Source organism: Streptomyces sp. NPDC015345 (assembly GCF_043078805.1).
In the GTDB taxonomy this organism is placed as follows: domain Bacteria; phylum Actinomycetota; class Actinomycetes; order Streptomycetales; family Streptomycetaceae; genus Streptomyces.
Window position 1 is genome coordinate 1 of record NZ_JBIBTX010000012.1, and the last position, 215416, is coordinate 215416.

At 71.3% G+C, this 215416-nt stretch carries 137 protein-coding genes, 1 tRNA gene and 2 pseudogenes; 54 read left to right on the forward strand and 86 right to left on the reverse strand.

Going from position 1 to position 215416, the window contains the following annotated elements; genetic code table 11:
- The 3 genes from ACF062_RS35660 to ACF062_RS35670 form a co-directional block, all read right to left on the reverse strand.
- Positions 1–11124, reverse strand: an 11124-nt coding sequence (locus tag ACF062_RS35660) for an amino acid adenylation domain-containing protein (RefSeq protein WP_392143833.1), incomplete at its 3' end; no start/stop codon positions are given.
- A gap of 283 nt (positions 11125–11407) precedes the next feature.
- Positions 11408–14575: an amino acid adenylation domain-containing protein gene (locus ACF062_RS35665; protein ID WP_392143835.1), complete on the reverse strand. Its 3168-nt coding sequence runs from the start codon at positions 14573–14575 to the stop codon at positions 11408–11410.
- Between the two features lie 166 nt (positions 14576–14741).
- Positions 14742–14954, reverse strand: coding sequence for an MbtH family protein (locus ACF062_RS35670; RefSeq protein WP_223778304.1), 213 nt, complete (start codon positions 14952–14954; stop codon positions 14742–14744).
- Positions 14955–15219: 265 nt separating this feature from the next.
- On the opposite strand from ACF062_RS35670, the gene ACF062_RS35675 reads away from it, so the two are divergent.
- Positions 15220–15729, forward strand: a complete 510-nt coding sequence (locus tag ACF062_RS35675; RefSeq protein ID WP_392143837.1) for a flavin reductase family protein — start codon at positions 15220–15222, stop codon at positions 15727–15729.
- Between the two features lie 29 nt (positions 15730–15758).
- Here the strand turns inward: ACF062_RS35675 and ACF062_RS35680 are convergent, their stop codons facing one another.
- The 3 genes from ACF062_RS35680 to ACF062_RS35690 form a co-directional block, all read right to left on the reverse strand.
- Positions 15759–16760, reverse strand: coding sequence for a winged helix-turn-helix domain-containing protein (locus ACF062_RS35680; protein WP_392143839.1), 1002 nt, complete (start codon positions 16758–16760; stop codon positions 15759–15761).
- A 495-nt stretch (positions 16761–17255) separates the two neighbouring features.
- The gene (locus ACF062_RS35685; RefSeq protein WP_392143841.1) at positions 17256–18059 is read right to left on the reverse strand and encodes an ABC transporter permease; all 804 of its coding nucleotides are present in this window, start codon (positions 18057–18059) and stop codon (positions 17256–17258) included.
- A 4-nt stretch (positions 18060–18063) separates the two neighbouring features.
- Complete coding sequence (locus ACF062_RS35690; protein WP_392143843.1) at positions 18064–19023, reverse strand: ABC transporter ATP-binding protein; 960 nt, start codon at positions 19021–19023, stop codon at positions 18064–18066.
- A gap of 214 nt (positions 19024–19237) precedes the next feature.
- Here ACF062_RS35690 and ACF062_RS35695 point away from each other — a divergent pair, with 214 nt between their 5' ends.
- Positions 19238–19888, forward strand: a complete 651-nt coding sequence (locus ACF062_RS35695) for a response regulator (RefSeq protein WP_392144080.1) — start codon at positions 19238–19240, stop codon at positions 19886–19888.
- Positions 19889–19907: 19 nt separating this feature from the next.
- Here ACF062_RS35695 and ACF062_RS35700 read toward each other — a convergent pair whose 3' ends face one another.
- The 12 genes from ACF062_RS35700 to ACF062_RS35755 all read right to left on the reverse strand — a co-directional run bounded on the left by ACF062_RS35700 (position 19908) and on the right by ACF062_RS35755 (position 60146).
- Complete coding sequence (locus ACF062_RS35700) at positions 19908–21362, reverse strand: condensation domain-containing protein (protein ID WP_392143845.1); 1455 nt, start codon at positions 21360–21362, stop codon at positions 19908–19910.
- Positions 21359–23281 carry an ABC transporter ATP-binding protein gene (locus ACF062_RS35705; protein ID WP_392143847.1) on the reverse strand — a complete coding sequence of 641 codons (1923 nt, stop codon included), beginning with the start codon at positions 23279–23281 and terminating at the stop codon, positions 21359–21361. Before ACF062_RS35705 ends, ACF062_RS35700 begins: the two co-directional genes overlap by 4 nt.
- Positions 23282–23289: 8 nt before the next feature.
- Positions 23290–24471, reverse strand: a complete 1182-nt coding sequence (locus ACF062_RS35710) for a pyridoxal phosphate-dependent aminotransferase (protein ID WP_392143849.1) — start codon at positions 24469–24471, stop codon at positions 23290–23292.
- A gap of 31 nt (positions 24472–24502) precedes the next feature.
- Entirely contained in the window at positions 24503–25459 is a 957-nt protein-coding gene (locus tag ACF062_RS35715; RefSeq protein ID WP_392143851.1) for a TauD/TfdA family dioxygenase, read from the reverse strand.
- 24 nt (positions 25460–25483) lie between these two features.
- Positions 25484–26770 (reverse strand): cytochrome P450, encoded by a 1287-nt coding sequence (locus ACF062_RS35720; RefSeq protein ID WP_392143853.1) that lies wholly within the window; start codon positions 26768–26770, stop codon positions 25484–25486.
- A gap of 101 nt (positions 26771–26871) precedes the next feature.
- The gene (locus ACF062_RS35725) at positions 26872–52254 is read right to left on the reverse strand and encodes a non-ribosomal peptide synthase/polyketide synthase (protein WP_392143855.1); all 25383 of its coding nucleotides are present in this window, start codon (positions 52252–52254) and stop codon (positions 26872–26874) included.
- Between the two features lie 71 nt (positions 52255–52325).
- A complete protein-coding gene (locus ACF062_RS35730) occupies positions 52326–52589 on the reverse strand; it encodes an acyl carrier protein (RefSeq protein ID WP_392143857.1) in 264 nt (87 codons plus the stop codon).
- Positions 52590–52653: 64 nt separating this feature from the next.
- Positions 52654–54399: an acyl-CoA dehydrogenase gene (locus tag ACF062_RS35735; RefSeq protein ID WP_392143859.1), complete on the reverse strand. Its 1746-nt coding sequence runs from the start codon at positions 54397–54399 to the stop codon at positions 52654–52656.
- A complete protein-coding gene (locus ACF062_RS35740; RefSeq protein ID WP_392143861.1) occupies positions 54396–56102 on the reverse strand; it encodes an acyl-CoA dehydrogenase family protein in 1707 nt (568 codons plus the stop codon). Before ACF062_RS35740 ends, ACF062_RS35735 begins: the two co-directional genes overlap by 4 nt.
- Positions 56099–57895: a fatty acyl-AMP ligase gene (locus tag ACF062_RS35745; protein WP_392143863.1), complete on the reverse strand. Its 1797-nt coding sequence runs from the start codon at positions 57893–57895 to the stop codon at positions 56099–56101. Before ACF062_RS35745 ends, ACF062_RS35740 begins: the two co-directional genes overlap by 4 nt.
- Before the next feature lie 84 nt (positions 57896–57979).
- Positions 57980–58813, reverse strand: a complete 834-nt coding sequence (locus tag ACF062_RS35750) for an ArsR/SmtB family transcription factor (RefSeq protein ID WP_392143865.1) — start codon at positions 58811–58813, stop codon at positions 57980–57982.
- Positions 58814–59090: 277 nt separating this feature from the next.
- Complete coding sequence (locus ACF062_RS35755) at positions 59091–60146, reverse strand: glycosyltransferase family 2 protein (protein WP_392143867.1); 1056 nt, start codon at positions 60144–60146, stop codon at positions 59091–59093.
- A 240-nt stretch (positions 60147–60386) separates the two neighbouring features.
- Between ACF062_RS35755 and ACF062_RS35760 the strand changes: the two genes are divergently transcribed.
- The 5 genes from ACF062_RS35760 to ACF062_RS35780 are packed head-to-tail and all read left to right on the forward strand — an operon-like array spanning position 60387 to position 65669.
- Entirely contained in the window at positions 60387–61571 is a 1185-nt protein-coding gene (locus ACF062_RS35760; RefSeq protein ID WP_392143868.1) for a LeuA family protein, read from the forward strand.
- On the forward strand, positions 61568–62962 hold the full coding sequence (leuC, locus tag ACF062_RS35765) for a 3-isopropylmalate dehydratase large subunit (RefSeq protein WP_392143870.1): 1395 nt from the start codon (positions 61568–61570) through the stop codon (positions 62960–62962). Before ACF062_RS35760 ends, leuC begins: the two co-directional genes overlap by 4 nt.
- A gap of 52 nt (positions 62963–63014) precedes the next feature.
- Positions 63015–63620 (forward strand): 3-isopropylmalate dehydratase small subunit, encoded by a 606-nt coding sequence (gene leuD, locus ACF062_RS35770; protein WP_392143872.1) that lies wholly within the window; start codon positions 63015–63017, stop codon positions 63618–63620.
- Between the two features lie 15 nt (positions 63621–63635).
- Entirely contained in the window at positions 63636–64670 is a 1035-nt protein-coding gene (locus tag ACF062_RS35775) for an isocitrate/isopropylmalate dehydrogenase family protein (protein WP_392143874.1), read from the forward strand.
- Between the two features lie 36 nt (positions 64671–64706).
- A complete protein-coding gene (locus ACF062_RS35780) occupies positions 64707–65669 on the forward strand; it encodes a hypothetical protein (RefSeq protein ID WP_392143876.1) in 963 nt (320 codons plus the stop codon).
- Here ACF062_RS35780 and ACF062_RS35785 read toward each other — a convergent pair.
- Positions 65635–66798 carry an acyl-CoA dehydrogenase family protein gene (locus ACF062_RS35785; protein WP_392143878.1) on the reverse strand — a complete coding sequence of 388 codons (1164 nt, stop codon included), beginning with the start codon at positions 66796–66798 and terminating at the stop codon, positions 65635–65637. The genes ACF062_RS35780 and ACF062_RS35785 overlap by 35 nt on opposite strands.
- A gap of 287 nt (positions 66799–67085) precedes the next feature.
- Between ACF062_RS35785 and ACF062_RS35790 the strand changes: the two genes are divergently transcribed.
- From ACF062_RS35790 to ACF062_RS35815, 6 genes are all read left to right on the forward strand, one after another.
- Positions 67086–68099 (forward strand): UDP-glucuronic acid decarboxylase family protein, encoded by a 1014-nt coding sequence (locus ACF062_RS35790; RefSeq protein ID WP_392143880.1) that lies wholly within the window; start codon positions 67086–67088, stop codon positions 68097–68099.
- A gap of 163 nt (positions 68100–68262) precedes the next feature.
- Positions 68263–69246, forward strand: coding sequence for a hypothetical protein (locus ACF062_RS35795; protein WP_392143882.1), 984 nt, complete (start codon positions 68263–68265; stop codon positions 69244–69246).
- Positions 69247–69399: 153 nt separating this feature from the next.
- Positions 69400–69573, forward strand: a complete 174-nt coding sequence (locus tag ACF062_RS35800; protein WP_356581175.1) for a CsbD family protein — start codon at positions 69400–69402, stop codon at positions 69571–69573.
- A 501-nt stretch (positions 69574–70074) separates the two neighbouring features.
- Complete coding sequence (locus ACF062_RS35805; protein ID WP_392143884.1) at positions 70075–71259, forward strand: alcohol dehydrogenase catalytic domain-containing protein; 1185 nt, start codon at positions 70075–70077, stop codon at positions 71257–71259.
- A gap of 60 nt (positions 71260–71319) precedes the next feature.
- Positions 71320–72333, forward strand: a complete 1014-nt coding sequence (locus tag ACF062_RS35810) for an SDR family NAD(P)-dependent oxidoreductase (RefSeq protein WP_392143886.1) — start codon at positions 71320–71322, stop codon at positions 72331–72333.
- A gap of 66 nt (positions 72334–72399) precedes the next feature.
- A complete protein-coding gene (locus tag ACF062_RS35815; RefSeq protein ID WP_392143888.1) occupies positions 72400–72726 on the forward strand; it encodes a plasmid stabilization protein in 327 nt (108 codons plus the stop codon).
- Between the two features lie 84 nt (positions 72727–72810).
- Here the strand turns inward: ACF062_RS35815 and ACF062_RS35820 are convergent, their stop codons facing one another.
- Both ACF062_RS35820 and ACF062_RS35825 read right to left on the reverse strand, forming a co-directional pair.
- Positions 72811–73794: a Ku protein gene (locus ACF062_RS35820; protein ID WP_392143890.1), complete on the reverse strand. Its 984-nt coding sequence runs from the start codon at positions 73792–73794 to the stop codon at positions 72811–72813.
- Complete coding sequence (locus ACF062_RS35825) at positions 73794–74714, reverse strand: hypothetical protein (protein ID WP_392143892.1); 921 nt, start codon at positions 74712–74714, stop codon at positions 73794–73796. Before ACF062_RS35825 ends, ACF062_RS35820 begins: the two co-directional genes overlap by 1 nt.
- Before the next feature lie 164 nt (positions 74715–74878).
- Between ACF062_RS35825 and ACF062_RS35830 the strand changes: the two genes are divergently transcribed.
- Positions 74879–75928 carry a glucose 1-dehydrogenase gene (locus tag ACF062_RS35830; RefSeq protein WP_392143894.1) on the forward strand — a complete coding sequence of 350 codons (1050 nt, stop codon included), beginning with the start codon at positions 74879–74881 and terminating at the stop codon, positions 75926–75928.
- Here ACF062_RS35830 and ACF062_RS35835 read toward each other — a convergent pair.
- A complete protein-coding gene (locus ACF062_RS35835; protein ID WP_392143896.1) occupies positions 75921–77135 on the reverse strand; it encodes a metallophosphoesterase in 1215 nt (404 codons plus the stop codon). The genes ACF062_RS35830 and ACF062_RS35835 overlap by 8 nt on opposite strands.
- A gap of 81 nt (positions 77136–77216) precedes the next feature.
- Complete coding sequence (locus ACF062_RS35840; RefSeq protein ID WP_392143898.1) at positions 77217–79124, reverse strand: ABC transporter ATP-binding protein; 1908 nt, start codon at positions 79122–79124, stop codon at positions 77217–77219.
- Between the two features lie 179 nt (positions 79125–79303).
- On the opposite strand from ACF062_RS35840, the gene bglX reads away from it, so the two are divergent.
- The gene (gene bglX, locus ACF062_RS35845; protein WP_392143900.1) at positions 79304–81664 is read left to right on the forward strand and encodes a beta-glucosidase BglX; all 2361 of its coding nucleotides are present in this window, start codon (positions 79304–79306) and stop codon (positions 81662–81664) included.
- 91 nt (positions 81665–81755) lie between these two features.
- On the forward strand, positions 81756–81947 hold the full coding sequence (locus tag ACF062_RS35850) for an antitoxin (protein WP_392143902.1): 192 nt from the start codon (positions 81756–81758) through the stop codon (positions 81945–81947).
- Positions 81948–82127: 180 nt separating this feature from the next.
- On the opposite strand, the gene ACF062_RS35855 is transcribed toward ACF062_RS35850, so the two are convergent.
- Positions 82128–82985 carry a GNAT family N-acetyltransferase gene (locus tag ACF062_RS35855; RefSeq protein WP_392143904.1) on the reverse strand — a complete coding sequence of 286 codons (858 nt, stop codon included), beginning with the start codon at positions 82983–82985 and terminating at the stop codon, positions 82128–82130.
- Positions 82986–83239: 254 nt separating this feature from the next.
- Here ACF062_RS35855 and ACF062_RS35860 point away from each other — a divergent pair, with 254 nt between their 5' ends.
- Entirely contained in the window at positions 83240–84130 is an 891-nt protein-coding gene (locus ACF062_RS35860) for a glycoside hydrolase family 19 protein (RefSeq protein WP_392143906.1), read from the forward strand.
- A 40-nt stretch (positions 84131–84170) separates the two neighbouring features.
- Here the strand turns inward: ACF062_RS35860 and ACF062_RS35865 are convergent, their stop codons facing one another.
- Both ACF062_RS35865 and ACF062_RS35870 read right to left on the reverse strand, forming a co-directional pair.
- Positions 84171–84608 carry a nitroreductase family deazaflavin-dependent oxidoreductase gene (locus ACF062_RS35865; RefSeq protein ID WP_392143908.1) on the reverse strand — a complete coding sequence of 146 codons (438 nt, stop codon included), beginning with the start codon at positions 84606–84608 and terminating at the stop codon, positions 84171–84173.
- A gap of 29 nt (positions 84609–84637) precedes the next feature.
- Positions 84638–85189 (reverse strand): TetR/AcrR family transcriptional regulator, encoded by a 552-nt coding sequence (locus tag ACF062_RS35870; RefSeq protein WP_392143910.1) that lies wholly within the window; start codon positions 85187–85189, stop codon positions 84638–84640.
- Between the two features lie 135 nt (positions 85190–85324).
- Between ACF062_RS35870 and ACF062_RS35875 the strand changes: the two genes are divergently transcribed.
- The 3 genes from ACF062_RS35875 to ACF062_RS35885 all read left to right on the forward strand — a co-directional run bounded on the left by ACF062_RS35875 (position 85325) and on the right by ACF062_RS35885 (position 87918).
- The gene (locus tag ACF062_RS35875) at positions 85325–85804 is read left to right on the forward strand and encodes a DUF1348 family protein (protein ID WP_392143912.1); all 480 of its coding nucleotides are present in this window, start codon (positions 85325–85327) and stop codon (positions 85802–85804) included.
- A gap of 132 nt (positions 85805–85936) precedes the next feature.
- A complete protein-coding gene (locus ACF062_RS35880) occupies positions 85937–86353 on the forward strand; it encodes a CBS domain-containing protein (RefSeq protein WP_205036042.1) in 417 nt (138 codons plus the stop codon).
- Between the two features lie 167 nt (positions 86354–86520).
- The gene (locus ACF062_RS35885) at positions 86521–87918 is read left to right on the forward strand and encodes an NADP-dependent succinic semialdehyde dehydrogenase (RefSeq protein ID WP_392143914.1); all 1398 of its coding nucleotides are present in this window, start codon (positions 86521–86523) and stop codon (positions 87916–87918) included.
- 37 nt (positions 87919–87955) lie between these two features.
- Here the strand turns inward: ACF062_RS35885 and ACF062_RS35890 are convergent, their stop codons facing one another.
- Positions 87956–88183 carry a DUF5133 domain-containing protein gene (locus ACF062_RS35890; protein ID WP_392143916.1) on the reverse strand — a complete coding sequence of 76 codons (228 nt, stop codon included), beginning with the start codon at positions 88181–88183 and terminating at the stop codon, positions 87956–87958.
- Between the two features lie 176 nt (positions 88184–88359).
- Between ACF062_RS35890 and ACF062_RS35895 the strand changes: the two genes are divergently transcribed.
- Positions 88360–88881 (forward strand): DUF6328 family protein, encoded by a 522-nt coding sequence (locus ACF062_RS35895; protein ID WP_392143917.1) that lies wholly within the window; start codon positions 88360–88362, stop codon positions 88879–88881.
- Between the two features lie 56 nt (positions 88882–88937).
- On the opposite strand, the gene ACF062_RS35900 is transcribed toward ACF062_RS35895, so the two are convergent.
- On the reverse strand, positions 88938–90116 hold the full coding sequence (locus ACF062_RS35900; protein WP_392143919.1) for a 4-hydroxybenzoate 3-monooxygenase: 1179 nt from the start codon (positions 90114–90116) through the stop codon (positions 88938–88940).
- A gap of 228 nt (positions 90117–90344) precedes the next feature.
- Between ACF062_RS35900 and ACF062_RS35905 the strand changes: the two genes are divergently transcribed.
- The 3 genes from ACF062_RS35905 to ACF062_RS35915 are packed head-to-tail and all read left to right on the forward strand — an operon-like array spanning position 90345 to position 92324.
- On the forward strand, positions 90345–91040 hold the full coding sequence (locus ACF062_RS35905; protein WP_392143921.1) for a HemK2/MTQ2 family protein methyltransferase: 696 nt from the start codon (positions 90345–90347) through the stop codon (positions 91038–91040).
- On the forward strand, positions 91024–91281 hold the full coding sequence (locus ACF062_RS35910) for a CDGSH iron-sulfur domain-containing protein (protein ID WP_392143923.1): 258 nt from the start codon (positions 91024–91026) through the stop codon (positions 91279–91281). Before ACF062_RS35905 ends, ACF062_RS35910 begins: the two co-directional genes overlap by 17 nt.
- Positions 91278–92324, forward strand: a complete 1047-nt coding sequence (locus tag ACF062_RS35915) for an iron-containing redox enzyme family protein (RefSeq protein WP_392143925.1) — start codon at positions 91278–91280, stop codon at positions 92322–92324. Before ACF062_RS35910 ends, ACF062_RS35915 begins: the two co-directional genes overlap by 4 nt.
- A gap of 17 nt (positions 92325–92341) precedes the next feature.
- Here ACF062_RS35915 and ACF062_RS35920 read toward each other — a convergent pair whose 3' ends face one another.
- The 4 genes from ACF062_RS35920 to ACF062_RS35935 form a co-directional block, all read right to left on the reverse strand.
- Entirely contained in the window at positions 92342–93025 is a 684-nt protein-coding gene (locus tag ACF062_RS35920; RefSeq protein ID WP_392143927.1) for a DUF6766 family protein, read from the reverse strand.
- Between the two features lie 83 nt (positions 93026–93108).
- Positions 93109–93513: a hypothetical protein gene (locus ACF062_RS35925; protein WP_392143929.1), complete on the reverse strand. Its 405-nt coding sequence runs from the start codon at positions 93511–93513 to the stop codon at positions 93109–93111.
- Between the two features lie 180 nt (positions 93514–93693).
- The gene (locus tag ACF062_RS35930) at positions 93694–94110 is read right to left on the reverse strand and encodes a hypothetical protein (RefSeq protein ID WP_392143931.1); all 417 of its coding nucleotides are present in this window, start codon (positions 94108–94110) and stop codon (positions 93694–93696) included.
- A 77-nt stretch (positions 94111–94187) separates the two neighbouring features.
- Entirely contained in the window at positions 94188–95153 is a 966-nt protein-coding gene (locus tag ACF062_RS35935; protein WP_392143933.1) for an LLM class F420-dependent oxidoreductase, read from the reverse strand.
- Positions 95154–95299: 146 nt separating this feature from the next.
- On the opposite strand from ACF062_RS35935, the gene ACF062_RS35940 reads away from it, so the two are divergent.
- From ACF062_RS35940 to ACF062_RS35950, 3 genes are read left to right on the forward strand one after another with little or no spacing between them, the layout of a single operon-like run.
- On the forward strand, positions 95300–96442 hold the full coding sequence (locus tag ACF062_RS35940) for a glutamate--cysteine ligase (RefSeq protein ID WP_392143935.1): 1143 nt from the start codon (positions 95300–95302) through the stop codon (positions 96440–96442).
- A complete protein-coding gene (locus ACF062_RS35945; RefSeq protein WP_392143937.1) occupies positions 96439–96648 on the forward strand; it encodes a hypothetical protein in 210 nt (69 codons plus the stop codon). Before ACF062_RS35940 ends, ACF062_RS35945 begins: the two co-directional genes overlap by 4 nt.
- Positions 96648–96833 (forward strand): hypothetical protein, encoded by a 186-nt coding sequence (locus ACF062_RS35950; RefSeq protein WP_392143939.1) that lies wholly within the window; start codon positions 96648–96650, stop codon positions 96831–96833. Before ACF062_RS35945 ends, ACF062_RS35950 begins: the two co-directional genes overlap by 1 nt.
- A 31-nt stretch (positions 96834–96864) precedes the next feature.
- On the opposite strand, the gene ACF062_RS35955 is transcribed toward ACF062_RS35950, so the two are convergent.
- Together ACF062_RS35955 and ACF062_RS35960 are read right to left on the reverse strand one after the other, a co-directional pair.
- Positions 96865–97272, reverse strand: a complete 408-nt coding sequence (locus tag ACF062_RS35955) for a RidA family protein (RefSeq protein ID WP_392143941.1) — start codon at positions 97270–97272, stop codon at positions 96865–96867.
- A gap of 107 nt (positions 97273–97379) precedes the next feature.
- Complete coding sequence (locus ACF062_RS35960) at positions 97380–97850, reverse strand: MarR family winged helix-turn-helix transcriptional regulator (RefSeq protein ID WP_392143943.1); 471 nt, start codon at positions 97848–97850, stop codon at positions 97380–97382.
- A 177-nt stretch (positions 97851–98027) separates the two neighbouring features.
- On the opposite strand from ACF062_RS35960, the gene ACF062_RS35965 reads away from it, so the two are divergent.
- Positions 98028–99575: an MFS transporter gene (locus ACF062_RS35965; protein WP_392143945.1), complete on the forward strand. Its 1548-nt coding sequence runs from the start codon at positions 98028–98030 to the stop codon at positions 99573–99575.
- A gap of 110 nt (positions 99576–99685) precedes the next feature.
- Here ACF062_RS35965 and ACF062_RS35970 read toward each other — a convergent pair whose 3' ends face one another.
- Together ACF062_RS35970 and ACF062_RS35975 are read right to left on the reverse strand one after the other, a co-directional pair.
- On the reverse strand, positions 99686–101260 hold the full coding sequence (locus tag ACF062_RS35970; protein WP_392143946.1) for a carbohydrate-binding protein: 1575 nt from the start codon (positions 101258–101260) through the stop codon (positions 99686–99688).
- A 210-nt stretch (positions 101261–101470) separates the two neighbouring features.
- A complete protein-coding gene (locus ACF062_RS35975) occupies positions 101471–102466 on the reverse strand; it encodes an RNA polymerase sigma-70 factor (protein WP_392143948.1) in 996 nt (331 codons plus the stop codon).
- Positions 102467–102712: 246 nt separating this feature from the next.
- On the opposite strand from ACF062_RS35975, the gene ACF062_RS35980 reads away from it, so the two are divergent.
- Positions 102713–103480, forward strand: coding sequence for an SDR family oxidoreductase (locus ACF062_RS35980; protein WP_392143950.1), 768 nt, complete (start codon positions 102713–102715; stop codon positions 103478–103480).
- Between the two features lie 6 nt (positions 103481–103486).
- Here the strand turns inward: ACF062_RS35980 and ACF062_RS35985 are convergent, their stop codons facing one another.
- The 9 genes from ACF062_RS35985 to ACF062_RS36025 form a co-directional block, all read right to left on the reverse strand.
- The gene (locus ACF062_RS35985) at positions 103487–105394 is read right to left on the reverse strand and encodes an ABC transporter ATP-binding protein (RefSeq protein ID WP_392143952.1); all 1908 of its coding nucleotides are present in this window, start codon (positions 105392–105394) and stop codon (positions 103487–103489) included.
- Positions 105391–105825, reverse strand: a complete 435-nt coding sequence (locus ACF062_RS35990) for a lasso peptide biosynthesis B2 protein (protein ID WP_392143954.1) — start codon at positions 105823–105825, stop codon at positions 105391–105393. The genes ACF062_RS35985 and ACF062_RS35990 overlap by 4 nt, the downstream gene beginning before the upstream one ends.
- The gene (locus ACF062_RS35995) at positions 105822–106076 is read right to left on the reverse strand and encodes a lasso peptide biosynthesis PqqD family chaperone (RefSeq protein ID WP_223778243.1); all 255 of its coding nucleotides are present in this window, start codon (positions 106074–106076) and stop codon (positions 105822–105824) included. The genes ACF062_RS35990 and ACF062_RS35995 overlap by 4 nt, the downstream gene beginning before the upstream one ends.
- A gap of 71 nt (positions 106077–106147) precedes the next feature.
- Complete coding sequence (locus tag ACF062_RS36000; protein ID WP_392143957.1) at positions 106148–108004, reverse strand: lasso peptide isopeptide bond-forming cyclase; 1857 nt, start codon at positions 108002–108004, stop codon at positions 106148–106150.
- Between the two features lie 26 nt (positions 108005–108030).
- Positions 108031–108141: a keywimysin-related RiPP gene (locus ACF062_RS36005; protein WP_356581228.1), complete on the reverse strand. Its 111-nt coding sequence runs from the start codon at positions 108139–108141 to the stop codon at positions 108031–108033.
- Positions 108142–108535: 394 nt separating this feature from the next.
- Positions 108536–109366, reverse strand: coding sequence for a sugar phosphate isomerase/epimerase family protein (locus tag ACF062_RS36010; protein WP_392143959.1), 831 nt, complete (start codon positions 109364–109366; stop codon positions 108536–108538).
- A gap of 37 nt (positions 109367–109403) precedes the next feature.
- A complete protein-coding gene (locus tag ACF062_RS36015; protein ID WP_392143961.1) occupies positions 109404–110240 on the reverse strand; it encodes a carbohydrate ABC transporter permease in 837 nt (278 codons plus the stop codon).
- Positions 110234–111127 carry a carbohydrate ABC transporter permease gene (locus tag ACF062_RS36020; protein ID WP_392143963.1) on the reverse strand — a complete coding sequence of 298 codons (894 nt, stop codon included), beginning with the start codon at positions 111125–111127 and terminating at the stop codon, positions 110234–110236. The genes ACF062_RS36015 and ACF062_RS36020 overlap by 7 nt, the downstream gene beginning before the upstream one ends.
- Before the next feature lie 21 nt (positions 111128–111148).
- Positions 111149–112468, reverse strand: a complete 1320-nt coding sequence (locus ACF062_RS36025; protein ID WP_392143965.1) for an extracellular solute-binding protein — start codon at positions 112466–112468, stop codon at positions 111149–111151.
- A gap of 359 nt (positions 112469–112827) precedes the next feature.
- Between ACF062_RS36025 and ACF062_RS36030 the strand changes: the two genes are divergently transcribed.
- From ACF062_RS36030 to ACF062_RS36045, 4 genes are all read left to right on the forward strand, one after another.
- Positions 112828–113829 (forward strand): SIS domain-containing protein, encoded by a 1002-nt coding sequence (locus tag ACF062_RS36030; protein WP_392143967.1) that lies wholly within the window; start codon positions 112828–112830, stop codon positions 113827–113829.
- Between the two features lie 171 nt (positions 113830–114000).
- Complete coding sequence (locus ACF062_RS36035) at positions 114001–114912, forward strand: PfkB family carbohydrate kinase (RefSeq protein ID WP_392143969.1); 912 nt, start codon at positions 114001–114003, stop codon at positions 114910–114912.
- 13 nt (positions 114913–114925) lie between these two features.
- A complete protein-coding gene (locus ACF062_RS36040; protein ID WP_392143971.1) occupies positions 114926–116023 on the forward strand; it encodes a LacI family DNA-binding transcriptional regulator in 1098 nt (365 codons plus the stop codon).
- Positions 116024–116203: 180 nt separating this feature from the next.
- A complete protein-coding gene (locus ACF062_RS36045) occupies positions 116204–117103 on the forward strand; it encodes a hypothetical protein (protein WP_392143973.1) in 900 nt (299 codons plus the stop codon).
- Here the strand turns inward: ACF062_RS36045 and ACF062_RS36050 are convergent.
- Together ACF062_RS36050 and ACF062_RS36055 are read right to left on the reverse strand one after the other, a co-directional pair.
- Complete coding sequence (locus ACF062_RS36050) at positions 117043–117840, reverse strand: hypothetical protein (protein WP_392143975.1); 798 nt, start codon at positions 117838–117840, stop codon at positions 117043–117045. The two genes, ACF062_RS36045 and ACF062_RS36050, sit on opposite strands and share 61 nt — an antisense overlap.
- Complete coding sequence (locus ACF062_RS36055) at positions 117830–119956, reverse strand: trypsin-like peptidase domain-containing protein (RefSeq protein WP_392143977.1); 2127 nt, start codon at positions 119954–119956, stop codon at positions 117830–117832. The genes ACF062_RS36050 and ACF062_RS36055 overlap by 11 nt, the downstream gene beginning before the upstream one ends.
- Before the next feature lie 283 nt (positions 119957–120239).
- On the opposite strand from ACF062_RS36055, the gene ACF062_RS36060 reads away from it, so the two are divergent.
- Positions 120240–122429 (forward strand): endonuclease, encoded by a 2190-nt coding sequence (locus ACF062_RS36060; protein ID WP_392143979.1) that lies wholly within the window; start codon positions 120240–120242, stop codon positions 122427–122429.
- A 245-nt stretch (positions 122430–122674) separates the two neighbouring features.
- On the opposite strand, the gene ACF062_RS36065 is transcribed toward ACF062_RS36060, so the two are convergent.
- The gene (locus ACF062_RS36065) at positions 122675–123298 is read right to left on the reverse strand and encodes a hypothetical protein (RefSeq protein ID WP_392143981.1); all 624 of its coding nucleotides are present in this window, start codon (positions 123296–123298) and stop codon (positions 122675–122677) included.
- Positions 123299–123586: 288 nt separating this feature from the next.
- Here ACF062_RS36065 and ACF062_RS36070 point away from each other — a divergent pair, with 288 nt between their 5' ends.
- Positions 123587–124321 carry a S1 family peptidase gene (locus ACF062_RS36070; RefSeq protein WP_392143983.1) on the forward strand — a complete coding sequence of 245 codons (735 nt, stop codon included), beginning with the start codon at positions 123587–123589 and terminating at the stop codon, positions 124319–124321.
- A gap of 153 nt (positions 124322–124474) precedes the next feature.
- On the opposite strand, the gene ACF062_RS36075 is transcribed toward ACF062_RS36070, so the two are convergent.
- Positions 124475–124548 (reverse strand) — tRNA-Pro (locus tag ACF062_RS36075).
- A gap of 107 nt (positions 124549–124655) precedes the next feature.
- Here ACF062_RS36075 and ACF062_RS36080 point away from each other — a divergent pair.
- Entirely contained in the window at positions 124656–125189 is a 534-nt protein-coding gene (locus ACF062_RS36080; protein ID WP_392143985.1) for a DUF309 domain-containing protein, read from the forward strand.
- A 246-nt stretch (positions 125190–125435) separates the two neighbouring features.
- Positions 125436–127502, forward strand: a complete 2067-nt coding sequence (locus ACF062_RS36085) for an MDR family MFS transporter (protein WP_392143987.1) — start codon at positions 125436–125438, stop codon at positions 127500–127502.
- Positions 127503–127572: 70 nt separating this feature from the next.
- Here the strand turns inward: ACF062_RS36085 and ACF062_RS36090 are convergent, their stop codons facing one another.
- The 3 genes from ACF062_RS36090 to ACF062_RS36100 form a co-directional block, all read right to left on the reverse strand.
- Complete coding sequence (locus ACF062_RS36090) at positions 127573–129087, reverse strand: long-chain fatty acid--CoA ligase (RefSeq protein WP_392143989.1); 1515 nt, start codon at positions 129085–129087, stop codon at positions 127573–127575.
- An 80-nt stretch (positions 129088–129167) separates the two neighbouring features.
- Complete coding sequence (locus ACF062_RS36095; RefSeq protein WP_392143991.1) at positions 129168–130355, reverse strand: thiolase family protein; 1188 nt, start codon at positions 130353–130355, stop codon at positions 129168–129170.
- Between the two features lie 146 nt (positions 130356–130501).
- Positions 130502–131050, reverse strand: coding sequence for a MarR family transcriptional regulator (locus tag ACF062_RS36100; protein WP_356582745.1), 549 nt, complete (start codon positions 131048–131050; stop codon positions 130502–130504).
- 180 nt (positions 131051–131230) lie between these two features.
- Between ACF062_RS36100 and ACF062_RS36105 the strand changes: the two genes are divergently transcribed.
- The gene (locus ACF062_RS36105; protein WP_392143993.1) at positions 131231–132298 is read left to right on the forward strand and encodes a hypothetical protein; all 1068 of its coding nucleotides are present in this window, start codon (positions 131231–131233) and stop codon (positions 132296–132298) included.
- A 2-nt stretch (positions 132299–132300) separates the two neighbouring features.
- Positions 132301–133419: a hypothetical protein gene (locus ACF062_RS36110; RefSeq protein WP_392143995.1), complete on the forward strand. Its 1119-nt coding sequence runs from the start codon at positions 132301–132303 to the stop codon at positions 133417–133419.
- Positions 133420–133432: 13 nt separating this feature from the next.
- Here ACF062_RS36110 and ACF062_RS36115 read toward each other — a convergent pair whose 3' ends face one another.
- The 4 genes from ACF062_RS36115 to ACF062_RS36130 form a co-directional block, all read right to left on the reverse strand.
- On the reverse strand, positions 133433–133840 hold the full coding sequence (locus ACF062_RS36115; protein ID WP_392143997.1) for a peptidase inhibitor family I36 protein: 408 nt from the start codon (positions 133838–133840) through the stop codon (positions 133433–133435).
- 157 nt (positions 133841–133997) lie between these two features.
- Positions 133998–135239 (reverse strand): NAD(P)/FAD-dependent oxidoreductase, encoded by a 1242-nt coding sequence (locus ACF062_RS36120; RefSeq protein WP_392143999.1) that lies wholly within the window; start codon positions 135237–135239, stop codon positions 133998–134000.
- Positions 135229–136689 (reverse strand): FAD-dependent oxidoreductase, encoded by a 1461-nt coding sequence (locus tag ACF062_RS36125; protein ID WP_392144001.1) that lies wholly within the window; start codon positions 136687–136689, stop codon positions 135229–135231. Before ACF062_RS36125 ends, ACF062_RS36120 begins: the two co-directional genes overlap by 11 nt.
- Positions 136686–138149 carry an FGGY family carbohydrate kinase gene (locus tag ACF062_RS36130; protein ID WP_392144003.1) on the reverse strand — a complete coding sequence of 488 codons (1464 nt, stop codon included), beginning with the start codon at positions 138147–138149 and terminating at the stop codon, positions 136686–136688. Before ACF062_RS36130 ends, ACF062_RS36125 begins: the two co-directional genes overlap by 4 nt.
- Positions 138150–138415: 266 nt before the next feature.
- On the opposite strand from ACF062_RS36130, the gene ACF062_RS36135 reads away from it, so the two are divergent.
- From ACF062_RS36135 to ACF062_RS36145, 3 genes are all read left to right on the forward strand, one after another.
- Entirely contained in the window at positions 138416–139408 is a 993-nt protein-coding gene (locus ACF062_RS36135; RefSeq protein ID WP_392144005.1) for a hypothetical protein, read from the forward strand.
- 63 nt (positions 139409–139471) lie between these two features.
- Complete coding sequence (locus tag ACF062_RS36140; RefSeq protein ID WP_392144007.1) at positions 139472–140998, forward strand: amino acid permease; 1527 nt, start codon at positions 139472–139474, stop codon at positions 140996–140998.
- Between the two features lie 125 nt (positions 140999–141123).
- Positions 141124–141675, forward strand: a complete 552-nt coding sequence (locus ACF062_RS36145) for a TetR/AcrR family transcriptional regulator (protein WP_392144009.1) — start codon at positions 141124–141126, stop codon at positions 141673–141675.
- Between the two features lie 24 nt (positions 141676–141699).
- Here the strand turns inward: ACF062_RS36145 and ACF062_RS36150 are convergent, their stop codons facing one another.
- The 10 genes from ACF062_RS36150 to ACF062_RS36195 all read right to left on the reverse strand — a co-directional run bounded on the left by ACF062_RS36150 (position 141700) and on the right by ACF062_RS36195 (position 150478).
- A complete protein-coding gene (locus ACF062_RS36150) occupies positions 141700–142257 on the reverse strand; it encodes a GNAT family N-acetyltransferase (RefSeq protein WP_392144011.1) in 558 nt (185 codons plus the stop codon).
- 35 nt (positions 142258–142292) lie between these two features.
- On the reverse strand, positions 142293–143027 hold the full coding sequence (locus ACF062_RS36155) for an SDR family NAD(P)-dependent oxidoreductase (protein WP_392144013.1): 735 nt from the start codon (positions 143025–143027) through the stop codon (positions 142293–142295).
- A 252-nt stretch (positions 143028–143279) separates the two neighbouring features.
- On the reverse strand, positions 143280–144638 hold the full coding sequence (locus ACF062_RS36160) for a radical SAM protein (protein WP_392144015.1): 1359 nt from the start codon (positions 144636–144638) through the stop codon (positions 143280–143282).
- 159 nt (positions 144639–144797) lie between these two features.
- Positions 144798–145847: an aldo/keto reductase gene (locus tag ACF062_RS36165; RefSeq protein WP_392144017.1), complete on the reverse strand. Its 1050-nt coding sequence runs from the start codon at positions 145845–145847 to the stop codon at positions 144798–144800.
- A gap of 120 nt (positions 145848–145967) precedes the next feature.
- Entirely contained in the window at positions 145968–146114 is a 147-nt protein-coding gene (locus ACF062_RS36170; protein ID WP_392144019.1) for a hypothetical protein, read from the reverse strand.
- Positions 146115–146186: 72 nt separating this feature from the next.
- Positions 146187–146441, reverse strand: a complete 255-nt coding sequence (locus tag ACF062_RS36175) for a hypothetical protein (RefSeq protein ID WP_392144021.1) — start codon at positions 146439–146441, stop codon at positions 146187–146189.
- Between the two features lie 51 nt (positions 146442–146492).
- Positions 146493–147329, reverse strand: a complete 837-nt coding sequence (locus ACF062_RS36180) for a carbohydrate ABC transporter permease (RefSeq protein ID WP_223778206.1) — start codon at positions 147327–147329, stop codon at positions 146493–146495.
- Positions 147322–148257: a carbohydrate ABC transporter permease gene (locus tag ACF062_RS36185; RefSeq protein ID WP_392144023.1), complete on the reverse strand. Its 936-nt coding sequence runs from the start codon at positions 148255–148257 to the stop codon at positions 147322–147324. The genes ACF062_RS36180 and ACF062_RS36185 overlap by 8 nt, the downstream gene beginning before the upstream one ends.
- Positions 148254–149510, reverse strand: coding sequence for an ABC transporter substrate-binding protein (locus ACF062_RS36190; protein ID WP_392144025.1), 1257 nt, complete (start codon positions 149508–149510; stop codon positions 148254–148256). Before ACF062_RS36190 ends, ACF062_RS36185 begins: the two co-directional genes overlap by 4 nt.
- 80 nt (positions 149511–149590) lie before the next feature.
- The gene (locus ACF062_RS36195) at positions 149591–150478 is read right to left on the reverse strand and encodes an ROK family transcriptional regulator (protein ID WP_392144027.1); all 888 of its coding nucleotides are present in this window, start codon (positions 150476–150478) and stop codon (positions 149591–149593) included.
- A gap of 229 nt (positions 150479–150707) precedes the next feature.
- Here ACF062_RS36195 and ACF062_RS36200 point away from each other — a divergent pair.
- A pseudogene (locus tag ACF062_RS36200) lies at positions 150708–151068 on the forward strand (serine/threonine protein kinase); the annotation flags it as partial.
- Positions 151069–151241: 173 nt separating this feature from the next.
- On the opposite strand, the gene ACF062_RS36205 reads toward ACF062_RS36200, so the two are convergent.
- Positions 151242–152375, reverse strand: coding sequence for an amidinotransferase (locus tag ACF062_RS36205; protein ID WP_392144082.1), 1134 nt, complete (start codon positions 152373–152375; stop codon positions 151242–151244).
- A gap of 337 nt (positions 152376–152712) precedes the next feature.
- Between ACF062_RS36205 and ACF062_RS36210 the strand changes: the two genes are divergently transcribed.
- The 3 genes from ACF062_RS36210 (at position 152713) to ACF062_RS36220 (ending at position 155644) form a co-directional block, all read left to right on the forward strand.
- Positions 152713–153804 carry a mechanosensitive ion channel family protein gene (locus tag ACF062_RS36210; RefSeq protein ID WP_392144029.1) on the forward strand — a complete coding sequence of 364 codons (1092 nt, stop codon included), beginning with the start codon at positions 152713–152715 and terminating at the stop codon, positions 153802–153804.
- A 49-nt stretch (positions 153805–153853) separates the two neighbouring features.
- On the forward strand, positions 153854–154780 hold the full coding sequence (locus ACF062_RS36215; protein ID WP_392144031.1) for a cation diffusion facilitator family transporter: 927 nt from the start codon (positions 153854–153856) through the stop codon (positions 154778–154780).
- A 210-nt stretch (positions 154781–154990) separates the two neighbouring features.
- Positions 154991–155644, forward strand: a complete 654-nt coding sequence (locus tag ACF062_RS36220; RefSeq protein WP_392144033.1) for a YceI family protein — start codon at positions 154991–154993, stop codon at positions 155642–155644.
- Between the two features lie 191 nt (positions 155645–155835).
- Here the strand turns inward: ACF062_RS36220 and ACF062_RS36225 are convergent, their stop codons facing one another.
- Both ACF062_RS36225 and ACF062_RS36230 read right to left on the reverse strand, forming a co-directional pair.
- Positions 155836–159192, reverse strand: a complete 3357-nt coding sequence (locus ACF062_RS36225) for a S8 family serine peptidase (protein WP_392144035.1) — start codon at positions 159190–159192, stop codon at positions 155836–155838.
- Between the two features lie 127 nt (positions 159193–159319).
- Positions 159320–159583, reverse strand: a pseudogene (locus tag ACF062_RS36230) (DUF6191 domain-containing protein); the annotation flags it as partial.
- 282 nt (positions 159584–159865) lie between these two features.
- Between ACF062_RS36230 and ACF062_RS36235 the strand changes: the two are divergent.
- A complete protein-coding gene (locus tag ACF062_RS36235) occupies positions 159866–160567 on the forward strand; it encodes a hypothetical protein (RefSeq protein WP_392144037.1) in 702 nt (233 codons plus the stop codon).
- A gap of 5 nt (positions 160568–160572) precedes the next feature.
- Here the strand turns inward: ACF062_RS36235 and ACF062_RS36240 are convergent, their stop codons facing one another.
- Both ACF062_RS36240 and ACF062_RS36245 read right to left on the reverse strand, forming a co-directional pair.
- Entirely contained in the window at positions 160573–160947 is a 375-nt protein-coding gene (locus ACF062_RS36240) for a VOC family protein (RefSeq protein ID WP_392144039.1), read from the reverse strand.
- Between the two features lie 89 nt (positions 160948–161036).
- Positions 161037–161489, reverse strand: coding sequence for an Lrp/AsnC family transcriptional regulator (locus tag ACF062_RS36245; protein WP_356581610.1), 453 nt, complete (start codon positions 161487–161489; stop codon positions 161037–161039).
- Between the two features lie 110 nt (positions 161490–161599).
- Between ACF062_RS36245 and ACF062_RS36250 the strand changes: the two genes are divergently transcribed.
- On the forward strand, positions 161600–162217 hold the full coding sequence (locus tag ACF062_RS36250) for a LysE family translocator (RefSeq protein WP_392144041.1): 618 nt from the start codon (positions 161600–161602) through the stop codon (positions 162215–162217).
- A gap of 60 nt (positions 162218–162277) precedes the next feature.
- On the opposite strand, the gene ACF062_RS36255 is transcribed toward ACF062_RS36250, so the two are convergent.
- Genes ACF062_RS36255 through ACF062_RS36270 form a run of 4 tightly spaced genes read right to left on the reverse strand, consistent with a single transcriptional unit; the run spans position 162278 to position 165550 of the window.
- A complete protein-coding gene (locus ACF062_RS36255) occupies positions 162278–163315 on the reverse strand; it encodes an SPFH domain-containing protein (RefSeq protein ID WP_392144043.1) in 1038 nt (345 codons plus the stop codon).
- 4 nt (positions 163316–163319) lie between these two features.
- A complete protein-coding gene (locus tag ACF062_RS36260) occupies positions 163320–163751 on the reverse strand; it encodes an NfeD family protein (protein ID WP_392144045.1) in 432 nt (143 codons plus the stop codon).
- A 46-nt stretch (positions 163752–163797) separates the two neighbouring features.
- Positions 163798–164862: a sensor histidine kinase gene (locus ACF062_RS36265; protein ID WP_392144047.1), complete on the reverse strand. Its 1065-nt coding sequence runs from the start codon at positions 164860–164862 to the stop codon at positions 163798–163800.
- Positions 164855–165550 (reverse strand): response regulator transcription factor, encoded by a 696-nt coding sequence (locus ACF062_RS36270; protein ID WP_392144049.1) that lies wholly within the window; start codon positions 165548–165550, stop codon positions 164855–164857. The genes ACF062_RS36265 and ACF062_RS36270 overlap by 8 nt, the downstream gene beginning before the upstream one ends.
- An 86-nt stretch (positions 165551–165636) precedes the next feature.
- Between ACF062_RS36270 and ACF062_RS36275 the strand changes: the two genes are divergently transcribed.
- The 3 genes from ACF062_RS36275 (at position 165637) to ACF062_RS36285 (ending at position 167594) form a co-directional block, all read left to right on the forward strand.
- Positions 165637–166290, forward strand: a complete 654-nt coding sequence (locus ACF062_RS36275; protein WP_392144051.1) for a M15 family metallopeptidase — start codon at positions 165637–165639, stop codon at positions 166288–166290.
- Positions 166291–166448: 158 nt separating this feature from the next.
- Positions 166449–167390, forward strand: a complete 942-nt coding sequence (locus tag ACF062_RS36280; RefSeq protein ID WP_392144053.1) for an endonuclease/exonuclease/phosphatase family protein — start codon at positions 166449–166451, stop codon at positions 167388–167390.
- A gap of 42 nt (positions 167391–167432) precedes the next feature.
- Positions 167433–167594, forward strand: a complete 162-nt coding sequence (locus ACF062_RS36285) for a hypothetical protein (protein ID WP_392144055.1) — start codon at positions 167433–167435, stop codon at positions 167592–167594.
- A 111-nt stretch (positions 167595–167705) separates the two neighbouring features.
- On the opposite strand, the gene ACF062_RS36290 is transcribed toward ACF062_RS36285, so the two are convergent.
- Complete coding sequence (locus tag ACF062_RS36290; RefSeq protein ID WP_392144057.1) at positions 167706–168041, reverse strand: MerR family transcriptional regulator; 336 nt, start codon at positions 168039–168041, stop codon at positions 167706–167708.
- A 480-nt stretch (positions 168042–168521) separates the two neighbouring features.
- Here ACF062_RS36290 and ACF062_RS36295 point away from each other — a divergent pair, with 480 nt between their 5' ends.
- Entirely contained in the window at positions 168522–168935 is a 414-nt protein-coding gene (locus ACF062_RS36295) for an ATP-binding protein (RefSeq protein ID WP_392144059.1), read from the forward strand.
- Between the two features lie 82 nt (positions 168936–169017).
- Here ACF062_RS36295 and ACF062_RS36300 read toward each other — a convergent pair whose 3' ends face one another.
- The 4 genes from ACF062_RS36300 to ACF062_RS36315 all read right to left on the reverse strand — a co-directional run bounded on the left by ACF062_RS36300 (position 169018) and on the right by ACF062_RS36315 (position 172039).
- Entirely contained in the window at positions 169018–170121 is a 1104-nt protein-coding gene (locus ACF062_RS36300) for a prephenate dehydrogenase (RefSeq protein ID WP_392144061.1), read from the reverse strand.
- 135 nt (positions 170122–170256) lie between these two features.
- On the reverse strand, positions 170257–171291 hold the full coding sequence (locus ACF062_RS36305; RefSeq protein ID WP_392144063.1) for a transcriptional regulator: 1035 nt from the start codon (positions 171289–171291) through the stop codon (positions 170257–170259).
- A 43-nt stretch (positions 171292–171334) separates the two neighbouring features.
- Positions 171335–171556: a hypothetical protein gene (locus ACF062_RS36310; protein WP_392144064.1), complete on the reverse strand. Its 222-nt coding sequence runs from the start codon at positions 171554–171556 to the stop codon at positions 171335–171337.
- A 180-nt stretch (positions 171557–171736) separates the two neighbouring features.
- The gene (locus ACF062_RS36315) at positions 171737–172039 is read right to left on the reverse strand and encodes a hypothetical protein (protein WP_392144066.1); all 303 of its coding nucleotides are present in this window, start codon (positions 172037–172039) and stop codon (positions 171737–171739) included.
- Positions 172040–172361: 322 nt separating this feature from the next.
- Here ACF062_RS36315 and ACF062_RS36320 point away from each other — a divergent pair, with 322 nt between their 5' ends.
- Both ACF062_RS36320 and ACF062_RS36325 read left to right on the forward strand, forming a co-directional pair.
- Positions 172362–173360, forward strand: a complete 999-nt coding sequence (locus tag ACF062_RS36320) for a LuxR C-terminal-related transcriptional regulator (protein ID WP_392144068.1) — start codon at positions 172362–172364, stop codon at positions 173358–173360.
- A 438-nt stretch (positions 173361–173798) separates the two neighbouring features.
- Positions 173799–174836: a threonine/serine dehydratase gene (locus ACF062_RS36325; protein WP_392144070.1), complete on the forward strand. Its 1038-nt coding sequence runs from the start codon at positions 173799–173801 to the stop codon at positions 174834–174836.
- An 82-nt stretch (positions 174837–174918) separates the two neighbouring features.
- Here ACF062_RS36325 and ACF062_RS36330 read toward each other — a convergent pair whose 3' ends face one another.
- The 6 genes from ACF062_RS36330 to ACF062_RS36355 all read right to left on the reverse strand — a co-directional run bounded on the left by ACF062_RS36330 (position 174919) and on the right by ACF062_RS36355 (position 215335).
- Positions 174919–175131, reverse strand: a complete 213-nt coding sequence (locus tag ACF062_RS36330) for an MbtH family protein (protein WP_320589138.1) — start codon at positions 175129–175131, stop codon at positions 174919–174921.
- A gap of 368 nt (positions 175132–175499) precedes the next feature.
- The gene (locus ACF062_RS36335; protein ID WP_392144072.1) at positions 175500–177380 is read right to left on the reverse strand and encodes an ABC transporter ATP-binding protein; all 1881 of its coding nucleotides are present in this window, start codon (positions 177378–177380) and stop codon (positions 175500–175502) included.
- Between the two features lie 470 nt (positions 177381–177850).
- The gene (locus ACF062_RS36340; protein WP_392144074.1) at positions 177851–178213 is read right to left on the reverse strand and encodes a hypothetical protein; all 363 of its coding nucleotides are present in this window, start codon (positions 178211–178213) and stop codon (positions 177851–177853) included.
- Positions 178214–178392: 179 nt separating this feature from the next.
- The gene (locus tag ACF062_RS36345; RefSeq protein ID WP_392144076.1) at positions 178393–195258 is read right to left on the reverse strand and encodes an amino acid adenylation domain-containing protein; all 16866 of its coding nucleotides are present in this window, start codon (positions 195256–195258) and stop codon (positions 178393–178395) included.
- Complete coding sequence (locus ACF062_RS36350) at positions 195258–204893, reverse strand: amino acid adenylation domain-containing protein (protein WP_392144078.1); 9636 nt, start codon at positions 204891–204893, stop codon at positions 195258–195260. Before ACF062_RS36350 ends, ACF062_RS36345 begins: the two co-directional genes overlap by 1 nt.
- Complete coding sequence (locus ACF062_RS36355; protein ID WP_392144084.1) at positions 204893–215335, reverse strand: amino acid adenylation domain-containing protein; 10443 nt, start codon at positions 215333–215335, stop codon at positions 204893–204895. Before ACF062_RS36355 ends, ACF062_RS36350 begins: the two co-directional genes overlap by 1 nt.
- Positions 215336–215416 lie beyond the last annotated feature (81 nt).

The window sequence follows — 215416 nt, forward strand, 5'->3', positions numbered from 1 at the left end:
CAACACCCCCAAAAACGCCACCACCGCATCCACCGACCGCGGCAACGCCACCACCACACGCGACTCCCCACCCACCCCCAACAACCTCAAAAACCCCGCCAAACGATTCGCCCGACCATCCAACTCCCCATACGACACCACACCACCCTCGAACTCCACCGCCACAGCACCCGGAGCCCGCACCACCCACTCCTCGAACAACCCCGAAAGTGAGCCCTGCGGTAGGGCTACACCCGTCGCATTCCACTCCTCCAAAACCCGACGCCGCTCCTCGGGCACCAATACATCAAGCCCACCCACCGGAACGTCCGGGGAGCCCATCACCACACCCAACAACCAAACCAACCGCTCCACCAACAACTCAGCAGCCCGCCGATCAAACAAATCCGCCGCAAACGTCAACCCACCCCGCAGACCAGAAGAAGAGTAGGGCGAGAAGGCAAAGGAAAGATCGACCTTGGCGCTCTCCGTTTCCGCCCCTATCGGACTGACGGAAAGCTCCGGGAGAACGGGCAGCATGCCGTTTTCCGGAGCGTTGTTGAGGGTGAGCATGACCTGGAAGAGGGGGTGGCGGGACAGGGACCGCTCGGGGTTGAGGATCTCCACCAGCCGCTCGAAGGGCAGATCCTGATGCGCGTACGCCTCCAGATCCGTCTCCCGCACCCGCGCCACCAACTCACGGAACGTCGGATCCCCCGACACATCCGTACGCAACACCAGACTGTTGATGAACAACCCCACCAGATCGTCCACCGCATCATCACCACGCCCGGCCACCGGCGTACCGATCGGAATGTCCTCACCCGCACCCGACCTCGACAGCAGCAGACCCACCGCCGCCTGCAACACCATGAACACACTCGCACCCGACTCCCGCGCGAACCCCGCCACCCGCTCCATCACATCCACGGGCACCACGAAATCCACCCGGCCACCCCGGTAACTCGCCACCGCCGGACGCGAACGATCAACCGGCAACTCAATCTCCGCCGGCAACCCCGCCAACCGCTCCCGCCAGTACGCGATCTGCGCCGCGACCACGCTGTCCGGGTCATCCTCCGAACCCAGCAACTCCCGCTGCCACACCGCGAAATCCGCATACTGGACCGGCAGCATGGGCCACTCAGGCAGCACGCCGTTCATTCTGGCCCCATACGCGACACTCAGGTCACGCACCAGTGGACGCACGGACCAGCCATCGCTCGCGATGTGATGCACCAGCACGAGCAGCACGTGCTCCTCGGCATCGAGCTCGAACAGCACCGCTCGTAGCGGGAGTTCTTGTTCGAGGTCGAAAGCGTGACGTGCGGCAGCCGCCAGTTCCGCCGCCAGCTCGTCCTCCGAGCAGCGGATCACCGCCAACTCTGATTCGCAGTCGGCCACTGCACGTATGACCTGGTACGCACCCTGTGTGTCCTCAGCGAAGACCGTGCGCAGACTCTCGTGCCGCGCCACCACATCACCCAGCGCCAACCTCAGCGCCTCCCGGTCCAGCCTGCCGCTCAACCGCAACGCCAACGGCACGTTGTACGCCGCCCCCGGCCCCTCCAACTGATGCAGGAACCACAACCGCTGCTGACCGAACGACAACGGCAACCGCCCCGGACGACTCCCCGCCCGCAGTACCGGCACACGACTACGACCCGCACCCTCCACCACACGATCCAACCCCACGACCGTCGGAGCCTCGAACAACTGCCGCACCGACAACTCAACACCCAGAACAGCACGCACCCGACCCACCAGACGCGTCGCCAACAACGAATGACCACCCAGAGCAAAGAAGTCATCGTCAATACCGACCGCCGGCACACCCAGCACCTCGGCGAACAGACCACACAAAATGTCCTCGCGCGGCGACCGCGGCCCACGCCCCGCCACCACATCGACCAGCGGCTCGGGCAGCGCCCGCCGGTCCACCTTCCCGTTCGGCGTCAACGGCACCTCATCCAGCACCACCAGCGCGGGAACCATGTAATCCGGCAGACGCCGCCCCACCTCCGCACGCACCGCACCCAAATCCAGAACCACACCATCCTCAGGAACCACACCGGCAACCAACCGACGGTCCCCCACCATGTCCTCTCTCACCACCGCAACCGCCCGGGCCACACCCCCACAACCCGCCAACGCCGCCTCGACCTCGCCCAGTTCGATACGGAAACCCCGCACCTTCACCTGATCATCGACCCGACCCACAAACTCCAGAACACCATCACGACGCCACCGCACCACATCACCCGTGCGATACATCCGCTCACCCACACCACCAAACGGACACGCCACAAAACGCTCCGCCGTCAAAGCCCCCCGACCCCAATACCCCCGCGCCACCTGCACGCCCGCCACATACAACTCGCCGGCGACACCCACCGGCACCGGCCGCAGGAACGCGTCGAGCACGAATACCCGCGTATTGGCGACCGGCTTTCCGATGGGGGCGGGCCGGTCAAGGCCGTCGTCCTCGCAGTGCCAGTAGGTCACGTCCACCGCGGCCTCGGTCGGCCCGTAGAGGTTGTGAAGTTCGGCCCCGAGCGTGCGGTGGAAAAGTTCCTCGGTGGCAGCGGACAGGGCCTCACCGCTGCACAGGACACGCTTCAGTCCGGTGCAGGCCGCAGCCGTGGGTTCACGTAGGAAGGCATCCAGCATCGACGGCACGAAGTGCACCGTCGTGATGCCGGCGGATTGAATGAGCCCCGACAGATACGCCGGCTCCCGGTGTCCTCCCGGCCGCGCGAGGACGAGCGTCGCTCCGCTCAGCAGGGGCCAGAAGAACTCCCACACCGAGACGTCGAAGCTCGCCGGGGTCTTCTGGAGGACCCGGTCCCGAGTGGTGAGGCCGTATTCGTCCTGCATCCACCGCAGTCGGTTGACGATTCCCTTGTGCGGTACGAGGACGCCCTTGGGCTCTCCGGTGGAACCCGAGGTGTAGATCAAGTAGGCCGCCTGCGACGAGGAGACCAGGGCGAGCGGCGGGTGCTCCCCGGTGAACGCTTCCGTCTGCCGTCGCGTCGCGGGGTCGTCCACCACGACGACCTGGAGACCGGTGGGCGCGGGGAGCCCGCTCTTCAGGTGCTGAGTGGTGAGCAATGCCGTGGGTTCCGCGTCGGCGAGCATGAACGCGATGCGCTCGGCCGGGTACTCGGAATCGACGGGCAGGTAGGCGCCGCCCACCTTGAGTACGGCGAGCAAAGCCACGACCAGGTCGAGTGACCGGGGTATCGCCACCGCCACCCGGCTCTCCGGCCCGGCTCCCATGGACCTGAGCAGGTGGGCCAGGCGGTTGGCGCGCGTGTCGAGCTCTCGGTACGACAGCGCGGAGTCCTCGAATTGCAGGGCACAGGAGTCCGGAGTCCTGGCCGCCTGCTGTTCGAACAGTTCCGACAGCGATGTCGCCGCCGTCCCCGCCCTGTCCGCCGCGGTGTCGTTCCACTTCTCCAGGATCTGTCGCCGCTCGCCCTCCAGCAGCATGTCCGCCCGGCTGACGGGGACATCCGGAGACTCCACGGTCACAGTCAACAACCGCACGAGGCGGTCCGCGAGGAGCTGGGCGGACTCGCGGTCGAACCGGTCGGTGCTGAAGTCCAGGACGCCTCGCAGTCCACCGGTGTCCCGGTGCTCACCCAGGTGGAAGTTGAGGTCGTAGCGCACTGTGCCGGTCTCGACCGGGTGCAGCACGACATCGAGGGCGCCTGCGGCGTCGGTGCCCTCACCCTGCTCCGGTGCTGGGGTTACGTCCGCGTTGTTGAGGGTGAGCATGACCTGGAAGAGGGGGTGGCGGGACAGGGACCGCTCGGGGTTGAGGATCTCCACCAGCCGCTCGAAGGGCAGATCCTGATGCGCGTACGCCTCCAGATCCGTCTCCCGCACCCGCGCCACCAACTCACGGAACGTCGGATCCCCCGACACATCCATACGCAACACCAGACTGTTGATGAACAACCCCACCAAGTCATCCACCGCGTCATCACCACGCCCGGCCACCGGCGTACCGATCGGGATGTCATCACCCGCACCCGACCGCGACAACAGCACACCCAACGCCGCCTGCAACACCATGAAGACGGTGGTGTTGTTCGACAGGGCGAACGTCTGGATCCCGGCGTGCACGTCCGCGGGCACGCTGAACGTGACACGGGCGCCGCGGTGGGAAGCAGCGGCCGGCCGCGGGCGGTCCGCAGGCAGCTCGATCTCCGCCGGCAGGTCGGCGAGCCGCTCCCGCCAGTACGCGATCTGCGCCGAAACGAGACTGCCCGGATCGTCCTCCGAACCCAGCAACTCCCGCTGCCACACCGCGAAATCTGCATACTGCACCGGAAGCACCGGCCACCGCGGCTCACGGCTCGCCACCCGTGCCTCGTAGGCCGCGACGAGATCGCGGCGCAGAGGGCCGACCGACTGGCCGTCACCGGCTATGTGGTGCACGAGCAGGAGCAGGGCGTGCTCATCGGGACCGAGCTCGAACAGAGTGGCCCGGACCGGAACGTCGACCGTCAGATCGAAGCCATACCGGGCAGCCTCCTCCAACCGCTCCGACAGCTCCTCCCGCCCGCACGGGGAAACAGACCACGGAACCGCGACCCCCGCATCCAGCACCCGCTGATACGGCCCCTCCGCATCCTCCGCGAAGACCGTGCGCAGACTCTCGTGCCGCGCCACGACATCACCCAGCGCCAACCGCAGCGCCTCCCGGTCCAGCCTGCCGCTCAACCGCAACGCCAACGGCACGTTGTACGCCGCCCCCGGCCCCTCCAACTGATGCAGGAACCACAACCGCTCCTGGCCGAACGACAACGGCAACCGCTCCGGGCGCACCTGTGCCCTGACCACCGGCACACGTCCCCGATCGGCCCCGTCCAACACCCCGTCCAGCCCCGCGACCGTCGGAGCCTCGAACAACTGCCGCACCGACAACTCAACACCCAGAACAGCACGCACCCGACCCACCAGACGCGTCGCCAACAACGAATGACCACCCAGAGCAAAGAAGTCATCGTCAATACCCACCGCCGGCACACCCAGCACCTCAGCGAACAGACCACACAAAATCTCCTCGCGCGGCGACCGCGGCCCACGCCCGGAAACCACAACCACCTCAGGCTCGGGCAGCGCCCGCCGGTCCACCTTCCCGTTCGGCGTCAACGGCACCTCATCCAGCACCACCAGCGCGGGAACCATGTAATCCGGCAGACGCCGCCCCACCTCCCCACGCACCGCACCCAAATCCAGAACCACACCATCCTCAGGAACCACACCGGCAACCAACCGACGATCCCCCACCGCGTCCTCCCTCACCACCGCAACCGCCCGGGCCACACCCCCACAACCCGCCAACGCCGCCTCGACCTCGCCCAGTTCGATACGGAAACCCCGCACCTTCACCTGATCGTCGACCCGACCCACAAACTCCAGAACACCATCACGACGCCACCGCACCACATCACCCGTGCGATACATCCGCTCACCCGCGCCCCCGAAGGGGCACGCCACAAAACGCTCCGCCGTGACGTCGCTCCGGCCCCAGTAACCGCGGGCAACCCCAGCACCCGCCACATACAACTCACCCGACACACCCACAGGCACCGGCCGCAGGAACGCGTCGAGCACGAACACCCGCGCGTTCGCCAGCGGCCGACCAATGGAAACATCCGAACCCGACTCCACCACCCCACTCGTCGACCACACCGTCGTCTCCGTGGGCCCATACACATTCACCACCGACGCCACCGAATCCACCAACAACCCCGCCACATCACCCGGCAACGCCTCACCCCCCACCAAAGCGTGAACATGCTTCAGCCGGCCCCCCGCAACCGCCAGGATCTCCCGCCACAACGACGGCGTCGCCTGCACCACCGACACACCCGACGACACCACCAAATCCACCAACAACCCCGCATCACCCACCACTTCAGAAGACGCCAGAACCACACAACCACCCGCCGTCAACGGACCGAACAACTCCAACACCGCAATATCAAAAGCAAAAGTCGTCAACGCCAGAACACGACCCGAACCCGAACCCACCACACCCCGCAAACCCGCCAACACATTCACCACACCACCCTGCGACACCACCACACCCTTCGGCCGCCCCGTCGACCCCGACGTATACAACACATACGCCGCCTGCTCCCGACAAGAAACCACCCCCAAAGAACCCGAAGAAAACTCAGCAAGCCGCGACACCACCACCGGATCATCCAACAAAACCAACGGCACACCCCCACACCCGCCAACACCCGCCCCCGACACCGAAATCACCGCCGACGGCGCACAATCCCCCACCACAAAAGCAATCCGCTCCACCGGATACGACGGATCCACCGGCACATACACACCCCCCGCCTTCAACACCCCCAAAAACGCCACCACCGCATCCACCGACCGCGGCAACGCCACCACCACACGCGACTCCCCACCCACCCCCAACAACCTCAAAAACCGCGCCAAACGATTCGCCCGACCATCCAACTCCCCATACGAAACAGCCTCCCCACCACACTCCATCGCCACCGCACCAGAGGCACACCGCACCTGCTCCTCGAACAACCCCACCAACGACGCCTTCGGGACATCAACCGCCGTATCGTTCCACCCCTCCAATACCCGCCCACGCTCACCCGGCACCAATACATCAAGCCCACCCACCGGAACATCCGGCGAACCCACCAACGCACCCAACAACCACACCAACCGCTCCACCAGCAATTCAGCGGACCACCGCTCAAACACATCCAGCGCAAACGTCAAACCGCCCCGCAAACCATTCTCTGGATCCATCTGAGCGAATTCGAAGGTCAGGTCGAAGCGGGCTGCGTCATGCGTCGCACGGATTTCGCTCACGTCAAGGTGCGAGGCATTCGATTCGACCCCGGCGGACGTCTGGTTGTTAAAAATGAGCATGACCTGGAAGAGAGGATGCCGGGACAGGGACCGCTCGGGGTTGAGGATCTCCACCAGCCGCTCGAAAGGCAGATCCTGATGCGCGTACGCCTCCAGATCCGTCTCCCGCACCCGAGCCAGCAACTCACGGAACGTCGGATCCCCCGACACATCCGTACGCAGCACCAGATTGTTGATGAACAACCCCACCAAGTCATCCACCGCATCATCACCACGCCCGGCCACCGGCGTACCGATCGGAATGTCCTCACCTGCACCCGACCGCGACAGCAGCACACCCAACGCCGCCTGCAACACCATGAACACACTCGCACCCGACTCCCGCGCGAACCCCGCCACCCGCTCCATCACATCCACGGGCAACACGAAATCCACCCGGCCACCCCGGTAACTGGCCACCGCCGGACGCGAACGATCCACCGGCAACTCAATCTCCGCCGGCAACCCCGCCAACCGCTCCCGCCAATACGCGATCTGCGCCGAAACGAGACTGCCCGGATCGTCCTCCGAACCCAGCAACTCCCGCTGCCACACCGCGAAATCCGCATACTGCACCGGCAACGCCGGCCACCGCGGCTCACGCCCGGCGACACGCGCCTCGTACGCGCTCGTGAGATCACGGACCAAGGGCCTCAGCGACCAGCCGTCGGTGGCAATGTGATGCACCAACAGGAGCAGGACATGGTCCTCGGGGCCGAGCTCGAACAGGGCTGCGCTGACCGGGATCTCGGTGGAGAGGTCGAAGGCATGCCGGGCAGCAGTCGCCAACCGCTCCGGCAGCTCGCCCTCCGTCACCTGGGCGACGGTCCACGGAACCTCGACATCCGCGTCCAGCACGACCTGGTACGCACCCCGGGCGTCCTCGGCGAACACCGTGCGCAGACTCTCGTGCCGCGCCACCACATCACCCAGCGCCAACCGCAGCGCCTCCCGGTCCAGCTCACCGCCCAGCCGGACCGCCGAAGGAACGTTGTAGGCCGCCCCCGGCCCCTCCAACTGATGCAGGAACCACAACCGCTCCTGGCCGAACGACAACGGCAACCGCTCCGGGCGCACCTGTGCCCTGACCACCGGCACACGTCCCCGATCGGCCCCGTCCAACACCCCGTCCAGCCCCGCGACCGTCGGAGCCTCGAACAACTGCCGCACCGACAACTCAACACCCAGAGCAGCACGCACCCGACCCACCAGACGCGTCGCCAACAACGAATGACCACCCAGAGCAAAGAAGTCATCGTCAATACCCACCGCCGGCACACCCAGCACCTCAGCGAACAGACCACACAAAATGTCCTCGCGCGGCGACCGCGGCCCACGCCCCGCCACCACATCGACCAGCGGCTCGGGCAGCGCCCGCCGGTCCACCTTCCCGTTCGGCGTCAACGGCACCTCATCCAGCACCACGACCGCGGACGGAACCATGTACTCCGGAAGGCTCCGGGCGCACTGCGCGCGCAGCGCCGCCCCGTCCACCACCGCGCCCGGCTCCGCCGTCACGTACCCGACCAGTCGGCGGTCGGCCTCGTCGTTCACTCGCACCGTCACGACCGCGCGGGCCACACCCCCACAGCCCGCCAACGCCGCCTCGACCTCGCCCAGTTCGATACGGAAGCCCCGCACCTTCACCTGGTCGTCGGCCCGGCCCACGTACTCCAACACCCCGGTGTCACGCCACCGCACCACATCACCCGTGCGGTACATCCGCTCACCCGCGCCCCCGAATGGGCACGCCACGAATCGCTCCGCCGTGACGTCGCTCCGGCCCCAGTAGCCGCGGGCGAGCGGCGCACCCGCCACGTACAGCTCGCCGGGCACGCCGACCGGCACCTGCCGCAGGAACGAGTCCAGTACGAAGACCCGTGTGTTCTGGAACGGCGTGCCGATCGGCACGGCGCCCCGCGGCGTCGTCCCGCCCGGGTCCAGGCGCCACTCCGTGCAGTTCACCGTGGCCTCGGTGGGGCCGTACGCGTTGTAGACGGTGACGTCGGGGTGACGGCGGCGCCAGGCGTCCAGCACCTCGCCCGTCAGCGCCTCGCCGCCGACCACCAGGGTGCCGGCCGGAGCGACCACGTTCTCGTGGTCCTCCATCAGCGCCAAGTGGCTCGGGGTGACCTTCAGCAACGTCGCTCCGGCACCGTCCTCCAGGTCGTCCAGGCGCACCCGGCCACCGCTCACCAGCGGCGTGAACAGAGCCGTCACCGTCAGGTCGAAGGAGAGCGAGGTGTGGAGCACGGAGTTCCCGGTGACCCCGGCGTACGTCTGCCGGTTCCGCAGCAGGTAGGCGCCGAGCGAACGGTGCTCCACCACGACGCCCTTCGGCCGTCCGGTCGAACCCGACGTGTACACCACGTACGCCGCCTGGTCCGGGCGCCGCTCCAGCACGTCGGGCGGGGTCGAGGGAAGTCCGGCGAGTCGAGCCGCCAGTTCGGGGGCGTCGAGCAGGACCAGCGGTGCGTCGCCGTGTCCGGCGGAACCGGTGCCTTCGGTAGACCCTGTGCACGGGACCGGGCCGCCCGGGACCACGCCGGTGTCCGAGAACGAGATCACCGCCGCCGGCTCGCAGTCCTCCAGCATGAAGGCGATCCGCTCCGCCGGGTACGACGGATCCACCGGGACGTAGGCGGCCCCTGCCTTGGAGACGGCCAGCAGCGCCGCCACCGCGTCCACCGATCTCGGCAGTGCCACCACGACGCGCGACTCCGTGGCCACCCCCAACGAGCCCAGGTGGCGCGCCAGACGATTGGCCCGCGCGTCCAGCTCGCCGTACGACACGGCTTCCCCTTCGAACTCCACCGCCACGGCTTCAGGGGCGCGTGCCGCCTGCTCCTCGAACAGGGCGGGGAGGGAGGCCCATGGCACGTCGGCCGCCGTGTCGTTCCACTCCGCCAGCAGCAGCCGTTCGCCGGGCAGCGACACGTCCATACCGCCCACGAGGCGTTCCGGAGCGTGGGCGATGGTCCGCAGGACGCGCGTCAGGACCTCGGCGATCTTCTGGACGCGGTCGGCCCCGAAGAGGTCGGGGCGGTGCACGAGACGGCCGCCGATCCGCTCGCCCGTGCCGGAGATCAGTGTGAGCGGGTAGTGCGTGGCGTTGCGGGACCGGACGTCCCGTACGCGCAGGGCGGCCCCGTCCCCGTCGTCGGTGTGCCGGGGGAAGTTCTCGAACACCATGCCCGCGTCGAACAGTTCGTCCACACCTGCGGCGCGCTGGATGTCCATGAGGCCCAGGTGGTGGTGGTCGAGCATGCGGGCCTGCTCCTGCTGCACCCGGACGAGGAGACCGGAGAGGGACTCCTCGGGCCTCAGCCGGACGCGGAACGGAACGGTGTTGATGAACAGGCCGACCATGTGCTCGGCGCCGTCGAGCTCGGCGGGGCGACCGGAGACGGTCATGCCGAACACGACGTCGTCACGGCCGGTGAGGCCGCCGAGCACCAGCGCCCAGGCGCATTGGAGCGCGGTGTTGAGGGTGATGCCGCGGGCCCGGGCCACGTTCACCAGGGCCGTGCCGGTCTCCTCGTCCAGAGCGAAGTCGAGGCGTTCGGGCAGCACGGTGGCGGGAGAGGCCCCGGGCGCCAGGAGGCAGGGGCCGGGGAGCTCCGCCAAGGCCTCGCCCCAGGCCCGCTCGGCGGCGGCCCGGTCGCGGGTGCGGAGCCATGCGAGGTGGTCGCGGTGGGGACGGACGGCGGGCAGCTCACCGGGGACGGCGCCGTTGCGGTAGAGCACGAGCAGTTCGCGCAGCAGCACCGCCATGGACCAGCCGTCCACCACGGCGTGGTGCGCGGTGAGCACGAAGCGGAAGCTCTCCTGTCCGAGGCGCAGCAGGGTGAAACGGATCAGAGGGGCGGCACCGAGGTCGAAGCGCCGCAGGCGGTCGGCTGTCACCTCGGCCTCCAGGGCTTCGCGCCGCTCCGCTGCGGGAAGCCGGCTCAGGTCGTGCCGGTGCCACGGCAGTCGCACCCGGCGGCGCAGGAGCCGCACCCATTCGCCCGTGCGACGCTGCCGGAAGGAGGAGCGCAGGTTGGCGTGGCGCCGCAGGAGTTCCGCCGCGGCGGCGCGGAGGGCCGCTTCGTCCAGGGCACCGTCCAGGTCGAAGGCGACCTGAGCGACGTAGGAGTCCGGTGCGCCTTCGTCGTAGACATGGTGGAAGATCATGCCCTCTTGCAGCGCGGTCACCGGCAGGATGTCCTCGATCGACTGTGCGCGCGCGTTCACCACGGACGTCCCTTCAGTCCACGACACGATGCGATGCGATGCGACGCGTCAAATGCGACGCGTCAAATGTGATGCGTCCGGAGAGGAGCGGGGCAGGGGCACGTGAACTGGCGGCTCCCCCGGTTCCTCGATGCTTTTCCCGTACACGGGAAATTTGAAGCTAGTTGCCCTTTGAAGAGCGCGTCAAGACTTTCAGGAAGCGCCGAAATCCGTGGCTTTATGGGAATGGATCGGGGGCCGCCGAGGGTGCGGCGGAGGAATCCCGGGGGGGATTCGATGGCTGCACTCAGCCGTTCGCCGCGGCTGCGCCGCCGATGATGTCCGCGGTCTCCTGCGGCCGCGTGCCGGTGAAATAGTGGCCGCCTTCGGTGAGTTCATGGAGCTCGACCTGGTCGGCGATGACCTTCCAGTCCCGGTAGCGCTCCGGACCCCGCTCGGTGGACGGGTCGTCCGCCGCGAGGACCACGTGGACGGGGGCGTTGAGACGGTGTGCCTGCGGGTCCTCGTGCAGGGCCAGCAGGTGGGCGTTGGTGGTGCACACGTCGTGGCGGTACGCCGTGCCGACGAGGTCGGCGCGTTCGGGCTTCAGCCCGTCCAGTTCCACGTAGGCGCTCTCCGCCAGCAGCCGCTGGGTGATCTCGGCCGCGCCGAGTGCGCTGACCTCGGCCGTCTCCGCCTCAAGGACAGCCACCGGGTCAAGGAGCATCGCCCCCAGGAACACCCGGGTCAGCTCGGCTCCGCTCGCCTCCAGCAACCGTGCGGTGGCCAGTGCGTGGGCGCTGCCGGCGCAGTGTCCCCAGAGCATGACGGGGCCGGTGACGTCGCGTCGTACCTCGTCGTGGACGCGGTGCGCGATCTGCGCGACGTCCTGGGGGAGTTCCGCGGTTCCGGTGAAGTCGCGGGCGGGTGGTTCCACGCCGAGGACCGTGATGCGACGCTCGGCGAGCCGCTTGGCCAGGAGCTGGAAGTTCACGGCGTTGCCGCCCGCGTAAGGGAAGCAGACCAAGGTGGCCACCGCGTTCGGCACCGGGTCCGCCAGCCGTTGCAGCAGATCGTGCCCGGGTGCTTCGGCCGCCGCGCCGGAGTCGATGAGCCGGGCGAGGTCGGCGAGTACCGGCGTGCTGATGAGCTGCTTGAGCGAGATGGCCCGGTCGAGCTTGACGACGAGGCGTACGGCGGTGAGCGAGGTGGCGCCCAGGTCGAAGAAGTGGTCGCGGCGGCCGATCCGTTCGACCGGGATTCCGAGTGCCTCGGCCCATTCCGTGGCGAGCCGCTGTTCGGTGGGGGTCTCGGGGAGGGCCTGCGAGCCCTGCGCGTGCCCCAGGGTCTGCGCGAGCGCCGCGAGCGCCTGCTTGTCCACCTTGCCGTTCTCGTTCAGCGGCAGTGCGTCCAGGCGGTGGATGGGCGAGGGGACCATGTACGCGGGGAGCAGCGTCGCCAGGTGGCGGTGCAGTGCCTCCTCCTCGACGTGCTCCCCGGCCGCCACGAACGCGACCAGGCTCTTCTCCGTGCCGGTGGTGTGCTCGACGAGGACGACGCAGTCCCGCACGCCCGTCGCGGCGCGCAGCTTGTTCTCGATCTCGCCGATCTCGATCCGGTAGCCGCGGATCTTGACCTGCTGGTCGCGGCGGCCGAGGAACTCGATGGTGCCCTCGGGCAGCCAGCGGCCGAAGTCTCCGGTCCGGTACATCCGTTCGCCCGGCACGTACGGGTCGGTGACGAACGCCTGCCGGGTGCGCTCCGCGTCGTTGATGTAGCCGCGTCCGACGGACACGCCGGCGAAGACGATCTCGCCGGGTGTGCCCAGGGGCGCCAGCCGTCCGTGGTCGTCGAGCACGTAGGTGCGGACGTTGCGCAGCGAGCGGCCCACCGAGACGAAGTCGCGGACCGGTGGCGCGGTGAGTACTTCGTGCATGGTGTCGTCACTGACTTCGGTGGCCCCGTAGGCGTTGACCAGTTGCACGTGCGGCTGGACCGTGAACCAGCGGCGGACCGGGTCGAGCTTGAGTGCCTCGCCGGTGATGGAGATCGAGCGCAGCACCCCGAGGTCGCGGGGCCGGCGTTCCAGCTCTCCGAGCAGGATCTCGAAGTACGAGGGCACCAGTTGTGCGACGGATACCCCGGCCAGGTCCAGTTCGGCGAGGAAGTGCTCGGGGGCGAGCTGGGTTTCGGTGTCCACGATGCGCGCCGACGCACCGACCAGGAGCGGTGCGACGAGCTGCCACAGGGAGATGTCGAAGCACTGGGAGGCGGTCTGCGCCACCACGTCGCCCTCGTGCAGGTCGACGGAGTCGATCTTGGCATAGAGGTGGTTGACCATTCCGGCGTGTTCGCACTGCGCGCCCTTGGGTGCGCCGGTGGATCCGGAGGTGAAGTACACGTAGGCCAGCTGGTCGGGGCGGATCTCGACGCCGGGGTCCCGGGCGTCGGCGCCGTCCTGGAGGAGGTCGTCCACGAGCAGGCAGGTCCTGGCACGGCCGGACACCTCGGCGGTGTCCGCGAGGAGCGTCCGCGCGGACCCCTGGCCGAGGACGAACCGGCACGCGCTGCGGTCGAGCTGGGTCGCGACGCGCCGTGCCGGGAAGTCGGGGCGTACGGGCAGATAGGCTCCGCCGGCCTTGAGGACGCCCAGGACGGCGGCCGCCCACGGCAGCGTGCGGTCCATCACCACGGCCACCACGTCCTCGGACCGCAGCCCCTGCGCCAGCAGTGCGGCGGCGATGCGGTTCGCCGCGGCGTTGAGGCTCGCGTAGTCCCATGTGGTCTCGCCGTGGGAGACGGCGGCCGCGCGCGGATGGGCGCGCACCCGCGCCTCGAAGAGCTGGGGGAACATGGCATCGGGCAGGGGCAGGACGGGGCCGGCCAGGCCGGTGATGTGGTGCTCCCGCTCCTCGTCGGACAGCAGCTCCTGCAGGTGGTGCGCGGCGTCCGGGGCAGTGGTCAGCTGCTCGAAGGCCGTGCGGACGTAGGCGCCGAGCCGAGCCGCGTACGTCGCGTCGATGGCGTCCGTGCGGTACTGGAGGCGCAGTCGCGGCCGGGTGGCGTGCGCTGCCCACGTCACGCGGAGCGCGGTGTCCGGCGCGAGCGGGGCGGGCCCCTCGGGGTCATCCGCTGCGGCCGAGGGGCGCATGTCGAGCACGATGTCGTACGGGGTGGCGCCGGGGTCCGCCCGGCGGTCGGCGGGCACCTGCTCCCGTTCCGCGGCCACCGCCGCCACGACGTCGTGCCAGGACCCGTCCGGTATCGGGACCGTCAGGGTGTGCGGCGTCGTCGACCCGCCCGGCGCGGCGGCGGGGAAGTACCCGACCGTGACGGTCTTCTCGGCGGTGACCGCGCTGAGCACCTTCGTCAGGACGGCGAGACGCAGGGTCTCCGCTTGTGCCGTCGGCCCCGTGGCCGCGGCGGCGTCGGCCGGGGTCCGGCCGGCGGGCAGCTGCACCGTCAGCTCGCGCACCGCGGCCGGTGCTCCGCCGCCGGGGGCGACCCACCGGGGTATCCGTGTCGGCGCAGGACGATGAACTCTGGACATGCCTCAACCCCCGTCTCCGGGCGGATGCGCCCGTGGCCCGACCGAACGTGCGGACTGTGACTCACCATCTGGCGTCGTGCTGCCGCGGCCTTCAGCCACCCATGGCCTCGATGAGGCTCTTGGGGCGCATGTCGGTCCAGGTTTCGTTGACGTAGTCGAGTGCCGACTGGCGGTCCGTCGATTCGAGGGCCACCGTCCACCCGGCGGGCACTTCGGCGAACGTCGGCCAAAGGGAGTACTGCCCTTCGTCGTTCACCAGAACCAGGTAGGTGCCATCGGGGTCTTCGAAGGGATTTACGCTCATGGTCCGGCTCCTTCGCTCCTTCTTCACGCGCGGGTTTGCGCGGCACACAGGACCGAAGTGTACGAATCCCGGTGTGCCGGATCACCGGCTGACGGGAATTCCGGCGGGGATTCAGGAACGGCTTAATGATGGCGGAGGAGGGGAGCCGGAGCCGTCGCCTCAGTCATTCACCACCGGTGAAAATCCGTGACAGTGGTGGGCGCGCTTGCCACAGTGAACCGACACCCCGGGAGAGCGCCCGGGCCCGTGGAAAGGCGGCGCGAACGTGGACACCGCGCATCCCGCCACAGCGACGAGCGGTGAGTTCCGTTCCTTCATGACGTGCTTCCCGTCGGGGGTCGCCGTCCTCACCACAGCCCTGCCGGACGGGACTCCCCTGGGCATGACGTGCACGTCGCTGTGCAGCGTTTCCCTCTCGCCACCGGTGCTGCTGGTGTGCATCAGAAGTGCGAGCCCGACGTTGAAGGCCGTTCTGGAGCGGGGCGTCTTCGCGGCGAACCTGCTGCACGAGGACGCCCGGGACACCTCCGAGCTGTTCAGTTCCGGTGCCCCCGACCGGTTCGACCGGGTGGCCTGGACACCCGGTCCGGGCAGTGGTGTCCCGCATCTGACCGACGGGGCCCACGCGATCGCCGACTGCACGGTGCGGCAGTACGACAGCATGGGCGACCACCGGGTGGTCTTCGCCGAAGTGACCGGGGTGCGGATCGCTTCCGGTCCGCCCCGGCCTCTGCTGTACGGCCTGCGCCAGTACGCGGGGTGGCCGTCCGGCTGACGGCCGCCCCGCTGGGCGCACCACACCGTTCAGGCGCGGGCGCCCGGCCTCGGCCCGCATGTGGTGCGCGCGGGTCCGCACGTGGTGCGCGCGGGCTCGGCCGTGCCGGAGTCAAGGGCAGGGCCGCCGACCATGGCGAGGGCCGAACCGAGCGCCGTGAGGGAGTGCAGCATCGTGTTCGACCGTCTTCGGCTGGTCACCAGGCCGGCTTCGCGCAGCACGGTCGCGTGCTGACTGGCCGCGGCGGGCGAGATGCCGAGCCTGCGGCCCAGTTCGCTGGTGCTGCACGTCTCGGTCAGCGCCTGGAGCACCTTGGCCCTGGTCCGGCCGACGAGGGCGGCCAGCGCGCGGTCCCCGGCCCTCGCGGCGCTCCACAGGCTGTCCGCCGTGTCGAGGTCCAGCGGTGCCGGGTAGACCAGCACGGGTGCCCGGTCCGTTCCCGCGGGGTCCGCGAACACCATCGGCTGGGCGAGGAAGAGCGACGGCACGATGACGAGGCCGTTGCCCCGCAGCTCGATCTCCTGCTTACGGCCCGACGCAACGGTGAGCACGGGCGGAGACCAGTCGATCCAGGCGTGTAACGTGCTGAGCAGGTGCTCTATCCCGCCACCGACCAGGAGTCGGCAGCGCCGGTCCCGGTCGAGCTGGAGGTGGGTGCGCGCCTGTGCCCAGTACGGGGCGACGCCCAGGTCGTGGACCCGCTCCATCACGGGGTCGAGGCATTCGACGTCGTCGGCCGCCCCTTCCGACGACACCAGATCGAACAGCCAACTGCCCCGGGCGCGCTGCTGCAACTCCCCGGATTCGGGAGCGGGTCGGGGCCGCAGCCCGCCCGGCCCCGTCAGCGCGTCGGCTGACGAGCGGGCCCGGCGCATCCTGAGACCGACCGCCTCGCGCCATTTGGCGAAGGGCGCTCCTCCCGCTCCCCGTCTCAGGAGATCGACCGCGAAGACCGCCTCGGCAACGGGACCCACCGTCGGCACGATCTTCAGTTTGGCGAGGTCATCAATGGTGAAGTGCACGTTCTGCATGGATCGATCCCCCAGGGGCGAGCATCCGCCGCTGGGCCGGCGGACGCGCACGCGAACGTCTTGCGGACAGGATCGGCGCGATCCACGGGGACGCGCCGGTATATGCCGGTCAACACGTCAGCCACATCCGCTGCATGACGGCACGTCAGTTCGACTGCCTCCGCGGAACGGCTTGACGTCGACACGCTCAGGTGCGGGGAATCCGTCGGTGGCCCGGCGGCCACGCCGCTTGAGCGGTCCCGCATCATCAAGGAGCACGGCGGGAGCGGGATGCCAGGAACTCAACGACATCCACCCCCATGGAGAAGTGCTTCAACTGTCCACACTCTAAGGGCTCAATACGGTAAAGGTAACCACTATTTCAGGGCTACTTATCTACCTCATACGGCGTAGGGACGGCGATAGGCGCGACAGAAGGACGGCCCGGTCCGCCACCGCCGCGGGGGATCGACGGTGACGGCCGGAGCCGAGACCTGGCAGCGCGTCGGAATGCGGTCAGGCATCCCGTCGACGCAGCACGGCCAGGCCGATCAGGTGGGCCGCGACGGCCCAGGACAGGACGATCAGGAGGCCGACCAGTGAGGGGTACGGGTCACCGCCCCCCTTCATGAAGTGGTCGCCCGCGCTCTGCGGGAGGGCGTCGTTGATCTTCCGGAGCACCTCGCTGCCCGGCCCGAGCAGGACGAACGGCAGCCCGGCCAGCAGGAAGAAGAGGGAGGCCAGCGCGCCGACGGCGGACCTGCACACAAAGGCGACACCGACCGAGAGCACCGCGACGAGCGCCAAGTAGGCGCCGATCGACAGCAGTTGGACCGCTGCCTCCCCCGTCTCGAACGACGCGTGTCCGCGGAAGGGGACCCACGCCACGGCCATGCCCAGCGCGCCGAGCAGCACTCCGCCGACGAACGAGACGGCTCCGGTGACGACCGCCTTCGCCAGCTGCACCCGGTGCCTGACCGGAACCCACTGCAGCGAGGTCCGGATGCTGCCCGTGGCGTACTCGCTCGTCACGGTCGTCATCGCCAGGACGACGACGATGAACTGCAGCAGGATGACGGAGGCGATCGGCGCCTTGCCGACCGCCTGCACCGGCTCGTCGTTGATCCGCGCGATGGATCCGTAGTAGAAGGCGAACACCGCCATCAGCCCCACGCCCACCGCCATGCAGACGTACGGCGTACGGGTCGTCCACAACTTGCCCCACTCGGCGGCGACGGCTCCGAGGAGCCCGCCGCCCGTGTGCTCCGTGCGGGACCGCTCGGGAGCGTCCGCACGCGTCGTACGTGTCACGGTCGCCATTCCCTCACGCCTCCGTCTTCCGCTGGGCGGCCGGTACGCCGAAGACCGTGCGCGCCGTGCCGTATTCAACGCTTTCCGCCGTCAGTTCCATGTACGCCTGTTCCAGTGATGCGGACACCGCATTCAAGCCATGCAGCCGTACGCCGAGTCGGTGCGCCAGGTCGCCGACTTCCTCCACCGTCCAGCCGCTGACCACCACCTCGTCGTCACCGGCCGGCTCCACCCGTGCGCCCTCGGAGGCCAGCAACTGCTCGGTCAGCGCCCGCAGTCCATCGGCGTGGGGGCTGCGCACGCGCACGCCGGCCCGGGAGCTGCTCGCCAGCAATTCCGCGATGGGGGCGTCGGCCAGCAGCTTCCCCCTGCCGATGACGACGAGCTGGTCCGCGGTCAGCTGCATCTCGCTCATCAGGTGGCTGGAGAGAAAGACGGTCCGGCCCTCGGCGGCCTGGGTCCGCACGAGTTCACGGACCCACCGCACGCCGTCGGGGTCCAGGCCGTTGACCGGCTCGTCGAAGATGAGGACCTGGGGGTCGCCGAGCAGGGCGCCCGCGACACCGAGCCGCTGGTACATGCCGAGCGAGAACGAACCGGCTCGTTTGCGCGCCACCTTCGTGAGGCCCACCGTGTCCAGCACCTCGTCCACGCGGCGCGCCGGGATGCCGTTGCTGCGCGCCATGGTGAGCAGGTGGTTGCGGGCCGAACGGGCGGGGTGCAGCGCCTTCGCCTCCAGGAGGGCGCCGACCTCGCGCACGGGGTGGCGCAGCGAGGAGTAGGGCTTGCCGTCGATGAGGGCCTCGCCGTCGGTGGGGTTGTCGAGGCCGAGGATCATGCGCATGGTCGTCGACTTGCCCGCGCCGTTGGGGCCGAGGAAGCCCGTCACCTGCCCTTCCTTGATGTCCAGCGTCAAGCCGTCGACGGCGAGTGTGTCGCCGTACCGCTTGGTCAGTCCTCGCAGGGTGATCACGTGTTTCCCTCGTCCGTTCCTTCGGAATCCCTGTTCCGGGATCAACCGTAGGAAGCGCGCGGCCCGCGCACATCTGCCGTACGGCAGCGGCTCCCCTTACCAACGGCATCACCGTCCATGACTTTCGTCAGGGGGCTCGCCGATGAGCCATCGGTCGGCCGCTTCTGACGGGTCGCCAGAGTGAGGGCGTCCGTATACTGCACCGGTGATCCAGGTGCTGCTGGCAGACGACGAGGCCATGATCCGTGCGGGTGTCCGGGCGATCCTTTCGAAGGATCCCGGCATCGAGGTCGTCGCCGAGGCGGCCGACGGACACGAGGCCGTCCAGGAGGTGCGCCGGCACCGGCCCGACGTGGCGCTGCTCGACATCCAGATGCCGCGGCTCGACGGCATCGCGGCCGCTGCTCGGATCCACCGCGAACTGCCCGCAACGGCCGTGCTCATGCTGACCACCTTCGGCGAGGACGACTTCATAGCCAGGGCGCTCCAGCAGGGTGCGAACGGCTTCCTGCTGAAGGCGGGTGATCCGCGGGAGCTGATCGCGGGAGTGCACGCGGTCGCCGCGGGCGGGGCGTACCTCTCGCGGAAGGTGGCGGACCGGGTGGTCGCGGGGCTCCGCGGTGGCCACATGGCGAACGGGGCGTCCCGCTACCCCGTCGGGGACCTCACGGAACGGGAGCACGAGGTACTGGCGCTGCTGGGGACGGGCCTGTCGAACGCCGAGATCGGAGCGCGTCTGCACCTGGTGGAAGGCACCGTGAAGGCGCACGTCAGCGCGGTACTCGGCAAGCTCGGGGTGCGCAACCGGGTCGAGGCGGCGATCGCGGCCCACGAGGCGGGCCTGACCGGCCGCCGTGACCGGTGACCCGGTCTGGCGTCCGCCATCAGGCTCCCGTCGTGAATCCGAAGTCCGCGGCGAGGTCCGCCACGCTCGGGGGACGGCCGAGGCAGCTGCTGACGGCTGCCGCTTCCACGGCCCGCAGGGACTGGCGGGCCAGTTCGGCCGGCAGCACCTCGATGTCGGTGAGCAGGGTGACCCACACGTCCGACCCGCGACCGCGCACCCGCAGGGTCTGTTCGGTGCCGTGCGCCTGGAAGGGCTCGGAGCAGGTCACGTCCGAGCCGAGCGGCTCCAGTTCGGCCCGCGTCGGGGCGGCGTCGAGCACGGCGCCCGGCTGTTTGTCGAGGCAGTCGTAGAGCCGCTCCAGGCGCACGGGGCCGTGCTCGGCGGCGGCCTCGGCGAAGAGCCGCTCGACGCTCGTGATGTCGTACTTGCCGTGGTGGTACGCCTTCAGCAGGTCGTGCTGGCAGCGGCGTGCCGCCTCCATGACGGTCTCGGTGCGCGCCGTGTGCAGGACGGTCAGACCGGGCTGGCACATGCAGGCGAGGCTGCTGCCCGTGCCCGGTTCGAACCGGTTGGTGACCATCACTTTGAACGGTATCCGCTCCTGGCCGGTATGCGCCGCGAACAGCGAGCAGAAGGGTGCGAGGACCAGCGCGCCCAGGGAGACCCGCTCCGCGTGCCTGAGCCAGCGGGACGCCGTGCGCAGGGCCGTGGAGTACAGGTCGACGCGGACCATGGTCCTGGGCCGCTTGCCCGTCATGCCCTCGGCGCCGGCCGGGACGTGCGGGCTCGCCGGTACTTCGAGGTACTTCGCACGCAGGTACGCCAGGGTGCGCTGGTGCCTGCGCCGGCCCGACGGGGAGTTCTCGGAGGCGGCGATGTCGCAGGGCTGGGCGCGCTGCTCGTCCTGCCGCCACTCCCGGGGCGGTGCGGTGAGCAGTTGGTGGAACTCGCTCCTGAGCAGGGCGTGGGCGAACGCGTCCGACGCGCTGTGGTTGACCACGCAGAGGACCAGCCAGACGAGCCCGTCGCCGTCGCGTACCAGCCCGAACCGCACGGGCAGGTCGCGGCTCAGATCGAATGACGCCCCTGAGACCTGCTTGACCAGCGGGTGCTCCAGCATGTTCGTGTCGCGGTCGGCGACGGTGTCGACGGGGACGTCCAGCGGTCGTACCTCGTGCACCCGCTGTACCAGCCCGCCCGCCGCCGCGTCGTCCACCAGCGTCGTCCTCAGTCCCTCGTGCCGGCGCACCAGTTCGGCGAGCGCCGCCCTGACGGCCGGTTCTTCGGCGGGGGCCGCCGGCTTCCACCACTGGCACAGGTTGAACAGGTGCCGCCGCTCCGGTGGCGCCGCCATCTGCTCGTACCACTGTGCCCGCTGTCCGAAAGTGGCCGGCGCGCTGCGCACGACGCCGTCACCGGGCCCGGTCTCGTCGAGAGGAGTGATGGCGGTCGGCCTTCCGTCGGGGCGGGTTTCCGCGGTGGTGCCGGTCATGCCGTGGTGTAGGCGTCGGCCTGCAGTGCGTACATGTCCGCGTAGCGGCCTCCGCTCGCCATGAGTTCGGCGTGCGTGCCCTGTTCCACGATGCGGCCCTGGTGCAGGACGACGATGCGTTCCGCCCTGCGGACGTTGACCAGGCGGTGGGTGACCAGGATCGTGGTCCGTGATCCGGTGCCCTCGCCGTCCAAGGCGCTCGCGCGGCGCAGGCCCTCGAAGACGACGGCCTCAGCCTTGGCGTCCAGTGCGGCCGTGGGCTCGTCGGCGAGGAGGACGGCGGCGTCGCGGTAGACGCCGCGGGCGACGCCGAGGCGCTGCCACTGGCCTCCCGAGAGGTCCTGACCGCCGACGAACTCCTTGGACAGGATGGTGTCCTCGCCCTTGGGCAGGGACCGCACCACCTCGTCGGCGCCCGATGCGGACACCGCCCGCCGCCAGCGCTCCTTGGACGTGTCGTCGTACTCCAGGCGCCCCATGCGGATGTTGTTTCCCGCGGTCATCGGCCAGCGGGCCGGTTCCTGGGAGATCAGGGCCACCTGGTCAAGGACCGACCCCTCGGTGGTGGTGGCGATGTCCACCCCGTCCCACAGCACCGCGCCGGACGTGGGCCGGTACAGACCGGCGATGATCTTGCTGAGAGTGGTCTTGCCCGACCCGTTCTCGCCGACGAGCGCCACCACTTCGCCGCGTCTGATGCACAGGTTGATGTCGCGCAGGGCGTGCTGGGTGCTGCCGGGATAGCTGAACTCGACGTTCTCGATGCGGATCTCGGTGGGGTTGTGCGGGGCCAGGGCGGCGCACGGGGGGTGGTGGCGGCCCGCGGCGTCGCTCAGCAGGCCGTGGTAGAGGTCGATGTAGTGCGACAGTTCGTACACCCGGTTGAGCGAGCGCATCGTGGCCGCGAGCCCGGTGTTGGCGTTGCGCATCGCCAACACGGCCGTGCCCGCCAGGGCGAGGGGCATGACTCCCTGGTGCAGCAGGATGCCCAGCAGGACGTAGGCGAGCCCGGTGCTCAGGCCGCTGAGGGTGCGGCCCACCAGCTGGACGAACCCCTTCTTCGTCTCCAGCCGCACGGTCTCCTCGGTCAGCTGGGAGGCGACGCGGCGGTGCTCGGCCATGAGCTGGTCCTGGAGGCGGTACGCGCGCACTTCCGCTGCCAACTCGCGCTTGACGATGAGGTCCTGGACCACGCCGATGCGCAGCTGGCGGGTGGCGTTGCTCAGGAAGCTGAGGAAGTCCAGTTTGCCGACCTGGGTCGCCGACCACATCTCCGCCAGCGCGGCGAGCAGCATGACCGGCAGCAGCCACAGGCTCAGCACGGCGGTGGCGACGAGCGCGGACGCCATCGTCACCACCGATCTGAGCGCTTCGGCGAGGAGCCGGATGCTCTGGTCGATCGACGGCAGGCCGCGTCGTATGCCCTGCCGGATCAGTTCGCGGAAGCTGGGGTCGTCGAACGCCTTGAGTTCGACCGCGACGACCGCGCTGTTCATCGCGTCCTGGGCCTCTTCCATGATGCGGGGCCGCAGCCGGCCCTGCAGGACGGTGGCCGCGCTGTCCATCAGGGCGCGGGTGGCGTACGAGGCGACGACGGCGAGCACCGACGGCAGGGATTCCACCACGCGGTCCGGGGTGGGCCCCTCGGACAGCAGGACGGTCAGGACGTTCGCCGTGGCGAGCAGGCCGACCGCGGCCACGGCACCGGCGAGCAGCTGGGCCACGCCCACGACGACGGTGAGTGTGGGCGAGGCGCGCCAGGACAGTCGCACGATGGCCGTGATGGCGGCGGGGACGGCACGCAGGGTCGCGGTGACACTGCGCTGGGCGGCCGTCTCGCCCGGGGTGGCCCAGGTGGGCTTCGCGAAGTCCTCCGTGCCGATGAGGGAGGGCGTTCGCTGCGCCGGTCCGTTCTCCACGGGTCTCCTCAGCTTCTCGGCGGGATCGGCGTGCGGGTGAGGTGGGCGGCGATGCGGTCGAGTCCGGTGCGGAGTTCGGCCCGGTCGCGTACGAGCGCGATCCTGACCCAGCCGTGGCCGGCCTCCGGCGGCGTGAAGAAGGACGCGCCGGGGGCGACGAGGACCCCGGCGTCCTCGACCAGCCGCCGGGCCAGCTCCCCCGAGTCACCGGCCAGCGCGGCCGTGCCGGCCAGGACGAACCAGCCGCCCTGCGGGGCCCGCACCGTGCAGCCGGTCCTGCGCAGCGCCTCGCACACCAGGTCGCGGCGGTCCTGGAACAGCGCGCGAGCGGTGGCGACCGACGCCTCGTCGGTGGGCCCGAACGCCACCGCGCCGCGCTGCAGCGGGTGGGGCGCGCCGAGTGTGGTGCGCTCGTGCACGCGGCGCAGTGCCGCGGTGAGGTCGGGCGGTGCGAGGCAGTAACCGATCCGCCAGCCGCTCATCGCCCGGGTCTTGGAGAGACTCCCGACGACGACCGAGCGGTGGCGCAGGGCCGTCAGGTCGCCCACGGGTGACAGGTGCCGGTGCCCGTCGTAGACGAACCGGTCGTAGACCTCGTCGATGATCAGCGTCAGGTCGTGCCGTTCGCACACGGCGGTGAGCGCGTCGAACTCGGCCCGGTCGAAGACGCGACCGGTGGGGTTGTGCGGGTTGTTGAGGAGCACCGCCCGGGTCCGGGGCGTGACGGCGGCTTCCAGCGCATCCGCTTCGAGGCGCCAGACACCGTCGGTCAGGGGCACGAAACGCGGTACGGCACCGGCCAGTTCGACGACTCCGGGGTGGTTCTCGAAGAAGGGCTGCGGGACGAGCACCTCGTCGCCCGGGTCGGTGGCCGCGATGAGCGCGACCAGCACGCCTTCGGTGGCTCCGGCGCTGATCGTGATCTCGTGCTCGGCGTCGACCGGCACGCCGCGCACGGCGGTGAGTTCCGCGGCCAGGGCGCGCCGGAGCTCCGGCAGCCCGGCGGGGTCGGCGTACTGGTTGCCCCCGGAGCGCAGGGCCGCGACGGCAGCTTCGACCGCGGCCTCGGCCGGTCCGCCCTGGGGGATGCCGAGGGCGAGGTCGATGGCCCCGCCCGCGCGCGCGGCGGGCAGCAGCGCGGCGAGCGCCATCGGGGTGACCCGCGCCGTACGCCGGGACAGCCGCGTCATGCGGGGCCTCTGGTGGGGCGGTCCGCCGCGCTCACAGCTCGCAGTCCACCCGGTCGATCGGGTCGCCCATGGCCACCAGGACCTCGCGCTCGCCCTTGAAGGGTTCGCGGCCGTGGGCGAGCCGTATGTTGTCGACGACCATGAGGTCCCCGCGCTGCCAGCGCTCCGCGGTCCTGACCTTCTCGTGGGCGTCGTTGAGCAGTTCGATGGTGGCCCGGTCCACCGGTTCGCCGTTGCCGTGGAAGGTCCGGAAGGGCAGGTCGTCGCCGCACTCGGCGCGCAGCAGCTCGCGCACCTCGTCCTGGAGGCTCCACTCGCTCCAGAAGGCGACGTGGTTGAACCAGGAGGTGTCGCCGCTCTCCGGGTGGCGGATGAGCGCGGACCGGTGCTGCGTGGTGGTGAGCCGGTCACCGTGCCAGCTCGTGGTGAGCCCTTGCGCCGCCGCGTACTTCTCCACCTCGTCGCGGTCGTCGGTGGCGAACGCCTCCTGCCAGGTCAGCCCGTAGTACCCCCAGTAGTTGCGCACCAGCGTCCATCCTTCGTCGGCGAAGCGCCCCACCAGGCCGTCGGGAAGGAGATCGGTGATGGCGCGCATGTCCCCGAGGAAGGTCTCCCCGCCCGCCGTGGGCGGGGTCAGGCAGCCGAACACCAGGAGCTGGGGGAAGCTCAGCGCGTAGCTGTTCTCGTTGTGCAGCCGGATGCGCCGCCTGGCGGGTACGTCGGTGGCGGTGAACACTCCCTTTCCGTACGCGCTGCGGGGCGTCGCCTTCTCCACGTAGTCGGCCGGGCGCCCCACGATCCGGTCGCGCAGCAGGGCGAACTCGTCCGCCGTGGTGAACGGCAGGCCGCGCAGCAGCACCGCGCCGTGCTCCCGGCGCAGGGCGTGGAGGTCGTCGAGGTGCGCCGTGATCCAGTCGGCCGCGTCGGCCACCGTGCGGTGGCGCTCGGTGCCGAGGACGAACGGGGCCTGCCGCGGGTCTGGGTGCATGGGGTACTCCTCCGGGTCGGTGGGTCAGCGTCCGGAGCTGACGGGCAGGTTCAGCAGGCCGCGCAGCGCGGCCGTCGGCCGGCGTCGCAGCCGCCCGGCGCGGCGCAGATCGGGGAGCCGCTCGGCGAGGACGCTCAGTGCCACGTCGGCCTCCATCCGGGCCAGCGGGGCGCCGACACAGTAGTGGGCGCCACTGAGGAACGCCAGGTGCTGGCCCGCGTCGGGCCGGGTGACGTCGAAGCGGTGCGGGTCGGGGAAGACGTCGGGGTCCCGGTTGGCGGCGCCGAGGACGAGCATGAGGACGGTGCCCGACGGCAGCGTCACTCCGCCGAGGTGCAGGGTGTCGCGTACGACGCGGATCGAGTACTGCACCGGCGGGTCGTAGCGCAGCGACTCCTCGGCCACCGCAGGGGCCAGCTTCGGGTCGGCGACGAGGGCCTCCCACTGCTCGCGGTCGGACAGCAGGCGCAGTACCGCGTTGGACACCAGGTTCGTCGTGGTCTCGAACCCGGCGGTGAGCAGGAGCTGGCAGGTGCCGATGATCTCCTGTTCGGGCAGCCGCTCGTCGCCCTGCGGCCTCAGCAGGTCGCTGACGAGGTCGTCGCCGGGTTCGTCGCGGCGCCTGCGGACCAGGTCGGTGAACATGGCGTCGAGTTCGCCGGCCGCCTCGCGGAACTCCGTGGCCTGCCGTACCGAGCGGACCCCGTCGATGGCCCGGCCCGTCACGAGGCCGTAGTGGGCGAAGCGGTCCACGTCGACGTCGGTGATGCCGAGCAGTTCGCTGATCACGGTGATCGGCAGGGGGGAGGCGAAGTCGGTCACGAGGTCGAAGTCACCGCCCCTGTCCAGCGCGGCGTCGAGCAGGCGGTGGGCGACCTCCTCGGTGCGGTGGCGGTACTCGGCGATCTTGCGGGTGCGGAACGCGGGGGCGACGAGCCGTCGCCACCGCATGTGGTCGGCCACCTCACCGTCCAGGAAAGAGGCGTTGCCGCCCCCGGCCTGGGCGTCGGCTGCGGCCGGGGGGCCGTCCGCGGCGGGCTCCGCCGTGCCCGCTTCCTCGTTGCGGCGCCCGAACGCGGAGTCCCGCAGCACCTGGCCGCACAGCTCGTGCGCCGTCACGGCCTGGACTCCGGCCCTGCTCCGGTACACCGGCCCCTCGGCCCGGATGCCCTCGTACAGCGGATAGGGGTCGGCCAGGTGCTCGTGCAGCATCAGCCGGCAGACGAGGTCGCCCCTCCTCGCGTGGCTCCAGAGCACGGCACGCTTGTACTGGAGCCTGGCGGCGCTGCGGAGCTTCTCCGCGTTCGGCATGTCGGTACCCCCGGGTCGGTGGATGCCCTGACTCTTCCAGTGCGACGGCGGTCGGACCAGACCGTTTAGACGGAGCGAAAAGACCCCCTGGCCCCGGCCCTTCAGCCGGCCCGCTCGTCGAAGCCGTCGAAGCCGTCGAGTTCATCGACGTCACCGACTTCACCGACTTCACCGAGCTCGTCGAGGTCGTCGAGGTCGTCGAGGTCCAGGGCGAACTCGTCGATCTCGTTCTGGCTCATGTGCGTCACGGCCACGTCGGCGGGGGTGAGCCCGCCGTGAGCGCCGGGGCTCCGGGCGAGCACGTCGAGCGCGGCGAGCCACAGGTCGGCCAGCTCGCCGATCCGCTCGCGGGACAGCGCGGTCGACGGCCAGGTCCACGTGGCCGACAGCTCGGGCCCCTCGTCGCCGTCCGCGACCAGGGCTGTCAGCTCCAGGAGTTGAGGCATGGGCGCGGCCGGGTCCTGGTCGCCACCCGTGTCGTGGCCGGCCACGGGAGCGAAGGCGTCCGTGCCCGTGGCGAGGCTCCGGGTGATCCGGCCCAGGTAGTTGAAGGCCAGCTCGGGCGCGGGCAGCTCCGCGAGGAGCGGGTGGGCGTGTGCACCGGTGTGGCGCAACAACCCGTATCCCGCGCGGCGTTCGGGCAGTTCGGCCAGCTGCTCGCGGACGTCGCCGAGGAGTCGCCCCGCCGCGCCCGGGTCGGACCAGGCCCGTGCGCGGTCCGGGGCGGGCAGTTCGAGGCGCGTGGGGTGGGTGGTGGTGAACCAGCCGACCGTGCGGGACAGATCGGTGCCGGGCAACAGGTCCTCGTCGCGGCCGTGCCCCTCGACCTCCACGACGACGGCCGCGGCGCCGCCGGCGTCCCGCCAGTCGGCCACCGCCCAGGCGAGGGCGGCGAGAAGGATGTCCTTGGTCTCGCACCTGTGGGCGGCGGGGGCGTCGGTCAGCAGCAGCGCGGTCGCCTCCGGTGACAGCCGTGCGGTGTGCCGTCGCGCCGTGGCGACCAGGTCCACGGCGGGGTCCAGCGGGCGGTCGGCCAGGGCGACCCTGGGCCGGCGCAGCGTGCGGGCCCAGCGGGTCGCGTCCGTGGCCAGTGCGGGGTTCCGCGCCAGTTCGGTGAGGCGCCGCGCCCAGGTGCGCAGCGAGGTGCCCACCGGCTGGAGGTCGGGGCGCCGTCCGTCCCGCGCCGCCCGGCACGCCTCGGCGAGGTCGGGCAGCAGGATCCGCCAGGAGACGGCGTCCACCGCGAGGTGGTGGACGACGAGCAGCAGCATCCCGTCCCGGTCGGGCCCCCGGTCGAACAGGACCGCCTGGAGGACTGCTCCGCGCGTCGGTTCGAGCCGGGCTCTGGCCTCCTCCCCCTCCCGGGCCAGTACACGCCGCAGCTCGGCGTCGTCCGCGGCGCGGACGTCCACGTGCCGCAGGCGGTCCGCGGCGCCGGTCGGGTCCGCCTCGCGCACGTGCAGTTCCCACCGGCCGTCCTCGGTGGCCAGGGTCAGCCGGAGGGCGTCGTGGTGGTCGGCCAGCGCGGCGAGCGCGGTCGCGGTGTGGTCGGCGGTCAGGCCGGGTGGGGTCCGGACGAGCGTGGACTGGCAGAAGCGGGCGACGGGCGTCCCGCTGTCGCGCAGCCAGGACACGATGGGAGTGAGCGGCACCTGGCCCACCCCGCTGCCCGCCGGTTCCCCGACCGCCCCTGCGGCGTCGGTCGCGACAGACGCGAGCCCTGCCGGGGTGGCGTGCTCGAAGACCTGGCGCGGCGTCAGTACGAGGCCGGCGCGGCGCGCCCGACCGACCAGGTCGATGGCGAGGATGCTGTCACCGCCCAGGTCGAAGAAGCCGTCGTCGACACCGACCCCCGACATGCCAAGGACGTCCCCGAACAGGCCGACCAGCGTCTCCTCGTGCGCCCCCCTGGCCGCGCGGGACCCGGCCCCCGGAGTGAAGTCGGGTGCGGGCAGCGCGGCGCGGTCGACCTTGCCGTGGGCGTTCACCGGAAGGGACGGGAGCACGAGGACCGCTGCGGGCACCAGTTGGCGCGGCAGGACGCGGGCGGCGTGCGCGCGGACCGCGGCGGGATCGGGGGACGCACCCGGCTCGGGCGCGACGTGGGCGACCAGGCGCGGCACGTCTCCGGCCGTGTGCAGCGTGACGACCGCCGCGGCCACTCCGTCGGCGGCGGCCACCGCGGCCTCCACCTCGCCCGTTTCGACGCGGACGCCCCGCAGCTGGACCTGGTCGTCGCCGCGCCCCAGGAAGTCGATGCGGCCGTCGCGGCGGCGGCGGACGATGTCCCCGGTGCGGTAGGCGCGCTCGCCCGGCGTCCCGTACGGGAGGGCCACGAAGCGCTCGGCGGTGAGCCCGGGGCGCCCGAGGTAGCCGCGGGCCACCCCGTCGCCGCAGACGTAGAGCTCACCGGGGACTCCGACCGGAACCGGCCGCAGAGCGGCGTCGAGTACGTACACGCGGGTGTGGCGGACCGGTCGGCCGATCGGCACGCCGTCGTCGCCGTCGAGCGGGTCGGACGCGCAGGCCATCACGGTGGACTCGGTGGGCCCGTACGCGTTGACCACGCGGCGCCCGGGGGCCCAGGCCCTGACGAGTTCGGGCCCGCACGCCTCGCCGCCCACCACGAGCGTCGTGAGGGAGGCCAGCCGGTGCCGGGGCACGGTCGCGAGCGCGGCCGGCGGCACCAGGGCGTGCGTGACCCGGTGGGCGTCGACGGTGTCGGCCAGCAGGTCGCCCGCCAGCGGCCCCGGCTCCGGTACGACGAGGGTGGCACCGGCGGCGAACGTCATGGTCAGTTCGAGCACCAGCGCGTCGAAGCCGGGCGCGGAGAGTTGCAGGACCCTGCTGTCGGGCCGCACCGCGAACCGCTCGCGCTCCTCGGCGGCCAGCGCGGCCAGACCGGTGTGCGGAACGACGACCCCCTTGGGGGTGCCGGTGGACCCCGACGTGTGCAGCACGTACGCGGCGTTGTGGTGGCGCAGCGGCCGGACCCGGTCGCGGTCCGTGGGCGCGTGCCGGGGCCCGGCACTCGGGTCGAGGTCCCGCACGGCGACCGCGGGCACGTCCCCGGCGCGTGCGGCGCCGGACCGGTCGGTGAGGACCAGGGCGGCGGCGCAGTTGGCGAGCAGGGCCGTGACGCGGGCGTCGGGCAGGGCGGGGTCGACGGGGGTCCAGGCCGCGCCCGCCTTGCCGACCGCCAGGACGCACTCGATCAGGGCCGCGGACTTCGGCAGGAGGAGGGCGACGACGTCCTCGGGGCCGATACCGCGGGCTATCAGCTCGTGGGCGAGGCCGTTGGCCCTGGCGTCGAGTTCGGCGTAGCTCAGCTCGCACGCGCCCGCGACGAGCGCCGACGCGTCCGGGGTGCGCCGCGCCTGGTACTCGAACAGCTCGGGGAGGGTGGCGCTCCGGGTGCCGTCGGCGGTGTCGTTCCATTCGGTCAGCAACCGGTGGCGTTCTCCGGACGGCAACAGTTCGAGGCCGCCGACGCTCCGGTCGGGTTCGGCCACCGCGGAGGCCAGGAGCCGCACCAGGCGGGCCGCGATCGACTCGGCGCTCTCCCGGTCGAAGAGTTCGGCGCTGTACTGGAGTGACCCCGTGCACCCGCCGTCGGGGCGCTCGCCGAGGCCGAAGGACAGGTCGAACTTGACGGCTCCGGTGCCCACGGGGACGGGTTCCGCCGTCAGCCCGGGGACGCTCGGCACCGGGGGCGCGCTCTCCGCGTCGCCCGGTTCCACGGTGAGCGACACCTGGAACAGCGGGTGGCGGGCCGCGGAGCGCTCCGGGTTGACGGCCTCGACCAGCCGCTCGAAGGGCAGGTCCTGGTGGGCGAACGCACGCAGGTCCGCGCGCCGCACGCGGTCCACAAGTTCGCGGAAGGTGGGGTCGCCCGACACGTCGGTGCGCAGCACCAGCGTGTTCACGAAGAACCCGACAAGGCCCTCGAGCGCCGCGTCACCGCGCCCCGCGACGGGCGCACCGACCGGTATGTCGTCCCCCGCGCCGAGCCGTGACAGCAGCAGGGCCAGCGCGGACTGCACCACCATGAACACCGTCGCACCGCACTCGCGGGCCAGTCGCGCCGCGCCCGCGTGCACGTCCGCGGGCACCGTGAACTCCACCCGGCCCCCGTGCTGGACGGCCACGACCGGCCTCGGCCGGTCCACCGGCAGGTCCAGCTCCAACGGCAGGTCCACCAGCTCCGTGCGCCAGAAGTCGAGCTGACGCGCGAGGGGGCTCTGCGCGTCGTCCTCGCTGCCCAGCGCCGCTCGCTGCCACAGGGCGTAGTCCGCGTACTGCACCGCGAGCGCGGGCAGGTCGGCCGCCGTGCCCGCGCACCGGGCCGCAAACGCCGCCGCGAAGTCCCGGGCGAGCGGTCCGACCGACCAGCCGTCGCCCGCGATGTGGTGCATCACGAGCAGCAGCACGCGGGTGTCGGGGGCCGTGCGGAACAGGAAGGCCCGCAGGGGGATTTCCCCGGACAGGTCGAAGGGGCTGCCCGCGGCCCGCTCCAGGTGCTCGGCCAGCTCCTCGTCCGGCACGTCCTCGATGTGCCAGGGGACGTCCGTGCCCGCGGCGAGTACCCTCTGGTGCGGTCCTTCGACGTCCTCCGCGAAGACGGTGCGCAGGCTCTCGTGCCGCGCCACGACGTCGCGCAGGGCGGCCCGCAGTGCCTCCGGGTCCAGACGTCCGCGCAGCCGCAGCGCCATGGGGACGTTGTACGCCGCCCCCGGGCCGTCCAGCCGGTGCAGGAGCCACAGCCGGCGCTGGGCGTACGACAGCGGCAGCCGCTGCGGGCGCGGGCCCGCGCGCAGCACGGCTGCGTCGGCACCCGCCGGACGGTCGCCGCCGAGCAGTGCGGCCGTGCCCGCCGGGGTCGGGTGTTCGAAGAAGCCGGCGATGGTGAGGTCGGCGCCGAACGTGGCGCGGACCCGGTTGACCAGCCGGATCGCGGCCAGGGAGTGCCCTCCGTGGTCGAAGAACGAGTCGTGGGGACCCACCGCTGCCACGTCCAGGAAGTCGGCGAAGAGGCCGCACAGGATCTCCTCCTGCGGGGTCCGCGGCGCCGTCGGGCGCACCGGGGCCGGCGCGCCCGCGTCCCGCCGGGCGGTTCCGCTCCCGCCGCCTGTGCCTCCCGCGTCGCGTCCGTCGGGCTCGCCGTGGCGCAGGAGTTCACCGTCGGCGGTCCAACGGCCCCGCTCCCCCGTCGCCCTGAGCCACCGGCCGCGCGGGCCGAACGGATCGGCGAGCAACCCGTCGCCTGGCTCGTCGGTCAGCTCGTGGATGTCGCCGGTCAGGCCCACGGGGAGTGGACGCAGTCGCCCGTCCAGGACGTACGCACCGGCCCGCCGCCCGTGGTTCAGCACCTGTTCCCGCTCGGCGGCGTCCATCAGCGGCAGGTCGGCCGCCTTCGCGTCGGGGTCGGCCGCGGCAGCCGCGAGGAGGTGCAGCAGCCGGTCGACGAGGGCGCGCGCGGTGTCCCGCTCGAACCGGTCGACGCTGTAGGCGAGGGTGCCGGTCATGCCCGCCGGGGTTCCGTCGGCGAGGGTCTCCCCGAACTCGAAGTCCAGGTCGAACTTGGCTGCCCCGGTGTCGACGGGGACGGGCTCGGTGCTCAGCCCCGGCAAGTCGCCCGCGGCGTCGAGCGCGGCGATGTCGTCGGCGGTGTGGCAGGTCAGCACGGTCTGGACGAGGGGGTGGCGGGCCGCGGAGCGTTCGGGGTTGAGGATCTCCACCAGTCGTTCGAAGGGCAGGTCCTGATGCGCGTACGCCTCCAGGTCCCGCTCCCGTACCCGCGTCACCAGTTCGCGGAAGCTGGGGTCGCCCGACACGTCGGTGCGCAGCACCAGCGTGTTCACGAAGAACCCGACAAGGCCCTCAAGAGCCGCGTCACCGCGCCCCGCGACGGGCGCACCGACCGGTATGTCGTCCCCCGCACCCGAGCGCGAGAGCAGCACCCCGAGCGCGGCCTGCATCACCATGAACACCGTCGCACCCGCCGCGCGGGCCAGGCGCACCACGCCCCCGTGGACGTCCGCGGGCACGGTGAACTCCACGCGATCGCCTCGCCCGGACGCGGTGGCGGGGCGGGGGCGGTCCGCGGGCAGATCGATCTCGGCGGGCAGGTCGGCGAGCCGCTCCCGCCAGTACGCGATCTGCGCCGCGAGCGCGCTGTCCGGGTCGTCCTCCGAGCCGAGCGCCGCCCGCTGCCGGACGGCGAAGTCCGCGTACTGCACCGGCAGCTCGCGCCACCGCGGTTCGCTGCCCCGCAGCCGCGCGCCGAAAGCGGCCTTCAGGTCGCCCACCAGGGGGCGGACGGACCAGCCGTCGCTCGCGATGTGGTGCACCAGCACGAGCAGCACGTGCTCGTCCGCGCCCAGCTCGAACAGCGCCGCCCGCAAGGGCAGTTCCGCCGTGAGGTCGAAGGCGTGCCGTGCGGCTGCCGCCAGTTCCGCCGCCAGCTCCGTTTCCGGGCACCGGACCACCGCCAGCTCGGGTTCGGCGTCGGCCACGTCGCGTATGACCTGGTACGGGCCCTGGGCGTCCTCGGCGAACACGGTCCGCAGGCTCTCGTGCCGCGCCACCACGTCGCCGAGCGCCGACCGCAGCGCCTCCCGGTCCAGCTCACCGCTCAGCCGCAGGGCCAACGGCACGTTGTACGCCGCGCCCGCACCCTCCAGCTGGTGCAGGAACCACAGCCGCCGCTGCCCGAACGACAGCGGCAACCGCTCGGGGCGCACCCCCGCCCGCAGCGCCGGACCCGCTGTCCCGGCCCGCGCCACCCGGACGGCGAGCCGGGCGGCCGAGGGCGCCTGGAAGACGTCGCGCACCGAGAGCTCCGCGCCCAGTGCGTCGCGGATACGGGCGACCAAGCGGGCCGCGGTGAGCGAGTGGCCGCCCCGGTCGAAGAAGCTCTCGTCGACGCCGATCGCGTCGAGGCCGAGCACGTCGGCGAACAGGCCGCACAGGATCTCCTCGTGCGGGGTGCGCGGAGCGCGTGCGGCGCGCGTGGCCCCGGCACGGGGGACGGTCAGCGCTGCGCGGTCGAGTTTGCCGTTGCGGTTCAGCGGCAGGTCGTCCACGAGCAGTACGGAGGAGGGGACGAGGTGGGCGGGCAGCCGCCGGGCGAGCGCGGCCCGCAGCGCCGCCGGGTCCTGGCCGGTGCCCGGTTCGGCGACGACCAGGGCGACGAGGCTCTCGCCGTCCGCCGTCACGGCGCAGCGGGCGCCCCCGGCCTCCTGGCTCAGGCATGCCTCGACCTCGGCCGGTTCGACGCGGAACCCGCGCACCTTCACCTGGTCGTCGGAGCGGCCCACGAAGTCGAGGGTGCCGTCGGCCCGCCGGCGCACGAGGTCGCCGGTCCGGTACATGCGGCTGCCGCCGGGGGCGGCGACGAACCGCTGGGCGGTGAGCGCGGGGTTGTTCAGGTAGCCCCGGGCGAGGGCGGGTCCCGCGAGGTACAGCTCGCCGGTGACGCCCGGCGGCACGGGCCGCAGCGCGAAGTCCAGGACGTGGACCGTGGCTCCGCCGATGGGGCGGCCGATCGGCGGCGCCCCCGCTTCGGGCGCCAGCGGCTCGGTCATGGTGGCGCAGACGGTGAATTCGGTCGGGCCGTAGGCGTTCACCAGGCGGCGGCCCGGTGCCCAGCGGCGTACGACGTCGCTGGTGCAGGCGTCGCCGGCCACGGTGACGGTGACGCCCGGGGGGACGGCGCCGTCGGGCAGGACGGCGAGCACCGCCGGGGGCAGGGTGACGTGGGTGATCCGCGCCTGGGCGAGGAGGGCGGTCAGGCCGGGGCCCGGCAGCAGCCGGTCGGCGGACGCGAACACGGCCGTGCCGCCGGACAGGAGGCCGAGCAGGAGTTCGGAGACGGAGGCGTCGAAGGTGCTGGACGCGAACTGCAGGACGCGGCTGTCCTGGCGCACCGCGAACCGCGCGATCTGCCCCGCGGCGAGTGCGGCCAGGCCCTGATGTGTGACGACCACCGCCTTGGGCCTGCCGGTGGAGCCGGAGGTGTGCACGGCGTAGGCGGCGTGCCGCGGATGGAGGGGGCGGCCGAGTTCCCCGTCCCGTACGTCGTGGGCGGGCAGCGCGTCGAGGTCGCGTCGGGTGCCGGGGGCGTCGAGCACCACCGTGGGCACGGTGTGGGCTGCGAGGTCGACCTCGCTGGTGGTGACCAGGAGTACGGGCGCGGTGTCGTCGAGCACCAGCCTGGTGCGCTCGTCGGGGTGCGCGGGGTCGACGGGCACGTGGGCGCCGCCCGCCTTGGCGACGGCGAGGAGGGTGACGGCGAGGTCGGCCGAGCGGGGCACGGCCACGGCGACGAAGCGCTCGGGTCCGGCGCCGCGGGCGATCAGCAGGCGCGCGAGCCGGTTGGCCCGCTCGTTCAGTTCGGCCGTGGTGAGGGAGGTCCGCCCGTCCGCCACCGCGGTGCTCCCGGGGCTGCGGGCGGCGCGCTGCTCGACCAGTCGGTGCCAGAACGCGTGCGGCGGCGCATCGGGGCCCCGGCTCCAGGCCGCTTCCAGGTGGGCGGACTCGCCGGGGGTGAGCAGTTCGGTGGCCGCCACCCGCCGGTCCGGTGTGCGGCAGATCTGGCGCAGCAGGTGGGTGAAGCGGTCCGCCACCAAGGTCAGTTCGTGGTCGTCGAAGAGGTCGGGGGCGCAGTCCAGGCGCAGCCGCAGCACGTCGTCGGGTTGTACGGCGAGGGCGAGGGGGAAGTGCGTGGCGTCGTAACCGTCGACGGCCGTGACCGTGAGGCCGGGGACGACCTCGGCGGCCTCGGCGCCCGCGGGGTAGTTCTCCACGACGAGCGCGGTGTCGAAGAGTTCGCCGTGCCCGGCCACCCGCTGGATCTCGGCCAGCCCCAGATGCTCGTGCGCCAGCAACCGCGCACGCTCACCCTGCACCCGCACCACCAGATCCCCCAGACACTCCGAAGGATCCAACCGCACCCGCAACGGCACCGTATTGATGAACAACCCCACCATCGACGCCGCACCGTCCAACTCCGCCGAACGACCCGACACCGTCACACCGAACACCACATCCCCACGCCCCACCAGACCACCCAGCAACACCCCCCACGCCGCCTGCACCACCGCACCCACCGTCACCCCACGCCCCCGCGCAAACCCCACCACCGCGGCCGAGGTGGTCGCGTCGACGGTGGTCTCCAGGCGGCGGGGCCGCTCGGCCGTGCCCTTGGGGGCGGGGGCGAGCAGCGTGGGCGCGTCGAGGCCGGAGAGCGCGTCGCGCCAGGCACGCACCGCCGCGTCCCTGTCCTGCCCCGCCAACCACGCCAGATGATCACGGAACGGACGCACCTCCGGCAGCCCGCACGACTCCCCCGCCCGGTAGAACTCCAACAGGTCACGGAAGAGGATCGGCTGCGACCAGCCGTCCCACAGGACGTGGTGGTTGGTGATGACGAGCCGGTGCCTGTCGTCGGCGATGCGCAGCAACAGGCAGCGCAGCAGCGGCCCGTTCGCCGGGTCGAACCGCTGGTTGCGCGCGTCGTCCGCGAGGCGCGCGGCTTCCGCCGCGGGGTCCTGCCGCCCCCGCAGGTCCGCCTCCGCCCAGGGCACGCGGACCTCCCGGGGGACGACCTGGACCGGCGTACGCACGCCGTCGAACCGGAAGTTGACCTTCAGGTTCGGGTGGCGGGCCAGCAGCAGGTCCATGGCGGTGCGCAGGCGGGCCGCGTCGAGTGTGCCCGTCAGGTCGGCGCTCGCCTGGGCGTTGTACACGTCCGGCGCGTCCTGCCCGAGGGCGTGGTGGAACAGCAGTCCTTCCTGCAACGGGGTCAGCGGCAGCACGGCCTCCAGCGGGGGGCCTGTGGCCACGAGACGATCGTGCTCGGCCGGTGTGAGCGGTGACAGGTCCACGTCGGCGGGGGCGAGGCGTACGGGTCCCGCCCCCGGCGCCGATGGGCCGCGGGCACCGGGCCCGCCGCCCCCGCCACCGGTGTCACCGTCGTCGGGGCCGTCGCCCGGGTCGCGGGTCAAGGTGCGCAGTGCCTCGGTCCACAGCGCCTCCAGATCCGCGACATCGTCGTCGCGCAGCAGTTCGCCGGCCCACGACCAGGTGGCGGCCAGACGGGGGCCCGCCCCCTCGTCGACTGCGACCGCGTCAAGGCCGAGCACGTGGCCGGGCGCCGTTCCCGTGTCGTCGGCGGCGTCGAACCCCTCGGCCAGCACGGACCATCCGCTCTCCTGCGGCGCGGCCACCCGGCCCAGGTAGTTGAACATGATCTGCGGGGTCTGCATGCGCGCCAGCACGGGCGCGGTACGGGGGTTGAGGTGGCGCAGCATGCCGAATCCGACGCCGCCGTCCGGAACGGCCGCCAGGCTCGCGGCGGTCTCGCGCAGCGCGGTGCGCGCCGCGTCGTCCGCGTCCGGTCCGCCGGTCGCGATCCGCAGCGGGTGGACGCTGGTGAACCAGCCCACCGTGCGCGACAGGTCGGCGCCCGCCACCAGGTGCTCGGCGCGGCCGTGCCCCTCGATGTCCACGAGCAGGCCGGTGTCATGCCGGTGGCCCCGTGCGGCGCGCCAGCCGCGCACGGCCACGGCGAGCGCGGCGAGCAGCAGGTGGTCGGTGCGGGAGCCGTCGGCGATGACCGCCCGGCCGAGCGCGTCGGGGAGGGTGACCGTCTTGCGGCGCAGGGTGCCCGGTCCGTCGAGCTCGGGGTCCAGGGGGCGTGCGCCGATGAGCGGGTCGGGGGCCTCCAGGATGTCCTTCCACAGCCCGAGTTCGGTGCGCCGGGACGCGGCCTGCTCGGTGAGCTGGTCGGCCCAGGTGCGCAACGACGTCCGCACCGGGGGAAGCTGCGCCCGCTGTCCGGCCGCGCGGGCGCGCACGGCCTCGGCGAGGTCGGACAGCAGGATGCGCCAGGACACCCCGTCCACGGCGAGGTGGTGCACGGCGAGCACGAGCAGGTCGGGCCCGTCGCCTCCGACGGCGTGCACCGCCTGCACGACGGATCCGGTGCCGGGCGCCAGTCGCGCCGTGGCCCGGGTGGTCAGCGCGCGCACGTCGTGGCCGGCGTCCGCCGCTTCGGCCGCGGTCAGGTGCTCGGTGCAGGACGCCGCGTCGACCGTGCCGCGCGGCCGTACCCGGAGCATCCAGCCCGCGTCGTCGGACTCCAGGACCAGGCGGAGCGCGTCGTGGTGGTCGACCAGGTCCTGGAGGGCTTCGGTGAGGTGCTGGTGGGCGGTCCCCGCGGGCAGCCGGACAGCGGCGGTCTGTGCGTGGTCGTCGACGCGGACGCCGGATTCGGCGAAGCGGACCATGACGGGGGTGAGCTGCACCTCGCCCACCCCGTCGTCCACGGGGGTGGCGTGCTCCGCGTCCCGCGCCCGGACCGAGGCGGCGGCGAGCCGGGCCGCGGTCCGGTGTTCGAACACATCGCGCGTCGAGAAGGCCAGTCCGGCCTTGCGGGCGCGGCTGACCAGCTGCATGGACAGGATGCTGTCACCGCCGAGGCCGAAGAAGTCGTCGTCGATCCCGGCCCCTTCGACGCCGAGGACGTCGGCGAACAGCTGCCGCAGCACGGTCTCGCGCTCGGATGCGGGAGCGCGGCCGGGGGCGGTGGTGGCCGGTTCGGGGGCGGGCAGGGCCCGCCGGTCCAGCTTGCCGTGGGCGGTCAGCGGCAGCTCCGGCAGCACGTGGACGGCGGCCGGAACCATGTGGTCGGGCAGTTTCGACACCGCGAAGGCCCGCAGGTCCGGGAGATCGCCCCCGGTGTGCGTGGCGGACGGCACCACGTAGGCGGTCAGCCGCCGGTCGCCGGGCCGGTCCTCGCGGACCGTCACGGCGGCGGCAGCCACCCCGGGGTGGCTCTCCAGGGTGGCCGCCACTTCGCCCGGCTCGATCCGGAAGCCGCGCAGCTTCACCTGGTCGTCGGCGCGCCCGGCGAACTCCAGGGTGCCGTCCGGCCGCCAACGGGCCAGGTCGCCGGTTCGGTAGAGCCGGCCCCCCGGGGCGCCGAACGGGTCGGCGACGAACCGCTCCGCCGTCAGGTCGGGCCGCCCCAGGTAGCCGCGGGCCAGGCCCGCGCCCGCGACGTGGAGTTCGCCGACGACTGCGGGGGCGACCGGGCGCAGGGCGGCGTCGAGCACGTGGACCCGGGCGTTGGGCAGGGGGCGGCCGATGTGCGGGGTGTCTCCCGCGCCCACCGTCGCGGCCGTGACGTCGACGGCGCACTCGGTGGGGCCGTACAGGTTCCAGGCCGTCGTGGGCGCGTCGGCCAGCCGGTCCCAGGCCGCGGGGCCGACCTCCTCCCCGCCCAGGGCGAGGACGGCGGGGACGTGCTCGCCGCGCAGCAGGCCCGCGTCCACGAGCCGGTCGAAGTACGTGGGCGTGGCCTGCAGGAAGTCCAGGCGCCGCGTGCGGGCGCGGGCGACCACCGCGTCCGGGTCGAGCCGGGTCGCCTCGTCGAGGATGTGCAGCTCGTGTCCGTCGACCATCCACAGCAGCGGGTTCCACGCCGCGTCGAAGGAGGCGGGACTCAGGTGGGCCACCCGCAGGGTCCTGTCCCGGCCGGGCCGGAACAGCCGGGCGCGGTGGCTCGCGTACAGGTTGGCGAGGGCCCGGTGCGGGACGACGACGCCCTTCGGCTCGCCGGTCGAGCCCGAGGTGTGCACGACGTAGGCAGGGTGCTCGGGCAACACGCCCCGTTCGCCCGGGTCGTCGTCGCGGTGGCGTGCCAGTGCCTGTTCGGTCTCGACGCCGTCGAGCACGAACAGCTCGGCCTTCACCGCCGAGCACGCGGCGGCGTGCTCGGCGCGGGTGACGACGGCGACGGGGTCCGTGGCGTCCAGCAGCCGGCCGACGCGTTCGGCGGGCTGCTCCGGGTCGAGCGGCACGTACGCCGCACCCGCCTTGAGTACCGCGAGGAGCGCGACGGTCCACTGGGTGGTGCGGGGCAGCAGGACGGCCACATAGGTCTCGGGCCCCGCACCCGCCTCGATGAGCGCGTGGGCCAGGCGGTTGGCCCTGGCGTCGAGCTCGGCGAAGGTCAGGGAGGCGTCGTCCGCCACCACGGCGACGGCGTCGGGTCTGCGGGCGACGGTGGCGCGGAAGTGGTCCGTGACCGTGCCCGGAGGCACCTCGCCCGTCGTGCCGTTCCACTGCTCCACGGTCGTTCGCCTCTCGTTCTGCCCGGGGATCTCGGCCTGCGCCACCGGTGTGCGGGGCTCGACGGCCGTCAGCCGTACGAGCCTGGCCAGCCGCCGGGCGGTCGCCCGTGCGGTGGCCTCGTCGAAGGCGCCGCCGGGGTAGCGCAATTGGAAGCGCAGCCGCGCTCCCGGCATGACGGTCACGGTGACGGGGTAGTGCCCGGCGTTGCTGATGTCCGCCGTGCCGAGCCGCAGTCCGGCCGCCGCGGCGGTCCGCTCCAGCGCCTGCCCGTCCACCGGGTAGTTCTCGAAGACCGTGGTCGTGTCGAAGAGTTCGCCGTGCCCGGCCACCCGCTGGATCTCGGCCAGCCCCAGATGCTCGTGCGCCAGCAACCGCGCACGCTCACCCTGCACCCGCACCACCAGATCCCCCAGACACTCCGAAGGATCCAACCGCACCCGCAACGGCACCGTATTGATGAACAACCCCACCATCGACGCCGCACCGTCCAACTCCGCCGAACGACCCGACACCGTCACACCGAACACCACATCCCCACGCCCCACCAGACCACCCAGCAACACCCCCCACGCCGCCTGCACCACCGCACCCACCGTCACCCCACGCCCCCGCGCAAACCCCACCACCGCGGCGGTGTCGTCGGCGGAGAGCTCGGCGACGGTCTGGGCGGGGCCGGCGGAGGTCCAGCCGGGCACCAGCCTCGTGGGCGCGTCCAGGTCGGCGAGCGCGTCGCGCCAGGCACGCACCGCCGCGTCCCGGTCCTGCCCCGCCAACCACTCCAGATGATCACGGAACGGACGCACCTCCGGCAGCCCGCACGACTCCCCCGCCCGGTAGAACTCCAACAGGTCACGGAAGAGGACGGGCAGTGACCAGCCGTCGAGCAGGATGTGGTGGAGCGTGATGAGCAGGCGGTGCTCCTCGCGCGCCGTCCGCTCCACGGTGAACCGGAGCAGGGGCGGCCGGGTCAGGTCGAAGCCCGCCGCGCGCTCGGCGCGCGCGGTGGTGTCGAGCGCGGTGCGCAGCTCGTCGGGGGACAGACCGGTCAGGTCGGCGTACCGCCAGGGCACCGGGGCCGCTTCGGAGACGACCTGCACGGGCCGGTCGAGTCCTTCGTGGCGGAAGGCGGCGCGCAGGTTGGCGTGCCGTCGCAGCAGGTGGTCGGCCGCCCTGCGCAGCCGCCCGGGGTCGAGGGGCCCGCCGAGGTCCACCGCGCACTGCACCACATAGTCGTCGGGGCCGTCGGGCGCGCCGTCCGCCGTGCCGTGGTGCACATGGTGGAAGAGCAACCCCTGTTGCAGGGGCGACAGCGGCAGGACGTCGTCGATGCGGGGGTGGAGCTCGGCGAGTGCGGCGAGATCGGCCGCCGTGAGGCCGGGCGCCGTGACATCAGGGGGTGTCAGCGCCGGTTCCTGGTCGGCGAGTTCGACCAGTGCGGTGAACCAGAGGCCGGCCAGGTGCCGCGCCCGCTCGTCCGGGACCAGCTCGCGCGCCCAGGTCCACGACGCGGTCAGCGTCGGCCCTGCCGGGCCCTCGACGGTGACGGCGTCGAGGGCGACGGGGTGCAGGAGGGGCGTGGCCGGGTCCTGCTCGTCGAGGGCGGCGCCGTCGTCGGCCGCCGTCCAGGGCCGCGCGCCGTCGGCCTGGACGCGGCCGAGGTAGTTGAAGCCGAAGTCGGGGCTCGGCGCGGCGGCGAGCCGTGGGCCGGTGGCGGGGTTGAGGTGGCGGAGCAGGCCGTGGGTGATGCCGCCGTCGGGCACGGCGCGCAGGCGTTCCTTGACGTCGGTGAGGGCTGCGAGGGGTCCCGTGCCCGGTCGCAGCAGCAGCGGGTGGAGCGAGGTGAACCAGCCGACGGTCCTCGTCAGGTCGGCTCCCGGCACGGCGTGCTCCGTGCGGCCGTGGCCCTCCACCTCGACCAGTACGTCGGTGTGCCGCGGGTCCCAGCGGGTCACGGCGAGCGCCAGTCCCGCGAGGAGCAGTTCCCGTGCGTCGCAGCGCAGGGCCGCGGTGGCGTCCAGGACGCGCGCGGTGACCTCGGGCGGCAGCGCCAGGGTCACCCGGCCCGCTGTCGCGGCCACGTCCTCGGCGGGGTCGAGCGGCCGCCCGCCGACGGGGAGCGACCGGCGGTCGTGCCGCTCCAGCCACGCGTCCAGTTCCGCTTCCCGCGCCGGGTGCACGGCCAGGGCCTGGAGCTCCCGCGCCCAGGCCCGCAGGGGTGTGCCCACCGGCTGGAGGCCGGCCGGCAGGCCGTCGCGGCGGGCCTGCCACGCCTCGGCGATGTCGGGCAGCAGGATGCGCCAGGACACGCCGTCGACGGCCACGTGGTGGGCCACGAGCAGCAGTCGGCCGGGGTCGTCGCCGAGGTCGAACCAGACGGCGTCGAGCACCTCGCCGCGCTCGGGGGCGAGACGTGCGCGTGCGGTCGCGGCCTCGTCCCGCAGCAGTCGCGCCAGCGCCGCGCCGTGGGCCGGCACGCGGCGCACGTGGCCCCGTACGTCGACCGCGCCTGGCGGCAGCACCCGCAGCCGCCATGTGGGTCCGGTCGTCAGGGCCAGGCGCAGCGCGTCGTGGTGGTCGACCACGGCCGCGATGGCTTCGGTCAGTTCGCCCAGACCGATGCGCGGCGGCACGGACACGACCACCGACTGGTGGAACGAGCCGACCGGGCCGCCCAGTTCGCGCAGCCGGTGGACGACGGGAGTCAGCGGTACGTCGCCGGTGTCGGAGCCCGGTCCGCCGACGGCCGCCGCCGGGGCGAGCGCGGCGAGACCGGCAGGCGTGGGGTGCTCGAACAGGTCCCGCGTGCTGACGGCGAACCCGGCGGCGCGTGCCCGGTTCACCAGCTGGATGGAGAGGATGCTGTCGCCGCCGAGGTCGAAGAACCCGTCGTCGGGGCGGACCGTTTCGACCGACAGGACGCGGGCGAAGAGCCGGCACAGGAGGCGCTCGCGGGCGTCGCGGGCCTCCCGCCCCCGAGGCCGGGTGGTGTCGGGCCTGGGCAGCGCGCGCCGGTCGACCTTGTCGTTGACGGTCAGCGGCAGCGCGTCGAGCAGGACGTACGCCGAGGGCAGCAGGTAGGCGGGGAGCCGCAGGCCGAGCCACTCACGCAGCTCGGCGATGTCGGGGCGACGGCCGGGGACGGGCACCGCGTACGCCGTCAGGCGCCGGTCGCCCGGCGTGTCCTCGCGTACGACGGCGACGCTCTGGGCGACCAGGGGGTGCGCGGTCAGTGCCGCCTCGACCTCGCCGGGCTCGACGCGGAAGCCGCGCAGCTTCACCTGGTCGTCGACCCGGCCGAGGAACTCCACCGCCCCCGCCCGGTTCCATCGCACGCGGTCGCCGGTGCGGTACATGCGCTCGCCCGGCCCGCCGTGGGGGCAGGCGACGAAGCGTTCGGCGGTGAGCGGGGCGCGCCGGTGGTAGCCGCGGGCCAGGCCGCCCGCGATGTACAGCTCTCCGGCGACGCCGGGGGGCACGGGGAGCAGCCGCTCGTCCAGGACGTACAGGCGCTTGCCGTCGAACGGGGTGCCGATCGGGACGGTCCCGGTGGCCGGAGCGGTCCCGTCGGCCCGTACGGTTCCGTCGGTCCGCTGGGGTGCGCAGTCCCAGATCGCGGCTCCGACGGTCGCCTCCGTGGGGCCGTAGCCGTTGAGTATCCTGCGGCCCGGCAGCCAGCGGCGCACCAGGTCGGGCGGGCAGACGTCCCCGTTGAGGGTGAGGGTGACGCCTTTGGGGAGGCTGCCTTCGGGCAGGTTGGCGACGACCGCGGGCTGCACCGCGAGGTGGGTCACGCCGACCTCGCGCACGAAGTCGGCCAGGTCCTGGCCGAGCGGCGTGTCCTGGGGTGCGAGGACGAGCGTCGCGCCGGAGAGCAGGGCGCAGAAGGAATCCCACAGCGAGGTGTCGAAACTGGTGGACACCAGTTGCAGGACGCGGCTGTCCGCGCCGAGCCCGAGCAGCCCGGTCTGGAGCGAGGAGAGCGCGGCGATCCCGGTGTGCGGGGTGACCACTCCCTTCGGTACGCCCGTGGAACCCGAGGTGTAGATGACGTACGCGGCGTGCTCGTGGCGCAGGGGCGCGGTCCTGTCCGCTTCTTCGAGGTTGCCCGCGGGCCTGCGGCGCAGCGACGCGGCGACCTCGGGGCCGTCGAGCAGCAGGCAGTGGGCGCCCGCTGTGCTCAGCCCGCCGTGCAGTGCCCGGGTCGTCAGAACCGTCCGGGGCGCGGCGTCCTGGAGCATGAGGCGGATGCGCTCGGGCGGATAGCCGGGGTCGACGGGCAGGAAGGCGGCGCCCGCCTTGGCGACGGCGATCCAGGCCACCACCCAGTCGGCCGAGCGCGGCAGGGCGACGCCCACGAACGTGTCCGGCCCGGCGCCGAGTTCCACGATGTGCCGGGCCAACCGGTTGGCCCGCTCGTTCAGTTCGCGGTAGGTGAGGGCCTCTCCGGCGGCGCCCTCCTGTACGGCGACGGCGTCCGGCGTCCTGGCCGCCTGCGCCTCGAACAGGGCGGGCAGTGTCCGCGGTTCGGCTCCGGGGGCACCGCTCGCCCACTCCGTGAGCACGGTGTGGCGCTCGCGCTCCCCGAGGACGTCCAGGTCCGCGACGGGCGCGTCGGGGTCGGTGACGAGGGCGTTGAGCAGGCGCACGAGCCGTGCGGCGATCGACTGCCCGGTCTCCTCGTCGAACAGGTCCGACCGGTACTCCAGTTCGCCGAGGAGTCCGCCTTCCTGACCGCCGTTCGCCGTGAAGGTGACGCCGATGTCGAACTTGACCAGTCCGGTGTGGATGTCGCGGACGCTCACGTCGAGGCCGGGGAACCGGGCTCCGGGCGCGTCGACGACCGCCTGGGCCGGAGCGTCGTCGAAGGTCAGCATGGTCTGGAACAGCGGGTGGCGCGCGAGCGAGCGGGCCGTGCTCAGCTCTTCGACGATCCGCTCGAAGGGCACGTCCTGGTGTGCCTGGGCCCGCAGGTTCGTCTCGCGCCCGGCGGCCAGCAGGTCGCGGAAGGTCGGCGTCCCCGAGAGGTCGCAGCGGAGCACCACGGTGTTGACGAACGCGCCGACCGCCTCGTGGAACGCCGCGTCCGTACGGCCGGACACGGGGCAGCCCACGGGGATGTCCCGGCCCCCGCCGAGCCGTGAGAGCAGCACGGACAGCGCGGCGTGAAGGCCGACGAACGGGGTGGTGCGGGCCGCACCGACCAGACCGAGCAGCGCACGGTACGCGGCGTCCGGCACCCGGAACGGCACCCGTCCGCCCCGGTCGGACACCGCGGCGGTGCGCGGCCGGTCCAGCGGGAGCGGGATCTCCTCCGGCAGCCCGGCCAACGCCTCGCGCCAGTAGTCCAGTTGGCGGGAGCCGAGGCTGTCCGGGTCGTCGGGCGAGCCGAGCCGGGCGGCCAGGGCCAGGGTGTGGTCGGCGTACTGCGCGGCCGGCTCGGGCCAGTCGGGCGCCGTGCCCTCGCGCCGCGCCGCGTAGGCGTGCGCCAGGTCGCGCACGAGCGGAGCGACGGACCAGCCGTCGCCCGCGATGTGGTGGGCGACGAGCAGCAGGACGTGCTCGTCGGCGCCGAGCCGGAAGAGCGTCGCCCGGAACGGCGGTGCCTGCCCCAGGTCGAACGGCCGCAGCGCTTCCCGCCGCAGCAGCTCGTCCAGCTCGTCGGCGGCCGTCGCCACGGGGGCGAGCGGGTACGGCGCGCCGGGCGGCGGCTGCACGAACTGGTGCGGGCCCTCGGCGTCCTGGGCGAAGAGCGTGCGCAGGATCTCGTGGCGGGTCATGACGTCGGCGAGGGCGGCGGCGAGCGCGTCGGCGTCCAGGGCGCCCGTCAACGAGAGCGCCATGGGCATGTTGTACGTCGTGCGGGACGATTCGAGCTGGTGCAGGAACCACAGGCGGCGCTGGGCGGGGGACATCGGGACGCGCGCGGGCCGTGGCGCCGCGCGCCCGGCGGTTCCTTCGGAAGCCGCCGGCGCCGCCGGCCGGCCCAGCACGACGGCCAGTTCGGCGGGCGTGGGCGCGTCGAAGACCTGCCGCACGGACACCTGCGTCCCCAGCGCGGCGCGGATGCGGCCGGTCAGCCGCGTGGCCATCAGGGAGTGGCCGCCCAGGTCGAAGAAGTTGTCCTCGGGGCCGACCTCCGCCACCCCGAAGACACCGGCGAACAGCTCGCAGAGCGTCTCCTCCCGGTGGCCGCGCGGGGGCCGTCCGACCGGCCGGTCCGCCACCGGGTCGGGCAGCGCCGACAGATCGAGCTTGCCGTTGGGGGACAGCGGCAGTTCGGGCACGGCGCGGAAGGACTGCGGCACCGCGTGTCTCGGCAGGTGCCGACGCGCGTGCTCGCGGAGCTCGGCCGGCGTCACGGCGGCGCCCTCGCGCAGCACCACGTACGCCGCGAGACGCTCGTCGCGCACCACCACCCCCGCCCGTACGACGCAGGGGTGGCCGCCCAGGACGGCCTCGATCTCGCCGGGCTCCACGCGGAAGCCGCGTACGTTGATCTGGTCGTCGGCACGGCCGAGGTACTCCACCTGGCCGTCCGCGAGCCGGCGCACGAGGTCACCGGTGCGGTATGCCCGGGTGCCCGGCGGGCCGTAGGGGCAGGCCACGAATCGCTCCGCGCTCAGGTCGGGCCGCCCCAGGTACCCCCGGGCGAGTCCGGGCCCGGCCAGGTACAGCTCCCCGGGCATGCCCACCGGAACCGGGCGCAGCGCACTGTCCAGGATGAGGGCGCTGGTACCGCGCACCGGCCTGCCGATCACCGGGACAGACGCGTCGGCCAGGTCAGCGGCGAGGGCGTCGACGGTGAACTCGGTGGGCCCGTAGAGGTTGTGGGCGACGACGCCCGGTGCCGAGCGCAGCCGGGTCCACAGCCTCTCCCCCGCCGCCTCCCCGCCGAGCAACACGACCGACGGGCGTTCGGCGCCGTCGAGCAGGCCCTCCTCCAGCAGGATCTCGGCGTACGACGGCGTGACGTCGAGGACGTCCGCACGGGTACGCCGGAGGTGGTCGACCACGGCGGCGGCGTCGCGCCGGGTGGCGTCGCCGAGCAGGTGCAGCTCGTGGCCGCCCAGCATCCAGATCAGCGCCTCCCACGACGTGTCGAAGGACAGCGAGGCGGTGAGCACGAACCGCAGGCGGCGCCCCGCGGCCCGCCGGGTCTCCGGGCCGACCAGGGCCTCGTGGTGGTGCGTGATGAGGTTGACCACCCCTCGCTGTTCGATGACCACGCCCTTGGGGCGGCCGGTCGAGCCCGAGGTGTACATCACGTACGCGGCGTCGGCCGGGGAGAGCGGCCGGGTGCGCTCGCCGTCGTCGACGGGTCCGGCCGTGCGCCGGGCCACGGCAGCCGTGGTGGCCGCGTCGGCCAGATCCACCCGCGGGGCGTCGCCGACGGGCCGCCGCGCACCCGCCGTGACGACGAGGGCGGGGCGGGCGCTCCGCAGGAGCCGCTCGATCCGCAGCTCCGGCAGGTCGTCCTCGATGGGCAGATAGGCGGCGCCCGACTTGAGGACGGCGAGCAGGGCCATGATGAGGTCGGCGCTGCGCGGCAGGAGCAGTGCGACGACGGTGCCGGGTCCGGCGCCCAGGCCGATCAGGTGCCGTGCCAGGCGGTTCGCGCGAGCTTCCAGCTCCGCGAAGGTCAGGGGTGCCTCGCCCTCGCACACCAGCGCGGTGGCGGCGGCCGGGGCGGCCAGCATCTGCCGGTGCACCAGGTCGGGAACGGTCAGGGGCGACGGCTCCCGGTCGGCGGGGACCGTGCCCGCCCGCGCGTCGGCCAGAAGCTGACGGCGTTCCGCGGGCGCCAGCAGGTCGAGCCTGCCGAGCGGCAGCCGCGGCTGCGCCACGAGGGCTTCGAGCACCCGCGCGACGCGGTCGGCGACGGCCGCCGCGCTGTCCGGTACACCGGGCGCCGAGCGGCGTTCCACCTGGAGGACCAGTTCGTCTCCGAGCGTCACCGTCAGGGCCAGGGGGTAGTGCGTGGTGTCGTGGAAGCCGGTGCCGGTGATCCGCAGGCCGGCCGCGTCGGCCGCCGACGCCAGTTCGGCGCGGCCGGGCGGCTGGTTCTGCACGGACAACAGGGTGTCGAAGAGCTGCTCCACACCTGCGGCCCGCTGTACGTCGGCGAGCCCGAGATGCTGGTGCGGCAGCAGTGCCGTCTGTTCGCCCTGAAGACGGACGAGCATGTCGAGCAGCGGTTCGCCCGGGCGCCAGGCAACCCGCACGGGCACGGTGTTGACGAACAGACCCACCATCTCGGCATGGCCGTCGAGCTCGGCGGGCCGGCCGGCGACGGTGTTGCCGAAGACCACGTCGGTGCGGTCCGTCAACACGCCGAGCACCTGCGCCCACGCACCCTGGAGGACCGTCGCGAGCGTGAGTCCCGCTGCCCGTGCCCGGCGTTCGAGCAGCAGGGTGGCACGGCGCGGCAGCCGCACCAGGGCCACGTCCGACGCCTCGGACGCGACGGGGCCCTGTGGTGCCACGAGGGTCGGCTCGACGGGTCCCGCGAGTGCCGTGCGCCATGCCTCGACCGCCGCCCGCGGGTCGCGGGCGGCGAGCAGCCGCAGGTGCTCGGTGAACGGCACCGGCACGGGCAGGTCGGGTGTGCCGCCGGCCCCGGCCGCGTACAGGTGCAGCAGTTCACGCAGCAGCACCGGCAGCGACCAGCCGTCGAGCAGCAGGTGATGGTAAGTGAGCACCAGGCGGTGCCGGTCGTCGCCGAGGGAGATCAGCCGTGCCCTGAGCAGCGGGGCGCGGGACAGGTCGAACCTCGCCGCGCGGTCGGCGTCGGCCGCCCGCCGCGCGACCTGCTCCCGGTCGGCCTCCGGAAGCGGGGACACGTCGGTGCGCTCCCACGGGGTGGGCACCCGTGCCGGGCAGAACACCACGGGCGTGCTCAACGCCTCGTGCAGGAAGGCGGACCGCAGGGTGGCGTGGCGGTCGATGAGGCGTCCGACGGCGTCCCGCATCCGTGCCGGGTCCACCGCGCCCGTCAGGTCCAGCTCGCACTGCACCACGTAGCGGTCGGGCCGGTCGGGGTCGTCCAGCAGCCCGAGGAAGAGCAGTCCCTCTTGCAGCGGGGTGAGCGGAAGGACCTCGCCCGGTCCCTGTGCGGCCGCGACGGCCGCCAGTTCGCCGGGCGGCAGCGGCGCGGGGAGCGGCCCGGCCGGGGTCCGTTCGGGGCCCACGGGTTCCGCCAGGGCCGCGAGGGCCGCCGGAGTGCGGTGTTCCAGCACGTCGCGGGCGGTCAGGGCGAGCCCGGCCCGCCGGGCCCTGCCCACCAGGGCCAGTGCCTTGATGCTGTCGCCGCCCAGGTCGGTGAAGCCGTCGTCGGCCGACACCTCGCCGGCGTCGAGCAGTTCCTCGAAGAGGGCGCACAGCGTGGTCTCCCGCGGCCCCGACGGGCGGCGCCCGGCGCCCGCGGCGGTGTCGGGCACGGGCAGCGCGCGCCGGTCGACCTTGCCGTTCGGGGTCATCGGGAGGGCGGGGAGTACGACGACGTGGGAGGGCACCGCGGGGCCGGGCAGCACGGTGGCGAGGTGGCGGCGGACCCCGGCGGCGACGTCGGCGTCCGAGACCCCGGCCCCGGCGGCCGAGCTGTCGGCGGCGCGGGTCACGTATCCCGTCAGGCGGCGGTCGGCGGGTCGCTCCCCGTGCACGGCCGCGGCGGCGCCGCCGACCCCGGGCGCGCCCAGCAGGGCCGTCTCGACCTCGGCCAGCTCGATCCGGTGGCCGCGCAGCTTGACCTGAGCGTCGGTGCGGCCGACGAACTCCACGCCGCCGCTCTCGCGCACCCGTACGCGGTCGCCGGTCCGGTACATCCGCTCGCGCGGGGAGCCGAAGGGGTTGGCGACGAACCGCTCCGCCGTCAGGTCCGGGCCGCCCAGGTAGCCACGGGCGAGGCCCGCGCCCGACAGGTACAGTTCGCCCGTCTCCCCGGCCCGCACCGGCCGCAACTGGTCGTCGAGCACGTGGGCCGTGGTGTTCCAGATCGGTGTGCCGAGGGCGACGTCGGGCCCTTCGCAGGCGGCGAAGAGGCTGTCGCCCGTGGCCTCGGACGAGCCGTACAGGTTCAGGAGCGTGGCGTCCGGCAGGGCCCGTGCGAACCGCTCGGCGTCCTGCCCCGTCAACGCTTCCCCGCTGCTGACCCACAGGCGGCAGGCGCTCAGCCGGTGGGCGTCCGCGCCGTCGAGCAGCGCGCCGAGCAGGCTGGGGACGACGGTGACCCGGCCGATGCCGTGCCGTTCGATCAGGTCCGTGAGGCTGTCCGCCGCCGCCACGGCTCCGGCCGGGGCGAGGACCAGCGGCAGGCCGTTCAGCAGGGCACCGAACAATTCGGTCGTGCCGTCGATGAAGCTCAGCGACGTCTTGCCGAGCACGGCCTCCCCGTCGCGGTGGGGGAAGGTCCCGCCGAACCAGCGCACGCGGTTCAGTACCCCCGCGTGCACGCCGACGACGCCCTTGGGCCGGCCGGTCGAACCGGAGGTGTGGATGACATAGGCGGCCGATTCCGGCGCCATGGCGGGCCGTTCGGCGCGGGTCAGGTCGTCCTGTGCCGTAGCCGCCAGCTCGCGCAGCACGTCCGCGTCGTCCACCGCGACGACCTGCGCCGAGGTCCGCGGCAGCGCGGCGGCGAGCGCGGTCGTGGTGAGCACGACGGCCGGGGCGGTGTCGGACAGGACGAACTCGACGCGCCCGGCCGGGTAGTCGGGGTCGAGCGGCACGTACGCGCCGCCCGCCTTCGCCACGGCGAGCACCGCGGTCACCTGTGCGAGGGAGCGCGGCAGGTACAGGCCCACCGGCGACTCCGGGCCCACCCCCCGGGCGAGCAGCAGTCGGGCCAGCCGGTTGGCACGGGCGTTCAGTTCGCCCGCCGTCACGCGTGTGGTGTCTTCGACGACGGCCGGCGCGGTCGGCTCGCGGGCCACGCGCCGCTCGAAGGCCGCGGCGAGGTTCGGCCCGAAGGGGGCCCGCGGGACGTCGGCACCCCGGAGCGATCCATCCGGCGCGGCGTCGCGATCCACGGTGCGCGGGAGCATCGCGCCCACCGGGCGCCCGGGGTCGGCGGACGCCCGCAGCAGGTGGCCGATGAGGTCGTCGCGGATCGCGGCCAGCTCGGCCTCGGAGTGCTCGTCGGCGTGGGCGTGCAGGTCGAGCGCGAGGCCGCCGCTGCCGTCGGGCGCGCCGTGGACGTTGAGGGTGAGCCCGTGCACGGGCCCGGTGGACAGCTGGTCGGTGACGGCCTCGACGGAACCGAAGCGCAGCGTACGGTCGAAGGCCATCACGTTGACCATCAGGGCGCCGAACCCGGCCCCTGTCCAGCCCAGTTCGCGCCGCAGTTCCTCGCCGCGGTAGCGCTGGTGGCGCAGCGCGGGGCCGAGCGCCCCGCGCACCCGGCCCACGACGTCGGCGAGGGTGTCCCAGCGGCCGACCGCGAGGCGCAGCGGCAGTTCGTTGGCGAGCATGCCGGGGGTGGTCAGCGCGGCGCGGCCGAGGCGAGTGGTCAGCGGCAGCCCGAACAGCACCTCGTCCCGGTCGCCGACAGCCCTGCGGTAAGCGGCGACGAGCGCGATCACGAGGACCGTCCAGGGCACTCCGGCCACGCGGGCCGCCTCGACGACGGGCCTCGTCCGCTCCTCGGTCAGGCGGCCCCTGCTGCGCACTCGCGGCCCGGCGCCCCGGTACCGGCTCGGCTCCGGCACGTCGGCCCCTGCCAGCCGCTCCAGCCAGTACGCCCGGTCGTCCTCGCGCCTGGCGGACTCCTCGTAGGCGCGGTCCTGTTCGACCAGTGCGGCGAGGCTGCCCGCGGTGGACCCCGGTACGGTGCGGCCCGCCGCGAGGGCGGTGTAGACCTCGGCGATCCGGGCGGTGTGCAGGCTCTGGCCGTAGCCGTCCAGGACGACGTGGTGGTACGTGAGCACGAGGCGGTGTCTGGAGGGGGAGAGCCGCAGCAGCGCGTGCGCCACGAGAGGGTCGCCGCCGAGCAGGGCCGGGGCCGCCGCGAGCCGGTCGGCCGCCCAGGCGTCGGCCGCGGCGGCCGGGTCCCGGGCCCCGCTGAGGTCGACTTCCGCGAGAGCGGCCTCGGCCTGCGCCGCGGCGGGCGCCAGGACGTGCTGCAGCAGCCGGTCGTCCCGCTCGGTGAAGCGCACCCGCAGCGTCTCGGCGTCCGCGACGGCTCGTGCGACGGCACGCCGGAGCAGGTCGGTTTCGACGTGTCCGGTCAGTTCCAGCACGGCCCCGCAGTGGAACGCCCCGGCGTCCCCGTCGAGCTTCTCGGCGATGTGGACGCCGCGCTGCGCGGCCGTCGCGGGCAGCGGGTCGTGGCCCGCCCGGCGGATGTTCACAGGGCATGCTCCTGGTCTGCGTGGACGGGTGGTGTGGACGCGCTGGTCAGGGCGGGCTGGTCAAGGCGGGCTCAAGGGGCCTGTGGTCCGGTGAAGTACGCGGCGAGGGCGTCGACGCTGGGGTGGTCCCACACGATGGCCGGGTCGACCTCGATTCCGAGCCGGTCCTCGATGGCGGCGGCCAGGGTCAGGCCCGCGATGGAGTCCAGGCCGTACTCGTTCATGGACGCGGCGCGGTCGACGGTCCCGGTCGGGTCGCCGAGCAGCGCGGCCACCTCGCCGGCCAGCCAGTCGCTCAGTTCGTCACATGCGCGGTCCGCGCGGGCTTCGGTCATGGCCGGTTCTCCTCCTGCGACATGGGGCATGGCGTGCGGTGCGGGTTGCGCCCTGCGGTGCGGGTCACGGCGTCGCTCCTCGCGTGCCGTCCGGGAGCTGTCGGCCGGTGAGGTCGAAGGAGCGTCCGGCAGCGAGGCGGTCGAGGAGCTCGGTGACGAGGGGCTCCGCCAGTTCGTCGGGCAGCGCCGTGGGGCGGCCGGTCAGCCGCCCGTGAAGCCGGGTGAGCAGGGCCTGGAGCCACCGCGGGTCGCTCTGCCGGCCGCCGAGGCGGCGGTTGTGCCGCCAGATGCCGAGGCAGGCCGAGGCGGCGAGCAGGTGCCCGGTGCGGGTCACGAGTTCGGAGGCGTGCGGCCCCGTGGTGACACCCAGCTCGGACAGGGGAAGGGCGCGGCAGTCACGTGTGAGCGCGTCGTGTTCGGCGAGAAACAGCGCGCCAAGCTCGGCGGAGCGCCCGCTCAGCTCCGGCACCGAGGCGCGCAGCGTCCCGGTGAGGTGGTCGTTCCCCGACCCGCTGAGCTTGAGCCGGTCGAACCTCAGGGGCGGCAGCGGTACGTCGAGCCGGAACAGCTCCTCCGGGGCTCGCTGCGGTTGCGGCGAGGCCCAGGAGCGCCGGGCGAGGACGGGGAGCTGCGGCAGGACGTTCGACTCGCAGGCCCCGCGCGCCGCGTGCCCGAAGCTCACGACGCGCACGTCCCGCAGCAGTTTCTGGAAGATCGCCGACGGCCCGCGGCGCAGATAGAAGTGAGCGCCCATCAGCTCGGAGAGGGTGTACATGACGTCCAGCAGCAGCGCGGAGCCGAAGTGCTTGAACACCGATGCCAGCACGCTGACTTCGGCGGGCAGCACATGGACGGCCCGCAGCACGGTCGCACTCAGGCACTCCACGGCGAGCAGGTCGGCGTACGCACCGGCGAGAGTGGAGCGCAGGTACGGCAGGTCCAGCGCCGACCGCCCGTACAGCGACCGGCCGAGCAAGTGGCGCAGGGTCACCCGCAGCCCCGTCTCCACCGGTCCGCACATCACGGCCGGCAGGACGGTGCGGGTGATCTGGAAGGACCGCAGGGCGGTCTCCAGGCCGCCGCCCGTGCGCCCCAGCACGCTGCCGGGCGGCAGCGGACAGTCGTCGAACTCGATGCCGTGCAACTGCACCCCGCGCATGCCCGAGCTGGGAAAGCGCGGCAGGTCGTGTACGCGCGCGAGGTCGAGGTCGCGCTTGTCGACCAGCACCTGCGAGTGGCTGCGGCTGCCGCGGCGGTCGTCGGTGCGGGCGAACACGACCAGGGCGTCGGCGCGCCTGATGTTCGTCACGACCTCCTTGCGGCCCCGCAGCACGCGCCCCGCGCCGGTCTCGGCCACCGCGCACTCCACGCCCGCCATGTCGTTGCCGTGGGCCAGTTCGTGGTAGGCCGCCGCGATCCTGCGGTCGCGGAGCAGGAGGCGGGCGGTGGCCCGCTGCTGCCGCTCGTCCCCGGCCAGCCAGACGTTGACCGCCGCGATGAACGAGCTCATGCCGTAGCCGAGCCCCAGGCAGGGGTCACGCCGGTACACCGCGCGCAGGGCTGCCACCAGCTCGTCGATGCGGGACAGCCGCCCGCCGAGTGCGGTGGGTACGAAGTCGGCGTTGAGCCCGTGCTCGTCCAGGGCCCGTTCGCCGGCGGCGCACATCTCGCCGCGCTCGTCGGCCCGGAGCAGGGCGGCGAAGCCGAGGGGGTTGGCGTCGTCGAACGGGTCGCCCAGCCGGTTCTCCAGCGTGTCCACCAGGGTGGGCGCGTCGAGGGCCGGGCCGGCACCGCGGCTGTCGGCGGTCATGGCTCCTCCGTCCCGGACAGCAGCGAGAGGCCGTCCGCATCGGGGCCGGCGTGGAGCAGTGCGGCGGCGAGCAGGTCGCGGGCGTCGTGCCCGGCGGGGGGCGCCAGGCCGAGGCGGGTGAGCACGGTCGTCAGACAGGCCCGTACCCAGAGCGCGTCCTGCCACCAACGGGTGTCGTGCGAGGGCGCGTTGTGGAGCCACAGGGCCAGACAGGCCGCGCCGGCGAAGCACCATTCGTACCGTTGGACGAGGTCGAACGCGGCGGGCGGCACGCCCCCCGCCGTGCGGCAGGCGGCGATCTCCTCGTGCAGCCGCTCCGACTCGGCCGCCAGGGCTCGGGCCGCGTGCGCCACGTCCGGGGGCCCGGCGTCTGCGGCGAGGTCCGCCGCCAGGGGCAGCGACTGGACGAGGCTGCACCCGGCGCTGGTCAGAGCCAGGCGTGCGAAGTCGAGAGGGGGGCGGCGCGCGCCGTGCCCGGCGGTGTCGATGACACCCGTGATGTCGCGGGAGCCGCTCCTGCGGGCGCGGGCGAGCAGCGGGAACGAGGTGGCGAGCGCGTGGCGGTTGACCGCTGTGCTGCCGTCGAATATCCCCACGATCCGGTGGTCGCGGTCCAGTTTGGCGAAGGCGCCGTGTTCGAAGACCGTGGTGACGAAGCCGCGCACGCCGAGCAGGTCACCGAGCTGGTCGAGCGCCCGCTGCACGGTCGTGGGCACGAACGCCTTGGTGACGGCCGAGACCACGCCGAGTTCACCCGGCAGGGTCTGCGCCGCGCGTCCGGCGAACACCGCGACCGCCTCGGCGGTCAGGATCGCCGCCGCCGCGTCGCCCAGCACACGGCGTACGCGGGGCAGGTCGGCCAGTCGGTGCCCGTAGAGGTCGCGGTCGGCGAGGAAGCGCAGCGTGAGTGGCAGCGCGTGGTCGGCCGCGCCGAGCGAGAGCGCGGTGGCGAAGATCCGGGTGACCTGCAGCGACTTGAGAGCCGACTCGAACCCGGAGCCCTCCGGCCCGATGAGGGACGATCCGGGGGCCGGTGCGCCGTGCAGGGTGAACCCGCTGATGTCGGCCCCGCGGATGCCGTGGGTCGGCTCCTTGGGCAGCGTCCGCCAAGTGCCGTTCGGCAGCGTCGACCTGTCCAGCAGGAAGAAGCTGAGGCCCCGGGGTCCACCCTCGTCGCGGGTGCGTGCGAGTACGCAGGCGTACCGCGCCCGGGTGCCGTTGTTGATCAGCCACTTCTCGCCGTCGAGCCGCCAGTCGCGGCCGTGCGGCCGTGCGGTGAGCCGGCTCGCGAGCAGATCGCTGCCGTGGCCGCGTTCGGTCATCCCCCAGCACACCTCGGCGCCGGACGTGATCGCGTCGGCGAGCTCCGCCGCCTGCCGGTCGGTGCCGGCCACCCAGGTGGGCACCGCGCCCAGGAAGGTCTTGCCGTGCGCGACGGCGAGGGTGAGGTCGTGCCGGGCGACGACGCGCAGGACGGACCAGAGGCCGTCGAGGCCGTGCAGCAGGCCGCCGTGGCGGCGGGGCACGTAGTGGGCGGCCACCCCTGCCTCGCCGAGCAGGCGGTGCGCGGCTTCCGGGAACGCCTCGGCCTCGTCCCACGCGGCGAGCACGGCGGGGTCGAGGGCTCCGCCGGGCCGTGCCGCCCGGTGGAGCAGCTCCCTGAGCCGGCCGGCGGTGACGGCTTCCCGGGCGGTGCTCGTCATGCCGGACGCCCCTCCCCTGCCGATGCCGGTGCCCCTGCTTCCGCCACGGCCGCGCCGAGGCCGGGGTCGTACTCGGCGAACAGGGGTTCCACCCCACCGGACAGGAACAGGTCACGCATCACGGAGCGCTGCACCTTGCCGCTCGTCGTGCGCCGTACGGCGGCCCTGCGCAGCAGCGCCACCCCTGCGGCGCGCACCCCGAACTCCCGGGACACGGTGTCGCGCATCGTGCGGGCGAGCAGCCGTGCGCTGTCCTGCGAGGGCCTGCCGCGCACCTCCTGGAGCACGACGAGGGCCTCCTTGCCCTGCTCTTCCTCGTGCGCGAAGGACACCGTGAAGACCGCGCCGGGCAGTCCTGCCAGGTCGGCGTGGTCCTCGCGCAGGGCGTGCTCGACGTCCTGTGGGTGCAGGTTGCGGCCGTTGATGATCATCAAGTCCTTGCGCCTGCCGGTGACGTAGAGCTCGTCGTCGAGCAGTGCGCCCAGGTCTCCGGTCCGCAGGAACGGGCCGTCGCCTTCGGCGGTGCGCGCGCCGAACGTCTCGGCCGTGGCGTCGGGTCGGCCCCAGTAGCCCCGGGCGACGCTTGCGCCGCGCAGCCAGATCTCGCCGACGTGGCCCGGGGCCACCTCGGTGCGGCTGTCCGGGTCGACGACGCGTACCTCGAAGTCCCGGATCAAGCCGTTGCTCGGCAGCTCGCGGCCCGGTGCCGTGGGCGCCACCCGCCGCAGCTCGCCGCGTTCGAGGAGGTCGGGGTCCACACGGGCCACGACGAGTCCCCTGCCGGACGCGCCCGAGACGAAGACCGTTGCCTCGGCGAGGCCGTAGCAGGGGCTGAAGACGTCGTCCCGCAGCCCCGCGGCGGCGAAGCGCCGGGTGAAGCGCCTGGCCGTGGAGACCTGGACGGGTTCGGCGCCGCTGAGCACATGGCGCCACCGGGACAGGTCGAGCGCGGCAAGCTGCTCGTCGGTGACCTTCTCGACGCACAGGGCATGGGCGAAGTCGGGGGCGGCGGAGCACGTCACGTCGAAGTCGTCGATCACCTTCAGCCACAGGTGGGGGCGCTTCACGAACGTCACCGCCGACATGAGCACCGTCGTGGCGGCCAGCGCCAGCGGTGCGAGCGTCTGGAGGATGAGCCCCATGTCGTGGTAGAGCGGGGCCCAACCGCCGAGGCGCATCGGGGCGTCGGGCGAGATGGCACCGGTGAACGCGAGGACGTTGTGCAGCAGATTGCCGTGCGTGACCTCGACGCCCTTGGGGTCGCTGGTGGACCCGGAGGTGTACTGGAGCAGCGCGAGCGTCGCGCGGTCCGCCGGTGCGGGAGCCAGTCCTTCGCCCTCGGTGATCAGGTCCGTGGCCACGGTGCGCGGCCCTGGCCGGTCGGCGGCCTGTGCCCATGCGCGCACCTCCGCGAGGTTCGCCGTGTCGGTGAGCACCGCGCCGATGCCCGCGTCGGCGGCGATGGAGGAGAGCCTGCGGCGGTCCTGCCGGTAGTTGCCCGGCAGCGGTGCCACGACCGCGACCATGCCCGCGTACAGGCATCCGAAGAACGCCGCGACGCACTCGGTGCCCTGCGGGTAGAGCAGCAGCACCCGGTCACCGCGCTCCAGGGTCGCCGTCAGTTCCTCCCCGATCAGGGCGGCGCGGCGGTCAAGCTGGGCGTAGGTCAGTGTGTGCGCCCGCGCCTCGGCGGCGTCGTGGACGAAGATGACGGCGTCCCGCTCCGCGTGGTCGCGCGCGTGCTCGCGCAGCAGGGTGCTGAGCGCTTCGGCGCGTGCGACGTTCTCGGTCATGGTGTGCCCCACTGAGGTCTTCTCCCTGGCGGTGGCCGCCTGTCGAGGTCGGTGTCAGTTCCGGCGGGGCCGCTCGTCCCCCGTTCAGGACACGCCGCTGCGCTCCAGCAGCGTCTCGCCGCGCGCCTTGCCGTCGTTCAGCAGGGTCGAGCCCAGCGGGGTCAGCGAGTGCAGCACCGTGTTGAGGTTGCGGCTGCTGGTGACGAGCCCCGCCGCGCGCAGCACCGTGGTGTGCTGGCTGGCGGCGGCGACGGAGATGCCGAGCCTGCGCCCGAGCTGGGTGGTGGTGCAGCTCTCGGTCAGCGCGTGCAGGATGCCGGCCCGGGTGCGGCCCATCAGCGCGCCCAGCGCCTTGCCCTGGTGCGTCGGCCCGTCCCACAGGGTGGCGGCGGTGACCGTGTCCAGCGGTACGGGGTAGACCAGGACGAGTGTCGTGCCCTGGGCGCCGGGGCCGGTGCGCACGACCGGCCTGCCGTGCAGGAACAGCGACGGCATGAGGGTCAGGTCCATGCCGTCCGGATAGATGTCCTCGTCGAGTCCGTTGTCCAGCTCCAGGACCGGGGGGCGCCACCCGGCGCGCGTGTGCAGGGTTCCGAAGAGGCCCTCGACGCCGCTGCCGAGGAAGATGCGCCCGCGGTGCGCGGCGTCGGCCTTGAGGTAGGCGTTGACGCGGCGCCAGTAGGGTGCGACGGCCCTGTCGCGGAAGGCGGCTGCTGTCTCCCCGCCGAGGCCCGGGGAGCGCCGGGCGCCGGGGGGCAGCCCAGTGGTGCGGGAGAAGGAGCGGGCGGGTCCTGGCAGGCCCGGTCGGTGCGCGAGATGTCGTACCGCCGCCGACTGTCCCACCAGGTCTCGCCAGCGGGCGAAGATCGCGCCGCCGCCCCGGCGCAGTAACAGATCGGCCGCGAAAGCCGTTTCCATCACGGGGTCCCCACCGGGCGCGATGGTGATTCGCGTCAGGTCTTGCACAGAGAAATGGATTCGCTGCACTGGTTCCCCCCTGATCGGTGGATTAAAACCCGGTCCGAGTCACCGAGTTCGCAAAGCCCCGGCAGTCTTACCGGCCGCGAACAGCACCGCAATAAGTTTCAGATGGCGGCGAAAATGCCTACCACCCGCTTACGGAAAACGTCCCGGGCGGGGCATACTCCGCGAGTGGGCCACCGGAGCGGGCGCGCCCGGCGCCCGAAGTGCGGCTTCACACCGCGTGCCGTGCCACGGTGTCGGCCACGAGGTCCAGCCGCCGCCGGTCCCTGTGCCGCAGCAGCCGCTCGATCCGCTGCCCGTGCGCGCGGGTCAGGCACGGCACGGGGTGGACGATGTCGGCCCCGTCGGCGACGAGTTCGTCGACCAGCGGCTGAGGTCCGTCCGGCCGCGGCCCCGCATGGAGCGTGTCCCACTCGCCGAGCGCCTCCTGGCACGTCGCGCCGGGCGGCAGCGCGGCCCGTTCGGACGACAGGATCTCGGCCAGCCAGTCCCGGGTCGACGAGCGGTGCAGCTCGTGGAACCGTTCGCGCAGCGGCGCGGAGCGCAGTTCGTCGAGGGCCGCCCGCGCCGCGCGCGCGGAACCGGCGCGGCCCAGCACGATCGGGTGGGCGTCAGCGGCGTACGCGTCGGTGTGCCGCATCGTCGTCAGACCGGCCCTGATCCGCACCGTGGCCTCGCCCGCGATGGCGACGGGCTGGCCGTCGTCGGTGAACCGCAGCCACAGCTCCCAGTCGTCCCGGTTGATCCCCTGGCCCTCGGACCAGCCGCCCAGCCGGTCGAGCAGGGCGCGGCGGTGCGCGACCCTGGAGGGCTCGAAGAGGGAGGCGAGGACCTGGAGTTCCGGATGCCACACGCTGCCCAGTACGTGGGCGGGCACCTTCACGTCCCCCTGGTCGTCGACGTAGGTGCCGGCCGCCACCACCCAGGACTCGCCGGCGTCGAACCGGGCCAGCACCTGCGCGAGGTGGGTGGGACTCCAGCGGTCGTCGTCGTCCAGGTAGGCGACCAGCGGAGCCGACGAGGCGGCGAGGCCCACGTTGCGCGGCCCGCCGGGGCGCCTGCGCGGGGTGCATTCCAGGAAGGTGATGCGCGGGTCGTCGTACTCGGCGACCACGTCCGCCGTGTCGTCGGTCGAGGCGTCGGAGACGATCACGAGGTGCCAGTCCCGGACCGTCTGGGCCAGCACGCTCTCGATGGCCCCGCGAAGCAGCGCAGAACGGTTGTATGTGGCGCAGAGGACGTCGATTCGGGAATCATCGGGAGACATACGGTGTCCACACTCCTGCACGCTGAGTCATGAGTCGGCCGAGTTACGCTAGCGCGGAAATCTGTCGGCGTCGCAGGCCGCATTTCACTGATATCTGGGTCTTTCAAGCGAGCATGAAAAACTGTTCGCGAGCTGTCCCCGACATTTAGCATCCCCCCATGCCGATGCCCGACGGGCAGCCGCCGACGAGCGCACCCGTCCGAAGAGGAACGGCACTTGCCACGGTCAGGGGGCCAGCACGTGACCACAGAAAGCGCATCCCATCTCCGCCGCATCTCGGTCTTCGACGCCACGCTGCGAGACGGCGAGCAGGCGCCCGGCAACGCCATGTCGGCGCGGAGCAAAGTCACACTGGCCCTGGCGGCCGAGGCGTACGGCGCCGACGTGGTGGAGGCCGGCTTTCCCGGCTCCTCCGCCGAGGACGCCGAGGCGACCCGGCTGATCGCCGAGGCGCTGACCACCGCGAAGTTCGCCACGTTCAACCGCGCCTTCACCTCCGACGTACGGCAGTCCATGCTGGCCGGCGGCGCCCGCCCCAACCATCAGGTGCAGATCTGCGGCACCGGCAGCGACATCCACCTGGAGCACAAACGCGGCATCACGCGCGCGGAGTCGGTCCAGGAGGTGCGCGACTCGATCGGGCTCGCCGTCCAGATGGGCGCGACCGACATCTCGTTCGGTGTGGAGGACGCGAGCCGCAGCGCCAAGAGCCACGTCAGGGCGCTGGTCACCACCGCGGTCGAGTGCGGCGCGGGCACGGTCATACTCGCCGACACGACGGGCTGCGCGACGCCCGGCGAGTACGGCGACCTGTGCGCCGCCGTGCGGTCGTGGATACCGGACGAGGTGGTCCTGTCCACCCACTGCCACGACGACATGGGGCTGTCGTTGGCCAACGCCCTGGCCGGCATCGAGGCCGGCGCCGACCAGATCCAGGCGACCCTCGGCGGCATCGGGGAGCGGGCGGGAAACACCGCTCTGGAAGAGCTGTCCGCCGTACTCACGTACAAGGGAGAGCAGTTCGGCGTCACCATCGACGTACGGCTCGACCTTCTCTACCCCGCCTACCAGTTGCTCGCCGAGACCATCGCGCTGCCGCCGTACCGCAACAAGGCCGTGTTCGGCGTCAACTCCTTCGCGACGGAGGCCGGCATCCACCAGGACGGCATCCTCAAGAACCCTGTCAACTACGAGTACCTGAACCCGCACCGGTTCGGCCGGGAGCGGTCCCTGCTCGTGGGCCGGCACTCCGGCCGGGCGGTCCTGCGCTACCTCCTCACCCGCACCGGGATCGCCCAGGACGAGGCCCTCGTCGACGAGTTGTACGAGGAGTTCATCGCGTCGACGTCCCTGGGCGCGTGCGAGGAACTGGACGACCTCGCCAAGCGGCTCGCCGACCGCACCACCGCGCGGGCCGACACATGAGCCGTCCCACCACGCTGATCGACAAGGTGTGGGACGCGCACGTCGTGCAGCACCAGGACGGCGCCGACCTGCTCTACGTGGACCTGCACCTCATCCACGAGGCCACGTCGGCGCAGGCGTTCGACGGGCTGACGCTGGCCGGGCGCCGGGTGCGCCGCCCCGATCTGACGCTGGCGGTCGAGGACCACAACGTACCGACCGACTCGCTCACCATCGGCGACCCGGTGGCGTCCCTCCAGGTGCGCACGCTGCGGCGCAACTGCGCGGAGCACGGCATCCGGCTGTTCCGCCACGGTGACGCGCGCCAGGGCGTGGTGCACGTGGTCGGCCCCGAACTGGGCGTCGTCCTGCCCGGGACGACCGTCACCTGCGGCGACAGCCACACCTCGACCCACGGCGCGTTCGGGGCGCTGGCGTTCGGCGTGGGCACGAGCGACGTCGAGCACGTGCTCGCCACCCAGACGGTCGCGCTGCGGCGGCCGGGAACGATGGCCGTCGAGTTCGCCGGCCTGCCTCCGGACGACGTGACGGCCAAGGACCTGGCGCTCGCCCTGCTGGCACGGCTCGGCGCCAACGGCGCGCACGGGCACGTGCTGGAGTACCTCGGCGACGCCGTGCGGGCGCTGTCGGTCGAAGGCCGGATGACCTTGTGCAACATGAGCGTGGAGGCGGGCGCGCGAGCGGGACTCGTCGCACCGGACGAGACGACGCTCGACTATCTGCGACAGCGGCCCGAGAGCCCGCGGGGCGCCGCCTGGGAGCGGGCCGCGGCGCACTGGAGCGGGCTGCGCACCGACGCGGGGGCCGTGTTCGACCGGACGGTGCGCGTCGACGCGACCACCCTGACGCCGCACGTCACCTGGGGGACGAACCCCGGACAGGCGGTGGGCATCGGCGACCGCGTTCCCGACCCCGGCCGGTTCACCGGCGCCGAGCGGGCCGTGGCCCTGCGGGCACTGGAGTACATGGCTCTGACGCCCGGCACGGCGATGCGGGACATCGCTGTCGACACGGTGTTCATCGGCTCCTGCACCAACGGCAGGCTGGAGGACCTGCGCGCCGCGGCCGACGTGCTGCGCGGCCGGGCCGTCGCGCCCGGGGTGCGGATGCTGGTGGTCCCCGGATCGACGCAGGTGCGCCGCGCCGCGGAGGCGGAGGGCCTGGACGAGGTGTTCCTCGCCGCCGGCGCGCAGTGGCGTCTCTCGGGCTGCTCGATGTGCCTCGGCATGAACCCCGACCGGCTGCCCGGCACGCAGCGCTGTGCCTCCACCTCCAACCGCAACTACGAGGGGCGCCAGGGCAACACGGCCCGCACCCACCTGGTGTCGCCCGCCATGGCGGCGGCGACCGCCGTCACCGGGCGCTTCGCCTCGCCCGCCGACCTGGACTGACCGCCCGGGCGGTGCGAGCGGCGCATTGCCACCAAGCGAGAGAGCCCCCGACATGGACCCGCTCACCGAGCACACCGGCAGGTGCCTGCCGTTGCGACGCAGCGACGTGGACACAGACCAGATCATTCCGGCGCGGCACTGCCGCAGACTGACCAAGACCGGTTACGCCGACGCGCTGTTCGGCCACTGGCGCAAGGACCCCGGGTTCGTCCTGAACCGGCCGGAGCACCAGGGGGCGAGCATTCTGCTGGCGGGCCCCCACTTCGGCACCGGCTCCTCGCGTGAGCACGCGGTGTGGGCACTGCGGGACTGGGGGGTGCGCGCGGTGCTCGCCGCCAGCTTCGGCGACATCTTCCAGCGCAACGCGCTGCGCAACGGCGTGCTCGCGGTGCGGTTGCCGGACGCGGTCGTGGACGGCCTGCTGGACCGCGCGGAGCTGGACCCCACGGTCACGCTCACCGTCGACCTGCGCGGGCGGGAAGTGCGCGCCGACGGCCGGCGGTGGCCTTTCGAGGTCGACGCGCGGGCCCGTCGGCTGCTGCTCGAAGGGCTCGACGACATCGAGGTGGCCCTGCGCGCCCAGGACGCCATCACCCGGCACGAACAGACCCGGCCCGACTGGATGCCCCGGCCGTCGGCGGCCGTGAGGCGCCGCTGAAGGAGGAAGCGAACCGTGCGACGCATCGCCGTGATCCCGGGTGACGGGATAGGCCCAGAAGTCACGGCGGAGGCGCTGCGGACACTGCACGCGGTGGCGCCCGACCTGGAGTTCGACGTGCTCGACCACGTCAACGCCGACCGGTACCTCGCCACCGGAACCGCGCTGTCCGACGACGACTTCGCACGCGTGGCAAGCTGTGACGGCGCCCTGTTGGGAGCGGTCGGCGACCCCCGTGTCACCAGCCCCGACTACGCGCGCGACGTCCTGCTCCGCCTCCGCTTCGAGCTGGATCTGTACATCAACCACCGCCCGGCGCAACTCCTGCACGACCGGCTCAGCCCGCTGCGCGACCAGGGCCGCAGACCGATCGACTGCACGGTGGTGCGCGAGAACACCGAAGGTCCGTACGTGGGCGTCGGCGGCGCGCTGCGCGTCGGCACCCCGCACGAGACGGCGATCGACACCGAGGTGAGCACCTACCGCGGGGTGCGCCGGGCGATGGAGTTCGCGTTCGCCAGGGCCACCCGGTCGGTGTGCCTGGTGGACAAGGCCAACGCCGTACCGCACAACGGAACACTGTGGCAGCGGTGCTTCCGCGAGGCCGCGGCGCTCCGTCCGGACCTGCCCACCCGCCACTTGTACGTGGACGCGGCGGTCATGCTGCTCGTGCAGGACCCGACGGCCTTCGACGTGATCGTGGCGAACAACGCGCACGGTGACGTGCTGAGCGACCTCACCGCGCAACTGGCGGGCGGCCCCGGCATCGCGGCGTCGGCGAACCTGAACCCGCAGACGGGCTACGCGCTGTGCGAGCCCGTCCACGGCTCGGCGCCCGACCTCGCGGGCACCGGCCGGGCCAACCCGCTGGCGGCCGTCCTCAGCGCCGCGCTGCTCCTGGACTGCGCGGGCCGCGCCGAGCAGGCGGAGCGGATACGTACGGCGGTGCGCACCGTGGTGCGGGACCTGCGGTGCACGGCCGACGTCGGGGGCTCGCTGACCACGTCCGGCGCGGGCGCCGCCGTACGCGATGCGTTGCACGGGGAATGACGACACAACAACACATCTTCCGAAGGGCATCCCGTGATGACCGCAGTACGCGGGTTCCACCACCTCCGCCCCGTGGCCGGCCGGGTCGAGGGCGAGGTGGGTGACACGCCCTTCGCCGTCACGACGTCCCACGGACTACTGCTGTGGAACGGACGGCACTTCGAGCGCATCACCCGGGGTCCGGCCTGTGGCCTGACGGTGCGGGACGGAGCGCTGTGGGTCTTCCAGCGCGCCGGGCGCCACGGCCGTGTGCTCTCCGTGCACCTGGAGGGGGAGGACGTCGAGGTCGTCCCGCGCATCTGGGGTCTGCCGGGCAACGGGTACTGCATCGACTTCGTCGACGACGAGCTCATGGTCACCGACCCCTCCCGCAACCAGGTGCTCGCCTACCGGATCGGCGACGGCAGACCCGCGGTGCACGCGGCGCACGCCGCACGCTCCTTCTGCCTGGAGGACCGGGCGGCCCGCGTCCCCCTGCGCATCAGCGCGCTGCTCCCGCACGGGCCGCTCCTGTTCGTCATGGCGAGCAAGGGCCGCGGGCACGACTCCCGGCAGAGCGAGATCTGGGCCTTCGACAGCCGGGCGCGGCTGGTCGCGGTGGTCCCCGCGGGCGGCACCCACTGCCATGACCTGTTCTTCGACGGCGAGCAGTTCGTGCTGTGCAGGTCACGGGAGCGGACGGTGGTGCGCGGCCCGCACCCGGTGTACCGCGCGGACGGCTTCCCGCGCGGTCTCGCGGTGGGCGAGGACCGGGTTCTCGTGGGCGTCTCGGCCCACGCGCGTTCCCGGCACGCCCGCGAGTCGGGTGCGGCGAGCGTGGACTTCCTGGACCGCGACTTCCGGTGGCAGGGCCGGATCACGTTGCGCCACGGCCAGATCAGGAACGTGCGGCTGCTCTCCGACGACATCGCCACCGGCAACGCGGTGCGCCGGACGGCGAAGACGAGCGCACACGCGGTGAAGGTCATCCCAGCACCACCGAGCGGTCGAGGAGCATGAGCGAACCGGTCGCGGTCAGCAGACGGTCGTTCGCGTAGTTGAGGCTGGCCGCCCGCAGGTCGCGGAATGTCCGCTCCACCGGGAGCGGGGACGTCTTGGAGTAGCCGGCGGCGAGCCCGGCGAACTGCATCATGCGGTCGGCGGCCCGGAAGGTCAGCTCGGACGCGGCCACCTTCAGCGTGTTCAGGTGGATCTGCACGACCGTCTCCCCCAGCGACCGGCCGGCCGCCCGCGCGGCACTGACCTCCTGCTCGACGCGGTGGAGGTATCCGCTGGTCAGCTCCAGGTCGATGCGTATCCGGGCCAGCCGCTCCCGTACGAGCTCGGACGCGGTGTCCGGGCCCCGGCGCCCCGGCCCCCGCAGTCCGGTGACCAGCTCGCCCAGCGCCGCGCGCGCCGCCCCCAGCCAGCAGGCGGACCAGCCCAGATGGGCCATGGGGATCATCGACTCCACCGCCACGTCGCGGAACCCTCCGGGGCCGCCGACGACCTGGTCGGCGGGGACCTCACCGGACAGCCGGACGCCGAGGCTCTGCGTCCCGCGCATGCCGAGGGTGTCCCACTCCCCGGTCTCCGCGACCGAGAGGGCGTCCCGGTCGGCGTACACCAGGGACACCGCGTTGGCGGGCAGGTCGGCACCCTCCTTCATCGTGATGAGGAATCCCTCGGCGACGGAGGCCCCCGTCACGACCGGCGCGTCCCGCTCGATGCGCAGCCGTCCGCCCCGTGCGTCCAACGGGGCGTCGGCGGACAGGAGATGGCCGCCCTTGCCCCGCTCCGTGGTCACCGACGCGATGTACAACTCGCCCCGGGCGACGCGGGGCAGCACGCGCTCGCGCAGCTCGGGGCCACCGAAGCGGGCGATGGCATCCGTCTGCTGGCAGTGCATGGCCCAGGCCAGGGCCGTGGACAGACAACCGCCCGCGAGCACTTGGGCCACGTCGACGTAGACGTCCAGACCGGCGCCCGCGCCTCCGTACCCGGTCGGCACCACGAGCCCCAGCAGCCCCGCCTCGCGGAGCGCGGCGAAGCTCTCCACCGGGAACCTCGCCTGATCGTCCACCTCCGCCGCGTACTTGCGCAGCACGCTCGCGGCCGTCAGCGCCGCCTCATGGCACGAGTCACTCATCGCTGCCCTCTTCCCTGCCCCGCGTAGGCATTCCCGTACGCGACGCATTCGCTGCCTCGGACGGCGAGGAATTCCATGACCCAGGGGGAATGCTCAAAGTGAACGGAATTAGATGTCGGCGGGCAGCCTAATCGTGCGACCCGCCGCACCGTCAAGAACTTTCAGCCTCTGCTGCATGACCGAGCACATCGCTGCCGTCGATCCGAAACGGCTGCTACGCTCCCGTTTTCAAACCGGCGCCCGTGCACCACTCATGCGCCAGGACAGTGCACACGGATTTCTTTCCCATGGATATGGACACCGGTGACGGTGAGAGATGCGGAGGCGGCATGGGCGGCGACCGGCGAAATGCGGTGGTGACCGGCGGCGCCGGCTTTCTGGGATCGCATCTGTGTGAACGTCTGTTGCGCGAGGGCGCGTCCGTGGTGTGCGTGGACGACTTCTCCACCGGGAACCCGGACAACATCGCCCACCTGATGGCGGACGACCGCTTCAGCCTGGTGAAGCGGGACATCTGCACCGGTCTCGAGGTCGACGGCCCGGTGGACGCGATCGTCCACCTCGCGTCACCGGCCAGCCCGCAGGATTACCTGCGCCTGCCCGTGGAGACGCTGCGCGTGGGTTCGGCCGGCACGCTGGCCGCCCTGGAGCTGGCCAGGCGGACGGCTGCGCGCCTCGTATACGCCTCGTCCAGCGAGGTGTACGGGGACCCGCTGGTCCACCCGCAGGACGAGACGTACTGGGGCAACGTGAACCCGCTCGGCCCGCGCTCGGTGTACGACGAGAGCAAGCGGTTCGGCGAGGCCGCGGTCGCCGCGTACGTCCGGGAGCACGGCGTCGACGCGTGCGTCGTGCGGCTGTTCAACACCTACGGGCCGCGCATGAAGCCCGACGACGGACGCATGGTGCCGAACTTCGTCGTCCAGGCCCTGGAGGGCAAGCCGCTGACCGTCTACGGATCGGGGCGGCAGACGAGGTCGCTGTGTTACGTGTCCGACACGGTCGAGGCCCTCCTGCGCGCGGTCGGAAGCGACCACCCGGGGCCGATGAACCTCGGCAACCCGGTGGAGATGACGGTCCTGGAGGTCGCCGAACTGATACGCGACCTCACCGGGTCCACGTCCGAGATCACCTTCCTGCCCGGCATGGAGGACGACCCGCGGCTGCGTCGCCCGGAGATCGCCCTCGCCCGCCGGGTACTCGGCTGGCAGCCGGAGGTGTCCCTGCGGCAAGGCCTTGCCGAGGTCATCTCGTCGTTCAGGGACCTGCGGGCGGCGGCGCGGCTCGGCGCGGTCGACTGAACTCACTCAGGTTCCTGTCAGGAACAGGGCAACCATTCGGGGCGGGTGCGGGTCTACTGACCGAGCACACCCCGAGGAGACCATCATCATCGCCATACGCAAGACCCTGACCGCCACCGCAGTCGTCGGCGCGGTTCTCGCCGGTTCGGCCGCCTGCGGCACCGTGGAGCAGCTGTCCGCCGGCCAGAAGCTCGACGAGGCCTTCGAGAAGCTGAACCAGGAGAAGTCACTCTCCTTCGAGTTCTCCCTGGACACCGACGCCGCGTCGCTCAAGGCGATGGACGGCTCCTCGTCCCCGGAGCCCGGCGAGGAGCTGCCGGACGAGGTCGCGCAGCTGCTCAGCGACGCGAAGGTCAGCGTCACCGTGCAGTCGAAGAAGCCGTTCGGCAAGTCCGGCGAGAAGGACTTCGACCGCATGGCCATGAAGGTCAGCGGCCCGGACGGGCGCCTGGTCGACTACCGGGTCATCGGCGACCAGACGTACCTCCGCACCGACGCGAGCACGCTCGGCAAGGCCATGGGCGCCCCCCTGCCGAAGGCGGCGGATCTGCCCCCGGAGGCCGGGGCGCTCAAGAAGGTCCTCGAAGGCGAGTGGGTGAAGATCGACACCAAGCAGATGGAGGAGCTCGCCGCCGAGAACGGCGCGGAGCCCGGGACCGAGCCCTCGCCGCAGCCCACCCTCGACGCCGTGACGCAGAAGAAGCTCATGAAGGCCGTACGCGAGGTCGTCGCCCGTGAAGTCACGTTGAAGTCGGCCGGGAGCGGGGACGGGACCGAGCGCGTCACCGCCACCGCGCCCTTCCGCACCCTGGCCACGGAACTGGTCGGCGAGCTGCGCCCGCTGGTGAAGAAGCTGCCGCCCGGCATGGAGCTGCCGACGGACAAGGAGCTGAAGGACGCCCCGGACGGCAAGGTCAAGGCCGACATCACGCTGAAGAACGGGGAGCTGAAGGAGGTCCGTCTCGACCTCGCCAAGCTCGCCGAGAACACCAAGGTCAAGAAGTTCGGCCTGGTCATACGGATGACGGACGGCGTCAAGCCGACCGCCCCGGCCGGCGCCACCGAGCTGGACGTCGAGCAGCTGATGGCGGGAATGCTCGGCGGGATGGGCGCGGAAGGCCCGGACGGGGCTGTCGACGGCATGTGACCGCAGGGCGGCTTCCCCGAGAGCGAGCCGATCGGGGAAGCCGCCCACGCGGTCGGTCGACGCAATGTGTGACGGGGATGTTTGGACGGTGGATGAGCGGCCAGACGAACCTCAGAACACGATGTTGTCGATGCCAAGGGAGCGTGAGCGGACATGACCGCCGACGAGAAGGCCAAGGCGAAGACCGAGCAGGCCAAGGGCGCTGCCAAGAAGGCCGCGGGCCGGGCCGTGGGCAACGAGCGCCTGACCGCCGAGGGCCGCGCGGAGCAGATGAAGGGCGACGCTCGCCAGGCCAAGGAGAAGACCAAGGACATCGGCAAGCACTAGCTCACCCATCACTCGCGTATCCGGGCCCCGGGGAATCCTCCCCGGGGCCCGACCCGTGCGGGTCGTACGACGGGGCGGCGCACCGGGGAATTCCGTGGTAAAGAACTGGGGAAATCAGGGCCGTCCCTCTTTTCCGGCGAGTTCTACGCTGACCGGGCGCCGCACTCTTCTCCTCGCTCTTCTCCGTGTTCTCCTCCGTCTCCGTCTCTCTTTTCCTACGGCCATTACTCCCTGCCGACGCCGAAGTTCCTGCGTCGGCAGCCCCCTCCCGCCTGACCGCCCGCGGCCGCGGCCGCGCCAAGGGGACCGAGCCGCCCGTCACGGCACCCGAACGCGCCGCTGCTGTTGGCAGGCCCGCGCGGATCTGGGTTTGCTGGACGACGAGGTACGCGCGCCGCATCGCCGCAGTCGTGCTCGCATGACGCCACCGGCCCGGGGAACCCGCGCACCATAAGCCTCTTGGTCCCTAACACCATCACCAGCTGCCACGAGGAGAGAGTCATGCGGGCACTGACGTGGCACGGCAGGCGCGACGTGCGGGTCGAGACCGTACCGGACCCCGTGCTGAAAGAACCGACCGACATCGTCATCCGCGTCACCTCAACCGGCATCTGCGGATCCGACCTGCACCTGTACGAGGTGATGGGCCCCTATCTGGACGCCGGTGACATCCTCGGCCACGAAGCCATGGGAATCGTCGAGGAGATCGGCTCCGGTGTGACGGAGCTGGCCGTGGGCGACCGCGTCGTCGTGCCGTTCAACGTCTCGTGCGGCGACTGCTTCATGTGCGACGCCGGGCTGCACTCCCAGTGCGAGACGACGCAGAACCGCGAGCAGGGCACGGGTGCCTCGCTCTTCGGTTACACCAAGCTGTACGGGCAGGTGCCCGGCGGCCAGGCGGAGCTGCTGCGCGTGCCGTTCGGCAACACCCTTCCGATCAAGGTCCCCGAGGGTCCGCCCGACGACCGGTTCGTCTACCTCTCCGATGTCCTGCCCACCGCCTGGCAGGCCGTGGAGTACGCCGCGATCCCGCCCGGCGGCACCGTGACCGTGCTGGGCCTCGGGCCGATCGGCGCGATGGCCGCCCGTATCGCCCTGCACCGCGGGGCCGGCCTGGTCGTGGGCGTCGACCTGGTCCCCGAGCGGCTGAGCCGGGCCGCGCGGGACGGCGTCAAGGCCCTGGATCTGCGCCGCCACGGCAAGGACATCGGTGAGGCGGTGCGCGACCTGACGCAGGGGCGCGGCACGGACGCCGTCATCGACGCCGTCGGCATGGAGGCCCATGGCGCGCCGCTGGTCAAGGCCGCGCAGTGGGGTGTGGGCATGCTGCCGGACGCCGTCGGCGCGAAGGTCATGGGGAAGGTGGGCGTCGACCGTCTCGGCGCCCTGTACGCGGCGATCGACATCGTCCGCCGCGGCGGCACGATTTCCCTCTCCGGCGTGTACGGCGGGGCGGCCGACCCGATGCCGCTCCTGACGATGTTCGACAAGCAGCTCCAGCTGCGCATGGGCCAGGCCAACGTCAAGCGCTGGGTCGACGACATCCTTCCGCTGCTGACCGACGACGACCCTCTCGGCGTCGACGGCTTCGCCACCCACCACCTCCCGCTGGAGGAGGGCCCGAAGGCGTACGCGACGTTCCAGGCGAAGGAAGACAACATGATCAAGACGCTCCTGCGGCCCTGACCGCGCCCGTGCCTGACCGGCAACCGGCTTGTACGAACCGAGCGATCCAAGGAGGCCCCTGTGGGCCAGGCATCACCTCTTCCCGGCCGGGGCGCCGACGACCTCAGTGGGCGCTCGGCCGTCGTGGCCGGCGGGTCCCGCGGGCTGGGTCTCCTGCTGGCGGACCGGCTGACCGCCCGCGGCTGCGCCGTCACGCTCGCCGCGCGCGACGGCGCGGAGCTCGACCGGGCGCGCGCCAAGCTGCTCAAGCGGCAGCCTGCGGCGACGGTCCGTACGGCGGTCTGTGACCTGCGTGAGCGGGCGGACGTGCGGGACCTCTTCACCGCCACCCAGGACGCCTGCGGAAGCGTCGACCTCGTCATCGCGAACGCGGGCATCATCCAGGTCGCGCCGCTGGAGTCCCTGGACGCGGCGGACTTCGACGACGCGATGCGGTCGATCTTCTACGCGGCCCTGCACACGTCGCTCGAAGCTCTTCCGTACCTCAAGGAGAGCGCGAGCGGCGGGCGCCTCGCGCTCATCTCCTCCGTGGGCGGACTCCTCGGCGTCCCGCATCTGCTGCCTTACGCGTGCGCCAAGTCCGCGGTCGGCACCCTCGCCGAGGGGCTGCGGGCCGAGACCTCCGGGACCGAGGTGAGCGTCACGGCCGTGTACCCCGGCCTGATGCGTACGGGATCCCATCTGCACGCCATGTTCGGCGGCGCGCAGGGGCAGGAGTACGGGTGGTTCTCCACGGTGGCGGGCACCCCGCTGGTGTCGATGAACGCGCAGCGCGCCGCCGAGCGGATCGTGCGCGCCACCGTCCGGCGCCGGGCCCGGCTGGTCCTCACGCCCGCGGCGCGCGCCGCCGATCTGGCGCACGGGATCGCCCCCGCGGCCACCACCCGGCTGAGCGGGGTCGCGGCGCGCCTGCTGCCCCGCGCGCCCGTCCGCCCCCGCGGCATGCGCGAGGGCAAGGACATCGACCCGCCGCGGGGGCCGGTGACGCGGAGCGTCCAGCGGGCCGGGAGCGCGCTGAACGAACGAGCCGCCGACGCATACAACGAACGGGACCGGGACACCCCAGAACGGTGAGCCCGGCACCCGTCGCAGGGGGGCCGGAAGAACTGGGCGACATGCCCGAGAGAGAGCGAGGTCACCATGCCGGCTGGATCCAGCAACAAGCGTGAACGTCAGTACGAGCACATCAAGGAGAGCGCCGAGGAGCGCGGAGCCTCCAAGGGCCGGGCCAAGGAGATGGCGGCCCGTACGGTCAACAAGGAGCGCGCTCGCTCCGGGGAGTCGAAGACGGCGAGCAGGACGTCGACGAAGGACCCGAAGTCCGCCTCGCAGCGCGGCGGCGAGCGCTCGCACAGCGGCTCCCAGGGCCCCACGAAGGACCAGCTCTACGAGGAGGCCAAGAAGAAGAACATCGACGGCCGCTCCTCGATGAACAAGCAGGAGCTGAAGAAGGCGCTCGGCCGCTGAGCGAAGGGGCTGTCGCTGGCTGTCTGCGGCTGTCGGTGGGGTTCCATGGCCGGTGTCCACCGCCATGGAACCCCACCGCCGTGTTCAGGCCGCGGCCCGCCGCTTGCCGAGGGCCTCGACCAGCTGCTCGCGGGTCATCTTCGAGCGGCCCGGGATCTTCGCGTCGGTCGCGCGCCGGTACAGCTCGCTCTTGGTGAGCGCGGAGACGTCCTCCTGCTCGCTCTCGCTCTCCTGTGACTGCTCGCCGCGGCCCTTCTTGGTGGCGCTCTTCCCGGTGCCGCCCTTGGCGCGGTTGCGCTCGACGCTCTGCTTCAGCGCCGACATCAGGTCGATGACGTTGGTCGCCTCCGGCGGCCCGGCCTCGCCGACGATCTCCTTGCCCTCGCGCTTGGCCTCGACGAGTTCCTTGACGCGCTCCTCGAAGGTGTCCTGGTAGTCCTCGGGGTTCCAGTCGACGGTGAGCGCGTCGATCAGCTGTCGCGCGGTCCTGAGCTCGCCCGAGGTGACCTTCTGGCGCCGGTCGGGCAGGTTCTCGACCTCGTCGCGGGGGTCCCGTACCTCGTCGGCCCACCGCATGGTGTGCATCACCAGGACGTTCTCCTGGGCGCGCAGAGCGGTGAGGTACTGCTTGCCGCGCATCGTGAAGGTGGCGATGCCCGCCTTGTTCGCCTGCTCCAAGGCGGCGCGCAGCAGTTCGTACACCTTGAGGTACTCCTTGCCGCGCGGCGCGACGTAGTAGGTGCGGTCGAAGTAGACAGGTTCGATCTGGCCGAGGTCGACGAAGCCGGCCATGTCGACGACCTTCGACTTGCCCGGGGCGATCTCGTCCAGCTCCTCCGGCTCGATGACGACGTACTCGCCGCCCCCGAGGTCGTAGCCCTTGACGATGTCGCGGCTGTCGACCTCTTCGCCGGTGCGTTCGTTGATCCGCTTGTAGCGGATGCGGTCGCCGGTGCCGCGTTCGAGCTGGTGGAAGTGGACGGTGTGGTCCTCCGTGGCCGTGAACAGGCCGACGGGGACCGTGACCAGTCCGAAGGTCAGTACGCCGCTCCAGATCGATCTCGCCATCACCCATCGCCTCCTTCGGTCCCCCGGTGGTCACGTGTCTCGCCGGTCAGCCGCTCGACGAGGGCGGCGGCGGCCCCGGCCCGGCCCACGGCCTCGCGCACGGCGTGCTCGGCCGCCCGCGCCCGGTCCCGCGCCGCACGCTCCTCGGCGCGGGCGTGCCGGTGCCGCTCCTCGGTGCTCTCGCGCTCCCGGGCGAGTTCTTCGAGACGCCGCCGGAGGTCTTCCGTCAGCTTTGCGGCCCGCTCCGCGTCGCGGTCGGCCGCCGCGGCCTCCTTCTCACGGTCCCGGAGCCGGCGTTCGGCGTCCTGCGCGTCCTGGCAGGCCTCGGCCAGCTTCTGCCGCCGCCGCTCCCGCGCCCGCGCGTCCCGCTCGGAGTGCGGCGACTTCGCCGGGGCCCGCGGGGCGGGGGCCCGGCGCGGTGGTGCGGCGTCGGCGGCGACCGCGACGACATCGAAGCCGGTGGTCGCGCTGAGCGCCTTGGTCAGGCGTCCCGAGGCCCAGGCCCGGGCGGCCCGCTCATCGGCGAGGACCGCGTGCAGGGTCTCCTCGATCTCGCGCCGGGCGCCTTCGCCGACCGGGTGACCGGCCTCGTCGGCGAGCTGTCCGGCCTGCCGGGCCAGCGCGTGGATCAGGGCGTGCTGCTGACGGGACAGCTCGCGCAGCCGCTCGCCGTCCAGGCCCCGGTGCGCCTGGCGCAGTCCTTCACCCAGTCGGACGAGCGGTTCCACTTCGTCGGGCTGCTCGCGTACGAGGAGGTTGCTGGCCCAGGCGGCCAGGCTGGGGCGCCGCAGGGCCTTGATTCGCTCGGCCAGGGGGCGGTCGCCGCTCTCACGGGCCCGTGCCGCACGCTGGTCCCGGGCGGCGGTGAACTCGTCCGGCCGCAGCCCGTACAACTCGTCGGCGATGGTCTCCAGGTCCACGGCCGCCCTCCCTCCTGCCCCTTATGCCATTTACGGGTAGTTATGGGGTGATTGTTCCGGGACGTCGGTGAAGCCGAAACCCGCCCCGTTCGGTTTCGACCGCTGATCCGGTGAAAAGCGAGAAACGACAGCAGAGGGGGGCACAGCACGACCGGGAGATACGTATGCGCGCCGTCACCGTCCGTCCGTCGTCCGCCGATTCCCTGGAGGTGCGCGACGTACCCGATCCGGTCCCCGGCGACGGTGAGCTGCTGGTGGACGGACTGGCGGTCGGGGTGTGCGGCACCGACAAGGAGATCGCCGCGGGCGACTACGGGTGGGCGCCGCCCGGCGAGGACCGCCTCGTCATCGGCCACGAGTCGCTGGGCCGGGTCCGCGAGGCACCGCGGGACAGCGGGTTCGCGGCCGGGGACCTGGTGGTCGGGGTGGTGCGCCGTCCGGACCCGCGGCCGTGCGGGGCCTGTGCGCGCGGCGAGTTCGACATGTGCCGCAACGGCCGCTACACCGAGCGCGGCATCAAGGAGCGCCACGGCTACGCCAGTCGGTCCTGGACGGTGGAGAGCGGCTACGCCGTACGCCTCGACCCCGGCCTGGAGTCGGTCGGGATGCTGCTGGAACCGACCACGGTGGTGGCCAAGGCGTGGGAGCAGGTGGAGCGGGTCGGCGGCCGGGCCTGGTTCGAGCCCCGGCGGGCGCTGGTCACCGGGGCGGGCCCGATCGGCCTGCTGGCCGCGCTGCTCGGCGTGCAGCGCGGCCTGGACGTGCATGTGCTCGACCGGGTCACCGAGGGGCCGAAGCCGGAGCTGGTCGCCGCCCTCGGCGCGACGTACCACAGCGCGGACATCGGCGACGTGACCTCGGCGATCGAACCCGACGTGGTCATCGAGGCCACCGGGGCGGGCTCCCTGGTCTTCGCGTCGATGGCGGGCACCGCGACGTACGGGGTCGTGTGCCTGACCGGCGTCTCACCCGCGGGGCGGAAGCTGTCGGTGGACGCCGGCTCGATCAACCGGGACCTGGTCCTGGAGAACGACGTGGTCGTGGGCTCGGTCAACGCGAACCTCCGCCACTACCGGCAGGGAGCCGACGCCCTGGCCAAGGCGGACCGCGCCTGGCTGGAACGGATGATCACCAGGCGCGTGCCTCTGGAGCGGGCCGCCGAGGCCTTCACCCCGCAGGACGACGACATCAAGGTCGTCATCACCCTCACATAAGGGCGGCCGCCGACCGGACAGGGCTCTTCGCGCGGACGCTTTGGGCGAGGCGGGCCGTGCGGGTGGCGACATCGACCGTGTACGCGTCCACGGTCATCGCCCGTCCTGACACCTTCAGCACCATGAAGCCGTGGTCGGAGAAGTTCTGCCAGGTCGCCGGGTGGCCGAAATGGGCTCTGCCGTCACCGGCCTTGCCCGCGGCCCCGCACACGATCTGCCGCGTGCCGCCGGTGCGGGCGGTGGGCTCCAGGATCTGGAGCGTGTGGTCGTGCCCGGACAGGATCAGGTCGGCGCGGCCGCACACCACCTCCTCGTACAGCTCCTTGAGGTGGATGCCGCTGGTGTAGTGGCCGATCACGAAGCCGTCGTACGAACCGGCGCTGCCGTGCTTGCCGTTGTTGAGGTAGGGGTGGTGACCGAGGACGATCTTCCAGCGCGCCCGCGACGCCTTGAGCGCGCCGTCCAGCCACCGGCGCTGCTCGCGCATGTAGGGGCCGTCCCACCGGTAATGCGGGTCGAGTTGGGCGACGTAGGAGGAGACGGGGTTGGTGTCGATGGCGAAGAACTCCACCAGTGGGTCGCCCCCGTCGGCCGAGGGCAGCGCGACGTTGTAGTAGCGGCTCGGCATGTACCAGCGGGGCGACCCCTTGGCGTACGAGACCTCACGGTCGCCGCGCGAGGGGTCGCCGCCGCTACCCGGGATCAGCCCCGAGCAGTCGTGGTTGCCGAGGGCCATCAACCAGGGGAAGTCCAGTCCGGAGTTGGGGTCCTCGAACTTGGTGCGGAACTCCGAGTCGTGGTCGGACTCGGGGCCGTTCTCGTAGATGTTGTCGCCGAGGCCGACCGCCAGGGAGACCCCTTCGGCGCGGCAGACCGCACGCGCCGCGGCGGCCACCGCGTGCTGCGCCTCCTCACCGGTGCCGGCGTCGCCGGTGAGGAGCACCGCGTACTCCCCGGACCGGTTCGGCGCGGTCGGCAGCGGGAACTTCCCGTCGCGTGCGGCCGCGGCGGCCCGCGTCCCGCCGCCCGGCAGGACCGTCAGCGCCGCGGCCCCCGCGACCACGCCGCCGAGGACGGCCCGCCGCCGGGGCGCGCGCATGGCGCGGACCCGCTCCCCCACCGGTCCTTCGGCGAGGGCCGGGTCCGCCCGCAGCCACTGCTCCTCCGTCATGTCCGCGCTCGGCGGTATCAACTCGTCGTCGCACATGGGGGGTTTCTCTCACGGCGGGGCGTGAGGTTGGTGGGGAATCGATGAACTCCTGGTGGACGTCCGGCCACGGACGGCGCCTCAGACCGCGGCCGCGTCCGCGGATTCCACCTCGGCCGTCCCTTCCGTCCCCTTGGCGAACTGCGTCCGGTAGAGCTCGGCGTACCGCCCGTCCATCGCGAGCAGTTCGCCGTGCGTGCCGCGCTCCACGATCCGGCCCGCCTCGACGACGAGGATGAGGTCGGCGGAGCGCACGGTCGACAACCGGTGGGCGATCACCACGGCGGTGCGTCCGGCGAGGGCCTCGGCGAGGGCCTCCTGGACGGCGGCCTCGGAGGTGTTGTCGAGGTGGGCCGTCGCCTCGTCGAGGATGACGACCCGCTGGCGGGCGAGGAGCAGTCGCGCGATGGTCATCCGCTGCCGCTCGCCGCCGGAGAGCCGGTAGCCGCGTTCACCGACCACCGTGTCCAGGCCGTCGGGCAGGGAGCGTACGAGGTCTTCGAGCCGGGCGCGGCGCAGCACGTCCCACAGTTCGTCCTCGCTCGCGCCGGGCCGGGCGAGGAGCAGGTTGTCGCGGACGGACTCGTGGAAGAGGTGGCCGTCCTGGGTGACCATGCCGAGGGTGGCCCGCATGGACGCGGCGGACAGGTCCCGTACGTCGACGCCGCCGATCCGCACGGTCCCCTCGTCGGCGTCGTACAGCCGCGGCAGCAGTTGGGCGATGGTCGACTTGCCCGCCCCGGAGGAGCCGACGAGGGCGACGGTCTGGCCGGGCTCGGCGCGGAACGACAGTCCGTGCAGGACCTCGTCGCCGCCGCGGGTGTCGAGTGCGGCGACCTCTTCGAGGGAAGCGAGGGAGACCTTGTCGGCCGCCGGGTAGGCGAAGCGGACGTCGTCGAACTCGACGGCCACGGGCCCGTCGGGGACCGGTACGGCGTCCGGCTTCTCCTCGATGAGCGGCTTCAGGTCGAGGACCTCGAAGACCCGCTCGAAGCTGACGAGCGCGCTCATCACCTCGACACGCGCTCCGGCCAGGGACGTCAGCGGCGCGTACAGCCGGGTCAGGAGCAGGGCGAGCGAGACGATGGCACCGGCCTCCAGGGTGCCCTCCAGCGCGAAGTACCCGCCGAGGCCGTAGACGAGCGCGAGGGCGAGGGCCGAGACCAGCGTGAGCGCGGTGATGAACGCGGACTGCGCCATGGCGGTACGTACGCCGATGTCACGCACCCGGCGGGCCCGCGCCGCGAACTCGGCGGACTCGTCGCCGGGCCTGCCGAAGAGCTTGATCAGGGTGGCGCCGGGCGCCGAGAAGCGCTCGGTCATCCGGGTGCCCATGGCGGCGTTGTGGTGGGCGGCCTCCCGCTGGAGCTTGGCCATACGGGCACCCATGCGGCGGGCGGGCACGATGAACACGGGCAGCAGCACGAGCGCGAGCAGGGTGATCTGCCACGAGAGGGTGAGCATGACGGCGAGTGTGAGCAGCAGCGTGACGATGTTGCCGACGACGCCGGAGAGCGTGTTGCTGAAGGCGCGCTGGGCGCCGATCACGTCGTTGTTCAGGCGGCTGACCAGCGCGCCCGTGCGGGTGCGGGTGAAGAAGGCGACGGGCATGCGCTGGACGTGGTCGAAGACGGCGGTGCGCAGGTCGAGGATGAGGCCTTCCCCGAGGTTCGCCGAAAGCCAGCGGCTCAGCAGGCCGAGGCCGGCCTCGGCGAGCGCGATGGCGGCGATCAGCAGGGCGTAGCGCACGACGGTCGAGGAGTCGGCGTCGGAGACGATGGCGTTGACGACTCCGCCGGCCAGGACGGGTGTGGCCACGGCCAGGAGCGCGGTGATGACGCTCAGCAGCACGAAGTACCAGATGCGGCGGCGGTGGGGCCGCGCGAAGGCGCCGATGCGGCGCAGTGTGGCGCGGGCGAAGGGGCGGCGGTCCTGCTGTGCGTTCATGACGCTGTGCAGCTGACTCCAGGCGGTGACTTCCATGCTCATGAGGAGAACGCTAAGACCTCGACCAAACTTGAGGTCAAGGGTTCACCCTCCCGCGTGGATCTCGTGGCTTCCGCCCCTGCCGCGTCTGTTGACCCGCGTGTATCAGGAACGTACTTTCGCTTCAACTCTTGTGGCCACCACAGAAGTTAACCCCCGCCCCGAGGTGAGAAGGCGAACGCATGCGTGATGTACGAAGGCGTACTTTGCTGTCCGCGATCGGCGCTACGGCGGCCACGGGAGGCGCGGTGGGCGCCGCCGGAGCAGCGGAGCCGGGCACCGCGCACGCCGTGCCCGGCCGCCCGGGGCCGGCCTCCGACCCGCACGACCCTCGCGTCCGGCGGCTGCTGGGCCGTATGACTGTCGAAGAGAAGCTGGGGCAGCTCCAGCAGCTGCCGTGGGGCTGGGACACGGGCCCCGGCGGCGGCGCGTCCGAGGCCGTCAAGAAGGCCGAGGACGCGGCGCGCGCGGGCCGGCTCGGGTCCGTCCTGAGCATCTTCGGCACGAAGGCCACCAACGCCCTCCAGCGCATCGCCGTCGAGGAGTCCCGGCTCGGGATCCCGCTGGTGTTCGGGCTCGACGTCATCCACGGCTTCTGGACGACGTTCCCGATCCCGCTGGCGCAGGCCGCGAGCTTCGACCCGGACGTGGCGCGGAAGGACGGCGAGGTCTCGGCGAAGGAGGCACGTTCGAACGGCGTGCACTGGACGTTCTCGCCGATGATGGACGTGACCCATGAGCCGCGCTGGGGCCGTATCGCCGAGGGCAACGGCGAGGACCCGTATCTGACGGCGGCGTTCGCCGCGGCGAAGGTGAAGGGCTACCAGGGCTACCAGGGCGAGCGGGGCAGAGACGGCTCGGACGGCTCGGCGACGTACGGCGCGAAGGACCGCGTCGCCGCCTGCGCCAAGCATTTCGTCGCCTACGGCGGCGCTGAGGGTGGACGCGACTACAACACCGTGGATGTCTCGGAGTCACGCCTGCGCAATCTCTATCTGCCGCCGTTCAAGGCGGCGCTGGAGGCCGGTGCGGCCACGGTCATGGCCTCCTTCAACACCATCAGTGGCGTCCCGGCGCACGGCAACTCCCACACGCTGACCGACATCCTGAAGAAGGAGTGGGGCTTCGACGGTGTCGTCGTCAGTGACTGGAGCGGTGTCCAGGAGCTGATCCCGCACGGCTTCGCCGAGGACGGCGCGGCTGCGGCCCGCCTCGCCCTCGACGCGGGCGTCGACATGGAGATGACCAGCACCCACCTGCTCACGTACGGCGAGAAGCTGCTGCGCGAGGGGAAGATCAGCGGCGACCGGCTCGACGACGCGGTCGCCCGCATCCTGCGCCTCAAGTTCGACCTCGGGCTCTTCGACGATCCGTACGTCGACGAGGGCGACGCCGTCGACGGGCCGACCGCCGCCGCGCGCGAGGCGGCCCGCGAGACCGCCGCGCGCTCGATGGTCCTCCTGAAGAACGAGGATCATCCGAAGAGCAAGCACAAGGTGCTTCCCCTGAATCCGTCCGTCCGGTCCATCGCGGTCGTCGGCCCGTTCGGCGACTTTGACGACCTCCTCGGCACCTGGTCGTTCCCGGCGGCCGTGAAGAAGTACCCCTCGGTGAAGGTCCTGGACGCCGTCCGGCGCGCGGCTCCGGGCGCGAAGGTGACGTACGCCCGAGGTGTGGATGCCGAGGGCGAGGCCACCGGTGGCATTCCGAAGGCGGTGGCCGCGGCGAGGGCCGCCGAGGTGACGGTGGTGGTGGTCGGGGAGCCGCCCGCGATGAGCGGCGAGGCGGCGGCGCGCAGCGACATCGGTCTGCCCGGCGGGCAGGAGAAGCTGGTGGCGGCCGTCGCCGCGACGGGGAAGCCGTTCGTGGTCGTCCTCGTCAACGGCCGCCCGCTGACCATGGGCGGCTGGCTGGACTCGGCCCCCGCCGTCCTGGAGGCGTGGCATCCGGGCCTTGAGGCGGGGAACGCCATCGCCGACGTGCTGTTCGGCAAGGTCGTGCCCGGCGGCAAGCTGCCCGTGTCGTTCCCGCGCGCGGTCGGCCAGATCCCGGTCCACTACAACCACGAGTCGACGGGCCGCCCCTACGACGCGGACAACAAGTACTCGTCGAAGTACCTGGACCTGCCCCCGGACCCGCAGTTCCCGTTCGGCCACGGCCTGAGCTACACGACGTTCGAGACCGGCGAGCCGAAGCTGAACCGCGAGCGGATCACGGCGCACGCGCTGCGCCGGGGCGACACCCTGGAGGTCTCGGTGGCCGTCACCAACACCGGGGACCGGGCGGGCGACGAGGTCGTCCAGCTGTACGTCCATGACGTCACCGCGAGCATCACGCAGCCGGTACGCAAGCTACGGGGCTTCCGGCGGGTGACGCTGGGGCCCGGCGAGTCCCGGACGGTCCGCTTCCGGATCGGCGCCGACGACCTCGGCTTCTGGACGAACGCGCCGGACGGGGAGTTCCGCGTCGAGGAGGGCGCGGTCGATCTCTACGTGGGCAGCAGCTCGCGGGCCACGGCCAGGCGGAGGCTGACGATCACCTGACGGAGAGGACGAGCACCCGATGGGGACGAGATGCGGTGAGCCGGACGAGCCTCCATGCTGAGAAGGACGGCTCACACCTAGGAGGCCGACGATGTCTGTGATGGACAAGCTCAAGCAGATGCTCAAGGGTCACGAGGACAAGGCCGGCCAGGGCATCGACAAGGCCGGCGACTTCGCCGACGACAGGACCCAGGGCAAGTACCAGAGCCAGGTCGACACGGCTCAGGAAAAGCTCAGAGGGCAGCTCGGCGGGGATCAGGGCAACGAGCCTCCGCGGCGGTGACGCGCGCGGCCACCGGCTGAAGCGGCCGCCACCGATGAACGCCTGAGCGCCACGGGCCAGGGCATACGCCCCCGGCCCGTGGCGCTCGGGCGTTCATGAGCGGCCGCGGCCCCAGGGCCGCTAGGGCCTGTCTGACGCGAGGCCGCCCTCCGGGCGACGACGGGAATGGTCAGACAGGCCCTAGCCCAGTTCGAGCGTGGTGACCCCGAAGACCCGCTCCTGGGCGAACTCCCTGATGGGCCCGGTGTACATACGGGCCGTGTCGAAGGTCGGCTTCATGCCGCGTGCCTCGGCCAGCGCGACAGCCTCGGCGTTGGACTCGGGCACGTCCATCGCGACCGGTCCGCCGTCCGCCTCGGCGACCAGCGCGTCCAGGAGCGCCTCGGCGTCGGCGCGGGTGTCGGCGAACAGCGGCCCGACACGCAGGGCGTCACGGCCCGGCCGCAGCACGCCGTACCCCGTCAGCCTGCCGTCGACGATGCGGGCGAGGGCGCGGTGGCCGGGGGCGGCGAGCCAGGACTCCAAGAAGCGCGGCCGGTCGGCGGGCAGGCACGCGCCGTCGTACGCGAGAAGCGCCCGCAGGCCCGCCGCCTCGACGGGGCGTACGTGCCGGTCGGGCGCCCCCACCGCCGACAGCGGGCCGATGTAGCGCAGCGTGCCGTATTCCCGGGCGAAGCCGGAGCGACGGTAGTTGTCCTGCTGGTCGGGGACGCCGTCCAGGCCCACCGTCCGGCCGTCGGCGTGCGCGAGGCCGGCCTGCCAAGTGGCGAGGCCGAAGCCGCGGCCTCGCTGGTCGGGGCGGACGAGGTAGAAGCCGAGGAACGCGTAGTCCCGCCCGTAGTTGACGACGGAGACCGCGGAGACGGGCTCGCCGTCGAGGCGTCCCACGAAGAACCCTTCGGGGTCCTGAGCGAAGAACGAGGGGGTGTCGCCGAGTCCCGGGTTCCAGCCCTCGTCCGCCGCCCACCCGGTCACGACACGCCAGTCGTCGAGCGCCGCCCGTGAGATCGTGAGCCGCCCAGGGGCCGTATCCGTCATCGCCGCACCCTTCTCGAACCGACATGGTGCGCAGAGAGAGAAGCGCACGCACCGGGGGCATCCTGCCCCGGCCCGTCTCGGCCGATGCCCACGTCGTGCCGGTTCCCTGGCGGGCACGGCAGGGATTCGTTCGAGGTTTTACCTTCCCGATCTGGTCTAGACCTTGACAGGTTCAGACCATTTTCGCTTGAGTCACCGACATCCCCCATGGCGGCGCGGGCCCATCCCCCGCCCCGCCCGTTAGGAGATGTCGCATGCTCAAACGCCTCACCAGCCTCGCGGCCGCACTGGCAGCGGTCGGCGCGCTGATCGTCCTGGGCCCGGCCGCCGGCACGGCGTCCGCCGCCGAGTGCGCCTCGCCCTGGAGCTCCTCGACCGTCTACACCGGCGGCAAGTCAGCCTCGTACAACGGACACAACTGGACCGCCAAGTGGTGGACCCAGAACGAGACACCGGGCCGCTCCGACGTCTGGGCGGACCAGGGCACCTGCGGTGGCGGCACGGGGCCGGGCAACCCCGACCCGTCCGGCTTCGTCGTCAGCGAGGCCCAGTTCAACCAGATGTTCCCGAACCGGAATTCGTTCTACACGTACAAGGGCCTGACCGACGCGCTCAAGGCCTACCCGGGCTTCGCGAACACCGGCAGCGACACCGTCAAGCGCCAGGAGGCCGCGGCGTTCCTCGCCAACGTCAGCCACGAGACGGGCGGCCTGGTCCACGTCGTCGAGCAGAACCAGAACAACTACCCCCACTACTGCGACAAGACCCAGCCCTACGGCTGCCCCGCCGGACAGGCCGCCTACTACGGCCGCGGCCCGATCCAGCTGAGCTGGAACTTCAACTACAAGGCGGCGGGCGACGCGCTCGGCATCGACCTGCTCAACAACCCCTGGCTGGTGGAGCGGAACCCGGCCATCGCCTGGCAGACGGGCCTTTGGTACTGGAACACCCAGAGCGGCCCGGGCACCATGACCCCACACAACGCCATGGTCAACGGCGCCGGTTTTGGTGAGACCATCCGCGCGATCAACGGCACCCTGGAGTGCAACGGCGGCAACCCCGCCCAGGTCCAGAGCCGCATCGACAAGTACAAGGCGTTCACGCAGATCCTCGGCACCACGACCGGCGCGAACCTGAGCTGCTGATCCCCGCGGGCGGGCCTGCGCGGCAGGCCCGCCCGGCACTTCACGTCAGCGGCTCCAGCCGGAACACCGGATGGCGTGCCGCCTCCGCGGCGAACTCCTCGTCGGACGACTCGCCGGTGACGTCGAAGTAGGCCCGGGTGACGGGCACTTCCCGCAGATACTGCCGCAGCACCGGCACGCTCTCCTCGGGCCCGAGCTCGACCACCTTGTACATCCGCGACCTGCCGCCCCTGCCGAGTCCCACCTGCCCGGCCGCGCGGGCGTTGCGCACCCAGTCGCTCACCCCGTAGGCAGCGACGAGCCAGTGCTCGTCACCGTCCGACATCACATCGACCGGCGTGGAGTAGGAACGGCCGGTCTTCCTGCCGCGCACCGTCAGGTTGTGGCGGTAGCCCTTGCCGACCCCGAGCCGCGTCATCGTGTGGAACACGCGATTGATCACACGTGTGCCGGCGTTCATGCGATACGTCTTCGCCATCACCCCTCCATATGCCGAAAGGACGGAGCTTACGGCGCGGCCAGCAACTGGGCGGCACCGAGGCGGGCTTGACGTGCCGGTTCGGGCGAGCCGGAGATCGCGGCGGCCGTCATGGCCCCTTCCGCGAGGAGGACCAGCGGGGCGACGGTGCGCTCGGGCCCGCCCGCTGACGCCACAAGACCGGCGAGGTAGTCGTGGAACGCGCTCTTGTGCGCCCTGACGGTGTCGGCGACCGCCTGATCGACGGCGCCCAGCTCTCCGTAGGCGTTGATGAAGGCACAGCCCCTGAAGTCCGGTTCGGTGAACCACTCGTACAGCCAGTCGTAGACCGCGAGGACCCGCTCCCGGCCCGCGGGGCGGCCCTCCACATGGGCGGCGAGCCGTGCCCGCCACCGGCGGTCGTGGCGGTCGAGACAGGCGCGGACCAGCTCCGACTTGGACGGGAAGACCTGGTAGAGCCGCTTGAGCGAGACGCCCGAGGCCGTGCGGACCTGATCCATGCCGACCGCCTGGACGCCGCGTTCGTAGAACAGCTTCTCCGCGGCGTCGAGGAGCCGGGCCTCGGCTTCGGCGTGATCCATGGGGCCTCCGACGGGTCGGTCGAGAACGGGTCGAGAACGGACGTTCTCTTAGCCTACTACCCACCATTCACCCCCCACCGCCATTGTGCGAGAACGATCGTTCTCGCTAAGGTGACGCCCCCACGGAAGGAAGCCATGACCACACCCTCCACCCCTCGCCCGCCCGTCCCGCCCTTCAGCCGCCGGTCGGCCGTCGAGAAGGTCCGTCTCGCCGAGGACGGCTGGAACAGCCGCGACCCCCAGAAGGTCGCCCTCGCCTACAGCGAGGACTCCCGCTGGCGCAACCGCGCCGAGTTCGTCACCGGGCGCGACGCCATCGTCGCCCTCCTGTCCCGCAAGTGGGCCCGCGAGCTCGAATACCGCCTGATCAAAGAGGCGTGGGCGCACTCCGACGACCGCATCGCGGTGCGCTTCGCGTACGAGTGGCGCGACGACTCCGGCCAGTGGTACCGCTCGTACGGCAACGAGAACTGGCAGTTCGACGCCGACGGCCTGATGCGCGCCCGCCACGCCTCCATCAACGACCTCCCCATCCAGGAGTCCGACCGGCTGTACCACTGGCCGCTCGGCCGCCGCCCCGACGACCACCCGGGACTCACCGAACTCGGCCTGTGAACGACGCACGGACCGGCCGGGCGAACGGACCCGGGCGGCCGTGTGTCATCCCCCGCCGTGCGGGGCACCCGGTCGACGACAACGGCCTGGGTCACCAGGCCCGACCGCCCATCGACCGCCAAGGAGGTCCACGTGACCACCGCACGCGACATCATGACGCCGGGCGCCGAGTGTGCCGGAGCCGAGGAGACCGTCACCCAGGCGGCCACTAAGCTCACCGAACTCGGCGTCGGCGCCCTGCCCATCTGCGGCACCGACGACCGCCTCAAGGGCGTCATCACCGACCGGGACATCGTGGTCAAGGTCCTCGGCAAGGGGAAGGACCCCGCCAAGGTCCTGGTGAAGGAGCTCGCGCAGAGCGAGGCCGTGACGATCGGCGCGGACGACAGCGTCGACGAGGTCTTCGCGACCATGACGAGTCACAAGGTCCGTCGGCTGCCCGTGATCGACGGCCACACCCTCGTGGGCATGGTGGCGCTCGCCGACGCGGCCCGCGCGCTCTCCGACCCCAAGGCCGGACAGCTCCTGGAGGCACTCTCCACCGACTGACGGCACGCGCCGCCCGGGGCGGAGCGCGCGGCCCCGCCCCGGGCGCGCGCCCCGCCTCTCCGCATGCCCCCGCGCATGCGCCGACCTAGGGTGGAACGGCGGCGGGCCGCCGCCCCCGCCCCCACCGCACCAGCCCGGCCGCGCCAGGCGTCACCAGGAGGAACGGCATGCCCATCGCCACGGTCAACCCCGCCACCGGCGAGACGCTCGAAACCTTCGAGCCGATCGCGCCCGCGGAGATCGAACGCCGGCTGGCGGCGGCCCACACCGCGTACGGCCACCACCGCACCACGAGCTTCGGGGAACGCTCACGACTCCTCCGCCGGGCCGCGGAACTGCTGGAGGAGGACACCGAGAGCATCGCCCGCACCATGACCACGGAGATGGGCAAGCCGATCAAGGCCGCGAGGGCCGAGGCGGCGAAGTGCGTCAAGGCCATGCGCTGGTACGCCGACCACGCCGAGGGCCTCCTCGCGGACGAGCACCCCGCCAAGGCCGACGTGACGGACTCCGGGGCGTCCCGGGCGGTCGTCCACTACCGCCCGCTCGGGGTGGTGCTCGCCGTGATGCCGTGGAACTTCCCGCTCTGGCAGGTCGTCCGCTTCGCCGCCCCCGCGCTCATGGCGGGCAACGTAGGCCTGCTCAAGCACGCCTCGAACGTGCCGCGGACGGCGCTGTACCTGGAAGACCTCTTCCGCCGGGCCGGCTTCCCCGAGGGCTGTTTTCAGACGCTGCTCGTCGGCTCGGACGCCATCGAGGACATCCTGCGGGACCACCGGGTGGCCGCCGCGACGCTGACCGGCAGCGAGCCCGCGGGCCGCGCGGTGGCGTCCGTGGCGGGCGACGAGATCAAGAAGACCGTCCTGGAACTGGGCGGCAGCGACCCGTACCTGGTGCTGCCGAGCGCCGACGTCGAGCAAGCCGCGAAGACCGCGGTGACCGCCCGGGTGCAGAACAACGGCCAGTCCTGCATTGCCGCCAAGCGCTTCATCGTGCACGCCGACGTCTACGAGGCCTTCCGCGAGCGTTTCGTCGCGGGAATGCGGAAGTTGACCGTCGGCGACCCGCTGAGCGAGGAGACCGACGTGGGCCCGCTCTCCAGCGAACGGGGCCGCGCCGACCTCGAGGAACTCGTCGACGACGCGGTGGCCCACGGCGCGACCGCGCTCTGCGGCGGGCAGCGCCCCAAGGAGCAGGAGCGGGGCTGGTTCTACGCCCCCACCGTCCTCACGGACATCACCCCGCGGATGCGGATCCACCGCGAGGAGACGTTCGGTCCGGTGGCCACGCTCTACCGCGTGGACGACCTGGACGAGGCCGTGGCGCTCGCCAACGACACGCCGTTCGGACTGAGTTCGAACGTGTGGACCCGCGACGAGGCCGATATCGCGCGCTGCGTACGGGACCTCCAGGCGGGCGGCGTCTTCTTCAACGGCGTGACCGCCTCCCACCCCGGCCTGCCGTTCGGCGGCGTCAAGCGCTCCGGCTACGGGCGGGAGCTCTCGGGCCACGGCATCCGCGAGTTCTGCAACGCCACGACGGTCTGGCACGGCCCGGCGGAGTAGGCCCGGCAGGCCCGGGCACGAGAAGGAGGCGCAGGAGTCACGCGGACAGCAGCGAGTCGTCCGTGACCCTCGCTCCCGGCAGCCGGTGGCTGGCCGCCACGAGCGCCGCGTCGACGTCGCTGGTACCGGTGGCCAGGCAGAGGCTGTACGCGACGTCCTGGAACTCCTGCCGGGCCGCGGCATCCCCCTGGTCGGCACGGAGCACCGCCAGGGCCTTGTAGCGCTCCACCAGGTCTTCCAGCACGACGGGGTGTGCCAGCAGCACGAGGTCCTCCCTGAGGTTCGGGTCCAACGTTCACTCAAGGCCCGCCTGCCCCGCCTCACACGGTCGAATCAGCGAAGTCGCGATCAATTGTCATGATCAATTGCTGTGATCAATTGCCGTGGCCGGCGATCGCCTCCGAATTGTCGTTTCCGCGGTTCGTGGGCAGACTCGGTGGCGTGAACACGTCGGACGGCAAGCCCCGGGGCGGGGCCGGAGCGGAAGACACGGACGACGACCGCCGCGAGACGGAGAGCGAGCGCGCCGACCGCCGCTGGACCGAGCTGATCCAGGAAGTGCGGGTGGCCCAGACCGGAGTGCAGATCCTGTTCGGCTTCCTCCTCACCGTGGTCTTCACCCCGCGCTACGCGGAGCTGGGCGACACCGACCAGAAGATCTACGTCGTGACCGTGATCCTCGGTTCGACGGCCACGGGAGCCCTCATCGGCCCCGTCTCCTTCCACCGCATCGTCTCGGGCCGCCAGATCAAGCCGCAGGCGGTGGTGTGGGCGTCACGCCTGACCCTGGCCGGCCTGGTCCTGCTGCTCGGCACGTCGACGGCGGCGCTGCTGCTGGTGCTGCGGGTCGCCACCGACGACACCGTGGTGCCGTGGCTGGTGGCCGGTGTCGTCGCCTGGTACCTGCTGTGCTGGTTCGTGCTGCCCGCCTGGGCGCGGTACCGGCACACGTCGGCGGACTGACCGGCGTACCCCGTGCCCCTCGCGCCTCGCGTCTCGCGCCTCGCGGCAGCGGGGCGTCAGCCGACGGACACCTTGCCGATGTAGAGCTCCGCGAAGGCGACCGCCGCGGCACGCGAGTCGAACAGCCGGCGCAGCCGGGCCTCCGCGGTCCCCGCGGCGAAAGCGTCACCGGATGAGGCTCCGTGCAGGAGGTCCGCGAACCACTGGGAGAACTCCTGGTACTCCCACACCCGCCGCAGGGCGGCCGCCGAGTAACCCCGCAGCCCGCGCTCGTCCCCTTCCCCGACGTACGCGACGAGCGCGTCGCCGAGGAGCAGCGCGTCATGCAGGGCGAGATTCATGCCCTTCGCGGCGATCGGCGCGGTGAGGTGGGCGGCGTCTCCCGCGAGGTACAGGCGCCCGTACGCCATGGGCTCCACGACGTAGTTGTGCATGTCGAGGACGCGCTTCTCGATGAGCCGCCCCTCGACGAGCGGCGGTGCGCCGTCGGCGGCAAGCCGCTGGTGCAGCTCGGCCCAGACGCGCTCGTGCGGCCAGTTCGCCGGGTCGTCGCCAGGCGGGCATTGCAGGTAGTAGCGGGTGACCTCGGGACTGCGCGCCATGTGGGCGGCGAAGCCGCGGGGGTGGAGGCCGAAGACGACGCGCTCCGAGGAGGGCGGCGCCTCGGCGAGCAGCGCCAGCCAGCCGATGCCGTAGTCGCGGCGGGCGACCGTGACGTGCTCGGCGGGCAGGCAGGCACGTGTCACACCGCGCGCGCCGTCGCAACCCGCGACGGCGTCGCAGTCGATCCGTACGCGCTCCCCCGTCGCGGGGTCCGTGTACGCCACCGAGGGCCGGTCGGTGTCGATGCCGTGCAGGGCGACGTCGCGTACGCCGAACCTGATGTCGCCGCCCGCTTCGTCGGCGTAGACCCGCACCAGGTCCGTGACCAGCAGGGGCTGGGGGTAGACGAAGTGGCGGTGCCCGGACAGCTCGCCGTAGCGGAAGCGGTGGCGCCGCCCCGCGCCGCGGAACTCGCACTCGCTGTGCGCCTGCGCACGCGCGAGGAGCCGGTCGGCCAGCCCGCGCCGCTCCAGGGCGCGTACCGCCCACTCCTCCAGGAATCCCGCGCGGGGCCGCTGTTCGATGAAGTCCCTGCTCTCCGCCTCCAGGACCACGCACTCCACGGAGGCGGCACGCAGGATGTTGGCGACGGTGAGGCCGGCGGGACCGGCCCCCACGATGACGACGGGCATGCGCAGAGTATGGCGGCACCGCTCCGAGCAGGGAGGACCGGGCCCCGCACACGCAGGTGTGGATCACCGCCGGGCGGGCACCCAGGGTCAGGACAGACGCAGGAAGCGATCCGCGCTGTTCGTGACACGTCACCATCTGTGATGCCTCAAGTGGTGACCGATGACGAACCGGCGGAGTGTGGAGGGAGGAACGCCCCTCGTGGAGTTCCCACAGACGGGAGATGCCGCATGACCACGCAGACGCGGACGTCGATGCCGCCGCCGGTCCGTCCGGCACATCTGCTCGCCCCACCCGGGGTGTACGCGCCCCAGTACGACACCGAACTCCTGACCCGCGCCCTGCACCGCGAGGACATCGACGAGGGCACTTCCGTCCTGGACCTGGGCACCGGCACCGGGGCACTCGCCGTCGCCGCGGCCCGCCGGGGCGCGCGGGTCACGGCGGTCGACATCTCCTGGCGAGCGGTGCTGACCGCGCGCCTCAACGCGCGCCTGGCCGGGCAGTCGGTCACCGTGCGCCACGGCGACCTGCGGACCGCGCTGCCGAAGGGCCCCTACGACCTCGTGGTCAGCAACCCGCCCTACGTGCCGTCCCCTTCACCGCGGCTGCCCCGGCGCGGCGCGGCGCGGGCGTGGGACGGCGGCCCCGCCGGGCGGGCCCTCGTGGACCGTGTCTGCGACGCCGCGCCCCGCGCCCTGCGCCCGGGCGGCGCCCTGCTGATGGTGCACTCCGCGCTGTGCGACGCCGACGCCACGCTCGACCGGCTCGCGAAGCTCGGCATGCGGGCCGAGATATCGGACCGGGAGTTCATCCCGTTCGGGCCCGTGCTGCGATCCCGCAGGGGCTGGCTGCGTCGGCGCGGTCTCCTCGGCGAGGACGACAACCGCGAGGAGCTGGTGGTCATCCGTGCCGAACTCCGCTGAACAGCCACGCCGCGTCACGATCGACCCCGAGGGCCCTCTCCTGGTGGAGGGCCCGGTCGAGGTGGTCGGGGACGACGGCGCCGTCCACACCTCGCGGCGCTTCGCCGTCGCGATCTGCACGTGCCGCCGCAGCCGTACGTACCCCTGGTGCGACACCAGTCACCGCCGCCGGGTCAAGCCCGACGGCGGGCGGACGCGTACGGCGGGTCACCAGGACCAGGAAACGGACACCTCGTCATGACGGTCTTTGTCGAGTCCCGCCTCCACAGCCCCGAACTCCCGGCCCCGCGCGGCGATCTGTCCGACGCCGTCGCCGCCGCGCTGCTGTACGACGGGCCCGTCGCGACGCCGCGACAGCGGCAGGCGGAGCGCGCCGACCCGTACGGCGACGACCTCCAGCTGGCGCTGTACATCCTCTACGAACTCCACTACCAGGGCTTCCAGGGTGTGCCCGACGAGCGGGAGTGGGATCCCGCGCTGCTTGCCCTGCGCCACACGTTGGAGCAACGGTTCCTGACGGCCCTGCGGGCCGATGTGCCGTCCGACCAGAGCGCCGAAGAGGCCCTGGCGGCGCTGCTGGTGGAGCCCGTCGGGCACGACGAGTCGAGCGTCAGCCACCATCTCCAGCGCGGCGGGGAGCTGTGGCAGCTCAGGGAGTACGCGGCGCTGCGCTCCCTCTACCACCTGAAGGAGGCCGATCCGCACGCCTGGGTCATCCCCCGGCTGCACGGCCGGGCCAAGGCGGCCATGGTGGCCATCGAGTTCGACGAGTTCGGCGCCGGGCGTGCGGAGGAGATCCACGCCCGGCTCTTCGCCGACCTGATGGCCGATCTGGGCCTGGAGACGGCGTACGGCCACTACGCCGACGCGGCTCCCGCCGAGGCCCTCGCCGCCGTCAATCTCATGTCGCTCCTCGGTCTGCACCGCGCCCTGCGCGGCGCGCTGGTCGGGCACTTCGCGGCCGTCGAGGTGACCTCGTCACCCGGTTCGCGACGGCTGGCCAACGCCCTGCGGCGAGCCGGCGCGGGGCCTGCCGCCCAGCGGTTCTACGACGAGCACGTGGAGGCGGACGCCGTGCACGAGCAGGTGGTGCGCCGCGATGTGGTCGGCGGACTGCTGAGCGCGGAGCCCGCGCTGGACGCCGATGTGGCCTTCGGTGTCCGGGCCACCGGCTTCCTGGAGGACCGTCTCGGCGCGCGCCTCCTGGAGCACTGGCGGCAGGGACGCCCTGCGCTGCGCGTGCCGCTGCCCGGTGCGCTCGGTCCGGGCGCCCCGGCCGAGTGAGCCGTTCGCCCGCCCGCTCAGCCCTCGACGCCGGTCGCGCCGTGGGCTGAGCCCACGGGCTTCGACTCGGGGGAGCCGCGCTGGCGCAGATAGACGGAGAAGATGGCCATCGAGCCGACGGCGAGCAGCTCGGACTGCCAGTTCTGCAGGGTGCGGGACCAGAAGTCGGCGGCGCCGAGATAGTCGAACCAGCCGATGGGCGCCTGGAGTCCACGCAGGTGCTCTTCGTTGTAGGCGGCCACGCCGGTGACGGACTGGGCGAACCACGAGAGCAGGAACAGCACGCACATGAGGATGCCGAGCGAGCGGGAGTACCAGGCCTGACGTGCCCCGCCGACGCCGGCCCAGCGCGGCGATGCGGGCCTCGCGTGCTCCCCGATCTTCTGTTCCTCGTCGGACTCCGGGCCGGCCTTGTGGAGTTCCTTGGACTCGGGCGAGCCGCGCTGGAGCAGCCAGACCGTGCCGAAGATGTAGAGGAAGAACTGGAGGTACTCCGACTGCCAGTTCTCCGTCACGTCGACGGCGAAGTCGGAGGTGAGGAGATAGCCGCCGAAGCTCAGCGGGTGCAGCTCCTCGGCGATCAGCCGGTTGTTGAACTCGGCGTGCCCGGCGATGGCCTGTCCGGCCAGGGTCAGCAGGAACCCGGCGCCGAACGCCAGGGTCAGTCCGTTGTCGCGCAGGAAGCTCCGGTCCCGGGTCACCGCTGCATCACCCCCAGCGCCACGCAGTAGGCGAGCCCGCCGACCGCCATGAGCAGATACGCCGTGAACAAGGTCCGCATCCGTCAACCACCCTTGATCAGACACTGATAGGGCTGCTCGGGGCGCGGGGTGCACCCGGCCCCGGTGATCTTCCAGCCGCCCGGGAAGGACGACAGGAAAAGCGTGTCGCGGTCGGTCACGACACGCGCCTGCCGTCCGTACACGTCGACGCCGCGGATCTCCTGCGCGAGGGGCAGACCCGCCTCGGGCAGAGCCCGCGCGCAGGGCTGTTCAGAGGACTGCTCCAGTTCGTCGCGGGTCCCCGGGGCGAGCGCCGCGCAGCCGCGTACCGCGTCACTCGCGCGCAGACTCGCCTCGAAGCGGGACGCCGCCTCGGCGGCGGCGTCCTCACGCGCGTCGGCGTCGCCGCAGCCGGTCAGCGCGCCGAGGAGCGCCGCCGCGAGCAGTCCCGACCTCGTTGCTCGCACCAGTTCTGCTCCCCTCCGCGGCGGCCGGTTCGTCGGCTGCCGCACCCGGCGGTGGTCCGCGCGGGTGCGAGCGCCTCACGACACGATGCCCGTAGGCCGCCAAGGGGAGCGGAACGTGTGCGTCCGACACGCGGGGGTGCGCCCGATCGAGGTGGGCGCCGGGCGGGGGCCGCCGCCCGCTCAGGTCTTCTCGCGCGGCTCCCCGCGTTCGGCGCCCGTAAGGCGCAGCTGGGTCTGGACCTCCTGGTCGCCGGAGACGGTGCCGGTGACCTTCGCTTCGAAGGCCGATTCGAGCGCCGCGCGCAGCCTGTTCACCGCGACGGGGCCGCCTTGCAGGTCGGCGGTGACGGAGCCCGCGAGCAGGACGCCGGGGACGGCCTCCGGGGTACGCGAGGCGCAGAAGACGCCGGTCCAGACGGCGGGCCGCGTGTCGCTCGTCTGGTGAGGCGCGTCGTAGCCGCGGTCGGACGGGAAGTACTCGTTCAGCACGGTGAAGACGGTGTCCGCGTCGGCCGGGGAGCAGTCGTCGAGCGCGACTTGCACCAGGTCGGAGTCGGGCTGCTGGGTGGGGGAAGCGGGGGTCGGTGTGTCGTTCACGCTTGACTCTCTCCGGTGGGGTCGCTGATGCCTGACGGGGGCGCGGGTACCCGGTGAAGTGGCGGGTACCCGGCGGGTCACAGGTCGCGCAAGGCGGGCAGCAGGTTCTTCTCGGCCCATTCGATGAAGGGACGCTGATGGTCGCCGCCCACCTGGACGAGGGCGATCTCGGTGAAGCCGGCCTCGGCGTAGGGGCGTACGGCCTCGACGAAGTCGTCGACCTTGTCGCCGCAGGGGATCTGCTCCGCGATGTCCTGCTCGGTGACGAACTGCGTGGCGCCCGCGAAGCCCGAGGGCCCCGGCAGTTCGGAGTTGACCGGCCAGCCACCCATGGACCAGCGGAACTGGTCGTGGGCGCGGGCCACGGCCGCGTCCTTGTCGGGGTCGTAGCAGACGGGCAGCTGGCCGACGCGGGGCTTGCCGCTGCCGCCGTGCCGGTCGAAGGAGTCGAGCAGCTCGGCCTTGGGCTCGGTCGCGATGACGAGGTCGGCGAGGCGTCCGGCCAGGGCGCAGGACCGTTTGCCGGAGACGGCGACGCCGATGGGCGGCAGCTCGTCGGGGAGGTCCCACAGGCGGGCGTTCGCCACGTCGAAGTGGGTGCCCTGGTGGTTCACGTTGTCACCGGCGAAGAGGGCGCGGATGATCTCGATCGCTTCCTCCAGCATCTCGAGCCGGGTCTGCGGGGAGGGCCAACCGGCGCCGACGACGTGCTCGTTGAGGTTCTCTCCCGAGCCGAGACCGAGCCGGAAGCGGCCTTCGGAGAGCAGCTGCATCGTCGCGGCCTTCTGCGCGACCACGGCCGGGTGGTAGCGGACCGTCGGGCAGGTCACGTACGTCATGAGCGGGATCCGCGAGGTGGCCTGTGCCGCGGCGCCGAGTACGCTCCAGGCGTACGGGGAGTGCCCCTGGGACTCCAGCCACGGGAAATAGTGGTCCGAGGTGACGGAGAAGTCGAAGCCCGCCTGCTCGGCGGCGACCACATCCTCGACCAGGGCGCGGGGCCCGGCTTGCTCAGTCATCATTGTGTAGCCGATTTGCACCATAAACCATCGCTTTGCCGAAATGCTCTCGCTGAAACCTCCGGCAGCTCCGAGGCCACCGAAGGCGGCTGCGAACCCGGCATGCGGGTACGTGGACGACCAGGGCGGCATCCGCCGCCGGAGACGGTCACGGAGAGAGGCGGCATCGGTTGCGCACTGTAGGAGTGGAGGAGGAGCTCCTCCTCATCGATCGCGAGAGCGGCGAGCCGCGGGCCCTGTCCTCGGCGGTCCTGGCCCGGGCGGCCAAGGCCGCCGAGAGCCCCGACGGTCCCGGGGGCACGCGGCATGCCGACGACTATCGCGACCCCGAGGAGGAGACGTTCGAGAAGGAGCTCACGGGCCAGCAGCTGGAGTTCGCCACGCAGCCGCGGACCGGGATGGACGACCTCGCGGAGGAGATCGCCCGGTGGCGCACGGAGGCGGCCCGGCACGCGGGTGACCTGGGGGCGGCGGTCGCCGCCCTCGCGACCTCTCCCCTGCCGGTCAGCCCGAAGATCAACGTGGGCAGCCGCTACCAGTGGATGGAGGAACAGTTCGGCCTGACCACCCAGGAGCAGCTGACCTGCGGCTGCCACGTCCACGTCTCGGTGGAGTCGGACGAGGAGGGCGTGGCCGTACTCGACCGGATCCGCCCCTGGCTCTCGGTCCTGGTGGCCCTGAGTTCCAACTCGCCGTACTGGCAGGGCCACGACAGCCGGTACAGCAGCTATCGCAGCAGGGTGTGGGGGCGCTGGCCGATGGCCGGTCCCACCCAGATCTTCGGTTCCGCCGAGCGGTACGAGGAACAGGTACGCGACATGGTCGCCACCGGTGTCCTGCGCGACCGGGGCATGGTCTATTTCGACGCCCGGCTCTCCCACCGCTACCCCACCGTCGAGATCCGGGTCGCGGACGTCTGCCTGGAGGCCTCCACCACCGTCCTGATCGCGGCCCTCGCCCGGGCGCTGGTCGAGACGGCCGCGCGGGAGTGGCGCGCGGGCCGTCCGCCGCTGGGGCACAGCGTCAGCCTGCTGCGCCTGGCGGCGTGGCGGGCCGCCCGGTCCGGCCTGGAGGACACCCTGCTGCACCCGCTGACCATGCGGCCCGCGCCCGCCGGCGAGGTGGTGACGGCGCTCCTGGACCACGTACGGGACGCCCTGGAGGAGGCCGGCGACCTCGCCATGGCCCGCAAGGCGGCGGCGGACCTGCTCGAACACGGCACGGGGGCCCGCATCCAGCGGAACCTCCTGGACCGCACCGGGAGCCTGAGCTCGATGGTCGCGGAGTGCGCCCGCCGGACCCAGGCGACGTGAGCTCCTTAGCCGGACCTGTCCTCTCCCTGGGGGGCGGTGCGCCCGGCGAGGCCGTCGCGCCGGGCGTGGTCCTGCTTCGCGGGGTCGCCGTAGCGGTCCTCGGGGTCGTGCCCAGCGTGCTCGTCCTGCGGATGCCGCTCGCCCCGGCGGTCACGCGCGACGCAGAGGCGAGCCGGCTGAAGGCCGAGCTGGACGAGGCGATCTGATGCCGATCGCCGTCGGCATCGGCATCGGCATCGGCATCGGCATCGGCATCGGCATCGGCATCGGCATCGGCATCGGCATGATGCTGGCCCGGTGGAAGACATCCGTGGGCGAGCTCGCGGCGCGCGTCGGGATCAGCCGGGGGACCTGCTCCGCCGGGAGGCCCGGGGACGCCGCGGGCGGGTGACACCGCCCGCGGCGGCCGTCGGCCGTGCCGCTCAGTCGAGGACCGCGGCGGCCTCGATCTCGACCAGCAGACCGGGGGCGGCCAGCGCCGCGACGCCCAGCAGCGTGCCCGGCGGCACCGGTGCGACCCCCAGCTTCGCGGCCGCCCGCGCGGCGCCCTCCACGAACAGCGGCATCTTGTCGGGGGTCCAGTCGACGACGTAGACGGTCAGTTTCGCCACGTCGTCGAAGGATCCGCCGATCTCCGCAAGCGCGGTGCCGATGTTGAGGTAGCACTGCTCGACCTGGGCGGCGAGGTCGCCTTCGCCGACCGTGACCCCCTCGGCGTCCCAGGCGACCTGCCCGGCGATGAAGACCAGCCTCGACCCGGTCGCGACCGAGACCTGCCGATAGGCGTCGATCTTCGGCAATCCAGTGGGGTCCACCAGGGTGATGGCCATGGTTCCCGCCTCCTCGCGCTGCGTTCGTGCTCTCCAGTGGTTACTCGGAAACCGTAGGAGAGTGACCGCTGACGTGGAAGAACGCACTTTTTAGTGCCTGGGGAACCTCAAGGTGCCTTTGCCGCCCGAGGGGCGGCGCCCGCGTCCGGCGACAGGCGGGCGAGGAGGTCCTGGAGGGTGGCCCGCTCCTCCTCGCTGAGCGCGTCCAGCGCCTCATGGGTGGCGTGCATGCCGGCGCGGATCTTCTCCACCGCCGCCACGCCCTCCTCGGAGAGGACGACGTTCTTCACCCGCCGGTCCGTCGGGCTCGGTTCGCGGCGGACCAGGCCGCGGCTCTCCAGGCGGTCGACGATCCCGGTCATGTTCGAGGCGTCACACCGGAACGAGGCGGCCAGCACCCGCATGGGGGCCGGGCCGTTCCGTCGCAGCACGTTCAGCGCCTTGGCCTGGCTGTAGGTGAGCCCCTGCGCCGCGGCGGCCGCGGTGAGGTCTCCGTAGAGGCCCGCCATGGAGGCCCACAGGGCGTCGAGCAGCGGGGCGTGGGACGCGCCGGGGCGCACGTCGGGTGTCTCGGGCATGGGACCAGCGTAACCCGAAACTTGACGACTTCAACTTTCGATGTTTACCTCTACCGAGTTACTTGAGTACATCAACCTTCTTGGTTCTTCACCTTCACAGGCCTCAAGTTCCCGCCCTCGCTCCGACGAGGCCGCCATCCCCCACGCGCTCGACCAACGACCAACGGAAGTAACCCCGTGACATCCACAGCTCGCGCGGCGCACAGACGCCCCGCAGGAGACACCTCGCTCGTCCTGGTCCTCGGCCTCGCCGCCATGATCGTCTCGATGATGCAGACCCTCGTCGTGCCGATCATGAGCATCATCCAGGGCGACCTCGGCACCTCCACCGCGAACGTCAGCTGGGTCACCACGGCGACCCTGCTGTCCGCCGCGGTCTTCACCCCGCTCCTCGGCCGCTTCGGCGACATGCACGGCAAGAAGCCCACCCTGGTCGGCGTCCTGCTGCTGATGATCGCCGGATCGGTCCTGGCCGCCACCACCAGTTCGCTGCTGTGGCTCGTCGTCGGCCGCGTCCTCCAGGGCGCCGCCACCGCGATCTTCCCGCTCGCCCTGTCGGTCCTGCGGGAGGAGATGCCCCCGGCGAAGCTGCACGGCGCCATGGCCATGGTCAGCGGCACGCTCGCGGTCGGCAGCGGCCTCGCGCTCGTCGCGGCGGGCCTGCTCACCCAGGGCCCGGACCCCGACTACCACCGGGTGTTCTGGCTCGCGGCCGCTCTCGCGGTGGTGGCCCTCGTAGGCGTTCTGATACGCGTTCCCGCGTCGCGGTCCACGACGGGCGGCCGGACCGACTGGCTCGGCGCGGCGACCCTGGCGGTGCTGCTCGTCCTGCTCCTGCTGCCGATCTCGCAGGGCCACGAGTGGGGCTGGACCTCCGGGCGCACCCTCGGCCTGTTCGCCGGCGCCGTCGTGATGGCGGCCGTCTGGACCCTGGTGGAGCGCACGGTCCGCGAGCCCATGGTGGACATGCGGATGTTCGCCCACCGGCCGGTGCTCTTCACCAACCTCGCCGGACTGTTCCTCGGCTTCGCGATGTTCTCGCAGTTCATCGGCGTCGCGTACCTGGTGCAGATGCCGAAGGAACTCACCGGCTACGGCTTCGGGGCCTCGGTCCTGCGGTCCTCCGTCGAGTACCTGCTGCCGGCCACGCTGATCTCGCTGATCGCCGCGCAGTTCGGCGGCATGCTGGTCGGGCGGATCGGGCCGCGGCTCACCCTCGCCACGGGCGCCGTGTTCGGCGTCGGCGGCTTCGCCTGGCTGACCGCCGCGCACGACTCCTCGGCGTCGGTCATCCTCGCCGGGATGCTGATCGGCGTGGCCATCAGCTTCGGTTACGCCGCCATGCCCGCGCTCATCGTGGCCGGCGTCCCGCACCACCAGACGGGCATCGCCAACGGCCTCAACTCCATCTCCCGGTCCGTCGGCAGCGCGATCGCCAGCGCGATCATCACCTCCCTGCTGGCGTCCAAGACGCTGGAGAACCTGCCGGCCGGTGCGCCCGCGCTGCCCGCCGAGAGCCAGTTCACGCTGAGCTTCGCCCTCGCCGGGGCGGCGTTCGTCCTGATCGTCGCGGTGGCGCTGGTCGGCCTCGCCCGGGGCGGGACCCGGTCGCGTACGCCGGGCACGGCGGGCGGCGCGGGGACCGAGACGGAGCCCGCTGAGACCACTGTGACCGCAGAGACCCCGGCCGCCGAGCCCGCGAAGGCGGCGGCCGTCACCGCCTGACGCGACGTCAGGACACCATGGGCACGCCCCCCGGCCCACCCAGACCGGACGGTCCACGAGACCCGGTCGGAGTGCTGGTCGGGGGGCGGCTTGCGTCGTGGCGGGGTTGGTTACGGCGTCACTTGGTTGCCGCCGAAGGACACCACCAGGCGGCCGTCCGCGGCGAAGGACCACTTCAGCGCGCCGGTGTACGCGGAGCACCGGGAGCCGTTCACACCGGACCAGAACTGGTTCGAGCCGTCCGCGTTGCCGACGACCTTGTCGTTCGAGCCGCTGCCGGTGCGGCAGGAGACGTTGTCCCGGAAAACCGTGGTGCCGGCGTCGAAGGAGAAGTTGCGCTGGGCGTTGCCGACACTGATGTTGCCGGACATCGTCATCTTGCCGGGGTTCCTGTTGTACGTGAACCCGTGCTTGCCGTTGTTGTGGGCGATGCTGCGCTTGATGACGTGGTCGACCGCGATGTCCTCGCCGCCGAGCTTGTAGCCGTTGCGGTCGCCGTTGGCGTTCACGGTGCCGTCGGACAGCGTACCGTTGGTGTGGGCCAGGGAGTCCTCGATGGTCACCGGGCCGATGGGTCCGGTGTCCGTCTTGGTGTAGAGGTCCCAGCCGTCGTCGATGTTGTGGTGGGCGACGGCGTAGCGGAAGACGTTGCCGGGGCCGGTGGTGAGCTTCGAGGCGAAGCCGTCGGCGTCCTCCCCGTCGGAGTCGGCGTTGTCGTGCGACTCGGCGCTCAGGATGAGGTTGTTGGAGGGCCACTGGTCGCGCGGGGTGGTGGAGGCCATCCGCGAGAGCTGGAGCCCAGAGTCGCGGTTGAAGCGGGTCACGGTGCGCTCGATGACGTTGCCGCTGCCCCCGACGAAGATGCCGTTGTCCCCGGCGCGTTCGACGACGAGGCCGTTGACGTGCCAGTACGCGCCGTTCACGGCGAGTCCCCGGTTGGCGGGGTCCTCGCTCATGGCCGAGAAGTCGAGCACGGGGGTCTCGCCCGGGTAGGCGGAGAGTTTCGTGCGGGCGGCGGGGGTGCCGTTGTTGCCCGCGGGGATGGTGACCGTCTTCGCGTGGCGGTACGTCCCGCCGCGCAGGTAGATCGTGCCGCCGGGAGTGACCCGGGAGATCGCCGAGGTGAGCGTCGTCGGGTCGGCCTGGGTTCCGGCCGCGCCGTCGGTGCCGTTCGGCGCCACGTACAGGGCCGTCGCGGAGGGCGGCGGGGTGGTCCCGACGCCGTCGGCCTCGACGTAGTCGACGTTGGGCAGACCGGCGGCCGTGGTGGGGCTGAGCCGGACGGTGTTGCTGCCCGAATTGACCGGCACGGTCAGCGACTTCGTCACCCACGTGTCCCACGCGCCGGTGGTCTCGAACGACGCCGACGCGGCCGTCGAGCCGTTCACCGTGATGTTCGCGGGCCGCGCGGTGCCGGATCCGTTGGCGAAGCGGACCGTGAGGGTCGCCGTGCCCGAGGCGGGCGCGTTCACCGTGACCGGTACGTGGGCTCCGACCGCGTTGTCGGCGTTGCAGAAGCCGCTGCCCGAGTAGCCGCCCCAGTCGGAGTCGATGGTGCCGGTGCAGACCGCGGGGGCGTTCTCGGCCTCGTGACGGGTGGGCGCGGCCTGCGCCGTGGTTCCGGACAGAGCGACGAGTGAGCCGGCGAGGAGGCCGACGGACGCGATGACTGGTCTCGATTTCACCGTTCGTCTCCAGGTTGTTGGCTGAGCGGGGGGTTCGGATGCGTGAACGCCAGATTCCTCCGGCCGCCGCATCCCTGCGGGGAAAGCGCTTTCGCCGGGACGTTAATTGCCTGCCGTGGGCACGTCAATAGACATGTACGTGATTTCAGTTCACGTAGACGAACATTGCTCAACCGGCTGAAAGGAGGGCGCGCACTGCCCTCTCCCCCGTCAGCGGCTCATGGGGGTCTGCCGCCGCACACGGTTCAGCTTCTCGGGGTTGCGTACGTGGTAGAGCCCGGAGACGCAGCCGTCGTCGACCCGCACGGCCAGCACGCCGTCGATCTCCCCGTCGGCCCGGACGAGCAGTCCCGGGCCGCCATTGACCTGGATCGGCTCGACCGACCTTTCGACGCCGCGCTTGTACCAGCCCGCGGCCAGCAGGCGAGCCACCTTGTCGGCCCCCACGACCGGCCGGAGCAGGGCGTGCCTGACTCCGCCGCCGTCGCTCAGGGCGACCACGTCCGGCGCGAGGATGTCGAGCAGGCGCCGCATGTCGCCGGTCTCGACCGCCCGTTGGAAGGCCTGGAGCGCGGCGCGGGTCTCGGCCGGTGTGACGGTGCCGCGCGGCCGCCGCGCGGCGACGTGTGCCCGTGCCCGGTGGGCGATCTGGCGTACGGCGGCGGGGGTCTTGCCGACGGCTTCGGCGATGTCGTCGTACTCCGACTCGAACACCTCGCGCAGCACGAACACCGCACGCTCGGTCGGCGTGAGCGTCTCAAGGACCAGCAGCATCGCCATCGAGACGCTCTCGGCGAGCTCCACGTCCTCCGCCACATCGGGCGCGGTCAGCAAGGGCTCGGGCAACCACGGCCCGACGTAGTACTCCTTGCGCCGGCCGAGCGCGCGCAGCCGGTCCAGCGACTGCCGGGTGACGATCCGCACCAGGTAGGCGCGCGCATCCCGCACGGCGCCGAGGTCGACCTCCGCCCAGCGCAGCCAGGTCTCCTGGAGGACGTCCTCGGCGTCGGCGGCGGAACCGAGCATCTCGTAGGCGACGGTGAACAGCAGGTTGCGGTGGTCGACGTAGGCCCGAGTGGCGGAGTCCAGGGAAGGCGCGGCGGCGGGGGCGGAGGCAACGGTCTCCACGTCGGGCGCGTGCCGTGCGGGGTCCGCGCGGCCGAACGGCCCGGCCGGTTCCGCGGTCCGTTCGCTGCGCTCGGTCATGCCCGGCTCCCGCCTGTTCGCTCTCAGCACCGCCACACGCACAAGACGCCGCGGCCCACTGCTCTGTGACGTCCCGGTCCGGTGGCCTGCATCACATGGGCGTGCTGTCACAGGGTTCGCGGCGTCGGCGTCTTGTGTTCGCCGGACGCCGCGCGAGCGAGCAAGCGAGTAAGCGCGTCAGCAAGCGGGGCGGTCTTGGCGTCGTACTGCTCCATCACCGTTCAACCTCCCGGAAAGGCATGACACATGAGCATCAGCAGGTTCGCCGTGGCAGGAGCAACCGGACGGCTCGGACGCCACGTCGTCGACGTCCTCACGGAACGGGGGCACCAGGTCGTCCCGATGTCCCGGGCCAACGGCGTGGACATCATCACGGGCGAGGGCCTCGCCGAGGCTCTCGCCGGGGCGGACGTCATCATCGACGTCGCGTCGTGGCACGCCTCCGAGCAGCGGGCGGCGACGGAGTTCTTCCGTACGGCCACCCACAACCTCCACGAGGGCGGGCGGCGGGCGGGGGTCGGCCATGTCGTCGCCATGTCCATCATCGGTGTCGACCGGACCACCGCCGGTTTCGGCGCCGCCCAGCAGGTGCACGAGGCGGCCCACTTGTCCGGTCCCCTTCCCGCGCGCATTCTGCGGGCCGCGCAGTTCCATGAGTTCGTCGGCCAGCTCCTGGACTGGCAGCGGGGCGGCGTCGCCTACATTCCGACCTGGCCCTGCCGGCTCGTGGCCGCGCGCACCGTGGCCGAGACGCTGGTCGACCTGGCCACGGAGCGCGACGCGGCCACCCCTCCCGTCCCCGGCACGCCGGTCCCCGAAGTCGCCGGGCCCCACGAGGGAACCCTGGCCGAGGCGGCCCAACTCCTCGGCGCCCGGCGGAACATCGAGGTCGTCGGCGTCGACGGCTCCGACTACCCCGATGCCGAGATGGCAGCCCGCGGCGGGCTCCTGCCCGGCCCGCACGCCAAGCTCGCCGGCCCCGGCTTCCGGGAGTGGCTCGACGGCCAGGCGTGAGGGGAGTCAGGGCGAGGGGCTCGCACCCGGGCCGTTCTCCGAGGTTTTCTCCGAGGCATGGCTCCGCAGAACGTGCGTGGTGGCCAGTTCGCGGTAGGCCGGGCTGGTGGTGAGGAGTTCGTCGTGGCGGCCGGAGGCCACCGTGCGGCCGTCTTCGAGGACGACGATCCGGTCGGCGTGCCGCACGGTGGAGAGGCGGTGGGCGATGACGAGGACCGCGCACTCCCGGGTGACGGCGCTCAACGCCCGGGTCAGCGCCGTCTCGTTGACGGCGTCCAGGTGCGAGGTGTGCTCGTCGAGAAGGAGCAGCCGTGGACGGGCGAGCAGCGCGCGGGCCAGGGCGATGCGCTGGCGTTCGCCCGCGGAGAGGGTGCCGCCGTGGTCACCGAGTCTGCCGTCCAGGCCCCCGGGCAGGCGCCGCACCACGGGGTCGAGCCGGGTCAGCCGTACGACACGGAGGATCTCGTCGTCCCCGGCGTCGAGGGCTCCGTAGGTGATGTTCTCGCGGAGTGTGCCCTCCAGTACGTGGGTGTTCTGGTCCACGAGCGCGATGCCCTCGCGGCACTGCCCGCGGCTCAGGACCGTCGTCGGGAGGCCGCCGAACCGGATGGTCCCGGCGTCGGGGTCGTACAGGCGCGCGATCAGTGAGAAGAGTGTGCTCTTGCCGGCTCCCGAGCGGCCGACGAGAGCCACGAGTCCGTGGTGCGGCACGGTGAAGGTGGCTCCGCGCAGGACCGGCCGATCCGGGACGTAGGCGAAGTGGATGTCGGTCAGTTCGAGTGCGGGGGCGGCCGGGGCGCGTGGAGTGGCCGACGGTGCGCCGGGGGCCGGGGAGGCGCAGGGGGTCCCGCGGCCGGGCCGCTGTGCCGGTTCTTCGGGAAGGGCGAGGACTTCGTCGATCCTCAGGTACGCGCCCGTGCCGCGCTGGATCAGGCCGATGGCGCGGAACACCGACGACAGGGGCATGACCAGGTACGAGGCGTACAGCAGGAAGGCGACCAGGTCTCCCAGCGAGTCCGCTCCCCCGCTCCCGACCCGCATGCCGCCGACGACGAGGACGAGCAGGAAGGAGCCCTGGACCGCGAGTTCGACGGCGCTGCTCATGACCGCCGCCAGCTTCGCCGTCCGTACGCCCGACCGGTAGGCCGAGTCCACCCGCTCGCCGATGCGGTGCGCTTCCCGCTCCTCGGCCCGGTACACCCGCACCACCGGCAGGGCGCCGAGGGCGCGCTCCAGTTCCGCGGCGACGGCGCCCACGGAGGTCTGCATGTGCTCCGACGCCACCCGTATTCCTTTAAGGAGCGTGGCGACGACGGCCGCGGCGAGGGCCACCGTCCCCACCACCAGGAGCAGCAGCAGTGGGTCGAGCCAGAGCATCAGCAGCAGCGCCCCGGCCGAGACGAGGCAGCCGGTGAGGAGATCGACCAGGGCCTGGGACACGACGTCCCGCAGCAGTGTGGTGTCGGCGGTGACGCGGGAGACTAGGTCGCCGCGGCGGTGCCGGTCCATCTCGCGCATCTCGAGGCGCAGCAGCCGCGCGACGAGGCCGTGGCGCACCATGCGGACCACGCCCTCGCCCATGCGGTCCAGCAGGAAGCGGCCGGTCGCCCCCGCGGCGGCCTCGGCGGCGAAGAGCCCCGACAGGAGCAGCAGGAACGGCCAGAGCACCTCGCCGCGGGCGCTGGAGTCCACGACGTGCTTGGCGACGAGCGGCTGGGCGAGCCCGAGGGCCGAGGCGGCCAGGGTCAGCCCCGTGGCCACGGCGATGCTGGGGCGGTGACCGGCCGTCAGACGGAACAGGGAGGCGACGGAACCTCCCGTCGTCCGGTCCGCGGGCGGCACCGGCCGTCCCGTGCCGCGGCCGTCCGGGCCGGTGCCCGCCGGGGCGTCGTCCGCGACGGCGGTGTCGCTCACGTCCCCGCCCGCCGCGCCGGGGCCACCGTCACCAGCCGCGCGAAGTAGTCGTCAGGGACGCCCTCGCCCACGGGACGGCCCCCTGCCTCGATCCAGGCGTGGGCGGAGAACGGCGGCACCTTGCGCACCCCGGTGCACCAGGTGGGCCAGGTGCCGTGCGTCCGGCACAGCAGGACCGCCCCGAGCGATCGCGGGAGGCAGCCGCGCGGTCCCGCGCAGCGCAGGCTCACCGCGCACAGTGCCTCACGGGCCGCCGCGGCCTGTGCGGGGGTGGCGGGCCGCGCGCCACGGCGTATCCGCTCCAGTACGGCGCGGATGTGCCGCGGCGGCAGGAACGACAGGGCCAGCGCGGGGAGGAGGACGAGGCGGGCGGTCAGGCGCCGGGCGAGCGGGACTCCGGTGGGCCGGTCCAGGGCGCTGGGCGTGGTCATGAGACGAGTCCCGCGGTACGCAGGTCGCGCACGAGCGCCGCCACGTCCTGCTCCGCGCGGTCGCGGTCGATGTCGAACTGCGCGACGAGCGCCGTGATGGCGGCCGCCTCGTCGCCGTCGTCCATGAGTGTTCTCACGACGAGCGCGCCCGTGGGGTTGAGTTCCCAGTAGTCACCGGTGCGTTGGTCGAGGAGCACCGTTCCGTACTGCGTCTGTGCGGTGGAGACGTCGGTCGCGAATCGGAGTGTCATGGGATCGGCGTGCCTTTCTTCGGTCTGTGTCATCCGACTCTGCGGTCTGGATCATCCGACTCCGCGGTCTGTCATCCGACGGCGGAGCCGGTTCGTGGGGCGTGGTCGTGGGAGCGCAGCCATACCTCGCACGCGATGGTCGAGTAGAGGATGGCGTCGCGCAGGCCCGGCGCGGAGGGCCGCTGCGCGAGCCGGCGCAGTTCCGCGCCGTCCACCAGTCCGAGGCTCTCCAGCCGGGAGTCGGTCCACAGGGTCATCAGGTCGCCCCGGTGGCGGCGCAGCCCGTCCGACGCGTCCATCGATGCCTCGGCCTTGTTGGCACGCCGCAGGCACTCCTCCGGGACGACACCGCGCATCGCTTCGGTGAGCAGCGGTTTGTACCGCCAGGGGGTGACGCGTTCGTCCGGCCGCACCGCCAGGCATGCCTCGATCACGCGGTCGTCCAGGTACGGCGACGCCATGGGAAGCCCCGCCCTGGTCGCCATCCGCTCCCACTGGCGGATGATGCGCGTGCAGGTGCGGATCAGCTCCAGGTCGGTGTGCAGGCCACGGTCCGTGTGCAGGGGTTCGGCCCGCGCGGCCGAGTCCAGCAGGGCCCGGCGGGCGAGCCGTTCCGTCTCGGTGGTCATCCAGGGGAACAGGCGGGGCGACATTCCCCAGCCGAGGCTTCCGGTCACCGAGGACTCCGGCATGGGAGCGCGCAGATGACGGACCGAGTCGGCCAGCCAGGCCGGGTACGCGCGGGAGTCGGCGAGGGCGCGTGCCGTCGCGCCGAGCGGCCAGGTCCACAGGGCGCGAAAGCCCCGCAACTGGCGCAGCGCGAACAGCGGCCGGGTGCGCAGCAGCCGGTGGTAGTACGCCTCCGAGCACCAGGCCACGTGGTCGCCGCCGATGCCGGTGAGGTGCACCCGGCTGCCGCGTCCTGCCAGCCACGGCAGGTGCTGGAGGACCCGTGAGCGGTCCATCACCCCGATGGTCGGCTCGTCGAGCAGGTCGTCGATGCCGAGCAGGTCCGAGTAGACCAGGGCCGAGGCGTCGGCGTCCCAGACGACGTGGTCGACCTTCGGCAGGTGCTCCGCCGCCTGCCGGGCCCAGGCCAGGTCGGTGTCCGCGGGGTCGCGGCCCGGCCAGGTCGCCGCCACCACGGAGGCGGTGGAGCGGGCGGCCAGGAAGCAGACGGAGGTGGAGTCGAGGCCGCCGGACAGGTCGCAGCTGACCACGCCGCCCGGCCGGGTCCGCACGTCCACGGCCTCGGCCAGCGCCGCGCGGACGGCCGGGGCGCCCCGCGCGAGTGTGCGGGTCGGCTCCGGGGGCCGCCACCAGCGTGAACGGCGGACCCGTTGGCCGTCGGCGGAGACGATCAGGGCCTCCTCCGGCGAGAGCGCCTCGACTCCCTGCCAGACCGAGGTCTCGTACAGCGGATGAGGCACGGGCCACAGGAGCCGGGTGGCCAGTCGGCCGGTGTCGGGCTTGCTCCCGAGGGCCGTGGCGAGCAGGTCGGCGCTCGTCGCGGCCACGTGGACGCCGCCGACCCGCGCGTGGAAGACCAGCCGCAGCCCGGAGGCGGTGCCCTGCACCCTGAGCTGCCCGTCGTGGGTGGCCACCAGATGGAAGCTGCCCGCCAGGGACCGGGCGAGGACGTCGAGCTCGGTGAGGTCGCGCATGCGGGCGGCCCTGCGTTCCAGCTGCTGCCGGTCGGCCGCGCACCATCCGACGGTGGCCAGGGCCGTGCCGCCGGCGCGGGCCGTGACGATCTCCGTACCGGACCAACGGCCGATGAGCCAGGGTCGGCCCGAGGCATGGGCGAGGACGTGGGTACCGGGGTGGCGGAAGAAGCGGGCCGCGGCGGCCGCCTCCTCGCAGTCGGGGAAGACCGCGAAGTGGGCGTCGCCGCGGCCCGGTTCCGCGCTCTCATGCATGTCTGACATGGAGTCGCGTTACGTGCCGGCCGCCGTCAGTTCTTGCTGAGGATCAGCCGGTCGTTGCCGCTGCGCTGCAGCAGGCCGGTCTTCTCGCGGAACGAACCCAGTCGGGCGAGTGTCGGAGCCTCGTACGCCTTCTTCATGCCATCACCTCGATGTGAGCGGTGCCATCGGCCTTCCGTGCGGCCGGCGGCGGTCTCTCCAGCTAGCGGCGTGGCACGCGGTACGAGCAAGGTGCGCGGAATAAGTCATATCAGCACACTTTGAAGGGCCCGGCCTGGACGCCCCGCGCACTGCCGGTCGCCCACGGCCTGAGCGGACGGGGGTGGCGTGGGGAGGCGATCGCGGCAGCGGACGCGTCCGACCTGCACGGTGCCGTCGGAGCGCCGGCCGAGGCGGCGGCCGGGCCGCGCACGGGGAGGTGAGGGCGCCGCCCGGCGCACTGCGCGCCGGCTACGCAACCGACACCGGGAATGAATGCGGTGCGCCGGTCCCGGCGAGCGGCTCCCGAGGCGTTCGCGGCCGAGCGGCCTCGCGTCATGCGAGGCCGACCCGCGCATGGCACTGCTCGACCGCCGGCCGCGGGTCGCGTGCGTAGGTGCCGTCGCCGAACAACTCGAACGTCATCCAGCGGTCGTACCCTCGCCGGTCGAGAGCCGACAGGTACTCGTCCAAAGGCAGCTCCCCGTCGCCCCACGCGAGGTGCCCGGCAGGCCGCCCGTCGATGAGATGGACGTGCCGGACGCGGTCGCCGCCGAGTGCCTCGAAGGCGTCGTCGACATTCTCACCGGCCACGGCCATCGTCACGGTGTCCAGGACGGCTCCGAGGTTCGCCGCGCCGATCTCGTCGAGCATGGCCGCGAGCGTGCGGGAGTCGTTGACCAGGTTCGACTCCACCCGCTGCAAGGGTTCGAGCACGCACTCCACGCCGAGGGCGCCGGCGTACGCGGTGATCTCACCGATCGCGTCGACGGAGCGGCGCCAGATGGCGCCCGTGGCTTCGTTCTCGTAGCCGCGCCCAGGGGTCAGGAGGAGCAGTTCGGCGCCGAGTTCGACGCACAGTTCGGCCGCGCGGCGGAACAGGGCGATGCTCTCGGCGCGCAGCCAGGCGACCGGGGAGGCCACGTTGACCGGATACATCACCTGCTCGGGGGTGAGGCAGTACGCGCTGAGTCCGCGCGCCTCGATGGAGCGGCGGATGCTCCGTGCGTCGGCGTCACGGAGGCGCGGGATGTGCAGGTGCGGGGCGATGCCCCACAGTTCGAGCTTCTCGCGTCCGAGGTCCGCCGCGTCGTCGAGGAAGGTCTCGAACGGCAGGTGCTGGTAGGCGAAGTTGGACCCGGTGATCTGCCGGGAGGAGAGGGCCATGAGGCTGCGGGGCTCCTGTCACGGGTGGGGCGTGCGGTCACTTTCCGATGCCGTCGGCGAGGCCCTTGACGATGTAGCGCTGGCCGAAGAAGAACAGCAGCACCACCGGGACCGCGGCGATCGCCATGCCGGCGAAGACGACGGGAAAGTCCGTGCCGTGCTTGCTCATGAGGCTGGTCAGCCCGACGGGGAGGGTCTGGACGTCGCTGCCGTTGGTGAACACCATCGCGAAGAGGTACTCGTTCCAGGCGAACAGGACGTGCAGCAGGACGGTGGAGGTGATGATCGGCTTGCACATCGGCAGGATGATCCGCCAGAAGGCGGTCCAGCGACCGGCGCCGTCGATCTCGGCCGCCTCGTCGACCTCGCGCGGGAGGTCGATCATGTAGGCCCGGATGAGGAAGGTGGTGAACGGGATCCGGAAGGCCGTGTACAGGATGAGCAGCGCCCAGTAGCTGTTGTACAGGCCCATCGACTGGAACATCTGCACCAGCGGTACCAGCGCCACGGTGGGGGTGAGCATGAGCCCGCCGAGGATGACGGCGGTGAGCACCTTGTTGAGCGGGATGTTCACCCGGGTGAGGCCGTACGCGGCCCAGGCGCTGATGAAGACGGTCGCGACCGTCGACGTCACCGTGACGAGCACACTGGCCGTGAGGTAGTCGCTCACCCCGCGGTTCCACGCCTTCTGGTAGTTCTCGAAACTCCAGGTGTCCGGGAGCGCGAAGGGGTTGTCGAAGAGTTCGGTGTTGCTCTTGAAGCCGTTGAGGACCATCCACAGCAGCGGATAGAGCACGACCACCGCGAGGCCGAGCAGGAAGGCCCACATGAACAGGCGCGCGATCACGCCGAGGAAGCCGAGACGAGTCACCATTCCACTCTTTTCCTACGGGTGATCCACAGCTGCGCCATGGCGATGGTGAGCGTGATCACGAAGAGCACGGTGCCGATCGCCGCGGCCGACCCGAAGTCGTTGCGTACGAAACCGTTGCGGTACAGCCAGGTGCCGAGCACCTGGGTCGAGTTGTTCGGGCCTCCACTGGTCATCACCATGACCTCGTTGAACACCTGGAACGCGCCCGAGACGGTCACCATCATCATGAGGCCGGTCATCTCGCGCACCAGCGGCAGCGTCACCTGGAAGAAGCGGCGGACGGGTCCGACGCCGTCGAGGGCGGCCGCCTCGTACAGCTCGGCGGGGATGCGCTGGATCGCGACGGCGAAGAGCAGGGTGCAGTACCCGAAGCCCTGCCACTGGCTCATGGCGATGACGGCGAACATCGCCGTGCTCTCCTGGCCCAGCCACGGCTGGGCGAACTCCCGCAGCCCGATCGCGCCGAGCACGTGGTTGAGCAGGCCGATGTTGGGCTCGTACACGAAGTAGAAGAGCAGCCCGGCGACGGTCAGGGAGATCGCCGCGGGGATGAAGTAGACGGCGCGCAGGGCGCGTTGCCATCGCTCGCGGGGGACGCTCTCGACGAGCGCGGCGAGCAGCAGCGCGCCGAAGACCTGGAACACGATGGAGAGGACCGCGTACCAGAGGTTGTTGGCGAACGACGACCAGAAGACCGGGTCGTCGAAGAGGCGTCGGTAGTTCTCCAGGCCGACGTACTCCTGGTCACCGCTGTAGATGTCCCAGGTGAGCGTGGAGAACCCGAAGTTCTGCACGAGCGGCAGATAGACGAAGACCGCGAGCATGACGAGGGCCGGAATGACCCAGATCAGCCCGAGTGCCCTTCGGCACATGGTGCGCACCAGCATGTTTCCCTTCGGGAGCACGGGCTATCGGGCCGACTCGGAGGCCCGGCGCACGCTCTCGAGTACCTTCTCGGGAGACATGCCGCCGCTGATCAGCGCCTCGCCTCCGGCCAGCCAGGCGTCGGCGACCTCCGGAGCGGTGACCATGTCGAGCCAACCGACCAGGCCCGGCGCCCCGTTGACCTTCTTGATGCCCTCGAAGACAGCCTTGCTCGACGTGTTCGGGGTGACAGCTCCGACCACCGTGCTGGGCTGGCCGTACGGCGGCGAGGAGAGCGTGCTTGCGTTCTTCGGTCCGGTCACGAACTTCATGAAGTCGACGGCGAGGGCGGCGCGCGGCGAGCGCGCGTTGACGAAATAGCCCTCGGGCGCCCCCTCGATCACCTTCGGGTCCCCCTTCGCGCCGCGCGGGGCGGGCAGGGGGATGATCCCCAGGTCCTTCGGCTTGAGGGAGCCGCCCGAGGTCGTGCTGTCGAATTCGAGGATCTCCTGGTAGTACATCGCCGCCTTGCCGCGGGCGAACGCCTCCTGCGCCGAGGTGTAGAGGACGCCGTTGGTGCCGCCCCGGGTGTCGGTGCACGAGTCGACGAGGGTCTTGAACTGCCGTAGGGCGGTGAGGTATCCGGGGTCTTCGAAGGTCGCTGTCTCGGGGTGGTTGTCCGCCTCACGGACGGCGGCGGGCACGTTGTACGCGAAGAGCTGCTGCAAGTAGTGCAGCGCGGGCCAGCCGTCCTTGTTGCCGAAGGCGATGGGTTCGTATCCGGCCTCGCGGAGGTCGGGGCAGCTGTCGATCAGCTCGTCGAAGGTGGCCGGGACCTCGACACGGGCGTCGGAGAACGCCGCCTTGTTGTAGCCCATGAACTTGCCGTTGTTGTAGAGAGGTATGCCGTAGTACTTGCCCTTGTGGGCGAAGGCGGACAGGGACGACTTGCTGAAGGTCTTCCCCCAGGTGGTGCCGGGACCGATGACCTCGGTGAGGTCCGCGGCCCGGCCGCCGCGGATGAAGTTGTCGGCCCAGTTCCCGGTCCAGGTGAAGTAGATGTCGGGCAGGGCGTTGGAGGCCGTGAGCGTCTTGGCCTTGTCCTTGATGCTCTGGTCGGTCTCCTGGATGAGCTCCACCTCCACTCCGGGGTGCTGCCGCTCGTAGGCGGCGGCGAGGCCCTCGAAGTAGGGGCTGAGCGGGTCCCCCGCGAACTTGGTGAGGACGCTCAGGGTGCCGGAGAACTCCGGCTCGGCGCCGACATCGGCCACCGGTGCTCGGGGCGGCCCGGCGAAGCAGCCGGTGAGGGCGAGCACCGAGGCCCCGAAGAGTGCCGCGTACCTCGTCGTCGCACGAGCGCGCATGGGCTTCCTTTCGCTCGGAAGGGGACCGCCGGTGCCGCCGGGCACCTCGGATCCGCCGCGGAATCCGTGACGTGGACCGCTTTGTGTGCGGCGACTGTACAGAGAATCTGATACCGGTACCAGGGGTGGGGCGGAGAACTTCCGCGGACCTGGACCGGCCCTCCCCCGGCCCTTCCGCCGAAGACCTACGACGACTCAAAAACCCGCTGCTCAGGGCTGGTTGCCGGGCGGCCTCCCGGCGCGTGGACGGCTCCTCGGTGTTGACGCTCCCGATCTCTTGTGCCAGCGTGAGGCCCGCGTGATACCGGTATCAGGTCGCTCAGCGCCACCGGCCGCACTCTCCCCGAAAGGACCCGCAGATGCTCGGATTCAACGAGCCGGAAGTTCTCTCCCAGCTGGCGAGCACGGTGGCCCTGCGCCCCAGCATCGAAGAGCTCGCCGACCGCCTCGTGGACGAGGGGTTCGACCGTCTCTTCCTCGTCGGCGCCGGTGGCACCTACGCCCAGATGTGGCCGTACGAGCACCTCGCCCGGAGCCGTTCGACGCTCCCCGTGCGTGCCGTGATCGCCGCGGAGCTGGTCGCCTCCGGCGATGCCACGCTCGGCGAGCGTTCGGTGGCCGTCTTCACGTCGGTGTCGGGCACGACGGAGGACAGCCTCAGCGCCATCGAGTTCTGCCGGTCCAAGGGCGCCCTCACGGTCGGCTTCACGGGGTACGCCGACTCCCCCGTCGCCAAGAGCGTCGACGTCGCCCTGGTGTCGGAGCCGAAGGCATGGCCTTTCGACCCGCAAATGCTGCTCTTCATGGGCCGGTTGCTCGCGCGGCGGGGCGAATTCGCGGGCTACGAGAAGTTCGCCGACCAGCTCGCAGGCGTCCCGCGCCTCATGGTCGACGTGGCGAAGCAGGCCGATCCGGCCGCGAGTGCCTTCGCGGAGGCCCACAAGGACACCGACTACCACTTCCTCGTCGGCGGCGGGAACCTGTGGGGATTCACGTATCTCTACTCCATGTGCATCCTGGAGGAGATGCAGTGGCTGCGCACCACCCGCGTACACAGCGCCGAGTTCTTCCACGGCTCCCTCGAACTGCTCGAAGAGGAGACAAGCGTGATGATCTTTCAGGGGGAGGACGAGACGCGACCGTTGACCGACCGTGTCGAGGCTTTCGCCAAACGCATCTCCCGCGACGTGACCGTCTTCGACACACGTGACTACGCGCTGGAGGGCATCAGCCCCGAGTTCCGCGGCCTCCTCGCGCCGTTGGTGCTCGACACCGTGCTGGGCAGGGTGAGCAAACACCTGGAGCGGGTGCGCGACCACTCGCTGGACCTGCGCCGCTACTACCGCGTCATGGACTACTGACGGATCCGGTCCGACGGGCCCGCCGCCCCTCCCCCCGGCATCGCCTTCGGCCGGGCAGGGACGGCGGGCCGCGCCCTACGGCATCGGGCGCGCCGTCCGTGCCGCTCGCTCCCGCTCCGTGGCCGACCGCCCGGCGCCGCCCCGCATCGCCCCTCGCACAGGAGAGCCCTCATGAAAGTCCTCGGCTTCGGCGACAACATCGTCGACCGGTTCGTCGACCGCGGTATCGACTATCCGGGCGGCAACAGCGTCAACGTGGCCGTATACGCCCGGCGGCTGGGCGTCGAGGCCGCCTACCTCGGAGTCTTCGGCGACGACGAGCTGGGGTGTTTCCTGCGGGAGTCCATCGGCGCCCAGAACGTGGCCATGGACCACTGTGTCGTACGCGCGGGCGAGTCCGGCCTGTCCACCCTGCGCGTCGACGACGGCGAGCGCGTGTTCCTCGGCTGGAACGGCGGCGGCGTCACCGTACGGGAGCCGCTCCTGCTAGACGCCGAACTCACCGCGTACGTCTCGTCGTTCGACCTCGTGCACTCCAGCGTGTACTCCCGGAGCGAGAGCGAACTGCCCGCGCTCGCCCGGTCCGGCCCTCTCGTGATGTTCGACCTGTCGAGCGAGGACGAGTACCGCACCCCCTCCTACCTCGACCGTGTCTGCCCGTACGCGGACCTGGTCCTGCTGTCCTGCTCACACCTCGACGAGGCGGCGACACACGCTCTGCTGGCCGAAGCCGTGCGCCGGGGCGCCACGATGGCGCTCGGCACCCGTGGCGTCGAGGGGGCGATCGCCCGCACGGAACGCTGCGGCGTCACGGCGCCCGCGCGGGAGCCGGACGGCGCGAAGCCACTCGTCGACACCATGGGCTGCGGTGACGCGTTCCTCGCCGGTTTCGCGGTCTCCCTGGTACGCGAGGGCTGGGCCGCGCACACCCCGCCGCACCGGGAGGCGATCGAGCGCGCGCTGCGTGACGGGGCCGACGCCGCGTACGAACAGTGCTTCGTCGAGGGAGCCTTCGGTCACGGCCGGCCCGTCGGACGGCCCGCTGTGTCTAGCATGTGGCGAGCCATCGACCAGGAGAAGTGAGGTACGGAAGCCGATGCCAGCAGACCGGGGCCGCCCACCCGCGCCGCCGACGATCTCGGAGGTGGCCGCCGAGGCCGGCGTCGGCCGCGCGACCGCGGCGCGCACCCTCGGCGGGTACGGGTACGTCAGCCCCGAATTGAAGGAACGTGTGCTCGCGGCCGCCGAGAAGCTGGGTTACCGCGCGAACGCGCTGGCGCGGAGCATGTCGACCGGGGTGAGCCACACCCTGGGCGTCGTCGTCGCGGACATCGGCAACCCCTTCTTCGCGGGCATGGTGCGCGGCATCTGTGACGCCTCCCGTGCACGGGGCTTCGACACCATCGTGCTCAGCACCTACGAGGATCTCGACGAGGAGATCGCGGCGACCGGCGTGCTGATAGACAAGCGCGTGGACGGCGTCATCATCGCCTCGGCCGCCGTCGGCCGCGGCGAGGTCACACATATCCGTACGGCCCTGAAGCAGGGTGTCCCGGTCGTGCTGGTGGACCGGGCGGTCGGTTCCCTCGATCTCGACACCGTCGTCATCGACAACAGGGACGTGGCGCGTGAAGCCGTCGAGACGCTCATCGCCGCCGGGCACCGCCGCATCGGCTTCGTCTGGGGGCCACCGGTGGCGCAGGCACCGGCCACCCGGCGCGCGCTGCTCGCCGCGGCGGCCCGCAACGTATGGACGGACGGGGAGCGACTGCGCGGCTACCTCGACGCGCTGGACGACGCGGGTATCCCCTTCGACCCGGAGCTGGTGATGGTCGGGCCCAAGACCGAGGAGCACGCGACCGAGGAGGTCGGCCGCATGCTCGCCCTGCCCCACCGCGCCACCGCGCTGTTCTGCACGGAGACCGACGCGATGACGGGGGCGCTGCGGGCCATGCGGGCGCGGAAGTTGTCCTATCCCGGCGACCTGTCGCTGATCGGCTTCGACGACAGCGCGTGGGCGGCGGTCATGGACCCGCCCCTGACGATGATCGAACAGCCGGTGCGCCGACTCGGCGCGAAGGCGGCCGAAGTCCTGCTCGACTCGCTCGAAGGAGCGGAACCCCGCCGCGAGACGCACACGCTCCAGGCCCGCCTCGTCGTACGCTCCTCCGTCGCCCCACCGCCCGCGCGCTGAATCTCCGGCGGGTGGGTGTCGGCGAGCCCGCTCCGGCAGATGCGCGGGGACGGCTGCTGCGAGTGACTGCGTACGCAGCGTGTCGTGGGCCGTTCAGCGTGGAGGCTGGCGTTAGGTGACGTTAGCTCGCGTCAGCTCGCGTGAGCTTCCCGGTGGCCCAAGGAGTGGGAGGACGAGACGGTGGCACTGGACGCGGAGGAGAAGTCGTTCCTCGAGAAGGCCGCCTATGTGGTGACCCCCGGCTCGGTCGTCATCGGGCTGCTGTACTACATCGGGAACACATACCGCAGCGCCTACTACTCCTACTTCGGCATCTCCACACGTGACCTCCAGCTCACCATGCAGGACTACCTGCTCGACAGCCCCACCGCACTGTTCCTGCCCTTGTGGATCGCGCTCGTCCTCGGGCTCATCGGGGTCGTCCTGTTCCGCCGGGTGGAGCGGTGGCTGTCGCAGCAGGCGACCCTGCGGCAGCGGCTGATCGGGTCCCGGGTGGTCGCCGGCCTGGGTGCCGTGCTGCTGCTGGTCAGCTTTCCCGTCCTGCTGGAGCCGACGTGGTGGCAGCGCGGAGTGCTGCGGGGCCTGCCCCGCAGCTGGCTGCGCGAGCTGATGCCGCCGATGGTGGTGGCCGTAGGGGCGCTGCTGCTGTTGTTCGCGATGTATCTGCGGCGTGGTCCCGAGCGCCGCAGGGACCGCTTCTGGAGCATCACGGAGGGGCTGCTGCTGGCCGCGGTCGCGATGATCCTGTTCTTCGACATGTCGCGCTACGCGTACGGGGCGGGTATGTCCCGCGCGGAGGACGACGCCGAGCACGGCTACCGGGGAAGCACGCCCGTCCTCGTCCACTCGCGGACGCCGCTCCACCCTGCCACCGCCGGGCCCAAGCTGGTCAGCTGCGAGGACCGCGGGCCGAAGTTCCGGCCGTACCAGTACAACTGCCGGGGCTTCCGCATCCTCGCGAAGTCGGAGACCCGGTACTTCCTGGTGCCGCGGAGGCGGCCGCCCGACGGTGACATCACCTACATCCTGCGCGATGACGCCAACGTCCGTGTGGAGGTGCTCGGCAAGGAACGGGGCTGATCCGCGACCCGTGGCAGGGCCGTCTGCGACGTACCGGGAGAGTCCGGCAGCCCGGCCTCGGGCCCGACGGTGGGCACCGTGGGCACGTCCGTCGGCTCCGTCGGCACGTCCGTCGGCTCCGTCGGCACATCGGTCGGCTCGGTGGGTACGTCCGTCGGCTCGGTGGGCACATCCGTGGGCTCGGTCGGTACGTCCGTCGGCTCGGTCGGCACATCCGTGGGTGTGAGCGACTCGGCGGGCGTGGTCTCCGTGTCGCCGTTCTCCACCTGTCCGGTCCGCATCGCCGAGGTGACCGATCCCAGGTCGGTGGTGACCGTCAGGTGTCTGGGGGGTTCCTTCGTCCCGTCCGTCCCGTCCTCGTCCGCCGGCTTGACCACCCGGAACGTACAGCTCTCCCCCGAGGGCACCGTCTCGCCGGAGCACTTGTCGTCGGACACCTCGACCCCCGACACCGCGACATCCTTCACCTTCATCGGTTTGTCCGTCGTGTTGCGGACCTCGACGTCCACCGCCGCGGGCTTTCCGACGGCGGCGCTCGGGAAGTCGATGTCCTCCCCCTTCTCGTCGCCGGTCCCCGGGAAGAGGGTGGAGGTGCCCACCGCCTCGATGTCGTCGAGCCTCGTGGTGTCGGACGACGTCCCCCCGCCGCCTCCCCCGCAGCCGACCGCCGTACTCAACGCCGCGAGCACCACGGCCGTACTCAGCAGCGTCTTCCTGAACTCCGGCCTAACAGACACGATCTCCTCCTCCCGCACGCCCGGCCGTGGCTTCGGGCCGGGCGTGGCCGCCGAGTGCGCCGCCGATCTCCGCCGCCACGTCGGCGTGCGTGAGGTACTCCTCGATGTCGTGGGCGCAGTCGGAGCAATTGGTGACGGCCAGCTGGGTGAGCTTGCCCCAGCCGGTTTCCCCGAGCGGGCATCCGATCGCGACCGCGTCGGTGGGACACCAGACGTTGACCCAGTGGCGTACGCGTTCGGGGCGGCGCGGCCCGGCGGTGAGGAGCCGCGTGCTGACGGCGTCCATGCCGAGAGGGCCGGCCGCGGTGACGAGCAGCGTCACGTCGAGCCCGTCCGGGAGCCGCGTGATGAGGTCCATGCCGACGACGGTGCCCAGGCTGTGGGTGACGAGGACCAGTTCCCCGCTGGTCGGCAGCGTCGTGAGGACGCACTCCAGGACCGCCTCGCGGACGTCCCGGTCGCCGAGGTAGCGGTCCACGTCCCGGAAGACGGCGGCGATGGTCCACTCGTCGACGGCGGATCTGGCCGCCAGCCAGCGCAGGGGCCGACGCAAGGTACCTATCAGTCGCTCGTCGATCCCCTCGGTGGCGGTGGGTCCGTGCCGAGGCATGCCCGCCCGACGCGCCGCCTCGTCGAGCAGCTCTCCGTAGGAGCCCGTGGGCGACTCGGCGGCGAACCTCTCGGCCGCCTCCTCTGCGGTCAGGCCCCCGAGGTCGACCGCGCCGCCGGCGCTCTGCGCGTACCCCATGAGGGCGGCGAGCCGTTCGCCGTAGTAGGGGAACCACACATCGCCGGGGTTGACGGTGGCCATGCCGGCACGGGTGAGTCCATGGTTGAGGCCTGCCGTCCAACTGCGCCGCAGCGCCTCCGGGTCCTTGCCGTGCTGCCGCCTGCCGTGCAGGAAGACCAGGTGCCGCTCCGTGCCGTCGACCGAGCCGATGTTCCGTCCGCGTCTCCCGGTGGCGCCGGTCGGAGCCGTGCCGACCGGCGCCGCCTTCGGGGCGGCGGTCTCGGGCAGCCCCGTCCCTTGGGGTGTCGGTGGGGGTGGCGCGGTCACGGCCTGGTCGGCGGGCACGCTCTGCGTCAGGCCGGAGTCCGGGCCCAACTCCGTGAGCAGGGCGTGCTGTCGGGGGTCGAGCCGCAGGCCCGCGAGGTGCTTCAGGATGGCGCTGATACGGACGCCCTCGTTCGCGATCCAGTCGATGGCGTCGTCGCCGTCGCCACGCTGCCACGGCCGGCCGTCCTTGCGCAGCACACGTCCCTGTTCGTCCTTGTTCGGCACACCGCTGTGGTGCAGGGCCACCACTTCCCACTGGTCGTTGAAGACCGGGGAGCCCGAATTCCCGGGTTCCGTGTCCGTCTTGTAGTGCAGGAAGTCGTCGAGGCGGAGCAGCAGCGCGTTGTCGCGCAGGGCGATCTCCTTGAGGCGGCCGTTGGGGTGCCCGATGATGTTGACGCGTTCACCGATCACGAGCTTGCCGAGCTGGACGCTCAGCCGGTTCAGGCCGAAGATCTCTCCCGCGAGGCGGCCGTCCCCGGCCGGGGCGACCGCCACCAGTGCGAAGTCCAGGCGTTCGTCCGCGGTGAAGAAGGCGGCGGGGTCGAGTTCCATCCGGGCCACGGTGTCCGGGGCGTTGTCGATGGAGACCTGGGCGTTGAACTCCGCGAAGCAGCGGCGGGCGAACACGCTGTTCGGCAGGACATGGTGATTGGTCATCAGCAGGCGGGGCGAGACCATGAAACCGGTGCCGTGCGGGAGTTCGCGGCCGTTGCGGCGGAGCGTGATCCGGGCGACGGTGTTTCCGGCGCGCACACCTCGCGGCAGGAAGCTCCAGGCCTGGAGTTCGTTCGACAGGTTGATGATGCGCTCGTTGGCCTCGGGCAGGTCCAGGGCCTCGGCGTGGATGCTCGACACCACGGCGGAGGGCGAGAGCCCGCCCCGGTCGAGGATCCGCTCGGCCCGCGCCGCGAGCGCGCCCGGGGCATCGGGGAACCGCACACCTTCCGCCAGCTTCTCCTCGATCTCCTCCCGTTCCGCGGTCGTTTCCCGGTAGCGCTGTGCCGCCTCGGCGGCCTGCCGATGCATCTCCGCACGCGCCGCTTCCGTAGCGAGCATGACGCCTCACCTAGATGGCCGTTCCCGTGGTCCTCGCCCCGCTTCCCAGTACTCGTCCAGGCGGGCCGGTGCGCAAGGCGGGCGAGTGCGATCGGGGACGCCGCGGGGTGGTCACCGCGCCGCTGACGCCGTCCGGCCGGGGGGCCGCCGCACCGCCACCGCGGGTCACCGCCACTGGGTCATCCGGGTGACGGCCCCGACCTGCGAGATGGCGTCGACCGTGCCCATGCTGGTGGGAGGGGGCAAGGAAGCCGCGCACGGCACGCGGCCGGGAGGAGGACCCGTGACCCCCACCTCGCACGTCCCCAAGACCAGCCTTCTTCAGCAAGTCGAGCGAGCCGAGACGCGGTACGAGGCGCGTGCCGCGGCCCGGGAGCGGACCCGCCGACTACTCGACAGCCAAGGCGTCCTGCACGCCGATACGCCCGACCGCGTCGGCAAGCGCCTGGCCCGGCTCGGCGCGGACTGGTCACAGGCCACCGCGCTGGAGCACACCCCCGCCGAGACCGGCACCGGCCGCAGCATGCCCGGACTTTCCCCGGATCACTTCAGCGCCTCCCTGCTGGGACTGGAACGGCTCATGGGGCGCAACGACCTGATCGACGTCGGCTTCCTGGAGGCCGGTCACCTCGCGTCACGGCCCGTGGGCCGGGTGTCGGTCCAGGGTCCCGAGGCGCACTACGGCACGGGCTTCCTGATATCCCCGTCCCTGCTGCTGACCAATAACCACGTCCTTGCCGACCGCCACGAGGCAGGCCGTGGTGTGATCGAATTCAACTATCAGGCGGGCATCGGGGGCCGGCCGCTGGAGCCGGTGGTCTTCGACCTGGAACCGGGCCGGTTCTTCGTCACCGACCAGGACCTGGACTTCACCGTGGTCGCGGTGGCCGAGCGGAGCCGGGGCGGCGCGGGCCTCGACGGATTCTCCTGGCTGCGGCTGAGCGAGGCCCAGGGCCAGGTGATCCTCGGCGAGATGGTCAACATCATCCAGCACCCCAACGGCGAGCCCAAACAGCTGGCGCTGCGCGAGAACCAGCTGGTGGACCTGCTGGACGACTTCGTGCACTACGCCACGGACACCGCGCCGGGCTCCTCCGGATCGCCGGTCTTCAACGACCAGTGGGACGTCGTCGCCCTGCACCACGCCGGTGTCCCGCTCAAGGACGCGGACGGCCGCTATCTGTCGGTGGACGGCACCGTGTGGCAGCAGCACCACGGCGAGGACCGCCTGGCCTGGAAGGCGAATGAAGGCGTACGCATCAGCCGGGTGCTCCAGGCGGTGCGGCAGGCCCCCTTGTCCGGCGCCGCCGTCGAGCTGCGGGCGAACCTCTTCGAGGCGACGGCACCGAGCCTCACACCTCCCGGTGCCCCGCAGGGCCTCATCGACGGTGGCGCCGCAGGGACGCCGACGGCAGCCTCCGACGCGGGCTTCGGGGCCTCCCCTGAGCCTGGCTCCGACACCGGCTCCGGCACGCTGCGGCTGACGGTGCCGCTGCACATCACCGTGGGCGTCACGGCCCGTGGGCAGGCCCCGGCGACGTCCGTCACCGCGGCGGTCGACGGCGGCCCTGGTCTCCGTACGCAGCCGGCGCCCCCACCGTCGGTGAACGGGCACGTGTCGCCCGCCGAGGCAGATCTGCGGGCCGCGCTCGCAGGCCTTGAGGCCGGCCGGGCCCGCCCGTACTACGAGCCGGAAGCCGACCGCGCGGCGCGGGAGACGTACTACGCGGGGCTCGACGGTGCCCAGCTGGGCCGACAGCTGACCGCCCTCCTGGAGCGCACTCACGAGCGTCAGCCCGCCTACAAGCCGATGCGGCTGCTGTACCCGTGGGTGGACCTGCACCCCGACGAGCAACTGCGCAGCATCTACTCCGGCCGGAGCTTCGCCCCCGAGGAGTTCATCCGCGCCGACGCGGCCGCGGAGGCCGCCCGGATCCAGCGCCTCCAGGAGATGGCCCTGCGCGAATCCGCCCTCGGCCCGGAGGCGATCGAGGCGGAGATCGACGCCCTGGAGGCGTCCCTCGCGTTCAACTGCGAGCACGTGGTGCCGCAGTCCTGGTTCAGCAAACGCGAACCGATGCGCGGCGACCTGCATCATCTGTTCGCCTGCGAGACCAACTGCAACAGCTTCCGCAGCAACATCCCGTACTTCGACTTCACCGATGTCGAAGAGGTCGTACGCACCGACTGCGGGCGCCGGGAGGCCCAGGGCTTCGAGCCGTCCGCGGGCAAGGGCGTCGTCGCCCGAGCGACGCTGTATTTCCTGCTGCGATACCCCGGGCAGGTAGGAGACGCGGCGCGCGAGCTTCGGCCCGAGCGCCTCGACATGCTGCTGACCTGGCACGAGGCGGAGCCCGTCGGTGCGTACGAACGACACCGCAACTTCGCCGTCGCCGAGATCCAGGGCAACCGCAATCCGTTCATAGACCACCCCGAGTGGGGACGGGAGATCGACTTCAGTCACTCCTGGTAGCGCGGATGACTCCTGGTGGCGCGGATGCCGGCTGCGCTTGGACCAGCAGGACGCCTTCGCCACGGCCGCGGGCGAACCTCCCGGACGGCAGCCAGAGGAATGTGGGTGATCATCCGCCACGGTTCGTGGTACGGGAACGGGTCACGGAACCGATTCGGCACCGGGCCGAGGATCGACGTCGGTCAGGACGGGCAGCCGGTGTCCGCCCAGCATTTCCGGGGCCGCCCACAGCTCGCCATCGACGACTACCCGCGAACCTGGCGCGCCGACCGCACCAGTCCGCGGAACGGGCGGAACCACAGGTCGGCACCGCCGGGTTCGTCCTCGAATCCGGCGAGCGCGAGGAGCTGCCGTCCGTCCTCACCTACGTAGAAGTACTCCGCCACCTCTGCCGAAGACGCCGGGACGGCGGGAGCACGCTCGGTCAACTCATCGGCGAGCGATCGGGCCGCCGCGGCGTCCTCGGTCTCGTACCAGGTCGCGGTGAAATAGTGGGCGGCTCCATCACGTCGGCCCGCGAAGCGGTAGGGCCCGTAACGGCCTGGTGGGTCGGCCGAGTACAGCGCCTGGACGGCACTGCCGAGAGTCTGCTGGTTGCGAGGGTCGGCGGCGAAGGCCAAGTGCGCGTCGGAACCTGCCCATTGGGCGAAGTTGAGGATGGTCCGGCCGTCGGACCCTGCCAGACAGTGCCGCGCAAGGTAGGCGGCCGGCAGCCGGGCCTCCTCCCAGGCGTCCATGACGCCGGACATGACCTTCCGCTGTTGTTCGGGTCCCTCCGTGTGCCATAGGGACGCCAGGATGAGGCCCGCGTCCGGACGGTCAGGTTCAGGCAGTGCGACCGGCCGAAGGCCGGAAACGATGGCGGTCATGGCACCAGCCTCCGGCCTCAACCGCGGTTGAGGTCAAGTCCGCGATCGGGGATACGGTTCGCCCAGCGCATCGGGCAAGAGAAGACCGCCGACCGGAGTCCCGGAGTGCGGCCCTCCTCCGGCCCGCTCGACGAAGCCTTGCCACACGCTGCACGTGTCGGCCGACCCGGCGAACTGCCGGGCCCCGCACGGTGACGACCAACAGTTACGTCCCACGTGGAACGGTTCTGCTCGGCGGGGTCTCTCACTACCTGTACGGGTGTTCCCCACTGAGAGAAGTTGTTCCGCATGGTTCGTCGCTTTCGCGTACTGCTGTTGACCGCACTGATGCTGGTCGCGGGCTCGATGATGTCGTCCGCTCCGGCCTTCGCCGTCATCGGCGGCTCAAAGAGCAGTTACGGCCCTTGGGCGGTACGGATGCTCGTCGACGGCAAACCGGCGTGCACCGGGACCGCGGTCGCACGCCAGTGGATCCTCACCGCCTCACACTGCTTCTACGAGCAGGCGCTGCCGGTCGCCGACAAGAGGATCTCCTTCCGGGTCGGCAATCTCGACATGCGCAGGGGCACCAAGGTCCTCCCCATACCGGGCAAGCGCGTGGGCAGTGCCCGCGCCGACATGATGCTCGTCAAGGTCCCGCCGATGAACGTCCCCACGGCTCGCCTGTCCACGGCGGGCGTCCGCACCGGTCAGGCCGTGCGCCAGTACGGGTGGGGCGCCACCTGCACCAGCGACGAGAGCGCCTGCCAGTCCCCCGTCCTCAAGCAGTCCGACCTGAAGGTCGTACGGCCCAATGACCCCCTGTGCGCGGGCCACACCGCACCGGGCGGCCCGGACTTCTGCATGAAGAAGGTGAAGGGGATTCCCGCCGGTGGCGACTCCGGGGGCCCGGTGATGACGGTCGGACCGCGCGGCACCGAAACCCTCATCGGCGTCTTCAACGGCTCCGACCGGGAGAAGAGCGCCGAGGCCGGCGAGGTCTCCCAGCAGCTCTCCTGGATCCGCTCGGTCATTCGCCGATAGGGCGCGCGCAGCACGCGGCGGCGCGTCGTCGAGGCCGACAGCAAAGGACTTGGCGGGCGCGCCGACCGGTGGCGCCCGCCCACGTCATGGAAACGGCCAAGGGGCCGTTTCAGATTTCTCTGAAACGGCCCCTTGATCTGCGACTCTTTCGAGTCGGGACGACAGGATTTGAACCTGCGACCCCTTGACCCCCAGTCAAGTGCGCTACCAAGCTGCGCCACGTCCCGGTGTGCTCTGTGCGGTGTCCCGCGTGATCACAGGTAGAACTCTACCCCACGCACGAGGGTGCTCCGTTCCCCGGTGACCACCGTCAGGCACGCGCGACAATCCACGTATGAGCACTGCACCTGGACCGTACGACAGTGGCCGTGAGCGCGATCGCGACGAGGAGGGAAGGGCCCGCAACCAGCGGCCCCGCGACGGGCTCGGACGGCCCTTGCCCTATGGCACGGACGGCGTGGCCCGGCAGCCCGAGGGCGTCGTGCGCACGCCCGAGGAGTCCGTCGCCGAGGCACAGGCCCTGCTGGACGCGGGGCGGCCCTTCCACGCGCACGAGGTCTTCGAGGACGCGTGGAAGTCGGGCCCGCCGGCGGAGCGGGACCTGTGGAAGGGGCTGGCCCAGCTGGCCGTCGGGCTGACCCACGCGGCCCGCGGCAACACCAAGGGCGGGGCGCGGCTGCTGCTGCGCGGCGCGGGGGCGGTCGCGGGCTGGCGCGGGGGGCCGGACGGACTGGAGCGGCCGTACGGGATCGATCTCACGGAGCTGGTCCGCTGGGCCGAGGCGCTGGCCGACCTGCTGGAGCGCGAGGGGGCGGCGGTGGACGCGGCGGCCCGTGCGCCGCGGCTGCGCGGGGGCGCGGCCGGGTAGCGGAAGCCGGCCCGGCACGCCGCCACCACACCGGCCCCGCCCCACAAAGCCCCAGCCCCACGGAAACGCACGGCCCAGTAGCAGAAGCCGCCCGGCACGCCGCCACCAGACCGGCCCCGCCCCACAAAGCCCCAGCCCCACGGAAACGCACGACCGAGCAGCAGAAGCCGCTCGGCACGCCGTCACCGGACCGGCCTCGCCCCGCATGCACGGGCCCGGCCCCGGTGTGAGGGTGGCCGTGTGACGATGACCGATCAGCCGGCTCCCGCCGCGGCGCAGGCACCGCCCGTCCTCGACCGGCGCCGCCGCAATGTCGTCTTCGTGACGATCATGCTGGGGATGCTGCTGGCCGCCCTCGACCAGACCATCGTCGGCACCGCGCTGCCGACGATCGTGTCGGATCTGGGCGGGGCGGAGCACATGTCGTGGGTGGTGACGTCGTACCTCCTCGCGGAGACCGTCGCCACCGTGCTCGTCGGCAAGTTCGGTGACCTGTTCGGGCGGAAGGTCGTCTTCCAGGTCTCGGCGGTCATCTTCATCACCGGGTCGTTCCTGTGCGGCCTGGCGACGAACATGACGCTGCTCATCGCCTGGCGGGCGATGCAGGGCATCGGCGCCGGCGGTCTGATGGTCACGTCCATGGCGCTGATCGCCGACGTCATCCCGCTGCGCGAGCGCGGCAAGTACCAGGGCGCGATCGGTGCCGTCTTCGGGGTCTCCACCGTCATCGGACCGCTGCTCGGCGGTCTCTTCACGGATCACCTGAGCTGGCGCTGGGCGTTCTACGTCAACGTGCCCATCGCGATCGTCGTGGTCATCGCCGCCGCCCGGACCATTCCCGTCGTGAAGTCGGCGCTGCGGCCGGTCATCGACTATCTGGGCATCGCGCTCGTCGCGATCGGGGCGAGCGCGCTGATCCTGGCGACGAGTTGGGGCGGCAACCAGTACGCGTGGGCGTCGCCCACCATCATCGGTCTCTTCGTCGGCGGCCTTGTCGCGCTGGCGGTGTTCTGTGTCGTCGAGACGCGCGCCGCCGAGCCGATGCTGCCGATGCGGCTCTTCGCCGATCCCGTCTTCACGGTCTGTTCGATCCTCAGCTTCATCGTGGGCTTCGCGATGCTCGGCGCGCTGACGTTCCTGCCGACGTATCTCCAGTACGTCGACGGGGACTCGGCCACCGTCTCGGGTGTGCGGACGCTGCCCATGGTGATCGGGCTGCTCATCGCGTCCATCTTCAGCGGCAACGTCGTCAGCAAGACGGGCACGTATCGCATCTTCCCGATCGTCGGCGCCCTGGTGATGGCGCTGGGGCTCTATCTGCTCTCCCTCATGGGCAGCGCCACGAGCGCGTGGCTGGAGTCGGTGTACATGTTCGTGCTCGGCGCCGGTATCGGTCTGTGCATGCAGGTCCTGACGATCGCCGTGCAGAACACCGTCGCGTACGGGGACCTGGGCACCGCCACGTCGGGTGTGACCTTCTTCCGGACGCTGGGCAGTTCCTTCGGCACGGCGGTGTTCGGGACCATCTACGCCAACACCCTCGCGCCGAACCTGGAGGACGGCGTCGCGGCGGCCGCGGGCACCGGCGCCGCGGACCCGGCGACGATCGCGAAGGCGGCGCAGAGTCCGCAGGGAGTGCACGGGCTGCCGGCCCCGGCGGCGGGGCCGGTCGTCGAGGCGTACGCGGACACCCTGCACACCGTCTTCCTGTGGACCGTGCCCGTGGCGCTCCTCGGGTTCCTGGTGGCGCTCTTCCTCAAGCAGGTGCAACTGCGGGACAGCGCGCGGATGGGCGCGCCCGACATGGGCGAGGGCTTCGCGCAGCCGGCCCCCGCGGACTCGGGGCATGTCCTGGAGCGCAGCGTCGCCGGGATCATCCGCAATGTCGGCATGAACACCGCGCGCGGCATCGTCCGGGACTCCGACACCCGCCTGGACATCGCGGGCGCCTGGGCGGTCATGCAGGTGTCGCTCTTCACCCGGATGGTCGGGTATGCCGGCCTCGGCCTGATCGCGGCGCGGCGCCGGCTTCCGCCCGAGGTGCTCGTGCCGGTTTTCGACCGGATGGTGGACGAGGGATATATGACCCGCACAGGCACGTATTTCTCGCTGACGCCCGCGGGGGAACGCGAGGCGGAGGTCATCGGCGCGGCGTGGTCGGCCTGGCTGGGCGAGGAGATCGAGAAGGACCTCGGTCGGCCGTCGGACGAGAAGCTGACTGCGGCGGTGGACGTCATCGCCAAGCGGCTGCTCGCGGAGGACCTGGAGCAGGGGCTGACCCCCGAGACGGCGGGCGCGTCGGCCTCGCGTTGAAGTGGCCTCGCGGTGAGATGACCTCGTCGCCGCGCGGTCGGGCGGCCACGCCGCTACGCGGTGCATGGCGCTACGCCGTGTACTGGGCCCGCAGTTCCCGCTTGAGGATCTTCATGCTGGGGCCGAGCGGGAGCGCGTCGGTGAACTCCACGCGGCGCGGGTACTTGTGGCGGCCGAGGTGTTCCTTCGACCACGTGATGACCGCTTCGGGGTCCTCGGCCGCGCCGGGCGCCGCGACGACGACGGCGCAGACCTCCTCGCCGTGGACGGGGTGGGCCAGGCCGATCACGGCGGCCTGCGCTATGCCGGGATGGCGCATCAGGACCTCCTCGACCTCGCGCGGGTAGACGTTGAAGCCGCCGCGGATGATGACGTCCTTCTTGCGGTCGACGATGGCCAGGAAGCCGTCGGCGTCCTTGGTGCCCAGGTCGCCGCTGCGGAACCAGCCGTCGACCAGTGCCTCGGCGGTGGCCTCGGGGCGCCCCAGGTAGCCGGAGAAGACGTTGTGGCCGCGGATCACGACCTCGCCCAGCTCGCCCGTCGGCAGGAGTTCGACGCGGTCGTCGACGTCGGCGCGGGCGATCTCGACGTCGACGCCCCACAGCGGATGGCCGATGGTGCCCGCCTTGGTGCCGAAGTCGGGCTGGTTGACGCAAGCCGCCGGGGACGTCTCGGAGAGCCCGTACCCCTCGTACACGGGCGTACCGAAGGTCTCCTCGAAGCGTTCCAGTACGGCGACGGGCAGCGAGGCGCCGCCGGAGACGCACAGGCGCAGCTTCGGCAGCTCGGGGGCGGACGCGGCGGCGGCCACGAGGCCGACGAACATGGTGGGCACCCCGTGGAAGGTGTTCGCGCCTTCCGCCACCATCAGTTCGATGGCCCGCGCGGCGTCGAAGCGGGGCAGCAGGACGAGCGTCGCGCCCGCCCGCCAGGTGGAGTTCATGGAGACGGTCTGGCCGAAGGCGTGGAAGAGGGGCAGCGCGCCGAGCGCGATGTCGTCGGGGCGGACGTCGTTGGCGTCGAAGGCGTTGACGGTCGCGTTCATCACGAGGTTGAAGTGACTGAGCACGGCGCCCTTGGGGACGCCGGTGGTACCGCTGGTGTAGAAGACGACGGCCGGGTCGTCGGCGTCGCGGGTGGCGTACGTGGCCAGGGGCTCGGTGTCGCCGGCCAGGGCCGCAAGCTCTCCCTCGGCGCCCAGTTCCAGCATGCGTACGCCGGTGGCCTCGGCGGTGGCCCGGCCGGTCGGGGCCTGCGCGGGGTGGCACAGGAGGAGGCGCGCGCCGCTGTCCCGCAGGACGTGCTCGACCTCCTCGGCGGCGAGCAGCAGATGGACGGGGACGACCACTCCCCCGGCGGCCAGGATGGCGTAGTAGGCCTGCGGGAACTCGGCGGTGTTCGGCGCCATCAGGGCGACGCGGTCCCCCGGCCGCACGCCGAGTTCCGCGAGAGCGGCGCCCTGGGCACGCGCCTCGTGCCACAACTCCCTGAAGGACAGCCGCAGTTCACCCTCGACGAGGGCGGTGCGGTCCGGGTGGCGGCGGGCGGGTTCGGCGAGGATCGCGGCGAGGGACAGCGTTGCCATGAGGGGTGGTGCTCCGTTCCGTGCGGCCTTGCGGTGGTTCGGATCTGCGGACTGCTGCTGAACTGCTGCCGGGTGTCGGGTCAGACGCGCTCGACGAGGAGCGCGCTGCCCTGGCCCACGCCCACGCACATCGTGGCGAGGCCCCGTGAGGCACCGGTGCGGCGCATGCGGTGCAGCAGCGTGGTGAGGATCCGGGCGCCCGAGCAGCCGAGGGGGTGGCCGAGCGCGATGGCGCCGCCGGAGGGGTTGACCAGCTCCGGGTCGAAGCCGAGGGCGTCGACGCAGGCGAGCGCCTGGGCGGCGAACGCCTCGTTGAACTCCGCCTCCTGGACGTCGGCGACGCTCCAGCCGACGCGGTCGAGCGCCTTGCGGGTGGCGGGGACGGGCCCGAGGCCCATGACGTCCGGATGCACGCCCGCCGACGCACCGGCGGCGTACCGCCCGAGGGACTCCAGGCCCAGGTCGTTCAGGGCCTCCTCGCTGACGAGGAGCAGCCCGGCGGCGCCGTCGTTCATCGGCGACGCGTTGCCCGCGGTGACGGAACCGCCCTTGCGGAAGACCGGCTTCAGGCCGCTGAGCTTCTCGTACGAGGTGTCCTCGCGCACGCATTCGTCCGCGTCGACGATCACGCCGTCGGGGCGGGTGACGGCCAGCAGTTCGTCGTCGAAGTGGCCGTTCTTGCGGGCGGCGGCGGCGCGCTGGTGGCTCCGCAGGGCGAAGGTGTCCTGGCGCTCGCGGGAGACGCCGTGGCGCTCGGCGACCTCCTCGGCGGTCTCGCCCATCGCGAGGACGCCATGCAGGTCCTTCATTCTCGGGTTGGTCAGCCGCCAGCCGAGGCGGGTGTCGGCGGTCTCCATGCGGTGCGGCAGCGCCTCGTCCGGGCGGGGCAGGACGAAGGGGGCGCGGCTCATGGACTCGGAGCCGCCCGCCAGCACGATGTCGGCCTCGCCCGCGGCGATGGTGCGCGCGGCGGTCGTGACGGCTTCGAGTCCGGAGGCGCAGAGCCGGTTGACGGTGGCGCCGGGCACGGACTCGGGGAGGCCCGCGAGGAGGGCGGCCATGCGGGCGACGTTGCGGTTGTCCTCGCCCGCCTGGTTGGCGGCACCCCAGTAGATGTCGTCGATCCGCGCGGGGTCCAGCTGCGGCAGGTCGGCGAGGAGTCCGCGTACGACGCCCGCGGCGAGGTCGTCGGGGCGGACGGTGGAGAGGGCGCCGCGGAGCTTGCCGATGGGGGTGCGGCGGGCGGCGGCGAAGTGGACGGTGCGCACGATACGGCTCCGGATCGTTTTGCGGGTCTCGCTGCGGATGAGCTCTGTTACGCGTAAATTAGCGCTGCTAGTTTTGGAGTCTATGCGGGAGGTGGGGGCTGTGGGAAGGGGGGCCGCCGCCGGACCCGCGCCCCCGCCCGCGCGCCCTACTCCTGGCCGCGCCCCAGTTCCGCGAGGCGGGCGAGGGCGGGCAGCGCGTCCGTGATGGCCTGGCGCTGCTCGGGGGTCAGCTGCTCGACGAGCGGCCGCAGATGGCGCGAGCGGTCGGCGCGGCGGGAGCGGCCGACCGCGCGGCCCGCTTCGGTGATGTGGACCAGGACGGCACGGCCGTCACTCGGATCGGGGCGGCGCTCCACCAGGCCGTCCCGCTCCAGGCGCGTCACCAGCTGCGTGATGCCGGGTTGGCTGACCTGCTCGGTCTTCGTCAGGTCGGTCAGCCGCCGCGGGCTGCCGCCGAACGCGAGGGTGTCGAGCACCGACAGGGTGGTGAACGGCAGCTTCTCCAGCACGGGGAGGCGGATGTAGAAGCGGTTGAAGTTCTCGATCGCCGCGGTGAAGGCCTCGACGTCGAGATCACCGTCCGGATCGTGGGCCCGGCCGCCGTCCGGAGCGTCGGCCTTGCCGCCGTCCAAGACGTCGTCCAGGACGTCGTTGAGGTCGCCTCGCAAGGCGGTGTGCAGTTCGTTGTTCGGCATGTCGTCCACTCTAAGAATGCGTCGCTTGCTTATGTAAGCTTCTTATGTTGTTCGCCCGGCCGTCGCATGGGGGCCCGGAAAGCGCCGGATCGGCGCGGGAACACCTGATCGTTTGTGCGACATCTGTTCACGGTGGGTGAACGCCCATAAGCTGAGCGGCCTTCGCGCGATGGGGGTCCCATGAGCGGTCTCCGTACGGTCATCATCCGCCTCGTGATCACGTGCGCCGCGGTGCTGTCGCCGGCCGCGGGAGTGGCACCCGCCGCGGCCGTGACGCCGGGCTGGTCGGCGCTGCCGGTGCCGGCGGCGGCCCCGCCGGTGACGGTGTCCGGTCTCGCCGCCCGCGGGCCTGGCGCGGCCTTGGCCACCGGGTACGAGGACGCCGCCGATGGACCGCGGCCGATGCTGTACCGGTGGGACGGCAAGGTATGGAGCCGGGACACCACCTTCCCCGGTGCCGGCGAGCCGGGCCGGCTCGGCAAGGTGCGGTTCCTCGGCGAGGAGCCGTGGATCTACCACGACCGCGCTGGAGGAGGAGAGATCCTGCGACGGTCGGCGGGAGAGTGGAGCGCCGTCCCGCTGCCGCGGACCCTGCGGGCGTACCAGGACTTCACGGCGGTGCCGGGCGCCGCATGGGTGGTCGGTGAGGACGACACCGGGCCGAAGGTGTGGCACTACGACGGCTCCGACTGGACCGCACAGCCCGCCCCGGACGGTGTGCGCCACCTGATGGGGATCACCGCGCGTACCGCCACCGACGCCTGGGCCTGGGGGAACACCGATTCCGGGACCGTCATCCTGCGCTGGGACGGCACCGCCTGGCGGGACGCGAAGGTGTCACTGCCGGCCAGCAGCAACGTACACACGATTCTCGTCGAGCCCTCGGGCCGGGCCACCATCGGCGGCGGCCAGTACGTCGACGGCTTGATCCGCACCTACCTGATGACCTGGAACGGACACACCTGGCGCACCGCCCACCCCCCGCTGGGCGACACCCATACCGAGGCCATGGTGCGTGGCCCGGACGGCGCGCTGTGGCTGCCGGTGCGCAGTGACCGCGCGTTCCAGTCGAAGTACGCACGGGTGAACGGCGCCCGCACCACCTTCTCCTACGGCCCCGAGCGCACGAACGCCATCGACGTCAAGCCCCGGGCGCTGGCGCGCGCCGGTTCCGCGCTGCTGTCCTTCGGCACCGTCGAGGTCTACGGCTCCGAACCGAACCTGATGAGCGAGCGGCTGGGAGGCTGACCATGGCACGCCGACTTGTCGCCGCGGCCCTCGCCGCCGCCCTGACCCTCAGCGCCCTCATGGCCTCGGCCGCCGCGGAGACCCGGTCGTCCTGGCAGCACGTCCCGGTTCCGGCGCAGGTACGCCCCCAGGCCGGGCTCAACGAAGCCGTGGCGTTCGGCCCGGACCGGGCGTGGGCCGTGGGCACGGACGCCGTCGGCCGCGAGGCGCCGGGCTTCCCTCTGATGCTGCGCTGGGACGGAACGGCGTGGCAGCGACAGAGCCTGCCCGGGGACGGCAGGCAGGGCGAGCTGCTGTCCATCGCGGCGACCTCACCGACCTCGGCCTGGACGGTCGGCCGCGATACGGCCGGCGGCGCCCGCCTGCTCCGTTTCGACGGCAGCGCCTGGCACGAGACCCGGCCGCCGCGCGGTGTCGCGCTGACCAAGGTCGTCGCAGGCGGCGGCGAGACGTGGCTGATCGGCTCGCGGGACGGCGCGCAGGTGTTGCTGCGCCGGGACGGACGCGACTGGCAGGAGGTGCCGGCGCCGCCGGGAGCCGTGTACGGCCTGCACGTCAAGGCGGCTGACGACGTGTGGGCCGCGGGCGAGACCAACTCGGGGGCAGCCGTGTCGCATTGGGACGGGCAGGCCTGGGAGCAGACGATCGTGTCCGGCTTCCCGCGGTCGGCCGTCGGCAGTGTGCTCGCGGTCTCGAAGACGGAGGTGTGGGCGGGTGGCACGTCGGGGTTCGTCGGCGGCCCGGTGGGCAAACCGATTCCGCCCCTGCTGGCCCGCTGGGACGGGCAGACGTGGAGCCGGGTGACCATGCCCACCGACTTCGGCTCGGTCAGCTCACTGACGCCCTCCCCGTCCGGCGAGCTGGCCTGGGTCTCGGTGGCCCGCTCACAGAAGCGGGCCGAGCCGGGCGGCTATCCGCCGATCGTTCCCGGGCCGGACTTCCTCGCGTGGGGCGGGCAGTCGTTCACCGGGCACAGCGAACCGGCGGTGGCCGGGGAGGGCGAATCCTCGACGGTGCGGCTGGCACCGGTGCCGGGGACCGGCACGGGCACGGTGTGGTCGGTCGGCCGCGCCGAGGGCCCCGGGGGTACGTTCGCGCCGCGCATCCTGCGGTTCGGGTGAGACGGCCCCCGGCTCACCTCCCCTCGCCGGGCGGCGTGCCGCAGCTCGGGCCGCCCGGTCCGTCGAACTGCACCGAGCTGAAGAAGTCCTGGTACGTGGGGAAGAAGTTGCCCTTGCCCGTCGGCCCGGCGGACGTCACAGCCGTACAGCCGCTGTAGTTCGCGTCGGACCAGAGGTAGATGGTCGAGGGCGTGCGGTTCCAGTCGGACTTGGCCCGGTCGTTCATGCCGAGCGCGGCGAGATCGGGGGTGTTCCCCCGGAGCGTGATCATGTCGCCGGTGCCGTCCAGACCCGAGAACATGCAGTAGTGGCCGTCGGGACAGCGGTCGTACCCGTCGGCCGCGTGTGCCGTGGAGACCGGCATCGTGGCGGCGGCCGCGGCGGTCACCGCCACGAGCAGTGCGGAGAACTTGCGCCTCATGTTCCTCACAGGCCTCATATTCCTCACACGCCTCATATCGCTCATCGTCGCTCCTCCGCTTGCACTCGTCGGTCCAGGGGCCGTCGACCCCCTCGCCAGCCTGAGGGGGCGCTCGGCATCCCGCGATCCCTCGAAGGAGTGAGCGCGCGGCGGCGCGCTACCCGCCCCCCGTGCCGAGTGCGATGCGCACGGCGCCGCCGCGCGCATCCACCCGGCCGGCCCAGCTCCCCGGGATCCGCAGCGACCGGTTCGGGATCGCCTGGCGCCGACGTCGCGCGCGGTACAGGGTCCGGCCGTCCTGGGTGATCACCAGCGTCGGACGCGCGACGAACTCCCTGGTCCGCAGCGTGAATCCGGCACCGCCGTCGCCCGGCTCGTCCGGAGTCAGACGGTTGGGCGCGATCCAGGCCAGCGGCGCCGTGACCCGCAGCGGGACCGACGCCGATGGCCAGTCGCCGTCGGAGAGGTAGCGCCGCACCGCGGCGGCTGCGGCGGCGCCCTCGCAGGCCACCACGCGTGCCGGTTCGGCGGCGTGCAGGACGTTGCCGACCGCGAAGACGCCCCGCTCTGCGGTGCGGAAGGCACTGTCGACGGCCGGGCCGCGGGTGCCGGGGTCGAGCGGCACGCCGCCGTGTCGCGCCAGTTCGTGGTCGGGCACGAAGTCGCCGGTGAAGACCACCGTGTCGCAGGCGAGGTGTGCCGTCCTGCCGTCGCGGTGCCGCAGCCGGACGCCCGACAGCCGGCCGTGCCCGAGGAGTTCGGTGACGGTGGCGTCCGTGAGCAGCGGGACGCCGCGCAGCAGCCGGGCCCCGGCCGCGCGGCCACGCGGTGCCTGGTGGTGGGGGTGCTCCGTGACCAGCGCCGCGACCTCGACCCCGGCGCTCCGCAGCAGGTCCAGGGCGGCGAAGCTCACCGGTTCCGCGCCGACGACGACGGCCCGGGTGCCGATCCGCTGCCGGTGGCCGTGGACCGCCCGCTGCACCTCGCCCGTGGTGAACACGCCCGCGGGCCGCGTGCCCGGCACCAGGCGTGCGCCACGCGGCCGTTCGCGCGCGCCCGTGGCGAGGACGACGGCACGGGCGGTGATCCGCTCCAGGCCGCGCGGGCTCGTGGTGTCCAGGGTGAGAACGTCCGGCCTGGCGGTGACGGTGACGCCGGTCCGCAGCACCGCTCCGGCGCCGACGGCCGCCGCCACGCAGCGCTCCGCGTACTGCGGCCCGGTCAGCCCGAGGCGGCCGAAGCCGCCGTGCGCGCAGTACCGTGCGGCGCCGCCCGCCTGCTGGTCCCGGTCGACCACTTCGACCTCGCCCGCGCCCGCCGCGGCGAGCCCCGCGGCGGTGGCGAGTCCCGCCGGGCCCGCGCCCACGACCAGCACGTCGACGATGCGCTCACGCCTCATCCGGACACCGCCCCCCACCCTGTTCGAAGTCCCCGCCGCTTTCGAGGAGTTGCCGTATCGCGGCCCCGCAGTAGAAGCCCTGGCAGCGTCCACCGCGCGCCCGCGTGCGGCGCCGCAGCCCGTCCGGCGAGGCGGGCGGGACAGTGCTCGCGAGCGCGTCACGGATCTCGCCGTGCGTCACCCGCTCGCAGTGGCAGACCACGGTGCCGTAGGCGGGGTCGGTGGCGATGAGGTCCGCGCGCTGGTACGGGCGCGGGAATGCCTCGCCGAGGTTGGGCATGCGTACGGGAGCCAGATCACCCGGTTCGGCGAGGTCCAGGCCAGTGGTGGCGAGGAGTTCGGTGACGTGGGAGGCGATGGCCAGGGACGCGGTGAGCCCGGTCGAGCGGATGCCGCCGACCGTGACGTACCGCTGCTCTTTGTGGGCGGCGATGCGGTAGTCGTCGTGCTCGGTGGCGGCGCGCAGTCCGGCGTAGACCGCGGTGACCTCCTCGTCGAGCAGTTCGGGCAGGATGCGCCGGCCCTTCTCGCGCAGCGCGGCGATGCCCTCGGCGCTCGTCCCGGTGGCCGTCTTGTCGTCCAGGTCCTCGGCGGTGGGGCCGAGGAGGACGTTGCCGTACACGGTGGGGGCGACCAGGACGCCCTTGCCGAGCGCGGTGGGGACGGGCAGCAGGATGTGGGTCAGCAGGCCGCGGGCGAACTTGTCGAAGACGATGAGCTGGCCCCGGCGCGGGTTGACGGTGAAGTCGTCGTGGCCGAGCAGGCGGTCGACGGCGTCGGCGTGCAGACCCGCGGCGTTGACGAGGTACCGGGTGTGCAGGGTGCCGCGGCCCGTCGTCAGTTCATGCCGTCCGCCGCGCTGACTCGCCTGTGACACGCGGCAGTTGAGGTGCAGGTCGACGCCCGCGCGTACCGCCTGCGTGGCGTACGCGAGGGTCGTCGTCCAGGGGCAGATGATGCTCTCCCCGGGCACGTCGAGGGCGCCGCGCGCGCCGGGGCCGAGGTGCGGCTCGCGGGCCCTGACCTCCTCGGGGCCGATGATCCGCGCCTGGTCGTGGCCGTTGCGGACGGCCTTGTCCAACAGCCCGCGCAGGGCGGCCAGTTGCTCCTCGTCCCAGGCGACGAGGAGTGCGCCGACCGGCTCCACGGGGATGCCGGACTCGGCGGCGTACGCGGTGAGGAGCCGCTGCCCCTCGCGGACGAGGCGGGACTCCAGGGAGCCGGGCACGGCGTCGAAACCGGTGTGCAGGATCGCGGTGTTGGCCTTGGAGGTGCCTTCGCCGACGTCGTTCGAGGCGTCCACGAGGGCGACGTCCAGGCCGGGCCGGCGGGCCAGTTCGCGGGCGATGGCCGCGCCCACGACGCCGGCGCCGATCACGGTGACGTCGTACGTCGTGTCCGGCACCGTCCCGTGCCTCGTGACGTGCCCGGCGCTCTTGGCGGGGCTCATGAGGGCGTACGTCCAAGCAGTGCCGTCACGGCCGACCGGAAGCCCGCGAGGCGTTCGGCCGCCTCGTCCGCGCCGATCCGCGGCGCGTAGACGGCGGCGGGCCGCCACGCGGGGATCGCGTCGGCGAGCGGCAGGCCCGGGTCCAGGCCGACGCGGGCGACGGCGGCGGCGCCGAGCGCGGTCGCGTCCGGCGACGCGGAGACTTCGACGGGGAGTTGAAGCAGGTCGGCCTGGGTCTGCATGAGCAGGGCGGAGCGCGTGAGGCCACCGTCGACCCGCAGGCTCGTCAGGGGTTCGCCCAGGTCTGCCGCGACCGCGTCGGCGAGGGAGACGACCTGCGCGGCAATGCCCTCGCACAGGGCGCGGACCAGGTGCCCGGCGGTGGTGTCGAGGCCGAGCCCGGTCAGTGAGCCGCGCAGGTCGCCGCGCCACCAGGGGGCCGCGAGGCCTGCGAGCGCGGGGACGAAGGTGACGCCGCCCGCGTCGGGGACGGCGGAGCCCACGGGGTCGAGGTCATCGGCGCCGGTGATCACGCCGAGATCGGTGAGCCAGCGGACGGCGGATGCGACGGTGTAGACCTGCCCGTCGAGGCAGTAGCTGCTCTTCCCGCCCAGCCGCCAGGCGACGCAGCTGACCAGTCCCGAGTCGCCGCGGCGGGGCCGCGCGCCGGTCTGGGCGAGCAGGAACGCCCCTGTGCCGTAGGTGCACTTGGCGCTGCCCGGCTCCGTCACGTCCTGGGCGAGCAGCGCGGCCTGCTGGTCGACGAGGAGCCCGGTGAGCGGGATCTCGGGGCCGAACGCGGTGGTGGTGCCGACGTGGCCCGCGGCGTCGACGACGGCGGGCAGGCGCTCCTCGGCGAGTCCGTAGATCTCCAGGGCGCGCGGTGACCATGTGACGTCGTCGAGGTCGAGGAGCTGGGTGCGGCCCGCCGTCGCGGCGTCGGTGACGTAGGCGCCGGTGAGCCGGTGGACGAGCCAGGCGTCGCTGGTGGTGACCACGCCCCGCCGGGTGAGGTGGCGGCGTATCCACGCCATCTTGGGCGCGGCGAAGTAGGGGTCGAGCGGGAGGCCGGTGAGCTGCCGCAACTCCGCGGCGTGCTCGTCGAGTTCCTCGCAGACCGTGGCGGCGCGGCGGTCCTGCCAGACGAGGGCCTGTGTGAGCGGTTCACCGGAGTCGGGGTCCCAGGCCAGGACCGTCTCGCCCTGGTTGGCGAGGCCGACGGCGGCGACCGGTTCGCCCGCGTCGGCCAGGGCCTGCCGGCCCGCGTCGAGGACGGAGGAGAGCAGCTCGGCGGGGTCGGCCTCCACCAGGCCGCCGGGCAGGAAGCGGGGCCGGACGGCCGCCGTGCCCGAGCCGATGACGCCGCGCTCCGGGCAGACCACGAGGGCCTTCGTCCCGGAGGTGCCCTGGTCGACGGCGAGCACGGGCCGCCGCGCCGGGGGCCGCTCATTGCTGATCACCGCGGAAGCCTGCTACAGGCGGGCGGAGGGCGTCAAGGGAACGGGACGGCCGCGTGGAGATGTCCCGAATCGGCCGCGACGCGACAAGGGCGGAACATCAAATGGGCGTCCGGCGCGCCGTGTTGACAAAAGCCGGTCACAAAAGATCCAAGAAGTGCCGTGGAACCGGAAAGCCCGGATCTACACTGACCGCCGAGCAACATCGACAACCCCCTCTCGCTCCCGGCCAGTTCACGCTCTCCGCCTCTTCCCCCAACAGAGGACTCATGCCCATGCCGTCAGGCAGCCCCGTGTATCACCCGGCGGGCCACGACGAACCGCTGCGCGCGGTGCTCCAGGACCTCAAGGCGGGCCGCTGGGTCTCCACGCGCAATCTGCTGACCGAGACGCCCGACTGGGGGCTGTGGACGCAACGTACGCAGATACTGGCGGCCGCCGTCGCCGGCTCCGACGTGGTGCGCGCCTGGCGCGCCGAGGAGCCGCACAGCACCTCGGCCGCCGTCCTGCACACCCGGGTCCTCGTGGAGCGGGCCCTGCGCGCGCACCGGGCGGGACACCGGCGGACCAACGACCTGTGGCGCGACGCGGTCACCGCGTGCGCCGCCACGTCCGCCCTGTCGCCGGAGGACCCGGTGCCGTGGGTCTGCCTGCTCGCCCTGGCCCGTCTTGACGAGGGGCAGCGGTGGGACGAGCACCGCGTCGCGCCTCCGGAGCCGATGCTCTTCCCCGGCCCCTGGCAGCTGCTGGCCGAGGCCGACAAGCGAGATCCGGGCAACCGCGAGGCGTACCACCGGATGCTCCAGTTCGCGTACGGGCGCCGCTCCGGGGGCCCGCTCACCGAGGCGTACAACTTCGTGCAGTGGGCGGCGGCCTCCGCGCCCGCCGGTTCGGCGCTGCACCTGCTGCCGCTGTACGTGCGCGTCGAGCGCTACCGCAGGGAAGCGGGCAACGAACGGGCGCTGGACCTGCACTGGATCTCGGAGGACGCGACTCGGGGCGCGCTGCGCGCCCTGCATCTGTGGTTCGACCACGCGCTGCCCGCGGCGACCTCGCTCCTGGACCTCAACCACCTGGCGCACGCCCTGTGGGGCGCGCATCAATTCCACGACGCGTCACGGGTCTTCGAAGCCCTCGACCCCTTCTACACGGTCGTGCCGTGGACATACCGCACCCACTCCCCCGGCGACGCGGACGCGGCCGCCGAGGTCTTCGCCCAGGCCCGCTCCCGCTGCTTCGCCGCCTCCCGCGACACGCGCTGACCCCGGCGGGCCGCCCCCTCGCTCCCCGTTCCCCACCATCGCTCACCCTCCGGAGGTACATCCGTGTCCCGCACCACCTGGTCGTCGAGCACCGTCCCAGCGCCACGCCAGGACGAGGAGCAGAAGCTCAGAGAGCTCGGCTACCAGCCCGTCCTGGCCCGCCGCATGGGTGCGTTCGGCAACTTCGCCATCAGCTTCTCCGTGATCTCCATCCTCTCCGGCTGCATGACGCTGTACGGCTTCGGCATGAACACCGGCGGCCCCGCCGTGATGCTCTGGGGCTGGGCCGGCGTCGGCCTCTTCGTGCTCTGCGTGGGCCTCGCGCTCGCCGAGGTCACGAGCGCGTACCCCACGTCCGGGGCGCTCTACTACATGGCCGACCGGCTCGGCGGGCGCCGCTGGGGCTGGTACACGGGCTGGCTGAACCTGCTCGGTCTGCTCGGCGCGATCGCGGGCATCGACTACGGAGCGGCGCTGTTCACCGGAGCGTTCCTGAACCTGCGGTTCGGCTTCGAGCCGACCCCGGAGAAGACCTTCCTGATCTTCCTGTGCATCCTGCTCGTGCACGCCCTGCTCAACCTGTTCAACGTACGTCTGGTGAGTCTGCTCAACTCCATCAGCGTGTGGTGGCACCTGGCCGGTGTGGCCGTGATCGTCGGGGCCCTCGCGATCGTCCCGGACCACCACCAGTCGCCGTCGTTCGTCTTCGGCGAGTTCTTCGACGGCACCGGGTGGGACAACCCGCTCTACGTGACGGCGATCGGCCTGCTCCTCGCGCAGTACACGTTCTCCGGATACGACGCGTCCGCCCACCTGTCCGAGGAGACCTCCAACGCGTCGGTGACCGCGGCGCGCGGCATCGTGCGCGCCATCTGGGCGTCGTGGATCGCCGGTTTCGTGCTGCTCGCCGGGCTCACCTTCGCGATCCAGGACTACGCGGGCACGCTGGGCACGGGTACCGGGGTGCCGCCCGCCCAGATCATGATCGACGCGGTCGGCGAGTCCGGGGCGACCGCGCTGCTGCTCATCGTCATCGTGGCGCAGCTGTTCTGCGGCAACGCCGAGACGGCCGCCGCGAGCCGGATGGTCTTCGCGTTCTCCCGCGACAACGCGCTGCCCGGCTCCGCCCTGTGGCGCAAGGTCAGCTCCCGCACGCAGGTCCCGGTGCCCGCGGTGTGGCTGTCGGTGGGCCTCGCCGCCGCGATCGCCCTGCCCTCGCTGTACTCGGCGACCGCGTACACCGCCGTGACCGCCATCAACGTCATCGGCATCACGCCCGCCTACGCCATCCCGATCTTCCTGCGGCTTCGCGCGGGCGACCGCTTCCGGCCCGGCCCGTGGAACCTGGGGCGCTGGAGCAGGCCCATCGGCTGGGTCGCGGTGGTCTGGGTGGCGTTCGTGACGGTCCTGTTCTGCCTGCCGCAGGCCTCGCCGGTGACGGTCAGTTCGATGAACTACGCGGCGATCGCGCTGGCCGTGGTGCTGGTCCTCGCCACCGTGTGGTGGTTCGTGGCGCGCCGCTCGTACAGCACCCCGCAGGCGTACGGCTCGGACCGCGAGCAGGCCGAGGTCGCGGAGGGCATCGTCTGACGGAGGTCAGGCGCGCGCCGCCTCCTGGCGGGCGGCGCGGCGGGCCCCGGCCAGGAGCAGGCCGCACGCGACGAGGAGCGTTATACGGGTTCGTACAACCGCTGGGAAAGATGGGTGGGCCACCGATGGGTGCGCTGCGCACACCGCGCGAGAAATGGGTCGAGGAAGGGCTGCGGGCGCTGGCGGCGGGCGGTCCGGACGCCGTCCGGGTCGAGGCGCTGGCCAAGGCGCTGGGGGTGACCAAGGGCGGGTTCTACGGCTACTTCGCCAATCGCCGGGCACTGCTCGACGCCATGCTGAACGCGTGGGAGCGGGAGTGCGTCGACGACGTCCTGGACCGGGTCGAGCGGGAGGGCGGCGACCCGCGGGAGAAGGTCCGGCTGGCGGGACGGCTCACCTTCTCCGGCGACAGGCTGCTGCCGATCGATCTGGCCGTGCGCGACTGGGCGCGCCGGGACGAGGCGGTCGCCGAGCGGCTGCGCCGGGTGGACAACCGGCGAATGCAGCTGGCGCGCGACGCGATCAGTACGTTCTGCTCCGATCCCGATGAGGTGGAGGCCCGCAGCCTGCTCGCCTTCTGCATGGCGATCGGCAGCCACTTCCTCGCCGCGGACCACCCGGACCGCGGCCGCCCCGAGGTCATGACCCGCGCGGCCGACCTCATCCTCGGCCTCTAGAGCCTCTGGAACGGGCGCGGTGGTTCAGAACGCGGGGCGGTCGTTGAGGATCTTCTGGAACAGCCGGTGGTCGCGCCAGGCCCCGTTGATGTAAAGGGACTTGGGCGCGACCCCGTACTCCTGGAAGCCGCATTTGACCAGCACGCGCTGCGAGGCGGTGTTGTGCAGCAGGGTGCCCGCCTCGACGCGGTGCAGGCCGAGCCGGGTGTCGGCGACCTCGCAGGCGTGGCGGGTGGCGGCGGAGGCCAGGCCGCGGCCGGTCTGTTCCGCGTCGGTCCAGTAGCCGAGGATCGCGCTGCGGGCCGGGCCGAGCACGATGTTCGACAGGGCGGCGTGTCCGACGATCTCGCCGCCGTCGACGAACACCCAGTGCACGGCGCGGCCCGCCGCGGCCTCCGCCAACTGCCCCTGGATCCGCTCGGCCTGGCCCTCGGTGGTGAAGAAGGCATCGGGCCGGTCGGGGTCCCAGGGGGCGAGATGGTCGCGGTTGCGCCGATGGGCGCGGGCCAGCGCGTGCGCGTCGTCGGGCGTGACGGGCCGCATGAGGACGCCCGCCGCGAGTGTCACCTCTCCACCGATCATGCGAACCAGCGTACGAGAGGCGGGGCGCGGCGGGGTCAGCGGCCGCCCGCCACCCTCAGGACCGTGCCCGTGGTGTACGAGGCGTCGTCCGAGAGCAGCCACGAGACAGCCGTCGCGATCTCCTCGGGTCGGCCGGAGCGTCCCATCGGGATGCCGGCGGCGAGCTTCGCGGGACGCTCGGGGTCGGCGTGGAACTCGGTCCAGATGACGCCGGGAGCCACGGCGTTGACCCGGATCCCGTCCGCGGCGACCTCCTTGGCCAGGCCGACCGTCATGGTGTCGACGGCGCCCTTGGCGGCGGCGTAGTGGACGTACTCGCCGGGCGAGCCGAGGGTCGCGGCGGCGGACGAGATGTTCACGACTGCCCCGCCGCCGTTCGCCTTCAGGTCCCGCACGGCGCGCCGGGCGCAGAGCAGATACCCGAGTACGTTCACCTCCAGCGCCCTGCGCATCCCCTCGGCGTCGGCCTCGGCGAGGGGGCCGACGGGGCCGCTCACCCCGGCGTTGTTGACGAGCCCGGTGACCGGGCCGAGCTCCGCCGCGGCGGTCTCGAAGAGGCGGTCGACGTCCGTCTCGTCGGCGGTGTCGACCCGCACGGTCACGCAGCGCCGCCCGGCGGCGCGGACCGCCGCCGCGGCCTTCTCCGCGGCGGCCTCGTCGGAGCGGTAGCCGATCGCGACGTCATGGCCGTCCTCGGCGAGGCGCGCGCTGACGGCGGCGCCGATACCGCGGCTGCCGCCGGTGACGACGGTGACGGGGTGGTGCTGCACGGGGTCCTCCGGTTCTGGTGGATGGTTTGCGCGGCGAGGCCCTGCGGGGTGGGGCCGCCCGGCGGGCGCGATCTTGCTGCGTACGTCCGGGATGACTGCCCTGGCCTACGCGCCGCGGTCTTGCTGCGGGCGCCCCGGACGGCTGTCCTGGCCTACGCGCCGCGATCTCGCCACGGACGCCGGGACCGCTGGCCTGACCGCTGCTTCGCGGCGATGCTTTCCCGCCCGCAGCGCCGGGGCCCGGTGGCGGGCTTACCGCCCCGTCGCGGGAACCACCGCGTCCTCCGGCGCCGCCGCCTCCGCCGGCAGGCTGTCCATGAACGAGCTGACGGAGAAGACCGCGTTGCCGGGCCCGGCCGGGCCGTAGCCAGGCGGCGAGGAGAGACCGTTGGCCTCCATCGTCGCGCGGTAGGCCTCCAGGAGCCGCACGTGGTACTCCAGCGGAGCACCCTGCGGGTTCGCCTTGCCGAGCGGAGTCGTGGGCTCCGGGCACCACGTGGTGAAGCGGGGCGTGATGCCGCGCGACATGAAGTACTGGAGCCCCTCCACCGTCGAGCCGATGGCCTCGTCGACCGTCTTGAAGCCGAAGGGCTCCGCCATCTCCACGCCCGCCACGAAGTTCGGGATCACATTGCGCGGGCCGAACACCTCGGCGGAGTCCAGGATGCGGCGGTGCCACTCGTCCCGTCCGACGTAGCGCTCCTTGCCGGGGCAGTACCGCTCGAAGAGGTACGGGTCCCACACCTCGTAATTGGGGTGGTAGATCCGTACGCCGTAGTCGTGGAAGCGCTGCACGTCCGCCTTCGGCAGGGCCTGGGCGACGACCTTGCCGATCCAGCGGCCGGGGAAGCGCTCCTCGATGGCCTTCGCGTACTGCCCGTAGAAGTCGGCCTCGTCCTTGCCCTGGAGCTGCGTGGTGATGGCGCCGCCGGTGAGCGTGTACGCGGTGGACGACTTGTTCGTGTCGTACTTGTCGATGATGGCGAGGGCTTCGAGGACCTCGTCCATCGGCTTCACGCCCGTGTAGGGGCGACCCGCCGCCTTCTGCTGGCGCCAGTTGTGGTTGATGTCGCAGTACTGGCACTCCTCCTTGGCGCCGAAGTACTGGCAGACCCGGAAGACCGTCAGATAGATGAGGTAGCCCCACTGGATGGTGGGCGCCACCTCCATCACCGACTTGCCGTTCTCCAGCGTGTGCCGGTAGTAGTCCGGCATCGGGGGCAGGCCGACGTCGGAGATGCGTACGCCGTCCAGGTAGAGGCCGAGCACACCGTGGTCGTCGGCGGCGACGCGGTAGGGCGAGGAGGGGTTCACGCGGACCGAGACGACGGTGCGGCGCAGCCCGTAGGGGCCGCCGGTGAGGACGATCTCCTCCGGCGGGCGACGAAGGGCAGCGGCGCCCAGCTCGGGGAGCGTGCCGTGGTCGAAGGAGAAGATGAAGTACGACTTCGGCTTGACCTCGCCGCCCTCGTTGTCACTGAGCGCCGACTCGTCGAAGGCGATGCCGCCGCGCAGCAGATCCTCCTTGATCACCGCTTCCCGTGGCACGTGCGGGAACCGCTCCATGAGCGATTCGATGAGCTCGGTACGGCTCTCGCTGCGGCTTGGCATGGGCCGGGCACCTCGGATCCTGTTGGTCGGTCTGTCCCGTCCACGCTAATACGCCCCCGATCCGCTCCGGATCCGGCTCCGGTCTCAGGCCGCCTCCGCCGCAGGTCTAGGCTGCGGATGGTGCGCCCTCGCGGGCGCCGCCCCTCCCGTCGGCGGCGGTCAGGCGGCGGGCCTCTCCCCGGCCGTGCGGCGGCGCAGCGCCGGCGTGGTCAGGGCCGGCGGCGTCCACACCCCGTCCGGCGGGTAGACGTCGGTGCCTGGCGGCACGATGGCGTCGATCCGGTCGAGCGCCGCGTCGTCCAGGGCCACGGACGTGCCCTTGAGCGTGGCCCGCAGCTGCTCCATCGTGCGCGGGCCGATGATCACGGACGTGACGGCGGGGTGCGCGAGCGGGAAGGCGATCGCCAGCTCGGGAAGCGTGCAGCCCACCTCCTCGGCCACGGCGACGAACTGCTCGACGGCCTCCAGCTTCGCGGCGGTGAGCGGCGCCGTCGGATCGAAGCGGCCCGGGTGCAGGGTGGGGCGCCCGGTGCTGAGATCCATGGCCCGGCCCTTGCGGTAGCGGCCGGTCAGGAACCCGGAGGCCAGGGGGCTCCAGGTCAGCGTGCCCATGCCGAGGCGCTGGGTCACCGGCAGTACGTGCTTCTCCACGCCTCTGGCCAGCAGCGAATAGGGCGGCTGCTCGGTGCGGAACCGCTGGAGCCCGCGCCGGTCGGCGACGTGGTACGCCTCGACGATCTCGTCCGCGGGGAACGTGGAGCAGCCGAACGCCCTGATCTTGCCCTGGCGCACCAGGTCCGTGAGGGCGGAGAGCGTCTCCTCGATGTCGGTGGTGTGGTCCGGCCGGTGCACCTGGTACAGGTCGATCCAGTCCGTCCCCAGCCGCCGCAGGCTGTCCTCCACGGCCCGCACGATCCAACGCCGGGAATTGCCGCCCCGGTTGGGGCCCTCACCCATGGGGAAGTGGAACTTGGTGGCGAGCACGACGTCGTCGCGGCGGCCTTTCAGCGCCTTGCCGACGATGGTCTCGGACTCCCCGGCGGAGTACATGTCGGCGGTGTCGACGAAGTTGATGCCCTCGTCCAGCGCGGCGTGGACGATCCGGGCGCAGTCGTCGTGGTCGGCGTTGCCGACGTGGCCGAACATCATGGTGCCCAGGCAGTAGGGGCTGACCTCCATGCCGGTCCCGCCCAGAACGCGGTGGCGCATGCAACTCTCCTTGACCATGCTCGGTTGGGTGCACGTGGACCTGCTCGGACCCACCTGGGACCCACTCGGATGCCGCGACCCTACGAGGTGGAGTGCGCTCCAGGGCAAGCGCGACCGGCGTCACACCGCCCTGGCACGCGCCTGCGACACCCACCCCGCGGAGACGGCGAGCACGGCGGCCGTCAGGCCGGCCCCCACCGCGACGGGTGTGACGTATCCCGGCACGTCGTCGGTGGCATGGCTCCGGCCGTCGCCCGTCTGACACACGAACCGCAAGGGCAGGTACTCCACCCGGTGGTCGACGGCCGCGACGCCCCACGCCTGCGCGTCCGCTTCGGCTCAGGGACGGACGGGCGCGGAGCCCGCCCCGCCGTCCTCCGCGTCGAGGACGGTCAACGCGACGCAGAGCAGCCCCCAGGTGTAGACGGCGGCCGCGGCCGCCCCGGAGAGGGCGGCCAGGGAGCGCAGCACGACCGGGCGGTCCCAGCCCCGGACGCCATGCGCGCCGAGCCTCCCGAAGCCGTACCCCGCGAGACCGAACGCGGTGATCGACGCGACGAGCAGCAGGACCGGCAGCAGGATCGACGCAGACATCCGCCAAGTCCAGCACACGGGCGCCAGGCGCCTTTCCTCCGGGTGTCGGAGTCAGCTCTTGGAACCCGAGAGCGCGACACTCTGGACGAAGTGCCGCTGGAGGAAGACGTAGACGAGCAGCATGGGCAGGCTCGCGATGAGCGAACCGGCCATCATCACCGGGTAGTTCGTCTCGAACTGGCCCTCCAGGGAGGTCAGTCCGGCGCTGATCGGCATCGTCGACGGGTCGGTGTTGACGACCAGGGGCCACAGCAGGTCGTTCCAGGACCACATGGCGGTGATGACGGCGAGCGCGGCGAGGGCGGGCCTGATCAGCGGCAGCATGATGGACCAGAAGATCCGGAAGGAGCCCGCGCCGTCGATGCGGGCGGCCTCCTCCAGCTCCATGGGGAGCGTGAGGAAGAACTGGCGCAGCATGAAGGTGCCGAACGCGCTGAACATGCCGGGCAGGAACAGCGCGGGGGCGGAGTTCAGCAGGCCGAGCGACTGGATGATGTCGTACTGCGGGAGCACGAGCAGGGAGCTCGGCACCATCAGGACGGAGAGGAAGAGCGCGAAGAGGACGTTGCGCCCCCGGAAGCGCATACGGGCGAAGGCGTAGGCGGCGAGGGAGCAGAAGACCAGCTGGCCGAGGGTGCGGCCGACGGTGTTGAGCACGCTGTTGGTCAGCATTTCGCGGAACGGCAGCGCGGTGAAGACCTTCTCGAAGCTCTCCCGGTTCCAGTCGTCGGGCAGGAAGGTGGGCGGTACGCGCGAGGTCTCGGCGAGTGTCTTGAGGGCGGTGAGCAGTTGCCACAGGAAAGGGAAGACCATCACGAGCGCGCCGAGCGAGAGCGCGGCGTGGGTGGCGATGGATCCGGCGCGCCCGCGTGTCCGGGTGTCAGGCATAGTGCACCCACCTCTTCTGGAGCCGGAACTGAAGGTATGTCAGCGCGGCGATGAGGAGCATGAGGAGGAAGGCGAGCGCGGCCGCGGCGCCCTGCGCGTTCTCGACGAAGGCCCATTTGTAGAAGAGGCCGACGACGGATTGCGTATGGCCGATCGCGGGATTCTTCTCGCCCATCATGATGTAGATCAGGTCGAAGGTCTGCAGAGAGTTGATCATGCAGATGACGGAGGCGAAGAAGATGGTCGGGCTGAGGAGCGGAAGGGTGATCGTGAAGAACCTGCGCAGCGCTCCCGCGCCGTCCAGTTCCGCGGCCTCGTAGTAGTCCCGCGGAATTCCCTTGATGCCCGCCATGAAGATGATCAAGTAGTAGCCGGTGGTCGACCAGACCATCACCGTGCCGATGGCGAAGACGGCCGTGGACGGGTCGGAGACCCAGTAGTGCCGGTCGACGCCGAACCGGGCCAGCACCTCGTTCAGGAGCCCGAAGTCGCCGTTGTAGAGCCAGTTCCAGACCAGTCCGACGGCGACGGGCAGCGTCACGAACGGCACGAAGTACAGGGCGCGGTAGAGCGCGACGCCGCGCAGGCCGCGCCGGTTCAGGAGAGCCGCCACGACGATCGCGACCGGCAGTGCGGTGAGCCCGACGAGGCTGTAGATCAGCGTGTTGCCGAGCGCCTGCCACACGGTGACGTCCTGCACGACACGCACGTAGTTGTCGGTGCCGATGAACGTGTGGCCGCCGAAGGCGCCGAATTCGGTGAAGCTGAAGTAGAAGGTCTGGAGCAGCGGCCAGAAATAGAAGACGGCGAAGCCGAGGCCGAGCGGGGCGATGAAGAGGTAGGCGGCACGCTGCCCCCGGGACTTGCCGGGCGCGGCGGCGCCGCGTCCTCTCGCTTCCGCGGCCGCCGTGGCGGGAAAGACACTCATGAGGCGCGCTCCTCCTTCAAGGCCCGGTCCATCTGCTCGCCCAGCGTGCGTGCGGCGCTCTCGATGCCGCCCTTTCCGCTGAACGAGGCGCCGAGTAACGGGTATTGGAGGTTCTCCCAGACCGGCGTGTTCTTGGAACTCGGGTACGGAACGGCGTACTTCTGCATCTCGATGAAATGCTTCAGGTCGAATTCGGGCATCGACTTGAGCCAGGCGTCCTGCGTCCCCTCGTAACTGGAGATGGTGGCGCCCGCCTTCGCCTGGATCTCGGCGGCCTCGCGCCCCGCCATGAAGTGCACGAACTTCCAGGCCGCTTCCTTCCTGCGGCTCTTGGCGGAGATGACGTTCGCGAGGCCGTGGATGATGGTGGCCCTGCGGCGCCCCTTGGGCAGGACGGCGATGCCGCCGTGGTCCTTGATCGCGGGGACGGCGTACATCTGCCCGGACATCGCGGAGACGTCGTAGTTCATGGCGACCTTCTCCGACCAGTAGCGCACGCGCCCCACGGACTCGACCATCGCGCTCTGCGGCGGCGACCAGCCCCGGTCGACCATGTCGGTGAGGAAGCGCAGGCCCTCGATGGACCGCTCGTCGCCGAAGCCGGAGCGGCCGTCCCTGAGGACGTGGCCGCCCGCGGCACAGATGGCCGGGTAGATCTTGAACTGCCGGTCCATCTCGGCGGCGAAGCCGTGCACGCGCTCGCGGGGGTCGGTGAGTTCGGCCGCCGCGTCCCGGACGTCGTCCCACGTCCAGGTGGCGTCCGGGTACGTGATGCCCGCCTTGTCGAAGAGCGCTTTGTTGTACCAGAGGCCGATGGTGTCGAAGTCCTTCGGCAGGCCGTACTGCGTGCCCCGGTAGGCGTACAGCTTCACGAGCGCGTCCGGGTGGCGTTCCACGGGTGTGGCGTCGGCCTTGATGTGCCCGGAGAGCGGTTCGAGGACGCCGTTCGCCGCGTACAGCTGGAAGTTGACGGCGTTCATCCAGAAGACGTCGGGCGCGGTGCCGCCGCGCATCGACGTCTTGAGGGTGGTCCAGTAGCTCGCCCAGGGTGTGAGCTCGATGCGCACCGAGATGCGCGGATGTCTCTTCTCGAACGCCGCGATGATCTTCTCCATGCCCGGCACCTGTGCCGGATCCCACATCCCGTACGAGAGCGTGGTGCCGCCCCCGCCGTCCGCGCCGCCGCCCCCACCGGAGCAGGCGGCGAGCAACGGGGCGGCGAGCGCCCCGCCGAGCAGAGTCCTTCTGCGCATACGTGCCTTCGCCTCCCAGGAAGCCGTCGGGCGCCGGCCGGGCCGCCACGGGCGCGACAGCAGGCGCCCCCGAGGTGCCGCTACGGCGCCGTGTCCGCGAGCAGTTCCTCCTCCACGTGGTCGGGCGCCTTGCGTACGGCGCCGAGGGCCACGCCCCGCTCGCCGAGCGAGCTCAGCGCGATGCGCGGGACGTGCGGGGTCACGCGGTGCAGCCGCTCTTCGAGCAGCGGCACCGGATGGCGGCCGACGGGGGCGGCGACACCGGGGGCGAGCCCTCCCGCGCTGCCGCACCCGCCGCGGTGCGGCCGCCCGCCGATGACGTCGTCCGCGAGCGTGGCGGCGCCCTGCCGCCGCTCGGCGAGGACCGCGAGGTGCACGTCGTTCTCGACGAGGGTGCGCCCCCTTCCGCCGTCGGAGAGCAGCCGCCCGAGGTCGGCGCCGGACCACTCGGGCACCTCGGGGGAGGTGACGACCCCGCCCGCGTCCACGACGCCGGGGACGCCCACGCGGCGGGCGAGGGCGGCGCTCCGGCGCGGCACATGCGTGCCGAGGAACGTCTCCATGGCGTGGCGCAGCAGATCGAGGCGGGAGCTGCCGCGTAACCGCTGGGTGTGCTGGGCGAGTTGGGTGGTGAGGGCGGCGCCGCCGAGGCCGGCAGGGAACATCGGTGTCTTGTGCAGCCCTGCGTCGACGCCGAGGATGAGCCCGGCCTCGGCGCGGAAGCGGAAGCGCCGTGCGGGGCGGCCTGGCGGGTGATCACCGACGGCTCCCGTCGCCGCGGACTCGCCGACGAGGCCCCGCCCGGTCGGTTCCTCCACGGCGGCCTCGACGGTGGACTGCGGGAGGCTGGAGCCCGCGGCGGGCTCGGCGCGGGTCCGGGGGCTGCGGCGGGACGGGGCGCGCAGGACGACCGTGGTGTTGAGCCGCCGCAGCGTCACCAGGTCGTGCCCTCGTGCCGGATTCCGCACCAGTGCTTCACCTCGGACCCGCGCCGGAACAGTCCAGTCCGCGGGCCCCATGACCTGCCGGCCCGCCGCTTCAGCAGGAATTCGCCAGGAATTCGGTAGGACACTCCCATATCCGCCCCGGCCCGGGAACCCCTTCGACGGCACCTGTCGGCGGCGGGGACGACGGCGAGGACGCGCCTTCGGGCTCCACCGCCGTCCCGCAGGGCCTTCGGCGCGGGCCTGAAGCATCCTGATTGCCCCGTCCGCCCCCGGACAGCTCGGCTGTTGCCCGTACCGCCTCATCGCCCGCCTGGGCGCCGGTGGCGCGGGCCGGTGGTGCAGGCGGAGTTCGCCCGGCACCCGGAGTTCCGGCGGCGGTTCGCGCGTGCGGTGGCGGGCGCGCGCAAGGGGGCGGGGCGTGGACCGCACCGGTTCTGGACGCGGACACCGACGCCACGCGCCCTGCGTGGCCACGGGCTACGTCCCCGGGCCGGACCTGCACGCCGTGGTCGGCGAGCAGCACGGTCCGCTGCCCGAGGAGTCGGTACGCACCCCCCGCACACGGCCTGGCCCAGGCGTTGCGGGCCATTCATGATGCCGGCCTGATCCACCCCCACGGCGCGTGCTCGGCTTTCGGCGCCTCGTCGAAGTGCCTGCGGTGCACGGCGAACCTGTCTTTCCTCGTGTCAAAGACGGCGATCCACTCGCCACGGCGGCCCTCGGAGGCGGGCCGTTCGCCCCGCGCGAAGCACGATCAGACAGCGCAGAAGCCAACGAATCACTACTAGTCGCAGTACGTCTCCAACGTGCCTCGGCGCCGCACATCCAGCGTCGCGCAATGGAACGCACCGCCGAACGGCGCGTAGTGCAGCAGGTCGCACGGGATCGGCTCGAACCCCCAGGATTCGAGCGCCCGCAGCATGCCGGTGTGGTGCCGCTCGGCGATCACCCGCTTCTCGTCGATCATCAGCACGTTCATGCTGAGCCACTTGCCGCACATCGACGTCATCTTGAGCAGACGCTCGTCGATCGGGTCGGGTTGGGGGGCGACCAGGACGTCCCACGAACGCAGCACGTCGGGCAGGCGGTCGACGTCGATGTACTCGGGGTTGACCAGGACCTTGCCGGGGGCGAGCAGGACGAACGTCGTGTCGATGTGCATGGGTGTGCGGCAGCGGCTCTCGATCTCGTGGATGCGATAGCCGGGCCCGAGATGGCGGCGCAGCCAGTCGATGCCCATCTGATTGGTGACGTTGCTCCGCGTCACGAACAGATCGCGGCCCGCGCGCATGAAATCGGCCGCGTCGAATACCGGCTCGAACTCGGTGAGGATGTAGCGCATCGGCTCGCCGTCCTTGGGCGGCCGGAAATCCTTGTCATACAGCTCTTCGGTGAGCTGGGGCTTCGGGGCGGCCGTCCAGCGGGCGCCGCGGCGGAAGTAGTCCTTGAGGAGCGCCCGATAGGAGTGGGTCTCGTAATACCGGCACGGCCATGCCATCGGCGTTTCGATGATCTCGTCGCCGATGACGAGCATGCCGTCGCGCGGACAGGAATTGCAGAAGCCGCGCGAGGACCAGTCGGGGGTGGCGAAGCGCTGCTTGTAGTCCACCGCGTCCGGCCGTGTGACGGTGACGCCGAGGGACTCCAGGAGAGTGACGAACTGGTCGAGTTCCTGCTGCGCGGGCTCGATGAGCCTGCGCGGGTACTCGAAACCGGCGGCCAGTCCTTGCAGCCGCGCCGCCCAGGGCGGAATGTTGCAGGCCACCACGGGGTGGCTGGAGGGAATCGTCGCGCCGTCGAGACGCCCGACGATCACTTCCTCCAGCGGGTCCCACTCATTGTGCGAATTGACGGGCGACCCGAGAGTTTCACTGCCGGTCACCTCTGCCGTAATGCCAGGCCTTTGCGCTACGCCCATGTTCACCGCTTCCGCTCGCAGAGACAACGACTCACCGAACTCAACGCTTTACCACAGGTGACGCGGCCCTCGTCGTACGCCGGGCATACGTCGAGTACCAGCCTGCGCGGTATTCATGCCACCGCCACGGCGGCCGCCACGCGTGGCCGGATCGTGAAGATCCGGGCAGGGGCACGTGCGTCCGCTGTGCACAGATGCGGCAGGATGACGTCCGCGCCCGGCCGGACCTCTGGCCCGGCGCGACCGAACTCCCGGAATCGAGCAGGTATCACAAGGTGTCGACACATCACATACGCCGCGTGCAGGCGCACTCGCCCCGTACGACAGGGGTGAACCGATGACCCGTGCGCTCACACTGCACGACTGGATGATGGCCGGGATCGCGGTGGCCGCCGGCGTCGCGGCCGGACTGCTGCTGCGCGCGCTGCTGCGCTGGCTGGGCGAGCGGGCGAGCCGCACCCGGTGGAGCGGTGACGACGTCATCGTCGACGCGCTGCGGACGCTGGTGCCGTGCGCGGCCATCACCGCCGGGCTCGCCGCCGCGGCGGGCGCGCTGCCGCTCACCCCGCGCACCGGACGCAACGTCACGATGACGCTGACGGCCCTGCTGATCCTCGCGGCGACGCTGACGGCGGCCCGGATCGTCACCGGCCTCGTCAGGGCCGTGGCGCAGTCGCGCTCCGGGGTGGCGGGCTCGGCCACCATCTTCGTGAACATCACGCGGGTCGTCGTGCTCGCCATGGGCTTCCTTGTCGTCCTCCAGACCCTCGGAATCTCCATCGCACCGCTGCTGACCGCGCTCGGCGTCGGCGGTCTCGCGGTCGCCCTCGCCCTACAGGACACCCTCGCCAACCTCTTCGCCGGTGTGCACATCCTCGCGGCGAAGACCGTGCAGCCCGGTGACTACATCCAGCTGAGCAGTGGTGAGGAGGGCTATGTGGTCGACATCAACTGGCGCAACACGGTGGTCCGTTCGCTCGACAACAATCTCGTCATCATCCCGAACGCGCAGCTGGCGAGCACCAACATGACCAACTTCAGCCGTCCCGAGCAGGAGCTGTCGATCACGGTGCAGGTCGGGGTGAGCTACGACAGCGACCTGGAGCAGGTCGAGCGGGTCACGGCCGAGGTCGTGGACGAGGTGATGAAGGAGATCACCGGTGCGGTCCCCGATCACGAGGCGGCGATCCGCTTCCACACGTTCGGGGACTCGCGGATCAGCTTCACGGTGATTCTCGGCGTCGGCGAGTTCAGTGACCAGTACCGCATCAAGCACGAGTTCATCAAGCGCCTGCACCAGCGCTACCGCGCCGAGGGCATCAGGGTGCCCGCCCCGGCCCGCACGGTCACCGTGCAGCAGGGCGAGCTGCCGCTGCCGCTCGGCATCCCGCACCAGCGGGACGTCTCGACCCCGCCGCGGGTCCACTGAGCGCGACGCCGGGTGGCGGCCCGCGGTCGGCCATGATCCACTCGCGGGCATGGGGCACGACCACGGCCCGTCCTCCGCGGCGACGGGCGGCACGCTCAGCGGGACGTACCGGAACCGGCTGCTGTGGACCATCTGCATCAGCGGCGCCATCACCGCCATCCAGGTGGTCGGCGCGCTCCTGTCCGGCAGTCTCGCGCTCCTCGCCGACGCCGCGCACAGCCTCACCGACGCGGTCGGCGTCTCCCTCGCGCTCGGCGCCATCACCCTCGCCCAGCGTGCGCCGACGCCGCGGCGCACGTTCGGCTTCTACCGGGTGGAGATCTTCTCGGCGGTTCTGAACGCGCTCTTCCTCGTCGCGATCTTCGTCTGGGTCCTGTGGTCGGCGATCGGCCGCCTCAGCGAGCCGGTGGAGGTCAAGGGCGGCCTGATGTTCGCGGTCGCGGTCGGTGGGCTCCTCGCCAACCTCGTGGGCCTGTGGCTGCTGCGGGACGCCAAGGAGAAGAGCCTCAACCTGCGCGGCGCCTACCTGGAGGTCCTCGGGGACGCGCTCGGCTCGGTCGCCGTGATCGTGGGCGGCCTGGTCATCCTGCTGACGGGGTGGCAGGCCGCCGACCCGATCGCGTCGATCGTCATCGGCCTGCTGATCGTGCCGCGCGCGTACGGCCTCCTGCGGGACTCCGTCCACGTCCTCCTGGAGGCGACCCCGCAGGACGTCGACCTCGGGGAGGTCCGGCGCCATCTCCTGGCGGAGCCGGGCGTCGTCGCCGTGCACGACCTGCACGGCTGGACCGTGACGTCGGGCATGCCGGTACTCACCGCCCACGTGGTGGTCACGGATGCCGCCCTCGCGGCCGGATACGGCGCACTGCTCACCCGCCTCCAGCGGTGCGTCGCCGGCCACTTCGACGTGGCGCACTCGACGCTGCAACTGGAGCCCCGGGGCCATACGGAGGAGGGCGGGGCGCTGCACCTGTGACGGCCGACGTACCTGGGGCCGCCGACGCCCCGGCGGCCCGTGACCAGGTGTGACTCCGCGTCAGCCAAGGGTGCGTCCACCCCGTGGCGATCCTGTGCATCTTTGCGGGCAGCTCCATGGAAGCCGGACGAGACCGCCCATCTCACCGGGGAGCGCCTGACGGTGGCGTGATAGCACGGGGTGATCAGAACCGAAGGAGACGACGACACCATGGGCATCTTCAGCCGTCGCCAGACCGCCACCCTCGACCCGGCGCCCGCCGGGGGCCGCGGTACGCCCTTTCCGGCGGCCGGCGATGCCGGGCTCGACCCGGCGCTTCGCGCGCTGACCGGGCAGTGGACCATCGACCGCCCGCACAGCCGCATCGGGTTCTCGGTGCGGCACGCGATGGTCACGACCGTGCGGGGCGCCTTCGGTGACTACGACAGCACGCTGTACTTCGACGGTGCGCGGCCCTCCGCGTCGCGGGCCGAGATCACCATCCGGGTCGCCAGTGTCGACACGGGCGTGGAACAGCGGGACGCGCACCTCGTGGGCCGCGACTTCTTCGACGCGAGCCGCTACCCGGAGATGGTGTTCCGCAGCACCTCCACGGTCCACGAGGGCGGGGAGACCTTCCGCATGGCGGGGGATCTGACCATTCGCGACGTCACCCGGCCCGTCGAGCTGCAACTCGACTACCTCGGTTCGGTCGTGGACCCGTTCGGGTACGAGCGGGCCGGTTTCGACGGCACCACCACCATAGACCGCACCGCGTGGGGCCTGGTCTACAACCAGCGCCTGGAGGCGGGCGGCACGATGGTGAGCGAGAAGGTCCGGCTGCAGTTCGACATCTCCGCCATCCGGACCACACCCCTGTCGTAGACGCCCCCTCCTACGACGATCTCCAGCGGGGCGAGTGAGACCGCGTCTTCCTCGTCCCCCGCGACTGGACGCCCGGCCACGGCACCTCTATGTGCTCAAGGAGGGCAAGGAGCAGCGCGCCGACCCGCTCAGCGGCCCCGGCCACCGGGAGCGGGAGTGCCGGGGCCGGCGGGTAGGGCGCGTATGGCACGTCACGGGGCGAGGCGGTACGCGTTTGTGATCGTCTCGGTCACGGTGTTGCCGGACGTGTCCTTCAGGTACACGCGGTACGACACGGCCTTGGCCGTCGCCGGGTGCTTCACCTTCGCCGTGCGCGCACCCTTGGTGTCGGTCGTGACGGGGGCCGTCTTCCAGGTGCTGCCGCCGTCGTAGGACACCTTGACCGTCAGCGTGGCGATCTTGCCGGTGCCGGCTGCCGCGCCCGCCACCTTCAACGGCACCGTCAGCGTGCCGCCCGCCGGGGCCGTGCCGTTCAGGGCCAGCTTCGGGGCGAGGCGGACGGTGGACAACGGCAGCTCGGAGGGCTCTTCCTCGGGGGTCTCGGCCGACGTGAACGTCCAGGCCGCGGCGACCTTGGTGCTGGTCGTGGTGTCCCTCGCCGAGCGGGTGGCCTCCATGGTCAGGCGGTACGGGGCGGAGGCGGCCGGGAGTTCGGCGTACACCGCGCCCGGGCCGCCCTCCGCGAGGGTGCGGCCGCCCGACTCCAGGCGGGTGAAGCCGCCGGTCGTCGCGGAGTCGCCCGCGTGGCCCGCGCCGTCGCTGAAGAGCTGGACGTACGCGTCCATGGCGTTGCCCGCGCGGCGTGCGCCCTGCCGGTCGTCGGCCTTGAGGTCGGGGCCGACGACGCCGGTGTTGAAGTTCAGCGTGTAGCGCTTGCCCGCCTTGTACGCGATCTCGTTCGCGCCGTAGTCGATGCGCGACTCCCCCGCGTCGTCGAGCTGCGCCATGGACCAGGTCCAGCGGAGGTCCTTGGTGTTGAGGTAACTCGTCCCGGAGGCCGGGAGCTTCAGCGAGGTCACCGGCACGAGGGGCGGGTTGTAGCCGCTGGTGCCGATCGGCGTGGCGGAGAGCCTGCCCTTGCGGCCCGCGGCGGAGGCGCCGACGCCGTACTTCACCTCGGCCAGCTCGGCCTTGGTGGTCGCATGCTTCAGGCCCGAGAACCAGTTGCCGGTGCGGCTGAAGGCCAGCCGGTAGTCGACCTTGTCCGACGCCGTGCCCGAGGCCTTCCAGTGGCCGTTGTACTGCGCGTTCAGGGTGGGCGAGTCCGGGCCGAGGCCGAGGGTGCGCATGACGGTGCCGCCGCCGAAGCTCCAGCTGCTCGCGATCGCGAGGGTCGTGTCGTCGTAGCTGATGTTCGACTCCGTGAGACGCGCGCCGGCGTCCGGGGTGGTGACGGCGACCGGCTTGGCCTTGCGGGAGTCCAGCGTGAGCGTCGTCTCCGCGCCGACCTTCAGCTTCGGCTGGACGAAGACCGCGAAGCTCTTGGTCGGGCCGTAGACGGAACTCTCCAGTGCGTACGTGCCCTTGGGCACCCGCACGGTCACCGGGCCCTCACGGAAGGGGACCTCGATCTTCCGCTGCGCGCGGTCGGTGAGCGTGGTGGTGTAGTTGGACGAGTCCTTGCCGTTGACGTCGAGGTGCTTCAGCGTGAGGTCGTACGACTCGACCTCACGGTCGACGACGAGGCCGGTGCGCACCTCCTGGCCGCCCCCGGTGGCCAGCAGCGTCCCGCCGTAGATGCCGTCCGCGGTGCCGGACTTGGTGTCGGCGGTGACGGTGGTCTTGGCGGTGCCGCCCGCCGGGACGGTGAGCTTCGTGTCCTTGACGGTGTACATGCCTGCCGGGCCCGGGCGGCCCTTCGGGTCCACGGAGCCCGCGGAGAGCGTGAGGGTGACGGGCTCGGCGCCGAGGTTGCGGTAGGTGACGGTCTTGGCGACCGGCTTGTCGTCTGTGTGCGGCCAGGCCTGCGTACCGAAGGCGACCGTGCCCGGTTCCGGGACGACGGACGCGGTGACGGCGCGCGTCAGGTCGACGCGGCCCGCGCCCTGCTGGTGGGCGTTGAGCGTCGGGTCGGGTTCGGCGGAGCCGGTCAGCGCGGCCTTGAGCTGCGGTCCTGTCCACTTCGGGTGCTGCTGGAGGAGCAGGGCGGCGGAACCGGCCACGTGCGGGGTCGCCATCGAGGTGCCCGACATGGAGACGTAGGCGTCGTTCCCGGTGTCGTCGGGCGTCAGCGTGGAGCGCGCGGCCGTGATGTCGTCGCCGGGCGCGGTGAGGTCGGGCTTGGTGACGCCGTCGGCCTGCGGGCCGCGGCTGGAGGTCTCCGCGATGTTGTCCTGCTTGTCGACGGAGCCGACGGTCAGGGCGGCGGGGGCGCTGCCGGGCGAGTTCAACGTGCCGGACTCGGGGCCGTCGTTGCCCGCCGCGATGACGAAGAGGGCCTTGCCGGAGAGGCGCGCGATGGCCGCCTCCATCGCGTCGGTGCCCGGTGAGTCGAGGCTGCCGAGGCTCAGGTTGACGACCTTCGCGCCGTTGTCGACCGCCCACTGCATGCCGGCGGTGATGCTGGACTCGGTGCCGGTCCCCTCGACTTCGGATATGACCTTGCCGTCCAGGAGCTGTACGTCGGGCGCCACGCCCTTGTACTTGCCGCCCGACTTGGCCCCGGAGCCCGCGAGGGTCGAGGCGACGTGCGTGCCGTGGCCCATGCGGTCCTTGGCGTCGGGTGCGGAGTCGGTGAAGTTCTTCTCGGTGACCTCGACGTTCTTCAGGTCCGGGTGCGTCTGGTCGACTCCGGTGTCCAGGACGGCGACCTTGACGCCCTTGCCGGTGTATCCGGCCTTCCACATGGTGGGGGCGCCGATCTGCGGCACGCTCTTGTCGAGGGCGGGGCGGACCTTGGCGTCCAGCCAGACGTGCGCGACGGCCCGGGCCGCGGTGGTGCGGGCGTTCGTGCGGCCGCCCGTCCCGGCGGTGAGCTCCGACCAGAGGTCCCGCGCACCGGACTTGGGCGCGTCGAACGCCTCGCCGCCGATGGCGGGCAGCGCACGGCGGTCGCGGGCCAGGCCCTTGAAGGTGTCGTCTGCGCCCGGGCGGCCGTTGGCGCGGACGCCCTGCCGGTACTCGACGATCAGCGGCAGCGACGTGCGGTGGGCGTCGTCGTACTTGTCCCTGACGAGCCGCGTGACGTCGAAGAGCCGCCGGTCCAGCGTGCCCGCGTTGATCAGCGGCTGGGCGTCCTGCGGTATGACGTACGTGTGCCCGGCCTCGCGCCGCACCGTGATCGCGACGTCCTCGCGGCCCTTGCCGCGGATCAGCCGGGCGACCTGCTTGCCCGCCGCCCGGATGACCACCCGGTCACCGGTGATCAACGTGACGGTCGTCGTCTTCCCGCCCCGCGCCCCGTGACCGGCCTTGGTCTCCCCGCCGGTACGCGTCCCCGCGGTGCGGTCCGCCCCCTCGCCGGAGTCGGCCGCGGCCGCCCCCACGACCAGTGCCCCTGACACCACGGCGGCTATCGCCGCCGCCCCCACCCTCGATATGACTGCCACCCGGTTTGCCTGTCCTTTGAACGTGCTTGATGTGGTCGTCCGTAACACGCGATCTTGGCGGCGTTCGGTTCTCGGGGTCCGGAAGATGTTCCTGGGATTCTCCAGGGCGTACGACGATGAACGCCGTTCCCTGGGTCAGGTCGATGCTGGAGCGGGGCGGCGCACCGTCGCTCTCGTCGTCCCGCCGCAGCAACTCCACCCGCCGCTGCTCGATTTCCACCGTCTTGTTGCCGTTCACGACCGCCGTGAATTCATCGAAGGCGATGTTCGACAAGGACCGCCCCGTGCGCCTGCGCAGCCAGGGGATCATGCCCAGCCCCGTGAACCATCGCCACGCGCTCTCCATCAGGGCGAAGAAGGCCAGCAGACACGCGAAGGCCGGGAACGACATGAGCCAGATCGTCACGACCGCCTCGCGGAGCTCACGGGGCCAAGGTTCCTGTCGCTCTCGGGGCTCGTCTCGCTGATTGCCATGGGATCACTGTTCCGGGTCCGCGGCGCGCGGGAATCAGACCGGCGCATGATCCGCTTCCCCCATGCGGCGGAGGCGCGGCCACGGTGCTCCACCGCGCGGCGGAGCACAAGTGCCGGGCCGGTCCCACACCTCGCCCCTGCCAGCCAACTCCCCCTATCATGAGCCGACTTGGGGGCGCCACAGGGGAGGTTGGTGAGCATGGAGCCCGTTCTCGCGCCCGTCGTGCTGATCGCCTTGCTCTGCTGGTCGGTCTACACACTCTTCGTATGGATCCGAGACGTCGCCCACCGGCGGCATCTGCCGGCACCGACGCTCGTCCCCGGCCAACTGGAGGCGTTCCAGGGGCAGGCGTTCCGCGAGATATGCCGGCGAGCCGCGAACCCGGGCGTGCACGTGAGGATGACGGACTACTTCGCCGAGCGGGGCTGGAACCGGGCGGACGTCATGCGCATCCTGGCCGAGCCGCTTAAACACAAGCTGATCAAGGTCAAGGGCTGGCGGTTCGGCGGCTACTGCGTGACGCGCAAGGGCTGGGCCGACTACGAGAGCAAGTTCATCTGGACAGGAGGCGAAGGAGTGCACATCTCGTCCGCATCCGGCGGCTTCGTGGTGGCGAACGTCAACAGCCCCCACGCGCTGGCCCACGGCGGCTACGGCAACCGGACCAACACACCCGACATCCCCCACCAACGGCTGACGGAGGCCCTCCGTACGGACGCGGAATCCGCGACGCCCGACGAGGCGGTACGGGCGCGGGAGTACGCCGATGACCTGGCCGCGGCCGTCGACTCCCAGGATGCCGACAGGACGGCCCGCGTCCTCGGCAGGATCAACACCCTGCTGTCCACGGCCACGGCGGCCTTCACCCTGACCCGCGAACTGCTGCCGCCGGGCTCATAGCGGACTCAGTGGAAGCAGAGGCAGAACGGATGGCCGGCCGGGTCCGCGTAGACCCGCCAGTTGGCACCCGGCTGGACCTGATCCGTCCGCTCCAGCACGGTCGCGCCGAGGGCGAGCGCCCGCTGCTCCTCACCGTCGAGGTCGTCCACGTCGAAGTCCAGGTGGAGCTGTTGCGGACGGTCCTGGCCCGGCCATTCGGGCGGTCGATAGCCGTCCACCCGCTGGCAGGCCAGCGGCGTCCCCTCGAACCCGTGCACTTCGACCCAGTCGGTGTCCCCAGGGTCCGCGACCACCTTGCCGCCGAGCAGATTCGCGTAGAACTCGGCGAGCTGCACCGCATCGGCGCAGTCCAGCGCGACCGCCTGTAGCTTTCGAATCACTTCCGACAACCCCTCGCTCTTCGGCCGCTTCCGCGGCACTCCGTACGGGAGGGGTCGTACCCGCCACCCCGGCCGCCATGCGCGAGCACCTACTCGGGCAGGGGGCGGTCGTGGACGACGTTCTTCATGACGAGGGTGGACGTCAGACGCTGGACGCCCGGCAGCCGGGCGAGTTGCTGGTCGTAGAGCCGCTGGAAGGCGGCCAGGTCGGTGGTGGCGACGCGCAGGAGGTAGTCGGGTTCGCCGAACAGGCGCTGCGCCTGGAGGACATGCGGGACAGCCGCCACCGCCTCTTCGAAGGTCGTGACGGTGTCGGCGTCTTCCCAGCGCAGGGTGGCGAAGACGAGCGCCTCGAAGCTGAGGCCCACGGCGGCCGGGTCCACGATCGCGCGGTAGCCGCGGATGGCGCCCTCGCGTTCCAGGTCGCGCAGGCGGCGGTGGCAGGGCGACACGCTGAGCCGCACACGGGCGGCGAGTTCGGTGACGGTGAGACGGCCGTCGAGCTGTAGCTCGGTAAGAATCTTCCGGTCCAGGGCATCCATGGAGAAGATTCTCCCTCACCACGCGCGATCATGGGGTAAATGAGGGAACACCTTCTGGCGGATCCGGCCTAACCTTCCTCGCGTACACGGCACGTGAGAGGGAACGACCCATGGACGCGACGACACTGGCAGCCTTCGTGGCAGTGGATCTTCTGCTGGTGTTCACGCCCGGCGCGGACTGGGCCTATGCGATCTCGGCGGGCCTGCGGGACCGTTCGGTCGTCCCCGCGGTCGCGGGGCTGATCACTGGACACGCGGCGTACGCGCTCCTGGCCGTCGCGGGCCTGGCGGTGATCGTGGCGAATTCGCCGGCCGTCCTCACGACGCTCACCGTCGCCGGCGCCGGATATCTGCTGTGGCTGGGTTGGGGCGTGCTGCGACAGCCGGCCGCTCCAGCGACCGCCGGGGGGACGGTGAGCGCCTCGCGCACGCAGACCGTGCTCAGGGGCGCGAGTATCAGCGGCCTGAACCCCAAGGCGCTACTGCTGTACTTCTCGCTGTTCCCGCAGTTCCTCGACCCTGCCACGGGCTGGCCGGTCGCCGCGCAGACCGGGCTGCTGAGCACGGTGCACCTGACCGCGTGCGCCGTCGTCTACCTCGCCGTCGGCGTGCTCGCCCGCACCGTACTGAAGACCCGGCCATCGGCGGCCCGGGCCGTCAGCCGGGCCTCCGGCGCGATGATGATGGTCATCGGCGGGCTCCTGCTGGCGGAAAGCCTGGCCGGCTGACCGGAGCGACGGATGCCGGACGGCACGGCCCGCCGGGGATCACCCACGTCGGGCTGCGCGTCAGCGAGGCGGCTCGGGCGGGAGCGCGCCGGTAGCCGTGCCATCGGCCTTGGCCGCGTCGGCGACGGCCTCGGCAGCCGCTTCCGCGGCCTGCGCCGTGTCGTCGGCGGCCCGGGCGGCCATGTCGTCGGCGGGCTTCTCGCGGGTGGCCGGTGACCTGGGCAGGTCCTCCTTGAAGGCCCGGGCCACGCCCTGGAACGCGGAGGTGATCTCGCTGGGGATCACCCAGAAGTTGTTCCCCGTACCTTGCGCGAGCTGAGGAAGGGCCTGGAGGTACTGGTAGGCGAGCAGCTTCGGGTCGGGGTCGTTGCGGTGCACCGCCTGGAACACCTCGTCGATGGCCCGCGACTGGCCCTCGGCCTGGAGGATGGCGGCGGTGCGGTTGCCCTCCGCGCGCAGGACGGCGGCCTGCTTGTCGCCCTCGGCGGTGAGGATCTGCGACTGGCGCTGCCCCTCGGCCCCGAGGATCGCGGCCCGCTTGTCCCGTTCGGCCCGCATCTGCTTCTGCATCGCGTCCTTGATGGTCTGCGGCGGGTCGATGGCCTTGATCTCCACCCGGTTGACGCGCAGTCCCCACTTGCCGGTGGCTTCGTCCAGGACGCCGCGGAGCTGGCTGTTGATGGTGTCCCGCGAGGTGAGCGTCTTCTCCAGATCCATGGAGCCCACGACGTTGCGCAAGGTGGTGACGGTCAGCTGCTCGACGGCCTGGAGGAAGTTCGCGATCTCGTAGAAGGCGGCTCGCGGGTCGGTGACCTGGAAGTACAGGACGGTGTCGATCTCGACGACCAGGTTGTCCTCGGTGATCACCGGCTGCGGCTTGAAGGAGACGACCTGCTCCCGCAGGTCGATCACCGGGTGGACGCGGTCGATGTAAGGGATGACGAGGTTGAGGCCGGGATTCAGAGTGCGGTGATAACGGCCGAGGCGCTCGACGTTGCGGGCGCGCGCCTGGGGGACGATGCGCACCGCCCGTACCACGGTGAAGAGCGCGATCAGCGCGATGATCAGGCCGGCAACAAGAAACGCGGAGACTTCCATGATCTCAGTCCCGGGGGTAGACGAACGCGGTGGTCCCGCTGATCTCTACGACGTCCACGGTCTTTCCCGGAGGAATCACCAGCGTCTCGTCGTAGGCGCGAGCGGTCCACTCCTCACCGTCGATCCGCACCCTGCCGCCCAGTCCCGACACCTCGGAGACGACGTAGGCGGCCCTGCCGACCAGGGCGTCTATGCCGAAGCGCGCCGCCTGGGGCTGGAGCACGTGCCGTACCGCGAGGGGGCGTACGAAGAGCAGAGTGATGGTGGCGACGACGGCGAACACCAGGAGCTGGAAGGGAAGCGGGAGTCCGATCGCGGCGCCCACCGCCGTGACCAGTGCGGCGACGCTCAGCATGCCGAGCGCGGCGGTGAGGGTGAAGATCTCGGCCACGGCCAGCACGGCCGCGACGATCAGCCAGAGCAGCCATAGATCCATTGCGTACCTCTTTCGGCCGCAAAGCGCTCGCTTACGTATTTTGCCCCTATTTTACAGGGAGCTCCACGGTGATGTGGAGGCCGCCGGCCGGGCGCGGGGTGAGGGTGAGGGTGCCGTCGTGAGCCTCGGTGATGGTCTTGACGATGGCCAGGCCGAGGCCGACGCCCGCGTGATCGGTGTGTACGCGTTCGGCGCCGCGCCGGAACGGTTCGGTGAGTGTCGAGGCCAGCTCCGCGGTGACCGGCTCGCCGGTGTTCTCGACGGTGAGCACCACGGTCTTGGGGCGGGCGGCGGTCTTGACCCACACGGTGCCCTGGCCGCGGAGGTTGTGGACGATCGCGTTGTGCACGAGGTTCGTGGTCAGTTGCAGCAGGAGCGTCGGCGATCCGATCGTGGGGGTGAGCTCGCCGTCGGTCTCTATGGTGACGCCATGCTTCTCCGCGAGGGCGAGGAGCGTCTCGGTGGCCTCCTCCGCGAGCAGGGACAGATCGACGGGTTCTCGGGTGAAGGACCGCTGGTCGGCGCGGCTGAGCAGGAGCAGCGCCTCGGTGAGGTCGATCGCCCGGGTGTTGACGGCGTGGAGGCGGTCGATGAGTGCGCGGGTGTCGCTGTTCGGATCGGAGCGCGCCACGTCGAGAAGGGTCTTCGAGACGGCCAGCGGGGTGCGCAGCTCGTGCGAGGCGTTGGTGGCGAATCTCCGCTGGTCGGCGACGTGTGTCTCCAGCCGGGCGAGCATCGCGTCGAAGGCGTCGGCGAGTTCGCGGAACTCGTCCTGTCGGCCGGGCAGCCGGATCCGGTGGGAGAGTGATTCGCTCGTGGCCATGCGGGTGGCTTGGGTGATGCGGGTCAGGGGCGCGAGCATGCGGCCGGCGAGAAGCCACCCTCCCAGGAGGCCGAACACCAGCAGGAACCCCAGTACGGCGGCTGCGATCGGAGCGAAGGCGCGCAGGACGGGGAGACGGTAGCGGGGCTCGAAGACGAGCCCGACGTGGGTCACACGTGTCAGGAACACCCACCCGGCCGCGAGCAGCAGGACACCGGCGAGCATGACGAACGCGGCGTAGCTGAAGGTGAGTTTGAGGCGAACGCTCAGCCCGGGCGCCCTATCCACGGTCCGCTCCCGCGCGTCCGACCCGTGGTGGGGTGTCGATGCGGTAGCCGACACCTGGCACCGTGGCGATGATCCAGGGTTCGCCGAGCCGTTTGCGCAGCGCCGAGACGGTGATGCGCACGGCGTTGGTGAACGGGTCGGCGTTCTCGTCCCACGCGCGTTCCAGGAGTTCCTCGGCGCTGACGACACCGCCCTCGGCCGCGGCGAGGACTTCGAGCACGGCGAACTGTTTCCTGGTCAGTGCGACATAGCGGCCGTCCCGGTACACCTCTCTGCGGAACGGATCCACCCGCAGCCCCTCGATCTCCCGTACGGGAGGCCTGTTGTGGGCCCGTCTGCGGTCGAGTGCCCTGAGCCTCATCACGAGCTCTTGGAGTTCGAAGGGTTTTGTGAGGTAGTCGTCCGCGCCGAGTTCGAAGCTGGTGACCTTGTCGTCGAGACGGTCGGCCGCGGTGAGCATGAGGATCGGCATGCCGCTGCCTGAGGCCACGATGCGTCGGGCGATCTCGTCGCCGGACGGTCCTGGGATGTCGCGGTCGAGGACCGCGATGTCGTAGGTGTTGACGCTCAGCAGCTCCAGAGCGGTCTCGCCGCCGCCCGCGATGTCCGCCGCGATCGCTTCCAGGCGCAGGCCGTCGCGGATGGCCTCCGCCATATAGGGCTCGTCCTCGACGATCAGCACTCGCATGCTCCGAGGCTACGAGGCCCCGCATATCGTCGGCATATCGAAAACCGCATACGTGCCGGCAACATGGCGCCGCCTTGGCTGATGGCATGCATCGAACCCACCCATCAGCGCGCACCGCGGCCCGGCGGATCCGGTGGCTCGTGGTGGCCGGCCTGGCGGCCGCCGCGGCGGTGATCACAGTGGTGATCGCCTCGGCCCTCGGCCACCAGTTGCCGAAGTCCTCGTCCACTTCGGCCTCCCTGTCCGCGTCACCGCACGCGTCTCCCGGCGAGCCCCGTGGGGCACCCGACGAGGCCGACGGTGTCGTCCCCGACGGCACGACGGTCTTCGACGACTCGGTTCCGGCCGTCGCCAAGCTCGATCCGGGGCTGCTCAAGGCTCTGCGCCGGGCGGCGAAGGCCGCCGCGGACGACGGGGTCGAGTTCTCCGTCAACAGTGGCTGGCGTTCCCCGGCGTACCAGGACCGGCTTCTTCGCGAGGCCGTGGCCAAGTACGGGTCCAAGGACGAGGCCGCCCGATGGGTGGCCACCGCGGCGACGTCTCCTCACGTGTCGGGGGACGCGGTCGACATCGGGCGCTCGCAGGCGACGGCTTGGCTGTCCCGGCACGGCGCGGACCACGGCCTGTGCCAGATCTACGAGAACGAACCCTGGCACTACGAACTGCGCTCCGAGGCGATCGGCCACGGCTGCCCGCGGATCTATGCCGACCCCACCGAGGACCCGAGGATGCAGCAGTGACCGGTGATGGGCGAGAACAGACGAGGGTGCGGGTGGACACGGCGGAGACCGGCCCGCGTGAGCCGGACCGTCGGGAGAGCCGCTCCGGTGCCTGGCGCGCGGGCCTCCGGCGCGCGTGCGCGTCCGGCCTCCGGCCGGGGCCGTGGAAGCGCGGACCGGTGCTCGCGGTACTGGCGCTGTCGCTGGGCCTGGTCATGCTGCTGCACGCGCGGATCACCGACCGTGGCGGCCTCGGCAGCCTGGTGGAGACGTTCCTGCCGTGGTTCGGCCTGTTCGTCCCGGTGCTGCTGGCCGGGGCGCTGTGGCGCCGCTCCGCCTCGGCGGTGGTCGCGCTGCTGCTGCCGGCCGTGGTGTGGCTGAGCCTTTTCGGCGGGCTGCTCGGCGACAGGTCCCGCCCGGCCGGTGACCTCACCGTGGTCGGCCACAATGTCGGCGCGGACAACCCCGACCCGGTCGGCACCGCCCGCGACCTGGCCGCCTCCGGCGCGGACGTACTGGCCCTGGAGGAGATCACCGCGCAGGCGAAGCCGCTGTACGAGAAGGCCCTGGCGAAGGCGTACCCGCACCACACGGTGCTGGGCACGGTCGGGCTCTGGAGCAAGCTGCCGCTGTCGGACACCGAGCCGGTCGACATCAGGCAGGACGTCGGACCGCTGGCGACCACCAAACCGGCCGGCGCCGTACTGGCAGACGTCCGGGCACTGCGCACCACGGTGGCCACGGACCGGGGTCCGCTCGCGGTGTACGTGGCCCATCTGGGGTCCGTGCGCGTGCTTCCCGGGAGCGGCTTCGGGACGGGGACCCGGGACCGCAACGCCAAGGCGCTCGCGGAGGCGGTCGCCGCCGAGGCGAACGAGCGGGTGGTGCTGCTCGGCGACCTGAACGGCACCACGGACGACCGTGCGCTCGACGGCCTCACCTCGCGGTTGGTCTCGGTCCAGGAGGAGGCCGGGGACGGCTTCGGCTTCAGCTGGCCGGCGAAGTTCCCGGTGGCGCGGATCGACCAGATCCTGGTCCGCGGCGTGGAACCGGAGAGCTCGTGGGTGCTGCCGGCCACGGGCAGCGACCACCTGCCGGTGGCGGCCGGGATCAGCTGGTGACCGTGCCCGCACTGGGGCTATCTCTTCAAGGGACGCCTGAAGATGCGCACGCCTGATGGCGAGGAGACCTATGAAGCGGGCCAGGCCTTTTACTGGCCGCCCGGCCACGCCCCCCTGGCTGTCGAGGACTGCGAGTACATCGGCTTCTCGCCGGCCAAGGAATTCGACGCGGTCGTCGAGCACATCAAGGCGCAAGGAGGATGACGGGCGGCAGCCTCCTGAGGCCGCGGTAGCAGCGTGTCGCCCGTGCGTGCGTCTATGCGCGGGCCTTGCGACGACCGGAGAGTGACGCACCCACCTGCGATGGCCGCGCTCTCATGCCGAGCTGTCCTGCTGCTGGTGGTGGCGGTGCCGTGCGTTGATGCGGCGGGCCTCTTCGAGTTGGTCCTCGAGGATGATGATGCGGCACGCGGCTTCGATGGGGGTGCCCTGGTCGACGAGTTCCCGGGCCCGGGCGGCGATGCGCAGCTGGTAGCGGGAGTAGCGGCGGTGACCGCCTTTGGAGCGCAGCGGGGTGATCAGGCGGTGTTCGCCCAGCGCCCGGAGGAAGGCGGGCGTGATGCCGAGCATGTCGGCGGCCCGGCCCATGGTGTACGCCGGGTAGTCGTCGTCATCGAGGTGGTCGACGGGGCGGGAACTGGCAGGGTCCATGGAACCTCCTTCTGGCACGCGCCGAGGGGCCCGGGCGCCGTACTGGCACCCGGGCCCCGACTGTCCGACACCACCTGCCGACTCTTCTCAGTCGGCCTTTGTTTTCGCTGCCCTTCGCCCGGGGGAAGACGAAGCGCGGCGGGGGATCGCGGATGCGTGACCGGAGACCACGTGCCTACCGGGGCCTTCGGTACCCGGGCGGGATGTTCCTTCCGCCCGGGCGATCCTGATGGCGTCTGCTCCTTATCTCTTTCGTTCAACCGTTCGTACTGCTTGCTGCATGTCTTCGACTTCTTGGCTACGGGGGAAACACTAGCCCTGACAAGTCACCATGTCTACTCCCGCCGGTACAGTTTTCCTTCAGTGCGGGGGCCCGGAAATCTACTCCCGGCTCTCGACGCCCGCCTGCCTGGTTGAAGTCGAGATCAGCGGGCACAAGGCAGACCCAGCGGTCCAGCCGACCAGGTGGGTGTTCGACGCATGAGCGAGACGCAGACACACTTCGATTCCCCCACGCGTCCTGTCCTACTGGCAGCCGACAGCCCCTGTGGCATCCCGCTCGCCCGCGACGCGGCCCGCGCCTTCGCCCAGAGCCTCGATCCGGCCCCGAGCGCGAAGGCGGAGGAGACCCTCGCCCTGGTGGTCTCGGAACTCGCCACCAACGCACTGCGTCACGGCGGAGGCCGCTTCACCCTGGAGCTCCGCGCCGACGCCGACACCGTGCATGTCGCCGTCAGCGACCCCGCGCCGGCCCCACCGCGCGAACGCACCCCGGACCTCAACGGCGGTACGGGCGGCTTCGGATGGCCCATGATCCGCCGCCTCACCCGCAGCGTGGACATCACCCAAGGCCCCGGGCCGGGCAAGACCATCCACGTACGTCTCGCGCGGTAGAGGTCATCAGGCCGATCTCGGTCTCGGTCGAACTACACGCCCATTGGGCCGACTTGAAAGTAGCCGCCCCCGCCGATGCCGTTCAGTGGGCCATGACGGTGCTGGGGACTCTGAGGCTGTTCCTGAGACGGTCGGCGGCGTCGGTGGTGACCAGGAGCTCCACCAGGCCGGTGATCTGGCCCGGAGCGTGGTCGATGAAGATGTCCTCGATGTTGACCCCCGCCGCGCCCACGTCGGTGAAGAGACGGGCCAGCTCGCCGGGCTGGTCGCCGATCAGGACGGAGACGGTGGCGTAGGCCCCCTGGGGTGCGCCGCGCTTCTGGGGCAGTCGGCCGTGGCCTGCGCAGCCGCGGCTCAGCAGGCCGGTCAGTGTCGTGGCGCCGGTGGCGCGGATGGGATCGTCATCGGGGGCGGTCAGGGCGCGCAGTGCTCCGATGGCGTCGTCCAGGTCGCCGGCCAGTTCGGCCAGGATGTCGGCGACGGTACCGGCGTTGGCGGAGAGAATCTCCAGCCAGAGCTTCGGATCACCTCCCGCGATGCGTGTGACATCCCGTACGCCCTGACCGGACAGGCCCACCTCGGCGTCGGTGGCGTGTTGCAGGCGGGCGGCCATCAGGCTGGCGACCAGGTGCGGGGTGTGGGAGACGAGGGCGACGGCCCGGTCGTGTCCGTGCGGATCCATCACCAGCGGGGTCGCGCCGCACATGTCGAGCAGGCTCCGTACCGTCCGCCAGGTCTCGGCGGAGGTCGTCGGGGTCGGCACGAGCGCCCACACGCGCCCCTCGAAGAGGTCGGCGCGGGCGGCCAGCGGGCCGGAGCGTTCCCCGCCCGCCATGGGGTGCCCGCCCAGGTAGGTGCGGGTATCGCAGCCGGCGGCTTCGATCGCGTCGAGCGCCTGGGCCTTGACGCTGGCCACGTCGGTGTAGGCACGCGCGAGGCCCCGACTCTGGGCGTCGGCGAGGGTGGCCGCGATGTCCGCGGGCGGGACGGCGAGGACCGCCAGGTCGACGGGGCCGGGGGGCTCCTCGGCGCGGCCCGCCCCGAGTGCGGCGGCGGTCAGCGCCGCCATGGGTTCCTTGTCGCTCAGGTAGACGGTGACGCCTTTGGCCGACAGGGACAGGGCGATGGACGTGCCGATCAGACCGGCGCCGACGACGACGGCGGTGCGCAACATGGTGTGCCTCATCTGTTCATCGACAACACGGACTCGACCGGCCGGGCGCAGAGGGATACCCGGGGAGGGCAGAGGGTGGGAACAGCGGCTCACGGTCTGGGCGCTCGGGCGGCGGAACACTGCACGCCGCAACGAGGCAGGGGCCGGTCAGGTACCGTCGGGCCCGCTCGTCAGATCGTGCGCGAACATCTCCCAGATCTCGGCGTAGCCTTGGACGAGCTCAGACATCTGGGTCTTGCAGTGGGCGGGGACGCTCTCGACGTACCGCTGGCGGTCGCGGGCCACCAAGGCGGCGGCGTCCAGCATGCGCAGGATGTGACGGCCCGTCTCGTTGAGCCTCATCGACGGATCGCGGCGCAAGGTGTCGAAGATCGAGCCGAGTTCGGCTGTCGACCTGGTGTGGGCCGGGCGGTTCTGCGGCGGCCGGTAGGCCGGCTGCTGCGGGGAGTCCCCGGTGGCCGCGTGGCCGCGCTGGCGAGAGGGTACGGGGTCTTCTCCGCGCATGACCCGGCTGCGTACGTCCGCGACGGTGGCGGGCGATATGCCTGCCTGGCGGGCGATGGTGCGCAGTGAGGCGGTGGGGTTCTGCTTGACCAGCTCGCCGGCGAGCCTTCTGCCGTGTGTGGAGTCGACGGGCCGGGAGCGGCCGTCGAGCCCGATCCTGCGGTCGGGCTGCGCGAGCGTGCCGGCCGCGTTGTGGCGTATCTCGGAGACTTTACGGGCGGACAGTCCGGCGACGGCGGCGACGGCCCGGTCGGACCATTCGGGGTGTGAGGCGAAGATGCGTTCGGCGGCGGCGGTCCGGTCCTCCAGGGACAGCGGGCGGCCGTGGGAGACGTTGAGGGCTACGGCGAGGAGGTCGGCATCGGTCGTGTCGCCGTCGAAGTAGCGGACCTTGATGAACATCTGTCCGTTGACCTGGGCGGCGCGCAGGCGGTGGACTCCGTCGACGACCCGCATGGTCGGACGGTGCACGAGGATCGGGGGGAGTTCCGATTCGGTCTCGGCGAGGGTCCGGGTGTATTCGGTGTCCAGGCCGCCCATGCGGGGGGTGTGGGTGACGTGCAGTTCGTCGAGATGGGCGAGTTCGACGGTTGCGTCGTTGAGGCTCTTGTCCCGCAGCGCGAGCAGGTATTCGGAGCTGCTGCGGGTGCACGGTCTGTCAAGCTGTCCGGCAGTCATGGAGACACTTCCTGGTCGGCACGTCCGATGAGGGGCGGGTGTCCTACTGCCATCCGGAGTCCCCCCGCTCGTCACCGGCGATCGGGGTGGGGATCTGCCAGCCGGAGTCGATGTTGCCGTCGTCGGCCTCGCCGGTGGTCCCGGCGGGCTGCACTCTCTGCGTATCGGCGGCGGTGACGACGGTGGCGTCGGCGGCCCAGGCGGTCTGTGCGCCCAGGAGGAGCGCACAGGCGGCGACGCTGCTGAGAATGACCTGACGAATCATGAGTTTCCCTGTTCTCCTCGGGGGCTTGCTGCGATGAACATGAGTGTTCTCCGCGTCCCACGGGGAGTAGAAGAGGCTTAGGGGCGGGCAAAGCGGCCTTGGCACATTCAGTCCAGGTCGGTCGCCTTTGGAAGCGTTAATTCCGCCCTATTTGCAGGGAAGTCAGAGAGGTCGGCGAAGCTATTCGTCCATGTCGGGGCGGAGCAGCGGTACCTCGGCGGACAGCAACTCCCACTGCGCGAGGGGCGGATGGGTCACGACGGCGCGCGCCCAGGCCAGTTGAGCGGCCGCTTCCGCTTCTTGCAGGGTGGACGCCTGCACGTAGACACCGACGACGGGGCAGGGCTGGGCCTCGGCGTGGACGCTGACGTGCTCGACGCGGTCCGCGTCGGCGCCACGGCCCTGCATCAGCAGAGCCGCCGTGGCGGCGGGCAGCCGCTCGCCCCCGGGGGGCGGGAGAAGGCGGAGATGGACGAGATACACAGGAAGCACCTTCCCGGGGGAAGTGAAACATCACGCACAAAAAGGCAGGAACGGTGCTGGCACTGCCGAATCGGGTGTACCAGATGGATCGGGGACACATTTCGGTCCATGGCCTTGCGGGTCTCCGGTTTGCGACAGAGAGGGAACCGAACGGCCGAGCGCACCACGGGAAAGCGGAATGGAAGCGCCCGGATAAATTCTGATGTTTCGAACTCGCCCCTCGGTTAGGCTGGCCAAGCACGCCCTCGAACGCATGTACACGGATTCAGCGTGCTCGGTTGCGTCTGCCAGGACTGGAATGCCCAACGGAGATGGAAGCCAGATGCTGATCAACCTCGGACTCGACGCCGTCGCAGAGACTGTCTACCGAGGGATGCTGGCACACCCCGGCAGCTCCCTGGCCGAGTTGTGCAGCCGGCTGCACATCCTCGAGGAAGACCTATGCGGAGCGCTGGACAGGCTCAGCGAACTCGCCCTGGTACGGGCTTCCTTGGACGATCCCAGCCAGGTGCACGCGGTCGACCCCCACCTCGGCATGGAGATCCTTCTCGCACGTCAGCAGGCCGAGCTGGCCGCACAGCAGCAACGTGTCGAAGCGAGTCGCGCGGCGGCCGCCCGGCTCATCTCCGAGTTTGCGCACGAACAGTCCTCCCATTCCAATGCGTCGGTCCGATACCTCGAGGGCGTCGATGCCGTTCGGGACTACCTCGCAGCCCTGAACAGTCAAGTGGTGAAGGAATTCCTGACCTTTGCCCCCGGGGGCGCTCAGACACCGGCGAACATGCAGGCCTCGCGTCCACTCAACAGACGGTTGCTTGAGCGGGGAATCAGTATGCGCACGATATACCTGGACAGCATTCGCCGCGACCCGCCCAGTGTTGAACACGCAGAATGGCTCACATCCCACGGTGCTCATGTCCGAACAGTGCCTTCATTGCCCAACCGGATGATCATCTGCGACCGCCGGGAAGCCATCATCGCCATCGACAGCGACAACACCGAAGTGGGCGCGGTCGCCATCAGTTCACCCGGCCTGATCTCCTCCCTCTGCGCCCTGTTCGAGAGCGAGTGGCGCTCCGCCCAGCCGCTGGGCTCCGCACCCGCGCAGCAGCCGGGCGAACTGACCCCGCAGCAGGTCACGGCCCTGCATCTGCTGGCCCAGGGCGCCACGGACGAATCGATCGCGAAGAAGCTGGGCGTCTCCCCCCGTACGGCACGGCGTATCGCCACGGGCCTGCTCACGCACCTCAACGCGCGCAGCCGCTTCCAGGCCGGCGTCCACGCCGTGCAGGAGGGCTACCTCCCTTCCTCCCCGGAATGACCCGATCACGGCCTGACGCGCCTTCGCGTCACCTCTGTCGCATCTCGCCCGCTTTGCACCTGTCTACGGATCCTGGCCAGGCGTCGGCGTATGCGTGGCTGACGCCCGACGGCGGCGGCCACTGATCAACCGCGGGCCAGGAGGGTTGGTCGCCCGAAGCGGACCCGTTCCGGCCCGGTCCTGTCCGAGGCCCCCGCCGCGCCGGCGCGCGGCGAACGCATTCTGTGCCTTTGGGCTTCCGTCGAATATGGACACGTGCGCGTTCCGGAATGAACGCAGTACTTTGACGGCCTGGGGCGGGCACCTGGCCCGCTATTCACCGGCGCGGACAACGGACGTATCCGCCGCTCTACGGCGCTCTCGCGCAGCCCGGCCGACACACTGCTGCCCGGTGGCCATTCCGCAATGACCCGGTGACATATTCACGAGGGGACACCCATGTCCGATCACAGGAGCGGTCTCACCGTCGGCACCACCCTGCCGGGGCTCTCCCGCGCCGACGTCGACCGTGCCGAACTACGCCTGGCCCCACGGATTCTGCGCACGCCCGTCATCCGATCCGACCAGCTGGACGCCCAATGCGGCGCGCGGCTGTGGCTGAAGGCCGAGAACCTCCAGCGCGGTGGGTCCTTCAAGGTCCGCGGCGCACTGCTCGCCGTCGAGGAGCTGGCCGCCGCCGGCAGCCGGGGTGTCGTCGCCCAGAGCACCGGCAACCACGCGATCGCGGTGGCCCTCGCGGCCCGCGCGCACGCGCTGCCCACTCTGATCGTGCTGCCGTCCGACGCGCCCCCCGCCAAGGTCGGGCGCATCCGGGAGGCCGGCGCGCGGGTGGTGTTCGCCGGGACAACGCTCGCCGAGCGCGTCGCCGCCGTCGAGGAGTTCCGGGAGCTGCACGGCTACGACGTCGTCGACCCCTACGAGAATCCGCACGTCGTCGCCGGACAGGGAACCGCCACGGCCGAACTGCTGGAGCAGGCCGCCGCGGAGGGCGTGCGCCTGGACACCGTCGTCGTCCCCGTCGGCGGGGGCAGCGCACTCGCGGGCGCCTGCCTGGCCGCGTCCGGCCACGGGGCGGCCGTCGTCGGCGCGGAGCCGGAGGCCGTGCCCGCCTTCACCGCGGCACTGGGCGCCGGCGAGCCGGTGACGGTGGGCGTCGGGCTCACCATCGCCGACGGGCTGCGCCCCGACCGCATCGGCGCGCTCCCCTTCGCCCTCGCCGCCCTGGTCGCCGAGCAGGTGCTGACCATCTCCGAGGAGGCGATCGCCGACGGCATGCGGGCCGCGCTGCTGGTGGCCAGGCTGCTCGTCGAACCGGCGGCCGCGACCGCGCTGGCCGGCGCGCTCGAGTACGCGTCCGGACCGGGCCGGGGCACCGACATCGGCGTCCTGCTCTCGGGCGGGAACGTCGAGCCGGCCCTGGTCGCCGCCGTGCTCGCGGGCCCGGCAGGCCTCGCCCACAGAGCCGTGGCGAGCTGAGCCCCGCCGCACCACAACGCCTCGGCCCGAAATACGGTGGTCGCCGTATTTCGGGCCGAGGCGTGTATGCCGTGATGCCGGACTACTTCCCGGCCATGGCCTCGATCAGGCTCTTGGGGCGCATGTCGGTCCAGGACTTCTCTATATAGGCGAGGCAGTCCTCTCGGCCCGCCGCGCCGTACACGGAATTCCAGCCCTCGGGCACATCGACGAAGATGGGCCAGAGGGAGTGCTGCCCCTCGTCGTTGACGAGGACCAGGTAGCTGGCATTGGGGTCGTCGAACGGATTCGTCACCACACTGTCCTTTCTCAGGCGAACAACTCTGATCACGTCGGTGACCACACCAGTGGGCCGGGTGCGGCAATTCCACACGTACGCGATCCACAATTCCCATCTCGCGGAGCGCCACGGGCCCGCGGCGATCCACTATGACTCGCTTCTTATCGCTGCGACAACACCCGCCGGGCTGTGCGCCGCAACGGCTCCGGCATACGGGCCACGCCCGGTGGGTGAGGGTGTTCAACCGCGACCACGCGTCAGTTGAACACCCCCGGATCCTTCTTGCCGAAAGGCTCATTGCCGTGTAAATGGGCCGGCCACATTGCTCGTTCGCGGCGCCCGATGCCGCTGTGGAAGCACCGCGGAATTGGTTGGGCGCGGTGTCAGGCCGAGCGCTGGACGCCGGTTTCCGTATCGTCTTCCTTGAACTGTGTGTGGTAGAGCGACGCGTACTGTCCCCCCTGTGCCAACAACTCCTCGTGCGTCCCGCGTTCACGGATGCGGCCTGCGTCGACGACCAGGATCTGGTCGGCATCCCGAACGGTGGAGAGGCGGTGGGCGATCACGAGAGACGTACGGCCCGCCAGCGCGCCCTTGAGGGCCCGCTGGATGGCGGCCTCCGACTCCGAGTCCAGATGGGCGGTGGCCTCGTCGAGGACCACGATCGGAGGCGACTTGAGCAGCAGCCGGCCCAGGGCGATCCGCTGCTTCTCACCACCGGAGAGCCGGTGGCCGCGGTCACCGACGACGGTGTCCAGGCCGTTCGGCAGGGACGAGATCGCGTCCCAGATCAGCGCCGCCCTGCATGCCTCGATCAACTCATCCTCGGTCGCCTCGGGGCGCGCGTAAAGCAGATTGGCGCGGATCGTGTCGTGGAACATGTGCGTCTCCTGGCTGACCACACCGACCGTGTCGCTCAGGGACTGCAGCGTCACGTCCCGCACGTCGTGGCCACCGATCCGGACGGTGCCCGAGGTCGCCTCGTACAGCCGGGGCACGAGCTGGGTGATCGTGGTCTTTCCGGCGCCGGAGGGGCCGACGAGGGCCGTCAGCTGCCCGGACGGAGCGGTGAAGCTCAGCTCCTTGAGGATCCAGGCGTTGTCGCCCCGGTCCTTCTCGCGCAGCGCCATCGGTTCCAGGGAGGCCAGCGAGACCTCCTCGGCGGTCGGGTAGCGGAACGAGACGTGGTCGAACTCCACGTCCAGACCACCACGGGCCCGGACTCCCCCGCCCCCGCTCTCGTCGACGGAGAGGAGCGTATGCGCGCCGGGCTTCTCGGCGACCAGCGGCTTCAGGTCGAGGATCTCGAAGATCCGGTCGAAGCTGACGAGCACCGTGAGTACCTGGATCTGCAGGCCCGAGAGCTGGTTGATCGGCCCGTACATCCGGAACAGCAGCGTCACCATCGCGACGAGCGTGCCGATCTGGAGGGTTCCGCTGATCACCAGGTTCCCGCCGAAGCCGTAGACGATCGCCGTCGTCATCGAGGTGAGGACCGTGATCACGATGAAGAACATCCGGCCGTAGACGACGTTCAGCGCGGTGATGTCACGGACGCGGCCCGCCTTCTCCTCGAAGAGCGCCGCCTCCGAGGCCGGCCGGCCGTACAGCTTGGCAAGCTCCGCTCCCGAGATGTTGAAGCGCTCGCTCATCATCGAGCCCATCTCGCCGTCGAGGTTCATCCGCTCCCGGGTCAGCCGCTGGAGCTTGCGGCCGATGATGCGGGCCGGGAAGAGGAACAGCGGCACCATCGCCAGGGCGACGAGGGTGATCTCCCATGACAGGTAGATCATCGTGCTGATGACGATGGCCAGGGTCAGGAGCGCCGAGACCGCCTGGGTCAGCAGTGAGGTGATCGCCTGCCTGGTTCCGGCGATGTCCGTGTTGAGCCTGCTGACGAGCGCTCCCGTCTGCACCCTGGAGAAGAAGGCGAGCGGTTGCCTCTGTACGTGCTCGAAGACCTCGGTCCGCAGGTCGTAGACCAGTCCCTCGCCGATCCTGCCCGAACACCGGGCCTCGATGTAGAGGACGAACGACTCCATCAGGGCCAGCAGTACGATGCCGAAGGCCAGCATCACGACGATCTCGAACTTCTTCGGCACGATGCCGTCGTCGATCATGAACTTCAGCATCAGCGGGCTGGCAGCGGTGATCGCACCGCAGGCGATGCTCGCCAGGACCAGGACCGCCAGTTGCTTCCGGTAGCGAACTGCGTACGGGAGTATGCGCCGCAGCGTGCCCGGCTTGATCTTCTGGCGGCTCATCCTGCCTTTGTCGACATTGTTTCCAGAGATGAGATTCGGGCCGCCTATGAGGGCCATGGAGAACACTCCTCGCTTGTGGGTGAAAGAGCCCTTTCCGTCCGATCGGAAGGCGGCGCGGCGGCCTGGAGGACAGCCGGTGCGGACGCATTGCGGTGGCGTAGGGCGCCGGTACCGGCCTCCGTGCAGAGGCGGGGGCGGAATGCGGGGCGGGCACGCCCCCGGGCGGGTGGAGCCGGGGCGCCGCATGGGTACGGGCGGGGGTGCGGGTCCGCATGCGGGTTTCGCGTCATGTGGGTGATGCGCTCGGGGCCGCCCCCGATGAGGCGGACGCCCGGCGTGGAATGCGGCTCGAAGGCCTTCGGAATCGCTGCGGTTTTCACCATGGGCATGAGGGATCCGCCCTTTCTGTCGCCCAGGGAAGTCCCTTGTCGGGAGGCTTCACCGATCGGGTCGGCGCAAGGCCCGTCCGGTCAGCCGTTGTTCTCCGGATTCCGGGTGTCGTGGGTGAGCTCCTGCGCGTAGAACGCCTTGATGCGGGAGAGGAATCCGCGCCGACTCGGCTTGGCGGCCGAGTCGGGGCGCGGGCCCGGGTCGAGGGCGTCGAGCATCGCCTTGCGCCGGATCTCGGCGACGGCGATGACGTCGACGCCCGGGTTGGTGATCGGAAGCGAGGCGGCCGCGACGGACGCCGCGGACGGCGCTTGGGCGACGGCTTCGGGAGCCGGCGCCTCGGTCTGCGGGGCAGCGCCCCTCAGCGACGTGGTGGTACCGGCGCTGCCTCCAGCTCGGGGGCGGGGGGCGGAAGCGGACGAGGAGGGCGTCACGATGGACATGAGGAATACGCTTTCTGTCGTCAGGAAGGAATGGGGGGGCGCGCGCTGAAGCGCCAGGGACCGAACCGAGCGGTCGCCCCGTCGTCGTGCCATGTCGTGCCTTGCCTGCGCGGAGGGAGACCGCGCGTTCCGCGGGCGCCGGACGGTGGTGGCACCGGCCGGCGCCCGCTCAGGTCGTGCTACCGCTCGGCCAGCCAGGCGGCCACCGCGGTCCACACGTCGGCCAGCGTCTCGGGATCGGCCATCTCGTAGTGGGTGCACGGGACACCGGCCTGCGTGATCTCACCCGTGATGTAGGGCTTCCAGAGCTCCTCGGTGGCCATGCCCTCCGGCTTGCTCTGCTCGGCCACGACCAGCAGGGCGTCTCCGTCGAAGCGCCCGTGCACGTGGCCGGCCCGGATCGTGCGGTGGTTCTGCAGGATCCTGGCGAACGTCCGGTACTCCTCCTCGGTGGCCGACCCGAGGGCGCCTCCCGCCTCCCGGCGTACGACCTCGATGAGTCGGTCGACCTTGGCGTCCAGGTCGACCTCGCTCTCGTCGGCGTGGTCGACGGCACCGCCGTCCCGACGCTGCCACGGGTACTGGTCGAGGATGACAAGCGCCGAGACCTCGTCACCCGCCGCCTGCAACTGGACGGCCATCTCGTGGGCAACCGCCCCTCCGTAGGACCAGCCGAGCAGCCGGTAGGGGCCGCTGGCCTGCACCGAGCGGATCCGCTCGATGTAGTCCATGGCCATCTCCGGTACGGAGGAGGCGAATTCGGAGGTGCCGTCCAGGCCACGGGACTGCAGACCGTACAGCGGGATCTCCGCCGGTACATGCCGTGCCATCGGCATGTAGCACCAGCTCAGGCCGCCCGCGGGGTGGATGAAGAAGAACGGCGGCTCGCTGCCCTGCTCCCGGATCGGCAGCAGCACCCCGAGCGCGTCGCGGATCGATGACAGGCTCATCCGCTTCATCAGCTCGCCGACGCTCGGAGCAGCGAACAGGTCCCGCACCGCGATCGTCACGCCCCGCTCCCGCAGCGCCTCCACCAGCCTCACCGCGAGCAGCGAGTGGCCGCCGAGCGCGAAGAAGTCGTCGTCGACGCCCACGTCGGGGCGGCCGAGGACCTGCGCGAACGCCTCGCACATGTGATCCTCGAACGAGGTCACCGCCCAGTTGGCCGCCTCGTCCACCACGCCGCCCTGCGGGACGGGAAGGGCCTTGCGGTCCAACTTGCCGTTCGGCATCAGCGGCAGCCGGTCGATGGCGACCACCGCCGACGGCACCATGTAGCCGGGCAGCCGGTCCTGGGCCAGGCCCCGCGCCTCGCGGGCGATCCGGTCCGCCGCCGACTCGGGCTCCTCCCCCTCGGCAGCCGCCCGGTTCGGCACCACGTACACCACCAGGCGCTGGTCGCCCGGGGTGTCCTCGCGGACCAGGGCGACGGCCTGGCCGACCGAGGGGTGCGATGCCAACGCGGCCTCGATCTCCCCCAGTTCGACCCGGAAGCCCCGGATCTTGACCTGGTCGTCGGAGCGCCCCACGTAGTGGAGGTCCCCGTCGGCGGTCCACCGCACCACGTCACCGGTGCGGTACATCCGCGCCCCCGGCTCCCCGAACGGGCCGGCCACGAAGCGGCCGGCCGTGAGGTCCGGGCGCCCCAGGTAGCCGCGGGCGACGCTCTTGCCACCGATGTACAGCTCACCCGCCACACCCGGCGGAACCGGGGCGAGGGCCTCGTCGAGCACGTACACCTGCGTGTTGCCGATCGGACCGCCGATCGACATCGCGTCGGCGCCCTCCCCCGCCAACTCCGCGGCGGTCGACCAGACGGTGGTCTCGGTCGGGCCGTACAGGTTGGTCAGCGTGGGCGTCCTGGCGAGGAGCGTGCGGGCCAGGTCGCTCGGCAGCGCCTCCGCGCCGATCATGGCGCGCACCCCCGCCCAGTCGACCGGGTCGTCGGCGTCGGCGATCAGGCCGCGCCACAGGCTCGGCGTCGCGTGGACGATATTGGCGCCAGTGGTACGGATCAGGGAGCGCAGCGCCCACGGGTCGAGCACCTGCTCCTGCGAGGCGAGCACCATGGACGCCCCGTTGAGGAACGGCAGGTAGAACTCGAAGCCGGCCATGTCGCAGCCGTGGGTGCTGACCGCCAGGAGCCGGTCGTCCGCGCCGAGCGCGAACCGGTCCTGCATCGCGCTCAGGAAGTTCACGATCGCGCGGTGCTCGACGATGACTCCCTTGGGACGCCCGGTGGATCCCGAGGTGTAGATGACCCACATCGGGTGCTCCGGCCGCAGCGCCGCCGTGCGCTCGCCGTCGGTCAGCGGCCCGTCCGCGAGGCCCGCGAGCACCTCGGTGACCTCCGCGCTGTCCAGCAGGATCACGGGAGCCTGCGGGCGCTGCCCGGCCTCCGCCGGGCGGGCGTCCAGCTCCTCGCTGGTGAGCACGCTCACCGCGCCGGAGTCGGCGATGACGTACGCGATCCGGTCGGCGGGATAGGCCGGGTCGATCGGCAGGTACGCCGCACCCGACTTGATCACGCCGAGCAGGGCGACCACCAGGTCCACCGTGCGCTCGAAGACCGCCGCGACGACCGTCTCCGGACCGATGCCCCGGCCGGCGAGGTGGCGCGCGAGCCGGTTGGCCCGGGCGTCCAGTTCGGCGTAGGTCAGCTCCATGCCGCCGTGGACGAGGGCGACCGCGTCGGGCGTGCGGGCGGCCTGCGCCTCGAACAGCTCGACGACCGTCGCGTCCGGCACCTCGGCCTCGGTCGCGTTCCATTCGGTGAGCATCCGCGTCCGCTCGCCCTCGCCGAGGACGTCCACTTCGCCGAGGCGGACCCCCGGGTCGGCGGCGAGCGCCGCGAGTACCCGGCTCAGCCGCTCGGCGATCCGCTCGACCGACTCCGGGTCGAACAGGTCGGCCGCGGCGACGAGCGAGCCGCGCATGCCGGCCGGGGCGCCCTCGGCGTCGTACAGCTCGGTGACGCTGACGTCCAGGTCGAACTTCACGACCGCCTCGGCGGAGGCCCCGGCGGACCGGGCCGCGGGGGCCCCTCGCCGTGCGTCCACGCCCTCCAGGTCGAGCACGGCCTGCTCGTTGTTCTGTAGGAGCAGCATGACCTGGAACAGCGGGTGGCGGGCCATGGAACGGGCCGGGGCCAGCTCCTCGACCAGTCGCTCGAAGGGCACGTCCGGGTGGGCGAACGCGCCGAGTCCCGCTTCCCGTACGCGTTCGAGGACCTCCCGGAACGTCGGGTCCCCGGCGAGGTCGGTACGGAGGACGAACGTGTTGACGAAGTAGCCGATCAGGTCGTCGAGGGCCTCGTCCGTGCGGCCCGCGATCGCGGAGCCGATCGGGATGTCGGTGCCCGCGCCGATGCGGGAGAGCAGGACGGACAGAGCGCCGTGCAGCACCATGAACATCGTCACGCCCTCGGCTCGCGCTACCTGCGCCAGCCTGGCGTGGACGTCCGCTGGGACGTCCAGCGGCACCCGGTGGCCCCGGTGCGAAGCGATCGCCGGACGCGTCCGGTCGAACGGCAGTCCCAGCTCCTCGGGCACCCCCGCCAGCGTCCCGCGCCAGTAGGCGACCTGCTGCGAGAGCAGGCTCTCGGGGTCCTGGCTGTCGCCGAGCACCTCGCGCTGCCACAGCGCGTAGTCCGCGTACTGGACCGGCAGCGGCTCCCACTGGGGCGCGCGACCCGCTCTGCGGGCCTCGTAGGCGGTGGACACATCGCGGGCGAGCGGCGCCCACGACCAGCCGTCGCCGGCGATGTGGTGGACCACGACGACCAGTACGTGCTCTTCGGGTCCGGCCCTGAACAGCCAGGCGCGGACGGGGGGTTCGGCGGCGAGGTCGAAGGTGTACGCCTTCGCCCCGGCGACCGCCTCGGCCAGGCCGTCCGGCTCGACATCGGCGACGGTCAGCTCCCAGTCCAGCGTGTCGATGTCGAGGATCCGCTGGTACGGCTCGCCGTCGGCGACGCAGAAGACAGTGCGCAGCACCTCGTGGCGCGCGAGCAGGTCGCGGAGGGCCGCTCCCATCGCGTCGACGTCCACCGCTCCGGCGAGCCGGGCGGCCACCGGGATGTTGTAGGTGGGGCTCGGCCCGTCCATCTGGTTGATGATCCAGAGCCGCCGCTGTCCGTAGGAGAGCGGGAGCCGCTCGGGCCGTTCCATGGCCGTCAGCGCGATCCGTGCCGCACGGGCACCCGCCAGCCGCTCCACCAGACCCGCGACGGTCGGGGACTCGAAGAGCGCCCGTATCTCGATCTCGACGCCGAGGACGGAGCGGATCCGGCTGACCAGGCGCACCGCCAGGAGAGAGTGACCGCCCAGCTCGAAGAAGTCGTCATCGACGCCGACCTCGGCAAGACCGAGGACCTCGGCGAAGGCCAGACACAGGATCTCCTCCTGCAACGTGACCGCCCGGCGCCCACCGGAGGCCAGTGCCGACGAGTAGTCCGGCGCGGGCAGAGCCTTGCGGTCCAGCTTGCCGTTGCCGGTCAGCGGCAGCCCGTCCAGGACGACGACCACCGACGGCACCATGTGCTCCGGCAGCCGCTGCCCCGCGAATTCACGCAGGGCCGGCCCCAGTTGGCCCTTCTCCTGCGGCTCCAGGTCGTCGGCAACGACGTAGGCGACGAGTCGCCGGTCGCCCGGGGTGTCCTCGCGGGCGATCACGGCGGCCTGGTCGACCAGCGGGTGGCCGGTCAGGACGCCCTGGACCTCGCCGGGCTCGATGCGGTAACCGCGGATCTTCACCTGGTCGTCGGCACGGCCGAGGAAGACCACCTGGCCGTCCGCCGTCCACTTGGCCCGGTCACCCGTGCGGTACATCCGCCCGCCCGGCTCGAAGGGGCTGGCCACGAAACGCTCGGCCGTCAGGCTCTCGCGCCCGACGTAGCCGCGGGCCAGTTGCGCTCCGGAGACGTACAACTCGCCGGCGACGCCCTGCGCGACCGGCCTGAGCCGCTCGTCCAGGACATAGAAGCGGGTGTTGGCGATCGGGCTGCCGACCGGAGCCCTCTCCCCGGCGACCATGTCGACGGTCAGACGGGCAGTCGCGACACCGATCGTCGTCTCGGTCGGCCCGTAATGGTTGTGGACCTCGCACTCGCCCGCAGCGGCCAGCAGCTCCCGCAGCCAGGCCGGGGAGGCGGCCTCGCCGCCCAGCACGAGGGACTTCCTCGGCAGGACGCCTTCCACTCCACCGGCCGCGGAGAGCGCGGCAAGGTGGGAAGGGACGGCCTTGAAGTGGTCGATCCGGTGCTCGGCCAGGTACGCGGACACCGCCTGCGGGTCGGTGACCGCACCCTCGTCCAGGATGTGCAGCTCACCGCCGGACGCGAGGCTGGCGAAGACCACCGTGTTGCCCAGATCCGTCGCCTGCGCCTGGAGCAGCGCATACCGCGCGCCCTGGGCGCCGAAACCGACCCGCCCGGGAACGGCAGCCACATAGTTGGCGACTCCGCCGTGCGTCACAGCCACACCCTTGGGCTGACCGGTCGAACCCGACGTATAGATCACATACGCGAGCGACCGCACATCAACAACCCTGCCAGGACGCTCCGTCGAAGCCGCCGCAAGCTGCATCTCCACAAACGTGTCATCGATCGCCACCAGACGCGAACGGCCCGCCGGCAACTCGTCCAGGATCTCCTCCGTCGTCAGCGCCAACGCCGCACGACTGTCACGCAGCATGAACGCGATCCGGTCCGTCGGCTGCACAGGATCGATCGGCAGATACGCCGCGCCCGCCTTCCACACACCCAAGATCGCCGCGATCATGTCGGTGCCACGCGGCAGGCACAGACCCACCACGGTCTCGGGGCCGATTCCCTGGCCGATCAGGTAGTGCGCGATCCGGTTCGCCCGCGCGTCCAACTCCCCGTAGGAAGTCTTCGTGCCTTCGCTGATGAGCGCGGTGGCCTCGGGGGCGCGGGTCACCTGCTGTTCGAACAGTTCGTGCACGACGGCGGCCTCATCGTGGGTGGCCGTGTCGTTCCAGCCGATCAGCACCCGGTGGCGCTCCACCTCGTCGAGCGCAGGGACGCCGCTGAGGCGGGTCTGCGGGTTGTCGCCGAGCAGGTCGAGCACGCGCACCCAGGACCGGGCGATCCGCTCGGCCCACTCCGGGTCGAACAGGTCGGCGGCGACCGTGACCGAGCCGCGCAGGCCCGCCGGGGCGCCCTCGGCGTCGTACGTCTCCCCGACCATCACGTCGAGGTCGAACTTCGCCGCCCGGGTGCCGGTGGACATGCCCCCGGTCCACACGACGGGCGTCGCCAGCGCGTCGAGACCGGCGCTCACGGTGTTCTGCTTCGTCAGGACGACCTGGAAGAGCGGGTGGCGAGCCATGGAGCGAGTCGGGGCCAGCTCCTCGACGAGCCGCTCGAACGGCACGTCCTGGTGGGCGAAGCCGGACAGACCCGCTTCCCGCACCCTGGCGAGCAGTTCGGTGAAGGCCGGGTCACCCGAGAGGTCCGCCCGCAGCACCTGCGTGTTGACGAAGCAGCCGACCAGATCGTCCAGCGCCTCGTCGCCACGGCCCGCATGCGCCGAGCCGATCGGGACGTCGGTGCCGGCACCCAGCTTCGAGAGCAGGATGGCCAGGGCGGCCTGGAGGACCATGAACATGGTCACGCCCTCGGCCCGCGCCAGCCCCGCGAGGCGTGCGTGCACTTCGGCGGGAACGTCGAGCGCGACGCTGTGCCCCAGGTGCGAGGCGACGGCCGGGCGGGACCGGTCGACGGGCAGTTCCAGCTCTTCCGGCGACCCTTCCAACGCCTGCTTCCAGTACGCGAGTTGCTGGGCGATGACGCTGTGGGGGTCGGTCTCGTCGCCGAGCAGCTCGCGCTGCCAGAGCGCGTAGTCGGCGTACTGGACCGGCAGCGGCTCCCACTCGGGAGCCCGGCCCTCGACACGAGCCGCGTAGGCCGCGGAGAAGTCCCGGGCCAGGGGCGCCCGCGACCAGCCGTCACTGGCGATGTGGTGGACGAGGACGACAAGGACACGCTCGTCCTCGGGGGTCTCGAAAAGGGTGGCCCGGATCGGCACCTCGGCGGAGAGGTCAAAGGCGTACCGCGCGGCCCCGGTGACCGCTTCCTCCAGCTCAGCCGCGTCGACCAGGGCGAAGTTCAGTTCCCAGTCGAGCTCGTCGAGTTCGCGCACGCTCTGGTACGGCTCGCCGTCCGCGACCCCAAAAACGGTCCGCAGGACCTCATGCCGCCCGATGACGTCTCGCAGGGCCGCATTGAGAGCCTCCCTGTCGACCTCCCCGGACAGCCGCAGGGCGATCGGGCTGTTGTAGGTGGCGTTGGCACCTTCCAACTGGCTGATGAACCAGAGGCGTTGTTGGGCGAAGGAGAGGGGGATGCGTTCCGGGCGTTCACCGGCCGTCAGGGCGAGCCGGGCCTGACCGGCGCCGGCCAGGCCGGCGGCGAGACCGGCGACCGTGGGAGTCTCGAACAGGGCCCGCAGCGGAACCTCGACACCCAGGACGGTACGGACCCGGCTGATCAGACGCACCGCGAGCAGGGAGTGACCGCCCAGCGCGAAGAAGTCGTCATCCACGCCGACGCTGTCCAGGCCAAGGACCTGTGCGAAGACCCCGCACAGCAGTTCCTCCTGGAGCGTGACAGGACCCCGCGCACTGGTTCCGGTCGCGTATTCCGGGGCAGGCAGGGCGTTGCGGTCCAGCTTGCCGTTCACGTTCAGCGGCAGCGCGTCCAGGACCACGACCGCCGACGGAACCATGTACGACGGCAGCCGGTCACTGGCCAGGCCGGTCAGAATACGCGGCAGCTCCTCGGCAAGCCCGTCCTCGGCCGGTACGACGTAGGCGACCAGGCGCTTGTCCCCCGGCACGTCCTCACGGGCAACCACGACGGCCTGGGCGACCAGCGGATGCCCGGCCAGCACCGACTGGACCTCACCCAGCTCGATCCGGAAACCACGCACCTTCACCTGCTCATCCGCACGGCCCAGGTATTCGACCTGACCGTCCTGCGACCAGCGCACCACATCACCCGTGCGATACAGACGACCGCCGTCTGACGCAAACGGGTCGGCGACGAAACGCTCACCCGTCAGCTCCGGACGGCCCAGATAACCACGGGCCAGACCAGCACCCGCGATATACAACTCACCAGCAACACCCGCCGGCACCGGAGAAAGAGTTCCGTCCAGGACATAGACGCGGGCGTTGGAGATCGGCCGGCCGATCGGCACGGTGCCGTCCACGTCGGTGTCCGCGAACCAGGCCGTGGAATACACCGTGGCCTCGGTCGGACCGTAAATGTTCGCAACCCGCGCCCCCGGAATCGCCGTACGGATACCAGCCACCGCATCCGCCGTCAGAGCCTCACCGGCCAGGACCACCGTCCGGGGACGAGCCTGAATCTCACCCGAAGCCACCATCTGCGCGAACGCCGACGGCACACCACTCACCAGACTCACATCACCGATGGACGTGTCCGCATCGGCCAGGGCCAGGAGATCACCCACGACCTCGACACTGCCGCCCGACACCAGCGGGCCGAACAGCTCGAAGACCGACACGTCGAAGTTGAAGGACGTCGACGCCAAAACCCGCCGGAAATTCTCACCACCGAACTCCACCGCAGCCCAGCCCAGCAGCGCCGCCACCGACCGGTGCTCGACCACCACACCCTTCGGACGCCCCGTCGAACCCGACGTATAAATCACATACGCCGGATGCTCCGGCCGAACCCCCACACCCAACGGACCGCTCTCAAAGCCGGCCAGATCCAGGTCATCCAGGACCACGACCTTGGCACCCGTCGACGGCACCGCCTCAACCGTGTCCGTCGAAGCGAGAACCACCACCGGCCCCGCGTCGCCAAGCATGTAACCGACCCGCTCGGCCGGATACCCGGCATCGATCGGCAGATACGCGCCCCCGGCTTTCAGGACGGCCAGCAGCGCCACCACCGCATCGACACCACGCTCCAGACACACACCCACCAGCGACTCCGGGCCCACACCCTGAGCGACCAGATAGCGGGCCAACTGGCTGGCTCGGCGGTCCAGTTCGGCATAGGAGATCTCGACGCCCCCGGAACCCACAGCCACCGCTTCCGGAGTGCGGGCCACCTGCGCCTCGAACAGCCCCGCCACCGTGGCGTCACCCGGAAGCACGGCTGCCGAGTCGTTCCACTCGGTCAACACCCGTCGACGCTCGGTCTCGTCCAAGACCTGAACCGTGCTCAGCGGCACGTCCAAGCCGTCCGCCAGTGCGGATTCGAGGGCGGTGACCAGGTTTTGCGCGGTCGTGCGCAGGAAGATGCCCACCGTCTCGGGGTCGATCGGCGCGACGGCGTGGACGGCCAGCGAGATCCGGTCGCTGTTGTCGTCGACGGAGACCATGAGCGGGTAATTGGTGCGCTCCTCGAAGTAGACCCTCCGGATCCCGTCCAGCCGCTCGTCTCGGACCTGGGGCGCCTCGGTCGTAGCGCCGCCGCTGTTGTGGCGGTAGTTGAACAGCGCGGTGAACAGGGGCGCGTCACCCGTCACCCCACTGGCCTGCTGCGCCACCGTCAGCGGCGCGTGCTCGTGTTCCAGGAGTTCTGCCAGCTGACCGCGCATCGCGGACACGGCGGTGAGGACACCGAGCGCGTCGGTCCGCACGCGGACGGGGAGCGTGTTGAGGAAGGGACCCGGCACCCGGTCGGAGCCCGTGCCGGCGTTCATGCGGCCGAACAGGACAGTGCCGAAGACGACGTCCTCGCGCCCGCTGACCGCGGCCAGGACCCGGGCCCAGGCCAGGTGCAGCAGGGTCGCCGGGCTCGCGCCCAGGCGGCGGGAGACGTCGAGCAGACGCGTGTGCAACCCGTCGGCGAAGACGACTCGGGCGCGGGTCGCGGCCGTGCCGTCGCCGTGGACGTCGACGATTCCGAAGGGGGCCGTGGGCTCGGTGACGTCGCCGAGCAGCTCGGCGAAGTACCGCTCGTGCTCACCGGTGGTCACTCCGGCGCGGGCCTGTGCGACGAAGTTCCGGAAGGGCAGCGGCTCCGCGAGAGTGCCGTCGCGTCCGGTGAGGAACGCGTTGACCTCGGCGAGCATGACCTCCAAGGCGGTGTGGTCCTGCACCATGTGATGGATTCGCACCAGCGCCAGCCACTCTTCCCCGCCGGGGACGCGGGCCGCGTGGACCCGGATCAGCGGGGCCCGGCCCAGGTCCATCGACCCGCCGCCGGCCGCGAGGAGCTGCTCCACCGGGTCGCCGCCCTCGCCGTCCAGGGTGACGAACTCGAGGGGCAGTGTCACCTGCCGCCGCACCACCTGGACCGGCTCACGCAGGCCCTCCCACACGATGGACGTGCGGTAGATGTCGTGGCGGTCGACGACGCTCTGGAGCGCCTGGATGAAGGCGTCGAGCCGCTCGCGGGCGTCGAACTCGACGACCGTCGGCATGACGTACGTGTCCTCACCACCGTCGGCGAGGAGGTGGTGGAAGAGCAGGCCTTCCTGGAGGGGGGCCAGCGGGTAGACGTCCGCGACATTGGACGCACCGCCGTCGACGGTGGCGACGACCGCCGCGATCTCGGCAGCCGTGAGGTCGACGAGCGGCAGCATCTCGGGGGTCAGGGCGGTCGCGGCGGTCGGAATCAGGTTCGCCGGGACGATCACCTGCTCGGCGCCCGCCGAGGCGGCGAGACCGGCCGGGGTCGGCGCGTCGAAGAGCGCCCTGATCGAGACGGAGACACCGCGTGTACGGAGCAGGGCGACCAGGCGGATCGCAAGGAGGGAGTGGCCACCGAGCCGGAAGAAATCGTCGTCCACGCCGACCCCGTCAAGACCCAGCACCTCGGCGAAGGCCGAGCACAGGATCTCCTCGCGGGCGTCGGAGGGCCCACGGCCGCTACCGGTTGCGTACTCGGGGGCGGGCAGGGCTTTGCGGTCCAGCTTGCCGTTCACGTTCAACGGCAGCGCGTCCAGGACCACGACCGCCGACGGAACCATGTACGACGGCAGCCGATCACTCACGAACTCAAGCACCCGGTACGGCAGTTCACCAGCCGATACACCGTCGACCGGGACGACGTAGGCAACCAGGCGCTTGTCTCCCGGAGTGTCCTCGCGGGCGATGACAACCGCCTGCGTGACATCCGGGTGCGCTGCGACCGCCGACTGGACCTCACCCAGCTCGATCCGGAAACCACGGACCTTGACCTGCTCATCCGCACGGCCCAGGTATTCGACCTGCCCGTCCTGCGACCAGCGCACCACATCACCCGTGCGATACAGACGACCACCAGCGGTCGAGAACGGGTCGGCGACGAAACGCTCACCCGTCAGCTCCGGACGACCCAGATAACCGCGCGCCAGACCAGCACCCGCGATATACAACTCACCAGCAACACCCGCCGGCACCGGAGAAAGAGTTCCGTCCAGGACATAGACACGGGCGTTCGAGATCGGCCGACCGATCGGCACGGTGCCGTCCACGTCAGTGTCCGCGAACCAGGCCGTGGAATACACCGTGGCCTCCGTCGGACCGTAAATGTTCGCGACCCGCGCCCCCGGAATCGCCGTACGGATACCAGCCACCGCATCCGCCGTCAGAGCCTCACCGGCCAGGACCACCGTCCGGGGACGAGCCTGAATCTCACCCGAAGCCACCATCTGCGCGAACGCCGACGGCACACCACTCACCAGACTCACATCACCGATGGACGTGTCCGCATCAGCCAGGGCCAGGAGATCACCCACGACCTCGACACTGCCACCCGACACCAACGGGCCGAACAGCTCGAAGACCGACACATCGAAGTTGAAAGAAGTGGAGACCAGCACACGGGAGAAGTCCGCACCGCCGAACTCCGCGGCAGCCCAGCCCAGCAGCGCCGCCACCGACCGGTGCTCGACCACCACACCCTTCGGACGCCCCGTCGAACCCGACGTATAAATCACATACGCCGGATGCTCCGGCCGAACCCCCACACCCAACGGACCGCTCTCAAAGCCGGCCAGCTCCAGGTCATCCAGGACCACGACCTTCGCATCCGATGACGGCACCGCCTCAACCGTGTCCGTCGAAGCGAGAACCACCACCGGCCCCGCGTCGCCAAGCATGTATCCGATCCGCTCAGCCGGATACCCCGCATCGATCGGCAAATAGGCACCACCCGACTTCAGCACCGCCAGCAGCGCCACCACCGCATCGACACCACGCTCCAGACACACACCCACCAACGACTCCGGGCCCACACCCTGAGCAACCAGATAGCGGGCCAACTGACTGGCACGGCGGTCCAGCTCGGCGTACGAAACCTCCACACCACCCGAGACAACAGCCACCGCCTCCGGCACCCGCGCCACCTGCGCCTCGAACAGCCCCGCCACCGTGGCGTCACCCGGAAGCGCGGCTGCCGAGTCGTTCCACTCGGTCAACACCTGACGCAGCCCCGCCTCGTCCAGAACCTGGACCGAGCTGAGCGGCACGTCATCGTCGTGGTCGCCGTCCAGGGCCGATTCGAGCGCGGAAACCAGATTCAGCGCCGCCGTGCGCACGAACTCGCCCACCATGCGCGGGTCGATCGGCGCCACCGCGTCCACGGCCAACGTGAACAGGTCGCCGTTGTCGTTGACCGAGACCATCAGCGGGAAGTTGGTGCGCTCCCGGGTGAAGACGGCCCGCATCCCGTCCATACCCTCGTGGCGCCGCGTGTCCGCGCGCTCCTCGGCACTGCGGCCCGGGTTGTGCCGGAAGTTGAACAGGGCGGTGAACAGCGGGGTGTCACCGACGACGCCGCTGGCACGCTGGGCAACCACGAGCGGGGCGTGCTCGTGTTCCAGGAGCTGCGCCAGCTGACCGCGCATCTCGGACACGGCGGCGCGGACCCCGGAGGAGTCCGTGCGGACGCGGACGGGCAGGGTGTTCATGTACGGGCCGGGGACCTGGTCCGCGCCCTCGCCCGCGTTCATGCGGCCGAAGAGAACGGTGCCGAAGACCACGTCCTCACGCCCGCTGACCGCCGCGAGGACCCGGGACCACGCGACGTGCATGACTGTCGCCGGGCTGGCGCCCAGACGCCGGGAGACCTCCCGGAGCCGTACGGTCAACTCCGTGTCGAACGGGACTACTTCGCGTACGGCTCCGGCGCCGTCGCCGCGCACGTCCGCGACACCGAACGGCGCGGTGGGCTCGGTGACGTCACCGAGCAGGTCGGCGAAGTAGCGCTCGTGCTCGGAGCGCTCGACGGCGCCGCGCGTCTGGGCGACGAAGGTGCGGAACGGCAGCGGCTGCGTAAGCTCCCCTCCACGACCCGCGAGGATCGCCTGCACCTCGTTGAAAACGATCTCCAGGGCGGTGTGGTCGCGCACCACGTGGTGTGCCCGAAGCAGGGCCAGCCAGCGGCCGGTGCCGGGGACCCGCGCGGCATGCAGCCGGATCAGGGGGGCCTCGCCAAGGTCCATGCGCAGGCCGCCGGCCGCGAGGAGCTGCTCCACCGGATCGCCGCCCTCGGGGTCGAGGGTGACGTCGGTGACGGGCAGGGTGACGTCGCGCCACACGACTTGGACCGGCTCGCGCAGGCCCTTCCATACGATGGACGTGCGGTAGATGTCGTGGCGATCAACGACCTGCTGGAGCGCGTCCGTGAAGGCGTCCAGGCGGTCGCGGGCGTCGAACTCGAGCACAGTCGGCATGACGTACGCGTCGTCGCCGCCGTCGGCGAGGAGGTGGTGGAAGAGCAGGCCTTCCTGGAGGGGAGCCAATGGGTAGACGTCCGCGACGTTGGCCGCGCCACCGTCGACAGTCGCGACGACGGTCGCGATCTCATCGACGGTCAGATCCACCAGCGGCAGCATCTCCGGCGTAAGGGCCGTGGCACCCGCCGGAATCAGGTTCGCCGGCACCTCGACCCGGACAGCGTCCACCGAAGCCGCGAGACCAGCCGGCGTCGGCGCCTGGAAAAACGTCCGCACGGAGACGGAAACCCCGCGCTTGTGGAGAAGAGCAACGAGCCGGATGGCAAGAAGCGACTGACCCCCCAACTCGAAGAAATCATCATCCACACCAACGCCCTCCACCCCCAAAACCTCGGCGAAGGCCGCACACACGATCTCCTCACGCGCGTTGGACGGACCCCGCACCCCCGCGGTCACCTCATGCCCGGGAACAGGCAACGCCCTGCGGTCCAGCTTGCCGTTGGCAGTCAACGGCAGAGCATCAAGGACAACGACAGCCGACGGAACCATGTACTCAGGCAGACGCCCAGCCACGAACCCGGCAACCGGACAAGCCAGTTCACCAGTAGTGACCACATACGCGACAAGACGACGGTCACCAGGAATGTCCTCCCGCACGACCACAACGGCCTGCGCGACCTGCGGATGCGCGGCCACCGCCGCCTGGACCTCACCCAGCTCGATACGGAACCCACGCACCTTCACCTGGTCATCCGTACGGCCCAGGAACACCAACTGGCCGTCCGCCGTCCACTTCACCCGGTCACCCGAGCGGTACATCCGCTCACCACAGGCAGAGAACGGCGAGGCGACGAACCGCTCAGCGGTCAGAGCCCGACGGTTGACATACCCCCGCGCCACACCCGCACCCGACACATACAACTCACCCGCCACACCAACCGGCACAGGCCGCAACGCCTCATCCAGCACGTGGACACGCGCGTTGGGCACAGGCCGGCCCACCACCACATCGGACGACGAGGAAAGCCGGGCGATCGCCGTATCAACGGTCGCCTCGGTCGGACCATAGAAATTGAAGCCCTCCACACCCTCCAACGACCGCAACCGCTCCCACAGACCGGCCGGGACCGCCTCACCACCCACACCAATACGCGACGGACCCCCAGAACCCCCGAACAGACCCTCCTCCACCAAAATCTGAAGATAAGAAGGAGTGACCTCGGCGAAATCGATCCGCGACGCACGCATCCACGCCACCAGACGCCCCGCGTCCAGCCACGTCTCCCCGTCCACCACATGCAGCTCATGACCCGTGAACACAGCCGCCAGCTGATTCCACGACGCGTCGAACGACACCGAAGTCGTCAACGCGACCCGCAACACATCACCACCCGCCGCGAACACCGACCGGCCATGACCCTCACACAAACTCACCGCACCCCGATGGGTGACCACCACACCCTTCGGCCGACCCGTCGAACCCGACGTATAAATCACATACGCCGGAGACTCAGACCCCACCACCACACCCAGCGGACCACCATCCAACACCGCCAACGCCGAAACCGTCTCCACGTCATCCACAACCACCAGCGGCGCACCCGACACCGGCAAGACACCCGCCGCCGCATGCGAGGTGATCACCACCACGGGCGCCGCATCCTCGACCATGTACGCGATCCGCTCCAGCGGGTACTCCGGGTCCACCGGCAGATACGCACCACCGGACTTGAGCACCGCAAGCAGCGCGACAACCAGATCCGCTCCCCGCTCCAGACACACCCCCACCAACGACTCAGGACCCACACCCTGCGCCCGAAGATGACGGGCCAGACGGTTCGACCGCGCGTCCAGCTCCGCATACGAGAGCGACACCTCACCCGCGACCACGGCAACCGCGTCCGCCCGACGAGCCACCTGCACCGCGAACAGCTCCGGCAGCGAACCCGCCACCACCGGAACAGCCGTCTCGTTCCACCCCGCCAGGAGCCGCCGCTCCCCCTCATCCAGAACCTCGACCGCGCTCAGCCGGGACTGCGGGTCCAGGACCAGCAGCTCGATCGCCCGTACCCAGCGGGCCACGATGCGCTCGGCCGTCTCGACGTCGAAGAGGTCCGCGGAAGCGACGACCGAACCGCGCAGGCCCGCCGGGGCGCCGGCCTCGTCGAAGACCTCCGACACCGACGCGTCCAGATCGAACTTGGCCGCGGACTCGCTGGTCGCCGGGCCGCTGGGCGTGACGGTCCTCCTGGCTGTCGGCGCCGGGGTGTTCCGGCCTCCGGTGCCGGGCAGGTCGAGGACGGCCTCGCCGGTGTTCTGCACCTTCAGCATGACCTGGAACAGCGGGTGCCGGGCCAGCGAACGCGTCGGCGCGAGCTCCTCCACGAGCTTCTCGAACGGCACCTCCTGGTGCTCGAACGCCGCCCAGCCGGCCTGCCTCACGCGCGAGAGCAGCTCGGTGAAGGTCGGGTCACCCGACACGTCCGTACGCAGGACGAGGGAGTTGATGAAGAAGCCGACGAGGTCGTCGAGAGCGACGTCCGTACGTCCGGCGACGGTCGTGCCGATGGGGATGTCGGTTCCCGCGCCGAGACGCGAGAGCACCGCCGCGAGGGCGGCCTGGAGGACCATGAAGGGGGTCACGCCCTCGGCCTTGGCCAGCTCGGCGAGACGCGCGTGCACCTCGGCGGACACGGCCAGCGCCACCTTGTGGCCGCGGTGGGAGGCAACGGCGGGCCGAGGCCGGTCCACGGGAAGCTCCAGCTCCTCCGGGACATCGGCCAGCACCTCCCGCCAGTAGGCCATCTGCGTGCACATCACGCTCTCGGGGTCCGACTCGTCGCCGAGCATCTGGCGCTGCCAGAGCGTGTAGTCGGCGTACTGGACAGGCAGTGGCTCCCATTCGGGGGCCTTGCCCTCGCTGCGTGCCGCGTAGGCCGTCGAGAGGTCGCGGGCCAGCGGGCGCTTGGACCAGCCGTCGCTCGCGATGTGATGCGTCACCAGGACGAGCACCTGCTCGTCGCCGCCCGTGGAGAACAGCGACGCGCGGATCGGTATCTCGGTCGAGAGGTCGAAGGTGTGTCCGAGGACGTCCGCAATCGCGCCGTCGAGGTCGGCCGGGGCGACCTCGGCCGCCGCCAACGTCCACTCCAGGCCGGCCATCGGCAGGATGCACTGGTACGGCTCGCCGTCCGCGACCGGGTAGATCGTGCGCAGCACCTCATGGCGGCCGATCACATCTCGCAGGGCAGCGTCGAGCGCGGCACCGTCCGTCTCGCCCGAAAGGCGCAGCACGACCGGGATGTTGTAAGTGGAGCTCGGGCCCTCGGACTGGCTGAGGAACCACAACCGGCGCTGCGCGAATGACAACGGAATCATCAGGACTCCTCCTGGTTACGCATCGGCCGCAACGCCGGCCTTGCTGTCTTCTGGTGGGCAAGTTGTCGTGCGAGTGCTGCCACGGTCGAGGCAGCAAGGAGCACTCGGAGCGGGACCTCGACACCGAGTTCGGCCCGGATCCGGCTGGTCAGGCGGACGGCGAGCAGTGAGTGACCGCCGAGTGCGAAGAAGTCGTCGTCCACGCCGACTTCGGGCAGACCCAGGAGTTCGGCGAAGGCCACGCAGAGGATCTCCTCCTGGCGGTTGGCTGGGCCACGCCCCTTGCTGTGGGTCTGCTCGGGGGCGGGGAGCGCTTTGCGGTCGAGCTTGCCGTTGGCGGTCAGCGGGAGAGCGTCGAGGACCACCACGGCCGCCGGCACCATGTGCTCCGGCAACCGCGTCATCGTGAACTGAACGATCTGGGACGGCAGTTCAGGCTCGGTGTCGTCGAGGTCGGTGGGGACGATGTAGGCGACGAGGCGGGTGTCTCCCGGGACGTCCTCACGGGCGATGACGGCCACCTGGGCGACCTGCGGGTGCGCCGCCACGACGGCCTGGACCTCACCCGGCTCGATCCGGTAGCCACGGACCTTGACCTGCTCATCCGCACGACCCAGGTATTCGAGAATCCCGTCGGTGGTCCAGCGGGCCACATCCCCCGTGCGATACATCCGTCCACCCGGCTCGAACGGGTTCGCCGCGAAACGCTCGGCCGTCAACCCCGGACGCCTCACATAACCACGCGCCAGCTGAACACCCGCGACATACAACTCACCAGCAACCCCCGGCGCGACCGGCTGAAGATACTCATCCAGCACATACAGACGCGTGTTGGCGATCGGCCGCCCGATCGGCACCGACTCCCCCACCACCTGACCCGCCGAAACCTCAAAGACACAGCACCCGACCACCGTCTCGGTCGGCCCGTACTCATTCACCACCACCGACCCCGCAGCCCGCGACAACCAGTCCCGAACCACACCGCCCGGCAGAGCCTCACCACCGACAACCCACGTACGAGCCGAGGTCGCCATCTGCTCCGCAGAGAGCATCTCCGTCAGGAGGGGCAGGTGCGCGGGAACTGCCTTGACCAGGCCGAAGCCTCCAGGGTTTTTGAGTAGTTCGGCCAGCCCTTCAGCGCCACCGGCCTCACTGACCACGACCGCGGACCCGGACACCAGCGGCACCAGAACACTCGTCACCGTCAGATCGAACGCAAGAGACGAATGCAACGGAGCACCACCAGCCGTGCCCTCCATGCGATACGCGTCCGCGGCCCACATCACGTAGTTCGCCAGACCGCCATGAGTGACGGCCACACCCTTCGGCCGGCCGGTCGAACCCGAGGTATAGATGACATACGCGAGCGACTGCGGCTCAACCACCACATCGGGAGCCTCACCAGAAGCGGCTGCCAGCTGCATCTCCACCAGCGTGCTGTCCAACGCCACGAAGCGGTTCCGCCCGGCCGGAAGATCGTCCAGGACCTCCTCGGTCGTCAACGTCAAAACCACGCCACTGTCGGCCAGCATGAAACCGATCCGCTCGGCCGGATACCCCGGATCAACCGGCACATAAGCCGCCCCCGCCTTCCACACCGCCAGGACCGCCACCACCGCCTCGACCCCACGCGGCAGGCACAAGCCCACCAACGACTCCACACCCACACCCTGCGCAACCAGATAGCGGGCCAACCGATTCGCCCGCGCATCCAACTCCCCATACGTGATGTCGGATCCGTCCCAGGCGACCGCCACCGCCTCCGGAGACCGCACCACCTGCGCGGCGAACAGACCCGGCACCAACACAGTGCCCAGATCGGCACCCGTGTCGTTCCACTCCTCCAACACCCGACACCGCTCCACCTCCCCCAGCACGGAGAGCGAGCTCAACCGGGTCTGCGGGTCGGCGGCCAGCGAGTCGATCACCCGGACCAGGCGCTCGCCCAGGCCCTCGACCGTCTCCCGATCGAAGAGGTCGGCCGCTGCGACCACCGAGCCCCACACCCCGGCCGGGGCGCCCTGGTCGTCGAATGCCTCGGAGACCCGGACCTCCAGGTCGAACTTCGCCGTCGTCTTCGCGACCGCGACGTTCCCGGTCCGTGCACCAGGCAGGTCGAGGACCGCGTCTGCGTTGTTCTGGAGGTCCAACTGGACCTGGAACAGCGGGTGACGGGCCATCGACCGCGAAGGTGCCAACTCCTCCACCAGCCGCTCGAACGGCACCTCCTGATGCGCCAGAGCCGCCAGACTCGCCTCTCTCACTCGACCGAGGACCTCGCGGAAGGTCGGGTCGCCGGACAGGTCGGTGCGTATGACCAGCGTGTTGATGAAGAAGCCGACCAAATCGTCCAGTGCCTCGTCCGTACGGCCCGCGTTCGCCGAGCCGATCGGGATGTCGGTGCCCGCGCCAAGCTTTGAGAGGAGGGTGGCCAGGGCGGCCTGGAGGACCATGAACGTGGTCACACCTTCGACGCGCGCCACCTCCACCAGTCGGGAATGTACCGCCGCCGGCACGACCAAGGGGACTCGATGGCCAACATGCGAGGCGACGGTCGGGCGGGACCGGTCGAAGGGCAGCTCCAGTTCCTCTGGTGCACCTGCCAAGGCGACTCGCCAGTGGGACAGTTGACGGGTGATGAGGCTGTCGGAGGCGTTCTCGTCGCCGAGCAGCTCGCGCTGCCAGAGCGCGTAGTCGGCGTACTGGACCGGCAGCGGTTCCCACTCGGGAGCCCGGCCCTCGACACGAGCCGCGTAGGCCGTGGACAGGTCCCGTGCCAGTGGGGCCGTCGACCAGCCGTCGCATGCGATGTGGTGCATCACGATCACGAGGTGTTCGTCGGCACCGGCCTCAAAGAGAGTGGCCTGGATCGGCACCTCGGAGGTGAGGTCGAACGCGTGGGCCACGGCCGTCGCCATGGCATCATCCAACTCGCCGGACGAGACGTCGGCGTACTCCAACTGCCAATCGAGGTCGGCGATCTCGATGACGTGCTGGTACGGCTCGCCGCCATCGGTCGTCGGGAATACGGTGCGCAGGACCTCATGCCGCCCGATCACGTCTCGCAGGGCCGCATTGAGAGCCTCCCTGTCGACCTCCCCGGACAGCCGCAGGGCGAACGGGATGTTATACGTCGAGCTCGGCCCCTCCAACTTCGAGATGAACCAGAGGCGTTGTTGGGCGAAGGAGAGGGGGATGCGTTCCGGGCGTTCTCCTGCCGTCAGGGCGAGCCGGGCCTGACCGGCGCCGGCCCGGCCCGCGGCGAGACCGGCGACCGTGGGAGTCTCGAACAGGGCCCGCAGCGGAACCTCGACACCCAGGACGGTACGGACCCGGCTGATCAGACGCACCGCGAGCAGGGAGTGACCGCCCAGCGCGAAGAAGTCGTCATCCACGCCGACGCTGTCCAGGCCAAGGACCTGTGCGAAGACCCCGCACAGCAGTTCCTCCTGGAGCGTGACAGGACCCCGCGCACCGGTCCCGGTCGCGTACTCCGGGGCAGGCAGGGCGTTGCGGTCCAGCTTGCCGTTCACGTTCAGCGGCAGCGCGTCCAGGACCACGACCGCCGACGGAACCATGTACGACGGCAGCCGGTCACTGGCCAGGCCGGTCAGAATACGCGGCAGCTCCTCGGCAAGCCCGTCCTCGGCCGGTACGACGTAGGCGACCAGGCGCTTGTCCCCCGGCACGTCCTCACGGGCAACCACGACGGCCTGGGCGACCAGCGGATGCCCGGCCAGCACCGACTGGACCTCACCCAGCTCGATCCGGAAACCACGCACCTTCACCTGCTCATCCGCACGGCCCAGGTATTCGACCTGACCGTCCTGCGACCAGCGCACCACATCACCCGTGCGATACAGACGACCACCACCGGTCGAGAACGGGTCGGCGACGAAACGCTCACCCGTCAGCTCCGGACGCCCCAGATAACCACGGGCCAGACCAGCACCCGCGATATACAACTCACCAGCAACACCCGCCGGCACCGGAGAAAGAGTTCCGTCCAGGACATAGACACGGGCGTTGGAGATCGGCCGGCCGATCGGCACGGTGCCGTCCACATCGGTGTCCGCGAACCAGGCCGTGGAATACACCGTGGCCTCGGTCGGACCGTAAATGTTCGCGACCCGCGCCCCCGGAATCGCCGTACGGATACCAGCCACCGCATCCGCCGTCAGAGCCTCACCGGCCAGGACCACCGTCCGGGGACGAGCCTGAATCTCACCCGAAGCCACCATCTGCGCGAACGCCGACGGCACACCACTCACCAGACTCACATCACCGATCCCTGCCTCAGAATCAGCCAGAGACAGCAGATCCGGCACCACCTCCACACTGCCACCCGACACCAACGGGCCGAACAGCTCGAAGACCGACACATCGAAGTTGAAGGACGTCGACGCCAAAACCCGCCGGAAATTCTCACCGCCGAACTCCACCGCAGCCCAGCCCAGCAGCGCCGCCACCGACCGGTGCTCGACCACCACACCCTTCGGACGCCCCGTCGAACCCGACGTATAAATCACATACGCCGGATGCTCCGGCCGAACCCCCACACCCAACGGACCGCTCTCAAAGCCGGCCAGCTCCAGGCCATCCAGGACCACGACCTTCGCATCCGACGACGGCACCGCCTCAACCGTGTCCGTCGACGCCAAAACCACCACCGGCCCGGCATCCGCAAGCATGTAACCGACCCGCTCAGCCGGATACCCCGCATCGATCGGCAAATAGGCACCACCCGACTTCAGCACCGCCAGCAGCGCCACCACCGCATCGACACCACGCTCCAGACACACACCCACCAACGACTCCGGACCCACACCCTGAACAACCAGGTAACGAGCCAGCCGATTCGCACGGCGGTCCAGCTCCGCGTACGAAACCTCCACACCACCCGAGACAACAGCCACCGCCTCCGGCACCCGCGCCACCTGCGCCTCGAACAGCCCCGCCACCGTGGCGTCACCCGGAAGCACGGCTGCCGAGTCGTTCCACTCGGTCAACACCTGACGCAGCCCCGCCTCGTCCAGAACCTGGACCGAGCTGAGCGGCACGTCATCGTCGTGGTCGCCGTCCAGGGCCGATTCGAGCGCGGAAACCAGATTCAGCGCCGCCGTGCGCACGAACTCGCCCACCATGCGCGGGTCGATCGGCGCCACCGCGTCCACGGCGACCCAGAGGCCGTCACCGTTGTCGTCCACGGACACGAGCAGCGGGTAGTTCGTGCGCTCGTGGGAGAAGACGGTCCTGATGCCATCGAGCCGATCGTGGCGCGCACCCGAGACATCGGCATCGCCTCCCCCGGCGTTGTGGCGGTAGTTGAACAGGGCCGTGAAGAGCGGTGCACTGCCGGGCATCCCGCTGACCTGCTGCGCCACCGATAGCGGTGCGTGCTCGTGTTCCAGGAGTTCTGCCAGCTGACCGCGCATCGCGGACACGGCGGTGAGGACACCGAGCGCGTCGGTCCGCACGCGGACGGGGAGCGTGTTGAGGAAGGGACCCGGCACCCGGTCGGAGCCCGTGCCGGCGTTCATGCGGCCGAACAGGACAGTGCCGAAGACGACGTCCTCGCGCCCGCTTACCGCGGCCAGGACCCGGGCCCAGGCCAGGTGCAGCAGGGTCGCCGGGCTCGCGCCCAGGCGGCGGGAGACCTGCCGGAGCCGTGCGGTCAACTCGGGGCCGAAGCCGACGACTTGACGCACCGAGTCCGCGCCGTCACCGCGTACGTCCGTGACGCCGAAGGCGGCGGTCGGCTCGGTGACGTCACCGAGGAGGTCGGCGAAGTAGCGCTCATGCTCCGCCCGGTGGACTCCGCCGCGCACTTGGGCGACGAAGGCACGGAACGGCAGCGGCTCCGGCAACTCTGCGCCCCGTCCGTCCAGGAAGGCCCGCACCTCCGCCATGAGCACTTCGAGTGCTGTGTGGTCGCGCACCATGTGGTGGACCCGCACCAGTGCCAGCCACTGGTTGCTCCCTGGGGCGCGGGCTGTGTGGACCCGGATCAGCGGTGCCTCGCCAAGGTCCATGGTCGAGCCGCCGGCCGTGACCAGGTCTGCGATCGCGTTCGTGTGGGCGCCTTCGAGTGTGATGTCGGTGACGGGAAGGGCGGCGTGGCGCCACACCACCTGAACCGGCTCGCGCAGCCCCTCCCACACGATGGACGTGCGGAAGATGTCATGACGGTCCAGGACGTTCTGCAGGGCGCCGAGGAAGGCGTCGAGCCGCTCGCGGGCGTCGAACTCGACGACCGTCGGCAGGACGTACGCGTCGTCGCCGCCGTCGGCGAGGAGGTGGTGGAAGAGCAGGCCTTCCTGGAGGGGGGCCAGCGGGTAGACGTCCGCGATGTTGGACGCGCCACCGTCGACGGTGGCGACGACCGCCGCGATCTCGGCAGCAGTGAGGTCGACGAGCGGCAGCATCTCGGGGGTGAGGGCGGTCGCGGCGGCCGGGATCAGGTTCGCCGGGACGATCACCTGCTCGGCACCCGCCGAGGCGGCGAGACCGGCCGGGGTCGGCGTCTGGAACAGCGCTCGCACGGACACCGTGACGCCGTGACCCCGCAGGGTCTCGACGAGGCGGATCGCGAGGAGCGAGTGACCGCCGAGCCGGAAGAAGTCGTCGTCCACGCCCACTCCGTCGAGACCAAGCACCTCGGCGAAGGCCGCGCACAGGATCTCCTCGCGAGCGTTGGACGGGCCGCGGCCGGCACCGGAGGCGTACTCGGGCGCGGGCAGGGCCTTGCGGTCCAGCTTGCCGTTGCCGGTCAGCGGCAGCCCGTCCAGGACCACGACCGCCGACGGAACCATGTGGCCGGGCAGCCGCTGGGCGGCGAACTGGATGACGTTCCGTGGAAGTTCGGTCTCGACCGCGTCGGCGTCCGCCGGGACGACGTAGGCGACCAGGCGCCTGTCCCCTGGGGTGTCTTCGCGGGCGATCACGGCGGCCTGGTCGACCAGCGGGTGTGCGACGACCACATCTTGGACCTCGCCGGGCTCGATGCGGAAGCCACGGATCTTGACCTGGTCGTCGGCACGGCCCAGGAACACCACCTGGCCGTCCGCCGTCCACCTGGCCCGGTCACCCGTGCGGTACATACGCCCGCCCGGCTCGAACGGGCTCGCCACGAACCGCTCGGCCGTCAGGCTCTCGCGCCCGACGTAGCCGCGGGCCAGCTGCGCCCCGGAAACGTAAAGATCCGCGACCACCCCGACCGGGACCGGCTGCAGGTACGCGTCGAGCAAGTAGAAGCGGGTGTTGGCGATCGGGCTGCCGACCGGAACCCTCTCCCCGGCGACCATGTCGACGGTCAGACGAGTAGTCGCGACACCGACCGTCGTCTCGGTCGGCCCGTAATGGTTGTGCACCTCGCACTCACCCGCAGCGGCGAGCAACTCCCGCAACCAGGCCGGGGAGGCGGCCTCACCACCCAGGACCAGGGACCGGGCCGGAAGTACGCCTTCCACTCCACCGGCCGCGGACAGCGCGGCAAGGTGGGAAGGGACGGCCTTGAAGTGGTCGATCCGGTGCTCGGCCAGGTACGCGGACACCGCCTGCGGGTCGGTGACCGCACCCTCGTCCAGGATGTGCAGCTCACCGCCGGACGCGAGGCTCGCGAAGACCACCGTGTTGCCCAGATCCGTCGCCTGCGCCTGGAGCAGCGCGAACCGCGCGCCCTCGCCACCGAAACCGACCCGCCCGGGAACAGAAGCCACATAGTTCGCGACTCCGCCGTGCGTCACAGCCACACCCTTGGGCTGACCGGTCGAACCCGACGTATAGATCACATACGCGAGCGACCGCACATCAACAACCCTGCCAGGACGCTCCCTCGAAGCCGCCGCAAGCTGCATCTCCACAAACGCGTCATCGATCGCCACCAGACGCGAACGGCCCGCCGGCAACTCGTCGAAGAGATCTGCGGTGGTGAGGACAAGCGCCGCCCGGCTGTCACGCAGCATGAACGCGATCCGGTCCGTCGGCTGCACAGGATCGATCGGCAGATAAGCCGCGCCCGCCTTCCACACACCCAAGATCGCCGCGATCATGTCGGTGCCACGCGGCAGGCACAGACCCACCACGGCCTCGGGGCCGATTCCCTGGCCGATCAGGTAGTGCGCGATCCGGTTCGCCCGCGCGTCCAACTCCCCGTAGGGGACCTCCTTGCCCTCGGCGACGAGTGCCGCAGCATCAGGAGTGCGGTCCGCCCACTGCTCGAACAGCGCCCGCACCGGGCTGAGTTGTTGCTGGTCCGTCGCGGTGTCGTTCCACTCGATCAGCACCCGGTGTCGTTCGCCCTCGTCGAGGACCCCTATCGAGCTGAGCGCGCGGCCGGGGTCGACGGTCGCCTGGTCGAGTACCCGGGTGAAGTGTGCGGTGAGGCGCTCGACGGACGCCACGTCGAACAGGTCGGCGGCCGCCGTCACCGAGCCGCGCAGGCCGGCGGGGGCGCCCGACGCGTCGAAGAGTTCACGGACGGAGACGTCGAGGTCGAACTTGGCGTTCCGGGAGCCGACCTCCCGGCCCTCGGCCGGGGCCTCGGAGGAGTCGACGACGGTCCGCTGGTTGTTCTGAACGGTCAGCATGACCTGGAAGAGCGGGTGCCGGGCCAGGGAGCGGGCCGGGGCCAGCTCCTCGACGAGCTTCTCGAACGGCACCTCCTGGTGCTTGAACGCCGCCAGGCCCGTACGACGCACCTGGGCGAGCAGTTCGCGGAAGGTGGGGTCGCCGGTCAGGTCGGTACGCATCACCAGCGTGTTGACGAAGAAGCCGACCAGGTCGTCCAGGGCCTCGTCCGTACGTCCCGCCACGGACGTGCCGACGGGGATGTCGATGCCCGCTCCGAGCCGGGACAACAGGGCGGCGAGAGCGGCCTGGAGGACCATGAAGGGGGTCACGCCCTCGGCGCGCGCCACCGCCGCCAGGCGGGCGTGCACCTCGGCGGGGACGCTCAGCGGGACGACGTGCCCGCGGTGCGAGGCCACCGGCGGCCGAGGCCGGTCGGCGGGGAGCTCCAGCTCCTCCGGTGCGCCGGCCAGCGTCTCGCGCCAGTAGGTGATCTGGCGCGACATCATGCTGTCCGGGTCGTTCACATCGCCGAGCAGTCGGCGCTGCCAGAGCGTGTAGTCGGCGTACTGGACGGGCAGTGGCTCCCACTCGGGGGCCTTGCCTCGCACGCGCGCCTCGTAGGCGGTGGTGAGGTCCCGGGTCAGCGGGCCCTCCGACCAGCCGTCGCTCGCGATGTGGTGCATGACCACGACGAGGACAAGCTCTTCGTCACCCGTATCGAGCAGACATGCCCTGATGGGGACCTCGGCGGCGAGGTCGAACGCGTATCGCCCGGCCTCGTCGACCGCCCCGTCGAGCTCCGCCGGGGCGACCTCGATGACCGTCAGGTCCCAGTCGAGGTCGTCGAGCCCGAGGATCCGTTGGTACGGCTCGCCGTCCGCGACCTCGAAGACCGTACGCAGGACTTCGTGCCGCCCGATCACGTCCCTCAGGGCCGTGCCGAGCGCGTCGCGCTCCACGTCGCCCGGCAGCCGCAGCACGACGGGAACGTTGTACGTCGAACTCGGGCCCTCCAAGCGGCTGATGAACCACAGCCGTCGCTGCGCGAATGACAACGGAATCATCAGGACTCCTCCTGGTTACGCATCGGCTGCAACGCCGGCCTGGTTGACTTCACGTTCCCGAGCTGCCCGGCGAGGCCCGCCACCGTCGGCGCGTCGAACAGCGCCGCGATCTCCAACTCGGCGCCGAGCACCGTCCTGATGCGGTTGACCAGGCGGACCGCGAGCAGTGAGTGGCCTCCGAGAGCGAAGAAGTCGTCGTGGACCCCCACCTCCGGAACGCCAAGGACCTGGGCGAAGGCCTCACACAGGACTTCTTCCTCGTGGCTCTCGGGGCCCCGCCCGAAACTTGCCGCCTCGGCGTATTCCGGGGCCGGCAGTGCCTTGCGGTCGAGCTTGCCGTTGGCGGTCAGCGGGAGAGCATCAAGGACGACGACCGCCGACGGAACCATGTGCTCCGGCAACCGCTGTGCCGCCGATTCCCGCACCGCGCGCGGTAGTCCTTCGTCGGCGTCGTCGAGGTCGGTGGGGACGATGTAGGCGACGAGGCGGGTGTCTCCCGGGATGTCCTCGCGGGCGATGACGGCCGCCTGGGCGACCCCGCGATGGGCGGCCACGACGGCTTGGACCTCACCCGGCTCGATCCGGTAGCCACGGATCTTGACCTGCTCATCCGCACGACCCAGGTATTCGAGAAGCCCGTCGGTGGTCCAGCGGGCCACATCCCCCGTGCGATACATCCGTCCACCCGGCTCGAACGGGTTCGCCGCGAAACGCTCGGCCGTCAGACCCGGACGCCTCACATAACCACGCGCCAGTTGAACACCCGCGACATACAACTCACCAGCAACCCCCGGCGCGACCGGCTGAAGACCCTCATCCAGCACATACAGACGCGTGTTGGCGATCGGCCGCCCGATCGGCACCGACTCCCCCACCACCTGACCCGCCGAAACCTCAAAGACACAGCACCCGACCACCGTCTCGGTCGGCCCGTACTCATTCACCACCACCGACCCCGCAGCCCGCGACAACCAGTCCCGAACCACACCGCCCGGCAGAGCCTCGCCACCGACCACCCACGTACGAGCCGAGGTCGCCACCTGCTCCGCAGAGAGCATCTCCGTCAGCAGCGGCAGGTGGGCGGGGACTGCCTTGACCAGACCGAACCCACCAGGCTCGCGAATCAGGTCGGCCAGCCCCTCAGCGCCGCCGGCCTCACTGACCACCACCGCGGACCCCGACACCAGCGGCACCAGAACACTGGTCACCGTCAGATCGAACGCAAGGGAGGAGTGCAACGGAGCGCCACCGGCCGCGTCCTTCATGCGATACGTGTCCGCGGCCCACGCCACGTAGTTCGCCAGGCCGCCATGAGTGACGGCCACACCCTTCGGCCGGCCGGTCGAACCCGAGGTATAGATGACATACGCGAGCGACTGCGGCTCAACCACCACCTCAAGCGCCTCACCAGAAGCGGCCGCCAGCTGCATCTCCACCAACGTGCTGTCCAACGCCACGAACCGGTTCCGCCCGGCCGGAAGATCGTCCAGGACCTCCTCGGTCGTCAACGTCAAAACCACGCCACTGTCGGCCAGCATGAAACCGATCCGCTCAGCCGGATACCCCGGATCAACCGGCACATAAGCCGCCCCCGCCTTCCACACCGCCAGGACCGCCACCACCGCCTCAACCCCACGCGGCAGACACAACCCCACCAACGACTCGACACCGACACCCTGAGCAACCAGGTAACGAGCCAGCCGATTCGCCCGCGCATCCAACTCCGCAAACGAAACCGACACACCCTCCCCGACAACAGCCACCGCCTCCGGGGAACGCGCCACCTGCGCGGCGAACAGACCCGGCACCAGCGCAGTGCCCAGGTCGGCAGCCGTGTCGTTCCACTCCTCCAACACCCGACACCGCTCCACCTCCCCCAGCACGTCCACCGTGCTCAAGCGGGTAAGGGGGTCGGCGACCAGCAGACCCAGGACTCGGACGAAGCGCTCGCGCAGTCCGATGACCGTCTCCCGGTCGAACAGGTCCGCCGCCGCGACCACCTGTCCGCGGACGCCGGTCGGCGCGCCCTTCTCGTCGTACGTCTCGGTGAGCCGGACCTCGACATCGAACTTCGCCACAGCGCTGTCCGAGGAGGTGCCAGCGCCTTCTGCGCCGGGGAGGTTGAGGACCGCGTCTGCGTTGTTCTGGAGGTCCAACTGGACCTGGAACAGCGGGTGACGGGCCATCGACCGCGAAGGCGCCAACTCCTCCACCAGCCGCTCGAACGGCACCTCCTGATGCGCCAAGGCCGCCAGACTCGCCTCTCGCACCCGGCCCAAGACCTCGCGGAAGGTCGGGTCGCCGGACACGTCGGTGCGTACGACCAGCGTGTTGATGAAGAAGCCGACCAGATCGTCCAGTGCCTCGTCCGTACGGCCCGCGTTCGCCGAACCGATCGGGATGTCGGTCCCCGCACCCAGCCGCGACAGCAACATCGCCAGTGCGGCCTGCAGAGCCATGAAGGGGGTCACGCCCTCTGTGCGGGCCATCTCCACGAGCCGTGCGTGCACCGCGGCCGGAATCTCCATCGGGACGCGGTGCCCCACGTGGGACGCGACGGCCGGACGTGACCGGTCGACGGGCAGTGCCAACTCCTCCGGAGAGTCCGCCAGCGCATCTCGCCAGTACGCCGTTTGGCGTGCGATCACGCTGTCAGGGTCGGTCTCGTCGCCGAGCAGCTCGCGCTGCCAGAGCGCGTAGTCGGCGTACTGGACCGGCAGCGGCTCCCACTCGGGAGACCGGCCCTTGCTTCGTGCCGCGTAGGCCGTGGACAGGTCCCGTGCCAGTGGGGCCGTCGACCAGCCGTCGCATGCGATGTGGTGGAGCACCACGACCAGCACCCGCTCGTCGGGCCCGGCCTCGAACAGCGTGGCCCTGATGGGCGCCTCGGCCGAGAGGTCGAAGGCGTACGCCTCCGCCTCCGCCACGGCGGCGTCGAGTCTTGCGGGCGCCACCTCGACGCCTTGCACCTTCCAGTCGATGTGCGCGAGTTCGATGACGTGCTGGTACGGCTCGCCGTCCTCGGCCGTCGGGAAGACGGTCCGCAGTACCTCGTGCCGCCCGATCACGTCGCGGAAGGCGGTATCGAGCACGTCCCGGTCGACGTCACCTGCCATCCGCAGGGCGAACGGGATGTTGTACGTCGAGCTCGGCCCCTCCAACTGCGAGATGAACCAGAGGCGTTGTTGGGCGAAGGAGAGGGGGATGCGTTCCGGGCGTTCACCGGCCGTCAGGGCGAGCCGGGCCTGACCGGCGCCGGCCAGGCCGGCGGCGAGACCGGCGACCGTGGGAGTTTCGAACAGGGCCCGCAGCGGAACCTCGACACCCAGGACGGTACGGACCCTGCTGATCAGACGCACCGCGAGCAGGGAGTGACCGCCCAGCGCGAAGAAGTCGTCATCCACCCCCACCTGGGGAAGACCCAGCACCTGTGCGAAGACCCCGCACAGCAGCTCTTCCCGCAGGCTCGACGGCCCGCGCCCGGCCGAGGTGCCCGGCGAGTAGTCGGGGGCGGGCAGGGCGTTGCGGTCCAGCTTGCCGTTCACGTTCAGCGGCAGCGCGTCCAGGACGACGACCGCCGACGGGACCATGTACGACGGCAGCCGATCACTCACGAACTCAAGCACCTGGTATGGCAGTTCATTAGCCGATACACCGTCGACCGGGACCACGTAGGCAACCAGGCGCTTGTCGCCCGGAGTGTCCTCGCGGGCGATGACAACCGCTTGCGTGACATCCGGGTGCGCTGCGACCGCCGACTGGACCTCGCCCAGCTCGATCCGGAAACCACGGACCTTGACCTGCTCGTCCGCACGGCCCAGGTATTCGACCTGACCGTCCTGCGACCAGCGCACCACATCACCCGTGCGATACAGACGACCGCCGTCTGACGCAAACGGGTCGGCGACGAAACGCTCACCCGTCAGCTCCGGACGGCCCAGATAACCACGCGCCAGACCAGCACCCGCGATATACAACTCACCAGCAACACCCGCCGGCACCGGAGAAAGAGTTCCGTCCAGGACATAGACGCGGGCGTTGGAGATCGGCCGACCGATCGGGACGATTCCGTCTACCTGCGCGTCCGCGAACCAGGCCGTGGAATACACCGTGGCCTCGGTCGGACCGTAAATGTTCGCAACCCGCGCCCCCGGAATCGCCGTACGGATACCAGCCACCGCATCCGCCGTCAGAGCCTCACCGGCCAGGACCACCGTCCGGGGACGAGCCTGAATCTCACCCGAAGCCACCATCTGCGCGAACGCCGACGGCACACCACTCACCAGACTCACATCACCGATCCCTGCCTCAGAATCAGCCAGAGACAGCAGATCCGGAACCACCTCGACACTGCCACCCGACACCAGCGGGCCGAACAGCTCGAAGACCGACACATCGAAGTTGAAGGACGTCGACGCCAAAACCCGCCGGAAATTCTCACCGCCGAACTCCGCAGCAGCCCAGCCCAGCAGCGCCGCCACCGACCGGTGCTCGACCACCACACCCTTCGGACGCCCCGTCGAACCCGACGTATAAATCACATACGCCGGATGCTCCGGCCGAACCCCCACACCCAACGGACCGCTCTCAACGCCGGCCAGTTCCAGGTCATCCAGGACCACTACCTTGGCATCCGATGAGGGCACCGCCTCAACCGTGTCCGTCGACGCCAAAACCACCACCGGCCCCGCGTCGCCAAGCATGTAACCGACCCGCTCAGCCGGATACCCCGCATCGATCGGCAGATACGCGCCCCCGGCTTTCAGCACCGCCAGCAGCGCCACCACCGCATCGACACCACGCTCCAGACACACACCCACCAACGACTCCGGGCCCACACCCTGAGCAACCAGGTAACGAGCCAGCCGATTCGCACGGCGGTCCAGCTCCGCGTACGAAACCTCCACACCACCCGAGACAACAGCCACCGCCTCCGGCACCCGCGCCACCTGCGCCTCGAACAGCCCCGGAAGCAAATCACCCGCCACCTCGGCAGCAGTGTCGTTCCACTTGCCGATCAGCAGTCCGCGCTCGGCATCGTCCAACACGTCCAGCGTGCTCAGCCGCAGCTCCGGATCTGCCGCGAGGCGCTCCAGGACCTGCGTCCAGCGGGCCACGAGGCGTCCGGCGGTCTCCGCGTCGAACAGGTCGGCCGAGGCTACGACCGAACCGCGCAGGCCCGCCGGGGCGCCCGTCTCGGTGACGCTCTCCGCCACCGACGCGTCCAGGTCGAACTTCGCCACCGACATGCCGGCACCGACGCCCTCAGCCTGAACTCCTTGCAGGTCGAGGACCGCGTCGGCGTTGTTCTGCACCTGGAGCATCACCTGGAACAGGGGGTGCCGGGCCATGGAGCGGCTCGGGGCCAGTTCTTCGACGAGCCGCTCGAAGGGCACGTCCTGGTGTGCGAAGGCCGACAGGCTCGCTTCCCTTACGCGGCCGAGGACGTCACGGAAGGTCGGGTCACCGCTCACGTCGGTCCGCAGGACGAGGGTGTTGACGAAGAAGCCGACCAGGTCGTCCAGCCCCTCGTCAGTACGGCCCGCGTTCGCCGAACCGATGGGGATGTCGGTCCCGGCACCCAGCTTCGAGAGCAGCATCGCCAGCGCGGCCTGAAGGACCATGAACATGGTCACTCCCTCGGCCCGCGCCATTTCCGCGAGGCGGGCGTGCACCTCCGCCGGCACGGCCAGTGGGATGTCGTGCCCCCGGTGCGAGGGCACAGCCGGCCGCACCCGGTCCGTCGGCAGCTGAAGCTCCTCGGGGACGCCTGCCAGCGCCCCCCGCCAGTAGGCGACCTGGCGGGTGAGCAGGCCGTCCGGGTCGGGCTCCTCGCCGAGCAGCTTCCGCTGCCACAGCGCGTAGTCCGCGTACTGGACCGGCAGCGGCTCCCACTCAGGAGCCCGGCCCTCGGCCCGCGCCGCGTACGCGGCCGACAGGTCCCGCGCGAGCGGGCGCTTCGACCAGCCGTCACTCGCGATGTGGTGCATTGTCACGACGAGCACCCGCTCGTCGGTCCCGGCGCTGAAGAGCCAGGCGCGGAAGGGGATGTCGACCGCGAGATCGAAGGCGTGACCGGCCGCCGCGGTGATCGCCCCCGGCAGCTCCTCGGGCGCCACCTCGGTCAGGGGCAGGCTCCATTCGAGCGCGGCTGTGTCGATGATCCGCTGGTACGGCTCTCCGTCAGCGACCTCGAAGACGGTTCGCAGCACCTCGTGCCGCCCGATCACGTCCCGCAGGGCCGCTTCCAGCGCCTCCCGGTCCACGTCGCCGCCGAGGCGTAGGACCACCGGGACGTTGTAGGCCGCGTTCGGCCCCTCCAGCTGGCCGACGAACCACAGGCGACGCTGGGCGAACGACGGCGGGAGGCGCTCCGGGCGTTCACCGGCAGTCAGGGCGAGCCGCGCCTCCGCGGCGCCGGTCAGTCCGGCGGCGAGCCCGGCCACCGTCGGGGCGTCGAACAGTTCGCGTATCTCGATCTCGACGCCGAGGACGGAGCGGATCCGGCTGACCAGGCGCACCGCCAGGAGAGAGTGACCGCCCAGCTCGAAGAAGTCGTCATCGACGCCGACCTCGGCAAGACCGAGGACCTCGGCGAAGGCCAGACACAGGATCTCCTCCTGCAACGTGACCGCCCGGCGCCCACCGGAGGCCAGTGCCGACGAGTAGTCCGGCGCGGGCAGGGCCTTGCGGTCCAGCTTGCCGTTGCCGGTCAGCGGCAGCGCGTCCAGGACGACGACCGCCGACGGCACCATGTGCTCCGGCAGCCGCTGCCCCGCGAACTGGCGAACGGAATGCGGGAGGTCATCGTGTGACTCGTCGATGTCCGTCGGAACGACGTAGGCGACGAGTCGCCGGTCGCCCGGGGTGTCTTCGCGGGCGATCACGACGGCCTGGTCGACCAGCGGGTGCCCCACCAGTACGCCCGTCACTTCACCGGGCTCGATGCGGAAGCCACGGATCTTGACCTGGTCGTCGGCACGGCCCAGGAACACCACCTGGCCGTCCGCCGTCCACTTGGCCCGGTCACCCGTGCGGTACATACGCCCGCCCGGCTCGAAGAGGCTAGCCACGAAACGCTCGGCCGTCAGTCCGGCCCGGCGCACATATCCGCGCGCCAGCCCCGCACCCGCGACGTACAGCTCCCCGGCGACACCGGTCGCCACCGGCCGCAGAGAGGCGTCCAGGACGTAGAAGCGGGTGTTTGCTATCGGGGACCCCACTGGGGCGACGTGCCCGGAAACACGCTCGATGGTGAGCCGCGTGGTCGCGACACCGATCGTCGTCTCGGTCGGCCCGTAATGGTTGTGCACCTCGCGCTCACCGGCAGCGGCGAGCAGCTCCCGCAACCAGGCCGGGGAGGCGGCCTCGCCACCCAGGACCAGGGACCGGGCCGGAAGTACGCCTTCCACTCCACCGGCCGCGGACAGCGCGGCCAGATGGGAAGGGACAGCCTTGAAATGGTCGATCCGGTGCTCGGCCAGGTACGCGGACACCGCCTGCGGATCGGTGACCGCACCCTCGTCCAGGATGTGCAGCTCACCGCCGGACGCGAGGCTGGCGAAGACCACCGTGTTGCCCAGATCCGTCGCCTGCGCCTGGAGCAGCGCATACCGCGCACCCACGCCACCGAAACCGACCCGCCCGGGAACCGAAGCCACATAGTTCGCGACTCCGCCGTGCGTCACAGCCACACCCTTGGGCTGACCGGTCGAACCCGACGTATAGATCACATACGCGAGCGACCGCACATCAACAACCCTGCCAGGACGCTCCGTCGAAGCCGCCGCAAGCTGCATCTCCACGAACGTGTCATCGATCGCCACAAGACGCGAACGGCCCGCCGGCAGCTCGTCCAGGATCTCCTCCGTCGTCAGCGCCAACGCCGCACGACTGTCACGCAACATGAACGCGATCCGGTCCGTCGGCTGCACAGGATCGATCGGCAGATAGCCCGCACCCGCCTTCCACACACCCAAGATCGCCGCGATCATGTCGGCGCCACGCGGCAGACACAGACCCACTACCGACTCCGCACCGACCCCTTGGCCGATCAGGTAGTGCGCGATCCGGTTCGCCCGCGCATCCAACTCCCCGTACGACGTCCCGGAGCCGTCCGAGACGATCGCCGACGCGTCGGGCGCCGCGGCCGCCCTCGCCTCGAACAACTCGTGCACCAGCTCTGCCGAGACATCGGACGCCGTGTCGTTCCAGCCGGCCAGCACCCGGTGGCGCTCATCATCGGCCAGCACCTCCAGGGTGCTCAGGCGGCGGCTCGGGTCCTGCGACAGTAGCCCCAGGAGTCCGGCCCACGCATCGGCGATCCTGCCTGCCCACGGGGCATCGAACAGGTCGGCGGCGACGGTGACCGAGCCGCCGAGGCCGGCCGGGACGCCGTCCTCGTCGAAGGCCTCGGCGACCATGACGTCCAGGTCGAACTTGACCGCCGTACGGCCCGAGACCGCCTCGCCGTCCTCGGCGGCCGTCCCGGCCGCCGAGGACGTCCGTACGCCGGGCAGCTCGAGCACGGCATCGATGGTGTTCTGCAGGGTGAGGACGGTCTGGAAGAGCGGGTGCCGGGCCATCGAGCGTGCGGGCGCCAGCTCTTCCACCAGCTTCTCGAACGGCACGTCCTGGTGGGCCATCGCCGCCAGGCTCTTCTCCCGTACCCGGTCCAGGACCTCGCGGAAGGTCGGGTCGCCGGAGAGGTCCGCGCGGACGACCAGGGTGTTGATGAAGAAGCCGACCAGGTCGTCCAGGGCCTCGTCCGTACGGCCCGCGTTCGCCGAGCCGATGGGGATGTCGGTCCCGGCACCCAACTTCGAGAGCAGAGCAGCCAGGGCGGCCTGGAGGACCATGAATGTGGTGACGCCTTCCGCCCGCGCCATCTCGACGATCCGCCCGTGGACCTCGGCGGGGACGCTCAGCGGAACGCTGTGGCCCAGATGGGACGCCACGGCGGGGCGCGGTCGGTCGAACGGCAGATCGAGCTCGACCGGGGCCTCCGCCAACGCCTCACGCCAGTAGGCGACCTGGCTGGAGATGAGGCTCCCCGCGTCCCGCTCGTCGCCGAGCAGCTCACGCTGCCACAGCGCGTAGTCCGCGTACTGGACCGGCAGCGGCTCCCACTCAGGAGCCCGGCCCTCGCTGCGCGCCTCGTAGGCGACCGAGACGTCACGGGCGAGCGGGCCCATGGACCAGCCGTCACCGGCGATGTGGTGGACGACGACCACCAGCACCTGCTCGTCCGGGCCCGCGTCGAACAGCCAGGCGCGGATCGGCGCTTCGGCCGAGAGGTCGAACGCGTACTTCTCGCCCTCTTCCATCGCGGCGCCCAGACCTGCCGGGGCCACCTCGGCCACCGACAGCTCCCAGGCCAAATCCTCCAGGTCGAGGATCCGCTGGTACGGCTCGCCGTCCGCGATGTCGAAGACCGTACGCAGTACCTCGTGTCGCCCGATCACGTCACGCAAGGCCGCACCGAGCGCGTCACGATCGACACCGCCCGACAGGCGCAGGGAGACAGGGACGTTGTAGGTGGCGCTCGGGCCCTCCAGCTGGCCGATGAACCACAGGCGGCGCTGGGCGAACGAGAGCGGGATCCGCACCGGGCGCTCGCCCGCCGTCAGCGCGGGACGCGCAGGCCCGGAGCCTGCGAGGCGGCCGGCCAGGGCGGCGACGGTCGGTGCCTCGAACAGGGTCCGCAGGGGGACCTCGACCCCGAGGACCGTACGGATGCGGCTGATCAGGCGGACGGCGAGCAGGGAGTGCCCGCCGAGGGCGAAGAAGTCATGGTCGACGCCCACTTCCTCCACTCCGAGGACCTGGGCGAACACGCCGCACAGCAGCTCCTCCTGGAGCGTGGCGGGGCCTCGGCCATCGCCTGTGACGTACCGGGGTGCGGGAAGCGCCCGATGATCCAGCTTCCCGTTCACGGTCAGCGGCAGCGCGTCCAGAACCACGACCGCCGAGGGAACCATGTACCCCGGAAGACGCCTCGCCACGAACTCACCCACACCTAGCGCAAGTTCAGCGCCATCCCCGGCATCGCTGTCCGCGGCGGCATCGCTGTCCGCAACGACATACGCGACCAGACGCGGATCCCCCGCAACATCCTCACGCACCACCACCGCGGCCTGCGCCACCAACGGATGCGCCACCACAGCCGCCCGAACCTCACCCGGCTCAATACGGAACCCACGGATCTTCACCTGCTCATCCGCACGCCCCACAAAAACCAACTCACCCCCCACCGACCACCGCACCACATCACCCGTGCGATACAACCGCCCACCAGCCACACCAAACGGATCAGCAACAAACCGCTCAGCCGTCAGCCCCGCACGCCCCACATACCCACGCGCCAACTGCACCCCACCCACATACAACTCACCAGCAACCCCCGGCGCCACCGGCCGCAAAAACTCGTCCAGCACAAACATCCGCGTATTGGCCACCGGACCACCAAAAGACACCACCCCCGACCCATCCGGATCCACCTCACCCACCGCCGCGATCACCGT

Bases quoted from the DNA above. Each gene is read 5' to 3' on its own strand.
- ACF062_RS35670 (WP_223778304.1), bottom strand. From the start codon at position 14,954: ATGAGCGTAAATCCCTTCGAAGACCCCGATGGCACCTACCTGGTTCTG.
- ACF062_RS35680 (WP_392143839.1), bottom strand. From the start codon at position 16,760: ATGCAGAACGTGCACTTCACCATTGATGACCTCGCCAAACTGAAGATC.
- ACF062_RS35685 (WP_392143841.1), bottom strand. From the start codon at position 18,059: ATGGCGACCGTGACACGTACGACGCGTGCGGACGCTCCCGAGCGGTCC.
- ACF062_RS35700 (WP_392143845.1), bottom strand. From the start codon at position 21,362: ATGACCGGCACCACCGCGGAAACCCGCCCCGACGGAAGGCCGACCGCC.
- ACF062_RS35710 (WP_392143849.1), bottom strand. From the start codon at position 24,471: ATGACGCGGCTGTCCCGGCGTACGGCGCGGGTCACCCCGATGGCGCTC.
- ACF062_RS35715 (WP_392143851.1), bottom strand. From the start codon at position 25,459: ATGCACCCAGACCCGCGGCAGGCCCCGTTCGTCCTCGGCACCGAGCGC.
- ACF062_RS35720 (WP_392143853.1), bottom strand. From the start codon at position 26,770: ATGCCGAACGCGGAGAAGCTCCGCAGCGCCGCCAGGCTCCAGTACAAG.
- ACF062_RS35730 (WP_392143857.1), bottom strand. From the start codon at position 52,589: ATGACCGAAGCCCGCGCGGACCGCGCATGTGACGAACTGAGCGACTGG.
- ACF062_RS35735 (WP_392143859.1), bottom strand. From the start codon at position 54,399: ATGACCGCCGACAGCCGCGGTGCCGGCCCGGCCCTCGACGCGCCCACC.
- ACF062_RS35740 (WP_392143861.1), bottom strand. From the start codon at position 56,102: ATGACGAGCACCGCCCGGGAAGCCGTCACCGCCGGCCGGCTCAGGGAG.
- ACF062_RS35745 (WP_392143863.1), bottom strand. From the start codon at position 57,895: ATGACCGAGAACGTCGCACGCGCCGAAGCGCTCAGCACCCTGCTGCGC.
- ACF062_RS35750 (WP_392143865.1), bottom strand. From the start codon at position 58,813: ATGGAAACGGCTTTCGCGGCCGATCTGTTACTGCGCCGGGGCGGCGGC.
- ACF062_RS35755 (WP_392143867.1), bottom strand. From the start codon at position 60,146: ATGTCTCCCGATGATTCCCGAATCGACGTCCTCTGCGCCACATACAAC.
- leuC (WP_392143870.1), top strand. From the start codon at position 61,568: ATGAGCCGTCCCACCACGCTGATCGACAAGGTGTGGGACGCGCACGTC.
- leuD (WP_392143872.1), top strand. From the start codon at position 63,015: ATGGACCCGCTCACCGAGCACACCGGCAGGTGCCTGCCGTTGCGACGC.
- ACF062_RS35780 (WP_392143876.1), top strand. From the start codon at position 64,707: ATGACCGCAGTACGCGGGTTCCACCACCTCCGCCCCGTGGCCGGCCGG.
- ACF062_RS35785 (WP_392143878.1), bottom strand. From the start codon at position 66,798: ATGAGTGACTCGTGCCATGAGGCGGCGCTGACGGCCGCGAGCGTGCTG.
- ACF062_RS35790 (WP_392143880.1), top strand. From the start codon at position 67,086: ATGGATATGGACACCGGTGACGGTGAGAGATGCGGAGGCGGCATGGGC.
- ACF062_RS35800 (WP_356581175.1), top strand. From the start codon at position 69,400: ATGACCGCCGACGAGAAGGCCAAGGCGAAGACCGAGCAGGCCAAGGGC.
- ACF062_RS35805 (WP_392143884.1), top strand. From the start codon at position 70,075: ATGCGGGCACTGACGTGGCACGGCAGGCGCGACGTGCGGGTCGAGACC.
- ACF062_RS35815 (WP_392143888.1), top strand. From the start codon at position 72,400: ATGCCGGCTGGATCCAGCAACAAGCGTGAACGTCAGTACGAGCACATC.
- ACF062_RS35820 (WP_392143890.1), bottom strand. From the start codon at position 73,794: ATGGCGAGATCGATCTGGAGCGGCGTACTGACCTTCGGACTGGTCACG.
- ACF062_RS35830 (WP_392143894.1), top strand. From the start codon at position 74,879: ATGCGCGCCGTCACCGTCCGTCCGTCGTCCGCCGATTCCCTGGAGGTG.
- ACF062_RS35835 (WP_392143896.1), bottom strand. From the start codon at position 77,135: ATGTGCGACGACGAGTTGATACCGCCGAGCGCGGACATGACGGAGGAG.
- ACF062_RS35840 (WP_392143898.1), bottom strand. From the start codon at position 79,124: ATGAGCATGGAAGTCACCGCCTGGAGTCAGCTGCACAGCGTCATGAAC.
- bglX (WP_392143900.1), top strand. From the start codon at position 79,304: ATGCGTGATGTACGAAGGCGTACTTTGCTGTCCGCGATCGGCGCTACG.
- ACF062_RS35850 (WP_392143902.1), top strand. From the start codon at position 81,756: ATGTCTGTGATGGACAAGCTCAAGCAGATGCTCAAGGGTCACGAGGAC.
- ACF062_RS35855 (WP_392143904.1), bottom strand. From the start codon at position 82,985: ATGACGGATACGGCCCCTGGGCGGCTCACGATCTCACGGGCGGCGCTC.
- ACF062_RS35860 (WP_392143906.1), top strand. From the start codon at position 83,240: ATGCTCAAACGCCTCACCAGCCTCGCGGCCGCACTGGCAGCGGTCGGC.
- ACF062_RS35865 (WP_392143908.1), bottom strand. From the start codon at position 84,608: ATGGCGAAGACGTATCGCATGAACGCCGGCACACGTGTGATCAATCGC.
- ACF062_RS35870 (WP_392143910.1), bottom strand. From the start codon at position 85,189: ATGGATCACGCCGAAGCCGAGGCCCGGCTCCTCGACGCCGCGGAGAAG.
- ACF062_RS35875 (WP_392143912.1), top strand. From the start codon at position 85,325: ATGACCACACCCTCCACCCCTCGCCCGCCCGTCCCGCCCTTCAGCCGC.
- ACF062_RS35885 (WP_392143914.1), top strand. From the start codon at position 86,521: ATGCCCATCGCCACGGTCAACCCCGCCACCGGCGAGACGCTCGAAACC.
- ACF062_RS35900 (WP_392143919.1), bottom strand. From the start codon at position 90,116: ATGCCCGTCGTCATCGTGGGGGCCGGTCCCGCCGGCCTCACCGTCGCC.
- ACF062_RS35905 (WP_392143921.1), top strand. From the start codon at position 90,345: ATGACCACGCAGACGCGGACGTCGATGCCGCCGCCGGTCCGTCCGGCA.
- ACF062_RS35915 (WP_392143925.1), top strand. From the start codon at position 91,278: ATGACGGTCTTTGTCGAGTCCCGCCTCCACAGCCCCGAACTCCCGGCC.
- ACF062_RS35935 (WP_392143933.1), bottom strand. From the start codon at position 95,153: ATGGTGCAAATCGGCTACACAATGATGACTGAGCAAGCCGGGCCCCGC.
- ACF062_RS35950 (WP_392143939.1), top strand. From the start codon at position 96,648: ATGCCGATCGCCGTCGGCATCGGCATCGGCATCGGCATCGGCATCGGC.
- ACF062_RS35955 (WP_392143941.1), bottom strand. From the start codon at position 97,272: ATGGCCATCACCCTGGTGGACCCCACTGGATTGCCGAAGATCGACGCC.
- ACF062_RS35960 (WP_392143943.1), bottom strand. From the start codon at position 97,850: ATGCCCGAGACACCCGACGTGCGCCCCGGCGCGTCCCACGCCCCGCTG.
- ACF062_RS35975 (WP_392143948.1), bottom strand. From the start codon at position 102,466: ATGACCGAGCGCAGCGAACGGACCGCGGAACCGGCCGGGCCGTTCGGC.
- ACF062_RS35980 (WP_392143950.1), top strand. From the start codon at position 102,713: ATGAGCATCAGCAGGTTCGCCGTGGCAGGAGCAACCGGACGGCTCGGA.
- ACF062_RS35990 (WP_392143954.1), bottom strand. From the start codon at position 105,825: ATGACCACGCCCAGCGCCCTGGACCGGCCCACCGGAGTCCCGCTCGCC.
- ACF062_RS35995 (WP_223778243.1), bottom strand. From the start codon at position 106,076: ATGACACTCCGATTCGCGACCGACGTCTCCACCGCACAGACGCAGTAC.
- ACF062_RS36000 (WP_392143957.1), bottom strand. From the start codon at position 108,004: ATGTCAGACATGCATGAGAGCGCGGAACCGGGCCGCGGCGACGCCCAC.
- ACF062_RS36005 (WP_356581228.1), bottom strand. From the start codon at position 108,141: ATGAAGAAGGCGTACGAGGCTCCGACACTCGCCCGACTGGGTTCGTTC.
- ACF062_RS36010 (WP_392143959.1), bottom strand. From the start codon at position 109,366: ATGGCCCTCTCCTCCCGGCAGATCACCGGGTCCAACTTCGCCTACCAG.
- ACF062_RS36015 (WP_392143961.1), bottom strand. From the start codon at position 110,240: ATGGTGACTCGTCTCGGCTTCCTCGGCGTGATCGCGCGCCTGTTCATG.
- ACF062_RS36020 (WP_392143963.1), bottom strand. From the start codon at position 111,127: ATGCTGGTGCGCACCATGTGCCGAAGGGCACTCGGGCTGATCTGGGTC.
- ACF062_RS36025 (WP_392143965.1), bottom strand. From the start codon at position 112,468: ATGCGCGCTCGTGCGACGACGAGGTACGCGGCACTCTTCGGGGCCTCG.
- ACF062_RS36030 (WP_392143967.1), top strand. From the start codon at position 112,828: ATGCTCGGATTCAACGAGCCGGAAGTTCTCTCCCAGCTGGCGAGCACG.
- ACF062_RS36035 (WP_392143969.1), top strand. From the start codon at position 114,001: ATGAAAGTCCTCGGCTTCGGCGACAACATCGTCGACCGGTTCGTCGAC.
- ACF062_RS36040 (WP_392143971.1), top strand. From the start codon at position 114,926: ATGCCAGCAGACCGGGGCCGCCCACCCGCGCCGCCGACGATCTCGGAG.
- ACF062_RS36055 (WP_392143977.1), bottom strand. From the start codon at position 119,956: ATGCTCGCTACGGAAGCGGCGCGTGCGGAGATGCATCGGCAGGCCGCC.
- ACF062_RS36065 (WP_392143981.1), bottom strand. From the start codon at position 123,298: ATGACCGCCATCGTTTCCGGCCTTCGGCCGGTCGCACTGCCTGAACCT.
- ACF062_RS36070 (WP_392143983.1), top strand. From the start codon at position 123,587: ATGGTTCGTCGCTTTCGCGTACTGCTGTTGACCGCACTGATGCTGGTC.
- ACF062_RS36080 (WP_392143985.1), top strand. From the start codon at position 124,656: ATGAGCACTGCACCTGGACCGTACGACAGTGGCCGTGAGCGCGATCGC.
- ACF062_RS36085 (WP_392143987.1), top strand. From the start codon at position 125,436: ATGACCGATCAGCCGGCTCCCGCCGCGGCGCAGGCACCGCCCGTCCTC.
- ACF062_RS36090 (WP_392143989.1), bottom strand. From the start codon at position 129,087: ATGGCAACGCTGTCCCTCGCCGCGATCCTCGCCGAACCCGCCCGCCGC.
- ACF062_RS36100 (WP_356582745.1), bottom strand. From the start codon at position 131,050: ATGCCGAACAACGAACTGCACACCGCCTTGCGAGGCGACCTCAACGAC.
- ACF062_RS36105 (WP_392143993.1), top strand. From the start codon at position 131,231: ATGAGCGGTCTCCGTACGGTCATCATCCGCCTCGTGATCACGTGCGCC.
- ACF062_RS36110 (WP_392143995.1), top strand. From the start codon at position 132,301: ATGGCACGCCGACTTGTCGCCGCGGCCCTCGCCGCCGCCCTGACCCTC.
- ACF062_RS36115 (WP_392143997.1), bottom strand. From the start codon at position 133,840: ATGAGGCGCAAGTTCTCCGCACTGCTCGTGGCGGTGACCGCCGCGGCC.
- ACF062_RS36120 (WP_392143999.1), bottom strand. From the start codon at position 135,239: ATGAGGCGTGAGCGCATCGTCGACGTGCTGGTCGTGGGCGCGGGCCCG.
- ACF062_RS36125 (WP_392144001.1), bottom strand. From the start codon at position 136,689: ATGAGCCCCGCCAAGAGCGCCGGGCACGTCACGAGGCACGGGACGGTG.
- ACF062_RS36135 (WP_392144005.1), top strand. From the start codon at position 138,416: ATGCCCATGCCGTCAGGCAGCCCCGTGTATCACCCGGCGGGCCACGAC.
- ACF062_RS36145 (WP_392144009.1), top strand. From the start codon at position 141,124: ATGGGTGCGCTGCGCACACCGCGCGAGAAATGGGTCGAGGAAGGGCTG.
- ACF062_RS36150 (WP_392144011.1), bottom strand. From the start codon at position 142,257: ATGATCGGTGGAGAGGTGACACTCGCGGCGGGCGTCCTCATGCGGCCC.
- ACF062_RS36160 (WP_392144015.1), bottom strand. From the start codon at position 144,638: ATGCCAAGCCGCAGCGAGAGCCGTACCGAGCTCATCGAATCGCTCATG.
- ACF062_RS36165 (WP_392144017.1), bottom strand. From the start codon at position 145,847: ATGCGCCACCGCGTTCTGGGCGGGACCGGCATGGAGGTCAGCCCCTAC.
- ACF062_RS36175 (WP_392144021.1), bottom strand. From the start codon at position 146,441: ATGTCTGCGTCGATCCTGCTGCCGGTCCTGCTGCTCGTCGCGTCGATC.
- ACF062_RS36180 (WP_223778206.1), bottom strand. From the start codon at position 147,329: ATGCCTGACACCCGGACACGCGGGCGCGCCGGATCCATCGCCACCCAC.
- ACF062_RS36185 (WP_392144023.1), bottom strand. From the start codon at position 148,257: ATGAGTGTCTTTCCCGCCACGGCGGCCGCGGAAGCGAGAGGACGCGGC.
- ACF062_RS36190 (WP_392144025.1), bottom strand. From the start codon at position 149,510: ATGCGCAGAAGGACTCTGCTCGGCGGGGCGCTCGCCGCCCCGTTGCTC.
- ACF062_RS36205 (WP_392144082.1), bottom strand. From the start codon at position 152,375: ATGGGCGTAGCGCAAAGGCCTGGCATTACGGCAGAGGTGACCGGCAGT.
- ACF062_RS36210 (WP_392144029.1), top strand. From the start codon at position 152,713: ATGACCCGTGCGCTCACACTGCACGACTGGATGATGGCCGGGATCGCG.
- ACF062_RS36215 (WP_392144031.1), top strand. From the start codon at position 153,854: ATGGGGCACGACCACGGCCCGTCCTCCGCGGCGACGGGCGGCACGCTC.
- ACF062_RS36220 (WP_392144033.1), top strand. From the start codon at position 154,991: ATGGGCATCTTCAGCCGTCGCCAGACCGCCACCCTCGACCCGGCGCCC.
- ACF062_RS36235 (WP_392144037.1), top strand. From the start codon at position 159,866: ATGGAGCCCGTTCTCGCGCCCGTCGTGCTGATCGCCTTGCTCTGCTGG.
- ACF062_RS36245 (WP_356581610.1), bottom strand. From the start codon at position 161,489: ATGGATGCCCTGGACCGGAAGATTCTTACCGAGCTACAGCTCGACGGC.
- ACF062_RS36250 (WP_392144041.1), top strand. From the start codon at position 161,600: ATGGACGCGACGACACTGGCAGCCTTCGTGGCAGTGGATCTTCTGCTG.
- ACF062_RS36255 (WP_392144043.1), bottom strand. From the start codon at position 163,315: ATGGAAGTCTCCGCGTTTCTTGTTGCCGGCCTGATCATCGCGCTGATC.
- ACF062_RS36260 (WP_392144045.1), bottom strand. From the start codon at position 163,751: ATGGATCTATGGCTGCTCTGGCTGATCGTCGCGGCCGTGCTGGCCGTG.
- ACF062_RS36270 (WP_392144049.1), bottom strand. From the start codon at position 165,550: ATGCGAGTGCTGATCGTCGAGGACGAGCCCTATATGGCGGAGGCCATC.
- ACF062_RS36275 (WP_392144051.1), top strand. From the start codon at position 165,637: ATGCATCGAACCCACCCATCAGCGCGCACCGCGGCCCGGCGGATCCGG.
- ACF062_RS36285 (WP_392144055.1), top strand. From the start codon at position 167,433: ATGCGCACGCCTGATGGCGAGGAGACCTATGAAGCGGGCCAGGCCTTT.
- ACF062_RS36290 (WP_392144057.1), bottom strand. From the start codon at position 168,041: ATGGACCCTGCCAGTTCCCGCCCCGTCGACCACCTCGATGACGACGAC.
- ACF062_RS36295 (WP_392144059.1), top strand. From the start codon at position 168,522: ATGAGCGAGACGCAGACACACTTCGATTCCCCCACGCGTCCTGTCCTA.
- ACF062_RS36300 (WP_392144061.1), bottom strand. From the start codon at position 170,121: ATGAGGCACACCATGTTGCGCACCGCCGTCGTCGTCGGCGCCGGTCTG.
- ACF062_RS36305 (WP_392144063.1), bottom strand. From the start codon at position 171,291: ATGACTGCCGGACAGCTTGACAGACCGTGCACCCGCAGCAGCTCCGAA.
- ACF062_RS36310 (WP_392144064.1), bottom strand. From the start codon at position 171,556: ATGATTCGTCAGGTCATTCTCAGCAGCGTCGCCGCCTGTGCGCTCCTC.
- ACF062_RS36320 (WP_392144068.1), top strand. From the start codon at position 172,362: ATGCTGATCAACCTCGGACTCGACGCCGTCGCAGAGACTGTCTACCGA.
- ACF062_RS36325 (WP_392144070.1), top strand. From the start codon at position 173,799: ATGTCCGATCACAGGAGCGGTCTCACCGTCGGCACCACCCTGCCGGGG.
- ACF062_RS36335 (WP_392144072.1), bottom strand. From the start codon at position 177,380: ATGAGCCGCCAGAAGATCAAGCCGGGCACGCTGCGGCGCATACTCCCG.
- ACF062_RS36340 (WP_392144074.1), bottom strand. From the start codon at position 178,213: ATGTCCATCGTGACGCCCTCCTCGTCCGCTTCCGCCCCCCGCCCCCGA.
- ACF062_RS36345 (WP_392144076.1), bottom strand. From the start codon at position 195,258: ATGATTCCGTTGTCATTCGCGCAGCGCCGGTTGTGGTTCCTCAGCCAG.
- ACF062_RS36350 (WP_392144078.1), bottom strand. From the start codon at position 204,893: ATGATTCCGTTGTCATTCGCGCAGCGACGGCTGTGGTTCATCAGCCGC.
- ACF062_RS36355 (WP_392144084.1), bottom strand. From the start codon at position 215,335: ATGTTTGTGCTGGACGAGTTTTTGCGGCCGGTGGCGCCGGGGGTTGCT.